Here is a 206935-nt window from a genome sequence, read left to right on the forward strand (position 1 = left end):
TCTCCTGACGGGCGCGAGCCTGCGCCTGCGCACCACCAGCCTGGCCTCCGCAGGATCCGCCAACACGCTCAACGTCCGGGCCGCAACAGACTCATGGTCCGAAACCGGCACCTTCTACGCCAACCGGCCCACGGTCTCCGGGACCCTCGGGACCCTGCCCGGCGGCACCGTGCCCAACACGACGTACGGCATCACCCTCGACACCAGCCAGATCTCCGGCTGGACCGGGTCGAGAACGCTCGCCCTGACCGGCACCGGCACCGACAGCTCATGGTTCTGGTCACTCCAGGCCTCCGCCTCACTGCGCCCCGTCCTCAACCTCACCTACACCGGCGGGACCCCGCCCCCACCCCCTCCCGGCGGGACCGCGACCGTGCTGGCCGTCGGCGACATGGCCTGCGCCCCCGGCACGCCCGTCACGTCCTCGACGTGCCGCCACGGCGACGTCGCCGCGCTGGTCGCGTCCGCGGCGCCGGACCGGTTCCTCGCCCTGGGGGATCTTCAGTATCAGACCGGCACCCTTGCCGAGTTCCTGGGGTCCGGCAGCTACAACGACACCTACGGCGTTCTCAAGGCCCTTACACTTCCTGTGCTCGGCAACCATGAATACGGCGACAACACCCGCGGCTATTTTGACTACTTTTACGGAGCAGGCGTCACAAGTGGTGCCTTCGGGACCCGTCCGGACGGTTATTACGCCACGACCATCGGCGCGTGGACTTTCATCGCCCTGAACAGCGAATGCGATGCCGGCGGAGTGACAGGCGGATGCGGCGTCGGCAGCCCGCAGTACCAGTGGCTCCAGAACCAACTCACGAATTCCCCGACCGCATGCACCCTCGTGGCCACCCACCACCCCCGTTGGTCGACGGGCATGAACCACGGTTCGTATCCGGCACTGGGACCAATGTGGGACCTCATGGCTGCCCACGGCGTCGACGTCGTGGTTTCCGCGCACAACCACGTGAGCGAAATCTTCAGGCCTATCGGCGCCTCGGGGACGGGTGCACCCGTTCTCTCCGCTGCCGGCATTCGATCCTTTACCGCGGGCGGCGGCGGCGCCGATCTGCAGTCACTGACACCGAACTCCGATCCGCTTCTCCCTGCAATGGTGGCGCGGAACCGCGGGGTATTCGGGCCGCTGAAGCTGACCCTCAACGCGGGTTCCTACTCCTGGGAGTTCCTCCCGCTGACGGGCATGACATTTACCAACTTCGGCACAACCGGTTCGTTCTCGGGCAGCGACAGCTGCCACTGATGCCCGCGCAGTGACCCGACGGACCGGGCCGCCGGCCGCAAGCGGCGGTCATGTCCTGTAGCCGCCACGCCCGGGATCCGGCCGATTTGCTCCATTTTTCTACGGCGTGTAGAACTGAGGCATAAATACTTGCATTCCAAATGACAGTATTTGTCTCGCGGTCCGGTTAAAGACCCCCGGGCCACTACCTCAGGAGTCAGCATGCTCTCGGACAAATCCTTCCCAGTCATCGAGGCCACCCTGCCGCTGGTCGGTTCCCGGATCGGGGACATCACCCCCAAGTTCTACGCCCGCCTGTTCGCTGCCCACCCCGAGCTGCTCGATGGCCTGTTCAGCCGGTCCAACCAGCGCTCTGGCAATCAGCAGCAGGCCCTGGCCGGAAGCATCGCCGCTTTCGCCAGCCACCTGGTCAACAACCCGGACACCCTGCCGGAGACCGTGCTGTCCCGGATCGCCCACCGCCATGCCTCCCTCGGCATCACCGAACCGCAGTACCAGGTGGTCTACGAACACCTCTTCGCCGCCATCGCCGAGGACCTGGCCGAGGTCATCACCCCGGAAATCGCCGAAGCCTGGACCGAGGTCTACTGGCTCATGGCCGACGCCCTGATCAAGCTCGAGAAGGGCCTCTACGCCGCCCAGGCCAACGGCAAGATGTGGACCCCCTGGAAAGTGGCCGCCAAGACCCCGGCCGGCACCGGCTCCATGACCTTCACCCTCGAACCGGCCGACGACACCCCCATCACCGCGGCGCTGCCCGGCCAGTACGTCAGCGTCAAGGTCACGCTTCCGGACGGACTGCGCCAGGTCCGCCAGTACTCCCTCTCCGGCGACGCCGGCACCAGCCGCAGCTTCACCACCAAAGTCGACGACGGCGGCGAGGTCTCCCCCGTGCTGCACAACAGCGTCCAGGTGGGCGACGTCCTGGAGATCTCCAACCCCTACGGCGAAATCACGCTCAAGGACGGCGATGGCCCCGTGGTCCTGGCCTCGGCCGGCATCGGCTGCACGCCCACGGCCTCCATCTTGCGCTCCCTGGCCGAGTCCGGCTCGGACCGCCAGGTCCTGGTCCTGCACGCGGAAAGCACGCTGGACAGCTGGGCGCTGCGCTCCCAGATGACGGACGACGTCGAACGCCTCGACGGCGCCGACCTGCAACTCTGGCTTGAAGAACCGCAGCCCGGCTCCAACGCGGGCTTCATGTCCCTGCGCGAGGTGGACCTCCCGGCCAACGCGTCCTTGTACCTGTGCGGTCCGCTGCCGTTCATGAAGAGCATCCGCAGCCAGGCCATCAACGCCGGCATCCCGGCCACGAAAATCCACTATGAGGTCTTCGGCCCGGACATCTGGCTCGCCAGCTGAAATACCCATCGATTGCTCCGTAACCGCCCTTTTGAGAGGCCAAAAGGGCGTTTACGGAGCAATCGATCAGAGTTCGACGGCGGCCCCACACCTCTTCGCGAAGGTGCGGGGCCACCGTCGTGCAGCTGTGCCCGCGCGGTCCTCGCAGCGGACGTCAACCCGCGACCGGCGCCCCGCTGATCGCGTGGCCGAAGCGGAGGAGGTTGCCGGGATCGTAGCTGGACTTCGCGGCCCGCATCCGCTCATAGACCTCCGGCGACCAGGCCCGGGCCCGGTCAGCGTCGTCGCCGGGCTCGCCGTGGAAGTTCACCAACGTGTACCCGGTGGAGTGGGGAGCCATCGCGGCAAGGATGCCGCGGATGGATGCGGCGACGGCCTCTGCGGCTCCCGGCACTCTTAGCCCGACGAGGAACAGCAGGAACGCCGCGTCGCGTCCGGACACAGCGTTCGGGAGGACGCCGGCACGGGACAGCGCCCCGCCGAGGGGCCGGATCTCGATCAAGAGCAGCGGACAGTCCGCACCGTCCCCCGCCAGCCTGAGCAGTTCCGCGGCAGCCTCCTCGCCAAAATCCTTCAGGAGCGCGCCGCCGTCCGAGAAGGGGAGCGGATCCGCCGGGTCCATGTGGATCTGGTCGACGTCCAGGTAACTCATGGGTCCGGCCGTGTCCATCAACGGGGTCGAGACCGCGCGCATCGGGGCAAGCAGCGCGTCGCCGTCCTCGCGGTTCCCCAGGAACGCAAAGCGCAGATGCACCACGAACTGGCCCCGGAGGGGCGGCGGAACGAAGTCCATGTCCGGGAGCCGCAGCAGGGAGATCGACGGCGAGCTGTCGTCAGGCAGCGTGGGTAGCCACTCGCGGAACGCGGTCAGAACCGCAGCCGCATCCGCCCCGGGGTAGATGATCCCCCCGCCGTAAAAATCCCCGAGCTCAAAGAGGTTGAACTCGAGCGCGGTGACGATCCCGAAGTTGCCCTTGCCCCCGCACATCAGCGCGAACAGCTCAGCTTCGGCCTCGGCATCGATCCGGCGCAGCGCGCCATCGGCGGTAACCACCTCCATGCTCCGGACGTGGTCCGCCGCGAAGCCGTGGGCGCGGCCGAGCACGGGCAGCCCGCCGCCGACCGTGTACCCGACGACACCGACGTCGGTGCTCGAGCCGTGCAGTCCGATCAGCCCGTGCGGGACGCTCGCTTCCAGGACGCTCCGCCATTTCACTCCGGCGCCGACCCGGGCGGTCCGCTGGACCGGGTCGATATGCAGCTCCTGCAGACGCCGCGTGGTGATGAGCAGCCCGCCCTCGACGGCGGATTCCGCCCCGTGCCCGGTGGACTGGACGGACACCGGCAGCCTGCGCTCGGCCGCCCATTTCACTCCGGCGGCGACGTCCCGCGCGTCCGCGGCACCAAGGACGACGTCGGGCCGGTGGACGGTGGCGAGGTTGAACGCAAACGTCTCCTCGGCGAATTCGGGGCTGTCCGGCAACACGACCGGGCCGCTCACCGCCCTGGACAAGGCATGGATGTCGTCGTTGACAAGCATGGTGCACTCCTGAAGTCTCGCTGCGCGGCTGGTGGAATGCGGACAAGCCTAGGCACCGGTCCGGATATGGCCTAGGGACCTAAGTCCCGGCAGGACCCGCCGCAGCCGGAATGGCCGCAACGGAAACGGCGCAACGCGAAACGGCGGCCCCGCACCTTTGAAAGGTGCGGGGCCGCCGTCGCTATTGCACTATTATAGGTGCTGTTGTGCCGGCTGCTACTGCTCGGCAGCCATGCGCTCCTTCAGTCCTGCGAGTTCAGCACGCAGCGCCTCAGGCAGCGAGCTGCCGAAGTTGGCGAACCAATCCTCGATGGAGGCCAGCTCGGTGGCCCACTCGGCCGGATCAACCCGGACGGCCTCTTCAATCTGGGCGGGGGTCATATCCAGGCCGGTGAGGTCGATCGCGTCCGCGGTGGGGACGAACCCGATGGGGGTCTCCACGGCGTCGGCCTTGCCCTCGAGGCGTTCGATGGCCCACTTCAGGACACGCGAGTTGTCACCGAATCCGGGCCACGCGAAGCCGCCCTCGGAATTGCGGCGGAACCAGTTGACCAGGAAGATCTTGGGCAGGCGCTCCGGGTTGGCCTTGGCGGACAGGTTAACCCAGTGGTTCAGGTAATCGCCTGCGTCGTAGCCAATGAAGGGCAGCATCGCCATCGGATCCCGGCGGACAACGCCGACGGCACCGGCAGCTGCGGCAGTGGTCTCGGAGGACAGGGTCGAACCCATGAAAATGCCGTTGGACCAGCTGCGCGCCTCGGTGACCAGCGGGATGGTGGTCTTGCGGCGGCCACCGAACAGGATCGCGGAAAGCTCCACGCCGTCCGGGTTGTAGTACTCCTCGGCCAGCATGTCGATCTGGTCGATCGGCGTGCAGAAGCGGGAGTTCGGGTGGGCAGCGGGCTTGTCCGAATCCGGGGTCCAGGAGTTACCCTGCCAGTCGGTCAGGTGCGCGGGCACGTCCTCGGTCATGCCCTCCCACCACACGCCGCCGTCATCCGTGAGGGCGACGTTGGTGAAGATGCTGTGGCCCTTGGCGATGGCGCGCATCGCGTTGGGGTTGGTGCCCCAGCCGGTGCCCGGAGCCACGCCGAACAGGCCGGCCTCAGGGTTGACGGCGCGCAGCTCGCCTTCCTTGCCGAACCGCATCCAGGTGATGTCGTCCCCGAGGGTTTCGACTTTCCAGCCCTCAATGGTCGGATCCAGCAGGGCGAGGTTGGTCTTACCGCAGGCCGAGGGGAACGCGGCGGAGACGTAGTAGTTCTTCTTCTCCGGCGAGGTCAGCTTGAGGATGAGCATGTGCTCGGCAAGCCAGCCTTCGTCGCGTGCCATCACCGAGGCGATGCGCAGGGCGTAGCACTTCTTACCCAGCAGGGCGTTGCCGCCGTAGCCGGAACCGAAGGACCAGATGGAGCGCTCCTCCGGGAAATGGACAATCCACTTGTCCGGGTTGCAGGGCCACGGGACATCAGCCTGGCCGGGGGCCAGCGGGGCGCCCAGCGAGTGCAGCGCCGGGACGAAGAACGCGTTGGTCGCGGTGATCTTGTCCAGGACCTTGGTGCCGATAGTGGCCATGATGCGCATGGAGGCGACCACGTAGGCGCTGTCGGTGATTTCTACGCCGAATTTCGGGTCCTCGGCGTCCAGGTGGCCCATCACGAAGGGGATCACGTACATGGTGCGGCCGCGCATGGAGCCGGCGAACAGGCCGCGCAGCTTTTCCTTCATCTGCGCCGGGGCCATCCAGTTATTGGTGAAGCCGGCGTCGTGTTCCTTCTCGGAGCAGATGAAGGTCTGCTCTTCGACCCGGGCCACGTCGGCGGGATCCGAGAACGCCGCGAAGGACTTGGGGAAGAGATCCTCGTTCAGCCGGGTCAGGGTGCCAGCGGCAACGAGCTCGTCTGTGAGCCGCGTGTTTTCCGCATCCGACCCGTCAACCCAGTAGATCCGGTCCGGCTGTGTCAGTTCAGCCACCTCTTCTACCCATGCCAGCAGACCGGCATGTGTGGTGGGTGCTTTTTCAAGCAACGGCAATCGCGCCAGATCTCCCATTACGGTTCCCTTCCTCGGGTTCAGTGGTGTGTCCTAAATGCTAGGGCTCGGAGGGGTGCCCATTCCGGGCCCGGACATGGGATGACTAGACCGGCACAAATCAAAAACCGCGGAAATTCAAGGAAGTAGTCAGCCGACAGGCACGTCTTTTGTGACTAAGGTCACGTAGACCGGTCTAGTCGGCCAAATTACACCCGCGTCGATTTGTAACTAGGCCCGGCCTCGCGTAAAGTAATTCGAGGTTCGGGGAGAGAGAAGTTCTCCAAGAGCCGAGAATGCGCCCATAGCTCAGCTGGATAGAGCGTCTGTCTACGGAACAGAAGGTCAGGGGTTCGAATCCCTTTGGGCGCACAGAAGAAAGAAGATCCGCCCCGGTTCGCCGGGGCGGATCTTCTGTTTTAAGCCCTAGCCGCCCCGCTTGCGCTATCTCCTATGGTCGTCACACTGATCTAATAGCAACCACAAGTGATACCGCAACGGGGGGTTAGGGTTACGCGGCCGCCCGGATCAGTCCGTGGTCTGGGCGATGATGTCGCGGATTGCGTCGAAATGGGTACTGAGCCGTTCGGCCGCCAGGGCTTTGTCCGCGGAGGCGACAGCCTCATAGATCCCTCTGTGCTGCGCAGCCGTCGCCACGAGGTCCACGGCGTACGGATCGCCGAGTTCCAGGTGGATCCGGCGATAAACCTTCCAGAACACATCCATGAGGCTGATCAAGAGATCGTTGTTCAGCGGCTCGAATAGCCTGCGGTGGAACTCCGCGTCGGCCTCAATGAACGGCTCCCCGGCAGCGGCCAGCTCTTCCATCTGGTGCACGGATTCCTCCACGGCGGCCAACTGCTCCGCGCTGATCCGTTCCATGGCGGCGCCTACCAGGCCGGATTCGAGGGCTTGCCGGACCTCCACAAGCTGCAGGGCTTCCTCACCCTGGTGGCGCAGGGACAGCCTGGCCCGGAAGGTGAGCCCGTCGGTCAGGGCCTCGAAATTGTTGGGCGCCACGAACATGCCGAACCCGTGGCGGATCTCAATGACGCCGAGCGCCTGGAGCGCCTTCAGGGACTCCCGCAGGGTGTTGCGGCCGACGCCGAGTGAGGCAGTGAGCTCGTTTTCGGTCGGCAACGGGTCCCCGGGAACAAGGTCCCGTTCCAGGATCAGCTCCAGGATGTCCGACTGAAGCGCCCGGAGCCGGGCCTGGGCACTGAACCTCGCCAGCGGTATGGCCGCGCCTGTTGTCATGTTGCGTGCGGCCATGGCCGCCTCCTCCCCCAAGTATGGTCCCAACAGTAGCGACCGTCCCCCCTCCTGCAAAGGGTTCGGCCCGGCATGTTACGCCGAGATCCCAGCACCGCTGGCGCCCGGGGCGCCCGCCCGGATCCGGCAATGGCCCCGGCGTAGGCTGGTGCCATGACGGCACAGCTTCTGCGGGAATTCGATGTCATTGTGATTGGTGCGGGCGCCGTGGGCGAGAACGTGGCGGATCGCGTGGTCCGGGGCGGCCTGACAGCGGTGCTCATCGAGGCGGAACTGGTAGGCGGCGAGTGCTCTTACTGGGCCTGCATGCCTTCGAAAGCGCTCCTGCGTCCAGGCACCGCACTGCACGGCGCGCAGACAGTCCCGGGAGCCCGGGAAGCCGTCACCCGCACACTGGATCCGGCTGCCGTCCTGAAGCGCCGGGACTACTTCACCTCGAACTGGCAGGACGACAGCCAGGTCAAGTGGGTGGAGGACACCGGGATCGAACTGATCCGCGGCCACGGCTGGATCACCGCTCCGAGGCAGGTCGAAGTGGCAGGGCTGGACGGCAACAGCTATGCGCTGACGGCCCGGCATGCTGTGGTGGTCGCCACGGGATCCACCCCCAATCAGCCGCCGGTGGAGGGGCTTCACGACATTGAGTACTGGACCACCAGGGAGGCCACCTCCGCCCGCACGGTCCCGGCGCGGCTTGCGGTCCTGGGCGGCGGGGTCGCCGGCGTCGAACTCGCCCAGGCCTACGCCCGCCTTGGCGCCTCCGTCACCCTGGTGGCCCGCGGCAGCCTCTTGGGCGCTTTCCCGGCGCAGGCCGCCGACCTGGTCGCGGCCGGGTTGCGCGCCGACGGCGTCGACCTCCGCCTGCATAGCGGGACCCGGAGCGTGCGCGAGAACGATGACGGCTCCCTCACCGTCGTGCTCGATGGCGGCCGCCAGGGGGACCGCCAGAGTGGTCCGGGCGAGGGCCCTGCCGCAGGCCCAGACCAGGGAACGGCCCGCGGAGCTACGGTCACGGCGGACAAGCTGCTCGTCACCACTGGCCGGCACCCCGCCCTCGACGGGCTCGGCCTGGACAGCGTCGGGCTCTCGGCGCCCGAGGGCCAGACCCTGCGGCTGACCACCGATTCCACCGGACTAGTCCACCGCGCAACTGACAACGAGGCGTCCGGCAATCCGTGGCTCTACGCTGCCGGCGACGCCGCCGGACGGGCCATGCTGACCCACCAAGGCAAGTACGGTGCCCGGGCCACCGGAGATGCCATTGCCGCCCGGGCCAAGGGCGAACTCACCGGCGAGCCGGCCCCGTGGAGCCGCTTTGCCCAGACGGCCTACGAGCACGCGGTGCCGAACGTGGTGTTCACCGACCCGGAGCTGGCAAATGTCGGCCGGACCGTGGCGCAGGCGGAGAAAGATGGTTTCCGGGCCTCCGCCGTGGAGCTTCCCATCCAGGTGGCCGGTTCCTCCCTGCACGCCGAAAACTACGAAGGTTGGGCGCAGCTGGTGATCGACGAGGACCGCCAGGTCCTGCTGGGGGCCACATTCGCCGGCCCGGATGTGGCTGAGCTCCTGCACGCCGCCACGATTGCGGTGGTGGGGGAAGTGCCGCTGGACCGACTGCGGCACGCGGTGCCCTCCTATCCGACGATCAGCGAGGTCTGGCTCCGCCTGCTGGAGGAGTACGGCCTCTGAGCCGGCCAGAGGCCGACTGCCGGCACGTCTGGTTCATCACACCGGACGCATTCTATTTGAACTGACTGGTCAGTTTAGTTAGCCTTGAGGGGACATCGTTTCTGCGAAAGGCCCCGCTTTGCTCTGCGTACAACAGCTTTCCGTGACCGGCCGGCGGGATGACCTGCTGCCGCCCACCTCGCTGGAGGCCGCCCGCGGGAACCTCCTGCTCGTCGAAGGTGTCCGCCAGGACCAGCGCACCGCCCTTTCCCTGGCACTGAGTGGACGGATGAAGCCCTCCGCCGGGACGGTGAGCTGGGACGGAAACGCCCGGATCAAAGTGCTCCGGCAGGCAAGCAGCGTGGTCGACTCCCCCGGCGTCAACGAGCCCGAACAGCACCTGAGCGTCCGCGACCTCGTCACCGAGGACCTGGCCCTGGTGCCCCGCCGCCACCGCGGCGCCGCACGCAGCACTCCCTGGCTGAGGATCAATAATTTCGAAGATATCGCCGGGCTTTGGACCGAGCAGCTGCCGGCGGGCCGGCGGACCGGGCTCCTCACGGCGCTCGCCCTCGCCAATCCGGACACCCAACTCCTCGTGGTGGACTCCCCCGACCGGCACAGCGGCGATGCTGCCGACTGGCTGCCGCGGCTCCAGGAACTGGCGCGCGACGCCGGGCGGCCACTCGCCGTCGTCGCCACCGTCACCCGCATTCCGGACAGCTGGACCGGGGCTACCGCCACCATCGGCAACGCAGTCACAGCGGCCCAACCCGCAGCGGCCCAACCCGTACTGGCCGAACCCGCGCCGACTGAACCCGATGTTCGCAGAGCCCCGGCTCACGTGGCTGGCCCTCCCCAAACCTTCTTGCCCGAATCCTTCTCCCCCGAAACCGAGGACGCAAAGTGACTGTGCTGCGGCTGGCCCGCTCCGAGCTCAAACGCATGACCGGCGGGCTGCTGCCCAAGCTGACCATCCTGGCCCTGGCCCTCGTTCCGCTGCTCTACGGCGCCGTGTACCTCTACGCCAACTGGGATCCGTACGGCAAGCTGAACCAGATCGATGCCGCCCTGGTAGTCCAGGACTCCGGTGCCGCGTCCGCCGACGGCACACGGCTGGAGGCCGGCCGGAAGGTGGCAGAGAGCCTGGTGGACGGCCACGTCTTCAACTGGAAGACGGTCACCAGCACGGAGGAAGCAGACCAGGGCGTCAGCAACGGCACCTACGCCTTCGCCCTAAAAATTCCGCAGGACTTTTCCGCAAATCTGGTCTCCCCCGGCAGTTTCGACGCCGCCAACCAGGCCATGCTCAATGTCACCACCAACGACGCCAACAACTATCTCCTGAGCACCATCGTGGACAAACTGACCACAGCGGTGCACACGACGGTCGCCAAGGAGGTGGGCGAGGAGACGGCCAACCAGCTCCTCACCGGATTCGGCACCATCCATACGCAGATGCTCAAGGCCTCCGATGGCGCAGGCCAGCTGGCCGACGGCGTCGCCCGGGTCCACGACGGCACCGTGGCCCTGCACCAGGGCACCGGCGGGCTCAAATCCGGCGCCAGCGAGCTCTACGACGGCGAGGTCAAGCTACAGGACGGCGCCGCGTCGCTCAGCACCGGGGCCGGTCAGCTCAGCAGCGGCCTCACCCAGCTCAAGGACAAGACAGCAGCCCTGCCCGCCGACGCACAACAGCTGGCAGACGGCGCCGCCCAGGTGGCCGCAGGCAACGCCGCGCTCAACGCCCAGGTGCAGGCCATTCCTGGACAAGTCGCCGCCGCACAACAAGCCGCGCAGCAGGCCGCAGTGCAGGCCCAACGGAGCAGGGTGGTCACGTCCACCGCCCACCTGGTCGCCTCCGGCGTCCTCACCCAGGATCAGGCAGACAAGGTGGTGGCCGACGTCGACGCCACTCCCGCCGCGCCCGCGGCGTCGGCCGCGGGTTCTGCCTCCGCCGCCAAACTGCAGGCCGCCGCCGGGCAGGTCCAGAAGCTGGCCGACGGTTCCGCCGCCGTCAGCGCCGGCGCCTCCCAACTGGCCGACGCCGCGCCCGCCCTCAGCCGCGCCGTCGCCAAGGCCTCCGCCGGGGCTGACCAGCTGGCCGCCGGTTCGGCAGCCCTCGCTGCCGGCCAGCAGAACGCCGTCGACGGCGCCGGCAAATTGGTGCAGGGCGCCCAGAAACTCGACGACGGCGCGGCGCAGCTGGAGAGCGGCGCAGCGACGGCCTCCGACGGCGCCGGAACGCTCGCCACAGAACTCGCCCAGGGCGCCGGAAAGGTCCCCAACCCCGACGACGCCCAGAAGGACAGCGTCTCCAAGGTCATGGCGGATCCGGTCGCCGTCAGCAACGTCTCGCAGGCCAAGGCCGGTTCCTACGGGGCCGGGCTGGCGCCGTTCTTCCTGACGCTGGCCTTGTGGATCGGCATCTTCATGTTGGTGCAGGCCATGCGCCCGGTCACCCAGCGGGCGTTGGCCTCCAATGCACCGGCCTGGAAGATTGCCGTCGGCGGCTGGCTTCCGTTCCTGGCAGTGTCCGCCGTCCAGGCGAGCCTGCTGACCCTGGTGGTGGACGTGGGTCTCGGACTGGACCCGGCCCACCCGGTGCTCATGTGGTTCCTCATGCTGGCCGCCGCGATGGCGTTCAGCGCAATCATCCAGGGTGTGGTGGCGCTGCTGGGCTCGCCTGGCAAGCTCGTGGTGCTCATCCTGCTGGTGCTGCAGCTGGTGTCCTCTGGCGGCACGTTCCCGTGGCAGACCACACCCGAGCCCCTGCACGTGGTGCACCAGGTCCTGCCGATGGGCTACGTGGTCAGCGGCATGCGGCACCTGATCTACGGCGCCGATCTCGCCATCATCCTGCCCACCATGCTTGGACTGGTTGGCTACACTTTGCTGGGACTGGCAATGTCAACCGTTGCCGTCCGGAAGAACAAATACTGGACCCTCAAGACACTGAAACCGGAGATCGCCGTATGACCACCAGCCAAAGCGGCGGCAGCCCGGCAGGTCCCGGGGACGCGGAGAAAAAGCTCCGGCCCGCCCGTACTAACGCCACGAAGCAGAAACTGTTCGAAGCGTCCATGGAACTGATCGGGGAGCGCGGCGCGGCGGGCGTGACGGTGGACGAGATCGCCACGGCAGCCGGGGTGTCCAAGGGCACGGTGTATTACAACTTCGGCAGCAAGTCGGACCTGATTGCCCAGTTGCTGCGCTACGGCGTGGACATCCTCATGGCACGGCTCCTGAGCGTCCGCGACGACTCCGCCGATCCCCTGGCCGCCATGGAGGAGATGATCGGCCAAGCCATGGACTTCATGGCCGAGTACCCGTCCTTCGCCCGGCTTTGGGTCAGCGAAAACTGGCGGACCCCCAGTGAATGGCAGGACACGTTTGCCGAGCTCCGCGGGCGTCTTCTCGCCGTGATCGGCTCTGCCATCGACGGTGTCGCCGCCGCCTATCCCGTGGACCCCGCCGTATCCCGCGGCAGCCTCGAAACGGCAATTTTTGGGGCCTGTTTCGTGGTGGGCCTGGACCGCCAGACGTACAACCCGGAGCGGACCAGGGAGCAGAGTGTGGCCGCAATTATGGCCTCCATGCGCGGCTACGTCGTGAAGCAGCCGCCCGCTCAGGCATGATTGTTCACATGCGTCACATGGGCACCAGCGGGAAAGTCGCCATCGGAGCGTTCCTTGCTGCCCTGGCACTTCTGGTCCTGACCGGAATCACCCTGCACGAGTGGGTGCTGGTGTGGTTCGTCGGGGCCGCGGCCACAGCGTATGTGGCCTGCGTTGCAGAGGTGGTGGTCCGGCGCCGGCACAAGACCCTGGTCGCGAGCGGTGTCGGCAGCATCCTCTTCATCGCTTTCGCGATCGCATTCCTGCGCCAGTGGGGACTGGCCTTCAACCCCGATCCCGACGCCCTATCCACCCGCGTCGATTCCGAGCATCCGGATTTGTATTTCTATCTGGCCGCGCTCGCCGGGGCCGTCACGTTGCTGTTGCTGTTCGCCGGCACTGTCCTGCCTGGCAGGAGCCGCGGCCGGCGTGCCCCGGACCGGGCCCCGCAGCGGCGCCCGGCGCCTTCCGCACGAGGCGCGGGGACCCGGTCCGCGAGCCCGCGGCCGTCCGCGCCGCGTCCGACGCCGAGGGGAACTGCCGCTCGCCCGGCAGTTCCACGGGCGGTGGCCCGTCCCGCGGCAAAGTCACCGGCCAAGCCACCGGTCAAGCCGCCCGCTGCCAAGTCTCCCGCCCGGACCACCGCCCGCCGCTGAAGCCGGCACACCACCCCCTGCTGTCTCAGAGTGTCCGGGCGAGAGGTTCGCGGGTCAGGTTCGAGCTCTGAGGACTCGGGTCAGAGGTTTCGCGGCCTGTCTTCGCGGGGGGTGGTGTCCGGCCCCTGTGCGGTATCCGGGCTCTGGGTATCCGGCCGCTGGGCGGTTTCCGGCCCCTGTGGGGTGTCGGCCCGGGTCACGTCCTCCCGGCTGCGCTGGTCGCCGGATACCTGCTCGGCGGAGGCGGGGGTGCCGTTCGCTGGCTGCGCGGCCGCCCTCTCGGAGCGCAAATCTGCGCGGGTCGGCATTTCCTTGGCTTCGGCTTCGCGTTCGGACGTCACCACGTCGGGGTCCACTTCGTCGGCTTTGCGCAGTTGCTCCTGCGCGCCGGAACGAACGCTTTCTGCCTCTTCTTTGCGCGTGCGGGCTTCCTCCCGCAGGCGCTCGGCTTCGAGGTTGGCCTCCTGCGCGTCGGCCTCGGCACGCACCGCTTTGGCATCACGTTCCCGCGCAGCGAATTCGTCGGCCTTGGCCTGTTCACGCATTTCGGCGGCGCGGTTCCGGTCCGCCGCCACTTTGCGCTTGCGGCTGACCATGACTGCGACTGCCACGATCGCGAGCACCACGACGATGCCGACGATAATTCCTATGAGCTGCCCTGAATCCACGGTGATCCGCCTTTTCTCTTAGGTTGCTTACCTGCCCCATAAACCACTGGAAAAACCACATCAGCAAACAGCAACAGTAAACCGCAGAACTGGGCCGGTAGCTATGGTCTCGGCAACCGATGTCCGGGCGGACCTGCGGCTATTTGGCGCGGGGAACCTTGAAGTGGGTCAGCTTGGCGTCTTGCCCGTCCAGCTCGGACCAGGACTTTTCCGTTTCCAGGACGGTCAGGGCGCTGGTGGGAAAGCGCGTTGCAGCATCCATATAGGCGTCGTGATCGGAATCGCGTGACGCGAGATGCATGGCGAGGTCCTGCACCCCGGGCATGTGCGAAATCACCATGAGCGTGGTCACGGTGTCCGGGACGTGGTTGATCACCGCCAACATGCGCAAGGCGGACGCGGCATACAGGCCATCCTCGAGCTTGGGCGTCGGCGCTTTGTCCCCCAGAGCGTGGCACACCCAGGTGCAGGTCTGGCGGGTCCGCAGCGCGCTGGAGCAGAGGATGAAATCAGGGACCACGCCGTGCTTCAGCAGCCACTTCCCGGCGACGGGCGCATCTTTGTGGCCGCGCTCTTCGAGCGGCCTTTCGTGGTCGGCAACACCGCCGGGCCAGTCGGATTTGGCATGCCGCATGATCACCAGCCGTTTGATGTGATGCGCGCTCATGCCCCAATCCTAGTGCGGAGGCTCTTCCCAGACGCCCATGCCACCAGCGGCCGCTCAGTCTTCAAGGACAAAGGTCACTTCCAGCACGACGTGCCAGGCAACGACGGCGCCGTCGCTGATTTCAACCTTCTGTTCCTTTACCCACGCCCCCGTGACATTGCGCAGGGTCTTGTTGGCCCGGTCGACGCCCTCCTTGATGGCGGCATCGAACGAGGTCTTGGAGTTCGCGCTCAGGGTAGTAATCCGTGCAACAGACATGTCTTCCTCCCAATTGTCGGCTCAACGCTCCGAGACTACGCCGGCCCCAAGAACCGCAACAGAGCCCAACAGCGACCCCACAATCCGGCCTCGCCGCCTCAGCTATGGAGGTTCCTACAAGACACCCCAGCCGCGGAGGCACATGCCCGTCAGCCACCCACACAAAGCGACCAATGCGCAGGCGGCCGAACGTGACTGCCCGGCGGAAGCGCGGATGGCGGCGCTTTGCGTAGTGCCGCATCGCCGACTGAGGAACGAAGGAGGTGTCTAAGGCACGGCAAAGTGCCGCTAGGCGCGCGTAAACCGAGCGCAGGAAACGCAAAAGCGCCCGCCCTACAAGAGGAACGGACGCTTTGCGTGGGCTAAAAGCTAGATCGAGTATTCCGGAGCGGCCCAGACCACTACTTCGGGGTGCTCGTAGAACCGGTAGCCCTGGCCGCGCACGGTGCGCACGGTGTTGGCGAGGCGGCCGAGCTTGGAACGCAGACGGCGGATGTGGACGTCGATGGTCCGCTCGTTCGGGACCTCTTCGGCGTTCCGCCACAGGCCTTCGAGGAGCTCGTCGCGGCCCACGGTCCGGGTGCCGTTCTCCACGAGGTAGTTCAGGAGCTCGAACTCCTTGAATGTCAGGTTCAGTGATTCGCCGTCGAGGTGCACCTCACGGCGTGCGAGGTCGATCAGCACTCCGGAAGGCCGCGGATCCTGCGGCTGCTGCAGGCGTGCGGTCTCGGTGCGCTGGCGGGCCCCTGCTGTGGGGTCACCGAAAGTCGAGCGGACGACGTCGAGCGCGGAACCCGGGGCGCTGGCCGGCGCGACGGCGACGGCGGCGTAGCTTTCGGCGCCGGCAACGAGCGACTGTGCGTAGGCCCGGATTTCCTGGGCAAGCTTGGCGATGGACGTGCCGGCCGCAGCTGCGGTTTCCTCGTCGATCCCCATGTACAGCACGAAACCGCGAGCCACGTTGTCGCTGGGGGCCGGACGGACCGGGCTGCCGACACCGGGTGCAATCACGGGCGTGGGCGCCGTGGCGGGGGCAGCCGGAACGGCGCGGAGCTGGCCGTAAGAGTCAGGGTTGTAGCCCTGCGCTGCATAACCGGGGGCGGGGAAGCTGCCGGCGGAGCCGGCCGGTGCGAACGCGGAGCGGCCGCCAAAGCCCTGGCGGATACCGGAGGCCTGGCCAGCCTTGCTGGCGTTACGGACGGAGATGTGGACGTATCCGGATGCAACTGACATGGAATGCTTACCTCAATGTGAAATGGCCGTCATCGCGGCTCGAATGCTTCTTTCCCCGCAATGAAATTGGGGAGGGGCGCCCGACTCTGGGCTAGGGGCGAATGCCTAGAAACTCTCAGGGGTGTAAAAGTTAGGCGTGCATTCGACAACAGCGCATCTCGGTACCAGCGGGTGTGCTGATCCAGGAAGCTGCAGGTGCTGTTGAGTTCTTGTTCACAATTGAAGTGTGCAACGTAACAATGCGAACGTGCAAGTAACAAAGGACTCCAGGTTCCACATAGTGAGATAGATCGGTGAATTGTCGCGCAAGTCACAATTCTCAGTCGGCGAAAAAATAACAAGTGTTTTGCCGACCGAATGGTCAGGAAGTGGTATTCACCGAATATTATTCGGACCTTCCTGCTATTCGACTGAAATCATTCACGGCATGGCAAACAGGCAAAACCCGGCCCGTCCGCCGTTTCCTGCGAGGCCGTCCACGGAGTGGGCAGGCGCCACTGCGGCCTGGCCGGCGGCAACGGCGGCTGCGGTGGGGGTCAGTTGGACTGCCCGGTGGCGGTCGCCGCCACAACCATGACCGACGACGCCGTGTACCCGGACCCGTCCTTGGCCGCCACGATCCGCACGGTCCCGCCTGCGACGATGTCCGCCACGCTCAGCTGGGTGCCCGAGCCGCCGGCCTGCTGGCGCCTCTGTTGCAGATTACTCACCACCACGTCGGCGCCCAAAGCGTAGCTGCGCGTGAACCCGTCACTGCTCTTGACCGTGACGGAGGACGAGCTAATCTCGCTCACGGTGCCGACCTGCTCGGCCATGGTGGTGTACTCGGATCCTTGCAGCACCACGTATTCGGCATGCACTGCGGCGGAAAGGCCGCCGCCCATCCCGCCGGCAGCAAAGTCGCCGGGACCGCTCCGGCCCGACATGCCGCCTCCGGTGAAACCGCCCTGTGCAGAACCGGGTATGCCCGGGGCAACTCCCTGGCCGCCCACCCCGCCGCCGGCCGCCCCACCGGCGGCCGTGCCGGCAGCGCCATTGGCTGCCGCTGAACTTGAGGTCAGGGCGTAGACCCCCACCCCGGCGCCGACTGCCAGGACGGCTGCAGCCCCGGCGACGGCGAGCCCCCGCGTGAGGGTCCACGGCTTTGCCGCCGAGCCGGTCCTGACGGCGCCTCCCGGCGCGCCCCAACCTGTCGCGGCCGCCGTGGCTTGCGACTCCTGCCGGGGCATGCCCCAAGTGGTCGCCGGGGCCGGCACTGTCGAAACCGGGGGCGCGCCCCAACCGGAGGCAGCCCCGGCTGCCGGCTGCCCGGCGTCGTGCTGCCCAGCGTCATTGTGCCCGGCGTCAGGGTGTCCCGATTCATGGTGCCCTGCGCTGTATTGCTCGGCTTCAGGGTGCCCTGCGCTGTACTGCCCGGCTTCAGGGTGCCCTGCGCTGTACTGTCCTGCGCTGTAGGGCACAGCCGCCTGGGGCGTGGTCACGGGCGCCGGCGCCGCTGCTGCCGCTACGTTGGGGGCCGATTCGGGGGCGGGCTTGGGGGCTGGAACGGAACCGGCTCCGGGATGCTGACCGCTCATGGTGTTTCTCCTTAGGGTGCGGATCGGTGTTCACCCCAGACTGCTGAGCGATCCTGTGCCACGGCTGTGCGGGCCGACAGCCGCGCCTGTGACGTTCGGGCAGGACGGGAAAACCGGATTGCGCGTAGCCGCTGCACCTTCTACAGCCCCCGAAGCGCATCCAGCTCGCTAGGCTGGGATTCACAGGTGCCGCACAGGGTCCCCAAAGCCCCGCCTAACCGGCAGATCGGAGAGTTGTCCCATGGCCACTTCGCACTCCATGACTAACAACCTGCCCCAGCTGACGCATCCAAACGGCTCCCCCATCCGTGCGCTGGTGGTAGACGACGAGCCCAGCCTCTCCGAGCTCATGAGCATGGGCCTGCGAATGGCCGGCTGGTCCGTGGCTGTCGCGGAAGACGGGCCCGGAGCCGTCCGGCTTGCCAAGGAGTTCCGCCCCGACGTGCTGGTGCTGGACGTGATGCTCCCCGGGTTCGATGGCGTCGAACTGCTCAGCAGGATCCGCGCGTTCGCGCCGGAGGTTCCGGCGCTGTTCCTCACGGCCAAGGATGCCGTCCAAGACCGCATTACCGGCCTCGCGGCCGGCGGCGATGACTACGTCACCAAGCCGTTCAGCATGGAAGAGGTGCTGCTGCGCCTGCACCGGCTGGTCCAGCGCTCAGGCGTGGCCGCGATGGACACCGCCGAACTCGTGGTGGGGGACCTTGTGCTCAATGTCGACACCCGCGAAGTCACCAGGGCCGGCGAGGAGCTGCATCTGACCGCCACGCAGTTCGAGCTGCTGCGCTACCTCATGGAAAACCCCAAACGGGTCATCAGCAAGGCCCAGATCCTGGACCGCGTCTGGGACTACGACTTCGGCGGCCAGGCGAACATCGTGGAACTCTACATTTCTTACCTCCGCAAGAAGGTGGACGTCAACCATGCGCCCATGATCCACACGGTGCGCGGCGCCGGCTACGTCCTGAAGCCGGCGGACTGATCCGTGCCCACGCTTTCCGGCATGACCCGCGTCCCCGGACGCGACTGGCGCAACCCGTCCACGTGGCATTTGCGCACCCGCCTGGTCCTCGTCGCCATGGCGCTGCTTGTGGCCATCTGCGGCGCCGTGGGGCTGTTCAGCTATGCCTCCATGGACCTGTTCCTCACCCGACAGCTCGATGACCAGCTCAGCAATGCCTCCCGCCGCTCGAACGACTTCGGCCGTCCCGTGTCCGGCAACCCGTCCGGCCGCCCCGACCCCCTCGAAGCCAGGGGGCAGGGCGTCGGGACGCTGAACGCCCGCATCGAGGACGGTGAGGTCAGTAGAGCCGGCTTCCTGGCCGGGGACGCCACTCGCAAGAGCCTCTCCCCCGACGACAACGCGGCCCTCCTGGCGCTCACCCCGAACGGTGTGCCCGTGGACCGGACCCTCTCGGCCGGCGCGTACCGGCTCACCGCCGTGCGGGCACCCTATGGCGACGTGATTGTCACCGGACTTCCGCTGGCAGAAAAGGACAGCACCCTGACCTCGTTGGTCTGGACCATGGTGGTGGTCTCCGCCGGCGGACTCGTGCTGATCGGTCTTGCCGGTACGGCCCTGATCCGGCGGACCATGAAGCCGCTGGAACAGCTCTCCGAAGTGGCCACCAATGTCTCCCGCCTCCCGCTGGACGCTGGCGAGGTGGCGCTCGGAGTGCGCGTCCCGGCGTCTGCGGCCCATCGCGGAACAGAGGTGGGCAGCGTGGGCTACGCGCTGAACAAGATGCTGGACAACGTCTCCAACGCTCTCGAGGCGCGGCAGGAGAGCGAGATGAAGGTGCGGCAGTTCGTCGCCGACGCCTCGCACGAACTCCGCACCCCGCTGACAGCCATCCGCGGTTACACGGAGCTGATGCGGATGACCGAGCATTTCACCCCCGACGGCGAGAGATCCCTCGCCCGAGTGCAAAGCCAGTCCGAGCGGATGACCACCCTGGTGGAGGACCTGCTGTTGCTGGCGCGCCTGGACGAGGGACAGCCGCTCAAGATCTCCGACGTCGATCTCACGCAGCTGGCCATCGAGACGGTGAGCGACGAGAAAGTCATGGCCCCGGACCGCATCTGGCAGCTGGAACTTCCGGCGGAGCCCGTGGTGGTGCGCGGTGACGCGTCCCAGCTGCATCAGGTCCTCGCCAACCTCCTGTCCAATGCACGCAAACACACGGCTCCCGGCACCAAGGTGGTCACGGGTGTCATGCGTTCGGCTGACGGAAGCGCCGTGGTCACCGTGACGGACAACGGCAACGGCATCGCCCCGGAATTCGTTGGGCGGGTCTTCGCCCGCTTCGCACGGGCCGACGCCGCGCGGACCAATCCCGCAGCCAGCGCCGCAGCTAACCCTGTGGCCGCGACGGCGGGGGCCCGGTCCGGGGCCGCCGCAGGCTCGGTTTCCGGCACGGTTTCTGGTGCCGTTTCTGGTGCTGTTTCTGGTGCCGCTGGCGTTCCGGCCACCGGAAGCCGCCGTCCGGGCACGGCGACTTCCGCGCCGACCTCCGAGGGAACGAGCGGGTTGGGTTTGTCCATTGTCCAGTCGATCGTGGAGGCCCACGGAGGGACCGTCGAAGTCACGTCCCGGCCGGGCCGCACGGAGTTCGCCGTGCGGCTGCCCGCGGCGCCGCCGTCGGTGTAGCCAACCACGCGAACCGCAGTTCGGTCGCCGCCGGGGTTCCGGCGCAAGCCGACACCCCGCCACTGTGACTCCTGTTACCAAAATGTGACTTAAGCGCCGGGGTCCTGTAGCGTCTTAGGAGTGCGCTGCCATTGGTGCCGCATATCCGGATGGACGCCAAACTCTGCCGCTTCCCGGATTCCGCTAGACCAGGCAGAGGCGGGGGACCCAGAGTTCCCGGGCATTCTGCATTTCATGCGCCCTCGGGGTGAAGCCGACACGTGATGTTCCGTGCGGCCGGATGACCTCATCCGAACCCGACAGCTAACTTCGCCGGCGTTGAGAGGCCATCATCATGACTGAATTCCAGGTACAGCCGCGCCCTGACGGCGATTCCCATTCCAGCTCCACCAAGTCGCGCCACCGCGCCGAACCGGCCACGCAGGCATCCGCCCTGTCCAGGCTGGCCACAGGACTCGGCATCACAGGCCGCCGCGCCGCCGTCATCACCGCCGCCTGCGCCATGCTGGTGGGGGGCGGCGCCGCCGCCCAGGCGGCAGAGCCGGGCGCCCACACGGCAAAGGTTGGGAGCCAAACGGCCACGAGCGCCGACCCGCTGGCCAAGCTCAACTTCGAACGAGTCGAGGTCGCTGCGCCCACGGCGACAGTAGACAACAGCGTGGCAGCCAAGGCCCCGGCGGCTAAGCCCGCCAAAGCCCCCGCAGCGGCTCCCGCCAAGGCCCCGGCTCCTGCGGCCGCTCCCGCCAAGGCGCCCGCACCCGCCAAGGCCCCGGCTCCTGCGGCCGCTCCCGCCAAGGCCCCCGCACCCGCCAAGGCCCCGGTCGCCATCGACGACCCCGCCGGCGCCCAGGCCTACGCCGCGGCCCAGCTGGGCAGCTATGGCTGGGCACCTAACGAGATGCAGTGCCTGCAGAAGCTCTGGACCAAGGAATCGGACTGGAAGACGACTGCCACCAACGCCAGCAGCGGCGCCTACGGCGTGGTCCAGTCCCTGCCCGCCTCGAAGATGGCGAGCGCCGGCGCCGACTACAGGACCAACTACCGAACCCAGATCAACTGGGGCCTGAATTACGTCAAGGAACGCTACGGCTCCCCCTGCGGCGCCCTGAACTTCCACTACGCGCACAACTGGTACTAAACCGGCAGTAGCGGCCCACCAAAGGAGGCCCCGGATCCACAGGCGGGTTCTAGCGGTCGTTGCAACACCCAGACATTTGGGAGTTGCAACGACCGTGGTTCGTTAAAGCGGGGATTCATCCCGGCCCGTGCGGTATGGGCAGGATCAGAAGAAGGCGTTTTTCGAGGTGTTTGACCGTTTGGGGAGCACGACGGCGGCCGCTAGGGATCTCGGTTTCAATGCCGCGACATGTGCCGGCTGGGTCCGCCTGGCGGGGCTGAGGAGCCGCGGGAATGGGAACTGATCCGGGACCTGTCCGCGGCCGGTTCTTCCATGAGCGCGATCGCGCAGGCGATGGGACGGGCGCCCTCGACCAGCAGCCGGGAACTGGGCCGCAACAGCGATCCCCGTTTCGGTTACCTGCCCCACGGCGCACAGCGGCAAGCCGCTGCCCGCCGGGCACGTCCCAAAACGGCCAAACTGGTGGCCGACCCGGCGCTGCGGGAGTCCCTCCTGCCCAGATGCGGAATCGATGCAATGCTGAGAAATCCCTGAGCCAACGGCTGCCGTGCGTCGCGGCGATTGGTAGGTGCTGAAGGAGCTTCGAGAGACGTGGAAGTCCCCGCCAGCCACCGTGCCGAGGAGGGCGACACCGAGGTTTCAGGCGGCCGGGACCGGACGCCGGCGGGATTGCACGAGGGACACGAGATGTCCGGCCGCACGCCGGTTGAGGGGAGCGTGCGGCCGGAGCCTGTGGATCGACGGCCGAGGCGGGGTCGGCCTCTCGGGACCTTCTACAAATGTCCCGCCTCGCGCTGAGAAAAGGCTGAGAGCTGCCTCTCGCAGCGAAGGGCCGGAGAACTGCCTGCAAAAGCTCATGTCCGTGAGCTCAGGGAACTCGCGGCTGCCGGAGATGGCCTGGTCCCCTAACCCGGTCACTCACCGGGACACTTTGTGGAGCTCCGCCGCCGCTGAAACTGCCGGGCAATGCCGGGCGGCGTCGTAGCTGTTGGCCCGGTGGCTGGGCTCAGGTGCAGATGCCCTTGACTTCACTCGCAGGGAGTTGGGCGGATCGCCCGGAACGGGGTGGCCGAGTCGGGCCGGCAGGGTCTCCCTGCCGGAAGTACAGCCCAAAGCACTTTTCTCCCGCCTTCCGAGCGCCGCAGGACCGACGTGCCCCATGATGGAGGCATGCGAAGGGCAACCGGCTGGCTGACGGCAGCCGTCATCATCACGCTCATCTTCGGAAGCTCCTATGCCGCGTTCCAGCAGCTCGGCCGCCGCGCAGCCAATGCCGCGCCAGCAGCCGCCGCAGCTGCAAAGGCCCAGCTGATCGGTCCGGAGACGCTGATGGCGCCGCGGCTGGAACTGACGCCAGACAGCGGGGTGTTCGTCATCGTGTACGGGTCGGATAACAAACCGGAGTCGGGGACTGTCACCCTTCATGGCTCACTTCCTGACCTTCCCGCCGGCGTCCTCCAGACGGCCCGGGACTCCGGCTCTGACGCAGTGACGTGGCAGCCGGAACCGGGCCTGCGGATGGCGGTCGTCGCCCGGCCGGCGGCGGGCAAGGTCATCGTCGCCGGCCAGTCGCTGGCCCCCTACGAGGATCGGGATCGGATCGTTCTGACCGTATTGGCGGCCGGTTGGCTGGGCAGCCTCGGCGTCCTCGCCGCAGGGTACGCCTCGACCGGGTTTTTCCAGCGGCGCCGTCCACTCCCGCTGTCATGATCAGACGGTGAGCAACGCTCGCAGTCGTGGCCAGCATTGCCCGCGGCCATCCTTCCGGCGTCACCGGTGGCGTCACCCGGTACTGCTGGTGGACATCACCCAGGCAAGACTGCGTTAGGAGCCGGGCGTGGTTCCCCGAGCCAGCACGGGCTGGGATGGGCAGGGAGGCCTGGCGGCCGCCAAAACGATCAACCCACTGCAGCGCCTCCTCTGCGTCCCGGTCTCCGTGCTGGGCATCGCCAGTCCCGGCCGAAGGCGGAGGAAGAGAAGAACCGCTTCGGACTCGACGTCTACAACGCCAGGGTCTAGGACGAACGAGTAACTGAACAAAGGGCCTGCCCCGGCTTTTGTTGACTCGGGTCTTAGTCTGCTGTGAGCGCGGTCCCGTTGATTGTTTTTAGACTCGCTTGGCGTGAGTTTCGCCAGCCGTCTTTGCCCTACCCCTGGCCGCGGCCCCTTGCGGACCAGTCAAACGTCGCGTGCCGGACAGCAACCTGTTGTTCACGACCGCGCCCCGGGTGGTTCATTACCGGGAAGTAACGTGGCGATCTCTTGATACGACCCAACCCCTTTGAGAGGCTCCCGAATGAGCACGACTCGCACCCGAGGCATCCTCACCGCTGCCGCAGCAATCGTCCTGGCCGCGTCCGCAGTCAGCGCCACCGCAGCAGCCCAGGCCGCCGGTGACAACGCCGCTGCCGGCAACCACGGTGACAGGAACACGGCGCTGGCCGACGCCTTCAACGGCGTTGACCGGAACACGAACTGGCAGCAGACATCCAAGCTGAAACTCAACTTCCCTACGTTCCACACAGAGGGAATCGCCTACAGCAAGGACCACATCTTCCTCTCAGCCGTTCAGATCATCGAACCGACCGTTAAGTTCCCGACGCCGCAGAACGGGTTCGACCGCACCCCTGGCAAGGGCGTCGGCCACCTCTTTGTCATGGACAAGGCCGGCAACCTGCAAAAGGACATCGTTCTGGGCGAGGGCGACATGTACCACCCGGGCGGCATCGACTTCGACGGCACCAACGTCTGGATCCCCGTGGCCCAGTACCGGCCCGACAGCAGCGCCATCATCTACCGAGTCGATGCGAACACCCTCGACGTGCACAAGCAGTTCCAGGTGAAGGACCACTTCGGCGGCATTGTGATGGACAAGCAGACAGGCCACCTGGTCGGCAACACCTGGGGTTCACGCCGCTTCGCGGAATGGGACCTGCAGGGCAAGCAGCTCTCGACCTGGGAGAACCCGAACTACTTCATCGACTACCAGGACTGCCAGTACGTACCCAGCTCCAGAATGCTCTGCAGCGGGATCACCAACCTCCCGCAGACCGCGGCCGCCGGCACGGGTGCCACCTACGAACTCGGCGGCATGGCGATGATCGACCTCAAGTCCCGCACGGTGATCCGCGACCACACGCCGGGACTCCGCCGTGCGGCTCCAGGCCGGCCCCGACCAGGCTTCCTCTGGTCGCCTGCCGATCAACCCGGATTCCCGGCCAGCACGCTGCTCGGTTGCGAACGGGAATCCCGCCACCCAGAAAGATGCCGGGCTCCCGCCGCCGGTACCCCCGAAACGGAAAGATTGGATAACCCCATGCCTCATCCGGCACAACGAATCACCCGCAAGCGCATCGCCGCCGCCACGGTCGCGGCAGCCCTGGGCGCCTCGGTGCTGACAGCCGGTCTGTTCGGCTCCGGCGCAGGCCCCGCCACCGCCGGCGAAAACCACGACGGCACCGCGACGCCGATCAAACACGTGGTCGTGATCTTCCAGGAGAACGTCTCCTTCGACCACTACTTCGCCACCTATCCCAAGGCCGCCAACACCCCCGGAGAAACCCAGCAGGGCGCCGGCACCCCGGCGGCGGCCTTCACCGCGGCGAAAAACACGCCCAAGGACATCAACACCCTGGCCACCGCCGGATTGCTGGCACCGAACAACCCCAACTCGGCACAACCGGCCCGGCTCTCACCGATGCAAGCCGTGACCTGAGACCAGGACCACGGGTACGCGGCCGAGCAGAAGGCCTACAACGGCGGGGCGATGGACAAGTTCGTCCAGTTCACCAGCCGGGACGCCTGCGGCACCAACCAGTACGGCCACCCCGGCCTGACCATGGACTACTACGACGGCAACACCGTCACCGGCATCTGGAACTACGCCCAGAACTACGCAATGAGCGATAACCACTTCAGCACCGTCTTCGGCCCCTCCACCCCCGGCGCCCTGAACCTGGTCTCCGGCCAGACCCACGGGGCCACCGAATACACCGCAACCGGAGAGCCGGTAGCCACTCTGGCAGCCGGAAGCAGCGCTGTCCGCCAGCCCGATGCAAACGGCGTCGGCACCGTCATCAACGACCCCGACCCGGTCCACGACGACTGCTCGAACAACAGCCACGCCAAAACCGGCAACCTGGCCGGCATGGCCGGGAAGAACATCGGGGACCTGCTCAACGCCAAGGGCACCTCCTGGGGCTGGTTCCAGGGCGGCTTCACACCCACTACCGCCGCGACCGCGACCACCCCGGCGTCGTGCCTTTCCAGCCACACGAATGCCGCCGGAGCCAGCGTCGTTGACTACTCCCCCCACCACCAGCCGTTCCAGTACTACGCCTCCACCGCCAACCCCCACCACCTGGCGCCGGCATCGGACGCGGAAATCGGCCACAACGGCCAGGCGAACCACCAATACGACCTCAGCGCGTTCAACAAGGTCCTCAACACCGACAACATGCCCGCCGTGTCCTTCCTCAAAGCCGGAATGTTCCAGGACGGCCACGCCGCCTACTCAGACCCCGTCGACGAACAGAACTTCATCACAAACACCGTGAACCAGATCCAGAAATCCCAGAACTGGGACAACACCGCCGTCGTCCTCGCCTACGACGACTCGGACGGCTGGTACGACCACGCCGCAGCCAAGGTCAAGAACTCCTCCAGCACCGCCGACGATGCCACCTGGTGCCAGAACGCCGCAGCCGGCGGAATCCCAATGGCCGGCGGCTACGCTGACCGCTGCGGGCCCGGCCCGCGCCAGCCGCTGGTGGTCATCTCCCCTTACGCAAAAAAGAATTTCGTGGACCACGCCCAAACCGACCAAGCCTCGATCCTGCGCTTCATCGAAGAAAACTGGCACGCCGGCCGAATCGGTGACGGCTCCGCCGACGCCACCGCCGGCCCGGTGAACGCCATGTTCAACTTCGACAAACAGCGCAAAGACAAGGTCCTGCTCAACGAACAAACCGGCGCCATCGCCTCCATCACCAACAACGACAACGGCAACAACAGAGGCAACAACAAATCAGACAACCATGACGGAACCACCCGCACCAACGACGTCAACAACTCCGGGAAGTAGGCACCCGCAGCAGTGCACGCCGGTCTGTGGCCGCACAACATCACTTAGAAACGCCACCCGGCCCAGCCGCSGGGTGGCGCTTCTGTCCCCGCCCTCAACGACTCCCGCCCATTCGCTGCCGAAGTCCCTCAAGGATGAAGACCCCGGCGTGCGGCGGGACGCCCAGGACGCGAATGCACAGGATGCGGGTTGTCTCCAGGCGCATGCGCTCGGCACTGGCGACCTACCGGAAAATTTACCCCCGCGTCCATGACGAATTAGCAGCCCCTCCTCCCGCGCCGTCCAGGGGCGCCTGGGAGCAGACGGGGGACCGCTGACCACTCAGAGCAAGCACGACCACTACACAGAACCCCTGCGTGGTGCCGGATGTTGCAGCCACGCTGTCCTTCCCTGCCATGCATGTCGCGCAAAGTTCACCAGGCCTATGCCGAGCCTTTACCTGGCACTGGCACAGTCCTTCTGGGGTTACCAGTAAGTAACACAGTGCATTAGGAGCAGCTCATGGCAGGTTTGGACCGTCGACGTTTTCTTCAGCTATCGGGCGCGGGAGCAGCAAGTGCCGCGATCTCGCAGATGCTGGGGCAGAGTATCGCCCGTGCCGCGGAGATCCCGGCCAACCGGGCCACGGGCTCGATCAAGGATGTCGAGCATGTTGTGATCTTTATGCAGGAGAATCGGGCGTTGGACCACTACTTCGGGACTCTGAAGGGTGTGCGCGGCTTTGGGGATCCGCATCCCGCTGTGCTGCCCAGCAACAAGAATGTGTGGCATCAGAACAATGGCAGCCGCGACGTTCTCCCGTACCACCCGGACGCGCCGGACCTGGGCATGCAGTTCATGGAGGACCTCGACCACTCCTGGGAGCTCACCCACGAGGCGTTCAACAACGGCAAGTACGATCAGTGGCTGCCGGCGAAGTCCGAGGCCACGATGGCGTTCTACGAGCGCAAGGACATTCCGTTCCACTTCGCCCTTGCCGACGCGTTCACGGTTTGCGACCAGTACCACTGCTCGGTCCTTGGCCCCACGGACCCGAACCGCTACTTCATGTTCGCCGGCGGTGATGACCCGGGCCGCAAGGGCGGCGGCCCGGACTTGTGGAACGGTGAGAACAGGTACTGGTGGAGCACCTACCCGGAGGAGCTTGAGAAGGCCGGAGTTTCGTGGAAGGTCTACCAGGACATCGGTGACGGCCTAGACGCCACGGGTTACTGGGGCTGGACCAACGACGCGTATATCGGCAACTACGGCGATAACTCGCTCTTGTACTTCAAGCAGTACCAGGACGCCAAGCCGGGGACGCCCTTGTATGAGAAGGCGCGGACAGGGACGAATTGCAAGGCCGGCGATGACCTCTTCCGGGTCCTCCGCGAGGACGTTTCGGGCGGCACGCTCCCCCAGGTCTCCTACATTGTGGCCCCGGAGGCCTACTCGGAGCACTCGAACTGGCCGCCGAACTTCGGTGCCTGGTACGCGGCAAACATCCTGGACATCCTCACCTCCAACCCGGAGGTGTGGAGCAAGACGGCAGTGCTGTTCATGTACGACGAGAACGACGGCTTCTTCGACCACATCGTCCCGCCGCACCCGAACACCCCGCAGGTCCCGGGCGCCTCCACGGTCTCCACTGCCGGCGAGTGGTACGACGGCAGCCCGACCTATTACGGCAGCAAGGACGTTCCGGGACACTTCGGCCTCGGCGTGCGCGTGCCGATGATCGTGGCCTCGCCGTGGAGCATGGGCGGCTGGGTGTGTTCCGAGACCTTCGACCACACCTCCATCGTCCGCTTCCTCGAGGCCCGCTTCGGCGTCGCCTCACCGAACATCACGCCGTGGCGCCGTGCAGTCAGCGGCGACCTCACCAGCGCGTTCGACTTCTCCGCCAGCGGCGGCGCGGCGCCGGCCATGCCGGACACCTCGGCATACAAGCCTGTTGACCACCAGCGCCACCCGAGCTACGTCCCGACGCCCCCGGTGACAAACTCGATGCCCGCGCAGGAGAGGGGCACCCGTCCATCCCGCGCGCTCGGCTACGCCCTCGATGTCGAGACGAAGATCGACGCCGGCCAGCTCACCGCCCGCTGGGCGAACCGGGGCACCCTCGGCGCGCACGTGCAGGTCCGCTCGAACCTTCTCCCGCAGGCCCCGTACTCATACACCATCGGGGCAACAGCGGCCCTCGACGCGTCCTGGGCGCTCGGCGCCGAGTACGACGTGCACATGCACGGCCCGGCAGGCTGGTACCGCCGCCTCGCCGGCACGACGGCCGCCGCGGACCTCCGTGTCACGGTTACCGCCGACGGCAAATCGCCGCACGCACAGTTCCGGATCGAGAACACCGGCTCCGCGGGCGCAGCCCTGACCTTCAAGGACGCCTACGGGGCCGGTTCCCAGTCGCTTTCACTCAACCCGGGCCAGGGCAAGACCGTCGCCATCCCCACCCAGGGCGGCTGGTACGACCTGACAATCACCTCCGCCGCGGACGCCAAGCTTATCCGGGTCCTGGCCGGCAGGCTCGAGAACGGCCGACCGCTCACGAGCGACCCCCAGCTGGGTCGATGACAGGCACCGGCCGGGGCGTCAAACGTCAGCTTGGGGCTCTCACCCCAACCGGATGCTCAGGGCCCCTCGGACCGGGGCCTGTCTGACGAAGGCCGCCGCAGTGCCAGTATCCAACGCAGGTCTGGGAAGGAGTGATCTGACAGCACCGACCGAGGCCGGGCCGGATTCTGGCAGGAAAGATTCATGTCGCCGACTCTTGGAATTCAGCTCGTGCCAATAGTCTCGTCCGGGGATCCGGAGACCACGACGAGGAGAGTTCCATGCGTTCAATGACAAGATTCGCGGCCGCCACGGTCGGGGCCGTCCTGCTGTCAACCACTCTGCTGGCTCCGCCGGCGCTGGCAGCCAACAACGGCAACGACGCAGGACAGACTAACGGCAACGGGCACCAAGGCAACACCCATGGCTTCAGCTTCGGAGTGATCGGCGACGTACCCTACGGTGACGCTGAAATCCAAGCGTTCCCGTCCTACATTCAGGACCTCAACGCACACAAGGAACTGAACTTTGTCGCGCACGTCGGAGACATCAAGAATGGATCTTCCCAGTGCACTGACCAGTACTTCGAAGCCATCAAAAAAAACTTTGACAGCTTCACCGCACCGCTCGTCTACACCCCGGGCGACAACGAGTGGACAGACTGCCACCGCTCGAACAACGGAGCCTACAACCCCTTGGAAAGACTCGCCAAGGTTCGGGACCTCTTCTTCCCCAAGCCCGGGCTCACGCTCGGTGCACCCATGAAGGTGAAGTCGCAGGCCAAGGAAGGCTTCCCGGAGAACGTCAGCTTCCGCAAGCATGAGGTCGCCTTCACGGCCGTCAACATTACCGGCAGTAATAACTCGATGCTGCCTTGGACCGGGCTCGGCCAAACCCAGCCCACTGCCGCCCAACTGGATGAGGTTAAGCAACGGACCCGAGCGGATATCGAGGAGTTGAAGAACACCTTCCGGACGGCGCAAAACAACGGTGACCGGGCCGTCGTCGTGATGACGCAGGCCGACATGTTCGACCCGACAATCACGGCTCCGTCCCAGAGTGATTTCGGTGCTTTCAGGGCCCTGGTGCAGACCCTGATCGAGGAATCCAACTCTTTCAGCGGCCCGGTCTATCTGATCAACGGCGACAGCCACGTTTACAACCAGGACCATCCCCTCGCGGCCGGCTCGGCCTGGCTATCCTTCTACGGCCAAGCCACAGCGGCGAAGAACCTGACGCGAGTCACTGTGGATGGCTCCAACAATGCGAAGGACTGGCTCAAAGTCACCGTCAATCCGGAGCATTCAACGAGCGTCATGTCGTTCGAACGGGTCCCGTTCACGCACCCAGCTTCCTAGGCAGGACTATCCGGGCGATGCCCGGCGCGGTTGAAGACGCCGAGCAGTCAAAGACAGCGGCCTATTGAAGCCCTGTATGAGGTTGAGGGAACCACTAAATATGCGTGGGTGAGACCTATGAGAATCCCACGGCAGACAGGCCAGCCGGGACATCCCGATGAAGCAGAAAGCTCCTCGACTCCGGATATGACCTCCGTATGTTTGGCCCGCAGCGCCTATCGTCTAAAACGCGAATGCGTCGTCCTAAGTGCTGGCCATGGCGAACCGTCCCGGAAACCGCCCACATGGATCCGGGGCCTCCTTTGCGTATCCCCGGCCGGACCTGCCGGACTGGCCGGACTTCCACAGCCGCCGCACAGCCTGACCATAAAGCCCACATATGGGCCGCCGGGAAGGTTGAGCCATGACATCCACAGACCAGGCCACAGGAACCCTGCCCCGCGCCACGGCGACGCCGGCCGGCCCGGCGGCACCGGCCGCACGGTCAGGGCTTGCCCTGACCGACGCGCCCGTCCCGGCCCCGACCGCCGGGCCACTTGCCGGACCCGGCGGCCGGCGCTCAGCCATTGATACGCGTACCAGTACACCCGTGCTGGACATCACCATCCCGGTCTTCAACGAAGAACGGGATCTCGAAGCATGCCTACGCCGGCTCCATGCGTACCTTCTCGGCGCCTTCCCGCACTCCTTCCGGATCACAGTGGCGGACAACGCCAGCACCGACGGAACGCTCAAGGCGGCGGAACGCGTAGCCCGCGAGCTGCGCGAAGTGACAGTTGTCCATATGGCCGAAAAGGGCCGCGGAAACGCGCTTCGCAAGGTGTGGCTTGCCTCGCCGTCGCCGGTCCTGGCATACATGGACGTGGATCTTTCCACTGATCTGGCCGCCCTCGGGCCGCTCCTCGCGCCGCTCATTTCGGGGCACTCCGACCTGGCGATCGGGACGCGGTTGACCCGCAACTCGCGCGTGGTCCGGGGACCCAAGCGCGAATTCATCTCGCGCAGCTACAACCTGCTGCTGCAGTCCCTCATGGGCGCCCACTTCAGCGATGCGCAGTGCGGTTTCAAGGCGATCCGGGCGGACGTGGCGCGGCAGCTGCTCCCCCACACGCTGGACAACGCCTGGTTCTTCGACACCGAGCTGCTGGTCTTGGCGGAAAAGTGCGGCCTGCGCGTCCACGAAGTCCCGGTGGACTGGACCGACGACCCTGATTCCAGCGTGGACATCGTCCAGACTGCCCTCGCCGATTTGCGCGGCATGGCACGGTTGAGCCGGGACCTGGTCTCGGGCCGGGTCCCGGTGCCCGAACTGCGCGCCGCCCTGGCCCGCGGACCGCTGCCGGCCTCCTCCCGGACCCAGGAACAAAGCTCCGGCGGAAGCCTCTTCGGGCAGCTGGTCCGATTCGGCAGCATCGGCGTCGCCTCCACGCTGGCCTACCTGGCGATTTTCCTGCTCTGCCGCGGGATCATGGACCCGCAGCTGGCAAATTTCCTTGCGTTGCTCACCACCGCCGTAGCCAACACCGCGGCCAACCGTCGCTTCACGTTCGGCATCCAGGGCAGCAGCCAGGCGGCACGCCACCATTTCGAGGGACTGCTGGTCTTCGGGATCGGGCTGGCCCTGACCTCGGGCGCCTTGGCCCTGGTGCACGCCGCGTCGGGAGCGGCACCGGACCGCTGGCTTGAACTGCTCGTGGTCACCGCCGCCAACCTGGCCGCCACAGCCGTGAAATTCCTGCTCTTCCGGCTGGTGGTCTTCCGCGACCGGCCCGGCGTCACGAATGCTGTTCCGGCGCCCGCCGTCCGCGATGCCTCCCTCCCCCGCACAGAAAAGGCCAAGTAAATGACGGCAACCATCAGCCCCACCACCGGAGCCCAGTCAGGTTCACCGGCCGGCAGCCCGCCGGCAGCCCAGGAAACGCCTGGCACACTACCTGGGGACGCCGGGACGACCACCCGCCGGCCCGCAGCCCACGTGTCCGCAACCCAGCCTCCCGCAACCCAGAGCCGCCGCGACCGCCTGCTGTTCGGACCGCAGTCCCGGTGGGTGCGGCCCTCGGCGGCGCTGCTGCTGGTGGTCACCGCGGCGTTGTACCTGTGGAACCTGGAAGCCACCGGCTACGCCAACTCCTTCTACGCCGCGGCGATCCAAGCCGGGACCAAGGACTGGACCGCGCTGCTGTTCGGTTCCCTCGACGCCGGCAATGCCATCACGGTGGATAAGCCGCCGGCCGCCCTCTGGATTCCCGCCCTCGCGGGACGGATCTTCGGCTTCTCGGCACTGAGCATGCTCATTCCCCAGGCACTCATGGGAGTAGCCGCCGTCGGGCTTCTCTACCTGACCGTCAAGCGGGTGTCCGGACCGGCTGCGGGCCTGCTCGCCGGCGGCGCCCTGGCGCTGACCCCGGTGGCCGCCCTGATGTTCCGGTTCAACAACCCGGACGCGATGCTCACCCTGTGCCTGGTGCTGGCCGCCTACCTCACCACGCGCGCCATTGAGAAGGCAGGGTGGAAGTGGCTCGCCGCGGCCGGCGCCGTGATCGGCCTGGCCTTCCTGTCCAAGATGCTGCAGGGCTTCCTGATCGTTCCCGCGTTGGCCCTGGCCTACCTGTGGGCGGCACCCACCACGCTCGGCCGCCGGCTCCTGCACCTGCTGGCCGCCGCCGCCGGGATTGCCGTGGTGGCCGGAAGCTACCTTGTGCTGTTCCAACTGACTCCCACCTCGGTCCGCCCGTACATGGCGGGCTCGGAGACCAACAGCTTCCTGGAACTCACGTTCGGCTACAACGGCCTGGGCCGGATCACCGGGTCCGGCGGAGGCATTCCTGCCGGAGGCAATCTGGGCGGGAACTTTGGCGGGAACGCCGGCGGCCCCGGCGGCAACGGAAACGTGGGCTTCGGCGGCACGCCCGGGATCACCCGGATGTTCGGGACCAGTTTCGGCGGCGAGGTGTCCTGGCTCCTGCCGGCGGCCCTGATCCTGCTGGCGGCCGGGCTCTGGTTCACCCGGCGCGAGGCCAGGACCTCAAAAACCCGTGCGGCGCTGCTGCTGTGGGGCGGCTGGCTGGTGATCACGGCCGGAATCTTCAGCTTCATGAGCGGCACCGTGCATCCGTACTATGCCGTGGCGCTGGCCCCTGCGATCGCGGCCGTGGCGGGCATCGGCTCCGTGGAGCTGTGGCGGGGCCGGGCCTACTGGCCGGCCCGGGTTGTCCTAGCCGTGACAGTACTGGCCACCTCGGTCTGGTCCGCCGTACTCCTGGGCCGCGATCCTGCCTGGCTTCCCGGGCTCCGGGTGATCGCGGTGGTCCTGGGCGTGCTTGCGGCCGCGGCGTTAATCCTGCGGGCAGACAGCCTGGCTGCCCTCCCGGTGCGGTTCCGCAAGGCCGCCACGGCGGGGGTCGTGATCCTCGCACTGCTCGCCGGCGGCCTCGGGAGCACCGCCTGGACGCTGGCCACCGTGGCTCAGCCGCATTCCGGCTCGATCCCCACGTCCGGTCCCACCGCGTCCGCGATGGGCGGCGGCTTCGGGGCAGTAGGCAGGGCCGGCAGTGCCGGTGCTGATGGCGGCGCCGGTGGCGCGGCCGGTGGCGGCCCCGGCGGGGAAACGTCCTCGACAGAGCTGACGGCGCTCCTGAAGTCCTCCGGCGCCAAGTGGTCCGCGATTGTCTCCGGCGCCACCCAGGCCGCGAGCCTGGAACTCGCCACCGGCACCAGCGTGATCGCACTCGGCGGCTGGAACGGCGGCGACCCTTACCCGACGCTCGCGCAGTTCCAGGCGATGGTGGACCGCGGCGAGATCGGCTACTTCATCTCCGGCGGCATGGGCGGCATGGGCGGGGGCCGCGGGGGCAACTCCGAGGTCGCCACCTGGGTCGCGGCCAACTACCAGGCCCAGACCGTGGGCAACACCACCGTCTACAAGCTGGGAGCATAAGCCGCCATGACTGACACCGTGAGCCCCAGCGCGGCACCGGCCCGCACACCAGGCCCGCCGCAGCCGCAAGTCCCGGAAGTCCCGGAAGTCCCGGAAGTCCCGGAAGATCGTCGGCGCCTGGCGGCCCCGGCTGCCGGCGGCACGCGCGCCGTCTCCGACGCCCGGCCGTTGCGGCGGCGGCTGGAACTCGCGGCGTTGCTACTGTTCACGGCCGCGCTCTACCTGTGGAACCTCGGCGCCTCCGGCTGGGCGAACGCCTTCTACTCCGCGGCGGCCCAGGCGGGGTCGCAGGACTGGGCGGCCTGGTTCTTTGGCTCGTTCGACTCAGCCAACGCCATCACCGTGGACAAGCCGCCGGCGTCAGTGTGGGTGATGGGGTTGTCGGTGCGGATCTTCGGGTTGAGTTCCTGGAGCGTCCTCGTGCCGCAGGCGCTCATGGGGGTCGGCACGGCCTGGCTCCTCTATCTGGCCGTACGCCGGGCCGCGGCCCCCGCCACGGCCGACGCCCGTCTGGCCCACCGCGCGGGCCTCCTCGCCGGCGCGGTCATGGCGCTGACCCCGGTGGCCGTGCTGATGTTCCGGTTCAACAACCCCGACGCCCTGCTGGTGCTGTTGATGACCGCGGCCGCCTACGCCGTGTTGCGGTCCATCCAGGATGGACGCCTGCGCTGGCTGCTATTCGCCGGGGCGCTCATGGGCTTTGGGTTCCTCACCAAACAGCTGCAGGTCCTGCTGGTGGTACCAGGCTTCGCCGTGGCCTACCTGCTTGCTGCGCCAGCCGCGGCAGGCCGGCGGATCCTTCACCTGCTCGGCGCAGGCGCGGCGATGGCCGTCGCGGCCGGGTGGTGGCTGGCCGCCGTCGAACTCATTCCCGCGGCCAACCGCCCTTACATCGGCGGCTCGCAGAACAACTCCATCCTGGAGCTGACCCTCGGCTACAACGGCCTGGGCCGGCTGACCGGCGATGAAACCGGGAGTGTTGGCGGCAGCAACGGCTGGGGCACGCCCGGGCCGTTCCGGCTCTTCAACAGCGAGTTCGGCGGCCAGATCGCCTGGCTGCTGCCGTCGGTGCTGCTGCTCGGAGCCGGGCTGCTGTGGCTGGGCCGCCGCGCGCCGCGCACCGACGCAGTGCGGGCCTCGGTGATCGTCTGGGGCTCCTGGGTTGTTGTCAGCGGCCTGACGTTCAGCTTCATGGCCGGGATCATCCACCCGTATTACATGGTGGCGCTGGCTCCCGGGATCGCGGGGCTCGCCGGGCTCGGCGGCGTCCTGCTCTGGCAGCGGCGGGACCAGCCTGTAGCGGCCGCCGTCCTCGCCGTCGCGATCGTGGCGGCCGGGGCCATTGCCGCCGTACTCCTCGGCCGCACCGCGGGGTACTTGCCGTGGCTGCGCTGGGTGGCGCTCCTGGGCTCCCTCGCCGCCGCAACCCTGGTCCTGACCGCCGCGACCCCGGGAATCAAGGGATTCAAGGGGATCGCGGGAGTCGAGGGACCGGGGATGAAGGTGTCCGGGATCATGGTGCGGACGACGGCGACGTTCGCCGTTGTCGCCGCCCTCGCCGGACCGCTGGCGTACTCGCTCTCCACCGCGTCCGCGGCGCACAGCGGCTCGATTGTCAGCGCCGGGCCGGCCGTGTCCGGCCGGGGCGGGGCCGGGCTGCCGCCGTCCCTCGGCGGTGCAGCCGGCGGTGGCCTCGGCGGTGCAACGGCGGTGAACGGCACCGGCACTGGCGGCGCTGGCCGCGGCCCTGGAGCGGGCGGGGGCGGCGGAATGGGCGGGCTGCTGGGGGCCAGCACGCCCTCGGCGGCCCTGGTGACCGCGCTGCAGACAGACGCGGGCGCCTACACCTGGGCTGCCGCCGTCGTCGGGTCCAACAACGCCGCCGGCTACCAGCTGGCAACGCAGCTGCCCGTGATGGCCGTGGGCGGGTTCAACGGCACGGACCCTGCGCCCACCCTGGCACAGTTCCAGCAGTACGTGGCCGACGGCAAGATCCACTACTTCATCGCCGGGCGCATGATGCAGGGTGAAAGCGGATCCGACGATGCTGCACAGATTGCCGCGTGGGTGCACGACAATTTCACCGCCCAGACCGTGGGCGGGACCAGCGTGTATCTGCTGGCAGGTTAGGCGGGCTGGGCCCGGCCAGACCGGCGGGGCCGGGCCTCGGCCGGCTCCGGGGCCTCGGCGGGGCCGGGCCTCGGCCGGCCCCGGGGCCTAAAAGGTGAAGGACAGGCTTCGCACTCCGGCGCCGGTGAGGTGCGTGGTCACGGCGACCTCGGCGTAGTCAGGAATGTGAAGGACACCGTCCGGCAGTTCGCCGGCGTTGGGCCCTACCGCCACGGTCCGGATGCCGGCGGCGATGCCCGCAGCGATGCCGGCCGGGGCGTCCTCGAAGATCACCGCATCGGCCGGGGCCACACCCAGCAGGGAGGCCGCCCGGAGGTATCCCTCAGGGTGGGGTTTGCCTTGGCTGACGTCCTCGGACATGACCGATACGGCCGGGACGCGGATCCCCGCGGCTGCCATCCGGACCTCGGCCAGGTCCCGGGAAGCGCTCGTCACCAGCGCTACGGCATCCGGTGGCAGGCTCGCCAGCAGCTCCAAGGCGCCGGGCACCGGGACAATGCCGCGGGTCTCGGCCAGCTCCATCCGTCCCAGCTCGGCGGCGAGGGCGTGGATGTCGGATCCGGGCGGGGCAAATCTGCGGACCGTGTCCATGGCCTGGACCCCATGCGAGGAGCGCAGGATCTCGCCGATTTCCAGGCCGTGGCGCCCGGCAAACGTGGTCCAGACCTGCTCCACGATGCTGGTGGAATCCACCAGCGTGCCGTCCATGTCGAACAGGACGGCGCGGGCGGTCAGGGTGGCAGTACTGGAACGGGCTGGAAGGCTCATGCCTCCATCCTGCCGCATGACCCGGTCTAACCGCTGGGCGGACCTCCCGTTGGTCCGGGGCGAAGCCGCCTCGGACCGTCGGATGGGATCAGCCGTTGGGCCGGTGGGGGATGTACTGCACGGCCCATTTGTTGCCGTCGGGGTCGGCGAAATGGACGAAGTGCCCCCAGTCCTGGACGTCGATGTCGCTGACGTCCACGCCGTTGTCCTTGAGCTGCTTGTGCGCGGTCTGGATGTCGCTGACCACTAGCTGCAGGGATGGAGCCGTGCCGGGCGGGGCGTCGTTGAGGCCTTCCCCGATGGCAATCGAGCAGCCCGAGCCCGGCGGAGTCAGCTGGACGAAACGGATGCCGTCCATGGGCCGCTCGTCGTAGTCGGCGTTGAAGCCCACCTTGTTGACATAGAAATCCTTGGCTCGGTCCACATCGGAGACCGGCACAAACACGAGTTCAAGTTTCCAATCCATGGCGCACACGCTAGCGCGGACCGCGGCAATGCGGAAGGGACCCCCCGGCGAACTGGTCCTAGCCGGCGATGCCGTACAAGCGGTCTCCGGCGTCGCCCAGGCCGGGCACGATGTACGACTTCTCGTCGAGCTTCTCGTCGATCGAGGCCAGGACGATTGTCACGTTGGAGTTGGAGAGCTCTTCCTCCAGCTTGGCCAGGCCCTCCGGGGCGGCGAGGAGGCAGATGCACGTGATGTCGGAGGCGCCGCGCTTGAAGAGGAACTTGATGGCCTCACGCAGGGTTCCGCCGGTGGCCAGCATGGGATCGAGGACGAAGATCTGCCGGTCCGTGAGGTCATCCGGGAGGCGCTCCGCGTACGTGATGATGTCCAGGGTCTCTTCGTCGCGGGCCATGCCCAGAAAGCCGACCTCGGCGGTGGGGACCAGCTTGGTCATGCCCTCGAGCATGCCCAGCCCGGCCCGGAGAATCGGGACCACCAGGGGGGTCGGCTTGGTGAAGTAAGTGCCGATGGTGGTGCTGACGGGCGTCTCGATGGTCTTCGGTTCGGTGCGGACGTCACGCGTGGCTTCGTAGGCCAGGAGCGTGACGAGCTCCTCGGTGAGCTGGCGGAAGACCGGGGACGGGGTGTTCTTGTCCCGCAGAACGGTGAGCTTATGGGCGACCAGCGGGTGGTCCACAACGAGAGTGCGCATGGGTCAAAACTATCACCCGGATGCGGAGGACCGTCCCGCGGGGCCGGGGGTATCGGCGTCGTTCGAGTCGGCCTGTGTAGTGCCGCCGGCAGTGCCGCCGGCAGTGGCGCTGGCGGCGCCGTTATGGAGGTGGGCGGGATGTTCGAAGGTCGGCGCGTCCCCGGCGTGTTCCCGGCGCCGCAGCGCATGGAAGAACCGGTGCGCCATGATCACAATCCCCACCCAGGCCAGCCCGATGACCCACCCGACGATCACGTCGGTCATCCAGTGATGGCCCAGATAGACCCGGCTGAGGCCCATCGCGACGATGAAGATCACACCAGCGGCGATCAGGGCGATCCGAGCGCTGGTCCGTTTGATCTCCAGGCAGGCCAGGTACACCACGAGCGCGATCACCACCGTGGTGTTCAGCGTGTGACCGCTCGGGAACGACGGCGAGGTCTCGTAGGGCGGCACCGCGTCGGCATGGTCCGGGCGGACGCGGCCGATCATTTTTTTGCCCAGGGTTGTGGCAGTCACCGAGACGGCGGCCGCGCCGCCGATCAGGATCAGCGGACGCCAGCTCCGGGACTTGTAGATCAGCAGCGCCGTCAGGATGCTACCAAGGATGGGCATCCCGATCCCGCCGCCGATGTTGGTGAACCCGGTGACAAAGGCGTCCAGACCGGGGCTGCGCAACTGTTCCATGAACGCCAGTGCCGGCTTGTCCAGGTTCGCGAGCCCGGCGTCGTCCACCACGTTGTCGTAGACCTCGGCACTCACCAGCGCCAGGATCACCACCACCACACCGCCGATCAGCATGGTGATCCACAGGGCCGCGTAGGGCACCACCCATTTGCCCCAACGCCGCGCCAGCCAAGTCTCTGTTCCGGTGGTCACGGCCGTCTCCCGACTACTTGACTTCATTGACTACATGGGCCGCACAGCGGAGCTGCACAGCATGCTTAGGATCGAAACTATCATTGACCCATGACTGTCCCCGAGCCGCGCCATGCCGAATGGATGAGCCTTGCCCTGGCCGAGGCCCGGAATGCACTGGCCACCGCGGACGTGCCGATCGGTGCTGTCGTGATCGGACCGGACGGTTCCGTGCTGGGCACCGGGCGAAACGAACGCGAGGCCCTTGGGGACCCGACGGCCCATGCCGAGATGGTGGCCATCCGGGAAGCCGCCGCGCGGTTGCGGGCGCACCGGGCGCTGGAAGGCAAGGGCGACGACGGCTGGCGGCTGGAGGACTGCACCCTGGTGGTGACGCTGGAACCGTGCGCGATGTGCGCAGGAGCGATCGTCCTCGCCAGGATTCCGCGGGTGGTGTTCGGTGCCTGGGATGAGAAGGCAGGCGCCGCGGGTTCCGTGTTCGACATCCTGCGTGAACGCCGGCTCAACCACTGGGTGGAAGTCTTTGCGGGCGTCCGGGAGCAGGAGTGCGCCGCACTCCTGCGGGATTTCTTCGCCGGGCACCGCGCCTGATCCGTTCCGGCTAGCCGGCCGTACCGGCGGCCGGTGACCCTGCCGTGGAGGCTCCTGCAAATGCCGCGAGCGCGTCGATGCGCTTCTGCCGGGAGGCCGGAGAGTCCAGGCTGAAGGCGCGGAAATCACCGAGGTCCTCGAGGATCCAGGCTTCCACCTCGGCGATCCGCTGCGTTACGGCAGGGGTGGGGCCGTGGAACAGCCAGGGCACGATCCTCTCCTTGGCCGGTTCGTACTGCCAGAGCCCGATGATCCGGCCGCGGTCCAGGATGGGGTGGTCCGGGAGATCCGCCTGCAGCGCGAGCGATCCCAGCGCCTGTTTGTGCCGGTCTTCCTCCGCGAGCAGGTCCGCCGCGTTGCGGCGCAGCAGGAACAGGGAGTCTGTTCCTGCCAGCAGCTGGATCTGTTCCCCCGCCGGCTCCTCGAATGCGGCGAGGCGGCCGACGTCCGCGGGCAGCATCCACAGCGGGTCGCCCCCGGTCTCGGCCTGTGACGGGGCCGGCGCGGTGGGCACCTCAACGGCACCGACGGCGGCGAGCGCCGTCTTGCTTTGCGCCACCGTGAACCCTGTGAACCACTGTGATTGCTTGAGAGTTGCTCCGCCGGTCCAGCCCAGGTAGCGGCGGATCAGCTCGGTGCGCGCGGCGTCGTCATCCAGGCCGCTGGGCGCCAGGCCCCAGGGCTCGTAGGCGTAGCGCTGCTGGTCCAGGCGGCCGTTGGCCGGGACGCGGCGGATCTTGCCCTGCGACTGCAGGATCCCCAGGGCGGTGGGCAGCGTGGTGGTGGCGCCCTTCTTCTTGCCTTCCTCGCCGAGGTTCCGGACCGAGTCGCCCAGTTCTTCCTTGAGCTGCCGCGGATCCATCGGCCCCTCCGCCTCGGCGAGCACGTGCAGCACCTGCTCCTCCAGGAGCGTGATTTCGCCTCGTTCCACGCCCAGCCGACCGAGCACCCGGATGGCCTCGGCGGCGTCCTTGCCCAGCTTCAGCGCCCAGGCGAAGTCTTCCCGGCCCAGGACGTAGGTGCAGCCGCGGGCGACGGGCAGTTCGAGAATCCGGTGGGCCAGGACGTCGGTGTCCACCTGTTCGCGGCGGATGCCCGCCCGGGCGAAGAGCGTGAGGTAGGGGTTGGCGCCGCCCACGGACCGGGCCCAGCCTGCCCGGGCGAGAACCTGCTCCGACGTGCATCCGGCCAGCGAGCCGTCCAGGCCCTGCCGGTGCCAGGCCCACGCCCGGAGCCGCTCCGGGGTCAGGCTCTGCGGCTCCGGCAGGTTGACGGGCTCTTCTACCGACGGCGATTGGGAGGCGACAGGGTGGGTGCTCATGGGCTCATTCTCCAACAGCTTCTCTGTCAGCGGTATCAAGAAACCGTATCAACCTGCGCCGCTGGCTTCCCGGATTCGCCGGTTTCGGGAGGTTCCGTTGATTCGTTCGATTCCGGTGAGAGGAGCTCCAGAACTGTACGGGCGGTGGCGTCCCAGCCGGGCAACCGGTCCCGGGCGTCCGCTGCCGCGTCCCGCCAGCGTTTCCTGAGGCCGGCGTCGCCCAGCCAGCGGCGGAGCAGATCCGCCAACGGGGCGGGGTCCGTTCCAAGTCCGACGGCGGCGCCCGGCAGCGGCGTGTCAGGCACCGGCGTGCCAGGCCGGCTGCCCGCCGCCGCCAAGCCGGACAGGCTGCCGGCGGCGAGCGCCTCGACGGCTCCGGTGCCCTCGCGCACCACCACGGGAATACCGCGGGCAAGCGATTCGGTGACTACCAGTCCGTAGGTTTCGGCCCGGGAAATCAGCAGGCTGAGATCGGCCGCGTCCCATTCGGCCTCCAGCGCCGGGCCACGGAGTTCGCCCGGGATGCTGACCCGCCCGGCCAGGCCCAACCGTTCCACGGAGTCCCGGAGCTGCGCGGCATAACCGGGGTCGGTGGTGTCCGAGCCGATCAGGGACCCTGTCCAGGGCAAGTCCGTGAGCCGGGCGAGCGCGTCCAGCAGGAGCGACTGGTCCTTGTTCGGCAGCAGCGCCGCCACGGCGACCAAGTGCGGTACGCCGGCGGACAGGCTTCCCGCCGCCAGCTGGGCGGGCGCAGTACCGGGCAGGGCAACCCTGATGCCGGCCAGGCCGTGCCGGGCGCGGATGCCCGCCGCGGCCGATCCACTCGTGCAAATGACACCGGCCGCGGCCTGCAGGGCCCTGCGTTCATGCTCCGCATGGTCCGGGAGTGGCATGTGCACCAGGATCCAGACCTCTTGCCCCGCCGCGGCGGCCGCCTCCAGTTCGTCGGGCGCGCCGCAGGCGAGGAGGCTGTCCACCAAGGATACGGAGGGCGCCGAGCGCAGCAGCCTGGCCAGGCGCCGCCGGTCCCCCGCGCTGCCCCCTGGCCAGTCGCCGTCGAGCGGGCAGGTTTTCACCGCGGCGCCGAGGGCCCCCAGTCCCCGTGCGAGCGCCGCGTTGTAGACGTTGCCGCCGGAGTTGTGCCGGACGTTGCCGGGCACCACGAACCGGAGGCGAACGCTGGCCGGGGGCATCTGCGGTGCTTAGCGGGCGTCGAAGTCCAGCGAGAAGCTTGCCCAGGCATCGGGAGTCTCGCGCAGGGTGACGTCCAGCCCGGCAAGGTCGCGGCCGTCGTTGCCGACGCGGATCTGGGCGGCGACGGCGTTGGCGATGTACTGTGCCAGGGCCTCGGTGGTGCTCAGCTTTCCGGCGAAGTCGGGGTGCTCGTCGAGGTTCTTGTAGTTCAGCCCCTCGAGGACCTCGTCCAGCACGTCCCCCGCCGCGCCGATGTCCAGCACGATCGCGTCGTCGTTGAGCTCACGACGGCGGAAGGTCACCTCCGTGACGAACGTGGCCCCGTGCAGGCCCTGGGCCGGGCCGAAGGCTTCGCGCGGAAGGCTGTGGGCGATCATGAAGTTTCGGCGGACGGTAAGACTGAACACGGGCTACCTCGTGGCTTCGGTGGGCTGGGCTTGGGCGGATGAGACTTGGATGGATGGGGCCTCAGGGGCTGGGGTTCCGGTGGACGGGTATTCAATGACGTGGCACAGGGCGTCCAGGGTCCCGTCCGCGAGCCGCTGGACTGCGCCGGGGAGCTCCTGGAACGTTGAGGATCCGGTCAGGAACACGTCGAAGACCGGGTCCCGCAGCAGCGACACGGCCAGCGCGAGGCGGTCGGCGTTGGTGCGGCGGTGCCGGCGGGCGCGGGCCACCATCCCCACCTGGCTGGCCCGGATGGACAGACGGCGGGCATGGAAGTCCTCCCCCAGTGGCAGCGAGATCGCCCGGTCGGCGTACCAGGACATTTCGATGATGTCGCCGTCATCGCCCACCAACTGCAGGCTCCGCTGCAGGCCTTCCTGCGAGGCCGAGCAGTGGATCACGATGTCGCAGTCCGGGAGCGCGTCGTCCGGGTGGCTGAAGTCGACGCCGAGGGCGTCCGCGAACGCGCGCTTGGCGGGGTCGACGTCGATCAGCTGGAGCCGCGCGAGCGGAAAACCGGCCAGGAGCTTGGCCACCATGCCGCCGACGAGTCCGGCCCCGATCACGGCAACCCTGTCGCCCAGCCGGGGTCCGGCCTCCCAGATGCCGTTGACAGCGGTTTCCACCGTGCCGGTGAGCACCGCGCGGCGGGCGGGAACGTCGTCGGGAATCACGGTAAGTGATCCGACCGGGACGACGAAGTGGTCCTGGTGCGGGTAGAGGCAGAAAACGGTCTTGCCCGCCCAGCCGTCCGGGCCGGCCTCGACCACGCCCACGGTGAGGTAGCCGAACTTCACCGGGTAGGGGAAGTCCCCCTCCTGGTTGGGCGCGGCCATGGCATCGGCGACGCACGCCGGAACGCTGGCGTGATGGACCACCAGCTCGGTGCCCTTGCTGATGCCCGAATACAGGGTGCGGACCAGCGCCTCCCCGGGACCGGGGGCGGGCAGGTCCTCGCTGCGGAGCTCGCCCTGTTGCGGGCCGACGGTCCAATAGGCGGTGGCGTGCCGTTCAGAAATAGTCATTGTGCTTACGAATCTAGTGCCCACTCTGTTCCTGGGGAAGCGTGCCGCGCGCGTTCGCGGTGCTATGCGGAAGCCGTTGTGGCTCGTTTTGTGGATGAGCGCCTTGCTCCGGTACCCTAGTCAGGTTGGTGACGTGTCCGAGCGGCCGAAGGTGCAACACTCGAAATGTTGTTTGGTGTAAAAGCCAACGTGGGTTCAAATCCCACCGTCACCGCGAGATAGCGAGGCCCCTGCTTCCCTTTATTTACAAGGGAAGCAGGGGCCTTTGCTTTGCCCATGGGGGCTCATTGGCAAAAGATTGGCACAACTTAACTATGGCGCCTCCGGAGAGCCAACAACTTTGCGCTCCCGCCCCGACGTCATCCTTCATGTCCGGCCTGTGATGCCTTGGACGACTGCCGCGCATTGCTGTTCGGAGGTGACGTCGAGCGGGAAGAACTCCGCCAGTGCCTGGCCCTCCATGGGGGCGCGGTCGGCGCCTATGATGAGGGCGCCCCACGCCGCATCCCACAGAAGGCGACCCCAGGGTGTGGCGGCTGGACGATCAGCGGATCATTTATTACAGTCTTGCGGTATCAAATGCAGGGCAAACGGACACGACGTCCGGGAAGGGGGCGCACATCACCGCTGACCAACACCACCAACCCACTGTTTCATCCGCGAAAGCCCCTCCCCGAGGGGCTTTCCTATGTGCCGGGAGCAGGCAGGCGAGAAAATCAAAGACGCGTTCAAGAAAAACTGCCCCCGGACACACACCGGAGATCTACAAGTGGCGAAGGGTGCGGCTCCTGTGGAGCCGCACCCTTCGTCGTCGCACTCCCGCCGCCACACTGCCCTGAAGGTTCGCTGCGGGCGTGCGCTCATCCGCTGCTGCCGCGGCCGGGGACTGGGAAGATCAGGTTTGGATACGCCGGTTGCGTGGTCTCGGAAATTCAGGGCCTTGGGGTCCATTGCCAGTCTACAGTTGAGACGTCCGCGTCCGTCCTGCAGTATTTCCGGCCGGTCGTCGAGTCGTTGTGTCCCACCTTGTAGGTGTAGTCGATGCCGAGCTCGTAACCGCTTGCACCATCCGCGAGCGTGATCTGTTTGAGCCCGCTGGAAAATGCGATTTTGACCAGGGTGACTTTTACCGGGCGCCGCTGTCCGGGTGCCGGTGTTGCACCGGAGGCCTGGTTCTGAAGCTCTTTCAGGCAGATATTTTTCACCCGCTGCGTCACGCCGGGGTCCACGTCGGCAACGGACGGTGGGGACTCCGGAGCGGGCGTCGCCGTCTCCGTGGACACGGCCCGCTCCGGGGAAGTTGTCGGGTCTACCAGTGGGGGCGCGGCCACGGGCTGGCTGCAGGAGACCAAGAGCGTGCCCGAGACCAGCAGGACGCCGATCAGGGTTGGCCCGGATCGATTCATAGCGCCCCCTTGCATTGTCGCTTGTTCCCTGACGGCATCTCCGAAAAGGCCATGCGCCCGGTACTGGACTGGGATGTGCCCGGACCTGGGGGCCGGGCACGTCCAGCTTCGTTGTATCCTTCCGGAATGGCCCTTGGAAAAACTGGGCAGCCGGTGGGAACGGGTCGGGCGCCCCAGGGGTACTACACGCTGGTGGCGTCCTGCACTTCGCCGACGAGTTCTTCGATGATGTCCTCGAGGAACAGCACACCGGTGGTGTTGCCGTCGACGTTGAAGACCCGGGCGACGTGCGCGCCGGTGCGGCGCATGGTGGCCAGGGCGTCCTCCAAATCGTTGCCGAGAAACGCGGAGGCGAGCCGGCGGATCCGCTTGGCCGGCACCGGCAGGTGGAACTTCTCGACGGTGGTGAGGTCCATGACGTCCTTCAGATGAAGGTATCCGGTTGGTTCGGCGTCCTCGTTGGTCAGGATGTAGCGGGAGTATCCGTGCTCGGCCACGGCCCGCTGGATATCCGCCGGGGCCGCCGATTCCGGCAACAGGACCATCCGGGCAATGGGGACCTCGACATCGGCCACCGTCTTCGCCGTGAATTCGAACGCCGCCGTCAGGGTCCCGCTCCTGTCGGTAAGCATGCCATCCCGGGTGGACTGCTCCACGATGGTGGCGACCTCGTCCAGGGTGTAGGCGCTGGTGGCTTCGTCCTTGGGCTCGACTTTGAACAGGCGCAGCGTGGCGTTCGCCAGGCCGTTCAGTGTCCAGATGACGGGCTTGAAGATCCGGGCGACCGTCACCAGCGGCGGGGCCAGGACGAGGGCGGCACGGGTGGGAACCGAGAAGGAGATGTTCTTCGGCACCATCTCTCCCAGGACGACGTGCAGGAAGGTCACCAGCAGGAGAGCGGTGACGAAGGCGATGATGCCAATCGCTTCGCCGGACAGCGAGGTCAGGCCCAGCGGAATCTCGAGCAGGTGGTGGATCGCCGGCTCGGAGACATTCAGGATCACCAGGGAACACACGGTAATGCCGAGCTGGCTGGTGGCCAGCATGAGGGTGGCGTGTTCCATCGCCCAGAGAGTCGTCTTCGCGGCCTTGCTGCCGGCCTCCGCCTTTGGTTCGATCTGGGAACGGCGGGCCGAGATCACGGCGAACTCGGCGCCGACGAAGAACGCGTTGACGGCCAGGAGCACCACCAGCCAGATGATGCCGGGGAGGTAGTCACCCATGGGTCAGCTCCTGTGTCAGGTTGTCAACGATGCGGTCGTGGGCGCTCTTCGGCTCTTCCCCGGTGGCATCCGGGGTGAAGCGGAGCCGCTCGACGTGGTTGCCGGCCATCCGCTCGACCCGCAGGTCCCCGCCGAGAATGGGAACTTCATCGCCAAGTTCCGGGAGGCGGTCGAGCCGGTCTGTGACGAACCCGGCCATCGTGTCGTACTCTTCCCCGTCCGGGACAACAATTCCCGTGCGGTCCAGAAGTTCATCCGGGCGAAGCGAGGCATCAAACGTGATCGCGCGGCCGGTCCGGACCACGCCGGCGCGGGCGCGGTCGTGTTCATCCTCGAGCTCGCCAACAATTTCTTCGACCAGGTCTTCAAGGGTGACGATCCCGGCGGTTCCGCCGTGCTCGTCGGTGACGATGGCTACCTGCAGCCCCTGCTTGCGCAACAGCCCCAGCAGCGTGTCCACGCCCATGGATTCAGGTACCCGCAGCGGTTCGATCATGAGACCGTCCGCCGTCACGCCCGCTCTCTCTTCCAGGGAAACGGCGAACGCCTGCTTGACGTGAACTACCCCCAGAACATCGTCCGGGTCCCGTCCGATGACGGGGAACCGGGAGTAACCGGTCGACGTCGCCAGCCGGACGATGTCCTCCGCCGTGGCATCGGCATGGACCGTGGTCATCCGGACCCGGGGGGTCATGACATCGGCGGCGCTGTGGTCCGAGAAGCGCAGCGTGCGGTGCAGCAGGGCGGCGTGGTCCAGGTCCAGCACCCCTTCCAGGGCGGAACGGCGGACCAGCGAACTGAGCTCCTCGGCGCTACGGGCACCGGAGAGCTCTTCCTTGGGCTCGATCCCGAATGACCGGATGATCTTGTTCGCGGTGTTGTTAAACAGCAGGATCACGGGTTTGAACACCGCTGTGAAGGCTGCCTGGAAGGGGATGACGAGTTTCGCTGTAGCCAGGGGAAGCGCCAGGGCGAAGTTCTTCGGCACCAGCTCACCGATCACCATCGAGAACACGGTGGCGATGAAAATGCCCGCGACAGCGCCGACACCGGGCACCACGGTCTCAGGCAGTCCCGCTGCGAGCAACGGTGAGCGCAGCAGCGAACTGATGGCCGGTTCGAAGGTGTAGCCGGTCAACAGGGTCGTTAGGGTGATGCCGAGCTGGGCACTGGAAAGATGCGTCGAGGTGATCTTCAGCGCCTTGATGGTCGGCGTGAGGCGCTTTTCGCCCTTGGCCTGCCGTGCTTCCAGATCATTCCGGTCCAGATTGACGAGCGCGAACTCGGAGGCAACAAACAAACCGGTGCCGACGGTGAGGACGAGACCGATGCCGATCATGATCCATTCATACATTCGGGCGCCCCTCTCCCGTGATGGCCGGCAATCCGGTCAGAAGGTGGAGGGGCGAGGGCATATGTGAAGGAGGGTCATCCATGGTGCAGCCCAGTCTAGCGGTTGCTGCTAAACGCCCATCCCGAAGCCCCGGCTGAGCCGGCCGGAAAAGTTCCCTGGCGGGGAGCGCATCACGGCCACGGCGTAGTCATGCTGCAGATGTCGCCCGCGCCGGGGAGGCCGGCCGCTATGCCTCCACCACCGGTTGAAGGGTCGGGAACCGGCAGCAGCCTGGCGGCAACGCCCAGCTCCGAAGGAAGTTTCACGTTCACCTACGCACCAGCCGGCGGCGAAAGCCCGGCGACGGGGGCTGCTACGGCCCCGGCAGCCATGATCACGGCCCCCTCGCCTACGACAGCGGCAGCTCCCGAAGCGGCGAAGACCGCGTAACGTCGCCGCTCCGGGGCTATGGGTCAGTTCAGGGAGAATCGAGGGCCTGAATCTGCCCTGAACTGCCCGCAGCCTGCATGAGCAGCGCGGGCCGATCACGGCTCCCCGTCAAGTTGCTCCATCTCCAGGCAGGCGACCTCGCAGGACACGGCACCTATGAGCGCTGCCGCCCTTCAAGGCCAGATCGTTAAGGAAGCAACGTTCGGAGTCCCCAAGCGGAACGAAATTAGCTCCTACGCCTCCGACGCGTCCCCTTGAAGCCATCGCCATTCGTCGATTGATGGGCTACTGACGTGTCGGCAGCGCTTCCTCTACCCACGCAGCTATGGCTCGGGTCGGCTCGGGTTCTTGGCTCGCGTGTCTGAAGATCAAGTCGTACCTGCCCCCAGGAAGTTCTATCGGGAACTCCGATAATTCGCGAAGCTCAGACTTACTATCGTTGTCTCCACCTTGGTAGGTCACGTGCAGCCTCATAGCCGCAACGGTAGAACAACCGCTGACTCTAAGAAAGACCCTTCGCGCTCGAACCTGGTAGACGTTTGCGGAAGTCGGCTACGTAAGGCTCGAAGGTCAAACCACTGACCGTGGCGCCGTTGCCGTCCCACTTGCCCGTGCTTTCCACACCTTCAACTTAGCCAATTGCAGCCCGCTCATGGCGGGCTTTTTGCACCCAAAAACACCAGAAGGAGCCGTTTTGGCTATTGCAACCACCCCGCTGACGTCATCTCCATCTCCGCGAAGGCGCAGAAGGCCGAAGACGAGCACCAGAGCGCACGTCGCCGGCTGGGCATCGCTGAGGCTGAGAACACCACAGAAGGAGAGCTAGGCCGAGGCAGGGGCACCTGGTCGGTGAGTTGGCTGTCAGACTCGGTCCGCAGGCCAGCTCTGCCGCTGTGCTGACGGTATGCGCACGGGCAGCGCATCGATCTTGGTTAGGGCGCGGTGCGTGGCCACGAGCAGCATGAAGAACCCCAGCAGGCCGAGCAGCGCCCCGAAAATCGACAGACTAACAAACACAGCAATCAAGCCTCTGTCGTTCCTCGAAGCAGACAAGGCCATGAAGATCCCGGCATAGCTCAGAAGCGGGCCCCCAAGGAACAAAGAAATCCCGACCACGAAGATCCCGGCTGAACGTTTGAACTCCACTTTTCCCCCAAATAGCGCGATTGACTCCGCAAGAGTACAGCCCATGCTCGGCTTCAAGACGAACCAACTCGACGGTCTCGACTGTCGCAGCGAGGGCGTCACGTGGACGGGCGATTCGGCGGGCTGAAGGGAGAGGAGGCAGCGATCCTCCCCAGAAAGTGTGAACCGTCCATGAACACGGGAACCCAAAAGCATCAAAGATAGAGAAGACAAAGGAGCGCCAGGTTTATGACCCCGAAGCGTCCAGGGCCCCACATCCAGACATCCACGTATGCGCAGTTCCGCGGCTATCGGGCAGTTCAGGGCGAACGGAGGGCCTGAATTCGCCCTGAACTGCCCGCAGCCGGCATCAGCACCGGGCCGATCAAGGCTCCCCGTCGAGTTGCTCCATCTCCAGGCACGCGTCCTCGTAGGACACTTCACCGTTACGGAAGGCCTGTTCCAGTTCCTTGGCTCTGCGTCGTGAATACGCCGTGCTCAGTGTTCCCGTGAGGCCGGCTTCGAGACAGTCGAGTCGGGAGTGCTTGGGCTGCTGGCTTTGAGCGACCAAGTGCCGGCAGATCGCCGTGCGGAACCAAGCGCCCGGGTGTATCAGGCGATATGCGTAGGCTTTGGGATCGACTAAGTGCATGGTTCCATGGTTCAACTCGCCGCTGAGAAGACCATGTGTATCCACTGAGTGATCGGGGCTAGCGGCCCTTTTCCCCGAACCGGTCACTGCCAAGCAAGAAGGCCCTGCTTCCCCTTCTCTCCAAGGGAAGCAGGGCCCGTCCTCTGGCCTACCCGCGGACGATCACCACATCCAGGGTCCGGGGGCCGTGGACGCCTTCGACGCGTTCGAGCTCGATGTCGCTGGTGGCGCTGGGGCCGCTGATCCAGGTCTGGGCGCGGGTGGCGTCGAGCCGGCGGAGCGCCTCGGGCAAGATGGCCGTGATGTCCCCCGCCCGGACGATGCAGATGTGCCGGTCCGGGACGAGGCTGATGACCCGGCGGCCCTGGTCCGGGCCGGCGTCGAGGACGATGGTGCCGGTTTCGGCGACTGCGACGGCGCTGCCGGTGACGACGGCGTCCACCCCGTCCAGTTCCTCGACACTGAGCCGGTGCCCGGGGGCGTCGGTGACGCGGCGGCTGGAACCGGCGTCGTGGGCGTCTGCCCCCGCGAACAGCGCCTTGTCGAGGCCGTGCGGGACGGCGTAGCGGCCGGTGCTCTCGAGCAGCGTGGCGAGCCGCTGCGGAACGGCGGCCGATTCCTCGACGAAGACGTTCGCCTTGTAGTCCAGGAGCCGGTCCGTCAACAGCTCGATGAGCTCCTCCTCGCCCAGGGTGGAGGTGCGCCGGTAGTCGCGGGGAACCTCCGGTACCGCCGGAGCATCCCGGAGTGCAGAGCGGATCCGGTCGAGTATTTCTGCGCGTGCGTTCACGGGTTCTCCTCTGTGCCTGCGGGTCCTGTGCCGGCGTCGCCAAAACCGGCGTCGCCGGTCTCGTTTGCGGCCGCCGGGGCAGCCGGCGCCTGGTGTTCCTTGTCCCACCATTGCCGGAAGGACTGCGACGGCGGTGCCGGGATGTCCCGGCTCTGGGTCCAGCCGGCGGCGATGCCGGGCAGTTTGGTGATTTTCCGGTCCGGTCCGGCGGCGAGCCGGCCCAGGGGCAGCGCCTTCTCGACCAGTCCGAGGTTCTTGCCGGAGGACAGCGCCCAGGAGGCCGCCTTCATGCCGAGGTCCATCTGGCTCGGCAACTTGTTCTTGCCCCGTTTGCTGTCCACGTCCTCGCCGCGCAGGTGCACCAGGATGTCCGGGATGTTGATCTTCACCGGGCAGGCGTCGTAGCAGGCGCCGCACAGGGATGACGCGTACGGCAGGGAGTTGTTCTCCTCCGCCGTGATTCCGGTCAGCAGCGGGGACAGGATGGCGCCGATCGGTCCCGGGTAGGTGGATCCGTAGGCGTGCCCGCCGGTGCGCTCATAGACGGGGCAGACGTTCATGCAGGCGCTGCAGCGGATGCAGTGCAGTGCGGAGCGGCCCATTTCGTCGGCCAGGGCGGCGCTGCGCCCGTTGTCCAGCAGGACCAGGTGGACGTTCTGCGGCCCGTCGTCGGGTGTGACGCCGGTCCAGAGCGAGGTGTATGGGTTCATCCGCTCCCCGGTGGAGGAGCGCGGGAGCAGCTGCATGAAGACCTCGAGGTCTTCCCACGCCGGCAGCAGCTTCTCCACCCCCATCACCGTGATGAGGGTTTCCGGCAGCGTCAGGCACATGCGCCCGTTGCCTTCGGATTCGACGACGGCGAGCGTGCCTGAGTCCGCGAGGGCGAAGTTCGCGCCGGACACGGCCACCTTGGCGCTGAGGAACTTGCGGCGCAGGTGGGCCCGGGCGGCCGCCGCGAGGCGGGCCGGCTCGTCGGTCAGCGCCGGATCCACGCCCTCCATTTCGCGCAGGAAGATGTCCCGGACCTGGCTGCGGTTTTTGTGAATCGCCGGGACCAGGATGTGGCTGGGCTTGTCGTGGTCCAGCTGGACGATGAGTTCGGCGAGGTCGGTTTCGAACGCCGCGATCCCCTGCTCTTCGAGGTACTCGTTGAGGCCGATTTCCTGGGTGGCCATGGACTTGACCTTGACCACCTCGTCGGCGCCCTGGTCCCGGATGAGGGCGGCGACAATCCGGTTGGCTTCGCCGGCGTCGCGCGCCCAGTGGATGGTTCCGCCGCGGGCGGTGAAGTTGGCCTCGAACTGCTCCAGCAGCTCCGGCAGCCGGGCCATGACCGATTCCTTGATCGCCCGGCCGGCCTTGCGCAGCTCCTCCCAGTCGGGGAGCTCGGACACCACGGCCAGCCGCTTGTCCCGGATGGTCCGGGTGGCGTGGCCGAGGTTTGCCCGCAGCTGGGTGTTGCCCAGCTCGCGGTGCGCAGCTTTCGGGAAGGGCTCGTGCTCGTGCAGGTTGCCGATGCCGAAGACGGGCAGGGACGGCATCCCCAGGAATGTGCCGCTCATCGTGCGGTCCTTCCGGTGGTGAGGCGGACGTCGCCGGTGACGGCGGCGGGATGCTCGAGCGTGCTGGCCAGGATCTCGGCGAAGTGCATCGTGGTGACGCCGCTGCCCTGCCGGGACAAACCGCCGCCGATATGCAGGAGGCAGGACGCGTCGCCGCCTGCGCACAGCTCCGCGTCGGTTCCGCAGATGTTGGCGGTCTTGTCCGCGAGCATCGCCGAGGACACATCCGCGTTCTTCATCGAGAACGTGCCGCCGAATCCGCAGCACTGCTCGGCCTCAGGCAGCTCGGCCACCTCAATGCCTGCCACCGAGCGCAGGAGGTCCAGCTGCCGGTCGCCGAGCCGGAGCAGCCGCATCCCGTGGCAGCTCGGGTGGTAGGTGATCCGGTGCGGGAAGTAGGAGCCCAGCTGCGCCGCGGCGTCCGTGACGCCCAGGACATCGACCAGGAGCTGGGAGAGCTCATAGGTTTTGTGCCCGACGGCGGCCGCCCGGGCTTCCAGCCCGGCGTCCCCGCAGCGGCGGGCGACCATGGGGTGCTGGTGCTTCACGGAGGCGACGCAGGAACCGGACGGCGCGACGGCGACGTCGTACTCATCTTCTTCGAACGCCTTCACATGGTTGGCGACGACGGGCAGCGCCTCCGTAAAGTAGCCGCTGTTGACGTGCATCTGCCCGCAGCACGCCTGCCCGGCGGGGAAGATGACCTCGTGGCCGAGGCGTTCGAGGATGGACACCGTGGCGCGCGCCGTGGCCGGGTACATGGCGTCGACGATGCATGTGGCAAACAGGGCGATCCTCACAGGGCACCTCCACTGGAAACGGACCGGGCGGCGCTCTGGTGTGCGGCCACAGGGGAGGGCACATAGTCCACCGGCTGCTGGGAGGCGCGGACCACGGCGCGCAGCTCGGCCAGGCCGCCGCGGAGCACGCCGGCGGCGCGGGCCTGGACCAGGACGTTGCCCAGCGCGGTGGCTTCCACGGGTCCGGCCACGACGGTTTTTCCGGTGGCGTCGGCGGTGAGCTGGCACAGGAGCCGGTTCTGGGACCCGCCGCCAACAATGTGCACGACGCCGGCGTGCACGTCCGCGAGCCGTTCGGCGTCGGCGATGGTCCGGGCATAGCCGGCGGCGAGGCTGTCCAGGACGCACCGCACGATGTGCGCGGGATGCTCCGGCAGGACCGTGCCGGTGTTGCGGGCAGCGGCCCGGATGCGTTCGGGCATGTTGTCCGGGGCGATGAAGGAGGGGTCGTCGGCGTTGATGACCGGGCCGCCGGGAGGAAGAGTTGCGGCCGCGGCGAGGAGTTCCTCGAGCCCGGGCCGGTAGCCCTCGGCAGCCCAGGTGCGCTGGCATTCGCTCAGCAGCCAGAGGCCGCCGACGTTGCGCAAGTAGCGGATGGTGCCGTCCACGCCGCGTTCGTTGGTGAAGTTCGCGGCCCGGCTGGCTTCGGTCAGAACCGGATGGGAGAGTTCGACGCCGACCAGGGACCAGGTGCCCGAGGAGACGTAGGCGAATTTCTCCTTTTCACCTCCGGCGTCCGCGGGCACGGCGGCGACGGCGGATGCGGTGTCGTGCGAGCCCACGGCCACCACCTTCGTGGCGGCGGGCAGGCCGGTCCGTTCCGCGATCCCCGGCAGCAGGGGGCCGAGGATCTCGCCGGGCTGGATCAGCGGCGGGAACAGGTTCCCGGGCAGGCCCAGCGCGGCCAGGAACTCCGTGGCCCACTCCCCCGCGACGGCGTCGAAGAGTCCGGTGGTGGAGGCGTTGGTGGCCTCGGTGCGGCGCCGGCCGGTCAGCAGGAATCCGATGAGGTCCGGGATGAGCAGTGCCTGCAGCCCGTCCAGGCCGGGCTCGCTGGCGAGCTGGTAGATCGTGTTGAACGGCAGGAACTGCAGCCCCGTAGTGGCGTACAGACGGGCCGGGTCCAGTTCCCGGTGGACCCGGGCGACGGCGCCCCGGGACCGGTCATCGCGGTAGCTGAACGGCGCCGCGACGAGTTCGCCGGCGCCGTTGACCAGCCCGTAATCGACGGCCCAGGTGTCAATCCCGATGCTGGCGATGCCCTCGCCGCGGGCCGCGGCCGCCGTGGCGGCGGCCGTGAGCCCGGTGAGGACCTCGGCGAACAGCGCGTCGAAGTCCCAGCGGAGGCCGCCGTCGAACTCTCTGACGCCGTTGGGGAAGCGGTGCACCGTCTCCAGTTCTGCCCTCGTCCCACCGGGACTGCCCGCGACCCGGCCCAGGATGACGCGGCCGGAGGAGGCGCCAATGTCGACGGCGGCAAAAAGACTGCCGGCGAACAGGCCGCCGTCGACGTCGGTGGTTGACGCCGTGCTTACTGCAGGAGTGCTCATCGCAGGAAGGCCGCGGCCACGCCGGCGTCCACGGGGATGTGCAGCCCGGTGGTGTGGGAGAGCTCGCTGCCGGTGAGCACGGCGGCGGCGTTGGCCACGTTTTCGGGAAGGACTTCGCGCTTGAGCAGGGTGCGCTGGGCGTAGTACTTGCCCAGTTCCTCTTCCTGTACGCCGTAGACGGCGGCGCGCTTGGCGCCCCAGCCGCCGGCGAAGATCCCGGAGCCGCGGACCACGCCGTCGGGGTTGATGCCGTTGACCCGGATTCCGTACTCGCCCAGTTCCGCGGCGAGGAGCCGGACCTGGTGGGCCTGGTCCGCCTTGGTGGCGGAGTAGGCGATGTTGTTCGGGCCGGCGAACACGGAGTTCTTCGAGGAGATGTAGATGATGTCGCCGCCCATCTCCTGGCCGATCATCACCTGCGCCGCCGCCTTGGCCACCAGGAATGAGCCCTTGGCCATGACGTTGTGCTGCAGGTCCCAGTCCTTTTCCGTGGTTTCCAGGAGCGGCTTGGAGATGGAGAGCCCGGCGTTGTTGACCACCAGGTCCAGGCCGCCGAAGGCCAGGACTGCTTCCTGGATGGCGGCGGCGATCTGGGCTTCGTCGGTGACGTCGGCCTGGACACCGATGGCGACGTCGGGGCCGCCGAGTTCAGCGGCCACCTTTTCAGCGTTCTCGAGGTTCAGGTCCGCGATGACCACGCACGCGCCGTCGGCGGCGAAGCGGGTGGCGATCGCCTTGCCGATGCCCGACGCCGCCCCGGTCACCAGGGCGATCCGGCCAACGTGGGATTTCGGCTTGGGCATCCGGGCCAGCTTGGCCTCTTCCAGGGCCCAGTATTCGATCCGGAACTTTTCGGATTCCTCGATCGGGGCGTAGGTGGAGACGGCCTCGGCGCCGCGCATGACGTTGATGGCGTTGAGGTAGAACTCCCCCGCCACCCGTGCGGTCTGCTTGTTCGCCCCGAAGGAGAACATGCCCACCCCGGGCACCAGGACGATGGCCGGGTCCGCGCCGCGCAGGGCGGGGCTGTCCGGGGTCGCGTGGCGGCTGTAATACCCCTCGTAGTCCTCGCGGTAGGCGGCGTGGAGTTCCTTGAGCCGGGCCACGGAATCCTCCACCGGGGCGTCGGCGGGCAGGTCCAGGACCAGCGGCTTGACCTTGGTGCGCAGGAAGTGGTCCGGGCAGGACGTGCCCAGGGCCCCAAGCCGCGGGTGCTCTGCAGCTTCGAGGAACTCCAGGACCGCGGGGGCGTCGCTGAAGTGACCCAGCTGCGGCTTGTCCGTCGAGGCGAGTCCGCGGATCACGGGCGCCAGGGCGGCGGCCTTCGCGCGGCGTTGGGTTTCCGGGAGGGCGGCGTAGCCGGGCAGCTTGGGCCCGAACGGTTCGGCCTTGCCGTGGTCCTTGATGTACTGCTCGGCCTGCTCGATGATCCACAGCGAGTTGGCTTTGGCGTCCTCGCTGGTGACGCCCCAGGCGGTGATGCCGTGACCGCCGAGGATGGTGCCGACCGCGTGCGGGTTCGCGTCCTTGATCGCGGCGATGTCCAGGCCCAGCTGGAACCCGGGGCGACGCCACGGCACCCACGCCACCTTCTCGCCGAAGATCTCCTTGGTGAGTGCCTCGCCGTCGGCGGCCGTGGCGATGGCGATGCCGGAGTCCGGGTGCAGGTGGTCCACGTGCGCGGCGTCGACCAGCCCGTGCATGGCGGTGTCGATCGACGGCGCGGCGCCGCCCTTGCCGTGCAGGCAGTAATCGAACGCGGCCACCATGTCGTCTTCACGCTCGACGCCGGGGTACACGTTTTTCAGTGCCTGCAGCCGGTCCAGCCGCAGCACGGCAAGGCCCTCGGCCTTCAGCGTGCCCAGGTCCCCGCCGGATCCCTTGACCCACAGAAGTTCGACGTCCTCGCCCGTGACGGGGTCCTTTTCGGTGCCCTTGGCGGAGGTGTTGCCGCCGGCGAAGTTGGTGTTCCGCTTGTCCGCGCCGAGGCGGTTGGAACGGGCAATCAGTTGTTCAACAGTCTTGTTGGCTGTGTTCTGCATGTCTGTGTTCTGCATATTCATGCCTAAGCGCCCCATCCGGCTTGCTGGCCGCCGACGCGGTCCTCGTTGATCTTCTTCTGGTAGCCGCTGGCCTTGAAGGCGGCCAGCGGGTCCGCGGGCAGGCCGCGGGATTCACGCCACTGCGCCAGCGCCGGACGGACATCGGTGTAGAAGGCATCGTTGAAGATGCCGTTGGCGGCCAGGACGTCGCCGCCGCGCTGGGCCTCAGCCAGCGCATCGGTGTCGATGAGCAGGGCGCGGGCCGTCATTTCCTGGACGTTCAGCACGGAGCGGATCTGGCCCGGGATCTTTTCCTCCAGGTTGTGGCACTGGTCCAGCATCAGAGCAACCCCGGAGTCCTTGCCGAAGCCGCCGCCGCGGATGACCTCGTGCATGATGCGGAAGAGCTGGAACGGATCGGCCGCCCCGACGATCAGGTCATCGTCCGCGTAGAAGCGGGAGTTGAAGTCAAAGGAGCCCAGCTTGCCCAGGCGCAGCAGCTGCATGACGATGAATTCGATGTTGGTGCCCGGGGCGTGGTGGCCGGTGTCGAGGCAGACGAAGGCCTTCTCGCCCAGGGCCAGGGTCTGGGCGTAGGAGGTGCCCCAGTCCGGAACGTCCGTGTGGTAAAAAGCCGGCTCGAAGAACTTATATTCCAGCACCAGGCGCTGCTCGTCACCCAGGGCGGCGTAGATTTCCTGCAGGGATTCGGCGAGGCGGTCCTGCCGGCCGCGCATGTCGTCCTGGCCCGGGTAGTTGGTGCCGTCCGCGAGCCAGATCTTCAGGTCCTGCGAGCCCGTGGCGTGCATGATCTCCAGGCACTCCAGGTGGTGATCGATGGCCCGACGGCGGACCGCGGGGTTCAGGGAGGTCAGCGAGCCGAACTTGTACTCGTCATCCTGGAAGGTATTGGAATTCACCGTGCCCAGGCCCACACCCAGGCCCGCGGCGTACTCTTTCAGGGCCGCGTAGTCATCCACCTTGTCCCAGGGAATGTGCAGCGCAACCGTGGGCGCCAGGCCGGTGAGTTCGTGGACCTTGGCGGCGTCGGCCAGCTTCTCCTGGATGGTGCGCGGGGTGCCGGGGGTGCCGAACACCTTGAAGCGGGTGCCGGAGTTGCCGTAGGCCCAGGACGGGACTTCGATGGCGAGTTCCGCGAGGCGGCCCAGGGCCGTTTCTGTGGTGTTCATGATTGTTCCTTCTGCGGTTGGTGGTTGTCCCCGGAGGCGTTGGCCGCGGACAACTGGTCCTCGAGATTGAAAATTTCGGTGAGCTGGAGGAAGCCCTGGTCCGGTGCTCCGGCGAGATCGTCGAAGAAGCCGGCCATGTCGGCCTGCCAGCGGGCGTTGACGTCCGTGGCCGCCATCCGGGCCTGGGCTCCGGTCAGGCTGTCCGTTTCGAAGTAGCCGATCAGGAGCCCGTCGGGCCGGAGGAAGAGTGAGTAGTTGTTCCAGCCGGAGGCCTTGAGGGCCCGGAGCATCTCCGGCCACACGGCGGCGTGCCGGCGGGTGTATTCATCGATCAGCCCGGGCCTGACCTGGAGCTGGAAGCAGACGCGTTGCGTGCTCATGAGAGCACCACGTGGCGGTGTTCGATGCCCAACAGGGACGCGGCGGCCTTGATATCCGCTGCCCGGTGGCCGACGCACAGGGCCCAGTGGTGTCCGATTCCGGTCTGGCTCCACCGGTCCACCCAGAGCCCGGGGTCACCGCCGAAGTCCACCCGGGAGGTCGTGTTGCCGATCTGCAGGAGCGGGCCGGGGACCACTTCGCCTTCGGAGGTGACGAAGACGTAGCTTCCGTCCGGGTCCTGGCCGAGGCCGAAGGTGGTGACAGGGCCGTGGCGCACATCGAATTCGACCGAGACGCCCCAGCCGCGTTTGCCGTGGTAGATGCCGAGTCCGCGCAGGAGCGGGTCCTGGGCGGACACGGCCAGGTGGGCCGGACCGTCGTGCCCCATTTCGACCACGTTGTCGAGGAAGTTCAGGGACTGGATCTCGGTGAAGGAGCCCCCAGCGCCGATCGCCTGGGCGGCCAGCATGGCAATGGAGGTCCGCAGCTCGAATTCGCCGGCCATCGGAATTCCCCTGGCTGTCAGGATGGACGAGCCCAGGATCATCCCGGCGCCCAGCCGTTCGTGCTGTTCCCCGGCCAGTCCGCGGTGGTAGTAGGCCACGGAGTCGAGGTCAAAGTCCTCCACGAGGCGGTCCAGGCCCACCGACACCTTCGCGCCCCAGGCAAAGTCGTCGTCGTTCACGGAGTCATCAACAACGAAAAGCTCGCGGGCCAGCCCAAGCCGTTCGGAGACCTCCGCGTCCGTCACGGCGTTGACCCGTTCGCGGAGGTCATCGAATTCCAGCACCTCGACATGGGAGCCGAAGGTGGTCGAGACGGTGGTGAGGTCCGTGGCGACGTCGAGCATGCCCGGATAGAGGTGGCCCATCAGCCCGTGCCGGGCATGGCGGAGCCGGGCGCGGACGCCGGCGGCGTGGACCCACTGCGTGATCCGCTCCCAGGCGGACTCCTGCTTGAGGTGCCCGGAGACTGAGCGGAAGTCGATGCCGGCCCGGCGGAAGACGTTGGCGACCTCCGGCACGGGGCACTGGCCGCAGTAGGCCAGCCATTTGCCGGTGTCAAAGTTGGCGTGGTCCATCGCTTCGGTCGGCTGCAGGTCGATCACCAGGACGGGGGTTTTGGCCCGTTGGGCGATGGGAAGGACCATGGAGGACGTCAGGTACGTGGTGAGGAAGATAACGATGAGGTCGCAGTCGGCGACCCGCAGCTTTTCTCCGGCTGCCGAGGCTTCCTGCGCGTCGGAGATGAATCCGGTGTCGACGACTTCGGCGTCGAGCCCCTGGAAGCGGTCGGTGACGTAGCGGACGGAGTCCCGCAGCTGCGGCAGCAGTTCCGGGAACTGGGGCCAGTAGGCGCCCAGCCCGCCGGAGACCAGCCCGATGCGGGTGGGGCGGCGCCGGTGCGGGTGCAGCAGCCGGTCGGCCGGTTGTTTCTGGTTCATTTGAAGGGCCTTCCGGCGTGGAAAAGAGAACCTGGGGCTCTGGTGCCTGGTTTCCGGGCACGGCTGTGGGGAAAGCGCCGTGTGCCCGGTGCCGTGGCACCGGTGAAGTGGAAATGGTCAGAGGAGGGGACAAGGTGCCGGGCGGGCTGTCGGCGGCCCGCCCGGCCGCTCAGGATGGAAAGGTGCGGATCAGAAGTTGTACTTGTCGATGTTCTCGGCGTTGAAGACGGTCGGCGGCCCGACAATCACGAGGCCGCCCTTTTCGACTTTGCGTTCGCCAAGTTCCCCGGCGGTGAAGGTGTCACCTTCGGCGCCGGTGATCTTGCCGTCCGTGAGGGCCTTACCGGCGAAAGCAGCAACATAGCCAAGCTGTGCCGGGTCCCAGAGGGCGAACTCCTTGACGGTTCCGTCCTTTACGAAGGGCCGCATTTCATTCGGCAGCCCCAGCCCGGTGAGGGCAACCTTGCCCTTGTAGGCGGACGTGGAGAGGTACCGGGCGGTGGCGGCGATGCCTACCGTGGTCGGAGAGATGATGCCCTTGAGGTTCGGGTGGGCCTGCATGAGGCCCTGGGCCTCCTGGAAGGATTTGGTGTCGTTGTCGTCGCCGTAGACCTTGGCAACCAGCTTGATGTCCTTGTACGCGGGGTTGGAAGCCAGCTCCACCTCCATGTACTTGATCCACTCGTTCTGGTTCGTGGCGTTGGCCGTGGCGGACAGGATGGCGATCTCGCCGCTGCCGCCGATCTGCTCGGAGATCAGCTTGGTCTGGATCAGGGCAACGTCCTTGGCTACGACCTGGCTGATGAAGACGTCGCGGCAGTCGGGGTTGGTGTCGGAGTCGAACGCGACGATCTTGGCGCCGGCGGCACGGGCTTCGCCGAGCGCCGTGCAGACGGCGTCGGGGTCGTTGGCGGCAATCGTGATGACGTTCGTGCCGGCCTGCGTCTCGGCGTTGATGAAGGAAACCTGGCTGGAGGCGGAGGCTTCCAGTGGTCCGACGACCTGGGAGGAGGCGAAACCTGCCTCGGTGGCGCCCTTCTTGCCGCCGCCCAGGACGACGTCCGTGTACGGGTTGTTCAGCTGCTTGGGGATAAAGGTGATCTTCTGGTCCCCTCCCGCTGCTGAGGGGCTGTTGGTATCACTGGAGGATGCAGAGCCGCTGTTGCAGGCTGTCAGCGCCAGTGCGGCCACGGCGGTGATGGCCACCATGCTTCCCAGTCGGCCGGTCCGGCCCATGTTCTTGCGGTTCAACATCATCGTTTCTTCCCTTTTCCTTCGTGCGGTAGGTGCGGCCGGCCCCAGGCGGGCACGGTTTCTGTGGTGCTTGTGTGCAGATTTCAGGTGGACTTGCGGGTGAAACTTCGGCGTACGCGCCGGGTGTGGCGCCATTGCCTGATGGCGGAGCCGACGCTCGGTGCCACCACCGAGACGATCAGCAGCAGGCCGGTCACCGTGATGAGGACGACGTCGGACACCCGGGCCAGGCGGAGGGCGTAGTTGAGCGTCCCGATCAGCAGGACGCCGGCGATGACGCCGGGAATGGAGCCCTTGCCGCCGAAGATCGACACGCCGCCGAGCAGGACAGCGGCGATGACGGCCAGTTCCAGACCCGAGGCGTTGTCGCTGCGGGCGCTCGTGTAGCGCAAGGTCCAGTAGATGCCGGCGAGCGCAGAGACGGCGCCGGATCCGACGTACAGCCAGAACTTGCTGCGGGCCACGTTGATGCCGACGAAGCTGGCGGCTTCCTTGCTGTAGCCCATCGCATAGAGCCCCCGTCCGAACGGCGTGAAGTGCAGCAGCACACCGAAGAAAACCATCACCAGCACGACGCCGATCATGACCGTGGGGACGCCGGTGCCGCCGATCTTGGAGGTGAAGAAGGCGGTCAGCGCCTTCGGGAAGTTGGCCACCGCGTTGTCGCCGATGATGACCAGGGCCAGGCCGCGGAACAACGCCAGGGTGCCGATGGTGACCGCCAGGGAGGGCAGTCCGAGGACCGCGATCAGGAAGCCGTTGAACATGCCGGCGGCAACCCCTGCCAGCAGGCTGATCGCCAGGACCAGCCAGATGTCCATCCCGCCGGCCCAGAGGACGCCCATCAAGGCGCTGGTCAGGCCGGCCGTGCTGGCCACGGACAGGTCGATCTCGCCCGTGATGATGATCAGCGTCATCGGCATGGCGATCAGCAGGACCGGGATCACGTCCAGGAGCAGGAAGCCGGTGGTGACCGGGGAGGCGAAGCGCGGGATCGCGATGGCGGCGTAGATCAGGAAAGCAACCAGGGCGTAGATGGTGATGGCGTCACGGCCGGTCAGGATCCGTGCGGCGCCGGTCCGGCCCGTCGGTTCGCTGGCCAGCGGCTTGGTGTTGTCAGCCACGGGCGCCGGCGCCGTGCTGGTGGTGGACGTCGTTTCAGACATTGCGAGCCTCGCTAATCCGCAGTTTCTTGGCTGTGCGCAGGCTGGCCACGCGGTCGATGATGATGGCGGTGAGGATCAGCACGCCGACGATCGCCTGCTGCCAGAACTTGTCCACCCGCAGGGCGGTCAGGGAGCTGGTGATGGTGGTCAGGAGCACGGCGCCGAGGGCGGCCCCGGTCACCGATCCGCTGCCGCCGAAGATGGCCACGCCACCGACGACGGCGGCCGCCACGACGGTCAGCTCCATGCCGGTGCCGGTGGTGGCGCCGACCGAGTTGAAGCGGCTGGCGTAGAGTACGCCGGCCAGGCCGGCGAGCGCCCCGTTGGCCAGGAAGGCCAGGAACACGCGCTTGGAGACCTTGATGCCGAAGGCAGTGGCCGCGTCCGGGTCCGAGCCGATGGCGTACAAGTCACGGCCAGGGCGGGTGCCGGACATGTAGACGGCCACGGCGATCACGACGACGATGGCCAGCAGTGTGATGACGGGGAACCCCAGGAAGGTGTTCACCGAGAGGGCGCCGAACTCCTCCGGACGGTCGCCGGCGAAGAACTGTTTGCCGCCGGCCCAGGCGTTGTTCAGGCCGCGGTACACGTAGAGCGTCCCGAGCGTGATGACCAGGGCGGGCACTTTGGCCAAGGTGACCAGGGCGCCGTTGATGGCGCCCAGCACCGCCCCGAAGGCCATGCCGATCGCAAAGACGGCGATGATCGGCACGCCGGGAACGGCCGCGAAGATGGAGCCGGTGCCGAAGGCGACCAGTCCCAGCATGGAACCGACGGAAAGGTCGATGTTCCGGGTGATGATCAGCAGGGTCTGCCCCACGGCCAGAATCATGATGATGGTGGCGTTGAGCAGCAGGTCCTTCACGCCCTGGGCGGTGAGGAACAGCGGGTTGATCAGGTACGTGACGAGTACCAGCAGCGCCAGCGCGATCAGCACGGGGAGCTCGCGCATCCGCAGCACCGCAGCGGCGGCGCCCCGGGCGCCGGCGGCGGGCGCCGCCGTCGTTGCGTTCTTGTGGTCCAGAGCTGAGCTCACAGGGTTCCTCCTGCGGAAGACGTGGCGGCGTGCATGACCGATTCGGGATTCGCATCGGCACGGTCGAGTTCGGCGGTGATCCGGCCTTCGCGCATCACCAGGACGCGGTCTGCCATGCCGAGGACCTCGGGCAGTTCGGAGGAGATCATCAGAATCGCGATTCCCCGCCCGGCGAGGTCCGAAATGAGCCGGTGGACCTCGCTCTTGGTGCCGACATCGATGCCGCGGGTTGGCTCGTCGATAATCAGCAGGCGCGGGTCCGTGGCCAGCCACTTGGCGAGCACCACCTTTTGCTGGTTGCCACCGGAGAGCGTGGAGACGGCGTGTTCCTGCGAGCCAGTCTTGACCTGGAGCCGTTTGCTCCATTCCTGGGCGGCGCGCCGCTCGGCGGCACCGTTGATCAGGCCCGCCGTCGTGAACTTGTTGCGCAGCGTGAGCGTGACGTTGCGGGCCACGGACAGGTCCATCACCAGACCCTGCTTGCGGCGATCCTCCGGGACGAAGCCCATACCGGCGGTGATGGCCACCTGGGGATCCCTGGGCTTGAGCGTGCGGCCGTCGAAGGTGACGGCACCGGCGTCGTAGGGATCGATGCCGAACACGGCACGGGCCACCTCGGTGCGGCCGGCGCCCACGAGGCCGGCCAGGGCAACGATTTCCCCGGCATGGACCTCAAAGCTGATATCGCGGAACACCCCGGCGCGGCTGAGACCGTCCACTTTCAGGACCACGCCGCCGATTTCGGCAGGCGTCTTGGGGAACAGGGCGCCAATGTCGCGACCCACCATCTCGCGAACGATCTGCTCGACGGTGACGTCGGCGGTCCGGTGGGTGGAGATGTAGCGGCCATCCCGCATGACGGTGATGCGGTCGCACAGGTCAAAGACCTCATCGAAACGGTGCGAAATGAAAAGGATCCCGGTCCCCCGGTCCCGGAGACTCCGGGCGACGGCGAACAGCCGTTCCACCTCGACGCCGCTAAGGGCGGCGGTGGGCTCGTCCATCACCAGGACTTTGGCGTCCAGCGAAATGGCCTTGGCGATTTCAATGATCTGCTGGTCCGCGATGGACAGACCCTCGGCGATGCGGGTCGGCTCAATCGGAACGCCAAGCCGCTCGAACAGCTTGTGCGCTTCCCTGACCATCGTCGCCTTGCTGATGAGCCCGAAGCGGCCCTTGGGCTGGCGGCCAATGAAGATGTTCTCTGCAACGCTCAGATCCGGAAAGAGCGTGGGTTCCTGATAGATGACCGATATGCCAGCATCCTTGCTCTCGGCAACGTTGCGGAACTGGACGCTCTGGCCCGCCACCCGGAAGTTGCCGGAATCGGGGTGGTGCAGGCCTGCAAGGATTTTCACCAGCGTAGACTTGCCGGCGCCGTTCTCCCCGACCAGTGCGTGGATTTCGCCAGCCTCGATGTTGATGGTTCCATCGGCCAGGGCGACCACCGGGCCAAAGGTCTTGGCCGCGTGAGAGAGGGAGAGAACCGGAACCGGCTCCCCGTCAGAGGGGCCAGACCGGGAACTGTTTGTCTGCTGCATAAAATTAACCGCACCTTTGGGGCTTAGTGAACGCGTAATGAATCGTTTCATAACCAGCTGTGATTTGAATCATAGGGTCTTCAAATGAAGACGTCAACCGCCATCAACCATTCGTGACGCGACTTTTGATTCGTTTCAATGAAAGGGTTCAAAGTGGACCCTGACGGGTATCCTGAAGAGAGTAGTTTGCCAACGGGGCGCCTGACCGTAGGCTGCGCCGTCCACGTTTCAGGAGCACAGGAAATGGTTTCAGCGAGCGTCAAGGACGTCGCGGCCCTGGCCGGCGTCTCGGTCGGGACGGTCTCCAATGTGCTGAACCGGCCGGAGAAGGTCTCTGCCGAAGTCACTGTCAGGGTCCACTCCGCCATCGACAAGCTCGGCTTCGTCCGGAACGACGCCGCGCGGCAGTTGCGCGCGGGGATGAGCCACAGCATCGGCCTGGTGGTCCTGGACGCCGCGAATCCCTTTTTCTCGGATCTGGCCAGGGGCGCGGAGGACCGTGCCACCGCGGAGAACTTGACGGTCCTCGTGGGAAATAGCAACGAGGATGAGGGCCGGGAATCCGCCTACCTGGATCTCTTCGAGCAGCAACGCGTGCGGGGCGTACTGCTGTCCCCGGTAGGAAATGTGATCCCCCGGCTGGAGCAGCTGCGGCGCCGAGGCATTCCAACAGTGCTTGTGGACCGGCAGACTGAGAACCTGAGTTTCTCCTCGGTGGCCGTGGACGACCTGGCGGGCGGGGAGATGGCTGCGGCCCACCTGTTGTCGCTGGGCCGGCGGCGGATCGCATTTGTTGGCGGCCCGGCAAGCATCCGGCAGGTGGCGGACCGATTGGCAGGGGCCCGGAAGGCCACCGACGCCGTTGCGGGTGCCACCCTCGAGGTCATCGCGACGGAATCCCTGACCGTGCTTTCGGGAAGGGCGGCGGGCGAGTCCATCCGGTCCCGGCCCGAAGCCGAACGCCCGGAGGCGATCTTTGCAGCCAACGACCTTTTGGCCGTCGGTGTCCTCCAGGGCCTGATGCTCATGGGCGGCGTTCAGGTGCCCCAGGAGATCGCCCTGATCGGCTACGACGACATCGAGTTCGCCGCGGCCGCCGTCGTGCCGCTGTCCTCCATCCGGCAGCCCAGCGCCCTCATCGGCTCCACCGCGCTGGAACTGTTGCTCCGGGAAGCGGCGTCCGAGGACGGTTTTGAACCCACCCAGGTGGTGTTCCCGCCCGAACTGATAGTGAGGGCATCAACGCAGAGCTAATCAACGCAGGGCTAAAGGAGGCCCCGATGGGCAGCACAGACTATATGTTCCGGACCGTCTGGCGCGTGGCTGGGACGCCGGAAGAGGTTGCGGCCGTCCTGGGCGATGCGGCTTGCATGCCCCGCTGGTGGCCTTCCGTCTATCTCAGCGCCGAGCCGGTGGCCGGCGGCCCGGAGCCGGGGCCCGGGATGCCCCGTCCCGCACGCCTGCACACCAAAGGCTGGCTGCCCTATACGCTCCGCTGGACCCTCACGGTCACGGAGCCGGTCACGCCCCGCGGTTTCGCCCTCACCGCGGCGGGAGATCTCAACGGCACCGGCCGGTGGACCTTCGGGCCGGACGGACCGGAAACCGTCATCACCTACGACTGGCGGGTCAGCGCCGCCAAGCCCCTGCTACGCCGGCTGAGCTGGCTCTTCAAGCCCGGCTTTGCCGCCAACCACCGCTGGGCGATGGCCCGCGGCCAGGAGAGCCTCGCCCTGGAGCTGCGCCGACGCAGGGCCGCTGCGGGGACCACTCCCAACGGAGGACCCGCTATTCCACCGCCGCCCCGGCCCACATTTGCTTGGCTGACCCGGCTCGCAGCCCGGGCCCGCGCAGCCCGCAAGGACTCACACCCGAGCCCTTAGCGTCTGGACGCCTGCACAACAGGACTGGGGTGTCTCATTCACTTGACTATTGAGGTGGCAGGCCATTCCACGGTTAGCTGGATCACATCCTCGTTTGTCCGTAACCGTTCAGGAAATCCTCATGACACTGCAGAATAACCGGCCCTCGAGCCGCACCACCGACTGGGACGACGTCGAGATCGGCGACGCCGTCCACCTCCGCCGGGGCGGCCGACTCGAGCACGCAGGCCGCGTGGACAACCGCACCGCCGACGGCGCCGTCGTATGGGTGGTGTCCAAGGGTGGGCACCGGAAGCTGTTCCATATCGCCGACGGCTTCGGACTGAGCGTGGCAGACCCCGAAGGAGCCAGCCATGCTGACAACTGACCGCCAATCCGCCGTGATGCAGCAGCCGAACGCCGCGTCCGGCATCGCATCCGGGACGAGCACCTGGACCACTGGCCCCGTCTCCTCCTGCCCGGATGACTGCCACTACTGCTCCGGCCCCGAGACCGACTAGCGGCAACGGTCCCCCGGCGCCGCGGCCACAGGGCACCAAGGAGCTTGACCTCGGTCGATGCCCGGAAATCACAATCCGGGCATCAATCGGGCTCCGCCGCCGTGGCATCGTTGACTAAGGCAACCGCGAGCATGATGGTTGAGCCATGAGGTCTCAACGATTGATGCACGCACTGGTTGTGACAACGGCTGCCGCGGCGGCCCTCCTGCTCAGCGGTTGCGGGGGCAGCTCGACGCAGACTCAGTCGGCCACTTCCCCGCCCACAACGTCGGCCAGCGAAACCAGCCAGCCGGCGACTTCTGACGCCGCAACGGAAACCTCTGCGATACCTGCGTCCTCGCACGCGGCCCAGGCGGGCCCGGCACTGTGCAAGGCCGCAAGCCTGAAAGGCACCACCGACTCCTCCGGCGGCGGCGCGGCGGGCAGCGTTTACATGCAGCTGATCCTGACCAACTCCGGCAAAGAACCGTGCCTACTGAAGGGCTATGCGGGCGTATCCCTCACAGCCGGTGCCAACGGTGAGCCGATCGGCGCCGCAGCCACCCGCGACGAGTCGGCCCCGGTAACCGATGTCCTGCTCGCCCCGGGCGCGGCCGGCACCGCCACGCTGCGGTACACGCAGGCCGCCAACTATCCGAACTGCACCAAGACGGCGGCGGCAGGATTCCGGGTCTATCCGCCGAACGACACGGCCTCGCTGTTCCTCGCGCAGCCCATGGACGCCTGCGCCAACACGGACATCAATCTGTTGACGATCGCAGCCTTCCAGGCCAAGTAGCGTCAGGGTACCGCGTCTCTGTTTCCGCCGGCCCAACGATGCTTTGACCCGCCTGGAGCCGCCAATGCCCGTCGGGGCCGGTGTGATCGGGGCCGGCTAATAGTGTCGGCGGGGTAGGGCATGATGGAGGAATGAAGGGGCAGGAGCTCTCCGGAGGCACGCTCGAGGCAGACGCCATGGACCGGTTCAGCCGGCCGACCAGGGACTGGTTCCTGGGTGCTTTTTCCGCGCCCACTCCGGCCCAGAATGGCGCCTGGAATGCGATCTCTTCCGGTGCGCACGCCCTCGTCGTCGCCCCCACCGGTTCGGGTAAGACGCTCGCCGCGTTCCTCTGGGCGCTGGACCGGCTGCTAGTTTCCGCCCCCGCCGAGCCCGAGGCGCTGCCCGGTCTGGACGCGGCGGCCAAGGGCGGCAGCGGGACGGCCGCGCGGACAAATTCAGCCCGGCGGAAGGCAGCCCAGCGGAAGACCCGCGTGCTGTATATTTCCCCGCTCAAGGCGCTTGGCGTCGACGTCGAACGCAACCTCCGCGCGCCGCTGATCGGCATCACGCAGACCGCGAAACGCCTGGACCTACCTGCCCCGCTCATCACCGTGGGCGTCCGGTCCGGGGACACGACGGCGTCCGACCGCCGCTCGCTGCTCAGCCACCCGCCCGACATCCTCATCACCACCCCGGAATCCCTTTTCCTGATGCTGACGTCCAAGGCGCGCGAGACCCTCACCGAGGTCGACACGATCATTGTCGACGAGGTCCACGCCGTCGCCGGCACCAAGCGCGGCGCGCATCTGGCGGTATCGCTGGAACGGCTTGACGCGCTGCTGCCCAAGCCCGCCCAGCGCATCGGGCTGTCGGCCACCGTGGAACCCAAGGAGCTGGTGGCGCAGTTCCTCGCCGGTTCCGCGCCGGTGGAAATTGTGGCCCCTCCGTCGCGGAAGAACTGGGACCTGACCGTCTCTGTCCCTGTGGAGGACATGTCCGATCTCCAGGGCGCCGCCGGGGCCTTCGACTCCGGTCCGGCCTCCGGGCTCCAGCCGCAGGCGTCCATCTGGCCCCATGTGGAGGAGAAAATCGTGGACCTGGTGCTGGCCAACCAGTCCACCATCGTGTTCGCGAACTCCCGCCGCCTCGCCGAACGGCTGACCGCCCGGCTCAACGAGATCTACGCCGAACGCCAGCTCATGGCGGCCGGCGGCGACTGGACAGACTTTGGTGCCGGCGCGCCGGACTTCGACGCCGTACCGGCCGCGACACCGAATGCGGCGGCTAATACGGTGCCAAGAACGGCGGCCAAAGCCGTATCGAGTACAGCACCGTCCGGCGGTACGGCCGCACAGCCCACATCCACCGCCACACCGGCGCACATGATGGCCCAGGCCGGCAGCACCGCCGGCGCCGATCCCGTGCTGGCCCGCGCGCACCACGGGTCCGTGTCCAAGGACCAGCGCGCCCTGATCGAAGACGACCTGAAATCCGGGCGGCTGCGCTGTGTGGTGGCCACGTCCTCCCTCGAGCTTGGCATCGACATGGGTGCGGTGGACCTGGTGGTACAGGTCGAATCGCCGCCCTCGGTGGCCAGCGGCCTGCAGCGGGTGGGCCGCGCCGGCCACCAGGTCGGCGAGATCTCCCAGGGCGTCCTGTTCCCGAAGCACCGCGCCGACCTCGTCCACACGGCCATCACCGTGGAGCGGATGCTTGAGGGCAAGATCGAGCGGCTCAGCGTGCCGGCCAACCCGCTGGACATTTTGGCCCAGCAAACGGTCGCCGCCACCGCGCTGGGTGCCATCGACGTGGAGGAGTGGTTCACCACGGTGCGGCGGTCCGCGCCGTTCGCCTCGCTCCCCCGCTCCGCGTTCGAGGCCACCCTGGACCTTCTGGCCGGACGGTACCCCTCGGACGAATTCGCGGAACTTCGTCCTAGGGTCATCTGGGACCGGAACGCCGGGACCATCGAGGGCCGTCCCGGCGCGCAGCGGCTCGCCGTCACCTCCGGAGGGACCATCCCGGACCGCGGGCTGTTCGGCGTCTACATCATCGGCACCGAGGTCGAGGGCACCGGCGCTTCAGGCGGTGCCAGTTCGGACGGCAGGGCCGCCAGCCCGGCCGCCGCGGCGGCCAAGGGCGGCCGCAGGGTGGGCGAACTCGACGAGGAAATGGTCTACGAATCCCGGGTGGGCGACATCTTCGCCCTCGGCGCCACGAGCTGGAAGATCGAGGACATCACGCATGACCGTGTCCTGGTCTCGCCCGCGTTCGGCCAGCCTGGCAAGCTCCCCTTCTGGAAAGGCGACTCCCTCGGCCGGCCCGTGGACCTGGGCCGCGCCCTCGGCGCGTTCATGCGCGAACTGGCGGCTTCCGACGTCGGGCCGGCAACCCAGCGCTGCAAGGCCAGCGGACTGGACGACTACGCCGCGAACAACCTGATCCAATACCTCGCCGAACAACGGCTTGCCACCGAGGTGGTCCCCAGCGACACGACCCTCGTGGTGGAGCGCTTCCATGACGAGCTCGGCGACTGGCGCGTGGTGCTGCACAGCCCCTTCGGCATGCCCGTGCACGCGCCGTGGGCCCTGGCCGTGGGCCAGCGCCTGCAGCAGCGCTACGGGATGGACGGCTCGGCCATGGCCGCCGACGACGGCATCGTGCTGCGCGTGCCCATGATGGAGGACGAGCCGCCGGGCGCCGAGCTGTTCCTGTTCGACCCCGAGGAAATCGAGCAGATTGTGACAGCGGAGGTCGGTGGCAGCGCCCTGTTCGCCTCCCGGTTCCGCGAGTGCGCCGCCCGCGCTCTGCTCCTGCCCCGGCAAAATCCCGGCAAGCGGCAGCCTTTGTGGCAGCAGCGGCAGCGTTCGGCGCAGCTGCTGGATGTTGCCAGGAAGTACCCGACGTTCCCGATTGTCCTCGAGACGGTCCGGGAGTGCCTGCAGGATGTCTATGACCTTCCGGCGCTGAAGGACATCGCCGCCGCGGTGGAACGCCGCGAGCTCAGGATCGTCCAGACCACCACCCAGCAGCCCTCCCCGTTCGCGAAGTCTTTGCTCTTCGGCTACGTGGCCCAGTTCCTCTACGAGGGCGACTCCCCGCTCGCGGAGCGCCGCGCCGCCGCTCTGGCCCTCGACTCCACCCTGCTCAATGAGCTCATGGGCCGCGTGGAGCTGCGCGAACTGCTCGATGTGAAGGTCATCGAGGCCACCGAGCGCGAACTCCAGCGTCTGGCCCGGGACCGACAGGTGCGCGGGTTGGAGGGCGTGGCGGACCTCCTGCGCCTTCTGGGTCCGCTCGCGCCGGATGAAGTCGCCGCCCGCCTGGAGCCGGTGGCGGGCCCAGCCCTGCCGGGCGAAACCGCCGGGTCCGCCCCGGCTGCTGAGCCGGCCGAAGGCCCTGCGGTGCTGCCCGTCGAAACGCCGACGGGGCTGCCCGTCGAAACCCCGGCGACGGAGGCCGAAGCCGCCGCTCACCTGATGGCCCTGCAGCGCGCCAACCGGGCCATCAAGGTCAACATCGGAGGAATCGAACGCTTTGCGGCGGTCGAGGACGCCGCCCGGCTCCGGGACGCTCTCGGCGTACCGCTGCCCATGGGTGTGCCTTTGGCGTTCATCGAACCGGTCGCTGACCCCCTCGGCGACCTCGTCTCGCGCTACGCCCGCACGCACGGGCCCTTCACCGCCGCCGAGGCCGCGGCGCGGCTGGGACTCGGCGTCGCCGTCGTCGGCACGGCGCTGAAGCGGCTGGCCGCGGATGGCCGTGTGGTGGAAGGCGAGTTCCGCCCGCACGCTACGCCACCGGCAGTTACGTCGGATAGCACAGCAGCAAGTGTTCAGGAATCGGAAGATGCGGAATCCGGTGGTGAGGGGCCGGTCGTTCTGCCAGTTGCTCTGCCGGTTGTTCTGCCTCTGGCCAGTGTGAGCGAATGGTGCGACGCCGAGGTCCTCCGCAAACTGCGCCGCCGTTCGCTCGCCGCGCTCCGGGCCGAAGTCGAGCCCGTGGACACCGCCGCCTACGGCCGGTTCCTTCCCGCCTGGCAGAACGTGCGGACCCCCGGCGGCCGGGGGCAGTCGGCGCTCCGTGGCCTGGACGGCATCATCACGGCCATCGACCAGCTCTCCGGCGTGCCCATTCCGGCCTCCGCGTGGGAACCGCTTGTCCTGGCCAGCCGCGTCTCCAACTACCAGCCGGCCATGCTGGACGAGCTCATGGCCGCCGGCGAAGTCCTCTGGTCCGGTGCCGGCTCATTGCCAGGCAACGACGGCTGGGTCAGCCTGCACCTCGCCGATTCGGCCGAGCTGACGCTGAACCCTGCCATCGACTTCGAACCCGGCGATGCGCAGCGGCGGCTCCTCGAACACCTGCAGAACAACGGCGGCGGCTACTTCTTCCGGCAACTGACCGAAGTTGCCGGCGGCATGGATTCCGTGCTGAGCGACCAGGACGTGGTAACCGCCCTCTGGGATCTCGCCTGGGCGGGCCGGATTACCGGCGACACTTTCGCCCCCGTCAGGGCCCTGATCGCCGGCGGCCACACCGCGCACCGGCAGGTGGGGCGCGCCCCACGGGCCCGCGCGCCGCGGCTCAGCCGGCTCGGCCGGGCGCACGGCACCGGCCTGCTGGGATCGCCGGGTCTCACCGGCGGCCGGTACGGCTCCGTGACCGGCACCGCGCCCGCACCCCCGCTCGCCGCGGGACGCTGGTCCGCGCTGCCCTCCCCGGAACTCGATCCCACTATCCACGCCCGGGCCACCGCGGAACTGCTCCTGGACCGGTACGGCGTTCTCACCCGCGGCTCGGTCATGGCGGAAAACATCCTCGGCGGCTTCGGCCTCATGTACAAAGTGCTGGCCCGGCTCGAGGAAGCCGGACGCTGCCGCCGCGGCTACTTCATCGAACACCTCGGTGCGGCGCAGTTCGCCGTTCCGGCCACGGTGGACCGGCTGCGGTCCTACGTCGAGGACGCCCAGCTGCACAAGGCCGAGCCGGTGGCCCTGGCCCTCGCCGCGACGGATCCCGCCAACCCCTACGGCGCCGCGCTCCCGTGGCCTGGGCTGAACGTCGACGCCGGCACCGGCCACCGCCCCGGCCGGAAGGCCGGCGCCCTGGTGGTCCTGGTCGACGGCGCTCTGGTCCTGTATGTGGAGCGGGGCGGCAAGACCCTGCTCGCCTTCAGCGACGACACCGAGGTCCTGGCCGCTGCCGGTGCGGCTCTAGTGGGCGTGGTGACCCGCGGGGCCGTGGACAAGCTGATCATGGAAAAGGTCAACGGCCACGGCATCCTGGACACCCCGGTGGCAGACGCGCTCGCCCAGGCCGGGGCCTACTCCACGCCGAAGGGACTGAGGATCCGTGCCTGAGGGCGATTCCGTGTTTCGCGCCGCGGCGCAACTGCACGCAGCACTGGCCGGGAAGGAACTGATCTCGTCCGATTTCCGGGTACCGCGCTTCGCCACGCTCAAGCTCGGCGGCTGGACCGTGGCCGAGGTGATCCCCCGCGGCAAGCACCTGCTGATGCGGGTGCAGGGCCCGACGCCGAAGGACCGGCTCACCATCCACTCACACCTGAAGATGGAGGGCAGCTGGCAGCTCTACCCGTCCGGGGGCCGCTGGCGGAAGCCCGGCTTCACCGCCCGCTGCGTGCTGCGCACCGCCACCGCCGACGCCGTCGGATTTTTCCTCGGCATTCTTGAGGTGGTCCGCACCGACCAGGAGGACTCCATCGTCGGACACCTCGGGCCGGATCTGCTGGGCCCGGACTGGGACGCTGTCGAGGCCGAACGCCGGCTGCTCGCGGCGCCGGACATGCCCATCGGCGTCGCCCTGCTGGACCAGAGCAAGCTGGCGGGGATCGGGAACATCTACCGGTGCGAGGCCTGCTTCCTCGCGGGCGTCCATCCGGCGTCGCCCGTCTCCGCGGTGCAGGATCTTGCCGCCATCATCACCGATGCCCAGGTCCTGCTCTCCGCCAACCTCGGTCCGGGCCGCCGGACCACGGTGCTGAACGCGCGGGGCGTGCCCGTGGGCCGCACCGCCGGTCGTCCCGGCTACTGGGTCTACCGGCGCGAGCATCAGCCGTGCCTGAAATGCGGCACGCCGATCCGCCGCGGAATCCTTGGCCGGGACAACGGCACGGGCACCTTCACGGAGGAACGGGACATCTACTACTGCCCCACGTGCCAGCCCCTGCCGGCCGCCGGGACAGCCACCGAGACAGAGAGCGTCAGCTGACGGGATCCGGGGGGATCAGCCGGTCCGGCCGCTGGATGCGGTTGCCGGGACGGCCGCCCCGGCCACGCCAGCAATGTCAGCAGCTTCAGTTTCAGTCGCGGCCCCGGAGACGGTCCGCACTTCCGGAACCGTGAACCGCGGCAGCAACAGCTGGACCAACGGGCCAATCGCCAGCGCGTACACCACTGTGCCCACACCGACCGAACCGCCCAGCAGCCAGCCGGCGCCGAGAACCACCACTTCAATGCCGGTCCGGGATGTCCGCACGGACCAGCCCGTGCGCCGGGCGAGTCCCGTCATGAGTCCATCCCGGGCTCCGGGGCCGAGGCGGGCGCCGATGTAGCAGGCCGAGGCGATGCCGTTGAGCAGGATGGCCCCCGCGAGCATTCCGATCTGGCCGCCTAGGTGCGAGAACTCCGGTATGAGGGCCAGTCCGACGTCGGCGAACACACCCACCAGCACGGCGTTGCACAGCGTGCCGACGCCGGGCCACTGACGGAGCGGAATCCAGAGGAGCAGGACGAGGAAGCTGACGATCACCACCACCGTGCCGATGCTCAGTCCGGTCTTGACCGCGAGTCCCTGGTGGAAGACATCCCAGGGATCCAGTCCCAGTCCGGCCCGGATGAACATCGCGAGCGAAACGCCGTACATGGCGAGGCCAACAAGGAGCTGAAGAAGTCTGCGGGTCAACATGGTTTCCATCCTCCACGAAAACTGGCCTTGCAATCCATAGCCAGTTTGAAATACTGGCTTTATGCCTGTCTCTTTGACTCCGGGGTCGCTGGCCCGACTGCTGGGCGAGTGGAACGTCGGCGCCGCCCCCGCCTACCGCGAGCTGGCCGACGTCGTCCGCCTGCTCATCCTCGACGGCCGCGTCGGACTCGACGTCGCCCTGCCGAGCGAGCGATCGCTGGCAGCGACCCTTGGCATCAGCCGGACCACGGTGACCGCGGCATACGCCCTGCTGCGCGAGCAGGGCTTCCTCAGCAGCGGCCAGGGCAGCCGGAGCCGGAGCTGCATCCCGAGCCAGGGGCCCGCGCATGCAGGTGGTCATGACGGCGCCCTGCGGCTGAGTGGCGCGCCCGGCCTGGCCGTGCCGGACGGGATCCTGGACCTGGCCTATGCCTCCCTGCCCGCCAGCGGCGAAGTGGTGCACCGGGCCTTTGCCGCGGCACTGACTGAGCTGCCGGCGCTGTTGCCGGGCTTCGGCTACGACGCCCTGGGCGTGGGTCCGCTCCGCGAAGCCATCGCGGCCCGGTACACCGCCGCCGGCGTTCCGACAACGGCCGCACAGATCCTGGTCACCTCGGGCGCCCAACATGCGTTGAACATTGTGCTCCGCACGTTGGCCGGCCGCTCGGGGACCAAAGTGCTGGTGGAACACCCGAGCTACCCGAACGCCCTCGACGCGATCCGGGCGGCGGGCGGCCGCCCGGTCCCGGTGGCCATGCCCGCCGCGCATCCCACCGGCCACGCCGGCGCAGTCGGTAACGGCCCAGCACGTAACGGCCCGGGGCCCGACAACACTAATTCGAATGCACCGGCCGGCTGGGACCTCGAAGCCATGGAATCGGCGCTGCTGCAGCAGCGGCCCGCGATGGCCTACGTGGTGCCGGACTTCCACAACCCGACCGGCCGGCTGATGCCCGATTCCCAGCGCCGCCGCCTCGTGAAGGCGGCCACGGCGTCGGGCACCGTTCTCGTGGCAGACGAGACGCTGCGGGAGCTGAACCTCGACGGCGCCGTCTCGACCCCCATGGCCGCATTTAGCCCGGCCGTGGTCTCCCTAGGTTCCCTCAGCAAATCGCACTGGGCAGGGCTGCGCACGGGCTGGATCCGCGCCAGCGAGTCGCTCATCCAGCGATTCGCGGCCGCACGCACCATCATGGACCTGGGCGGGCCCGTTGTGGAACAGCTCGCCGCGGCACACCTGGTCAACGCCATGACGGAGCCGCTCCCTGCCCGGCTCGCCGAGTTGCGCGGCAACCGAGACACGCTGCTGGAACTGATCCGCGCGCACCTGCCGGGCTGGGAGCCGGAATGGCCCGACGGCGGACTGTCCGTCTGGTGCCGACTTCCGATGCCGATCAGCACGGCTTTGGCAGTGGTGGCCCCGGACTTCGGGATCCGGCTGGCCGCGGGGCCCCGGTTCGGCGTCGGCGGCGCGTTCGAGCAATACCTGCGGCTGCCGTTCACCCTGCCGCCGGAGCAACTGGAGACGGCCGTCCTGGCATTGCGTTCGGCCCAGGACCGGCTGGACGGCGCGCCGCAGCTAAGGCGCAATCTGTCAGCCCCGCCGGCCGCTGCCATCGCCTGAACCGAGACCGGTAGGGCCGCCCTGGCGACGCAGGAACTTCCCTGCACTGCGCAAATGCCCTAGTGACGCAGGTTCTCTCCTGCGCTGCGCAAATGCCCTGTCGACGCACGTTCTTCCCGCGCTGCGCATATGCCCTGCCGACGCCCGAATCCGGGTGTCGGCAGGGCATATGCGAGTCGCCAGACTAGATGCGCGTCGCGAGCCTAGGCGTAGATATCCGTCAGGAACCCGGCCCAGGCGTTCGCCGTCGCCGTCGCGTCCCCGCTGCCGCTGAAGTCGTGCACGGTCATTCCCACCGGTGCGCCGAAGACGTTGCGCCCGAAGAAGCGGTACATCGTGTCCACCGTCCGCAGGCCGAGGAAGTTCTCATTCGAGAAGTCGACTTCGCCGGTGAGCGACCCGACGCCGTCGAGCTCCAGCTGCACCGTCTCCCCCTGGTCCGAACCGGCGACACCAAGGGCCCTCTTGAGCCGGTCGAAGCCGTCCGGGGTCTGCGACGCGGCGGGTGCCTGGACGTCGGTGAAGACCACCCGCTTGCCGTCGAAGTACTTCAGGTACTGGCCCAGGGTGTGCAGATAGAACGCCGTGTGCTTGCTGGCGCCGTCGTACTGCTCATCCCAGTTGTCCGCGAAGATGCCGCTGTGCACATAGTGCAGCCGGGCGCGGCCGCCGTCGAGCGGTTCCAGGACGTGCTCCAGCTGGTTGAACCAGCCGTCCGGTCCATCCATCCGGGAGACGAGATGGGAGGGGTACTCGTCAACGGTCCGGACGGCCGGCCATTGGTCCGTGGGGAACATCCACGCCGGGGTGTCCTTGGTAACGGCCTCCCACACCCGCTCGGGCGTACCGGGCAGTTCGCTGTCGTAGACGATTTCGAATTTCCGTTTGTCAGTCATTGTCCTGCTCCTTGGCTTGTGGGTTTGCAGCTTGTGGGTGGGTAGTGCGCGGGCCAGCGTGTGGTTCTGGGTGCGCTGCCTTGGGTGGGGGCGCCTTTAGCGAGGGGTGGAGCGCGACGACCAGCCGGTGTTTGCGGCCGGCCGGCCGGGCAGCTGCCGGCGCACCTGGCGGGGGGTCTCCTCCACTGTCGTGGTACTTGTCCACGAGCAGGGTCACGGCGGCGCCGAGCTCCTCGGCGAAGGCCGCCCGGTCCGCTGCCGACCGGAAGGTGATCTCGCCGTCGATGGCAAAGGTGGCGAGTTTCTGTCTGGCCGCGGCCGCCCCGGCGATCAGCTGGCCCACCTCCTGGACCATGCGGGCGGCGAGCGCCAACAGCCAGAAGGCGGAAAAGCGGTCCGAGAACCTGCGCGGGTCCGGCGCCACAGAGGCCAGGGCCGCCGGCGAAATCAGGTACGACGCCGCCGTCGCCTGCAGGATGCGTTCGGTCACGTTGCCGCGCCGTCGCTCCTCGACGAGCTCAACAAGCCCATGCCGCTCGAGGGCCTTGAGGTGGTAGTTCACCTTCTGCCGCGGCAGGCCCACCTTGGTGGCGAGCTGCGTCGCGGAGCCGGGCTCGGCCAGCTCGCGCAGGATCCGCGTCCGGATCGGGTCAAGCGAAGCCTCCGCCGCGGCCGGATCCTCAATCACTCCGATGTCCAACATGCTTCAAGCATGCCAGCCGACAATTTTATTTGTCAAGAACTTTTTTCTCGTCGGTGGGAGGATGCGGGCGCGGCCTCGCGAGTTCGCCGCAAGCCTTCGAGGTCGCCGGAACTTTCCGGCGAACTGGAACCTTTCCGGCGAACTGGAGCCTCGGACGGGGCGGATCGGGCAGCGGTGGAGCCTCGGACGGGGGCGGATCGGGCAGCGGGGGCGGTCGGGCAGCGCCCGCGCCTCGCAGCAGGGGAGGCGCCGGGGCGGGGCAGGAGCCGGGCAAGTAGAATGGTCGGGTGATGCAATCCCCTCTCCCCGTGCGCGACGGCGTCAATGCAACGCGCCTGCGCCTGCCGGACGACGGACCCTGGGAGACCGCGCTGGACTACATGATGCACCGCTGGGGGCACATCGACCCGCAGGGCATCGAGGACCGGTTCGACGCCGGCGAGATCGTAGGCGAGGCCGGGATAGCCTTGGACCGCACAACACCGATGCAGGACCATACGTTCATCTGGTACTACCGCAGCCTGCCGCCGGAGACCCGGATCCCGGTGGAGCTCAACATCTTGCACCAGGACGATCACCTGTTGGTCGTCGACAAGCCGCACTTCCTGCCCACCACCCCCGGCGGGACGTACATCCAGGAATCGGCCCTGGTCCGACTCCGGAACCAGCTCGGCCTCCCGGACCTGATCCCGATGCACCGCCTCGACCGCATGACCGCCGGCATCCTACTGCTCTCCACAAACCCCGAGACCCGGGGCAAGTACCAGGTGCTCTTCGAAAAGCGCCAGGTCCAGAAGGAATACGAGTGTGTAGCCGCCGCAGAGCCGGCGCCGGGCCACCCCACCGTGGACTTCCCGGTGGTAGTGCGGAACCGGATGACCAAGTCCCGCAGCTACCTGCTGGCCGAGGTGGTTGACGGCGAGCCCAACGCGGAAACCCGCATCGAGCGCCTGCACACGTTTGGCGCACCCGACGGCGGACCGCACGCCGCCACAGACAGCGCACCCCACAGCGCACCCGACGTCGGCCCCCAACGCCGCGCGCTGTACCGGCTGGAGCCGCACTCGGGAAAGACGCACCAGCTCCGCGTGCACATGGCCTCACTGGGGCTGGGGATCGTCAACGATGCGTTCTACCCGGAACTGCTGGACAAGGCCCCGGACGACTACACCAAGCCGCTGCAGCTGCTGGCCCGCGGGATCCGCTTCGTCGACCCCATCTCGGGGACCCCGGTGGAGTACCGCAGCAGACTGGAACTCAGCGAGGCACGCTAGCGGCTGGAAGTGCGGTACCTTGTGCCCATGGACTTCGGAAATGCGGACAGCTGGGGCGCCGCAATCTATTTCTGGATCTTCCCCCTCGTGATCGGCGATGCGATTTTCCCGCCTCTTCCCTCTGAAATGGTCGTCATCACCGGCGGCGCGCTCTCGGCAGAGGGCCACATCAATGCCTTCCTCGTGATTCTCCTGGCCGCGGTCGCCTCGTGGCTCGGCGACCTTCTCGTCTTCCAGCTCTTCAAGCGCCGGCTGAGCCACGTTCTCGACCGCTGGAAATGGGGCCTGTGGTTCCACGCGGCCGTGCACGCGGCGATAGCGAAGGCAGGCCGTTCCTCCACGTACGGAGCGATCATCGGTATCCGCTTCATCCCCGGAGGGCGGTTGGCGACGACGGCCGCGGCGGGCATTGCGAACGTCTCGACGCGCGGGTTCAGCCTTTGCGCGGCCATCGGCGGCCTGCTCTGGGCAAGCTGGTCCGTGGCGCTGGGCTATTTCACGGGCTCCGCCACCGGGCTCCCGTTCTGGGCGAGCTCCCTGATCGGGGTCGGCGTCGGCCTGGCGATCGGCGCCATCGTGGGCGTGATCGTCACGCGGCGCCGCGGCAGCCGCTCCCCCGTGGAGACCGCCGCGGCCGACCCGGACGAGGAACTGGACTTTTAGACGCCCGACTTTTTTAGACGGGTGCCCACCGGCCGCGGCTGCGGCGCAGGACGGTCAGTGCTCCGGTGAGCGCAACGCGTTCGACGGCGTCGCGCATCATGGCTGCCGACTCCAGCGCCTGGCGGTTTTCCGCGCTGTACGCGGTGGCATCGACCAGGAAGCGCAGGTTCAACTGAGGCACGCCGCCGGCGAGCTCAAGCTGGTGCGATTCGACGTGGTGCCGCGTCCCGAGCGCCTCGATGGCCGCGGCCATGACCGCTTCTGGAGCGGTGCCCGGCTTGAGCCCGGTGATCTTGAGTCTGGTCTGGAACGACGGCATGGAACAACCCTAGCCGCCCCCTCAGCCCCGGAGGGAACGGCCGGATGCACGCGGCCGCTCCCGTACGTCCCGAGGCACAGGAACTGAGGGACTGGAACCTTGGGAGCCCCGGAAGGGTGCAGGCTACCCGGTGTTGCGCAGCCCGGCGGCGACTCCGTTGACCGTGATCAGCATGGCCCGCTGGAGGCGCTCGTCGATCTCGGCACCGGACATGCCCGCCGCGGCCTCGGCCCTAACGCGGCGGAGCAGTTCCACCTGCAGGTAGCTGATGGGGTCGAGGTACTGGTCCCGGATCTCCAGGGATCGCTTCAGGGTGGGCTGGGCGTCGAGGATCACGTGCTCACCCGTGAGGTTCTGGATTTCCGCGACGGTGAGCTCATACTCGTCCCGAATGGCACGGAACAGGTGGTGCAGCTCCTCCGGTACCAGGGTGGAGACGTAGTAGCCGGCAATGTCCATGTCCGTCTTCGCCAGAGTCATTTCCACGTTGGACAGCACCGAGCGGAAGAAGTGCCAGCCCTCGATCATCTCCTTGAGCTGGGCCGAATTTCCGGCCTGGCGCGCGGCCTTGAGGCCGGAACCCACACCGAACCAGCCCGGCACGATCTGCCGTGACTGCGTCCAGCCAAACACCCACGGGATGGCCCGCAGCCCCTCCAGGCCGGCGCCGGAATCGGGCCGCTTGGACGGACGGGATCCGATGTTCAGGGATCCCAGCTGCTCCACCGGGGTGGAGGCCATGAAGTAAGCGGGCAGGTCGGGGTCCTCAATCAGCGTGCGGTAGCGCGCAAACGCGGCGTCGGAGACGGTTTCCATGACGTCGCCGTAACGCACGCGCTGGTCCTCGGAGGTCCGCGGCGCGCGGTGCAGGGCCGAGCCCTGCATCACCGCGGCGAGGGAGAGCTCGAGGTTTTCGCGCGCCAGCTCCGGCAGGGAGTACTTGTCCGAGATGACCTCGCCCTGCTCCGTGAACTTGATCTCGCCCTCGAGCACGCCGTTGGGCTGGGCCATGATGGCGTCGTAGGTCGGGCCGCCGCCGCGGCCCACCGAGCCGCCGCGGCCGTGGAAGAGGCGCACGCGGACGCCGTGTTTCGCGGCCACGTCCCGGAGCTTGCGCTGGGTCTTGTAGATTTCCCACTGGCTGGTCATGACGCCGGATTCCTTGTTGGAGTCCGAGTAACCGAGCATGATCTCCTGCACGTCGCCGCGGAGCCGGACCAGTTCACGGTAGGAAGAATCGGAGAGCAGCTGGTCCACGATCTCGGCCGAGGCACGGAGCTCGTCGACGGTCTCCAGCAGCGGCGCGAAGCCGATCTTGGCGTAGGGCGCCTCGCCGAAGATGCTGACCAGGCCGGCTTCGCGGGCCAGCACGGCCGCGGCCAGGACGTCGTCCGCGCCGCGGGTCATGGAGATGATGTAGGTCTCGATCACGTCGGGGCCGTAGGTGCGCAGGGCACGCCGGATCTCCCGGAAGACGTCGTACGTGCCGTCGGCGACGCCGTCGAGCTTGATCGGGTGGCCGGAGAGCGGGCGCCGGGACGCAAGCTCCGAGCCCAGCACCTCGAGCCGCTCGGCGCGGCTGAGTTCCGCATACCGGACACCGGGGCCGCCAAGGCGGTCCATGAGCTGCCCGACGGCGTCGTGGTGGTGGTCGGCGTGCTCACGGATGTCCAAGGTGGCCAGGTGCAAACCGAACGAGGCGATGGCGCGGCGGACCCGGGACAGGGCGCCGTCGGCGGCGAGAGCGGCGTGGTGGTTCCGCAGCGACCGTTCCAGCAGGCCGAGCTCGGAGAGGAGCTCCCCGGTGGCGGTGTAGTCGCGGCCGGGCTCGTGCGCGGATCCGGCCGCTACGCGCCGGCCGGTGTTGATCAGCTTGGCCTTGATGCAGGTCAGTTTGAGCCGGTACGGCTCCTGCGCGTTCAGCTCGAGGACGCGGCGGTCTAGGCCGGGAAGGTTCCCCAGGTCGACGTCGATCGAGTCCAGGAGTTCCGGGTCCGCCCCGGCCAGCGCGGTCGAGTTGGACAGGATGGAGATCAGGCCGTCGATCAGGCCGATGCTGATCCGTACGGCGTGCTGGTTCTGGATCTGGAGGATTTCGCGGGTGACGGCGGCGGTGACGTTGGGGTTACCGTCCCGGTCCCCGCCGATCCAGGAGCCGAAGCGGATCGGGGCCTTCTCCGGCGGCAGCGTGACGCCGTGCTCGGCCAGCAGCTCAGAGAGGTCCGAGAGCATTTCCGGCATGGCGTCGCTGAGGATGCCGGTGAGGTAATAGATGGCGTTCCGGGCCTCGTCCACGGGGGTGGGCCGGACCTGTCGGAGCTCGTCCGTCTGCCACATCTGGTCGATCACTTCGGACAGGTGGCGGTCCTGACGGCGGCGCGCGGATGTGCCCTCCGCGGTGGATTCGGACAGGATGTCCGAGAGCCGCCGGATTTTGTCCAGCACGGAGCGGCGGGAGGCCTCGGTGGGGTGTGCGGTGAAGATGGGCCGGACGTCGAGTTCGTTGACGACTTCCTGCAGCACGGAGTTGCCGGCCTGGTCCGCGATCTCCTCGACGGCTTTGGCGAGCCAGCCATCCTTCTCCTGCCGGGTGCGCAGCCCGCGGACCCGGTGGACCTGCTCGGCGGCGTTCGCGAGGTGGAAGTAGAACGCGAACGCGCGGACCAGGTCGGTGGCCTGGTCCAGCGGCAGGGATCCGAGCAGCTCGCGGACCTGGGCGACGACGTCGTACGAGCTCCACGGCCCGGTGGCGTCGGCCCCGCCGCGGGCGGCCTCTTTGGATTCCTTGGTCAGCAGGCGCACCTGCTCGACGAGGTCCAGGAGCTCGGGCCCGTGCTGGCGGACCAGGGATTCGCCGAGGAGGGTGGAGACCCGGCGGACATCAGCCCGGAGTTCGGCGGCAAGATCGGTGTCGGAATGCATTGCAGTGTCAGCCATGGAAACTATCTTTCGAGGGTTCGACTTGGCTCGTACACTGCGCTGGATACTGTGAGCCCGATTACTTCTTCCCATGGGATGTTACCTGCAGGCACTCCCGGCCGGAATTCCGTCTCAGATAGTGTCAGGCCCCGCGGCACCGCCCCGGCAGGGCCAGTTCAGTTAGCGCGCGACCTTGAAATTGAACTCGCCTGTGCCCAGCGCACCCCAGAGGCGCAGCCAGATCGGCAGCAGCATTTCCGGGCCGCGGGCACTGGTGATATCCCCGAGGTCGATCACGTCGCGGTGGCCGAAGCCCTTGAGAAGTTCCGTCACGGCGGCCTTCGCGTCGGCGTCGTCCCCGGAGACAAACACCGAGTGATCGCCGCCGGCCACGCTCGCCGGATTCACCATCACCGACGCCGTCATGGTGTTGAGGGTTTTCACCACCCGGGCATGGGGGAAGGCCCGCTGGATCTGCTCGGCGAGGCTGTCCGTGTTCACCGGGTTCAGCGACGGCGGCATGCCCTGCGAGAAGTCCAGCGGATTGGAGACGTCCATGATGACTTTGCCGGCGAGGTTCCCGGTGCCCGCGGCGGCCAGAGCCGCCAGGGACCCGCCGCCCTGCGTGGCGTTGACGATCAGCTCTGCGCCGGCCGCCGCGTCAGCAAAGTCTGCGAGGCCGATTCCGGTGTGCGCGGCCTGCCACTGGGCGAACGGCGCGGTGCCCATCCTGTCCGGATCGGCCCGGGCGAGCGTCGCCTGCGGGTCGCGGGTGCCGATCACGACGTCGTGCCCCAGGCCCGCGAGTGCGCCGGCAATCGTGCGCCCCACCGTGCCGGTTCCCAGTACTGCAATCTTCATGGCGTCCTCGATTCCGCTCACCAGGAGCTCACCCCAAACCCGCAGGTAGACAGGTCCGTCTACCCCTTGGACCCGACGCTAGCAGACAGACCTGCCCGCAACAAGACATCCGGGCCGCGCAGGTCGAAGCCTGACGGGCCGCACGGGGCCGCACGCCCGGGTGTAGACAGACTTGTCTGTGTACGATGGTGTCATGACGCTGCCAGCAGCCACTGCCCCGCCGGCTGCCCGCACCCCCGCCGGGCATGCCAGGGAGAAAATCCTGGCCACGGCCTTCCGGCTCTTCTATGCCCACGGCTTCCGGGCCGCCGGCATCGACACCATCATCGCCGAGTCGGGCGTCGCGAAAGCCACGTTCTACAAGTACTTTCCGGCCAAGGACGACCTCATCCTGGCCTATCTGGAAAAGGTCGACGGCATCTGGACAAGGCAGCTTCACGCCGCCGCCGAGGCCGCAGGCGAAGACCCGGCCGCGCAGCTCGTGGGCCTGTTCGATGCCCTGACAACCGCCTGCCGCCGCGACGGCTACCGCGGCTGCGCCTTCATCAACGCCGCCGCCGAGTCGGCCGCCGGCACCCGGGTCCACGACCGGACCGTGGCCCACAAACGGCAGATCCGCGCCTGGATCCGGGACCTGGCCGTCCGCGCCGGCGCCCGGGACCCGGACCGGCTCGCCCGCAGCCTGACCCTGCTGCTCGACGGCGGCCTGGCCAGCGGGGTGCTCGACGGCGACCCGGACGCGGCCACCGCCACCGGAGCCACCGCGGCCCAACTCGTGGCTGCCAGCCTCAGAATCCCACCCACCCCCAACTGACTAGCAGCAGGGGCCGTTCTGAGGCCTCAAAACGGCCCCTGCTGCCAGCTAGTTGGGCTGATACCCCTGGAGGTACCCATGACCGCTCCTGAACCCGGGACAGGTTCGACGCGAACAACTGAGGCCGCGGCCGACCCGCAGCTTGCCCGCTGGCAGCGCTTCCGGAACAGCCGGAACGCGGCCCTTGCCAGCGACCACGGCTGGCTGACACTGACCTCGTTCCAGTGGCTCGAGGACCGGCCGGCCGCCGTCGAGCTCGCCCCCGGGCTCTGGTCCAATGACGGCACGACGGCGTTCCTCACCGCCGCCGTATCCGACGGCCTGACCCTTGTGGATACCGGCGATCCCGTGGACGGCACCATCAGCGCCGTGCTCTCGGACGAGGAATCCCTCATGTGGGTCCAGTACGGCGGCGACGACGGCCGCCAAGTGGTGGTGGAGCTCGCCATGCGGGCGGACAAGTACGCCATCCGCACGCGCGACTCCCGGTCCCCCGCATTGACCGAGTTCGACGGCGTGCCCACCTTCGACTTCCGCCCGGACCTGGTGGTGGAGGCCCGGTTCGCGCCCTATCCCGAGCCCGTGGACGTCCCAATCGGCACCGCCAACCCGCTGGTGGACGGGGTTCACCGCTCGGTGGGAGAACTCGTCTTCCGGCTTCCCGGCACGGACCACGAATTCCACCTGCAGGCCGAGGAGGAGAAGCTCGGCGCGTTGACGGTGACGTTCCACGACGAGACCAATGGGGAATCGACCGACGAGTGGCGGAAAGTCTCCACCGCAAAGCCTCGGCCTGACGGAAGTGTGGTCCTGGATTTCAACCGGGCCATCAACTACCCCAGCGCCTTCACCCCGTACGGCACCTGCCCCATGCCGGTGAAGAACAACAGCCTCGACTACCGGATCGCGGCCGGCGAGAAGGAGCCCGGGGTCTTCTAGACGGCCGCTTCTAGCCGGTCACACTCCAGATGACCTTTTACACGATCGCGGACACTCCGGTGACGGCACGCCCCGTAATCAGCGTGTTGATCTCGAACGAGCCCTCGTAGGTGTAGATCGCCTCGGCATCGGAGAAGATCTTGGCCATCCGGTAGTCGGTGACGATCCCGTTGCCGCCCAGCAGGGACCGGCCCATCGCCACGGTTTCGCGCATCCGGGCGCTGACATAGGACTTGGCGAGGGCCACCTGCGGCATGTCCGCCGCGCCCTGGTCCTGCAGCTGCGCGATCCGGACCATCATGCCCATGCTGGCCACGGCGTTGCCGAGCATGGTCACCAGCTGCTGCTGAACCAGCTGGAACTTTGCCAGCGGGCGGCCGAACTGCTGACGTTCGACGGCGTACTGCCGCGCGACGTCGAACGCGGCGAGCTGCTGCCCCACGCCCTGCCAGGCCACCATGATCCGGGAACCGCGCAGGAGCTCGTTGGTGTCCTCGAAGCTCCTGATGCCGGCGAAGCGGTCCGTTTCGGCCACGCGGACGTCGGTGAAGACAATGTCCGCGTTCTGCACCGTGCGCAGGGCAATCTTGTTCTCGATCCGGCTCCGGCTCACGCCCGGCAAGGTGGCGTCGACGATGAAGCCGCGGATGCCGCCGTCGGCCTCGTCCCGGGCCCAGACCAGCATGTAGTCGCAAAACGTCCCGTTGCCGATCCAGCGCTTGGCGCCGTTGAGCACCCAGGCATCGCCGCCGTCGGCCGCGCCGCCGGGGACCCGCCGGGCCCGGGTTTCCATGCCGCCGGCAACGTCCGAGCCGTGATCCGGTTCCGTGAGGGCAAAGGCGCCGGTGGTGCGAAGGTTCGCCGCGTCCTCGAGCAGGCGAGCCTTCTGCTCCTCGGAGCCGAAGCCGTAGAGCGACTCCACGAAGAGGTCATGGTGGACCAGGAAGAAGGTGGCGAGCGAGGTGTCCACGCGGGTCATCTCGGCGATGACGATTCCGGCGAACAGGTTGCTGTAGCCGCGCTGGGCCGGGGCGCTTAGCTCCAAGGCGGCCAGCTTGGGAAGGATGTGGGCCGGGAATTCTGCCTTGTTCCACCAGTCGGTGGCGAAGGGGGCGACCTCGACGGCCAGGAAGTCCCGCAGCTGTACCAGTTTGGCCCGCTCCGCCGCGTTGAGCAGGGATTCGTAGTCGAAGAAGTCAGCCGTGGGGAGCCCTGCGGTGGATGGTGCGGCCACAGGGGGTGCGGCCGCAGACGGTGCGTCCGTCGCGCCCAGCCCTGTCCCGGTCACTCCGGAACCGGACATTCCAGACCAGGTCATTTCGGGCCCATTCGGATGGCGCCGTCGAGGCGGATGGTTTCGCCATTGAGCATGGCGTTCTCCACAATGTGGGCGGCAAGGTTCGCGTATTCGGCGGGGCGGCCCAGCCGCGAGGGGTGCGGCACCTGTTGGCCCAGGGAGTCCTGCGCCTCCTGCGGCAGCCCTGCCATCATGGGGGTCTCGAAAATGCCAGGTGCAATGGTGACCACCCGGATCAGCGAGCGCGCCAGTTCGCGGGCGATCGGCAACGTCATGGCGGCCACGGCACCCTTGGAAGCGGCGTAGGCGGGCTGGCCGATCTGGCCGTCGAACGCGGCAACGGAGGCGGTGTTGATGATGACTCCGCGTTCCGGGCCGCCGAGTTCGGTGGCGGCGGGTTCGGTGGCTGCCATGGCGGCCGCGGCGAGGCGGATCACGTTGAAGGTGCCCACCAGGTTGATCTGGATGACGCGGTTGAAGGCCTCCAGCGGCAGCACGCCGTCACGGCCCAGGACCTTGCCTGGGGTCGCGATCCCGGCACAGTTGACCACGATGCGCAGCGGGCCCAGGGCGGCGGCGGCATCGACGGCGGCCCGCACCTGCACCTCGTCCGTGACGTCGGCGGGGACGAAGACGGCGGTGCGGCCGCCATTGGCCGCGGAGGCACCGGCGGCGGGAGCGGCACCGGCACCGAGAGCGGCGGCACCAGCGGCGGAGGCTGTCAGTTCGGCGGCAAAGGCGTCCCCGGCGGAACCCGGCAGGTCCACGAGCACCACCGACGCACCGGCGTCGAACAGGCGCCTGGCCGTGGCCGCTCCAAGACCCGAGGCCCCGCCCGTGATCAGTGCGACAGTACCCTTGATGTCCATGCATCCTCCTTGATGTGGAACCGAACCCCGGCCGCGAGGCCTCAACGCGGACGGCGCCTGAAGCACCGGTCCGCCGGGAACATTAGTTAGTGAATGTTAACTGGAATGCGGCCGTTGCGCACCTTTGGGCGCACCCGCCGACGGCGCGGTCACGATCGCGGTCCGGACGGGCTCCCGCGATTAGGCTGGGCTCATGACCCGACCCGACACCTCCGCCCCCAACTGGTCCTTCCGCGCGGACGAGGCCGCCCGCTCGGTGACCAGGCTTTTCGGGCAGCGGCTCTTTTTCCTGCCGGGAACCCACATCGCCGCGATCTTGCGGCCGTCCGGCCGGCTGAAGAATTTGTCCCGGCCCTGGCACTACTGGTGGCAGGCACACTACCTGGACTGCCTCGTGGACGCCGGCCGGCGGGAACTGGGCTCGCCCGGGCGTCCGGGCGCCAAGTTCGACGGCGAGAACCGGCCCAGCGCCGGCCGCCTCGCCTCCCGGCTCGTCACCGGCATCCGGCTGCGCAATTTCCTCACGGTGGTCAACAACTACTACGACGACATGGCCTGGCTGGCCCTGGCCACGCTCCGGCTGGACAAGCTCGCCGAGGACACCCGCAAAAACACCGGCCGGGGACGCAACGCCAAGGTCCTGCAGAGCCTGACCCTGCAGTTCGACTCCGCGTCCACCGACGACCTCGGCGGCGGCACGTTCTGGAGCACGAAGCGCGATTTCAAGAACACGCCCGCCACCGCACCGGTGGCCCTCCACTACGCGCGGACGGGCAACCCGGACAAGGCGCAGGCACTGCTGGACTGGCTGGACGCCAGGCTCTACGAGCCCGGGCAGGGCCTCTACCGGGACGGCCTGCGGATTTCCGGCACGGGCGACGTGGTGCTGGAAGAGACCATCTACACCTACAACCAGGGGCCCGTGCTCGGGGCCCTGCTGGAACTTGGGGGCGAGGCGAACCTCGGACGTGCGGCCGCACTGGTGGAAGCCGTGGCAAGCAACCTCACGCATCCGGCCCCGCTGCTGGGGCGCACCGCCGCGGTGCTGCGCTGCGAGGGAACAGGCGACGGCGGACTCTTCACCGGGATCCTCGTCCGCTATCTGGCCCTTGCCGCCGTCGACAAACGGCTGCCCGCCGAAACCCGGGCCACGGCGGCGGCACTCGTGAACGATACCGCCGAGGCCCTCTGGGAAGGCCGCCGGATCCTCCCGCCGCAGGACCGCCTCGCGCGCCCCGGCAGCCACCTCATCTTCTCCGACCGCACCGAACTTCCGGCTCGCCGCAGCTATCCGGAGGGCGCCGCCGTCGAGCTGTCCACACAGCTCCAGGCCTGGATGGTGCTGGAGGCGGCCGCATCGATCGCTGCGGCCGCCGCACCGCAACCCTGACCAATTAGGTCACGCAACAGTTTCGTAATTCATGTGATCCTCATCACTTATGGCGCCTTCAGGTTGGTCGCTTAGGTTTGGCTAACCTACAGTCTTTCGTAGTGAGCATGCCCTAACTTCCCCGCTCACGGGGGTCCGGGCACCGACGACGAATTCCTTGCAGAAAGTAGCCCAATGAAGATCCGCAACAACGCACTGGCGGGCATCGCCCTGGCAGCCACTGCCGCCCTGGGCCTGGCCGCCTGCGGCTCCGGTTCCGCTGCCCCGGCTGGCAGCAGTGCAGCGGCTGGCGGCTCGGCCGCCGGCGAGATCACGGTCTATAACGCCCAGCACGAGTCCCTGACCAAAGAGTGGGTAGACGCCTTCACGGCCGAAACCGGCATCAAGGTCACCCTGCGCCAGGGCGACGACACCGAAATGTCCAACCAGATCATCCAGGAAGGCCAGGCCTCACCCGCGGACGTCTTCCTGACCGAGAACTCACCCGCCATGGCCCAGGTGGAAAACGCCGGTCTCTTCGCGGACGTGGACAAAGCCACCGTGGACCAGGTCCCCGCTGAGTTCCGTCCCTCCACCAACAAGTGGACCGGCATCGCAGCCCGCTCCACCGTCCTGGTCTATGACAAGAACAAGATCAGCGCCGACAAGCTGCCCAAGTCCATGCTGGACCTGGCCAACCCCGAGTGGAAGGGCAAGTGGGCAGCCTCGCCGTCCGGCGCCGACTTCCAGGCGATCGTCTCGGCCCTGCTGGAACTCAAGGGCGAAGCCGCCACGCAGGCATGGCTCAAGGGCATGAAAGAGAACTCCAAGGCGTACAAGGGCAACAGCACGGCCATGAAGGCCGTCAACGCCGGCGAAGTGGACGCCGCCCTGATCTACCACTACTACTACTACGGCGACCAGGCCAAGACCGGCGAGAACTCCAAGAACGTCACGCCGCACTACTTCAAGAACCAGGACCCTGGCGCCTTCGTCTCCATCTCCGGCGGCGGCGTGCTGAAGTCCTCGAAGAACGCCGCGGCGGCCCAGTCCTTCCTGAAGTTCATCACCGGAAAGAAGGGCCAGGAAGTACTGCAGAAGGGCACCTCCTTCGAGTACGCCGTCGCCTCGGACGTCCCGTCCAACGACAAGCTGGTTCCGCTCAAGGAGTTGCAGGCACCCACAGTGGATCCCGCGAAGCTCAATTCCGCCAAGGTCACCGAGCTGATGACCCAAGCAGGGCTGCTGTAGCGGCAGTGACTTCCAAGCTGGCGGTCCCCAAAATAACCGGGGACACGACGACGGCGGGCAGGGGCAAGCGCCCCCGCCCGCCTTTCGGCGTTTCTGTTGTTTCCATCATTGCGGTCCTGATCGCCCTGTTTTCCCTCATTCCCCTGGCCTACGTGATCTTCATGACGGCCTCCACCGGCTGGGACACCGCCGCCGCACTGATCATCCGCCCGCGCGTGGGCGAACTCCTGCTGAACACGGTGCTGCTCACCGTGGTGACGGTGCCGCTGTGCCTGGTCCTGGGGGTCGGCGGGGCGTGGCTGGTTGAACGCACGTCCCTGGTGGGCCGGAAGTGGTGGGCCGTGCTGCTGGCCGCCCCGCTGGCCATCCCCGCCTTCGTCAACAGCTACGCCTGGGTTTCCGCGGTGCCCTCCCTCGGCGGACTCTGGTCCGGGGTCCTCATCGCCACGCTGTCCTATTTCCCGCTCGTGTACATTCCGGCCGCGGCGACACTCAGCCGCCTGGACCCGGCGATCGAACAGTCCGCCGCCTCCCTCGGCCTCGGCGCCTGGCGCGCGTTCTTCCGCGTGGTGCTGCCGCAGCTGCGCATCGCCATGACCGGCGGCGGGCTACTGGTCGCGCTGCACCTGCTGGCCGAATACGGGGCGTTCGCGATGATCCGCTTCGACACCTTCACCACAGCGATCATGGTGCAGTACCAGTCCACGTTCAACGGGACCGCGGGGAACATGCTCGCCAGCGTCCTGGTGTTCCTATGCCTGATCCTGCTCCTCGTCGAGGTCCGCAGCCGCGGCAGCGCCCGGTACGCCAGGGTCGGCTCGGGTGCCCAGGCGCGCGCCCTGCGGCTGCCCCTGCACGCCTACCAGGTCCCGGCCCAGCTGTCCCTGATCGCCCTCACGGCGCTGGCATTCGGCCTGCCGCTGGCATTTGTGCTGCGCTGGATCGTCACCGGCGGCCCGGACATCTGGGCAGCCGAGGAATTCATGCCGGCCCTCCTGCAGACCCTGGCCTATGGCCTTGCGGCGGCCGTCGTCACCACCGTGGTCGCGTTCCCCATGGCCTACATGGCCGTGCGGCGCCCCGGCTGGTTCAGCAAGTCGCTGGAGCTGTCCAACTACATCACCAGCTCCATGCCCGGGATTGTGGTGGGCCTGGCCTTCGTGACCGTGAGCATCCGGATGGTGCCCAGCATGTACCAGACCTCGGCGCTCCTCATCGCGGCCTATGTGCTGTTGTTCCTCCCCCGGGCCCTCGTGAACATCCGCTCGGGCCTGGCCCAGGCACCAAAGGAACTCGACGAGGCCGCCCAGGTGCTCGGCAAGCCGCCGCTGCTGGCCTTCCTGCGCGTGACGCTGCGCCTCACGGCCCCCGCCGCGGCCGGCGGGGCGGCCCTGGTGTTCCTGGGGATTGTCAACGAACTCACGGCCACCCTCCTGCTCTCGCCCAACGGGACGCGCACCCTCGCCACCGAGTTTTGGAGCAAGAGCAGCGAAATCGACTACGCTGGCGCCGCCCCGTATGCGCTGCTGATGATCCTGATCTCGGCGCCCATGACCTACCTGCTCTTCCAGCAGTCCAAGAAAGTAGCCGGACAGTGACCGATGTTTACCCGTCGCGTGAGGCCCACTCACGTCTCCCCGAGCCGCGAGTCTCGGCATCCGTGGCCACCAGCACCAACAGCCACCTGGAAATCGACGCGGTCACCAAGAACTTTGGCCCCCAGGCCGTCCTCAAGGGCGTCAACCTCTCCGTCGCCAGGGGTGGAACGACGGCGATCGTGGGACCGTCCGGCTCCGGCAAGACCACGCTCCTGCGCCTGATTGCCGGCTTCGAACACCCGGACACCGGCAGCATCTCGCTTAACGGCAGCAAAGTGGCGGGCGAGAACGCCTGGGTGCCCGCCCACAAACGCCACGTCGGCTACGTGGCCCAGGACGGCGCCTTGTTCCCGCACCTGACGGTCGGGCAGAACATCTCCTTTGGCCTGGACGCCTCGCAGCTCCCTGGCGGGCACCGCGGCGTCAAGGCGCGAGTGGCCGAGTTGCTGGAAATGGTCTCCCTGGACCCGGCCATGGCCAAGCGCCGCCCGCACCAGCTCTCCGGCGGCCAGCAGCAGCGGGTCGCCCTGGCCCGGGCGCTGGCCCGCAAGCCCGCGCTCATGCTGCTGGACGAGCCGTTCTCCGCCCTGGACGCCGGCCTGCGGGTGGCCACCCGCCGCGCCGTGGCCCAGGTCCTGAAGGACGCCGGCGTCACCACCATCCTGGTCACGCATGACCAGGCCGAGGCGCTGTCCTTCGCCGACCAGGTGGCTGTGATGCGCGGCGGCAGGCTGGCCCAGATCGGCAACCCGTTCGTCGTCTACACGCGCCCGGCGGACCGTGCCACCGCGGAATTCCTGGGCGACGCCGTCATCCTGGACGCCTGGATGGAAGGCTCCTTGGCCACGTGCTCGCTCGGCGGGATCCCCGTTCGACGCCCGCCCGCCCAGGGCCGGGTCCAGCTGATGCTGCGGCCCGAGCAGATCCGCATTTCCGAGGACGGCCCCATCCGCGGCACGGTGGTGGATACCGACTACTTCGGCCCCGAGACCACGGTCCGGCTCCAGCTCCCGGTCCCCCCGGTCCTTGCCGCCGGCGCCGTCCCGGACCACCGCTACCCCGGCGGCGGGGAAATCATCACCATCCGGCACTGGAACGCCTCGATCGCCCGCCCCGGTACGGAGCTGCGGCTTCGCGTGGTGGGCGAGGCCGTGGCGTTCCCGGTGGATGAGCAACCGTCTCCCTAAGACTGCTCTGGAGATAGGGTGGGCGGATGACTGTTCAGCCAGGCCTGCACCGCCAATACTGCTCCGTTGCCGCCCCCACACAGCTGTGGCTCGATCCCGACGGCCGCCTGGCCGGCGAGGTCAAACCGCCCGGAGCAGGCGACTCTGGTGATCCTGCCGGGTTCACCGGGCTGCTCCACGGCGACACCCGGATGCTCTGCCGGGCGCTGGTGCGCGTCAACGGCCTTGAACCCGAACCCTCGGCCGTCGAGACCGAGCCCGGCGGTGTCCTGCGCGTCCGGGGCCTGGTCCGGGGCATCCCGGGACCCACCGAGGATCCCGCCGTCGAGCTCCTCCAGACCTGGACTGTGACGCCGGGCGTGGTGCGGCACACCCTGCAGCTGCGCACCTCGCTGGATTCCCTCGACGTCGAAATCGACATTGAACTGGCCGCCGACTTCACGGACATGGCCCAGATCCGCCTCAGCCGCTTCCGCGACCCGTCCGGTCCGATCTCTGCCGACCAGTCTGCGCTCCGCTGGAAGGAGGGCGGCAAGGCCTTGACGGTGGCGGCGGCCGGCGCCGTCACCCCTGACGGGCACCTCACCTGGCGCGGAACCCTAGGCCGGGGCCGGCCGTTCGAAGCCGAATGGCAGGCCGTCCTGACCGACGCCGACGACGCCGTGGTGGCTGCCCGCCCGCCCGCGGCCCGCCCGCCCGCAGGGACCAACCTGCCCGGACCGGCCGGGGCCCTGGGCCTGCTCCTGGATAACTCCCTCGATGAAGTGGCCGGGCTCCGGCTGGCCACCCGCCAGCTGCCGGACGCGCCGTTTATCGCCGCCGGGGCGCCCTGGTACTTCACGCTGTTCGGGCGGGATTCGCTCTGGGCCGCGCGGCTGCTGCTGCCCCTGGACAACGGGCTCGACACCGGGCTGGCGGCAGGCACGCTGCGCGCGTTGGCAGCCTTCCAGGGTACCCGGACCGACGCCGCGGCCGCCGAGGAACCCGGCAAGATCCTGCACGAACTGCGGTCCAAGGAGCTAGTGCTGGAGAGCCAGGGCCTGCGCCTGCCCCCGGTGTACTTCGGGGCCGTGGACTCCACCCCGCTGTGGCTGTGCCTGCTTGGTGAACTCTGGCGCACCGGCCGGGACGACGACGCGGTCCGGTCGCTGCTGCCGAACGCGGCACGCGCCGCGGAGTGGCTGCTCGCCGCCGGTGCAACCGGGCAGGACGCCGCAACGGTTAACGCCGCAACGGGTAACAGTCCAGCGGGCAACGCCGGGTTCCTCAGCTACCGGGACGCGTCGGGGCACGGCCTGAGCAACCAGGGCTGGAAAGACTCCCGGGACGCCATGCAGTTCCGCGACGGCCGCCAGGCCGACGGGCCGATCGCCCTGTCCGAGGTGCAGGGCTACGCGTACCAGGCAGCGATGGAAACGGCGGAGCTGTTCGACGCCTACGGGGAACCCGGCGGGCAGGCGCTGCGGGACTTCGCCGCTGCCCTCCGGCTCAGGTTCCGCGAGCGCTTCTGGGTGGAGGACGACGGCGGCCCGTTCCCGGCCATGGCCCTGGACGGGCACGGTGTTCCGCTGGACATACCGGGCTCGAACATGGGACACCTGCTGGGCACGGGCATCCTGGATGCGGCCGAAGCCCGGATCGTGGCGGACCGGCTGGTGAGCCCCGAGCTGTTCTCCGGCTACGGCGTGCACACGATCTCCCGGCGGGCCGCGGGGTTTTGGCCCTTCAGTTACCACTGCGGCTCGGTCTGGAGCCACGACACCGCCATCGCGATCCGCGGCCTCCTTGCCGACGGTTTCATCGCCGAGGCCCAGATCCTCGCCGATGGCTTGCTCGCGGCGGCCGCCTCCTTTGGGCACCGGCTGCCGGAGGTGTTCGCGGGGGTCCGGGCCGAGGACTCGGGCGTCGCGGTGCCCTATCCGGCGTCCTGCCACCCGCAGGCGTGGTCCTCAGCCTCGGCTGTTGTGATCGCCCAGGCGATGGGCGTCGGGCTCTGACGAGACTGGCTCTGGCGGGCTAACTTCCCGGGGCCGGCCCTGCCGGACTAGCTTCCGCCGGGGCCGGCCCTGCCGGACTAGCTTCCGCCGGGTCGGGTTGCGACAGAAGCATGGCCGGCACCAGCGGCGCAGGCCGCGGAGCCATGGTGGCGCGCAGCCCGTCGGCCAGGATGACGATCCCGGTAACGGCGAGCGCCAGGCCCATGGCGGCGAGCACGTCCGTCAGCCAGTGATAGCCCAGGTACAGGCGGCTAAAGGCGACCACCAGCGTTCCTGCGGCTGCGGCCGCGAAGGCGAGCACCGACGTCGTCCGTTTGCCCGTCCGCGTCCCGCGGGCCGCCACCAGCAGGTAGCTGAGGACGCACAAGAAGACGCCGGCGCCGAAGGTGTGGCCGGAGGGAAACGACAGGGCGTCGTCCGGTCCCAGCATGAAGTCGCTGGCGGCGGGCCGGCCGCGGCCGACGTCGTGTTTAATCAGCGTGGACACCGCGAAGGTGGCCGCCATGGCGCCGATTAGCAGGACCGGACGCCAGACTTCCCGTCTCCAGACGGCCCAGGCCAGGGCCACCGCGCAGCCGATCACCGTCATCCACAGCGGCGACGTCACGGTGGTCACGGCCGTCAGGATGGCGGTGGCGAGCGGGTTCCGGGACGCGACGAGTCCGTCGTGCACGGGCGCGTCCAGAACGGCCACCCCGCTGTTCGACTGCACGGCGGCGAGCACGGTCCAGAAGACCGTCTCCCCCGCGATCAGCAGGCCCGCTGCCGCGAAGAAGAGCCGCCGCTGGGACGGCAGCGGCAGAGGGGCACGGGGTTGCGGGGCACGCTGGGCAAGGAGCATCCGCCCTATTCTGCCAGCGGCAACTATCCGCAGCCCGGACGGCCGCTGGGAGTTCTCTGGGATGCAGCCCGGCCGGGGTCCGGCGCGGCGAGCCGCGGGGAACGGGAACGGCCGTCCGCGGGCCCGGCCGTTGCCGGCCCGGCCGTGACGGTTCCGGCTGTTACGGAGTTGGGGGCCGTTTGGTCTGCGGGTATGGCGTTTCGAACCGGGCCAGCATCTCCACGAACCCGGCGATCTTCTTCTCCCGGGTGGAGGCGTGCTTGACCGAGTTGGTGCGGTAGATCAGGGCATAGCGGTTCACGGACGTCAGGACCTCGAACATCGCCTGCGCCCGGGGCTCCGCCGCGATGGCCGCGGCAAGATCATCCGGGACTTCCGCCGTCGCCGCGCCCGAGTAGGCGGCCTCCCAGCGCCCGTCCGCCTTGGCGGCGGAGACGGCGGCTTGTCCGGCCGGGGCCATCCGTCCCGCCGACTCCAGACGTTCAATCCGCTCCACGTTGCGTGCGGACCACACGCTCTTGGGTCCCCGCCGGGTCATCCTCTGGAAGGAGCTCTCCTCGTCCCGCCGCCGGCCCTGGCCGTCGATCCAGCCGAAGCACAGCGCCTCCTGCAGCGCGGCCTCGTAGTCCAGCGCGGTCACTGATCCGCCCTTCTTATGCAGCACCAGCCACACGCCCGGACTCTGCGCGTGGTGCTGCTCCAGCCAGGTGCGCCACTCGGCGGCGTCCTTCACCAGCAGTTCCTCAAGTTCAACAGCCATGGCACCATTGTGCTCCGCGGGGCTGACCGGATGGGTGCTTTGGTGGCACCATGTCATGAGGAGCCACTCCCGTCCCTCGCAAGGAGATCCCATGCTGCGCGTCCGCCCGATCCACTACACCTCCCGTATGGACCAGTGGGGGCAACTGCTGTCCGCCCTCGGCATGGTGCGAACGGTCGACGACGGCGACTGGCAGGAGTTCGACGCCGGCTCGGGCCGGCTCGCGCTGCACCGCGTAGCGGCGGATGCCGCATCCGGCGGCGCTGCCGAACAAGGAAACGTGCAGGACGGCAGGACGGACTTCGGCGTCGAGGTCGGAGACCTGGCAGAATTCGCGCGCCGCACCAACCTGGCCGGAGTGGAGGACGGGACCACCCCGGCCGAGCTGGTCAGCGCGCGCCACGGGGACACCTGCCGCATCACGGGCGAGGACGGGTTCGGCTTTTTTGCGGACAAGGCCACCCACGGCGCGCAGTGCGCGGACGCCGATCCTGCCCTCGCCGTCGTCGAAGTCTGGTTCACGCCGGACGCTGCCGCCGCCGCCCAAACCCTGCGGAATATGGGCGCCCGGCTGCGCCCTGCACCGGATGATGACGAAACCGCGGATTTCACGGCGAAGAACGGCGGCGTGCTGATGGTGCGCCCAGCCAGCGGCGCCGCCCGGTCCGGCCTGGGCTTTGAATACACCGGCGACCTCGCCGCCCTGCGGGACCGCCTGGCGGCCGCGGGCCACCAGGTCAGCCTGACGGAAGAGGCGTTCGGGCGGACCCTGCACGTGGCCAACCCAGACGCCGCCGATCTGCCGGAGAACCCCAACGGGGCGATGCTCTGGATCTCGCTGAAGCCGGAAGCCGCCTGAGGCTGTTGCTCCGGTGCGGCCGCGGCGGATCTTGTGGAGTTCAGCGTTTCGTGGCGGCGTTCTGTGACCACTTGGTGTCGCGCAACCGGGCTTTGAGTTGTCTTACATCGCATGGATTGCGAGGCGTCAGGGGTGTTGCCGTTGGGGTACCTTCACGGGGCATTTAGTCGGGCGGGGTATACGGGCACGTCAGCTCCAGCATCCGCGCAGACGGCCTTTAGGGTGCTGGGGCCCGACGATCGACCGGCTAACGGACGGGTCGGGCAGGACCGAGGACATCGCAAACCCTGCCCGGTAGAGTGCCGATCATGGTTCGGACCGTAGGACAACCCAACAAGACCGGACTTATCTGGGTCGCGGTTACTTGTACGCTGATCATCACCGGCCAAATCTGTACGATCAGCGGTGCCCCTGACGCTCACATGGCGTCATGGGTACTCATTGGCTGCACGGTTCTTCTCATTGTCGTCGCAGTGGCCTCTTACCTTCGCAACAGCAGAGGCTCAGGCTCTCCGCCCGGCTGAACCTAGAGCAGCGCGCCTGCGGAAACCCAGGAAACAAGATTGCCGGCGACCGTCTTCGCTCGGGCGGTCGTGCCTCCCAAATTTCATTGGTCGCTGAGAACTCGTACTACTTCGGAGGGCGGCTCGGGTGTCCGGCGGTCATCTGGGACAGCCACCCAAACGATGCCGTGCTGGTCTCGACGACTTTTGGCAGTCCCAATCGGCTCGGCGAGGTTTACCGCTACGTCGCGAGCGAAGCCCTCGATAGTGCCGTCGGCTGCGTTCGTATGGAACTCGAGCCTGCTGCCAAGAACCACCAAGGGATCTATAGTCCGGCGGTATACAAGGCAGGCTGCAGCCGGCCCGTCCTCCCAGATGCCGAGGATTTGCACTTCCTCCGCCCAGTGGCGGTTGACCGCGTCAACGATGTAGCGGACAAGATTCATAGTTCCATCCTGAAGGAAGACGAGAAAGCAGCCAATCTGACAGATCCCTCAACAGACACTGTGGGAGGGTCTAGCCGGTCCAGGCAGATCTAGGGGTCTGCCAAACGCCAGGGCTGCCAAGGTCCGTGGCCCAACAGTGATGGGACTGGGCTTGTACGAGGACCAGCGCCAGGTTCCGTCCGCTAGAGGATCCCCTTGCGGGCAGACCGACTCATGTCTGTAATCCAGCTTGGTGTCTCGAAACGTCTGTGCCTCAAAACGCATGGATTGCGAGGCGTTACGGCTGATGCGGCACCGAGGTCCAGCGGTCCCCGTGTGAGGCTCGGTGCCACGTCTGCCGGGGGCCATCCCATTCACGTGCGACGTCCGTGAGCCAGATCGTACTGTCTGGGTCCCATCCTGCGATGACTGTCGCCGTTTGGGTATCGACCTGGAGTGCTCGCGTTGCGCCGTTGAGGTAACCAACGACTGTCAGGTGCACGGCATCCCACTCGCTTGCCACTTGTTCCCAATCCGGGATGACCCATAGGCCATCGCGCCCGGTCGTGCGGAACCAGTCGTGTCGCCGGGATGCGGTGACGTCGAGCGGGAATTTGCGGCACAGCGAAATCCAGTCATCTGCTATGCCGATCTCAAGAGTCCGGCCCGCTCCCCGAACCGGAACCGTAGTCGCATGCTCCCACCCCAGGGCATCCTCTACGAGACTCAGGGCGGCCGGGACTTGCCCAACGGTGTGGACCAGCCCGTGCGGGATCGACCACCACGTTCCAGAGAAGTTGGCGCGCGGGTCGTGCGGGAGTTCGCGGTCAGCGCGTTCTTCCTCGGCACGTTCCTTGCGGCCCCACTCGGTCAGTGTTTGTCGGGGATTCTTTGATAGCTGTGCCGGGCCATCCGCCGGTCGCCAGTCAATGGCCCACTGCTCAACCCGGCGGGGCTGCCAGTACCACTGGATGCCGGGTGCTGCCAGGAGTTGTCCGGCGACCGTGGACAAAGCCGCAGTGATGACCGGGAGTCCTGCGATAACATCTTCTCCATCGGGCTCCTGCCAGTATCTTGCAGTGTCGACCGACCGCTCGAGGGCCCCCTGCATCAGTTCACTGTCGAAGCCGGCAAAGTTCAGAGAAGCGAGCCTGGCCGCGAGCTCCTCTGGTGACGGAGAGGAGTGCGGATCCGCAATGTCACCGGGAGAGGAAGCGGTCAGCAGGACGCTCGATGTCCCACTCCCATTTTCAAGTTCGTACGCCAACCAGAACGCCGCAGTTTTGACATCCGGATCCAGCGCCATCGCCAGCTCAAGACACAGGCGGCGCCCTCGAGGTCCCTGCAGAACTAGATCCGTACTTGGCGTCATCAGGTCATCCTTGCACCATCGAAAGCAGACCGGCCCGCCGACCCTGGAGTGGCCGCCGATTATCGCCGCGGTTGTTCTGCCTCAGAACCGTCCGTCGTAGCTGTCCCGCAGGCCCTGCGCGGTGAACTGCCAGCCTTCGACGAGTTCGCTCAGGTCGTTCTCCGGAGTTGCCCTGCCAAGCTCACGGGCCAACTCCATCTGAGCCTCCATAAACGCGGCCATCCTGTCGGCATAGTCGATCAGGGCCCGGATCTTATCCGGCTCCAGCTCAGGCGGTTCAGGCGGCGGCGGCATCTCGATCATGCGGGCATTCTGCCAGATGCACCCTTGAGAACAGCGTTAGCCGGAGCCTGCGGGTCGGGACCAGGAACCGGCGGATCCGGGGTCAGTCCTCCAGCGCCCCATTGCAGAGCCGGTTCACGACTTCGGTGAGCATGGTCAGCCCGGCCACGATGTCCTCGTCCGTGGTGTATTCGTGTTCGTTGTGGGAGATCCCGTCCACGCTGGGCACGAACAGCATCACAGTCGGGACAAGGTCCTTCATGTTGGTCGAATCGTGCCCGGCCAGAGTCATGACCGGCTTGTTCGCCAGGCCCAGGTCCGCCGCCACCTTGGCCGCGAGTTCGACGCCCTCTGGCTGGTAGGGGGTCACGGGCCAGGTGTGGGAGTGGTTGCGCTCAACCGTGACGCTCGCCAGCTTCTCGATCCCGGCGATCCGCTCGTCCAGCAGGGCGTCCGCCTCGGCCAGGACGGCTTCATCGGCGCTGCGCAGGTCCAGCAGCAGGCTCACCCGGGACGGCACCACCACGGGCGAGTTGGGGTAGACATTCAGCTGTCCCACGGAGGTGTGCAGCACGCCGGGGAAGGAGTCGGCGAGTTCCCGGGCGGCGACCACCATCATGGACGCGCCCAGCAGCGCATCCTTCCGGTCAGCGATCACGGTGGAGCCCGTGTGGGCCTGCTCGCCGTGGACCACGAACTCGTATTTGTTGGCCGCCCAGTTGGAGTTCACCAGGCCGATGGTGATGCCCTCGCGCTCCATGCTCCGGCCCTGCTCGATGTGGATCTCGGCGCAGAATGCCGCTTCGGGGCCGTCGTAGCTGCCCCGGCAGCCGATCGCGTCCAGGGCCTCGCGGACCGAGACTCCGGCCGCGTCCGTGGTGTCCAGCGCGGTCTCGAGTCCGAGCTTTCCCGTGTAGACGGAGGAGCCCATCATGGACGGCTTGAACCGCGAGCCCTCCTCGTTGAACCAGTTGACCACGGCGATGTTGAATCGGGGCTGCCCGGCGGCTCCGGCTGCGTCCCACTGCTCCACGAGCCGGAACGCCGCGTGGGCTGCGGCGAGCACACCGTACGCGCCGTCGTAGCGTCCCGCCGTCGGCTGGGAATCCATGTGCGATCCCACCACCACGAAGGGGGCCCCCGGCACGGCCTCGTACAAGCCCCACTGGTTGCCAGCCTTGTCGAACCGCACGGTGAAGCCCTTGGCCTCCAGCAGGCCCGTAAGCCACGCCCGCTGCTGGCCGTCCGGCACGCTGGCCGCCTGCCGGTCCACGCCGCCGTTCTCGGTCGCGCCGAATTCGCTCATGGTGTGGAAGTCCCGAACGAACGCGGCGTCGCCGGAGCTGAAGGTGGTGTGAGTAGTCACGGTGTTCCCCTATGAACGGTTTGTAGCTGCGCTGAAGAGTGGACCGGTTGCGGCCGAAGCGACCGCAACCGGGGACGTGAGGCCGGGGGTCCGGAACGTAAAGTTCCCACCGACGGCGGTGGCCAGCACCTCGAGTTCGGCGATGCTGTCCGCGGTGAGCGGGGACCCGGACAGGACGGTGAAGTCGGCCAGCTTGCCTGCGGTCAGTGAGCCTTTGACGCCGGCCGCGCCGGTGGCCGCGGCGGCTCCGGTGGTGTATGCCGCCAGGGCCTGGAACGGGCTCAGCCGCTCGTCCGGGTTCCCGAAAACAGCGCCGGAGGCGGTGCGCCGGTCCACGAAGGCCTGCATTCCGCGGAGGACGTTTCCGTCCGCCACGGGGCGGTCGGAGCTGCCGGCGAGCGTCACTCCCGAGGCAAGGAACGAGGCCGCACGGTAGGCCCAGCCGAGCCGTTCCGGGCCGAGGGACAACGTCATCCCGTCCCCGCCGTCCGAGAAGAAGCTGGCCTGCGGGGTGACGGCGATGTCCGCGGAGGCCAGCCGTTGAAGCTGCTCCGGCCTGGTCATCGAGGCGTGTTCGATCCTGTTGGGCACAGTCCGGGGGCCGTATCTCGCGGCGCAGGCGGCGATGATGTCGATCGCGAGGTCCACGGCACGGTCGCCGATGGCGTGCGCCGCGATGGACCAGCCAGCCGCGTAGGCGGCCTCGATCTTGCCCCGGAGCGCCTCCGGCTCGGCCTGGAAGTAGCCGGTGTTGCCGGTGTTGTCCGTCCCGCCGTGGCTGCAATAGTCCTGGCTGACCGCGGCCGTTTCGCCGAGCAATGACCCGTCCAGGAACACCTTCGCCGGGCCCAGGGACAGGAAGTCGTCGCCGAATCCGCTGGCGATGCCCAAGTCCAGGCCGGCAGCTGCGGCGTCCGGCGAGTCCTGTCCGCCGAGCGGGTGGAGCACATCAAGAACCGGCATCAGCTGCGCCCGTGCATGGAGCCGGCCCGCGGCTCGCGCCCGCTGGTACGCTGCCAGCTCCACTGGGCTGTGGCCGATCCAGCCGCCGCCGATCCCGGCCTCGGTGAAGCTGGTGATGCCCTCCGCGGCGTAGTGGCGGGTGGCCCGGTCCAGCGCGGCTTCGATCGCCTCGGACGAGTACGGCAGGATCAGCTGCTGGATCAGCTGCTGCGCGGTTTCCTGGACCAACCCGGTGGGGCGGCCGGCGGCGTCGCGGACAATCACGCCGCCGTCGGGGTCCGGAAACGACGTCGGCTCGGCGCCGGCCAGGCGGAGCGCGGCGGTGTTGACCACGGCCATGTGGCCGGAGTTGTGCCGCATGAACAGCGGCCGGCTTCCGGTGATCCGGTCGAGGACGGTGATGTCCGGAAGCTCGCCGCCGTGCTGCTGCTGGCTGAAGCCGGTGGCCAGCAGCCAGCCCGGCCCGTCCCCGGACACAGGCCCGGGCCCGGCGGCGCTGCCTGCAGCCATGCCGGCCTCCAGCAGGGCGTAGAGCTGGTGCAAGCCGCGCGCGGCGGAGACATCCAGTTCGCCGAGGCCCAGCCCGAACCAGGTCGTGTGGCAGTGGGCGTCGATGAAGCCGGGCGTCACGGTGGCGCCGCCGAGATCCAGGACCTCGGCGGCCTCCAGCCCGTCCAGGTCATCGTCGACGCCCACAATCCGGCCCTGCCAGATCCCCAGCGAGGTCGCGCGCGGGTGGCGGGCGTCCATGGTGATGATGTCCGCGTTACGCAGCAGCAGATCGAGTTTCATGGGTTACCTAGCGTGGTTCTTAGCGGTGGGAGGTGGTGACTGACTTGAGGCGGGTGTAATCCTCCAGGCCAAAGACAGAGAGGTCCTTGCCGGTGCCGGAGTGCTTGAAACCGCCGTGCGGGGCCTCGGCCGGGATCACCTGGTGGCAGTTGATCCAGACGGCGCCGAAGTCCAGTTCGTTGGACACCCGGGTGACGACGCCGTGGTTGTTGGACCAGACGCTGGACGCCAGCGCGTACTTCGTCCCGTTGGCGAGCTCGATGGCCTCCTCCTCCGTGGCGAACGGCTGAACGGTGACCACGGGTCCGAAGATTTCCTCGCACACCACCTCGTCGGCCTGGAACACTCCGTCGATCACAGTGGGTTCGAAGTGGAAGCCGGCGCCCGTCCGCTTGCCCCCGGCCAGAACCCTGGCGTTGGCGGGCAGCCGGGACATGAAGCCCTCCACCCGGTCCAGCTGGGCGGCGCTGTTCAGCGGGCCGAGGTCCGCGGCGTCGCCGCCGACCTGCAGCGCCGCGGCGGCCGCGGCGAGCGCGGCGCCGAACTCCTGGTGGATCGAATCCTCCACGAGCACGCGGGTCACGGCGGTGCAGTCCTGCCCGGCGTTGAAGAATGCACCGAGCGCGATCTCCTTGGCCGCCAGGTCAATGTCGGTGTCGGCGAAGACGATCGCGGGCGCCTTCCCGCCGAGTTCCAGGTGGACGTCCTTAAGGGTCTTCGACGCCGCGGACATCACCTGCGCCCCGGCCCGGGTGGAGCCGGTGATGGACACCATTTCCGGAATCTCGTGATCCACCATGGCGGCACCGGTCCCCCGGCCGCCGCAGATGACGTTCACAACGCCGGCCGGGTAGGCCTCCTGCGCCAGCTCGCCCAGGACCAGGGTGGACCAAGGGGTGGTGTCCGCCGGCTTCAAGACCAGAGTGTTACCGGCGGCGAGCGCCGGTCCGATCTTCCAGATGGCCATCATGAACGGGTAGTTCCACGGGGTGATCTGGGCGACCACGCCGAGGGGTTCGCGCCGGACGGTGGAGGAAAAGCCACGGACGTATTCGGTCTGGGCGGTTCCGGACACCACGCGGCAGGCGCCGGCAAAGAAGCGCAGCTGGTCGGCGCCGCGGAGGATCTCGATCTCGCGGGTCACCTGGCGGGGCTTGCCGGTGCAGGCCACCTCGGCGTCAAGGAGCCTGTCGACGTTTGCTTCGATGAGGTCGGCGAGTTTGAGCATCATGGCCTGGCGTTCGGCCGGGGTGGTCCGCTTGTAGCTCTGGAAGGCGGTGTGGGCGGCCTGGAACGCGAGGTCCACGGTGGCGGCGTCGCTGTCCGGGGCGGTGCCGAGCTGGACCCCGGTGGCGGGGTCGAAGAATGGCAGGGTGGCAGCAGCTGTTCCGTCTGCGGCGCTGCCTTGGACGATCTCACCGTTGATGATGTTGTGCAGGGTGATCATGGCGGACTCCGGTCAGTTGCTGGCGGTCTTGGGTGAGCGGGTGGTGGGGTCCTGCGGGAGGTGCAGGACCGCCGGCAGCCCGGATTCGACGGCGCGGCGGAAGGCGGCGCCGAAGTCCTCGGCCTTCTCCACGCGTTCGCCGTAGCCGCCATAGGACCGGGCCAGCGCGGCGAAGTCCGGGTTGGTCATGTGCGTGCCCGAGGGGCGGCCCGGGTAGTGGCCTTCCTGGTGCTCACGGATCGTGGCAAAGATGCCGTTGTCCACCACGAGGGCGATGAACTTCCCGCCGTGCCCCATGGCCGTCGCGATTTCCTGGCCGTTCATCATGAAGCAGCCGTCGCCGGCCACGGAGATCACCTGGCGGCCGGGGTAGGCCAGGGAGGCAGCCACCGCGGCCGGGATCCCCATGCCCATGGCACCGTTGCGGGGCGCGGCGAGGGAGTTCGCCGCGTTGTGCTTGAGGTAGCGTGCCGGCCACAGCGAGTGGTTCCCGGCGCCGTAGGTGATGACGGCGTCGTCGTCCATTTCCTGCTTGAGTATTTCCATCACGACGGCGAGGTCCACGCCGGTTCCACCGTCCGGCTGCGCGGTGGAGTACTTCTCGTAGTCCGCGCGGGCCCCGGCCAGCCAGCCGGCCGCAGGTTCCACCGCGGATTCCGTGGCGGCGAGTGCGGTGGCGAAGGACGCGACGTGGGCCGCGATGTGCTGGTCAAGCCGGCCGAAGTGGCCCAGCAGATCGGCGCCGGGGTGGACGACGACGGTGACGGCATCCAGTCCGCGCATGTAGCCGTCGGAGAGCACGTCGGCGCGGACGCAGCCGACGAACACCAGCAGATCGGCCTCGTCGAGGCGTCGGGCGTTGGCGTCGCTGCGGGCGTAGCCGAGGTAGCCGGCGTAGGAGTCGCTGCTGTGCGGGACGGCGTCATAGGCGCGGAAATCCGCGAGCACGGGGATGCCGTGGCGGGAGGACCAGCCGGCCAGCGCGTCGGACGATTCCTGGTTCCAGCCTTCGCCGCCCACCACGATCAGGGGCTTCTTGGCTGCGGCCAGCTTGGCCTCCAGTCCGGCGAGGTCCGCCGCTGACGGTTCGGGCCGGGCGACGGTGCGGGGCTCCACTGTGCACGATTTCGCTGGGCCCGGTTCAATGGCGTGGACCAACACGTCTTCGGGGAGGCCGATCACGACGGGACCCGGCCGGCCGCTGAGGGCCGTGAAGATGGCGTCGTCCACCACGCGGGCGGCGGAGGCGGCGTCGTCGAGCGTCACGACCTTCTTGGCGGTGCTGCCGAACCAGGCGTTGATGTCGAATTCCTGGAACGACTCCCGGCCGCGGTCCGCGACCGGGATGAGTCCCACGAACAGGATCATCGGGGTGGCGTCCTGGTGAGCGGTGTGGATGGCGATGAAGGCGTTGGCGGCACCGGGGCCGCGGGTCACCATGGCCACGCCCGGAAGCTCCGTGAGCCGGCCTTCGGCGAGGGCCATGAACCCGGCGCCGCCTTCGTGGCGGGTCACCACGGTTTCAATGGAGGATCCGTGCAGGCCGTCCAGGACATCCAGGAAGCTTTCCCCGGGGACGCCGTAGACGCGCTGGATACCGGCTCGTTCCAGCTGGGCAACAATCAGGTGCCCGGCGGTGGTTGTTGTACTCAATGCTTCATTCCCTCTTCTTCGATGCTCAGTGCGGGGAGCAGGATGCCGGACAGTGCGGTCAGCACGGACACGACCAGCAAGATGATGGCACCCGGCCAGAACGAGTTGCCGTTGGCGGCCACGAGGGCCGTCGCGATCAGCGGCACGAAGCCGGAGATGACGCCGGCGCTGTTGGAGGTGATGGCGACGCCGGTGTAGCGGACCTTCGTGGCGAAGAGCGCGGTGAGGGCCGTACCGGACACGGCATACGGGATGGACAGGGTGCACACGCCGATGATCATGGCCAGGATGACCAGGGCCGGGATGGCGGTGTCGATGGCCAGGAACACCGGGACGGCGACGAGCGCGGATGCCACGCCACCCCAGAGGATGACCTTGCTGGCGCCGAACTTCTCGCCCATGCGTCCGGCCCAGATCAGGAAGAAGATCTCGAAGACGGCAGCGAGAAGCGAGCCCATCAGCAGGGTTTCGTAGGGCATCTTGAGCACTTTGGTGCCGTAGAAGACCACGAAGCTGGTGATGAGGTAGAACCCGCCGATGCCCAGCAGCGCGGAGCACATGCCGACCAGGATCTGGCGCCAGCTCTTTGTCAGCACTCCGCGGATGGGGGCGTGCTCGGTCTCGCCGGACTCCATGAGCGCTTCGAATTCCGGGGACTCGCTGAGCTTGCTGCGGATCCACATGGAGATCGCCAGCAGCGGGAGCGCCGCGATGAACGGGATGCGCCAGCCCCACGCGTCAAAGTTGGCCTGGCCCACCAGGTACAGCATTCCGAAGAAGCCGCCCGAGGACAGGATGGTGCCGATCGGCGAACCGATCTGCGGGAGGGCAGCGTAGCGGGCGCGCTTGGCGACCGGGGCATTTTCGACGGCGATAATCACCGCGCCGCTCCACTCGCCGCCGACGGCGAGACCCTGCAGGATGCGCAGCGCGACCAGCAGGATGGGCGCTGCGACGCCGATCGTCATGTAGTTCGGGAGCAGGCCGATGAGCCCGGTCACGAGGCCGATGCCCACGATGGTGACCATCAGGATCTTCTTGCGCCCTACCTTGTCCCCCAGAGCGCCGAAGATGAAGCCGCCGATCGGGCGGGCCACGAAGCCCACGGCCAGGGTGGCGAAGGAGCTCATGGCCGAGACGAAGGGGTCCTGGGACACGAAGTACTGCGCGTTGAACACCAGCGCTGCGGCTGTGGTGAACAGGAAGAAGTCGTACCACTCCAGAGCCGTTCCAACGAGGGCCGCGAGGGCGACTTTCTTGGCCACGCTCTCATCGACGGCCCCGGGTAACTGCGGGCCGGCGGTGGTGGTGGCGTTGCTTGCGCTGCTTGCCATGATTACTCCAAAGAAATATGACGGGTCTTTGCCGGTGCCGGTGCGACAACCCCATTCGGGGAAAATGCCGTCGATGGCGCTCCAGGCGGATGGTTCCGTGGGGTGTGATTAGGCTCACCCCTGGTGCTTCCATCCATTCTGCCAGTAGCTTTTTCCAAAATAACTAGCAGTGCGCCACGCATCCTGGACCCTAGAATGTGAGAATGCACAATTTTGGATCGCCGGGGGCCGAGTTCCGCTGGAGAGAGCTGGTGGACCAGCTAGAAGGGCGGCTGGACATCCTGGCCCAGACTTTCACCGCCCGGGTACGGCAAATCCCGGAATACGGCGAAAGCCAGGTGACTGTCCTAGAAATCCGGGACACGGCGCGGGAAACTTTTCGCCGGCTCATCCACGGGCTGCGGGGCGGCCCGGAAGACACGGCGCGGGACGGGCTGCTCGCCTTCGCCTCGGATCTCGGCTCCAAGCGGGCACGGGCCGGAATCCCGCCGGAGTCTCTAACATCAGCCGTGCGGCTGGACTTCAGCATCCTGTGGGCCGACCTCCTGGAGATCGCCGCACCGGAGGACGCGGGCCTGCTCGCCTCCCGCGTGGATCTGGTCTGGCGCGTCGTCGACGAGTTCGCCACCCGGACCCACATGAGCTACCTGACTGAGCGCGTGCGGATGGCCCAGGAAGAATCCAGCATCCAGCGCGAGTTCATCGCGCGGCTCTTCAACCAAAGCACACCCTCGGCCGAAACGTCCTCGCAGGTGGGCTCCGCTCTGGGCATCGGGCCGGATTCGCGATGCGGCCTTGTAGCTGCCAGCGGCGAACCCGGCGCCCGGCTGCGTGCATCTGCCACCCAATTCGGCTCGGGCCAGCGACGCTACAAGCTGTTCCTGCACGAATCAGGCGGGAATACCTACCTCTTCTGGCCTCTGCTCCCTCCCCGGCCCAGGGAAACCCGGAGTGCGCCTCCGCTGCCGCCGCTCCTGGCCGACATCCCCTGCGGCTATGTGCCGGAGGTGCACGGGCTGCGCGGCCTGCCCGCGGCTGCCCGCACTGCGGAGAGCCTCGCCGCCCTGCTGCGCCCGGGAGATGACGGCCCCCTGTCCGCCGATGCGGCGTGGACCCGGCTGGCCCAGCAGAACCTTCAGGACGCCGGCCTCGACCTCGCCGCCCAGCTGGAGGAGGACATGGCGGAATGCCGTGGCGGGGAACGCGAGCGCCTTACGGAAACCGTGCAGCACTACCTGTCCACCGGGAACATCACGGCCACGGCGGAGCAGCTCTTCTGCCACCGGAACACCATCCTGAACCGGCTCAACCGCTTTCAGGAATTGACCGGAATCGATTTGACCGTTCCGACACAGGCGGCCCGGCTGGTGGTCGCCTGGGCCTAGCAGTTGTGTGAACACACACTTCGGGCCCATTTTTGGTGGGGTTTTCGCCATTGAGGTGTGATCACCAACACAGAATAGTTGGCTACTACCTTGCACCGGACATTCGTCCCCGCACCCCCATCTGGAGAAATTGATGGCTCAATCGGTAGAAACCACCTCCCACGCGGCTGCCCGCCTGGACCTGGCCAAGATGCGTAAGATCGCCCTCGCCAGCGTCATCGGCACCACCGTCGAGTGGTACGACCTCTTTGTATTCGGCACAGCATCCGCGCTCGTGTTCAACAAGATCTTCTTCCCCAGCTTCGACCCCCTCGTGGGCACCATGCTCGCCTTCGGCACCTTCGCCTCCGCCTACATTGCGCGCATGGTGGGCGCCATCATCTTCGGCCACTTCGGGGACCGCCTGGGCCGGAAGTCCATGCTCCTGATTTCACTGCTGACCATGGGCGCCGCCACCTTCGCCATCGGCCTGCTGCCGGACTACAACAGCATCGGCATCATGGCGCCTCTGCTGCTGCTCTTCCTACGCGTCATCCAGGGCCTGGCCCTGGGCGGCGAATGGGGCGGCGCCGTCCTGATGACGGTAGAACACGCTCCCGCGTCTCAACGCGGGTTCTACGGTTCGCTGGTCCAGGTGGGCGTGCCCGCCGGAACCTTGATCGCCAACGTTGCGTTCCTCATTGTCGCCTCGAGCGTCAGCACCGAAGCCCTCCTCGCCTGGGGCTGGCGTATCCCGTTCATGGCCTCCGCGCTGCTTGTGGCCGTGGGCATTTACATCCGGCTGCACATCGAAGAAACGCCGTCCTTCCAGGCAGTCAAGGATGCCGGCGCCAAGGCCAAGCTGCCCTTCGCGGCCCTCATGGCCAAGTACTGGAAGCAGGTTATCCTCGGCGGCGTCGCCACTCTGTCCACCGGCAGCACCTTCACCCTGCTCGTGGCCTCGGGCGTCTCCTACGGCAAGAAGGAACTGGGCCACTCGGAAACCCTGATGCTGTGGGTTGTGCTGGCTTCCTGCGCCCTGTGCTTTGTCCTGATCCCCTTCTTCGGCCGGCTCTCTGACAAGTTCGGCCGCAAGCCGATCATCTATGCCGGTGTTGCCGCCGAGGCAGTCCTGGCGTTCCCGATGTTCTGGCTCATGGACACCAAGTCCGTGCCGCTGCTGTTCGTCGCCTACCTGGCCATGATGACGGCCTTCGCCGCGAACTACGGCCCGATCGCCACCTTCCTCGCCGAGCTCTTCGGTTCCAAGGTCCGCTACTCGGGACTGTCCGTGGCCTACATGCTCTCCGGGCTGCTCGGCAGCGCCGCGACGCCGTTCATCACCACATGGCTGCTGGGCATGACCCACCAGAGCTCCTCCATCGCGTGGTACATCATGGCCGCCGCCCTCGTATCGCTCTGTGCCTTGTTCGTCCTGACCGAAACCCGGCACGGCAACATCGACGCCGTCGACTCCGCCCCCACCGACGCGGTCGCCGCCGCAACCACGGTTGCAACCACTGACCCGTCCGCCGAAGCGGTGGCTGCCAAGTGACAGTCCAGGACGCTCACCTCACTGCTCTGCCCGCTGCTCCTCCCGTAAACGGGACGGTCCACCGGATCGCGCAGATCCCGGGCGGCGCGGCCGCCGTCGGCCCGTTCTCCCAGGCGGTCGTCGCCAACGGGTTTGTCTTCACCGCCGGCCAAATCCCCGCGATCAGCGGGCTGGACCACCAGCCCGACACCTTCGAGGACCAGGTGCGCCAAACCATCATCAACCTCCGGTCCGTGCTGGAGGCGGCCGGGTCCGGCCTGGAGCACGTGGTCAAGGTCAACGCCTACCTCACCGATCCCGACCGGCTCGAGGCCTACAACCGGGTCTACTCGGAGTTCTTTGCGACGGCCCGGCCTGCTCGGACCACGGTCTGTGTGAGCCTGTGGGATGTCGCGCTGGAAATCGACTGCGTGGCCGTGGTTGCCGACACGACGGCGCCGGACGCCCAGTGAGCGCCGTCAGCGCCGTAGGCGCCGGGAGCACCGTGAGCGCAGTGCGTAGCGGTGAACTCGCCGAGGGACTCGCGGCCGTCAGCTACCCCACGATCGGGCACTTCCTGGAGGACGGATTCGTGGATCCGGCCATCCGGGCGCTGCTCGACGGCGTCAAGGTGGCTGGCCCCGCGGTCACGGTGCGCATCGCGGACCATGACGCCTATGCCATGAACCGTGCCCTGCTGGAGCTGCACCCCGGCGCGGTGCTGGTGGTGGACATGTCCGGTGACCACCGGCACGCGCCGGTGGGCGCGGTCACCGCGGCAGCGGCCACCGCGCAAGGCGCCGCCGGCGTCGTCGTCGACGGCGTGGCCACCGACGTCCTGGAGCTCCGCGCCACGGGTCTGCCGGTCTTCGCCCGCGGGACTTCGTGCCTGACTACCAAGCGGGTCCGCAGCGGCGGCTCCGCGGTGAATGTCCCGGTGCAGTGCGGAGGCGTCCAGGTCAATCCGGGCGACTGGGTGCTCGGGGACGACAACGGCGTGATCGTCCTGTCCCCGGAGGCGGCCGCCGAGGTCCTGGGCCAGGCACTCTCCTCCGACGCCGCCGAGCCGGCGCTGCTGGCACGAATCGCATCCGGCGAGCCGTTGGAATCGGTGCTGGCGTTCTGAGGGACGGCGCGGGATTCCGGTCAGGGATGGGGTAGAACTTAACCATGAATGTGCGCACCCCTGACCCGAATCCCGGCTGGCTCTCTGACGACGACCTGATCGAGGCGCGGGGCAAGCTGCCGATGGTCTATGTCGAGGCCGTACCGGTCCGGCTGGACCCCCTCGGGTTCGTGAACGAGGTCGGCACCCTGCTGCAGGCCGACGAGGACGGCGCCATGGTCCGTTCGCTGGTGTCCGGCCGCGTTCTTTACCGCGAGACCATCCGCGCCGCGCTGCTCCGCCACATGGAGAAGGACCTGGGCCCGCTTGCCTTCCCGCAGCTGCCGGTCAGCCCGGTGCCGTTCACGGTGGCCGAGTACTTCCCGTCTCCGTCCCATACCGGCTTCACGGACGACCGCCAGCACGCCGTTGCCCTGGCGTACATCATTCCCGTCACCGGCGAATGCTCCCCGCGCCAGGACGCCCTCGAGCTGACCTGGATGACGCCGCAGGAGGTCATGAGCACGGACGTACAGCTGGAATTCAGCGGCGGCCGGGGGGCCCTGATCCGGCAGGCGCTGGCCTTCGCGGGAGTCGGCAACTAGCCGACACCCTTGGGGCCCGCGCCGTCCGGGGACGCTCGGGGCGTCCCGGGCGTCCCCGACTTCACGCACCTGATTTTGTAGACTGGTGGGCGGACCGCAAGAGAACTTTAAGGACTCCCGATGACCCACCCCCCAGCCTCCCGGAATTACAGCGAACAGCAGGCTGGATCCCTTCGGGCCGGCGACCACCTGATCCTGCCCGATGGAAACCGCTCTGCCGAGATCCACCGCGTCGATGTCGAAGCCGACGATTTTGGGACTCCCGCCATGGTTTTGGCGACCCTCAGCGGCGGCGGTGTGCTGCGGATCGCGGCGGGATCATTGATCCGGGTCACCGACGACCCCGAGTCCGGCGCCACGATTGCCTCCGACGACGGCGCGCCCGCCGGAGCACCCGAACTGCCGACTCCTTCCGGCGACGGCTCCCCCGAACTTCCGGCGTCCGGCCCGTCCCCGGAACCGGAAGAGGAGGTGCCCGACGCAGCTGAGTCCGACAATACGGCGGCCGCCGTCGTCGTCCCTCCCCAGCCCGTTGCGCCGCCGGCGGTGGGCGGACCCAGCGACGCGGACCTGGCCCTCATCCCGGTCCCCGACGGCACGCCGGAGTCTGTCGTGGAGGCCGCGGCCGAGGCCCATACGGGCGCCGTCGGTGTGCTCCTGCTCAGTGAACGGCTCGCCAAGGGCATCAACACCAAGTCCGGCAGCTGCCTGAAGGACCTCAGCGACCTCGCACACGAGCTCTTCATCACCCTCAAGGACGCCGAAAACGCCCTGGCGGTCGCGGACCTGCTCAACGTCCTGCCGTTCGACGGCAACCCCGACCGCTGGGCCTCCGTGGAGTCAACCCTGGCGCTCTCCAGCTACATTTGCCGCCAGCTGGGGCAGGACCAGCGTGCCGGGATCTACGAGAAGTTCCTCCGCGCGCCGGAGGCCATGGAAACTGACCCGTTCAAGGCCCGGATCAACGCCAAGGTGCGCCAGCGCTCGCTCAACGAGCCCAACCTGTACGACAAGGAAATCTTCCGCTCGATCGACAACGCGAACCCGGATGCTGAACGCGAATGGCGCCTGCTGCGGCTCGAGGCGCTCCTGTTCCTGCGTGCCCATGGTGGCTCCGAAACGGTTGGCGCCGCCGAGCTGGAACGCCGGATCGGCAACGAGCTCGAATCAGTCCGCGCCTGAAGTATTTGCCCCTACCCCGCCACGGCCGGGCGTTGTAGATTCGGCCCATGACGAACAATCTGAGCGTTGTGATTAATTCGGACGCGCAGCAAGTTTGGACCATGCTGCGCGAACCCGCCAAGATCGCCGAGTGGCACGGCTGGGTGGCCGATGACCAAGAGGCCGAAATCAGCGAAATCTACTTCGGCCCCAACGTCATCGAAGGCGCAGACCACACCTCCCTGGTGGTGGACGGCGGAGACATCTTTACGTTGAAACCCGTCGCCACGGGCACGGAAGTCAGCGTTACCAGGGCGGCAATCGACCACGATTCCGAGTGGGCGGCCTGGGACGAGGACATCACCCAGGGCTGGCTGACCTTCCTGCACCAAATGCGCTTCGCCCTCGAACGGCACCCGCATGGCAGGCGTCGAACTTTTTTCTTCTCCGTGCCCGGCACCAGCGGGTCCGCGATAGAAAAACTCGGGCTCAGCGATGTCCCGGCGCCCGGGGACCCGTATTCGCTCACCCTGCCCACGGGCGAGGAGATCTCCGGCAAAGTGTGGTTCCGCAGCAACCACCAAGTTGGCCTGACGGTCCACCACTACGCCGAGCACGGGGACGGCCTAGTGATCGTGGCGGACCAGCCGGTCATCGCCGATGTCCGGCCCGACGGCGGCTCCGTCGCGATCATCTCCACCTACGACCTCGGGGCCCACCAGCTGGAGGCAATCCGAAATCACTGGGACAAGTGGCGGGCTGAGAACTACCCCACATCCGACCCCGTCCACTAAGGGAAGGGCTGCGTTAGCTGGCACACTTGAACCGTGCCAGCCAATCCTGAGTCCGATCCTTTGCCCCCCGCGCCTGCCAGGCAGTCCGAGTTTTCCTTCCGCGTGGGCAAGCGCCTGAGCGAGGCGTGCCCGCCGTCGGCCGGGCAGATTGACGCCAACGGCGGGGAGTTCCTGGGCCGGACCGGCACCATCGCCACCCCGCACGGGGAGATCCAGACCCCGGCGTTCATTGCCGTCGGCACCAAGGCCACGGTCAAATCCGTGCTGCCGGAATCCATTGCCGAGCTCGGCGCGCAGGCCGTGCTGGCCAACGCGTACCACCTGTACCTGCAGCCGGGCGCGGACATCCTGGACGAGGCCGGGGGCCTCGGTGCGTTCATGAACTGGCGCGGGCCTACGTTCACCGATTCCGGCGGGTTCCAGGTGATGAGCCTGGGCTCGGGGTTCAAAAAGGTCATCGACATGAAATCGGTGGACAATTCCGGACCCGACGACGCCGTCGCCCCCGGCAAGGAACGCCTGGCCCACGTGGACGAGGAAGGCGTGTGGTTCAAGAGCCACCTCAACGGCGACCGGCACCGCTTCAGCCCCGAAATCTCGATGAATGTCCAGCACCAGATCGGCGCGGACATCATGTTCGCGTTCGACGAGCTCACCACGCTGCAGAACTCCCGCGGCTACCAGGAGGAGTCCCTGGAACGGACCCGGCGCTGGGCCGAACGGTGCATCACCGAGCACTTCCGGCTCACGAACGAGCGCGCCGGCAAGCCCTACCAGGCCCTGTTCGGGGTGATCCAGGGTGCCCAGTACGAGGACCTGCGCCGCAAGGCCTGCCGCGACCTCGGAGCCATGAACTTCGACGGCTTCGGCATTGGCGGGGCGCTGGAGAAAGAAAACCTCGGCACGATCGTGCGCTGGTGCAACGAGGAACTGCCGGAGAACAAGCCGCGGCACCTGCTGGGCATCTCCGAACCGGACGACATCTTCACCGCCATTGAGAACGGCGCGGACACCTTCGACTGCGTGTCCCCCACCCGGGTGGCCCGCAATTCGGCGTTCTATCACCCCACCGGCCGGTACAACCTCTCCGGCGCCAAGTACAAGCGCGACTTCGGCCCGCTGCAGGAAGGCTGCGACTGCTACGCCTGCGTGAATTATTCGCGGGCCTACATCCACCACCTGTTCAAGGCCAAGGAGATGGTCTCGGCCACCCTGATCTCGATCCACAACGAACGCTTCGTGGTGAAGATGGTGGACGACGCCCGGCTCGCCATCGAGGCCGGCAACTTCTTCGAGTTCAAGGCCGAGACCCTGCGGAACTACTACTCCTAGGCGTCCGTGGCCCGTGGTTCCGGGGTCCGGCGTCGGACTGGCCCGACGCCCGCGGGTCCCGGCGTCGAACCGGTCCGCCGTCGACCTCGAAGTCGCCGAAACCGTGCCCGATCGCCGGAAATTTCCGGCGACCCCGCAGCGTTCCGGCGACCTCGGGCTTTCCAGGGTACGACGGCGGCAAGGCGTGCCGCCCGCCGTCGAAATCGCGGGAAGCCACCGAACTCGCCGTAAATTTCCGGCGCCTCCGCCGCGTTCCGGCGAACTGGGCGGCGCACCGTCCCAAAAAGAGCCGTCGCGAAAGATTCGCGGTGCGGCGTCGCGTTTTCCACATACTGGTTTTCCACATAATGTCGGCGGGGACTGCCGCCCGCTCCCAGGCCAGCTCAGGCTGGTGGCATGACGCAGAACCCTCTGGAGCTGCCGCCGACGAGGAACCTCTGGCGGACCGAACAACTGCTGGACCTCGGCTACGGTCCGCGCGCCATCCGCTCGCTCCTGGACTCAGGCGCCCTCGTCCGGCTCCGGTACGGCTGCTACATCCGCGCCAGCCTGTGGCGGGCCCAGTCCCCCACCGCCCGGAGCAGGCAGCTCATCTACGCACATGCCCACGGTACGCACACGACATCGACAGGCACCTTCCTCTACAGCCACACTTCCGCGGCGCGCCTCCGCCGCCTCCACTTATGGGACGTGGATAACGCGATCCATCTCCTCCAGAAAGTGCGCCCCTCGAACGAGCGCCACGGCAGGGACGTCCGCTGCCACACGCGTCCCTTCGCCGATCACGACGTCGCAGTTGTGAACGGCCTCCGGACAACTTCTTTAGAGCGCACAACGGCCGATTGCGCCATGCTGCTGCCCTACAGGCAGGCGCTGATCCTCACCGACCACGCGCTTCGCCTCGGCGCAGACCCGGCCACCCTGCAGGCCATGGCAGATGATCTGGACGGGCGGCGGGGGATCCGGACATTCCGCCGCGTCCTCGCCTCGGCCGATCCGCGGTCCGAATCTCCCGGCGAAACCCTGACCCGCGACCTGATCCTGCGGTGCCGGATCCGGCCTCCTGAGCCGCAGCTTGAAGTGATAAGCCGCGTTGGGCGCTATCGTCTGGACTTTGCGTGGAAGGAGGAGAAGGTCGCCCTCGAGTTCGACGGCAAAATCAAGTACTTCGATTACAGTCCCACACCCGAGGTGCTCTTCGAGGAACGGCGCCGCGAGAAGGCCCTGACTGAAGAGGGCTGGCGGTTCGTCCGCGTTGAGTGGAAGGACCTCTTCCTGGAACAGGAATTCAAGAGCCGCCTGCTACGTGCACTGGCCCGCCGCCCGCAACCGTGAGCGCCGGATTCGCCGGAAAACCCGCGACGTCGCCCGAAATTTACGGCGCCCCCGCAGGTTTCCGGCGAATGGGTGGCAGCCCGGGGGACGGCGAACAGTGCGGCGGGGGGCGCGCTCTGGGCGGCGGCGGTGGGGTCTGCGCTCTGGGCGGCGGCCGGACTCGGAGTTTAGCGGCGGCCGGGGACGGAGGCCTAGGCCCCGTAGCTCGGTTCTCGCTTCTTAACCCAACCGATGGAGAGCCCTGTCAGCGGCACGAAGGCGAACTCCACGAGGGTCTTGTAGAGGAAGCCCACGAGGACGTAGTTCACGAACATCCCGGCGTCGGTAATGCCAATCACGGACGCGGCAATGCTGCAGAAGATCAGCGTGTCCACGAATTCACCGGCCACGGAGGAGCCCATGATGCGCGCCCACAGAGACTTTTCTCCGGTCCGTGCCTTCATCTTCACGAGAATCCACGAGTTGATGGTCTGGCCGGCAAGGAATGCCAGGAGCGATGCCAGAACGATCTGCGGGACCGGTCCCAGGGCACCTTCCAGGGCTGTCTGCTTGGAAGCACCGTACTCGTCGTCGAACCCGGGAAGGGCGATGATGACCCAGTAGCAGAGGGACGCGAAGACAGAAAGGGCAAAGCTGGTGACGATGGCTTTGCGCGCCACCTTGAAGCCGTAGACCTCGCTGATGACGTCGCCCAGGATGTAAGCCAGCGGGAAGAGGAAGAATCCGCCGTCCGTGATGACGGGGCCGATCGCCACGCCCTTGGACGCCCCGATGTTGGACAGGATCAGCACAACGGCCATGACGGCCAGCATGATGCCGAAATACGGGGAGCCGATCGAGGCGAATCTAGGCGGAGCTGACGCCGGGAAAGTCTTGGCGGAAGTCATGGCATTCCATTTCGTAGTGGTTCGCTCGGCGGCCCACACTCCCAGGGGAAGACGCTGGACGGCCGGCTGTATTAGCACTGGACGGCCCCGGTGACACACAACGCCGGAACCGCCTCCATTCTCGCACCCGGCACTTCGGGCACGGCGGTGCAGGCCCGGCCGGAAGGCGCGAGTTCGCTGGAAGCCCCCGAGGTCGCCGGAAAATTACGGCGACCAAGAGGGCTTCCGGCGAATTCGGCGACGGCGGGCTGGCCTGCCTAGCGGCGCGAGGCGTCGATGAGGTCCTCGTCGTCGTCCTTGGGGCCGGTGGTACCTGCGCCCGCGTCGACAGCGGCCGGCGTCCAGGCGTGACCCTGCTCGTGGTCCAGGTGCGTGGACTTCTTGTTCTTCAGGGCGAAGATGTAGACCAGCAGGGAGATGCCGATGGCCACGGTGACGTAGGTAAAGAACAGTTCTTCCTGGCCCGCCTTCTGCAGGGCCGCGCCGATGAGCGGGACGGTGCCGCCGAAGAGAGAGTTGGCGATCGCGTAGCCCAGGCCGACGCCGAGGGCGCGGATGGACGCGGGGAACAGCTCGGCCTTCACCAGGGCGTTGATGGAGGTGTAGCCGCCCACGATCAGCAGGCCGCCCATCATGAGCAGGAACGCGGTCATCGGATCCTTGGTTCCGGCCAGGGCGGACAGGAGCGGCCAGGTGAACAGGACGCCGGTGATGCCGAACCACAGCAGCAGCGGCTTGCGGCCCACCTTGTCCGAGATGATGCCGTAGACCGGCTGGAGCAGCATGAAGATGAACAGTGCCCAGAAGTTGATGACCGAGGTGTCGGTCTTGGCGATGCCGGAGGTATCGTTCATGAACTTCAGGATGAAGTTGGTGTACGTGTAGAACGCCACCGTGCCGCCGAGGGTGATCCCGATGCAGATCATGAGCGGCTTCCAGTAGCTGGTGAACAGCAGCTTCATGGTCCCCGGCTGCGCCTGGCCCGCCGCGGCAGGGGCCTTTGCGGCCTCGATCTGTTCGGCCGAGACGGTTTCCTCCATGGAGCGCCGCAGCCACAGGACCACCAGGGCGGCCACGCCGCCGATCGCGAACGGGATGCGCCAGCCCCACTCGGTCAGCTCGGCCTTGGGCATGGCGTTCTGCAGGACCACGAGGACCAGCAGGGCCAGCATCTGGCCGCCGATCAGCGTGACGTACTGGAAGCTGGAGAAGAAGCCGCGGCGCTTGGAGGTAGCGGCCTCGGACATGTACGTGGCACTGGTGCCGTACTCACCGCCTACGGAGAAGCCCTGGATCACGCGGATAAGGACCAGGAGGATCAATGCCCACAGGCCGATCACGTCCTGGGTGGGCAGCACGGCGATGGCGAAGGAGCCCGCGGACATCATGGTCACACTCAGGGTCAGCGCGGCCTTCCGGCCCCTGCGGTCGGCGTACCGGCCAAAGAACCAGGCACCGATCGGGCGCATCAGGAACGACGTCGAGAAGACGGCCATCGCCTCGAGACCGGCCTGAAGCTCATCGGTGGAGTTGAAGAAGTGCGCCTGGAAGTAGGCCGCAAAGACGGTGTAGACGTAAAGGTCGTACCACTCGACAAGGTTGCCGGCCGAGCCTTTGAGGATGTTGCCGACGGCTTTCCGGGTCTGGGCCGCTTCGGACAGTTGGGTGCTCATCAATGAACCTTCCTGGATCCGGCGCCGCCAGGAGGCAACACCGTCCGCCACCCTAGTTCCCGTGATCCGGAACACTAAGATTTTGTTCATACTGTTCATGGAATGCTTGTTCAGGAGCACAATGCGGGTGGTTTTGGCGGGATGGCAGGATGGGACCATGACTTCTACCGCATTCGATTCCGCCGCCCTGACAGTTGCCGATACTGCCTCCGTCGCCGCCTCCTCCCCCGCCGTCGCGCTCACCATCGCAGGCTCCGAGGCGACCGGCGGCGCCGGCGCGCAGGCTGACCTGAAGACTTTCCAGGAGCTCGGCGTCTTCGGGATCGCGAACCTGACCTGCATCGTGTCCTTCGACCCCAAGGACAACTGGAACCACCGCTTCGTCCCAGTGGACCAGCAGGTCATCGCGGACCAGCTGGAGGCGACGACGGCGGCGTACGGCGCCGCGTCCGGCGCACCGGCCGTTCTGGACACCGTCAAGATCGGCATGCTGGGCAGCCCCGCGACAATTTCGACCGTGGCCGCGGCGCTGGTAGCCGGGCAGTTCGCCAACGTGGTGCTGGATCCGGTGCTGATCTGCAAGGGCCAGGAGCCGGGCCACGCCCTGGACACCGACCAGGCGCTCAAGTCCCACATCCTGCCGCTGGCCACTTTCGTCACGCCGAACCACTTCGAGGCCGAGTCGCTCTCCGGGCTGGAAATCACCGACGTCGAGTCCCTCAAGGCCGCCGCGGTCCGCATCCATCAGCTCAGCGGCGCCGCGGTGCTCGCCAAGGGCGGCGTGCGGCTGGACGGCCCCGACGCCGTCGACGTCTATTTCGACGGCGAAACGCTGGAGGTCCTGTCCGCCCCGAAGGTGGGCGAAGTGGCGGTGTCCGGCGCCGGGTGCTCGCTGGCCGCTGCGGTGACGGCTGAGCTCGCCAAGGGTGCGACGCCGCTGGCCGCCGCCCGGACGGCGAAGGCATTTGTGACCGCCGGCATCCGCAACCGGGTGGCCTCGGGCGCACCGTTCGATGCCTTGTGGCAGGGCGGCCCGCGCTAACACGTTGCAGAGGATCGTCGGAGGGAACGGCAATGGCACAGCACTTTGAGTCCGTGGACGAGTACGTCGCCTCCTTTCCTGCCGAAGTGCAGGACGTGCTCCAGGAGATCCGGCGGCGCTGCCATGACGCTGTACCTGGATCAAGGGAGATGATCAGTTACGGCATCCCGACCGTCACGCTCGGCGGCAAATACGTGGTGTATTTCGCCGGCTGGGCGCACCACATCTCCGTTTACCCCGTGCCCGACGGCGACGAGCCGCTCAGCGCGGAACTCGCACCCTACCGCGCCGCGAAGGGGACGCTGAAGTTCCCGCTGCGGAAGCCCGTTCCGTACGAGCTGATCGGAAAAGTGGCCGCGGCCCCCTGGCAGCGGAACGCCGGAGCGGGGCGCCCTAAGCAGCCGGGCTCGCCGGAAAGCCCCGGGTTCGCCGGAAACTTCCGGCGAACCCGGGAGATTCCAGCGAACTGGAGGGCTTCCGGCGAACTGGAGGGCTTCCGGCGAACCCAGGGACCGCCTCAGCGCCGCGGGATGTTCCGCAGGTTGCTCCGTGCCATGCTGACGGCCTCGCCGGCGCCCCGGTTGAGGACCACCTTGGACATGGCCGTGGCGAAGCCCAGGATCTGTGCGCCCTTGATCTTGGGCGGAAGGGACAATGCCTTGGGGTCAGTGATGAGCTCCACGAGCGACGGGCCGGGGTGGGCGAAAGCTTCCCGGTACGCGGCCTCGATCCGGGACGGGTCCGTGACCCGGACGGCGTGGAAGCCCAGGGCCTTGGCAACGTCGGCGTAGTTGGCGTCCGGGACGTCGACGCCGAAGTCCGGGAGCCCGTCCACCAGCATCTCGAGTTTCACCATGCCCAGGGTGGAGTTGTTGAAGACCACCACGTTCACCGGCAGCCGGTGCGCGGCGACCGTGATGAGCTCGCCCAGCAGCATGGACAGGCCGCCGTCGCCCGAAACCGAGACCACCTGCCGGCCGGGGAACGCCAGCTGGGCGCCGATCGCGTGCGGCAGCGCGTTGGCCATGGACCCGTGCAGGTAGGACCCGATCAGCCGGCGCGTGCCCAGCGGATTGATGTACCGGGCGGTCCAGACATTGCACATGCCGGTGTCGGCCGTGAAGATCGCGTCCTCGGCCGCCACCTGGTCCAGCAGCGAGGCCGCGTATTCCGGGTGGATCGGCTGTTTCTTCCCGACGTTCCGGGTGTACGCCCCCACAGCCTTGTTCATGAGCCGGTCGTGCTTTTTCAGCATCTGGTTGAGGAAGCGCCGGCTCTTCTTCGGCTGCAGCTGCGGCATCAGCCCGGCCAAGGTGGGCAGCACGTCCCCATGCACGGCGACGTCGACGTCGGTCCGCCTCCCGAGTTTGTGCGCGGCCCGGTCCACCTGCGCCGTCCGGGTTCCCGGGAGGAACTGGTCGTACGGGAAGTCGGTGCCCAGCAGGATCAGCAGGTCCGCGTCCTCGATGCCCTCGGCCGCGGCGCCGTAGCCCAGCAGGCCCGTCATGCCGATGTCGTAAGGATTGTCGTACTGCATGAAGTCCTTGCCGCGGAGGCTGTGGCCGATCGGCGCCGCGAGCAGTTCTGCGAGGGCAATCACCTCGTCGTGCGCGCCCTGCACGCCGGCGCCGGCAAAGATTGCAACCTTCTCGGCGGCGTTGATGGCGTCCGCCAGTTCCCGCACGCTGGCGGGGTCCGGCGTCAGCGTCGCAGGCCGGAACGCCGCAGGGGCCGGCGTCGGAGCTGTCGCCTCCAGGCCGGCGATGTCACCGGGCAGGGTCACGACGGCGACGCCCCGGAGTCCGACGGCGTGCTGGATGGCGCTGTGCATGACCCGGGGCGCCTGCTCCGCGGTGCTGACCAGCTCGGAGTAGACCGAGCATTCGTTGAAGATCCGGTCCGGATGGGTCTCCTGGAAGAAGCTGCTGCCGATCTGCTTACTCGGGATGTGCGAGGCGATGGCCAACACCGGAGCCCCGGAGCGGTTGGCATCATAGAGTCCGTTGATCAGGTGCAGGTTGCCGGGTCCGCAGGAGCCGGCGCACACCGCGAGCCGGCCGGTCAGCTGGGCTTCCGCCGCCGCGGCGAACGCGGCCGCCTCCTCATGCCGGACATGGATCCAATCAATTCCGCCCTGCTGCGAGCCGCCGGTCTGGCGGACGGCGTCGACGATTGGATTGAGGCTGTCCCCCACGATCCCGTAGATCCGCTGCACGCCGGCAGCCTGGAGTTGTTCGATGAGCTGGGTGGCAAGTTCCTTGGCCATGGGTGCACGCTCCCGGGAGGTGGATCGATGAGCTGACACAGGCCAATATAGTCCGCACGGCTGTCAGCGACGTCCAGGAACGGTCAGTCCGTAACAGATCCCTCTGGACTAGCGGCCGCGCTGCTCGCGCCGCGCCGCGCGAGGCCGGCGGCTCAGTTCCCCGAGTGCGCCTGCAGGAAGGTGTAGACCTCGGTTTCGTCCACGCCTGGGAAAGCGCCCGGCGGCATCGCTGCCAGCAGGTGGGAGTGGGCCCGGGCCGAGGGCCAGGCATTGCCGGCCCATTCGGCGGTCAGCGACGCCGGCGGGCGGCGGCAGCAGCTTTCGTCCGGGCAGGTGGACTTGGACCGTTCCGTAGTGTCGCGGCCGCGGAACCACTTCACCTGCGCATACGGGACACCCACGGAGAGCGAGAACTCCCCGTTGGCGGAGCGTTCCGTCCGGGCCGTGCACCAGTAGGTCCCGGCCGGGGTGTCGGTGTACTGGTTGTAGGCGCTGAACTTGTCCGGAACGTCGAACACCACTCGGGAGGTCCAGTTCCGGCACGAGAACTGGCCCTCGATGGCGCCGGTGTGGTCCTGCGGGAACGTCACGCCGTCGTTCTCATAGGCCTTGTAGATGATGCCGCTCTTGTGCGTCTTCTGGAAGTGAGTGCGGATGCCCAGGTGATGGGTGGCGAGGTTGGTGAAGCGGTGCGCGGCTGTTTCGTAGGACACGGCGAAGGCGTCCCTGATGTCCTCGACAGCGATTTCCTTGGCCTGCTTGGCCTCCTGCAGGAATGCCACAGTGGCCTGCTCGGGCAGCAGGAGCGCGGCGGCGAAATAGTTCGTGGCCACGCGCTGCATCAAGAAATCGCCGTAGTTGTTGGGGGTCTGGTGGCCCAGGACGTAGTGGCCCAACGCCTGCAGCAGCACCGAACGGGGGTCGTGATCGCTGCGGGCGTTCTGCGTGAGATAAATTCGGCGGTTCTTAAGGTCGGTCACCGAACGGGTGGAATGCGGCAGATCACCCACGTGGTGGAGGCTGAATCCGAGGTGCCCGGCGATGTCCGAGATGACGTGGTGGGATAGCGGACCGCTCGTGTGACCCACCGAGGCCAGGACCTTCTGCGCCTCGGCCTCGTACTCGGGGAAATAGTTGTTCCGCTCGCGCATCATCGCGCGCAGTTCACCGTTCGCGCGGCGGGCCTCCTCCGGCGTCGCCACCTGTTCGTTGAGCCGGCGTTCCAGCTCGTGCTGCAGCCCCACCATGGACTCCAGCACATCCATCGGAAGCCGTGAACTGATGCGGATCTTGGGCAGGTTCAGGGACTCATAGATGGGGCTGCGCTGGTAGCGTTCCAGCTCGATTTCCAGGGCCGCACGCCGGTTGGGCGGCTCCGCGCCGAGCAGCTCGTCGATGCTCACCCCAAGCGACGCCGCGAGCTGCTGGAGCAGGCCAAGTTTGGGCTCGCGCTTGCCGTTTTCAATCAGGCTCAGCTGGCTTGGCGCCGTGCCGACGGCGGCGCTCAAGTCATCGAGCGTGAGGCCTGCAGCCTTGCGCAGATGGCGGACGCGGCGGCCCATGCTGATGACGTCCACCTCCGGCGCGGCAGGCGCGGACGGCGAAAGAGCTTGGCGGTTCCAGCTGGTTGAGTGCATTTCTTGAGAATACGCGAAGAAGTGCATTTCTTTCCATGGTTTTGATCTAGCAACCCCTTGGAAAGTGAAGAAAAGTAGAACTCACGGAAAGATTCACTAATCCGGGAACACCCAGCCAGGATCTGCAGAGACGCAGACTGGCCGGCCCCGGACCCACCAAGGAGACAAAGATGACTGCAGCATTTGAGCCCACCCAGCAGCCGTCCGGCCAGGACACAACACAGCAGGCCGCCGCACTGGAGCTCGAGTGGGCTGCCAACCCGCGCTGGGAAGGTGTCACTCGGGACTACAAGGCTTCCGACGTCGTCCGCCTCCGCGGCCGCGTCTCCGAAGAACACACGCTGGCCCGCCGCGGCTCCGAGAAGCTGTGGAAGCAGCTCACCGAGGAGCACAGCACCGGCCAGTACACGAACGCCCTGGGCGCGCTGACCGGCAACCAGGCCGTGCAGCAGGTCAAGGCCGGGCTCCGCGCCATCTACCTCTCCGGCTGGCAGGTCGCCGCGGATGCCAACAACTCCGGCCACACGTACCCGGACCAGTCGCTCTACCCCGCGAACTCGGTCCCCACGGTGGTCCGCCGCATCAACAACGCGCTGCTCCGCGCGGACCAGATCGAGTTCTCCGAGGGCATCCAGACGGTCGAGGACTGGCTGGTCCCGATCGTGGCCGACGCCGAGGCCGGCTTCGGCGGCCCGCTGAACGCCTACGAGCTCATGAAGTCGATGATCCAGGCCGGCGCCGCGGGCGTGCACTGGGAAGACCAGCTCGCGTCGGAAAAGAAGTGCGGACACCTCGGCGGCAAGGTCCTGATCCCCACCCAGCAGCACGTCCGGACGCTGAACGCCGCCCGCCTGGCCGCCGACGTCGCCGGCACGCCGTCGGTCATCATCGCCCGTACCGACGCGGAGGCAGCCACCCTGATCACCTCCGACGTCGACGAGCGCGACCAGGAGTTCATCCTCCGCGAAGGCGGACAGCCGGTCCGCACCCCGGAAGGCTTCTACAAGGTCCGCAACGGGATCGAACCCTGCATCGCCCGCGCCAAGGCCTACGCCCCGTACTCCGACCTCATCTGGATGGAGACCGGCACCCCGGACCTGGAGCTGGCCCGCAAGTTCGCCGAGTCCGTCAAGGCCGAGTTCCCGGACCAGATGCTCTCCTACAACTGCTCGCCGTCGTTCAACTGGCGCAAGCACCTCGATGACGCCACGATCGCGAAGTTCCAGCGCGAACTCGGCGCCATGGGCTTCACCTTCCAGTTCATCACCCTGGCCGGCTTCCACGCCCTGAACTACTCGATGTTCGACCTCGCCCACGGCTACGCCCGGGAAGGCATGAGCGCCTACGTCGAGCTGCAGGAGAAGGAATTCGCCTCCGAGTCCCGCGGCTACACCGCAACCAAGCACCAGCGCGAAGTCGGCACCGGCTACTTCGACGACATCGCCACCGCGTTCAACCCGAACGCATCCACCCTGGCCCTGGTGGGATCCACCGAAGAAGGCCAGTTCCACTAATCCCCAACCGCACCCTCCGCTCGCAAGCTCGCGAGGGAACCCGGCGGCCGTGGCCCCCTCCCGACAGCGGCGCTTACGTCCGGCCTTCGGTCCGGCATTGCTCTGCCTGCTATTCCCCATGCCCGCCCCATGACCTCGAAGAACTCGGTCGGGGGCGGGCACAGGGCCCCTTTTACGCAGGCTGTCGCAACACCGGCACCTTCGACCTCGCCCGCAAGTCACCACTCGCCGTCGAACTTCCTTCTTCGTTTAGGAGAGATTGAAATGAACAGCTTCACTGACAACTTCACCATCAACGGGATCACGCTGACCGCGCAGCCGATTTGCCGGCAGAGCGAGGTTCTTACTCCGGACGCTCTGGCCTTTGTGGCCAAGCTGCACCGGGCCACGGCCGGGCGCCGGCAGGAGCTGCTGCAGGCCCGGCAGGAACGCCGCCACCAGATCGCCAAAGGCCAGGACCCGCGCTTCCTGCGCGAAACCGAAGCCGTCCGCAACGATCCGAACTGGCGCGTGGCTCCCCCGGGCCCTGGTCTGGAGGACCGCCGCGTGGAGATCACCGGGCCGGTGGACAAGAAGATGACCATCAACGCGCTGAACTCGGGCGCCAAGGTGTGGCTCGCTGACATGGAGGACTCCTCCACCCCGTCCTGGCGCAACGTGATCCAGGGCCAGCTGAACCTGACGGACGCGCTGGAACGCCGGATCGACTTCACCACAACCGACGGACATAACAGCAAGGAGTACAAGCTGCGTCCGGCCGGGGAGCTGCCCACAGTGGTTGTCCGCCCCCGCGGCTGGCACCTGCCGGAAAAGCACATGCTCATCGACGGCGAACCGGTCGCCGGCGGGACCGTGGACTTCGGGCTGTACTTCTTCCACAACGCCCGCCGCCTGATCGCGCAGGGCAAGGGGCCGTACTTCTACCTGCCCAAGATCGAGAGCCACCTTGAGGCCCGGCTGTGGAACGACATCTTCATCCTGGCCCAGGACCTGCTGGGCATCCCGCAGGGCACCATCCGCGCCACGGTGCTGATCGAGACCATCACCGCGGCATTCGAGATGGAGGAGATCCTCTACGAACTGCGGGACCACGCCGCGGGCCTGAACGCCGGCCGCTGGGACTACATCTTCTCCCTGATCAAGAACTTCCGCACCCGCGGGCCCCGCTTCGTGCTGCCGGACCGTGGCCAGGTCACCATGACCCAGCCCTTCATGCGGGCCTACACCGAACAGCTGGTCCGGGCCTGCCACAAGCGTGGTGCCATGGCGATCGGCGGCATGGCCGCGGCTGTCCCCAACCGCAAGGACCAGGATGCCAACGCGATCGCCTTCGAGAAGGTCCGCGCCGACAAGACCCGTGAGGCCGGCGACGGCTTCGACGGCTCGTGGGTGGCGCACCCGGACCTGGTGCCGGTCTGCCGCGAGGTGTTCGACGGCGCCCTCGGCGATCGCCCGAACCAGCTCGAACGCCTCCGCGAAGACGTCGCCGCGGACGACCGTGCCCTCCTGGACATCTCCGCGACCACCGGAACCATCACCGAACAAGGCATCCGGAACAACATCGAAGTGGGCATCCGCTACATCGAGTCGTGGCTGCGCGGCAACGGCGCGGTGGCCATCCACAACCTGATGGAGGACGCCGCCACCGCGGAGATCTCCCGCTCGCAGCTGTGGCAGTGGATCTTCTCGCGGGCCATCACGGACCACGGCGATGTGGTCACCCGGGAGTGGGTGGAGGACATGCTGGACGAGGAATTCGCCAAGCTGGAGCGCTTCGAGGGGGACCGTTTCGCCGACGCGCGGGACATCTTCGAGGAAGTCGCCCTGTCCAGCGAGTTCCCGGCGTTTCTGACGCTGCCGGCCTACGACCGCTTCCTGCATGAAGCGCGTGACGGCGCCGAACCCGGCCGCGGGAAGGCAGCCCTGATCCCGGCGTAGGACTCCACGGCCCCGGGCAACCCGGGGCCGCAATGAATTCCGTTTGCTGGGCTGCCCGCCCCTCGCAACAGGCAGCCCGAAATCCGGGTGGCAGTCCAGCAACGGAACACCTCTGCAGCTCGACAACGGCGTCGAGTTGACGATTTCGATTTGACAGCTAAGGCCCATGTTCCTCGCGGACATGGGCCTTAGCCGATGCAGCTTCAGCCCTCCTGGCCGACGGCAGACATATCGCCGACGCCAGGCGTGCCATCGGCGAGAGCGTAGCGCTGCATCACCGCACCGTTCGGTGAGGCGACCACCGGCTCGATGAGTCTGAGGTTCGTCGGAACCACCCCGTCGGCGAAGACTTTCTTTCCACCGCCAAGGAGGATCGGATACACCCATAGCGTGAGCCGATCGAAGAGCCGCTCGGCGAACAGGGTCTGCACGAAGTCGAGACTGCCGATGACGTGGACGTTCTCGTGCCGCTCGCGCAGTTCGCGCACGGCGGCGACGACATCTGGACCGAGCAGTGTGGAGTCGACCCACTCGAGCGTCGGTGTCCGGCGCGAGGCCACGTACTTCGGGATGCGGTTGAACAGCCGCGCGATGTCCCCGTCCGCTTTCGGCCAGTACGCGGCGAAAATGTCGTAGGTCCGGCGCCCAAGCAGCAGCGCATCCATTCCCGCCATCCCGGAAGAGATCTGTTCCCCGACGACCTCGTCGATGAGAGGCGCTTGCCAGCCGCCAAACGCGAAACCGCTGTCGGGGTCCTCGTCCGGGCCGCCGGGCGCCTGCGCGACGCCGTCGAGCGTGGTGAACAAGTCGATATGGATGAGTCCCATGCCGTGCTCCTTCTCTGCCGCCCGTCGCCGGCCCGGCGACGAGATCACTTCGACGCTGACACAGGAGCCCGCTGCAACGCAACCATTTTTAACGGCTCGACACGGGCCCACTGCGCATCCGACAACACCTCAAGCGAGCCCCGAGATCAGCCCGCCCCGGACTCTGGGCGAAGATTAGGCGACACGCCCTAGTGCGGCTTCGGCACCTTGCGCAGGGACAGCGCGGTGCCCAGGATGAACGCTGTCACCGAACACAGGATCATCAGCAGCGGTCCGGTCCAGGCGCCGGTAACGCCGTGGACGTAGCCCAGGAGGGTTGGCGCCACGGCCCCGAAGGAATATCCCGTGCCCTGGACGACGGCGGACATCCGGGCCGCCGAGGTCTGGTCCCGTGCCAGCCGGATAATGGCGAGGAAGATCAGCGTGATGCCGCCGCCCTGGGCGATTCCGCCAAAGGAACACCACAGCCACCACAGTTCCGGGGCGAGGAGCAGGCCCAAAGGCACCGTGAGCCACAGCAGTCCCAGGGTGAGGCCCACCGCCGTCGTGCTGGCGAAACGGGCCGCCAGCGGCACGCCGAGTCCGCCCACAATGGCCAGGATCTGGAAGAGCGAGGACCCGGCCCCGGCGGCCGCGGGTGCCATGCCGAGCTCGTCCGCCAGGAGGCTCGGCAGCCAGGCTGTCACCCCGTAGTAGGAGAACGCCTGCCCGGCGAACCCGAGGGTCAGGGCTGCCGTAATCCATCGGGACGTGAGCTTGCCGGCCGGCCGCCCCGGGTCCGAGGCAGGGACGGCGGCAGGAATGAAGGCCCGCCGGCCGACGGCGATCACCCAGACGGCGGCGGCCGCCAGCGCAAAGAGGCCGCTCGCGGCAATCGCGGGACGCCAGCCCAGCAGCTCAGCCAGCGGAGCCGACACCATGGAGGTCAGGAACGAGCCGATATTCAGGGCCGCGGTATACGTGCCCATCGCCGCGCCCTGCCGGGCGGGGGTGAAGTCACGCCGGATGATCAGCGGGACCACGATGTTGCCGATCGTGATGGCGACGCCGAGGATCACGGTGCCCAGCATGACCAGGGCGCCCCCGCCGGCCGAGCGGACCACGACGCCGAAGAGCACGCCGAGCAGGGTCAGGGTGATGGCGAACTCGGGGCCCAGCTTGCGTCCGGCCAACGAGGCCAGCGGCGCGGCCAGGGCGAAGCACAGCACCGGAATCCCGGTCAGGAATCCCAATTCCACCGGGGTGAAGCCGAGATCGTCCTCCAGCTGCGCGATCACCGGGGCCACGGCCACCAACGGGCCGCGCATGTTCAGCGCAATGAGCCCGATCGCGAGCATGAGGAGCCAGCCGCGCGGCGTGCGCACCGGGCCGGTCATGGGGTGAAGCCTTGCCCCGCGGGCGGGCAGAAATGTGATTTCATCAGTCCCATTGCTATCACGTGCCCCTGCCGCACCTGCGGTCTGTGACGTTTCCGGGCGCACCGCTTCCCGGGACACCCCTAGCCCGTGGCCTGCAGGGTCGCCTCAATGACGGCCGGTGAGAGCACGTGCTGCGTGACCATCTGGCTGGCCCCGAGGATCGCGGCCTGGTCCCCGGCCCGGGACAGGCCGATCCGCAGGTGCGTCGTGGCCAGGGGCAGCGAGCGCCGGTAGACCACCTCCCGGACCCCGGCCATAAGGTGCTCCCCGGCTTGGCCGAGGCTTCCGCCGATCACAATCACCGACGGGTTCAGCAGGTTCACCACCGTGGAGAGGACGTCGCCGAGGTCCCTGCCGGCCTGGCGCAGGGCCTGGATGGCCCGCAGGTTTCCCTCGGCGACGAGACGCAGCACGTCGCCGCCGTCGTGCGCCGGCAGGCCCTGCTGCGTCAGCGTCTTGGCGACGGCGGGCCCGGAGGCCAGGGCTTCGAGGCACCCGTAGTTGCCGCACCGGCACAGCACGTCATCGCCGCGCGGAACCCTGACGTGTCCAAGGTCGCCGGCCGTTCCGTTTGCCCCGCGCTGGAGCTGGCCGCTGCTGATGATGCCTGCCCCGATGCCGGTGGCCACCTTGATGAACAGGAAGTTTTCGTCCTCGGGCCAGTGCGCCGTGCGCTCTCCGAGGGCCATGATGTTCACGTCGTTGTCCACCAGGACCGGAACCGGGAGGGACCGCTGGACGTGACGGACGACGTCGAACCCGTCCCAGCCGGGCATGATCGGCGGCTTCACCGGCATGCCGGTGGCGTGTTCCACCGGCCCCGGGAGCCCGATCCCGGCACCTGCCAGATCCGCGGCGCCCCGGCCTGCCTCGCCGAGCAGCCGCAGCCCTTCATCGACCACACGGTCCAAGACAGCCACCGGGCCGTCGGCGACATCCTGCGCCAGCCGGCGCTCGGCGAGCACCTTCCCGCTGAGGTCCGTGACGGCGATGATCACGTGCGTGGCCCCGACGTCCACCGCCAGCACTACGCGGGCGGCCGGGTTGAAGGCGAAGCGCGACGGCGGCCTGCCGCCGCTGGAACTCGCCTCCCCGGCGGGACCAACGAGCCCTGAGACCATCAGCGCGTCGATACGGGAAGCGACGGTGGAGCGGGCCAGCCCCGTGGTCAGCGCCAGCTCCGCACGGGTCCGGGCCTTGCCGTCGCGCAGGAGCTGGAAGAGGTCGCCGGCTCGGGACAGGCTGCCGCCGGCCTCGGAGGCTGCGGACTCGGTACCGGTGGGCGTGCTCATGAGTAAGGAATAGCACGAAGATCTTCTGCATGTCACGCCGAGAAAAGATTGTCACGTAGTTTTCAACTTTTGCTTGACGTTCGACAAAAGTGTCTCTAGCTTTGGCTGTGAGCCAGATCACCAGCCCAGGCAGCCTCGCTGCGGACGGTCAGTGCAGGTACTACGAAGGGGTATGGAACTTGTCGAGCCAAGATCAAACGGCACCGGCGCCGCTAGGGGTGGGGATCCTGGGGGCCGGCCCCGTCACCCAGGCGATCCACCTGCCCTCCCTCGCAAGGCTGCGGGACATCCTGGAAGTCCGCCACATCATGGACGTCGACCCTGCGGTGGCGGAATCCGTGGCCGCACGGGTCGGGGCACGCTTCAGTACCAGCATGGAAGAACTGCTTGCCGATCCCGCGGTCGAGATCGTCGCCATCTGCAGCCCGCACCAGTTCCACGCCGTCCAGGTGATCGCCGCCTGCCGCGCCGGCAAGAAGGCCGTCCTGTGCGAAAAGCCTTTCGCCATGAACGGCGAGGAAGCCGCGGCCATCGCCGCCGTGTCCGCCGAAACCGGCGTGCCGATCGTGGTCGGCGCCATGCACGCGTTCGACCCCGGCTGGCTGGCCGCGGAATCGGCCTGGGGCAACCTGCCGGACCAGGTCCATACCGTCCGGTCCTCGATCATCCTGCCGCCCAACCCCCGGTTCGAGGACTTCGCGACCGAGATCGTGGGCCGCACTCCCCCGCCGGCAGCCGCGAACGCGACCGCTGATGACGCCGCTGCCGTGAAAGCCAAACTGACCGGCGGCATCATGGGCCTGGCCATCCACGACCTTCCCCTGGTCCGCAGATTCGCCCCGGACTTCCGGTCCGTCGAGGTGCTGCACGCCCAGACCGTCCTGCCGTTCGGCTATGTCATCTCCCTGCGGGCGGGAAACGTGGCAATCGAACTCCGCGCCGCCATGAACGGAACCTGGGAGCCGTCCTGGACCTTCGAGGCCATCGGCCACAACGCGTCGCTCTCCATCGACTTCACCCCGTCCTACGTCCACGCGGGATCGGCGACAGCCCGGATCCGGACCGCTGCAGGCACCACGGTGCTCGGGCCCTTCGGCCACAACGGCTACGAGGGTGAATGGCGCAAACTCGCCGAGCTCGCCCGCGGCACCGGAGAAGCCCCGCACCCGGAGACGCTCATCCACGATCTGGAATTCGCCCTTGCGATCGCCGACGCCACCGCCGCCCGCGTCGATGCCGGCGCCACCGCTTTCGAGGAGGCAAGCGCATGACAACCCCACTTTTGGTCCACGCCGGCCCGGACGCTGAACGGGACGGCGGCGTCGGCGCCGTCGTCGCTTCCCTCCCGGTTTCTTTTGCCCCGGCACGCAACGTGCCCGACGTCGTCGCACTCGCCGGCACCGCCGGCTGGACTGCCAGCGCAACCGAGGCGGTCCGCAAGGGTGCCCGGGGCGTTGTCGTGGTTGATCCCGTGGCCGAAGACCCCGCGGCACTGGCCGCAGCGGCAGCCGAGGCGGGTACAACGGTGGTCCTTGACCAAGTCTGGGCCGGCAACCCCGCCCTCGCGGAGTCCGCGGCCCGGGACGCCATCGCGGGCGCACTGGCCGACGCCGTGTTGCTCGACTCCGTGGCGTGGGGCACCCGCGGGACCGACACAGGGGTGCTGCTCACGCGGCATCTTGCGGCCGTCCTGGCCTGCGGCGTCGAACTGTCCGGCCTGCGGGTCATCCAGCGCAGCGCCAACGGCTACACCGTGATCGGCAGCCTCCCGGGCGGCGCACCGGCGGCCCTGCAGGGGATCACCACATCCGCGGTCCCGGCCACGGCCACCGTTTCCGTCCTGACCTCGTCCGGGCGGGCGGACATCACGCTGCCCGATGCCTCCGCAGGCTGGCCGGCAGTGGTCCGTTCAGTCACCTCCGCCGGGGCCGCCACATTCCCCACCATCTACGAATCGGCCCACCGGCACAGCTGGAGGCGGCTCCGCGCCGCCATCGATTCCGGCGTCCCGGCGGCCGATCTGGAACGGTTCGCCGCCCTGACCGCCCTCGTCGGGCACCTCCACGACTGAACCGCACGACCTGCAATAGCAAACTGCACTAACTACTGCACCGCCAGCAGCACCTTCCGCATCAACTCACTGTCGAGAAGACCGGCCCGCGACGCCGCGGGCCGGCCATGAAAGGAATTCATCGTGACGATCAAGTCCTCTGTTACCTCCTCCGCTTTCTCCCGCCGGGGATTCCTGGGCTTCGCCGCAGCCGCGGCCAGCGCACCGCTCCTCGCCGCGTGCGGCGGTGGCTCCGCTTCCCAGTCGGGCGGCGGCAGCGGCGTCATCAAGTTCTGGGATATGCCGTGGGCCACGCCGGCCTACAACGACGCCGCCAAGAAGATCGCAGAGGGCTATGCGCCGGCCTCAGGCAACCTCAAGGCCAGCTACCAGACCATCCAGTGGAACAACTTCTACCAGACGTTCTCCTCGGCCATCGCCTCCAAGACCGGACCGGCAGTGTCCACCGGCGGCGGCTTCCAGGCCTTCCAGTTCGCGCAGCAGGGCCAAATCGCCTACGCGGACAAGGCAGTGGAGGAACTGAAGAAGAACGGCATGTACGACGACTTCCTGCCGGGTGTCCTGGATCCATTCAAGTCTGACAAGGGCTACGTGGCCGTGCCGTGGCAGCTGGACATGCGCGTGTTCTGGTACCGGAAGTCGCTCTTCGAGAAGGCCGGAGTGGCTCTTCCCACCGACTGGCCGACCCTGCTGGAGGCGGGCAAGGCACTGAAGAAGATCGGCGCCTTCGGCTTCACCACCGGGGCGGGCGCAGGCAACAACTACGGCAACCACTCCATGATCATGATGATGGTTAACAACGGCGGCGGCGTCTTCACCAAGGACGGTGAACTGGACCTGATGAACGACCGCAATGTGGAAGCCATTGAATTCATCCTTGAACTGGTGTCCAACGGAATCGTCGACCCCGCCGCCGTCAGCTACACCACCGACAACATGTCGGCGCAGTGGAAGAACAAGAAGGCAGGCTTCGGCCTGTTCCAGGTCAACGTTCCGCAGCGCGTCGGCGACACCTCGGGAGACCTTCTTGTCGCGGACCCCATCACGGGCCCGCACGGGGACAAGGCCACCATCGTCTTCCCGAACAACATCATGATGTACACGAACACGCCGTCGCAGGCATCGTCCGAGGCCTTCCTGGTCGCCTACTTGGGGCAGTTGAAGGAACTGTGGCGCCAGAAGCTGATGTCGGCGCTGCCTGTCTTCAAATCAATCACTGAACTTCCCGAGTTTGCCAGCGACCCCAACAACGTCAAGATCGTCAAGGACTGGCAGCCCATCGCCAAGACCTTCGCGTCCCAAGGCAACACCCTTAACGCCAACCTCGCAGCGCTTGACGGCGGTCAGGCCCTCAACCAGTTCACCCAGACCATCCTGACCGGCCAGTCGGACGCCAAGTCCGCCCTGCAGGCCTTCCAGTCCGGCCTCGAATCCGTCATAAAGAAGTAAGCGGTTCTTTCATGGCACTGACTACAGCCCAATCCGGCCTCAGCCGGGCCCGCCAGGGTGTTGCGCCCGGCGGCCCCGGTGGCCCCGCCAACCGCAAGAGCAAGCTCAGCGCGCAAACCAGCCGGACATTCTTCTGGCTCCTGCTGCCCTCCGTCATCCTGCTCGTCCTTATCCACGGCTACCCCCTCATCCAGGCCGGTGTGCAGGCCACGCACGACGGTTCCCTGATCGACACCGGGGAGTTCGTCGGCCTGGAAAACTTCGCCACCGTCCTGTCCTCTCCCGCGTTCTGGAAAGCGGCACAGTTCACTTTGTGGTTCACCATCGTGGGCGTCTTCGGCTCCTGGCTGGTGGGCCTGGGCCTGGCCCTGCTGCTCCGTACGAAGATCCCCGCGAGCGGCACCTTCAAAGTCCTGCTGCTCCTGCCTTGGGTCGTACCGATTGTCGTCTCCTCGACGGCGTGGAACTGGTTGGTCGCCACCCCGGACAGCCTGATCCCGTCCCTGTTCCGGAATCTGGGCATGGGAACGCCGCTGTTCCTCGCGGACCCGACCCTCGCGTCCATCACCGTGATGGTGTTCAAAGTCTGGGTCAGCTTCCCTTTCATGATGATGATGATTTCTGCCGCCCTGGCCTCGGTTGACACCACGGTTTACGAGGCGGCGAGCATGGACGGCGCCACCCGCTGGCAGCAGTTCAGCCAGATCACCCTCCCGCTGATCGCCCGCTCCACCTACATCAGCTGGATCCTCATGACCATCTTCTGTGTCAACGACTTCCCCACCATCTATCTGCTCACCGGCGGCGGGCCGGTCAGCGCCACTACCTCCCTGGTAGTCCTGGCCTACCGCACGGTCTTCCAAGACTTCGCCACCGGCCCCGGCGTGGCCATCGCCTTCCTCATGACCATGACCCTGGTGGTCATCTCCGTCGCCCTGTACCGCCAGATCCGAAAGTCGAGCGTCGAATAATGAGCGCAGCAGTCCACGCCCATCCCAAGTCCGGCCCCGTCCTCGGCGTCGACGGTCCAGCCAAGAACCGCCGCGTCCTCTCCGAAGCAGGCCATCGCGGCCAATGGTGGAGGTTCTTTGGGATCCTGATGATCACCGCGATCGTGCTCATTCCCATCATGGTCACCGTAGTCCTGGCCTTCACCCCGGGACCCACCAGCACCGCCACGGGCCTGACCTTCGAGAACTTCGCCAACGTCTTCTCCGGAACCCTCGCTGCCACATGGCTTCAGAACAGCCTCATCACCACCCTCGCCACTGTCGTGGTCTCCGTGGCCGTCGCCGCCCCCGCTGGGTACGTCCTTTCCCGCGGCCGCAGCAAGGCGGTCTCCGGCTACTCTCTGCTGTTGTTTGTCATGCAGTCCCTGCCTATCATCACTTCAGTGGTCCCACTTTTCATCCTCTTCGCCGGCATGGGCCTGGTCGACAACCTGCTGGGCATCACCATCATCTACGTCGGCTCAACCATGACCGTGGCCACCTGGATGATGGCCGCCTACTTCGATTCCATCCCCATCAGCCTGGAAGAAGCATCCTGGATCGACGGCTGCTCCGTCTTCGGCAGCTTCACCAAGGTGGTGCTCCGCAACTCCCTCCCGGGCATCCTCTCCACCGCGATCTTCGCCTTCCTGCTGGCCTGGAACGACTACCTCGTGGCCATCGTCTTCCTGCGCTCCAACGAGATTTTCACCCTCCCCATGGGCGTCCAGTCCTTCTTCCAGCAGAACGCCACGGACTGGACATCCGTCATGGCTTTGGCCGTGATCATGATGCTCCCGCCCATCATCGTCTTCGCCGCCCTCAACAAGTACTTCAGCGTTGGCGGCATCGGCGGCTCCCTCGCCGGCCGCTAGGCCCGTCCCCATCTCGCTGGCCGCAAGGCCCGCCCCGCACCTCGTCAAAACCGAACTCACCGCAAAGGAATCCCGTGTCGTATTCAATCCAGCTGTACACCCTCCGCAACGCCATCGCCGAAGACCTGCCTGGCACCATCAGGAAGGTCGCCGAGCTCGGCTTCACCCAGGTTGAGCCCTACAACTTCGTGGCAACGGCCGCTGAGCTCGGCGCGGCCCTGAAGGAAAACGGTCTGACCGCCCCGTCCGGCCACGCCCCGCTGCTGAGCCAGGACCAGGATGAGATCTTCGCCGCGGCCAGGGAACTGGGCATCAGCACGGTGATCGATCCCTACCTCCCGGCCGAGCACTGGCAGTCCGCCGAGGACATCCAGGCCACCGCAGCGAAGCTCAATGCCGCCGCCAAGAAGGGCGCTGGGTACGGCATCCGCGTCGGTTATCACAACCACGCCTGGGAGCTGGAGTCCAGCATCGAGGGCCAGACCGCCCTGGAATACTTCGCAGGGCTCCTCGACCCGGAACTCGTCCTGGAAGTGGACACCTACTGGGCCGCCGTCGGCGGCCAGGACCCGGCCCAGCTGCTGAAGAGCCTCGGCGACCGGGTGAAGTTCATCCACATCAAGGACGGTCCCGTCTCCACAGACACCAAGGCGCAGCAGCCGGCCGGCCAGGGCAAGATCGCCGTGTGGGATGTCATCAACGCCGCGCAGTCCCTCGAAGTCGGCGTCGTGGAATTCGACGACTACTCCGGCGACATCTTCGACGGCATCGCGCAGAGCCTCGACTACCTCAACGCCGGAGCAAGCGAAGGAGCACGGGCATGAGCACCTCGTCCACGAAGAAAGGCCCGGTGGGCGTCGCCGTCATCGGCGCCGGCAACATCAGCAAGCAGTACCTGGACAACCTGACGGTCTTCCCCGACCTCAAGGTCCACGTCATCGCGGACCTCTTCGAGGACGCCGCCGCGGCGCGCGCCAGGGAATACGGGATCGCCGCGTCCGGCGGCGTGGACGCCGCCCTGAACCACCCCGACGTCGAGATCATCGTGAACCTGACCATCCCGGCGGCACACGTCGAAGTCGCCACGGCCGCCGTCAATGCCGGCAAACACGTCTGGACGGAAAAGCCGTTCTCGCTGGACCGCGAATCCGGCCTCGGCCTGCTGAAAGCGGCCGACGCCGCGGGGCTGCGGCTCGGCTGCGCCCCGGACACGATCCTGGGGGCCGGGCTGCAGACGGCCCGGCGACTGATCGAACGCGGCGACATCGGCACACCGCTGACGGCCATGACCACGTTCCAGACCCCCGGCCCGGAATCCTGGCACCCGAATCCGGCGTTCCTGTTCCAGTACGGGGCCGGCCCCCTGTTCGACATGGGCCCCTACTATCTCACCGCCTTGGTGCAGACGTTCGGCTCCATCCGCAAGGTGGCCGCCGTCGGGTCCAAAGCCAAACAGGTCCGGGTCATCGGCTCCGGGCCCAAGGCCGGCGAGGAATTCACGGTCGAGGTCCCCACCCATGTCTCCGCAATGGCCCAGTTCGAGTCCGGTGCGTCCTCCCACAGCGTCTTCTCGTTCGAGTCCCCACGGCTGCGGATGGGTTTCGTGGAAATCACGGGAACGGAAGCGACTATCTCGTTGCCGGATCCGAACTACTTCGACGGGGACGTCAGGCTCTGGCGTGCCGGCGACGAGGAATGGACCACGGTCCCGGCGACCGGCCCCAGCCAGGGCCGCGGCATGGGCGTGCTGGACATGGCACGCTCCATCCGCGCCGGCGTCCCGCACCGGGCCACCGGCAACCTCGCCTACCACGTCCTGGACACCATGGTCTCGATCTCGGAATCGATTGACTCGGGCACCTTCATCGATGTCGAAAGCTCCGCCCCCGCCTCCGCAGCCCTCCCCGAGGACTGGGACCCCACCGCTTCCACACTCTAGGAACCAGGCATGAACTCCCAAGAAACCAGCCCCGGCCCTCCCCCTTTGGGCGTGGCCATGATCGGGTACGCGTTCATGGGCAAGGCCCACTCGAATGCGTGGCGGAACGTTGCCAGCTACTTCGACGTCCCGGCCTTCGAACGGCGCGTCCTGGTCGGACGCGACCCGGAGGGGGTCGCCGAGGCGGCCGCCAAGTACGGCTGGGCCGAGTCCGCCACGGACTGGCGCGCGGTAATTGCCCGCGATGACATCCAGATCGTCGATATTTGCGCGCCGGGGTTCATGCACGCGGAAATCGCCATCGCCGCGCTTGCGGCTGGCAAACACGTCCTCGTCGAAAAGCCGCTGGCCAACACCTTGGCCGAGGCCGAGGCCATGGCGGCGGCGGCCCGGAGCGCCCAGGACAACGGGGTGCAGTCCATGATCGGCTTCAACTACCGCCGGGTCCCGGCCCTGGCGCTGGCCCGGGAGCTGATCGCGGAGGGCCGCCTCGGCACCATCCGGCACGTCCGCGCGGCCTACCTGCAGGACTGGCTCGTGGACCCGGACTCGCCCATGACCTGGCGGCTGAACAAAGACACCGCCGGGTCCGGTGCGCTGGGCGACATCGCCAGCCATGCCATTGATCAGGTGCTGTTCCTCTTGGGCGAGCAGGTCACCGAGGTCGCCGGCCGGCTCCACACCTTCACGCCCAGCCGGCCCGGCCCCAACGGTCCAGAACAGGTGACGGTCGACGACGCCGCCTGGGCCACGCTGACCCTCGCCTCCGGGGCCATCGCCTCGGTGGAGGTCTCCCGGGTGGCCACTGGCCAGAAGAATTCGCTCAAGCTGGAGATCTATGGCGACAAGGGTGCCCTACTCTTCGATCTGGAGGACCTGAACGAGCTCGGCTTCCTGGACGCGACGCTGCCCGTCCGCGAACAGGGCTTCCGCCGCATCCTCGTCAACGAACCCGAGCACCCGTATCTTGAAGCATGGTGGCCGCAGGGCCACGTCATCGGCTGGGAACACACGTTCACGCACGAAATCCGCGACTTCCTCCGGGCGGTCGGCAGCGGAACCCAGCCGTCGCCGTCCTTCGAGGACGGCTTGACCGTCCAGCGGATCCTAGCCGCCGTGGAAGAAAGCGCCGCGGCCAAAAGCTCCATCATCCAGCTCACCCCGTCCGTCCGGACCACCCAGACGATTACCGAAGGACCCTGACATGCCCCGCCCGTTCACCCTGTTCACCGGCCAGTGGGCCGATCTCCCTTTCGAGGAAGTCGCCCGCCTCGCCTCCGGCTGGGGCTACGACGGCCTCGAAATCGCCGTGTCCGGGGACCACCTGGACGCCTGGCGCTGGGACGAACCCGGCTACGTCGAATCCAAGCTCGCCGTCCTGGAGAAGTACAACCTCAAGGTCTGGGCCATCTCCAACCACCTCAAGGGCCAGGCCGTCTGCGATGACCCGATCGACTTCCGGCACGAGGCCATCGTCGGGGCCAGGGTCTGGGGCGACGGCGACCCCGAGGGCGTCCGCAGCCGCGCCGCGGAGGAAATGAAACACACCGCCCGGCTCGCCAAAGCCCTCGGCGTGGACACCGTGGTCGGGTTCACCGGGTCCTCCATCTGGCAGTACGTCGCGATGTTCCCGCCCGTCCCGGAAAAGGTGATCGAGGCCGGCTACCAGGACTTCGCCGTCCGCTGGAACCCCATCCTGGACGTCTTCGACGACTGCGGGGTCCGGTTCGCCCACGAGGTCCACCCCTCCGAGATCGCCTACGACTACTGGACCACCGTTCGGACCCTCGAGGCGATCGGGCACCGGGAGGCGTTCGGGCTGAACTGGGACCCGTCCCACTTCATGTGGCAGGGCATCGACCCGGTCTCGTTCATCTGGGATTTCAAGGACCGGATTTACCACGTGGACTGCAAGGACACCAAGCTCCGGCCCACCGGCCGGAACACCGTGCTGGGATCGCACCTGCCGTGGGGTGACCCGCGCCGCGGCTGGGACTTCGTCTCCGCCGGCCGCGGGGATGTGCCGTGGGAATCATCCTTCCGCGCCCTGGCCGCGATCGGCTACGACGGCCCCATCTCCGTCGAGTGGGAGGACGCCGGCATGGACCGGCTCCATGGCGCCCCCGAGGCCCTCGCCGCACTCAAGAAGTACGACTTCCCGCCGTCGAACACCTCCTTCGACGCCGCCTTCAAGCAGTAGCGGGTACGTCCCCCACCATGGCGGAAAACACGAACGCGCCGCGCCAGCTTCAGCCCGGCCAGCGCTGCGAGGTCTGGATCGCGTCCGCGGCAACCGGTGCCCGGGACCTCATCTACACCACGGACCAGCTCCTCCTCGAGGCGCCCAACTGGACGCATGACGGTGCCTCACTCGTCCTCAACGGGTTAGGTGCGCTGTGGCGGCTGGAGCTCGGCACGGGCTTGCTCGGCGAGGGCCCGATCTCCGGCCTCCCGGAGCTGAACAATGATCACGTGCTAGGTCCGGGCGCCCTGGTCTACCTCTCGGCCAACGACGGCCACATCTACCGGGCCGACCTTGCGGGCGGCCCGGCCACCCGGATCACGGCAGAGGACGGCTTCTTCCACCGCCTCCTGACGCTGCCCGCCGGCGGCGGACCTTCGGCGACCATAGACGTCGGGGAAGGGCATTGCGACGGGCCGGAATATTCGCCCGACGGCGAGTGGATCTACTTCAACACCGAGAGCTTCAGCAGCCGGCCGGGGCACGCGCAGATCGCCCGCGTCCGGGTGGACGGAAGCGGGATTGAGCGCCTGACCGCGAACGAAACGGTCGACTGGTTCCCGCACATTTCACCCGACGGCGCCCTTGCCACCTACCTGAGGTTCCCGCCCGGAACCGTTGGCCATCCGGCAGACTTGCCGGTTGACATCGTCGCCGTCGCCGTGCAGGACTGGACCGCGCCGCTGCACACCTGGCCCCTGCATGGCGGCCAGGGAACGCTCAACGTCAGCAGCTGGTCACCGGACTCGGCGCGGTTTGCCTACGTCGCCTACCCGGTGGACTGACCGGCGGGTCCGTCCGGGGACTAGGGTTTTAGCCATGACGCACCAGATCCGAACAGCCACCGCGGACGACGCCGGGAGGCTGGCCGCACTCGCGGCCATCACCTTTCCGCTGGCGTGCCCGCCGGAATCCCGGCCGGAGGACATCGCGGCACACGTGGCCAGTACCCTGAACGAGGCCAATTTCCGCGCCTATCTTGCCGATCCCGCGGTAACGGTGCTGGTGATCGACGCCGGCGGCGACCTCCGCGGCTACAGCCTGCTGGTGGCCCGCCCCACCCGGGACCCGGAAGTGGCCGCGGTCCTGAGCGAACTGCCGTGCACCGAGCTCAGCAAGTGCTACGTCCATCCGGAGCACCACGGGCTCGGCGCCTCCGCCGAACTGATGCACGCCAGCATCGGGGCGGCCTCGGCGGCCGGCGCCCGCGGGCTCTGGCTAGGCGTGAACAGCCAGAACGCCCGGGCCATCCGGTTTTACGAAAAGTCCGGGTTCCGCAAGGTCGGCACCAAATCCTTTCAGCTGGGCAACAGTGTGGAGCACGACTTCGTGATGGAGCGCCCGGTCGCACTGTGAGCCCCCAGGCACGCTGGGGCCGTGAATCCGTGACACCGTGACACCGTGACACCGTGACGAAGCCGACAGGCCGCCGGGGAATGGACCCGGCGCCGCCGGGGTTGTCGCCGGCATGAAGATTGAGATCTGGTCCGACGTCGCCTGCCCCTGGTGCTACATCGGCAAACGCCGATTCGAAACCGCCCTCGCGGCCTTCCCGCACCGCGATTCCGTGGAGGTGCAGTGGCGCAGCTACCAGCTGGACCCCGCGCTCCCGGAGCACTACGACGGCACCGAGCTGGACTACCTGAGCACCCGCAAAGGCCTGGCCCCGGCCCAGGTCTCGCAGATGTTCGAGCACGTCGCGGCGCAGGCCAAGGGTGAGGGGCTGAACTACCGGTTCGACGCCGTCGTGGTGGCCAACAGCTTCACGGCCCACCGGCTGATCCACCTAGCCGCCGCGCACGGCCAGCAGGACGCCGCGAAGGAACGCCTGCTCAGCGACCACTTCGAGCACGGTAAGGACATCGGCAGCCAGGAGTACCTGACCACCCTGGGCCTGGACCTCGGGCTCGACGCCGGCGAACTGGCAGAACTGTTCAGCACGGACACCTACGCCGACGCCGTCCGCAACGACATCGCCGAGGCCCGCGCCCTGGGCCTCAGCGGCGTCCCGTTCTTCGTGATTGACCGGAAGTTCGGGCTCTCGGGCGCCCAGCCCGCGGAGACCTTCAGCGCAGCCCTCGAGCAGGCGTGGCAGGACAGCCACCCGCTGGTCATGGTGGGCGCCGCGGGGGCTGGTCCCGCCGCGGATGCCCCCGGCGCGGCCAGTGCAGCGGATCCCGGCGCCGCGGATTCCGGTGCCTGCGGGCCCGACGGTTGCGCCGTCTGAGTCCACCGTCTGAGCCCTTCGTCTGAGCCCGCCGTCGCCGAATTCGCCGCAATCGTCCGAATTCGCCGGAAGTTTCCGGCGACCACGACGCATTCCGGCGAACTCGCCGCCCTGGCGGGCGCGTAAACCCTCACCGGTGACTCCCCGGGGCCAGGCGGCCACGCCCGGCCTAGAGTGGAGCATGGACACTTCGGCCGGCCCGGGCGGACGCCGGACCTCCCTGTTTACCGACCACTACGAGCTGACCATGTTCCAGGCGGCTCTGCACTCCGGAGCCGCGCACCGCCGGTCCGTCTTCCAGGCCTTTGCCCGGGGGCTGCCGGCCGGTCGCCGGTACGGCATCGTGGCCGGCACCGGACGGCTCCTTGAGGGGATCGCTGACTTCCGCTTCGAGCAGGACGACCTCGATTTTCTGGGCAGCACCGGCGTGGTCCATGAGGACACGCTGGATCAGCTGGCCGCCTTCCGGTTCTCCGGCGACATCTGGGGCTATCCGGAGGGTGAAGCGTATTTCCCGCACTCCCCCGTCCTGATCGTCGAATCGACGTTCGCCGAGGCCTGCGTCCTGGAAACCTACGTCCTGTCGGTGCTGAACCACGACAGCGCCATCGCCTCGGCCGCGTCCCGGATGATCAGTGCCGCCGGCGGCAGGCCCTGCATTGAGATGGGCTCCCGCCGCACGCACGAGGAAGCCGCCGCCGCGGCGGCCCGCGCAGCCGTGATCGCCGGCTTTTCCGGCACATCCAACCTGGCTGCCGGACGGCGTTATGGCCTGCGGACCATCGGCACCGCCGCCCACTCCTTCACGCTGCTCCACGACTCCGAGCGCGAGGCCTTCGCGGCGCAGCTGGCCTCGCTGGGACCCGGCACCACGCTGCTGGTGGACACGTACGACGTCGAAGCGGCCGTCCGCACCGCCGTCGCCCTCGCCGGAGACAAACTCGGGGCGATCCGGCTGGACTCCGGTGACCTCGTGGCCCAGTCATGCTGGGTCCGCGAACTCCTTGACAGCCTCGGCAATGCGCACACCAGGATCGTGGTGACCTCGGATCTGGATGAATTCTCGGTCGCCGCGCTCCGGTCTGCCCCGGCCGATTCCTATGGCATCGGCACGTCGCTGGTGACCGGATCCGGGGCGCCCACGGCCGGGATGGTCTACAAGCTGGTGGGCCGCGCCGGGGACTCCGGTGAGCTGACTGCCGTGGCGAAGACCTCGACGGACAAGATCAACATGGGAGGGCGCAAATTCGCCGTGCGCCGCCTCGATGACCGCGGCACGGCCACCCACGAGGTCCTCGGCGTCGGCCACCCGCCGGGCGCCGGCGGGAACGACCGCCCCCTCCTGCAGCAGTTCATGAAGGATGGCGAGATCCTGCCGGGCTGGACCGGGCCGGACGCGGTAGGGCGGGCGCGGGAACGGCACACGGCCTCCATGGCAGAGCTGCCCCGGGTGGTGGACAGGCTGCAGCCCGGCCAGCCGGCCATCCCCACCATCTACGAATAGGGCTGCGGGCAAGCGGCTCTTCGCGGAGGGCCACCTAGTCTGGCGAGCGGTGCAGGACGAAGATGCCGCCGTATGCGGGCTGGTCCGATCGCTGCCGGTCACTGTCGGTGTATTCGTTCAGCACAGCTTCGATGCGCGCAATGAGGTCCTCAGCATCCCCCTCGGAGAGGTGCAGAACGAAGCGTGAGAGGCTGGCAAGCGCATCCGGCCCTGCTTCCGTCAGCTCTTCCCGAAACGCCTCGATCGGTGCCAGCGGACCGTCCGGACCGGCTTCACGCAGAGCGGTGTCCAGATTCCAGGACCGCCCCGTGGAACGGTATGGCTTCTCCAGCGCACCACTGGGCCCCGTGCGGACCTCCGCGGGTTCAAGGAAGCCGGTGGAGAGCAACTGCCGCACGTGATAGAGCATGGTCCCCGGGTCCTGGTCCAACCGGTCAGCGAGTTGCTTGTTGGTCAGTTCGTGGAGCCCGCACAGGCGCAGGATCCTCAAGCGCAGCGGATGGGCCAGCGCCTTGATTTCCCGGGCGCTCGCGACGGGCTTTTTCTTGTCCGCGCTGGTCTGCTCTGCGTCCGTCATGTTCCCATCCTACAAATTGATTTACTAGACTCAACCACCTTGAATTTTCTCAATCAATAGGGAATGGTTCACGTATGACTGTTCCCGCTGTTCAGGTGAAGGAACGGGGCCGCGCGCCCCTGGGTGCGTCCTACTGGAAGCTATGGACCTCATCCGGGCTGTCCAACCTCGCGGACGGCGTCTTCAAGATCGCGCTCCCGCTGCTTGCCATTCAGCTCACCCAGTCGCCCACGCTGGTTGCCGGGCTGACCGTCGCTGCGACGCTTCCCTGGCTTCTCTTCGCCCTGACTGCCGGAGCGCTGGCGGACCGGCTGGATCGGCGCAGGCTCATGGTGTGGGCCAACCTCAGCCGAGCGTTGCTGCCCGCCGTGCTGGCGGCCGTCATCCTGCTGGATTTCGGCTCCATTGGAGCTCTGTACGTAGTCGCTGTGATGGTGGGTGTGGCCGAAACGCTCTACGACACCTCCGCGCAGTCGATCATGCCCCAGATGGTGCACAGGGACGAACTGTCGCGCGCCAACGGCCGGCTCTACGCCGTCGAGCTCACCGCCAACCAATTCATTGGCCCACCTCTGGGCGGGCTGCTGGTGGCCATCGGCGTCGTTGCGGGCCTTGCCGTGCCAGCGGCGCTGTGGCTTGCCGCCGTCGGTGGCCTGCTCCTGATCCCGGGTGCATTTCGCATGGAGCGGGAGCAGAAGACGACACTGCGATTCGACATTGGTGAAGGTTTGCGGTTCCTCTGGAACCAGAAGATCCTTCGCACGCTCGCGGTGATGACCGGGGTGTTCAACTTCGCCTCCAGCGCGGCCTTCGCGGTCTTGGTGTTGTTTGCCGTGGGTCCGGCTTCAGAAATGGAACTGTCCGAAGTGGGGTTCGGCCTGCTTTTGACCACTTCGGCTCTCGGCGCCTTCGTTGGCTCGTTCATCTCCGAATGGGTGGAGGCCAGGCTGGGGCGGTCGAAGTCGCTGACGCTCGCTGTCTTCGGGGTCTCCCTGTTCGTCGGTGCGCCCGCCCTGACGGACAACCCCTATGTTCTTGGCCCAATCCTCTTTGTGGGCGGCATTCTGATCGTGCTGTGGAACGTCATCACCGTATCCCTGCGCCAGCGCATTACTCCCAACCGCTTGCTGGGCAGAATCAACAGCGCCTACCGGCTGCTCGCGTGGGGCACGATGCCGCTTGGCGCGGCAGCTGGCGGCCTGCTGGCCCAATGGCTGGGCCTGCAGCTCATGTTCGCGATCATGGGGATGCTGACCCTCGCGCTGCTCGGCATGATGCCCATCCTCACGGACAGGGCCATTGCCGCCGCCGACATCGAATCCTAATATCTGACTGCGGCCGAGGACGCCTTGCACAGGCGATTCGAGGCGCAAAGGACTACCACCGCCTCAAAGGGGAGGGAGCCCCGAATTGGGCTTGGCGTAGGGTGGAAGGTGGACGAAAGGAGCACTTCATGAAGAAAATCCTCATGGTACTGACCAGCGTTTCCGAGATCGGCGATACCGGCGAAAAGACCGGCTACAACGTGGCCGAGGCTGCACATCCTTGGAAGGTCTTCAAGGATTCCGGGCATTTCGTCGACTTTGCGTCCATCCAGGGCGGCCAGCCCCCGCGCGACGAGGTGGACTCAAAAGATCCCATCCAGGTCGCCTTCACGGAGGACGAGACCACGCGCGCAGGGCTCTACAACACTGCCCGCGTCGACGTCGTTGATGCCGACCAGTACGACGCCGTCTATCTCGTGGGCGGCCACGGCACCATGTGGGACTTCCCGGACAGCGAAGGCCTGCACAATCTGGTGGCCAGCGTCTACAACGCCGGCGGCTTGGTGGGCGCGGTCTGCCACGGACCGGCCGGCCTGTTGAACGTCGAATTGAAGAACGGGCTTCGCCTTGTCGAGGGCCGGAGGGTGGCCGCCTTCACCAACGACGAGGAGGTTGCCGTCGGGAAGGACAAGGTCATTCCCTTCTTCTTGGCAGACCGACTTGAGGAACAGGGCGCCACACACGTCTTCGCTGATGTCTTTGAGGAGAAGGTGGTGGTTGACGACCGGCTGGTGACCGGCCAGAACCCGGCCTCGGCCGCCGGCGTGGCCAAGGAGATGGAGAAGCTCTTCGCAGAGGTCATCCACCAGGAAAAAGCCGAGGAACAGCACGAGACGGACGCTCTGCGCGCCGAGAAGGACGCCGAGAAAAGCGCCAAGAAGGCTGCCGCGGAAGCGGAGCACTAACACCAACAGAGCATTGAAACTGGCGGCCATCCCGACGACGGGGCGGCCGCCAGTCGGCGTAAGTGCGCCAACAGCCACACGTCCAACGCATCGCCCCAACGCATCGCCGACCTGCGTCAGGTTCCGGCCTCCGCGACCTATGGCACCGGCTATAGGGTGGGGTGCTCTGCCGGGAAGCCCGACCTGAACGACGTGCCGCCCGGCGGAGGCTGCGGTTGCGTGCCGCAATGCTCAGCCGGCTGTGTGCGAGCAGCGGAAATGTCAGCCGCCCCGGCCGTGTCACAGCCCGCCACCCGGCCGCTTTAGTGACAGATCGCGCTAAAGTGTCCGTATGCCTAGGATTTCGGCCGCGAGCAACGCCGCCCAACGTGCCGAGACCCAGCGACGCATCCTGACCGCCTTCGGGGAGCTCCTGTTCACCCACGGGCTGCCCGGCCTGACCATGACGGACGTCGCGCGCCACGCCCAGATCGGCCGGACCGCCGTTTACAACTACTACGCGGACATCGAAGAGCTCCTGATCGCCTACGCCCTGGACGAGACGGAGCGGTTCCTGCTGGACCTGCGCGAATCGCTCGATGCGCTGGAGAACCCGGTGGAGCGGCTTGCCGTGTACGTCCGGGCCCAGGTGGAGGATTTGAGCCGGCGCCACCTGCCGCCGGGGCCGGCCATGGCGGCGGTACTCTCGCCGTCGTCGTTCGCCAAACTCGCGGACCACGTGGGCGAGCTCAGCGTGCTCCTCCGGGGCATCCTGCGCGACGGCATGGCCCAGGGCTACCTACCCGAGTCGGACATCGGCCAGCTCGCCCAACTCATCCACGGCACGCTCTCCTCGAGCGCAGCCCGGGGCGACGGGGCGGGCCAGGACGCCGAGGCCGAGGCGCGGCTGGCCCGAACGGTGCGGTTCATCCAGCTGGGGGCCGGGGCCAGGTTCGACGACGACGGCCGGCCGGTCCGCGCCACCAGCTGAGCTGCGGCATCGGAGCTGCGCTCTGACAGCGTCGCCCGAACTGCGGTTCTCGGACCGTGAGACCAGTTGATTCCGGCGCCCTGCGTGCCCTAGCCCGCCGCCTTCGGCGAGGCTGCCGGCGTGGCCTTCGGCGTGATGGGCACCGTGGAGTCATCCACGATGCGCCGGTTCTCGCGAGGACAGCTGAGTTGGCCCGGCGTCTGGTCCACGAGTTCTGGCTTGGCCAGTGCCTTGAAGTCGCCGGTAACGATGACGTCCACGCTCGGGTCGGTGCGTCTGTCCTGGACATAGTCCGAGCCGGGCACGTGGCGCTGGACGCTGAAGGCGGCCGATTGGCCGGCGGCACCGGAGACGATCAGCGCCACCCCGCGGTAGCTCGACGTCGTGTTCCCCACGGCGCCCACCAGGAACTTCCGCGCCGCAAGCTGATCGGCCACGGTCCGGCCCAGCCCTGGCCGGCTGGTCGAGTTGTAGATGTTGACGTGGACCTTACCCGGCGGAGTGTAGTCGTAGGTGGCCTTCGGGCACACCGATACTGCCGCCTTGCTCCGCTCCGCCGTCGCGGGAAGTTTGATCTGGCCGTTCATGATGGCGAGGGCCACCACGATCGCCGCCGCGATCAGGCCGACCAGCATCACCAGGACGACGCCGTGCAGGATCCTGCGCCGCAGCCGGACGGGATTGTCTGCCGCATCTTCCTGCTCCACAAAAGTGGCCCGCAGTTCGGAGCCACTGATAACGCGGTGCCCGTGCAGAACTCTGAGGTCTCGCGGCTTCCTAGCCATTTATCACGAGGACCCGCGCGTGGATTGCAGTGCGCTGGTGCAATGCGGTGCGGACTGCCCGGTGCAGACCGTCTTCAAGGTAGAGGACGCCGCGGTATTCCACGACGTGCGGGAAGAGGTCTCCGAAAAACGTGGAGTCCTCGGCCAGCAGGGCCTCAAGGTCCAAGGTGCGCTTAGTGGTCACCAGCTCATCGAGCCGAACCGGACGCGGCGGCAGGGCCGCCCAGTCCTTGGGCGTGGTGTAACCATGGTCGGGGTACGGGCGTCCCTCGCCCACAGCTTTGAATATCACCATGCCAGCCTATGGAACTTGGACGCCCGAAGGAATCAAAGTCCACGGGCGGCGAGAGGTTGTGGCCAAACAGTAACCATCTGTCACACGAGGCCCTGCCGCCAGTCACATCCAGCGCACATCGGGCGCGGGCCCGTCGATCTTCTGCACAGTTCACGCAAACGCTCCGCGCGGCTGACAGAATGGCCGTATGACTTCACCCGAGACTGCCCCTGTTCCGTCGCCGTCGGCTCCCCTGCTGGCGCTGCTGCTCGACGTCGACGGTCCGGTCGCGAGCCCGGTCACCCGCGTTGTGCAGCCCGGCATCATCGCGGACCTGGTGGCCCTGGCCGCTGCCGGTGTGCCGGTCATCTTCAACACGGGACGGTCCGACGCCTTCATCCGCGAGCAGGTCATGGAACCTATGATCGCTGCCGGCATGCCCGCCGGCACCCTCATCCACGCTATTTGCGAGAAGGGCGCCGTCTGGTTCAGCTACACCGCGGAAGGCCCCGGCCCGGTCCACGTGGACCGTGAGCTCGCCATCCCGGAGGCCTTCGGCGACGACGTCCGCCGGCTGGTCGCCGAGGACTACTCCGCCCACATGTTCTACGACGAAACCAAGCGGGCCATGGTCTCCGTGGAACAGCACATTGCCGTCGCCAGCTCTGACTACCTGGCCGAGCAGGGACTCTTCGACGCCGACGCCATGGGCCTCATGGCCCGGCACGGGCTCGGCGTGGTGCGGCTGGACCACCACGTCCCCGATTCGGATGACCAGGTCGACTTCCGTGTCGATCCGACCATCATCTCCACCGACATCGAATCGGTCCGGCTCGGCAAGGACCTGGGCGCGAGCCGGGCTGTGGAGTTCCTGGCCGCCCAGGGCATCACGCCCCAGGCCTGGCGCACGGTGGGCGATTCCCGCACGGACTACGCCATGGCCGACTGGCTGCACCACAACGATCACGCTGTGAAGCACGTGGACGTCCGGCCCGCGGACGGCATCCCGGTGAAGCCCTACGAGGTTCTCACTGCTGCCGATCTGGGGCTGGCCGAGGACGTCATCCACGACGACGCCGGCGCCGCCTTCCTGCACCACTGGCTGGCCGTCGTCACCGGCTGAGGCCCGTTCCGCCGTCACATTTCACTGTCTCGGTCGGTCGTCACATTCCGTCGTCATGCACCCGGGTGCCGGCCGGTTTTCCGCGGCAATTTTGAGGCCCGCGTTATCATGCAAGTAGACACCAACGCACTCAAAGAAGCGGGAGCTCAGACATTACCGAAGCAGCGATCCAAGACGAGATTTACTATGGCAGCCAGGCATCCGCGGATGCCCACGCCGAGATCACGTCGGCGGCCGCCGTCGCCAGATTCCGGACCCGCTCCGATGTTGTCCGTCGCCGCGGCCGCTATGCGCTGATCAACGAGAACCGCACGCCGTACCAGGCCATGGTGGAGGACCTGATGTTCCTGCGCGCTGTTCTGGCCGACGCCGGCCTCAACTACCTGCTGGTCCGCGGCAACAACCACCGCCCGGTCATCGCAGTCGACTGGAAGGACCGCAAGGAACTCCGCGACGCCCTCGTGGAGGCGTGCCGCGACGAGCCGTTCTATTCCATGAGCGTGGACGCCAAGAAGAAGTCCGCCGTGCTGGTGGCCGACGGCGAGCTGTCGCCGAACCGCCAGTCCCGGATCTTCCGGCTGTACCGGCCCAGGGTGGAGCCGGAGGGCGGCTTTGAATTCGGCGCTTCCGCCGGCGTCCAGCTGGAGCTGTGGAGCTTCGAGGGCGACCAGCTGATCCTGCCGATCGAGAATTCCCTGACGCGGCGCACCATGCTGGCGCAGGACGCGGTGCGCGGCACGGTGGAACGCTACGGTCACACGTGGCCCACCATTGAGAACATGTTCGCGGACCATGCCAGCGACATCAGCTTCGACGTCGACCTGGTGTTCTCATGGGTTGACGGCAGCTCCCCCGAGTACATCGCGGCCCGCCGTGCCCGCATGGCCGGCGTGGTGGTGGGCGAGGGAGATGACCACGAGGCCCGCTTCCGCCAGATCGATGAGCTGAAGTACGCCCTGCGCTCGATCTACATGTTTGCCCCGTGGATCCGCCGGATCTTCATCGCCACGGACTCCCCCACGCCGTCATGGCTGGCGGAACACCCAGGCGTGACGATCGTCCGCAGCGAAGAGTTCTTCGCCGACACGTCGGTTCTGCCCACGCACAATTCCCAGGCCGTGGAGTGCCAGCTGCACCACATCGAGGGCCTCTCCGAGCACTTCCTGTATTCGAACGACGACATGTTCTTCGGCCGCGCCGTGGGGCCGGACATGTTCTTCACCCCCGGCGGCATCACGAAGTTCATCGAGGCCGAGACCCGGATTGGGCTGGGCGACAACGATGCCGAACGCAGCGGCTTTGAGAACGCCGCCCGGGTGAACCGCAAGCTGCTCTGGAACCGCTTTGGCCGCATCACCACCCGGCACCTGGAGCACACGGCGGCTCCGCTGCGGCGCAGCGTGGTGGAGCAGATGGAACAGGAGTTCCCGGCCGAATTTGCCAAGACCGCCGCGAGCACGTTCCGGGCCGCGGACAACATCTCCGTGACCAATTCGTTCTACCACTACTATGCGCTGCTCACGGGCCGGGCCGTGACCCAGACCGCTGCCAGGGTGCGATATGTGGACACCACGGCGCGAGCGGGCCTGAATTACCTTCCCAAGCTCCTGGCCAAGCGGAACATGGACTTCTTCTGCCTCAACGACGGCAGCTTCCCGGAGGTCCCGGCGGAAGAGCGGGCCGAGCTGGTCACGGACTTCCTGGAGAAGTACTACCCCATCAAGGCGCCCTGGGAGAAGTAACGAACCGTGACCAAAGCCGGCGCCGCGCCGGTTTGGGGCGTGCGCCAGCCGGCGCATGAGTCAGTTCAGGGTGGTGAACTTGGGATGCGCCGCCGTCCGGGCGGGGGCCTCGAGCTTGGCCTTCTCCGGGATCGAAATCCCCGCGGCGGCGAGCCGGCGCTGGGCTTCCGCAGGAGAGACAAGCTCGCCGACGGCCGGGGTGTCGCCGAGCAGCGCCACGGAGTGCACGATCGTGTGTTCGTAGACGTGAACCAGATTGAACGCCTGCCCGCCGTCGCGGCCGCGGGTGCCGCCCACGGCAACGTTCAGATCCTGGGTGTAGCAGGTGGCTGAGGCCACGGACACGGGGATGCCGGCGAATGTCGCGGTGGTCGAGTAGTGCAGGTGGCCGCCCAGGATGGCGCGGACATCGGAGTTGCGCAGGACACCGGCCAGCGCAGACTGGCCCCGAAGCTCCACGAGCACGGCCAGGTCCAGCACGGACGGCACCGGCGGGTGGTGCAGGGCCAGGATGGTCCCGTCCGGGGCCGGTGTGGCCAGTTCAGCAGCAAGCCAATCGAGCTGGTCGTGGCTTAGTTCGCCATGGTGGAAGCCGGGCACGGAGGTGTCCAGGGTGATGATGCGCAGCCCGTTGACGAAGTAGCTGTAGTCCACCGGCGCGTCGTTGTCGGCCTGGTCCAGGAGCCCGGCCCGGAAATTGGCCCGGTCGTCGTGGTTGCCCATCGCCCAGATGACCTTCGCCCCCAGGGCTTTGCACGCCGGATCCACGATTGCGCGGAGCTTGGCGTAGGCTTCCGGTTCCCCGAGATCAGCGAGGTCCCCGGTGAAGATCACCGCTTCGGGGCGGGCCCCCGAGGCATGGACCTCCTCGAAGAGCTGCCGGAGCAGGGCTTCGCTGTCCACGACGCCGTGCAGGGGTTGCGGACCCCCCAGCAAGTGGGGGTCGCTCAGGTGAAGTAGGAAATGACGTGGCCGGGGGTGCTCGGCCTCGATGCGCTCCATTGCTACCTTCTTGGTTGGGTGGAAGCGGTGCCTCCAGTGTCCCTCTCAGTAATAACTATCCAACCAGACATTGGGCAAACAATGTAAAAACTGGGACAGGCATATTGGAAAATCGTGCGTTAACAGGAGGCCTACCCTCATATGCTCCCGCAGGCATATGCGGGGGCGCGGGCGCCCGGCGGCACTGCCGAAACCCCAGCTCAACGGGGCGGGGCGGGCAGTGCCGCCGGGTGCGGGTTTCGGGCTAGCTCAGGTAGCCGTTCGGGTTGAGTACGAACTTCGTCGCCGCGCCGGCGTCGAATTCGGCGTACCCCTTCGGCGCGTCCTCCAGGGTAATGGCCTTCGCGTTGACGTTCTTGGCGATGTGTACCTTGTCGTGCAGGATTGCCATCATCAGCTGCCGGTTGTATTTCATGACCGGACACTGTCCCGTGGTGAAGCTGAGCGACTTCGCCCAGCCCGTTCCGAGGCTGAGCGACAGCGAGCCCTTCTGTGCAGCCTCGTCCACGCCGCCCGGGTCACCGGTGACGTAGAGCCCGGGGATGCCCAGGGCGCCGCCGGCGGCGGTCACTTCCATGAGGGAGTTCAGGACGGTTGCCGGGGCTTCCTGGGCTCCGACACCGTGGCCCTTGGCCTCGAAGCCCACCGCATCAACGCCGCAATCGACTTCCGGGACGCCGAGGAGCTGCTCGATCTGCTCCGCCGGGCCGCCCTTGCTCAAGTCGACGGTCTCACAGCCAAAGCTGCGCGCCTGGGCCAAACGGTCCGCGTTCAGGTCCCCCACAATTACGACGGCGGCACCCAGCAGTTGGGCGCTGGTCGCAGCGGCCAGGCCTACGGGGCCCGCCCCGGCGATGTAGACGGTGGAGCCGACGCCGACGCCCGCCGTGACCGCGCCATGGAATCCGGTCGGGAAGATGTCCGAGAGCATGGCCAGGTCCATGATTTTTTCAAGGGCACGGTCCTTGTCCGGGAACTTCAACAGGTTCCAATCGGCGTACGGCACCAGGACATAGTTGGCCTGGCCGCCAACCCAGCCGCCCATGTCCACATAGCCGTAGGCGCTGCCGGGCCGGTCGGGGTTAACGTTCAGGCAGATGCCCGTCTTGCGTTCCTTGCAGTTCCGGCAGCGCCCGCAGGCGATGTTGAACGGGACGGAGCAGATGTCCCCCACTTTGATGAATTCAACATCCGGGCCCACTTCCACCACTTCGCCGGTGATCTCGTGTCCAAGCACCAAGTCAGTGGGGGCCGTGGTGCGCCCCCGCACCATGTGCTGGTCGGAGCCGCAGATGTTCGTGGCAACGGTCTTGATGATGGCGCCGTGGCGCACCTGCCGGCCGACGTTGGCGGGGTTCACCCCCGGGCCGTCCTTGAGTTCAAAGGTGGGGTAGTCGATGTCTATCAGTTCGACCTTTCCCGGCCCCTTGTAGGCAACGGCTTTGTTCCCTGTCATCTCATTCCTCCTGCGTTCACGGACCCGCACGGGGCCCTGCTGTGATAGACGAAGTTGTTTGATGCGCCCTCCGTACGGACACTTCGGCAGCACTGCCGAAGGGCGGCTGTCAGGGGTGACTGCGCCGTGGATGTGCCCGGAACGTTGGAGGGTTCGGCCAGTCTAGGGGGTAAGCATGCTGAGGGATAGAGGCCGCGGATGCGTATGTCCGGGCGGGCTGTTTTAGTCCAGGGCGGACTGAACAGCCTCGATGATCTCCGGTGAGTCCGGCCCCACGGTGGGCGCAAAGCGGGCGATGACCTCGCCGTCGCGGTTCACGAGGAACTTCTCGAAGTTCCACTTCACCAGGCCGGGCAGGAGTCCGTTCTTGAATTTGGTGAGCTCGGCATAGAGCGGGTGCTGGTTCTTTCCCCGGACGTTGGCCTTGACTGTCAGCGGGAAAGTCACGCCGAAATTGCGCTGGCAGAACTCGGCGATCTCGGCGTCGCCGCCGGGCTCCTGTCCGGCGAACTGGTTGCAGGGGACGCCGAGGACCTGGAAGCCTTTGCTGCGGAATTCGTTGTGCAGCGCCTCGAGTCCTGCGTATTGGGGCGTGAAACCGCACTCGGACGCCACATTGACCACCAGAACCACCTCTCCCCTGAACCGTCCAAAATCGGTCTCGGTCCCGTCGATGAGGGTCAGGGGAATGGAGTGCAGAGCTGTCATGGGCGAGTCCTCGCGATGTCGATGGTTCGGAGCAGGTGGTAACTGGTCCCCCCATTATTCGGCACCGAGCCGTGCGGGTATGGGTGCGCATCCCCCGCTGGGCCCGTGGCCTGGACCCGGCACACTGGTGTACGCCGTCGCGGTCGGGCACCTCGCGGGCGCCGTGCGCGGGCAACGGTCACGCACGCCGCCGTGCACGGACGGGCTTTGCCGGCGGCTAGCGGCTCGGCGTGGGCGTCGACGTCGGCGAGGCCTTTGTTGTCACTGCTGTTGTGGCCGACTGCGTCACCGCCGTCGGCTTCGGCTTATCGGCCGGCGCCGTGACAGGGCCCGGCCGCACAGTGATCGGGGCCGGTGCAAGGGGCCGGCTGGGTGGCGCCACGGGAGTTGTGCTGCCCGCGGCCTCGGTCGCGGTCGCGGAGGCAGACGCGGGCTTGGAGGGCGTCGCTGGCACGGAGGTCGTCGGTTGTACCGACGGCATGACCGGCACCGGAACTGACGGTTTGGCGGGGGTTGTTGCCGTCGGGGTTGGTGTGGGCGTCGGCGTCGCGGGAGCGGTACCGGACGGCGTTGGCGTCGCGGAGGCAGTTCCCGACGGCGTCGGCGTCGGCGTCGCGGAGGGAGTTGCCGACGGCGTCGGGGTCGCAGGCGTGGTTCCGGTGGGCGTCGGGGTCGGCTTCGCGGGGACTGTGCCGGACGGCGTCGGGGTCGGCTTCGCGGGGACCGTGCCGGACGGCGTCGGCGTCGGGGTGGCGGAAGGCTTTGCCGAGGGTGAGTCGGCGGCGGCTTCGGTAGCTGCAGGTGAGGCACTCGCTGGCGGATGGGCGGCCACCTCGGCAGGCTGTTCCTGTGCGCCGCCGGCCACCACGTGGGTCAGGTCCTCCCGGACAGGAATCGCCCAGCCAATCCCCGCGTTGGTTGCCTTGCCGGCGTCGGGTGCGTAACTGATCATGTCGATCGTGCCAAGCTGGTCCACCTGCTTGATGGGGAGCAACGTCCAGTCCAGCGGATTGGTGTGGGAGCCGTTGAGGATCGTTTCGAAGTGAAGGTGGCAGCCGGTGGAGGATCCGGTGGTCCCCACCCGGGCAATGACCTCCCCCACCCGCACGGAGTCGCCCTTCTTGACCGCGATCGCCTCCAGGTGGTTGTACGTGGTGATGAGACCGTTGCCGTGGTCGATTTCCACGCGGTTGCCGCCGCCCCATGGGTGCCACCCCACGGCCCTCACCACACCGGCGTCGGCGGAGTAGACCCGGGTGCCGCAGGGTGCCGCGAAGTCCTGGCCCCAGTGGAACTCGCCCGCGTGCCCCGTCAGGGGGCTGGTTCGCAGCCCGAACGGGGACGTGGGCACGAGCGATTCCAGCGGGGACATGAGGAAACCGGCCGCGGGCCGGCTGAGGGTCGCCTCGGCCACATTGAGCTCGCCCCGCACTCCTTGCTTGGTGACCGTGTCCACGGTGCTGCGGCTGAAGGCCAGGAGCGCCTGGGCGTCTGCGGTGACAGTGCCTGAAGTCCCCGGGGCAGCGGTCGCCGCAGAGTGGGCCAGCGTGTCCAGGGGTGCAGGTCCGACGGCGCCGGAGGGCGGCATGGCGGCGGTGGGCACGGCGGCGGGCGCCCCATAAGGCGCGTGCGCGTTCAGCCCCTGAAAGCCACCGAACGCCAGAACGGCCAGAGACAGGCACAGTCCTCCGGACACGCAGCGCACGGCAATGGTCCGTGACCTTGCTGACTGCTCACTCGATGAGTTTCCCCAGTGTTTTCCCACGATGTGACTCCCGCAATCTGTCCGCAAGACCCCAATCTTCACGAACTCACCTCCCTATGTGACCACACACGGCCGGGTCTGTGAACCGTCCGCGTACTCCTTTTGCTGTACGAATCGGAGATCCGCGGATATCCCCAGTAGCTGGCCGGTGGCGGCCCAGTAGTCCACCGGGGAGTTACAGGTGCCGGGCACCGCCGAGCCGGGTAAGAATAAGGGATGCGCAATGTCCTTAGGGAATGGCAGGCCGAGCTCAAACAGACGTTCACCGGAACGCGCGATGCCGTGCCCGAGTGGGTGCCGCGCCTTGCCGAGGGGGACGACACCGGCTACCACTTACCCGGCTCGGCAGTCTGGGCCGTGCACGGTGACATGCCAACCATCGTGGCGGGAATCCGGGCACTGCTGATGCAGGCGCTCCACCCGGGCGCGTTGGCCGGAGTCCACGATCACTCCCGTTTCCGCGAGGACCCTTTGGGCCGGTTGGCGGGCACAATCCGCTGGATCTTTACCGTCTCCTATGGCTCCACGGATACGGCCAGGGCGGCGTCGGACTGGGTGCTGCGGCTTCACCGGACGGTCCGGGGAGAATTTGTGGACGGCCACGGCATCCGGCGCAGCTACGCGGCCAACGATCCCGAACTGCTCCGCTGGGTTCACATTGCCTTCACCGATGCCTTCCTCTCTGCCCACAAACTATGGGGACGGCCGATCCCTGGCGGCCCTGATGCCTATGTTCGTGAGTGGGCCCAAGCCGGCAGGCTGATGGGCGTGGAGGCCCCGCCGTTGAGCGAAGCGGAAATGCGGCAGCAGCTGGACCGCTGGTACGACGACGGCGAGCTCCGCTGCGATGAACGGGTCGCCGAAACGGTGGCGTTCATTCGCGACCCGCCCCTCCACCCCGCGCTCAGGCCTGGCTACCGGGTGCTGTTCGCGGCCGCGGTGACGAGCCTCGAACCCAGGTACCGCGAGCTGCTGGGGCTGCGGACCGCCCGGCTGGGCCCGATTCCACTTCCGGTATCCCTGGCCACCCGGGTCACGCTCGGGGTGGTGCATCTTGCGCTGGGCCGGATGGGTCCGAGCGAGCAGGCTGCCCGGGCCCGCCTGCGCCGGCTGGGGTACAGGGCCTGAGCCTGGGCGCTGGTGTGGGGTCGGGGCGGAGAAGCCTTGGCGGTGCCAGGGGCCGGCGGACAGGGCGTTGGGGCCGAGCGACGGACCGGGCCAGCTGGCGGGGCATGAGCCTGGGCGCTGGTGTGGGCTCGGGTCGGCGAAGCCTTGGCGGTGCCACTGACCGGACCGCGGACGCATTCTTGGCCATATCCTCACAGGATGCAAAAGCCTGAGGACGCAAAAAGGCCCCGGTCCGAGGACCGGGGCCAACCGCGGAGAATGGGGGATTTGAACCCCCGAGGGCGTTAACCCAACACGCGTTCCAGGCGTGCGCCATAGGCCGCTAGGCGAATTCTCCAGTTGCTTCTGAATCAAAAGCAGATACTAGAATACCTGAACTTTCCAGCTTCGCCCAATTGGCCCCTCCCCGCCCGGAGCAGGGGCTTTTCCGGGGACATGCCCCCTCCCGCATGCGAAGGCTGGACATAATCCCAAATGGCCCAGTCCTGACCGCGAAAAATGGGCATGTCCCACGCTCTTCCACCCCACGACGGGACACGCCCCGCAGCTGGCACGATGGCTGGACATAATCCCGTAGCACTGCCCGCCGCTCCGGCTCCGCGATCCTGGACCGCGAATAAAGGACATGCCCCACGTTGCCCCACCCCGCCACAGGACATGCCCAGCGGCCAGCATCGGGGCTGGACATAATCCCAAATGGCCCAGTCCTGACCGCGAAAAATGGGCATGCCCCGCCCTCCCCCACCCCCGCCACAGGACATGCCCCGCGGCCCGTTCGAAAACTGGACATAATCCCAGTGCATCCAGTCCTGCCCCCGAAAAAAAGGGCATGTCCCGCCGCGGAGGAGGGGCCAGACCCGGCCAATTCGAGGCACACCCAATCGTCAGGTAATATTGCTGACGGCCCCTCATGTGGCGTCATCCTGTTGAACTCCCCCAGGACCGGAAGGTAGCAAGGGTAAGCGGGCTCTGGCGGGTGCATGAGGGGTCTTTTATGTCTGTGCCGATTGGTAGGGTTTATCTGTGACTGTTACTACCGCCCTCTACCGTCGATACCGCCCCGATTCGTTCGCGGACGTTATCGGGCAGGAGCATGTCACCGAGCCGCTGATGACGGCCCTGCGCAAGAACCGCGTCAACCACGCCTACCTCTTTTCCGGCCCCCGCGGCTGCGGTAAAACCACCTCGGCCCGCATCCTTGCCCGCTGCCTGAACTGCGCCGAGGGCCCCACGGACACCCCCTGCGGCAAGTGCCCCAGCTGTGTCGAACTCGCCCGCGGCGGCTCCGGCTCCCTCGATGTCATCGAGATCGACGCCGCCAGCCACGGCGGCGTGGACGACGCCCGCGATCTCCGCGAACGGGCCACTTACGCCCCGGTCCGGGACCGCTACAAAATCTTCATCATCGACGAAGCCCACATGGTCACGTCGGCCGGATTCAACGCCCTGCTCAAGATCGTCGAAGAACCCCCGGAACACATCAAGTTCATCTTCGCCACCACGGAGCCGGACAAGGTCATCGGCACCATCCGCTCCCGCACGCACCACTACCCCTTCCGGCTGGTGCCGCCGGAGCCGCTCATGGCGTATCTTGAGCTGCTCTGCACCCAGGAGAACGTCCCCGTGGCCCCCGGTGTACTCTCGCTCGTCATCCGCGCGGGCGGGGGTTCGGTCCGCGACTCCCTCTCCGTGCTGGATCAGCTCATGGCCGGCGCCGGACCCAACGGCCTGGACTACGAACTCGCGGTGGCCCTGCTCGGCTACACGCACGCCTCCCTGCTGGACGATGTCGTCGAGGCCGTCGCCGCGTCGGATTCGGCCACGGTGTTCCGCGCAGTGGACCGGGTCATCCAGACCGGGCACGATCCGCGGCGCTTCGTCGAAGACCTGCTGGAACGCTTCCGCGACCTCATCATCGTCCAGGCAATGCCAGAAAGCGCCCAGTCCATCCTCCGCGGCATGCCGGCGGACCAGATCGCACGCCTGCAGAACCAGGCTCACAACCTCGGAGCGGCCGAGCTCTCCCGCGCCGCGGACGTCACCAACACCGCGCTCACGGACATGACCGGGGCCACCTCGCCGCGCCTGCATCTGGAACTGCTGTGCGCCCGCATCCTGCTGCCCAGCTCCGAGCAGACCGAGCGCGGCATCGCGGCCCGGATCGATCGCGTCGAGCGGCGGTTGAACTACGCCGGGAACGACGTCGGAGCTCCCCTCGCCGGCACTCCCGCACCTGCCGCCGTTCCGCCCTCGCGCCCTGAACAGACGGTTTCTCCCCAGCCGCCTGCCGCCCAGGCGCCCACTGCACGGATGCCCGTTGCGCCGTCGCCCGCGCCCCCGGCGCCCGCAACCGCCACTGCCGTGTCCACCCCGCCGCCTGCCACAGCCCCCGTACCCGCCCGGCGCGACGAGCCTGCGCGGGAACCGCTGACGGCACCGCGGGTCAGCACCAGCGACTGGCCGGTAGACGAACCCGCGGCGGCCGGCCGGCCCGCGCCGGTTCCCTCCGCCGCGCTTCCGCCCGTCCTGCCACCGGCAGAGACTGCCCCGGCTGCGGCCCCGTCAGTCGAGCCCGCACAGGAAGCCGCGCCCCAGACTGCCGCGACCGCCCCTGCACCCTCCGTCCCTGCGCGTCCGGAGCCCGCCGACGCTGGCCGGGCGCCTGCCGCGGTTCCCAGCCCGGTTCCCGGTCCTGCGGCCGGCCCTGGAACAGACGTGGAGGTCTTGCGCCGCGCGTGGCCCGAAGTCCTTCAGACGCTTACCAAGATCAAACGCAGCACCTGGGCACTGGTGGAACCCAACGCCCAGGTCGGCCATTTCGAGGACCACGTCCTGACCCTGGCATTCACCACCACGGGGCTAGCGGGGGCCTTCGGCCGGGCCGACCACGCCGACAACCTCCGGCAGGCGATCCACAAGACGATCGGCATCGATTGCCAGATCCGGGCCGTGGCCGGCGGCAGCAACAGCCCAGCGAGCTCTGAGCCAAACCCAAAAGCGCTGGCTAGCCCGGAGACTCCGGCAGCGACGCCGACGGCGGCAACTTCGGCCGACGTCGCCTGGGGCCTGAGCCCCGCTCCCCAGCCCCCCACAGCTCCGGCCAACGAACCCGCAGAAGGCATCGCCGCGGGGGCGCCGGCCCCGCCTTACGTCCCCGCCGCCGCACCGCCGGTGACGCCAACCATGTCGGCCGCTGAGCCAGCGGCAGACCTCCAGGCGCTTGCCCCTGCGGCCGAGCCGGTCGAGCCTGCCGTCGAGGCGGGCGGGCCCTCGGAGGCTTCCAGTTCCTATGCCGACCCTGATGAAGACTGGGGACCGCCCCGGGACGAGGACGCCCCGCCGCTGGACGAAGAACCGCCCATGGACTGGGACCCCTCACCCGCCGCTACGCCGCACCGAGCCGAGCCCGCGGCAGCGGCTCCAGCCCGCAAATCCCCGGCTTCGAAGATATCCAAGGCCGCGGCATCCCCCGCCGGGAAACCGGACGCAGGCCAGGACCCGTCGGCCGACGCGTGGGCCCGCGCCGTCGAGCAGTCACCTGGGGTCTGGACGGTCGGCAGCGACTCGAACCTCGGCCGATACACGGCTCCGGATGCCGAGCCCGCGGCCCCCGAGCCCGAGCCGGCACCGGTGCACTACGAACCGGCGGCGGCACAGATCCCCGAGTACGCGGGCGTCCTGTCCTCGACGTCCGGACTGACTTCCGAACACACTGCCCGCGCCGAAGCGGCTCCGATGCCGGCTGTCGCGGAGTCCGTTGCGCCACGCGTGGCTGCCGCTGCTGCCGCGGCCGTCGCGGAGGCTGTTGCGGTGACCACCGCTCCCGAGGCCGACGCCCCGGCTGGCCGGCAAAGCCTGTACCAGCGCCTGTCGAACAGCCCCGAAGCCGAGGCCGGGCGGGCGAAAGCCCCCGCCCGCGCTGCCGCCACCACCGTGTACGTGCAGGACATCCCCAGCGCCGACGACGAAACCATCGAGGAATCGGGCGTCTTCGGCCGCGCCGCCGTCGAGCGTATTCTGGGCGGGAAACTGGTGGAGGAGCGCTCCTTGGATGGAAGCCCGCTGCCGCCCCGCTTCTAGCAGACCCCCTGCCGGCTGGCCCCGGCACCACCCCAAACGAACGAGGACATTGTGTACGAAGGTGCAGTTCAAGAGCTGATCGACGAGCTCGGACGCCTTCCCGGGGTGGGGCCCAAGTCTGCCCAGCGGCTGGCCTTCCACATCCTCGAGGCGGATCCGCAGGACATGAAAAGGCTCGTCGACGCCATCACCTCGGTGAAGGAGCGGGTCAAGTTCTGCACGGTGTGCGGGAACGTGACGGAGCAGGAACTGTGCAACATCTGCCGCGACCCGCGCCGGGATCCCACGGTGATCTGCGTCGTCGAGGAATCCAAGGACGTCCTGGCGGTGGAGCGCACGCGGTCGTTCCGCGGCAGGTACCACGTGCTGGGCGGCGCGATTAATCCCATTGCCGGCATCGGTCCGGAACAGCTCCGGATCCGGGAGTTGTTGACCCGGCTCAACGACGGCGCCATCCAGGAAATCATCATCGCCACCGATCCCAACCTGGAGGGCGAGGCCACCGCGACGTATCTTGCCCGGATGCTCAAGTCGATCGGCATCGCTGTCACCCGGCTCGCTTCGGGCCTGCCCGTGGGCGGGGATCTGGAATACGCCGACGAAGTCACGCTCGGCAGGGCCTTCGAGGGCCGCCGCAACGCGCTGAGCTGACGGACTCGTGGCAGCGACCGGCAGTGACACCCCGGCACCGCTCCTCACCGAGCGTTTGCTGTTGCGTCCGTTGACAGCAGACGACGCCCGCGCTCTCCTCCGATTCCGCGCCCATCCTGCGGCGACGCGCTACCTGTCGCACGGTCCGCTCACCCGGGCGCAGAACCGCGCCCGGCTCGAGCAGGCGCTGACCGCCGCGGCAGCCTCCACTGCCGAGTGGTTTCACTTCGGTTGGGCGATCGAGCTCCGGGCCACCGGTGAAGTAGTTGGGGACGGCCGGACATGGAACACGGAGGAGCCACCGGCGCCCGGCCGGATTCCGGCAGAGGCAGCCAGTCTGGGCTACGTGCTGCACCCGGACCACCACGGGCTCGGCCTCGGCCGGGAGGCCGCCGGCGCCTTGGTCGAATGGCTTTTCAGCGCCCGCGGCAGCGAGACCATTTTCGCGGGGGTCTACGAGCCCAATCTTCCCTCGCGCAGGCTGCTGGAAAGCCTGGGCTTCCGGAAGGACCATTTCTTCCCCCTCGCCGAGGACACGGCGGGAAAGCAGCTGCCGTCCTGGCGCTACCGGCTGGACCGCGGCTAGCGTTCTCCGACCGGCTGCCGGCACGGGCGGCAGTGCCGCAGTCCGGCGTCGTGGTTCCACCCCACCACACCCCACCCGTGGACATGCCCCGCGCCAGCGCCCAAAAATGGACATGTCCCCCGCCCACGCCCACGCCCACGCCCACGCCCACGAATGAACCTGCCACCTGCGCCCGCTTTAGAGCCCACCGGACATGCCCCGCGCCCGCAGCCAGGAACGGACATACTGCCCTCATGCTCACTCCTGCCCACCAAGAATGAGCATCTCCCGCGGAACGGGAGAGCATGTCCACTCCTGACCGGCAGCGTCGAGCATGCCCCGCGAAGGCCGTGGCTGGCCCACTCTCCCGCACGCACTCACCTGCTCCACCAGAGGACATGCCCCGTGCCTGCATCCAGGAATGGACATACTGCCGTAGTGCCCACTCCTGCCCGCCAAGATTGAGCATGTCCCGCTAAAACGGGAGAGCATGTCCACTCCTGACCGGCAGCGTCGAGCATGCCCCCGCGAAGGCCTTGGCTGCCCGCACTGCGCCGCGCCCTCTCCCCTCATGTCCACTCCCAGGAGCCGCCAAGGGGAATGTCCAGTTGAGACAGGCCCGGCGTGTCTGCCATTCGGTCACAATTCAACGGCGCGGGCGGCACGGCGATAAACTGGGGTGAGAAGTTACGCCGTCGCGCCGTTTGGTTGCCTGGCTCAGAACCCCGATGCTCCAGTGAGGGTGCGCGAATGAGTTTGCCCACTACCGAAATCCAGCCCGGATCGCAGACGCTGCCCGTCTCGGCCGCCGCCACGAAGCACCTTGTCGTGAAGAAATTTGGCGGTTCCTCGGTGGCGGACGCGGCGGGCATCAAGCGCGTCGCCCGGAGGGTCGTGGACGCCCATAACGCCGGCGACGAGGTCGTAGTGGTGGTCTCCGCCATGGGCGACACCACCGATGAGCTCCTTGACCTCGCCGGGCAGGTGACGGATTCCGCCCCGGCCCGCGAAATGGACATGCTCCTTTCCGCCGGGGAACGCATCTCCATGGCGCTGCTGGCCATGGCCATCAACAAGTTCGGCGCCTCGGCCCAGTCCTTCACCGGATCCCAGGCCGGCATGATCACCGACGGCATCCACGGCAAGGCCCGGATCATCGACGTCGATCCGCACCGCATCCGCACCGCCCTGGACAAGGGGCACATCGCGATTGTGGCCGGATTCCAGGGCATGAGCCACACAACGAACGAGATCACGACGCTCGGCCGCGGCGGTTCGGACACGACGGCGGTGGCCCTTGCCGCGGCGCTCGACGCCGATGTGTGCGAGATCTTCACCGACGTCGACGGCGTCTACACGGCCGACCCGCGCGTCGTCGCGTCCGCCAAGAAGATCGACCGCATCTCCAGCGAGGAAATGCTGGAACTGGCCGCATCCGGCGCTAAGATCCTGCACCTGCGTTGCGTCGAATATGCCCGCCGCTTCGGCGTACCGTTGCACGTCCGATCCTCATTCAGCCAGAACGAAGGCACCTGGGTCCTGCCAGGCGCCGACGACAAGATCACGACTCAAGAGGGAGTTGCCTTGGAGCAGCCAATCATCTCCGGCGTTGCACACGATCGTTCCGAAGCCAAGGTCACGGTGGTCGGCGTACCGGATATCCCCGGCAAGGCGGCGGCGATCTTCCAGGTCATCGCGGACGCCCACTCGAACATCGACATGATCGTCCAGAACGTCTCCACCCATGGCACGGGCCGGACCGACATCTCCTTCACGCTCCCGATCGTCGAGGGCGCTGAAGCCCTGGCCGCACTACACGCCGCGCAGGAACGGATCGGCTTCGAGAGCATCGAATACAACGAGAAAATCGGCAAGCTCTCGCTGATCGGTGCCGGCATGCGCTCGCACCCGGGAGTGTCCGCGCGCTTCTTCGCGGCCCTTTCCGAGGCCGGAATCAACATCAACATGATCTCCACCTCGGAGATCCGCATCTCCGTGGTCACCCACGCGGACCTGCTGGACGACGCTGTCCGCGCCATCCACAGGGCGTTTGACCTCGACAGCGAGGACGAAGCCACGGTCTACGGCGGCACGGGCCGCTAGCCGCACCCGGGCAGAAACCCGGACGCATAGAGATGGGAAGGGAGCGGCGCCTGCCGCTCCCTTCCCATCTCCGCCTGCCTGTGTCCGCGTTCCCCGTTCTCGGCCGCATCCGCATGTTGGCGCCGCGTTCCACGCGACCGCGTGGAACGCCGCCGCCCGGATGCCCCGAACCCAGGTTCCCCCGGCACGAGTGGGACGGGCGCAACAGGCCTCGTCAGATCTCTTCTTTCCAGAGATCCGTTTTCCGGACAGCGTAGTGGTGCCCCTGCGCGTCCGTCTCGACCTCGAAGCCTGCCAGGTCGTCCTCCGAGGCGTGCTCGAAGTCGTCATGCTGGTGAACTACCGGCGCCGCGGTATCGCCCCGATTTGCGGGTCCGAACAGGAGCTTCAGCTTGTCGGTCTTTTCCATGAATGCTCTGACCGCACGTGTCACTAGTTCCACCCCCTTTCCTCGTCCCGGGTGGTTCAGGATCCTGCACAGCGGTGTGTCAGTGCCCTCATTTTACGCCCGACGGCGGGAAATGGCCCGGGTGGGATGCCGCTAAAAGGGACCTAACGCAGGGATTTGTCGTCGGGGTTGCGGGGCACCACGTAGGTGCTGCCGTCGGGGCGGTGCACGGTCTCCCACTGCTGGGTCTCGGCTTGGCGCATTGCCAGCAGCCGCCTGTTCTGCTCGGTCATCTCGTGGCCGAGTGAACTGCGGTTGGCTGGCCCGAACACTGCACGGAACTTCCCGGTGGCCCGCATGAATCTCTCGACGGCGTTTTCCTTGGCCATGGCTATCCTTTCCTGAGAATAAGTCAATGCTCCCAGTGTACGCTAATCATTAGTGCACTAATCATTTGAAGGAGTCGGTGTGACCGAAGGAACCCCAGCAATCCAGGGCGGGCAGGACGTCCAGGGCGGACACGTCGCGCAGGACGTGCAGGACGCCCGGGCAGCCCAGGACGACCTCCTCCTGGAACAACAGCTCTGCTTCGCCCTGACGGTGGCCTCCCGAAGCGTGGTGGGCGCCTACAAGCCCGTCCTGGACAAGCTCGGCCTGACGCACCCGCAGTACCTCGTCATGCTGTGCCTTTGGGAAGCGAGCCCACGGTCCGTCCGCGACATCAGTGACGCGCTGGCCCAGGAGCCGGCAACCATCTCGCCGCTGCTGCGCCGCCTCGAGACTGCCGGTTTCATCACCCGCCAGCGGATGGAGGGCAACGAACGCACCCTAGATGTCCGGCTGACGCCGCGCGGAGCCGCCCTTCGAGAGCAAGCCACCGAAGTCCCGGGCATCATGATGGCCCGGCTGAAGTTGACGCGTGAGCAGGTCGGCCAGCTGCACGCGTCCATGATGGAACTGATCGTTGCCACACGGCCAGGCCCGGACGACGCGCCCCGGCGGTAGACTGGGCAAAAAAGAGGAGGACTGCTGATGCGCACGCAATCGGGCCGCCCGGCACTTGCCCTGGCGGCCGTCCTGATGGCCACCGCCGCACTGGCCGCTTGCACGCCAAACGGCGGGCCCACCCCTTCCCCCTCCCCCAGCACGACGACGGGCACTCCCACCAGCCCGGCGCCCACAGCCCCGTCCGGCTCCCCTTCGCCGGACACAGAGACGACATCCCCGGCACCGTCACCCTCCGCTGTTCCGCTGCCGTCCGGCCCGGGACAAGGCAACGCCGAACTCGCCATCATGATCAAGCCGACGGTAACCGGCACCGCGACCAACTTCACGCTCGTCTGCCAAAACGGGGTTCCCGCGGCCGAGAGCCAGCACCCCAACGCCGCCGCAGCGTGCATCGCCATCAAGAACAACCCGGCCATCCTCAGCCCGGCTCCGGCCGGCAAGGGCCAGATCTGCACCCAGCAGGCGACCGTGCAGCAGGCCCCCGGGCAGCCGGCAATCTACGGCGGCCCACAGGTGGCAACCGTCACCGGCGTCGTGGACGGACACCAGGTCCAGGCGACCTACAGCCAAAAGGACGGCTGTGAAATCGCCGCCTGGAACGCCGCCAAGGACGTTCTGGGTTCATCTGGCGGGGCGAGTTAGGCCCTTGCACCTCCAGCAGGAAGAGTGGCTGCCACGCCAGGCCGCCCACCAGCAACGCGTCCGCCGCTATGCGGATCCCTACCTCGAGCGGCGCTCCGCCGGCCGGAAACACCCGGTGGAGGACTTCCTCTTCACCTACTACACGCAAAAACCCGGCCAGCTGCTGCGCTGGCACCCGGGTGCCGGCGTCGTGCTCTCCGGCCCCGAGGCAGCGGCCCGGACCGGGTGGAAGTATTACCGCGCGGCCGACGCCGCCGAACTCGCCGCCGCCGGGCTGCCGGCGCAGTCGCATGCGGTGACTGTCGACGTCGGCGCCTTCCTCAGGGACCGACGGGAGGCGCTGCAGTTCGCCGGGATCATCCTCGCCGGGACTGCCGCGCGGCCGGCCCAGTTCGGCTGCTTCGGGCTGCACGAGTGGGCCATGGTCTACCGGCAGGACAAATTCGACCTCCGGCACGAGTACCTGCAGTTGCGGCTGGGGTCCGGACGAACCGACGAGGTGGTGGAGGAGAACCGGATCCGGTGTTCGCACTTCGACGCCTTCCGCTTCTATACACCGGACGCCGTCCCGCTGAACAGCATGGTTCCCAGCAGGGAGAACCAGCGGGCCATGGAGCAGCCGGGCTGCCTGCACGCCAACATGGACCTCTACAAGTGGGCCTACAAGCTTTCCCCGCTGCTGCCCAGCGAGCTGGTCATGGACTGTTTCGAACTGTCGTGGCGGATCCGGGCCATGGACATGCGGGCGTCGCCCTATGACCTCGCCGACTGGGGGTACCCGGCCATCCAGATCGAGACTCCGGACGGCAAAGCCGAGTACGTCGACTATCAGCGGGCGTTCGCAGCCGAGTCGCAGCAGCTCCGCGAGCGGCTCCTGGACGAGCTGACGCCGCTGCTCAACGCCGCGGCCGCGACAGCCCCCACTACCGGAGGCCCGCACCCGGAGCCGGACACCAGCCTGAAGGGACCGTCATGACAGACCCAGCCAGCCCCCAAAACGCCCGGCACGACCCTAACGACGTCGATCTGACCATCCGCCTCACCGAGGCCCCCGGCGCCCCGGAATACACCTTCAGGCTCGAAGCCGGCGACGGCTCCCCCTCCGCCGCATCCACCCTGCCCGATCCGGCCGCCGCGCTCGAAGCCGTCCGGCGCCACGGCGAGGCCATCTTCTTTCCCAAGCCGGGGCCTCCCAGGCTGTGCACGCAGCAGTACGGCGGCCCGCAGACCGCCGTCGTGACCGGCTGGTACCTCGGACGCGAGGTCGATAGCCGCTTCAGCCGGACCGACGGCTGCGAGATCGCCCGCTGGCGCGCCATGGCGCCGCTGCTCGGCGGTGTAGCCGGATCCACGGGCGCCATCTGACGCTTCCGGGCAAGGGCCGCACGTTCGCGGCAGACTTAACGGCCCCGGCGGATTAAACGGCAACGGCCGGCGGTGTGAGCCGCCGGCCGTTGCCGTTTCTTGGTGATTCTGCCTAACTGGCGTCCACTAGATGGCGTTGTTCGGGGTAAAGGTCTGATCGCTGTTCTGGATCTTGCCCTGCTCCTGCTTCACCTTCTTGCCCTTGTCCTTGTTGTCCTTGTGACCGGTGTCGCCGTCGGCGTTGTCACCCGGACCGTCGTTGGAGTCCTGGTCCTCCGAGGTCGGCGGCACCACTACGGCGCCGGCCGGACTCACCAGGACCGAGACGAACGTGGGATCGCTGGCACCGGCGAAGGTGACCCGGCCGATGTACGACCCCGTCTCCAGACCTGCCCAGTTCAGCATGACCGTGCCGGCCTTGCCGTTGGTGAGCCGCAGCGGGTTCGGGTTCAGCGAGGACTTGCCCACAACCTTGCCCAGCACGGCAGCGTCGACCGAGGCCTTGGTGGGCTGGTTGTTCGGGCTGGCGTACAGGTTGGCGTAGATCGTGTATTTGCCCGGAGTCGGGTTGGGGATGGACACCGATTCGCTCGCCGAGGACGTCGCGACCGTCAGCGGGCCTTCCGGGGTCATGACGTACATGTCGAAGTCAGCGTTAGGATCCGCGGAAATGACCGAGAACTTGGCCAGCGGAGCCCCGGCCTCGACCTGGACGCTCTTGACGACGTTCGAGGCATCCTGACCCCCCGTGAACGGGCCCGGGACAAGTTCGACGGCCGTGGAGTCGGCCTTCGAGAGACCGTCGAGGGTCATGTTGATGGGCGAGTTGGTGCCGGAGACCACCTTGATGGCGCCGGAACCGCTGCCGCCTTGGGAGGTGAAAGCGACATCGGACAAGGCCACAGCAGACTGCGGACGGACCGCGATCGGCGACGCCACGTTCTTGTCGGCGCCCTGCCAGGTCAGCGAACCGGTCGCGAACTTGCCCAGAGGTGCGCCCTGGTTCTCAAAAGAGACCTTGAACGACCGCTTTTCACCGGCGGCGCTGAAATTCAGAACAGCCGGGGTCACGCTGACCTTGATGCCGGGAACGTTGAACTTGGCCTTGTAGACCCCCGGGGTCAGGGCGGTCAGTGTGCGGGTGACCTCGATCTTCCCGGTCAGGTTGCCCAGGGCGAAGGACGGAAGGTTCATGTCCCGCGGCTTGATGATGCCGATCCCCGGGATCCTCACGTCGAAACCCGTGCCCCGGGCGAACGCCAGGTAGTCTTCCGTGGTCGCGTCGTAGACCAGGCCCGGGTCCAGCACGCGGGCCGGGTCCACCTGGCCCGCACCGGTGGCAAAGACATCGGTGTTCTTGGAACCGTCAGCGTTCTTGACATCGCTCGTGGTGGTCATCATCGCGGACTTGACCGTCGCCGGAGACCACATGGGCTTCTTGGCCAGGATCAGCGCGCCAAAGCCGGCCACGTGCGGGGACGCCATGGAGGTGCCGGAGAGGAAACCGAAGCTGTCTCCGCCGGTGCCGATCGGCGAAACGCCGGCCAGCACGGCCACGCCGGGGGCCGCAACGTCGGGCTTGAGCAGGTCGGAGCCGGCGGCCAGCAGCGGGCCGCGGGAGGAGAACCCGGCGATCTGCGGCTGCGCCTCGAGGGGCAGGCCGGTGGTGTCCTTGTTGACCAGGGAAACCGTGATGGCCGGGTTGGCGGCGACCTTGGCCTTGATGGCCTCGGTGGCGGGCGGGTTCACGTGGACGGTGGGGACCGAGTGCTTGTCCGTGTCCAGCGAGGAGTTGGTCAGGTTGACGAGGATCATGCCGACGCCGCCGCCGCGCTTGACCTCGGCGCTCTTTGCCACTCGGTCAACGACGCCGCGGTCGCAGACCACAACCTTGCCGGCGATCTTGGCCGGATCCAGCGAGCCGTCACCGCACAGGGCCGGGCTGGTGCTCCCGGCGGCTGCCGCGTTGGCTGCCAGCACAACGCCGGCATTGGTTACCTGGCTGTTCATGATGCTGGCGCCGCGGTATTTGCTGCCGTCGGAGAACTCGACCGTTCCCTGCAGTTCCTGCGAGAAGCTGGTGGCGGCGACCGTGGTCAGCCAGGGTGCGCCGTGGTTGACGGTGCCGGCGGTCGGGCCGGAGTTGCCGGCGGAGACGGCGACGAAGATCCCGGCCGAGGCGGCGGAAAGGAACGCCATGGAGACCGGGTCCGTGGTGGTGTCCGTGGAGCCGGAGATGGAGTAGTTCAGGACGTCCACCCCGTCCATGATGGCCTGGTTGATGGCCTCGATGGCCGCCGATGAGTAGCAGCCGCCGGTGTTGGGATCCTTGTCTTCCCAGCAGATCTTGTAGACGGACAGCTTCGCGGCCGGCGCGATGCCGCTGGTCTTTCCAAAGCTCCGGCCGTCAACCATGGCTTCGACGTCGGCGTTTCCGGCAGCCGTGCTGGCCGTGTGGGTTCCGTGGCTGGCAGCGTCCACGGGAGACAGCCGTTCGCCCGGGGCCCAGTCTCCCGGCGGGACACTGTCCGCGAAGGCGTCGCCGAAGTAGCGGGCGCTCAGGACCTTGGAGTTGCAGGCGGTGCCGTCGAAGTCGGTACCGGTCTGGCACTCACCCGTGAAGAGTTCGCCGTCGGCCTTAAGCATCTGGATCTTGCCGTCCGCGTTGCGGTACGGCACGCCAACAACGGGATCTCCGGTGAGCGGCTTAACCGCCTGGCCGGCGAAGTAGGCGCTGGACGGGGTGTACCCGGTGTCGATAACACCGACCACCACACCCTTGCCGGCAGCGTCTTTGCCGCCGAACTTGGTGTTCCACGTGCCGTTGGGCCCGCTGAGCTTGAGGAAGTCGGTGCTGGAGTAGTCGGGTGCGTTCTGCGTGTCCGGCGCGACCAGCAGAACCGAGGGGTTCTTGGCCAGCTTCACGGCCTGGTCCGCCGTCAGCTTGGCGCTGAAGCCGTTGAGGGCTGCCGTGAACTGGCGCTGCATCTTGACGCCCTGCTGACCGGCTACCTGGGCCTGCTTCTGTTCCAGGTGCGCCTTGTACTGCTTGACTTCGGCCCTGTTGGCATCCAGCTTCTTGCCGGCCGCAGGCTTGGTGGCCGCCAAGCCTGCCGTCCCGCCGTCGTACGTTGCGGACGGCTTTTCCGCCAGGACCACAATGTAGCGGCCGTCCTTGTAGTTGTTCGGATCAACATTCTTCTGTCCGACGCCGGCTACGGCCGGCCCTTGCGCCGGGGCCGCGTTGGCGGGGGCGATCGCGATGCTGGACAGAAGAACCGGCAGGCCCAGGGTCAGTGCCGCGGCCCTCCGGAGTCCCCCGCTTCGAAGGAAGCTCTTTCCTGGTGATGTCACGAGTGTTCGAACCTTTCGTAAAGGAACGGCCCGGTTCAATGCCGGGCCCAGCGGACTGGCGGGAACTCACTGGGCGGTCGCCCGGCTCGCCCCGACGGATACCAGCCGATTCATACAGTACAGACTGAGAGCGAGATATGACATAGACCACACGAAGGTTTTTAGAATTGTCATCCGACACGACATGATGCGACTACTACGCCGCTGAACTGCGTCAATTGGGGCCGCCGGCGCGCGCCCCTTCGGTGCCCCAGGCGGCGCCCCCGCGGGGAAGGACCGGCCCCCGAACCGCCCCCGGGCCCGCCGCTGGCCAGCTGGCGGCTACCGCCGGCCTATTTTCGCGGGGTCCGGACGACGTCGCTGATCCATGCACGGGTCTTCTCATCCAGGGGACCGGCCACCTTGCTCGCCCTCGCCTCACGGTCGGCCTTGATCTTCTGCAGCACCATCCGGCCCAGCCCGGCGAACACTGCGACAGCCACAACAGACAACACCACGGATTTCGGTTTCTCAGCCATGCGCACATCCTACTGACCCGCGGCAGCCCGGACCATAGGCCGCAGCCGCCCCGGCAACGCCATTTGTCCAGTTCAAGGACCTGCCCGTGCGGCCGGGTTCACACTCCCAGGCCGAATACGGCCGGACGCACCGGGGCCGGTAGAATGGGCATGCAAGCTCGCGGAGCGCCCTTTCACGTTGTGTTCACAAAGCAGTGTATTCACCAAGCAGTCCTCAACACACAGCGGATCGGCGTGAGACGGCACCACTCCGCTGCGCCCTTACCCAACGCTCACGCACAGGAGTTGCCGGATGCCCCGGATCGTTGTCGACGTCATGCCCAAGCCCGAGATTCTGGACCCGCAGGGGAAGGCCATCGTCGGTGCTCTGCCCCGGCTGGGCTTCACCGCTTTCAGCTCTGTCCGCCAGGGCAAGCGCTTTGAACTCACGGTCGACGGCGAGGTGACCGAGGAGATCCTGGCCCAGGCCCGCGACGCCGCGGAGACCCTGCTGTCCAACCCGGTGATCGAGGACGTCGTCAACGTCGAGGTCGTTGAGGCCTGAGATGACTGAACTCCCCCTGATCGGCGAGGCTGTTGCCGTCGCCGCGCACCCCCGGCTCGCCGGTGCGAAGATCGGCGTCGTCACCTTCCCCGGCACCCTGGACGACCGCGACGCCGCCCGTGCGGTCCGGCTGGCCGGCGCCACCCCGGTGGAGCTCTGGCACGCCGGCACCACCTTGGGCGACGTTGACGCCGTCGTGATTCCCGGCGGTTTCTCCTACGGCGATTACCTCCGTGCCGGGGCCATCGCCCGCTTCGCGCCGCTGATGTCCAAGATCATCGACGCCGCCAATTCCGATGCCAGGCTGCCCGTGCTGGGCATCTGCAACGGTTTCCAGATCCTGACCGAGTCGCACCTGCTGCCCGGTTCCATGATCAAGAACGACCACCTGAAGTTCATGTGCCGCGACCAGGTCCTGCGCGTGGAGAACAACACGACGGACTGGACCGGGGACTACGACGCCGGCCAGGAAATCACTGTGCCGCTGAAGAACCAGGACGGCCAGTACATCGCCGACGAGAAGACGCTGGATGCGCTCGAGGCGGAAGGCCGCGTCGTGTTCCGCTATGTCGGCTTCAACCCGAACGGCTCCCGCCGCGATATCGCCGGCATCTCCAACGCCGCAGGCAACGTGGTGGGCCTCATGCCGCACCCCGAGCACGCTGTGGAAGCCGGTTTCGGCCCCGAACTCGGCTCCGGCACCGAGGGTCTCGGGTTCTTCACCTCTGTCCTGAACAAAATCGTGGGAGACAACAAATGACGGAGACACCCGCAGTGGCGGCGCCCGCGGAGACCGCGCGGAAGTTCAACATCGACACGGTCGAGCACGCGGCCAAGACGCCGGACACCGAGCTCCCCTGGGCCGAACTTGGCCTGAAGCAGAACGAGTTCGACGAGGTAGTGAAGGTCCTGGGCCGCCGCCCCACCGGTGCGGAACTCGCCATGTACTCGGTGATGTGGAGCGAACACTGCTCCTACAAGTCCTCGAAGAACCACCTTCGCCAGTTCGGCGACAAGGTGACCGAGGAAATGAAGAAGGACATGCTCGTTGGCATCGGCGAAAACGCCGGTGTCACCAACCTGGGTGACGGCTGGGCGGTGACGTTCAAGATCGAGTCCCACAACTCGCCGTCGTTCGTGGAGCCCTACCAGGGCGCCGCCACCGGCATCGGCGGGATTGTCCGCGACATCATCTCCATGGGCGCCCGCCCGGTAGCGGTGATGGATCCGCTGCGCTTCGGTGCCATTGACCACCCGGACACCGCCCGCGTCATGCACGGCGCCGTGGCCGGGATCGGCGGCTACGGCAACTCGCTGGGCCTGCCCAACATCGGCGGCGAAATGGTCTTCGATTCCGTGTACCAGGGCAACCCGCTGGTCAACGCACTCGCCGTCGGCGTGATGCGCCACGAGGACATCCGTCTCGCCAACGCCTCCGGCAAGGGCAACAAGGTGGTGCTGTTCGGTGCCCGCACCGGCGGCGACGGCATCGGCGGCGCCTCCGTGCTGGCCTCGGAGTCCTTCGATGACACCAAGCCGTCCAAGCGCCCCGCGGTCCAGGTGGGCGACCCGTTCGCCGAGAAGGTCCTGATCGAGTGCTGCCTCGAGCTGTTCAAGGGTTCCCTGGTTGAGGGCATCCAGGACCTGGGCGCCGCAGGCATTTCCTGCGCCACGTCCGAGCTCGCCTCCAACGGCGACGGCGGCATGGAGGTCGAGCTGACCTCTGTCCTGCTGCGCGACCCCACCCTGACCCCGGGCGAAATCCTGATGTCCGAGTCGCAGGAACGCATGATGGCCGTGGTCACCCCCGAGAACATCGCCGCGTTTGAAGCGGTCATGGACAAGTGGGCCGTGGAGTACTCCTGGCTGGGCGAGGTGACCGACACCGGCCGACTGATCATCACGTGGGAAGGCGACGTGATTGTCGACGTCGACCCCCGCACCGTGGCCCACGACGGTCCGGTCTACGACCGGCCGTACGCCCGCCCCGAATGGCAGGACGCCGTCCAGGCCGACTCCTTCACCGGGTCCGTGCAGGACACCGGCCGCCCCTCCGCCCCCGCGGACCTGGCCGCCGCCATCACCGAACTCGTCGCCTCGCCGAACATGTGCGACAAGTCCTGGATCACCAAGCAGTACGACCGCTACGTCGGCGGCAACACGGCCATGGCGTTCCCGGACGACGCGGGCGTGGTCCGGGTGGACGAGGAAACCGGCCTGGGCGTGGCCCTGGCCACCGATGCCAACGGCCGCTACACCTACCTCGACCCGTACCACGGCGCGCAGCTGGCGCTGGCCGAGGCCTACCGCAACGTCGCCACCTCCGGCGCCGTGCCGATGGCCGTCAGCGACTGCCTGAACTTCGGCTCCCCCGAGGATCCCGACGTCATGTGGCAACTGGCCGAAGCCATTCGCGGCCTGTCCGACGCCTGCATGGTGCTGGGCATCCCGGTCACCGGCGGCAACGTCTCGCTGTACAACCAGACCGGGACCACGCCCATCCACCCCTCCCCCGTGGTGGCGGTGCTGGGCAAGTTCGACGACGTCGCCCGCCGCACGCCGTCTGGCTGGAAGGAAGACGGCCAGGCCATCTACCTGCTGGGCACGACGGCGGCAGAGCTGGACGGTTCGGAATGGTCCAACATGCGCGGACACCTCGGCGGCCTGCCGCCCAAGGTTGACCTGGAAGCCGAGCGCGAACTGGGGCAGATCCTGATCAACGCCTCCCGCGACGGCATGGTGGATTCCGCCCACGACCTCTCCGAAGGCGGCCTCGCCGCGGCCCTCGTGGAGTCGTCCCTTCGCTACGGCGTGGGCGCCCGGATCGCGCTGCAGGACGTCCTGGACCGCGACGGCGTGGACCTGTTCACGGCGCTGTTCTCCGAAACCCAGGGCCGCGCCGTCGTCGCGGTGCCCCGTTCGGAGGAAATCCGCTTCACGGACATGTGCACCGCCCGCGGCTTCGCGCATGTCCGGATCGGTGTGGTGGATGCCGAGGGCGGCACGCTGGAGATCAACGGGGTCGAGACCATGAGCCTCGACGCACTCCGCGAAGCCCACGAGGCGACCCTGCCGAAGTACTTCGGCTAACCAGTCCCATCGATTGCTCCGCAACTGCCAGTTTGAACCCTCAAAACGGCAGTTGCGGAGCAATCGTTCGTTAGCGGCGGGGCCGCCAGCCCGCCTGCAGGAGTGCGGCGCGGACCTTGGCCACGGCGGCCTTGGCATCACGGTTCATGTGCCGCTTGGAGATCCGGACCTCGGTCCAGCCGAGGGCCGTGTACTTCTCCGAACGGGCGATGTCCCGAACGATCTGAACCTCGTCACCGTGGTGTTCGCCCTCGTACTCGATGCCGATTCTGTACTCCCGATAGGACAAGTCGGGTTCGTGGTGCCGCGTTCCGGCGTCGTCGATGATCGGCACGTTCAGCTCCGGTTCCGGGAGACCGGCCCGGACTATGGCTAGCCGCAGCAAGGACTCCGGCGGCGAATCCGAGCCCACCCGGATGAGTGTGATGGCCTCCTTCGCCTTGCGCAGTCCGCGCTTTCCCTTGTGCCGGTCGATCATCCGCTGCAGGTCCTGGAGACTGCAGAGCGGCATGTCTCGGCCCTCGAACTCAAGTCTGGGCACCCGGACGCAACTGTCGCCGGCCACAACGAGTTCGTCTACGGTCAGTATTTCGGCCAGGTCCAGCCAGGTTCGCTCCGGGGTGGTGATAGGAATTCCGTCCAGCAGGGTGATTTCGTCGTCGTAGAGCTTCATCCGGTGAACGATGACATGTGGCCGGTTGAGATGGGCCGCGCCCTCGGGCCTGATCACGTGGTACATCGGCGGTGCCTCCTTTTGTTGCCGCGCCGGAAGCGAAACAAGCTCCGCCGCGGTGAGGTGCGACGCGGCGCATCGCTCATTGACCTCAATGAAAGGCCGCACGCGCACGCTCAAGGGAAGCCCCGGCGTCGCGCTTTGCACGCGGATTCCCCGGCCCAGCGCCGCGAGGGAGCGGTGCCGGAGCCGTTTCGGCGACACTCCGGCCTCTGCCGCTTCGGCGACGGTGAAGGGGCGTCCCCGGAGTTCGCCGGGCAGCGGGCGCGCGGTTTTCATTGCTTCATCAGACCAGTTCGGCGCCGACGTCGCAGAAGTTATCCACAACGCCCATCGATTGCTCCATAAGTGCCGTTATGAGGCCTCAAAAAGGCACCTATGGAGCAATCGTTCGTTAACTGCGCGACGGGGCTTAGGGGAGCAATCGAATGGGGTCAGTCGTCGCTGCGGAGCTCCCGCTGCCGGGCGCTGAGGAGGTCGAGTTCGGGCCGGGCCGCCACGAAGCGTTCGACGGCGGTGAGCACGTCCACGAGGTGCGCCCGGTCGGCTGCCACCAGGCCGGCGCCCAACTGCGTGCGCCGGTACTGTTCGTGATCCCCGACCTCGGCCGCGGAGACATCAAAGCGCCGCTTCAGCTCCGCCAGCAGCGGCCGCACCACCGAGCGCTTCTCCTTGAGGCTGTGAACGTCGCCCAGAAGGATGTCGAATTCGATCCATCCGATCCACATGCCCTAAGCCTATCGACGGGGTTAGATGGTGAGTTCGCCCATCCGGTCCCAGCCTTCGCCGTCGAGCTGGCGGCTGATGATCCGGGGAGTTTCGGCCAGCGCCTGCGGCATGTCCGTCATGGCCTGCTTGAAGTGGGCGCTGTTCACATGGTCTCCGGCGGCGTCGTCCTTGAAGGCCTCAACGAGGACGAACTCGTTGGGGTCCTCCACGCTGCGGGACCAGTCGAACCACAGGTTACCGGGCTCCTGGCGGGTGGCCTGGGTGAAACCGTCCACGAGTCCCAGCCAGCGCTCGGACCAGTCCGGCTTGACCTTGAATTTAACGACGATGAAGATCACGGCTGCGCCTTTCGGTGTGGGTACATCGGGCTTTCATTCTTGCAACCAGACAACGCGGGGTCACATCCGGCCCGTTCCGGGGGCATTTACGGGCCGTAAATGACCCCGCGTTCCAGTTGGAGGTAGGCGGTCAGCAGGCCTTGATGGCCTCGCGGGCCAGTTCCTGCTGGTGCGGGGTGCCGATCCGGTCGGCCCACTGCTCGGCGAGCTGGAACTCCCCCATGGCCTCGGTGCAGCGGCCGGCGTCGTGCAGCGTCCAACCGAGGTTGTTGTGCAGCGAGACTATCCACCGTTTGGTCCGGTCATCGTGGACCGTGGAGGCATACTCCAGCGCGCTCCGGGTCCAGGTCTCGGCGTGGGCGGAGTCGGCAATGGCGAGCATGTGCAGCGCGTCCACGGCCAGGAATTCCTCGCCCAAGTGGTCCGCGAGTTCGGCGGCCTGCTCAAAGAGCGGCACGGCCATCCCGGGGTGGCCGCTGGAATTGAGCACCCGGCCGCGTTCCAGCAGCACCCGGACCGCGACGGTGGGCTCATCGGCATCGACCGAATCCAGCAGGGCATCGGCTTCCTCATAGCGGCCCTGCAGCCCGATGGCCCGGCCCAGCTGGGTGGTGAGTTCGGCGCGTTCGTCGTCGTCGTAGCTTTCATCGGCGGCGGCCGCCCGGAAACGGGCTTCGGATCCGGCGGGGTCGTCAAAATTCCACAATTGGTCAAGGGTTTTCTGTTCCAGCATCCACCTGCTCCTGCTCAGTTTTCACCTGCGGCCAGTTCGTGTGCACTCCCAATGTATCGGGAAGTGACATGCCTTTGTGCGCGTCCCGCGAGGGCACTGCCGGCCGCGTAAAACCAGTTGGACGGCCTGCTGAAGGCCGTAATCTTGAGGAACACCCGCCCCGCGGCGTCAATCTCCACTTCGAAGGACTCCTCGCCCCGCACGGGATGACCCGGGAGTGTGCCGTACCCGAACCCTGCCCGTTGCGGCCCGTCGCCGGGCACCGGCCTGCGCACCCACACCACCTCGCAGGGCGCGTTGATCCGGAAGGGCCCGACGCCGAATCCGCTCACCACGCGCGCGCCGGGCACTACGGCGTCGGAGTCGGTACGGACGCGCAGCCCGGAGCGTTTCTGCAGCTGCCAGGTCAGGATCCCCTGCGCCACCCGCCGGTACAGGGCAGGGCCGTCGCCGAGGTGAGCCTGGGACACCACGCAGGAAAAGCCTTCCGGAGCCTGCCCGTGCTCGGTGGAGCCAACGCCCGGATAGTTCAGGCCGCCGGGCGCGAGGCGGCCAGCGTCAGGGTCGCCGCTCATGTGTCCTCGCCCCTCGCGAGTCCGGCCCAGCCCAGCTGCTCCCGCTGCTTTCGACTGAAGGACGCGACCACCAGGTCATAGGAATCCTCCACCATGTCCCGGATCATGTCGTCCGGCAGCGATCCGTCCAGCCGGACCCCGTTCCAGTGCGTCTTGTTCATGTGCCACGCACCGGTGATTTCCGGATGGATGGCCCGGAGCTGTTCGGCCAGGGCCGGCTCGCATTTGAGGCTCACGGACCAGTCCGCCGGGTCCATGGCGGACGCCGCGAACATCTTGGCGTCCTGCCGCGACCCTCCTGCCACGGCGGCCCGCACCTTGAACACGGATGTTTCCGGGCCGAACGGAAAGTCCTCGAAGGCGCCGGGGAAGCTCAGGCAGATCTCGCGGAGGGTGGCAACGTCCATGGCACGAGCCTATCCGGCTGCGGCCTACCCGGCAGCGTGGGCATCGCCGATGCTGTGCAGCCCCTCCGGGGTGGTGCCGTTGATTTCGTAGTCGCCCACGGTGCGGGCCTTGAACACGGCCGGGTTGTGGGTGGCCGCGGTCCGGGCGTTGCGTCGGTCAGCGCCGCCCGGCCGATGACCGCCAGGACGGCGAGCTGGACCAGCTGAAAGAAGGCCGGCTGGTGCGTGGTGGATTCCGAGCGCCGGATGATGTTGGCGTCCGGCACGACGGACTCGGCGAAAATGGTGTCGGTGGTGTAGTACTTCCTGCCGTACAGCAGCCAGTCCCCGCCTGCGGCGTCACGGAGCCAGATCTCTCAGCCGCTCGGGATGATATGAGCCCATCTCGCACGGCAAGGTGGCGGATACGGAAAAAGCCGGTCACATTTTGTAACCGACTCTTTCAAACCGGTTGATCGTGTTTGCTGGGCCGCTAGAGGCCCACGCGCCAGCCTTCGCGGGCGGGGCACTCGTTGACGACGACGTCCAGCCCGGCGGCCTTGGCGCGCTCCACCGCGGCGTCATCGAAGACGCCCAGCTGCAGCCAGACGGCCTTGGCGCCTACGGCGATGGCCTCGTCGATGACGGCCCCCACCTTCTGGGAGTTGACGAAGCAGTCCACGACGTCGATCGGGTGTTTCGCTGCGGGAATCTCCGCCAGGGAGCGGTACCCCTTCTCGCCGTGGACGTCGTCGCCGGGCAGGTTGACCGGAATGATTTCCATGCCCATCCGGTCCCGGACGTACAGGGAGACCTCGTACGCCGAGCGCCACTGGTTGGTGGTCAAGCCGACCACTGCCCATGTGCCTTTGGTTCGCATGAGGCGGTCAATGACTGCCGGATCGTTAACGTGGGCCATGCATCAACCTTACTCCTGCGCCCTTTCTGGACAATCGTCGAATAAATGAATGATTCGAACCGTCCGTGCGGCGCCGTGAACGAATATTACAGTGCGGAAGCCTCGGATTTTGTGGAATCCTGCATTTCGGTTCTAGTAGGTAGTGACCATCCCGAGCGGCCGAGAGACCTGGATCGATGAAGCCGCAGCAACCCCCGGTGACGTGAGACGACCATTCCCACGGAACTGTTCCGCCCTCCTTCGGTGCAATTCGAGGGAACGGGAGGAACCAAGGGTGCTACTGCCAGGACCGATGGAGTGCTGCAATGACCCCAGAGAATTCTTCCACCCTGCCCACTTTTGCCCGGACTGCGTCCGAGGCATCCCCACAAACCACTTCGGACGCGACGGCGATCGAAGCAGGGCTGCGTGACGCGCCCGGCTCCTCTCGCGGCTCGTCGGGATGGTCCCTGACCGAGCCCACGGACGGCGCAGTGCACGGCGCCCCCACCGACGGACCGGCGCGTCACCGCAGCACCACCCCCCGGCACAGCGGCACAGCCACCGCAGGGACCCTCCAGGCAGAGACGGTTGCGTTCTGGGAAGCCCAGGCCCTCCGCCTTGACTGGGCGGGCCTGCCCGCCGGCTCCCCGGACGGCGGCAAGCCTTGGCACACCGCGCACCGCCGCGTCCCGGCCGACGTCGGGGCCGGGACCGGTCCTCAGATCACCTGGTTCGAAGGCGGCAGGCTCAATGTCGCCTACAACTGCGTCGACCGCCATGTAGCGGCGGGGCGCGGGGACAAGGTGGCCCTGCACTTCGAGGGCGAGCCCGGTGACCGCCGTGCAGTGACCTACGCCGAACTCCAGCGCGAGGTGTCCAAGGCCGCCAATGCCCTCCTGGACCTGGGCATCACCAAGGGCGACCGTGTGGTCATCTACCTCCCGGTCATCCCCGAAACCGTGATCATCACCCTCGCCGTGGCCCGCATCGGCGCCATCCATTCCCTGGTCTTCGGCGGTTTCTCCGCCGAAGCCTTGAGGTTCCGGGTGGAGGACACCGGCGCCAAACTCCTGGTCACCACCGACGGCCAGTTCCGCCGCGGCACCGCCGTGCCGGTCAAGGACAACGCCGATGCCGCCGTCTCCGGCGACAACGCGATCGAGCACGTCCTGGTGGTCAACCGGACCACTCCGGCGGAGGAGCTCGGGACCGTCCCAATGACAGCGGGCCGAGACGTGTGGTGGCACGACGCCGTCGGGACCGCCTCCGACGTCCACGAAGCGGAGGCGTTCGACGCCGAGACGCCGCTGTTCATCATGTACACTTCCGGCACCACCGGCAAGCCGAAGGGCCTGGTCCACACCTCCGGCGGCTACCTCACGCAGGCGTCCTGGAGCTTCGAGCACCTGTTCAGCAACCCCGACGCCGCGCTGCGGGACCAGGACGTGCACTGGTGCACGGCGGACCTCGCCTGGGTCACCGCGCACACCTACGAGCTCTACGGCCCGCTCTCCAACGGCGCCACGCAGGTCATCTTCGAGGGCACCCCCAACACCCCGCACCCGGGCCGGCACTTTGAGATCATCGAACGCTACGGGGTCACGCAGTACTACACCGCGCCCACCCTGGTCCGCTCCCTTATGGGCTGGTTCCCGGACGGCGTCCCGGACACGTATAACCTCTCCTCCATCCGTCTGCTCGGCACGGTTGGCGAGGCCATCAACCCCGAGGCCTGGCGCTGGTTTCGGGCCAACATCGGCGCCGGCACCGCCCCGGTGGTGGACACGTGGTGGCAGTCCGAAACCGGCGCCACCATCCTTTCCCCCGCCCAGACGGACGCCGCGTTCAAGCCCGGCTGCGCGGCCCGCCCCCTGCCCGGCGTCAGCACGCGCATCGTGGACGACGCCGGCAATATGGTTCCGCCGGGCGTCCAGGGTTTCATCGTGGTGGACTCCCCTGGCCCGGCGATCGCCCGGACGGTCTGGGGGAACCCGCGCCGCTACTTTGATTCGTACTGGCGCCAATACGCCGAACAGGGCTGGTTCCTCGCCGGTGACGGCGCCAAGTACGACGACGACGGCGACATCTGGATCCTCGGGCGGGTGGATGACACCCTCAATGTCTCGGGACACCTGCTTTCCACCATTGAGATCGAGTCGGCGCTCGTCTCCCACCCGGACGTAGTGGAGGCCGGCGTCTGCCCGGTCGCGGACCCCAAGACCGGCCACGCGATCGTCGCGTTTGTGGTGCTGAAGGATTCGGCAGCCACCGGGGACATCGCGTCCGCATTGAAGGCCCACGTCGCGAGGGCGATCGGGCCGATCGCGAAGCCGCGCGACGTCGTCGTCGTTCCCGATGTGCCCAAGACCCGCAGCGGCAAGATCATGCGCCGGCTGCTGACCCAACTGTTCGACGGAACCACGCTCGGGGACACCACGTCGCTCCAGAACGAACCATCCATCGCGGACATCCAGGATGTGCTGCGCACCCGAAATACCCCGGAAGCAAAGGAACACTCATGAGTGAAATCAGCAACGTCGCCCGACTTTCCGAACCCCTCAAGTTCGCCTACTGGGTTCCCAATGTCTCCGGCGGCCTGGTGGTCTCCACCATCGAACAGCGCACCGGCTGGGACTTCGAGTACAACAAGAAGCTGGCCCGGATCGCCGAGAACTCCGGCTTCGAGTACGCACTGTCCCAGACGCGTTACGCCGCCTCATATGGCGCGGACAAGCAGCACGAGGCAACGTCCTTCAGCCTGGCGCTGCTGGCCGCAACCGAGCGGCTGAAAGTCATTGCAGCCGTGCACCCCGGTATGTGGCACCCCGGTGTGCTGGCGAAGTTCATCATCACCGCGGACCATATCTCCAACGGCCGCGCCGCCGTGAACATCGTCTCGGGCTGGCTCAAGGCGGAGTTCGAGAACTTCGGCCTCGAATGGCTCGAACACGACGAGCGCTACGTCCGCACCGAGGAATTCATCAAGGTCCTCCGCGGGCTCTGGACCGAGCAGGAATACAGCCAGTCCGGCAAGTACTACAACATCACCGACTTCACCCTGAACCCGGCCCCGGTGGACGTGCCGGGACGGCCCCACCCGGAAATCTTCTTCGGCGGCAACTCCACAGCCGCGCAGGCCACCGCCGGCCGCGTGGCCGACTGGTACTTCTCCAACGGCAAGGACCTCGAGGGGTTCAAGGAGAACATCGCCGGCGTTGTCGCTGCCGCAGGCGAGGCCGGGCGCGGGACTGCCTCGGGCCTGGCCGCCCCGAAGTTCGGCCTCAACGGCTTCGTCATCGCGCGGGATTCCGAGAAGGAAGCCCGCGAGACCCTCCGGGAGATCGTGGCGAAGGCGCACAAACCGGCGGTCGAGGGTTTCCGCGACGCAGTCCAGGAAGCCGGAGCGTCCACCAAGGACGGCAAGGGCATGTGGTCGGACTCCTCCTTCGAGGACCTCATCCAGTACAACGACGGTTTCAAGACCCAGCTGATCGGCACCCCGGAGCAAATCGCCGAACGGATCGTGGAGTACAAGAAGATCGGCGTGAACCTGATGCTGACCTGCTACCTGCACTTCCAGGAGGAAGTGGCCGCGTTCGGTCAGGACATCCTGCCGATCGTCCGCGAACTCGAGGCGGACCTGGCCCGCAAGAACGGCGTCGAGCTGGACCTGTCCCAGACCCCGGTGGCAAACGTTGAGGTGGCTGCGTAATGGCTGACCGCAAGTTCGGTTTCCGCACCCGCGCGCTGCACGCCGGCGGCACCCCCGACGCCGAGCACGGCGCCCGCGCCGTCCCCATCTACCAGACCACCTCCTTCGTGTTCAAGGACACCCAGGACGCCGCAAACCTCTTCGCGCTGCAGAAATACGGCAACATCTACTCCCGGATCGGCAACCCCACCGTGGCCGCGTTCGAGGAGCGCATCGCCTCGCTGGAGGGCGGCATCGGCGCCGTGGCGACGTCCTCGGGCATGGCGGCGGAGTTCATCACCTTCGCCGCGCTGACCCAGGCCGGGGACCACATCGTCGCCGCGTCCCAGCTCTACGGCGGCACGGTGACCCAGCTGGACGTCACGCTGCGCCGCTTCGGCGTGGACACCACGTTCGTCCCAGGCACCGACCCGGCGGACTACGCCGCGGCAGTCCGGGAAAACACCAAAGCGATCTTTGTCGAGGTGGTGGCCAACCCGTCCTCGGAGGTCCAGGACCTTGCGGCCCTCGCGCAGGTGGCGCACGACGCTGGCGTCCCGCTGGTCGTCGACGCCACCCTGAGCACGCCGTATCTCGTGCGGCCGATCGAGCACGGAGCGGACATCGTGATCCACTCCGCCACCAAGTTCCTCGGCGGGCACGGCACCACCCTGGGCGGCGTGATCGTCGAAAGCGGCCGCTTCGACTGGGGCAACGGCAACTTCCCCACGATGACCGAGCCCGTAGCGTCCTACGGAAACGTGTCCTGGTGGGGCAACTTCGGCGAGTACGGGTTCCTGACCAAGCTGCGCTGCGAACAGTTGCGCGACATCGGCCCGGCATTGTCCCCGCAGTCGGCGTTCCAGCTGCTGCAGGGCGTCGAAACGCTCCCCCAGCGACTCGACGAGCACTTGAAGAACGCGCAGGCCGTGGCTGAGTGGCTTGAAGCGGACGAGCGCGTGGCCTACGTGAACTTCTCCGGCCTGCCCTCACACCCGCACTTTGAACGGGCCAAGAAGTACCTGCCGCTGGGCCCCGGCTCGGTCTTCTCCTTCGGCGTCAAGGGGGGGCGTGCCGCGGGCCAGAAGTTCATCGAGGCCCTGCAGCTGGCCTCGCACCTGGCCAATGTGGGCGACTCCCGGACCCTGGTCATCCACCCCGGGTCCACCACCCATCAGCAGCTCAGCCCCGAACAGCTCGAGTCCGCCGGTGTCCCCGAGGACCTGGTCCGGATCTCGATCGGGCTCGAAGACATCGACGACATCCTCTGGGACCTGGACCAGGCGCTCGACGCCGCGTCCCAGCAGGCCGTGGAGCCGCACGCGGACTCGCTGCCTGCCGGACCGGATGATGAAGCAGCAGCCTGCACGATCGGAGCGAACGCATGAGCGCAGAAGTTGCCAGGACCTGGACCGGCCCGTCGGCGCCGGAGCGCCTGAACCTGCTGCGGCAGGCGAAGTCGATCGCGATTGTGGGCGCCTCGGACAAGCCGTCGCGCGCGAGCTATTTCGTGGCCACCTACCTGCAGTCCTCCACCCGGTACAAGATCTACTTCGTGAACCCGGTGGTGAAGGAAATCCTGGGGCAGCCGACGTACGCGTCGCTGGCGGATCTGCCGGAAAGCCCGGACATTGTGGACGTGTTCCGCAAGCATGGTGACCTGCCGGGCGTCCTGGACGAGGCCATCGCCGTCGGCGCCAAAACCCTCTGGCTGCAATTGGGTTCGTGGCATGAGGACGTGGCCAAGGAGGCCGAAGCCGCCGGGCTCGACGTCGTGATGGACCGCTGCGTGAAGATTGAGCATGCCCGGTTCCACGGCGGCCTGCACCTGGCCGGCTTCGACACCGGCGTCATCTCCTCCAAACGGCAGGTCCTGGCCTAACACCCCACCAGTTGCGCTATCAATTAGGGCTGTTCTGAGCGCTCAGAACAGCCCTAAGTGATAGCGCAACAGGGTTAAAAAGGGCGGTTATGGGTGGAAGGGGGCCTTGGTCGGAACGACGCCGGGCAGGGTTGGCATGGTCCGACCGGGACCGCGGGGCAGATCCTCGTTGTCGTCGCCGTTGCCGTTACCGTTACCGTTGCCGGGGAGGCCGGGCGCGGGCAGCCCTGGCCGTTGGCCTGGCGACGGCAGGATACCGCCCCGCCCGAAAGCCGGCGGCGTGGTGCGCGGCCTGCGTCCGGACTGCTTGTCCGAGTCCTCGTCGCCGTCCTTTGCCGCACGAGTGGGTGCCGACCGCGGGGCCCTGGATGGTGCCGGCTCCGGGGTGCCGGCAGGGGACGTCGCGGCAGGCGCAGGGAAGGCCGGGACCGAGGACGGCGACGGCTGGACATGCTCAGGGTCCGGCGTACCGGGCCCCGCGGGCTGGAAAATGACGCTGACGCTCTGGCTGACGCTGTGCCGGAAGTCCTCGCTGGATGCCGCCACAGCGCCGGCACCAAGGGTCATGGCAGCCACGACGGCGCCACCGACGATTGCCAGCCGACGCTTCCGGCCGCGGCGCTCGGCGAGGCTGGTGACCCCGGCCGGCAGCGATTCATCGGCGGCAGCCTCCGCGGACGCGACCACGGGCAGCGCCGTCGTCGCGACCGTGGGCAGCGCCATCGTCGTGGCTAGGACAGGGGCATTGGAACGAGTTGATCCAGCGGCGAGCAGTGCCGCGAGGTCGGCGCGGGGCGCGGGAGCCGCGTCCGGGGCCACGGCACGGAGCAGTTCGAGCGCGCTCCGGAGCTCGGTTGCGGCTTCGAGGCCGGAGTCGCTCAGCATCGCCTGGATGCTGCCATCCTGCTGGGGGTCGCGGGTGCCGGTCATGATGCTGCGTGGTCCTTTTCGGTTACGAGTTCGCGCAGGGCACTGAGCCCGCGGCGCTGAAGCTGCTTGATGGCACCCGGCGTCTTGTCCATGATGCCGGCCACCTGTTCGATGGAAAGGTCCGCGACGATCCGCAGGACCAGAACTTCCCGTTGCTCCTCATTGAGCATCGCGAGAGTGTCCGAGATACCGCCCAGGGATCCGAGCACCTCGTCCTCGGCTGATGCCGAGTAGCGCGCGTCGTTCAGGGGGTCGTATTCGGCCAGGTGGGGCATGCGTTCCGCCCGCCGCCTGTAGTCGACCAGCCGGGCGTGGGCGACGGAGAAAATGAATGTCCGCAGACCCGTGTGGCCGCCGCTGACGCCGGCCAGTTTCGGCAGGACGTCCACGAACACGTCTTGGGTCAGGGCCTCGGCGTCGTCCACGCCCCGGGCCCGGAAGTATCCCAGCACGGCCGGGGAAATCACCGTGTACACGGCGCTGACACCTGATGGGTCACCAGCTAAAGCGGCTGACAATTCGTCGTCGCTTAGCTGCTGTGCCAAGAGGCTGTCCTTCCGTTACTGCTGGGGTGCGGCCCCGGCAAGTCTAGCGGCCGCACCCCGGAGCCCTTCAGAGTCAGGGCACATTCCTTGCTGTCAGACCCGTGCCGGGTCGAGGCTAAACAGCCGGAAATTGCTTGTCGTGCTGGGGCAGTTCGACGGACGGCTGGGCCGGGGTTGCCGGCACAGCCGGGGTTGCCGGGACGCCCTTGGCGCCGGGGACGGCCGGGGTGGCCGGAACTGCGGACTTGACGTTGGCGTTGGCGCGTGCCTCGCCGGCAGCACCCTTGACGCGGGCGTCGCCCTTGACGGTGGGGCCGGCCTTTGAGTCAACGGAACCGTCGACGGAGCCTTCGCCGGCAGCCTCGGTGCCGTCAACGTCGGCGTCGGCGTTAGTGTGGCCTTTGGGCGAGCCATCAGTCGACGGGGTCGCCGGAACTGCGGGGACAGCCGGCGCGGCGGGCTTTGCCGGGAGCGTAGGTGTGGCCGGAACGGCCGGGACAGCTGGCGTGGCGGGCGTAGCGTGGTTCACTTCAGCCTGCTCGGTGCCGGACATCTGGGCCGCGTTGGCCAGTCCGATGCCGGAGAAACCTCCGACTGCCAGGATGGCGGCGCCGACAGCAATCTTGGTGGTCTTGCTAACACTCTTCATTACAGACATACATCCTTTGTTTTTTTGGTGGAAGGCGGGCTGAGGCCTCGTTGGGGGCAGTCGACAGCCCACTCTCGTCCAGAAAAGGCTGGCCGGCGCCCATGGGGGCAGGCGCCGGCCGGCGCTTGCGGTAAAGGGCCGACCGGAGACCAAATGGGGGGAAGGCGCCGGTCGGCACTTACGGTGGAAGGCCAGCCGGGGTCTGGTGGGGGGTCCGAACTCCGGCGGCGCTTACAAAGGGGTAATCGCTGGGCGGGCCGGAAAGGTTACGCACCAATCGGAATTTTCTTGATTTCTTTTTTGGGGCCGGCGGTGCCGGGACTTAACGACGGGGGGCCCCCAGGGAACCCGCAGCCATCCCACCCATTGCCATCCGACCCGTTGCGCTGTCACTTAGGGTGGTTCTCAGAGCTCAGAGCGACCCAAGGTGATAGCGCAACCGCCTCGAGGACCGGAAGAGCCCGCTGTAGGCGTTGAGGGCGAGCTGCCCGCCCAGGTGGGCGTAGAGAACGTTGCTCCCGGCCGGAATCTCCCGGCTTTTCACGAGGTCGATCAGCCCGGCCAGGGACTTGCCCTCGTAGACGGGGTCGGTGATCATGGCCTCGAGCGAGGCGCCCAAGCGGATGGCTTCCAGGGTGGAGTCGACGGGAATTCCATAGCTGTCCCCGGCCCAACCCTCCATGACGTTGATTTCGTCGTCACGCAGTTCCCTGCCCAGGCCGATCAGCTCGGCGGTGTTCCGGGCGATGCGTTCAACCTGGTTGCGGGTTTTCGTCAGGGTGGCCGAAGCATCGATGCCGATCACGCGGCGCGGCTTGTCCTGGCCGGCGAAACCCGCGATCATCCCGGCGTGGGTGGAGCCCGTGACGGTGCAGACGATGATCGTGTCGAAGAAGATACCGAGTTCCCGTTCCTGCTCTTCCACCTCGTAGGCCCAGTTGGCGAATCCCAGCTGCCCAGCCTGTGGTCGGACGCGCCGGCCGGGATCGCGTACGGCTTGCCGCCGGCCGCCTTGACCTCTTCGATCGCGTTCTCCCAGCTACCGCGGATGCCGATGTCAAAGCCCGCGCTCTCCAGCCGGACGTCGGCGCCCATGATGCGCGAGAGCAGGATGTTGCCCACGCGGTCGGACAGGGGATCCGGCCAGGCGACCCAGTTTTCCTGAACCAGGCGGGCCTTAAGGCCGAGTTTCGCGGCGACCGCCGCAACCTGGCGGGTGTGGTTGGACTGGTATCCGCCAATCGAGACAAGCGTGTCCGCGCCCTGCGCCAAGGCATCCGGAACGAAGTATTCGAGCTTGCGCGTCTTGTTCCCGCCAAAGGCGAGGCCGCTGTTGACGTCCTCCCGTTTCGCCCAGATCTGCGCCCCGCCCATATGCGTACTGAGCCGAGGCAGCGGGTGGATGGGACTCGGTCCAAACATCAGGGGGTAGCGCTCAAAATCGGTGATGGCCATCGTCGGTCCTTCGCTCGCGGTGGGAAACGGCTGGGTGAACACAAAGATGCAATACATTGCACGGTCGGACACCGGTAGGCGTCAACCCTCAGCCCGCAGCAGGTGGCCGGGCGACGCGGGGGACGGCGCTACTGGAACTTAAACGACGACGGCGGCGAGCCGCCCATTCCAGGGTGGCCCGCCGCCGTCGTGCGCCAGCTAGTGAAGCGCCAGTTTGTGAAGCGTCAGTGAGTCAGTGGCGTCAGTCGTTGATGAGGTCGTTGACCACGATCGTCTGGTCGCGGTCCGGGCCGACGCCGATCGCGGAGAACCGCGTGCCGGAGAGCTTCTCCAAGGCCAGCACGTAGTTCCGGGCGTTTTCCGGCAGGTCCTCCAGGGTGCGGGCGCCCGTGATGTCCTCGGTCCAGCCCTCGAAGTACTCGAAAATCGGCTTGGCGTGGTGGAACTCGGTCTGGGTCATGGGCATTTCGTCGTGCCGCACGCCGTCGACGTCGTAGGCCACGCAGACCGGGATCTGCTCGATGCCCGTCAGGACGTCCAGCTTGGTGACGAAGTAGTCCGTGAAACCGTTGACGCGGGAGGCGTGGCGGGCCAACACGGCGTCGTACCAGCCGCAGCGGCGGGGACGGCCGGTGTTGACGCCGAATTCGCCGCCGGTTTTTTGCAGGTACATGCCCATCTCATCGAACAGTTCGGTGGGGAACGGTCCTGCGCCCACGCGGGTGGTGTAGGCCTTGATGATGCCGATGGACCGCGAGATCCGGGTGGGGCCGATGCCCGAGCCCACGGAGGCGCCGCCCGCGGTCGGGTTCGAGGACGTCACGAAGGGGTACGTGCCGTGGTCAACGTCCAGGAACGTGGCCTGGCCGCCCTCCATGAGGACCACCTTGCCTTCGTCCAGGGCGGTGTTCAGGACATAGGTGCTGTCGATGACCAGCGGGCGCAGGCGCTCGGCGAAGGACAGGAAGTACTCCACGATCTCGTCCACCTCGATGTCGCGGCGGTTGTAGACCTTGACCAGGAGTTCGTTCTTCTGGCGCAGCGAGCCTTCGACCTTCTGGCGCAGGATGGAGGCGTCAAAGACGTCCTGGACGCGGATGCCGAGGCGGGCCACCTTGTCCATGTAGGCCGGGCCGATGCCGCGGCCGGTGGTGCCGATGGCGCGGCTGCCGAGGAAACGCTCGGTGACCTTGTCCAGCACCTGGTGGTAGGGCGCCACGAGGTGCGCATTGGCGGAGACACGCAGCTTGGAGGTGTCCGCGCCGCGGGCCTCCAGTCCGTCGATCTCCTGGAACAGGGCTTCCAGGTTCACCACGCAGCCGTTGCCGATGATCGGAATCGCGTTCGGGCTCAGGATGCCGGCCGGAAGGAGCTTGAGCTCATACTTCTCACCGCCTACGACGACGGTGTGCCCGGCGTTGTTGCCGCCGTTGGGCTTGACGACGTAGTCGACGCGGCCACCAAGCAGGTCAGTGGCCTTACCTTTGCCTTCGTCGCCCCATTGGGCTCCGACGATCACGATTGCTGGCATGGGATCCTCCCCCATTCGTTCGGGCCGAACTACATTTTATGACCAGGTGGTCACGGCAGCTCAGCGCCGTTCATGAGAATGCCCCGAATCTACCGCTGTGCACTTACCCAACGCCAGAGTTCCGGGGCTCTTACCACCCAAGTTTAGCCGAAAACGGTCACCGGCATCGCTTTGGGTCCTTGTTTGGACGTGGCAGCTAGCTCGTGGTGAACGCCAGGGCGGCTTCCGCGAGTGAGGGCCACGCGTCCGCGGCGGCCGCAGGCACTTCCACCCAGTCCTTGAAGGGGCGCCCCATCCCGGACGGATCAAAGAGCTGCGCGCCGGGGAGTTCCAGGGCGCGGACGTGGTGGGGCGAATTCCGGCCCAGCTTGAAGGCCATCGCATCCCCGTTGAGGCAGGCCATCGCCCTGCGGTTGACCATTAGGGCCCGGGAGCCAAAGGTCTGGCCCAGCGCGACGCCCGCGCCGGCGAGGTCTGCGGCCACGCCCTCGAAGGCGTCGACGGCGGCAGCGGACGATTCTTTCTTCTTCATGGCGTTCGTCATAGCTGCATCATCCACCAGGCCAGGCTCGACACATAGCGGGCACCACTTGCGGGACCACCCGGAGTGGAATTGAGTGGGAGTGAGCATCCCGAGCGGCTTACCGCGGCCGCCATGGCCGGCCAGGCTGCTACCGCCAGGACCGATGGAAAGGAAACCGCGCCATGTCGCAGAACACCGACCACATCCGCGTGACCCACGCCGGCTCGTTGCCGCGCACAATCGAGCTGATCGCCGCGAACGAGGCCAAGGAAACCGACGGCATCACGCCCGAGTTCCTCGACCTGCTCGAAACTTCTGTCGTGGACGTCATCCAGCGCCAGAAGGAGCTGGGTATCGACATCCCCAATGACGGCGAGTACGGGCACACGATGTCCAGCTCCGTGGACTACGGTGCCTGGTGGAATTACTCCTTCTCCCGGCTCGGTGGACTGGAGCCGACCGACGTCGACCGCTGGGCCGACGCGAAGGTGCACCGTTCTTCCCCGGGCCACATCGTCCTGACCTCCTTCCCCGACCGGCGGGACCGGCTGACGTTCGACGAAGCCTACAACGACCCCACCTCCGGGATTTTGGCCCACCGCAAGGCCGTCACGCAGCCGAAGATCGCCGGGCCGCTGACCTACACGGGCCAGGATCTCGCGGCCTCGGACATCGCCAATTTGAAGACCGGCCTGGCCGCGGCCGGCCTCACCGAAGGATTTGTCGCCTCCCTCTCCCCCGGGTCATGCGCCCGCGTGGCCAATGAGTACTACCGGAGCGATGAGGAACTCCTCTATGCCTGCGCCGACGCGATGCGCGAGGAATACAAAGCGATCATCGACGCCGGCCTGACGGTCCAGCTTGACGACCCCTCCCTGGCGGAGAGCTGGGACCAGATCAACCCCGAGCCGAGCCTGGCCGACTACCTGAAGTTCATCCAGCTCCGGGTCGAGGCAACGAACTGGGCGCTGCGTGATCTTCCGCCGGAGCAGATCCGGCTGCATGTCTGCTGGGGTTCCTGGCACGGCCCGCACACCACGGACATCCCCTTCGCGGACATCGTCGACTCAGTCCTGCAGATCAATGCCGGCGGCTACTCGTTCGAGGCGGCCAATGTCCGGCACGAGCACGAATGGCGGGTCTGGGAGGACACCAAGCTGCCCGAGGGGAAAGTCATCATCCCCGGGGTCGTCTCGCACGCCACCAACGTCGTGGAGCACCCGGACCTCGTGGCCGACCGGATCGTGCGCTTCGCAGACCTCGTGGGGCGCCAGAATGTCATTGCGTCCACGGATTGCGGGCTGGGCGGCCGGGTGCATCCGCAAATTGCGTACGCCAAGCTGGAGGCCCTCGGCGAAGGGGCACGCCGCGCCACCAAGCGGCTCTGGTAGCAGCACCGGGCGGCAAGGCGGGGCCGGCACTGCATTTCGCGGGGCTTGATAGACTGATAGGGATCGACTAGGAATCGGTCCACACCACATTTTCACACCACACCATTGCTCCGCATGCCCAATATTTGGCGTGCCCGCAACCGGCGTGGCTGCTTTGCCAATCCCGCAGGAGACCCAGCACCATATGACAGCCCTGGCCACCGAAAATTTCCGCGAAGAGCTTCTGAGCCGCCGGTACGAACCTAGCGTCGCCCCCGTCAACGAGCTCCTTGATGCCCTCCAGGCAACCAAGGCTGGCACCGCTGTCCCCTACGTGGACCCCATGCACGACGTCGATGAGTGCCGCATCATCAGCCTGTACTCCAACATCGGCACGGCGGATGCGTCAGGCTTCATCACCGCCGGCGATGACGAGGCGGCCACCCGCATGCTGGGCATCCAGTGGAAGCTGGGCCTGCGTCCTGAATTCGTCATGCCGTGGAACGTCCACCCGTGGCACGTGGGCGACGAGCCCAACGGCAAGTTCACCCCGGACCAGATCTCGGCCGGACTCAAGCCGCTGCTGAAGTTCCTCGCCCTGGTCCCGCGTGCGTCCGTGATCGTGGCGCACGGCACCGAGGCCAACCGCCTCGCCAACCTGCTGCTCAAGACCGAGGTGCCCATGATCTGGCGCCGCGGCCTGAAGACCTACAAGGTCCGCTCGCTCAGCGGCCGGGCATTCGCCGGCACCCCTGCCCGGCAGGAAGAGTACCTGGCCGAGATGCACACCGCGTACGCGGATGCCATGGCCCGGACGGGACTGGCCAAAGCCAGCTAGTCCCGGCCCTGAACACTTGACGACGGCGGGCTCCCACCTCAAGGTGGGAGCCCGCCGTCGCTCGCTAACCCCAACGCACGTTAAACCCCAACGCGGGGTCACTTACGGCCCGTCCACGGGGGTGAAATGGGCTGTAAGTGACCCCGCGTTGGGGTGTGCTGCCTGGTCGTGTGCTGCCTGGGTCAGCCCTCGGACTCGATCGCGGCCCTCGCGACGGGATCGGAATCCTTGAGGAACTTTTCGATCCGCTCCGGCTCCTCGGCCTCGCCGATCGCCGCGGACGCACGGCCCAGCGAGTAGAGCGAGCGCAGGAAGCCGCGGTTGGGTTCGTGCTCCCACGGGATCGGCCCGACGCCCCGCCAGCCGTTGCGGCGCAGCGAATCCAGGCCGCGGTGGTAGCCCACCCGCGAGTACGCGTAGGAATCGATGGTGCGGCCTTCGTTCCAGGCCTCCTCGGCCAGGATGGCCCACAGGAGCGAGGACGTGGGGTGCTTCGCCACGAGGTCCAAGGCTTCCTGGCCAAGCGCGAGGTGCTGGTAGATCTCAGTCTCGGCAGGCAGGAGCGTGGGCTCGGGACCCATCAGGTTCTTGCGGAACTCGTCGGACATGGCTAGAAGGTCTTGCCGGTGGAGCCGAGCTGCTGGGCGGCCTCGACCACACGGGCGGCCAGGCCGGCCTCGGCGGAGGCGCCCCAGACGCGGGGATCGTAGAGCTTCTTGCTGCCGACCTCGCCGTCGACCTTCAGCACGCCGTCGTAGTTGCGGAACATGTGGTCCACCACCGGGCGGGTGTAGGCGTACTGGGTGTCGGTGTCGATGTTCATCTTGATGACGCCGTAGGAGACGGCGTCCGCGATTTCCTTGTCCGAGGAGCCGGAGCCGCCGTGGAACACGAGGTCGAACGGGTTGGCCTTGCCGATCTTGGCGCCCACCTGCTCCTGGATATCCTTGAGGATCTCCGGGCGGAGCTTGACGCCGCCCGGCTTGTACACGCCGTGCACGTTGCCGAAGGTCAGCGCCGTGATGTAGCGGCCGTTTTCGCCGGAACCGAGCGCGTCGATCGTGGCCAGCGCGTCCTCGACCGTGGTGTAGAGCTTGTCATTGATGGCGTTCTCGACGCCGTCTTCCTCGCCGCCTACAGTACCGATCTCAACTTCGAGGATCATCTTGGCGGCCGCGGTGCGCTCGAGCAGTTCCCGGGCGATCCGCAGGTTTTCCTGCAGGGTCTCGGCGGAGCCGTCCCACATGTGCGAGTTGAAGAAGGGGTTGCGGCCGGCCTTGACCTCGGCCTCGGAAGCAGCGAGCAGCGGGAGCACGAAGCCGTCCAGCTTGTCCTTGGGGCAGTGGTCCGTGTGCAGGGCGATGTTGACGCCGTAGTTTTTGGCCACCTCGCGGGCGAATGCCGCGAAGCCCAGGGAGCCGGCAACCATGTCCTTGGTGGAGGCGCCGGACCAGTAAGCCGCGCCGCCGGTGGAGACCTGGACGATGCCGTCGGACTCAGCCTCGGCGAAGCCGCGCATGGCGGCGTTCAGGGTCTGGGAGGACGTGACGTTGACCGCGGGGAAGGCGAAGCCACCCGTCTTTGCGCGGTCGATCATCTCGGAGTAGATCTCTGGGGTTGCAATGGGCATGCTGACTCCTAAAGTGAATTTCGTCTACGGGCTGGTGATCCTGGAGGGAACCTCGTCGGCTACGAACCATCCTAGTCATTCCTGCGCCGGGGCCGTGTCTCCGGTCACTGCGCCCGTGTAATACTCGCGCCCCGGCGGCTCCGCCCTATCCCTCACGTGAATCCGCACGCGCCCGCCCAGAAGGCAGATCGCGGCAGTGTTGGGCGAAAACATTGCCGCGAAGTGTCATCTCGCGCGCCAGCCGCGGCTCTCCAGCGCGGCCCGGACCTTGCTGACCGCCGTGGGATGCTCGCCCGCAAGGTCCAGCCGGGACACCCGCACCTCAAGCCATCCGGAGATCGCTGCAGTGTCCGCCCGCCGGATGTCGCGCAGGTACTGGTCTTGCCCATTGTGGTGTGCGCCCTCGTACTGGAGCGCGATACGCCACTCGGGGTAGGCGGCATCCGGCCAGAGCACCGGGGCGCCCGCTGCACCCCAGACCACCTCGTTCAGGGCCGGCTCGGGCAGGCCGCCGCGGATGAGCGCCAGACGCAGCCGCGTTTCGGGCGGCGAGTCAGCGCCGACACGAATGAGTTCGACGGCGGCGCGGGCTTTTCTCACGCCCCTGTTGCCAGGATGCCGCGCCACCATGGCCCGCAGCTCCGCAACGCTGCACAAGGCGTCACGGGGGACGGGAAACTCCGGGCCGTGCCCGCAGACCAGGAAGTCTCCGACCACAGCCAGATCATCCACACCCAGCACTGAGGACAGGTCCAACCACGTGCGGGCCGGCGAGGTGAGTCGGACGCCGTCGAGCTCCATCACCTCGTCGGGGAAGAGCGTCAACACGTGCCCTACAACGTTGACCCGGCGGGGCCTGCTGAGGCCCCGCCGCCGGGCAAGGTGGATGCGCCAATCCTCCTCCAGACAGCCCGGCAGAGGTGCCGCCCAAAGCCGCGCCGCGGATACGAGGCTGAGGATGGACTCGTCATCCAGCTCGGTGTAGGCCCGGAGGGCAGCCGCGCCTGAGGACGCCGAGTCCACGGGCACCCGGATCCCGCGCGACACCGTGACGAGATCCTGAGCTTCGGTGCGGGTGCGGGTGACACCGGCGTTGTCGGCGGCGCGCAGCGAGAAGGAGCCGGTGGTCAGATGGAGGGGAAGTGGTGCCCGGCGCATGGCCCATTGTGACCGTTTCCGCCGTGCGCCGGGAGCGTTTTCCACAGGTGACGCCCGCAGACGCCGTTGAGAAGGCATTTCACGGCAATGTGAGGCGCAAACACTGCCGTGAAGTGCCTTCTCGCGCAGCGTTTGAGCGAAGAAGCCCCTATCCCGGGAGCTGGCCGAACACGTGGCGGCGGATCCAGGCGTGCATCGCGATCGCGGCGGCGGAGGCTGCGTTGATGGAGCGGGTCGAGCCGAACTGCTCGATCGACAAGGTGTCCAGCGCCGCGTCGTGGACCTCAGGAGTCAGGCCCGGGCCCTCCTGGCCGAAGACCAGGACGCAGTCCTTGGGCAGTTCGTAGGTTTCCAGCGGGACGGAGTCCGGGAAGATGTCGATCCCGATGATCGCCAGCCCCTCCGCCTGCGCCCAGGCCACGAAGTCCCCAACGGTGGGGTGGTGGCGGACGTGCTGGTAGCGGTCCGTGACCATGGCCCCGCGGCGGTTCCACCGGCGTCGCCCGATGATGTGGACTTCTTTGGCGAGGAACGCGTTGGCGGTCCGGACCACGGTGCCGATGTTGAGGTCGTGCTGCCAGTTCTCGATCGCGATGTGGAAGTTGTGGCGCTTGGAGTCCAGGTCTGCCACGATCGCCTCGTGCCTCCAGTAGCGGTATTTGTCCACCACGTTGCGCCGGTCGCCGTCCGCCAGGAGGTCCGGGTCCCAGTGCTCGCCCTGTGGAAGGTCGCCTTCCCAGGGCCCGACGCCGACCTCCGCCTTGGGCGCGGCCTCTGCCTCTGCCGCTGCCGCCGCTGAAGTCTCTGGCACTGGCTCTACGCCGGCAGTGCCGGGGATTTCGGGTTCAGTCACGCCTTCAACACTAGACTGGGTGGCAGGTAGCGGCACACTTACGGCGGAGGACACCATGGCAGACCAGCGCGAGAAGCAGGCGACCGAGTCAGACGAAGTACGTTCATCGGCATCCGTGTACCGCAGCGGCCAGGAAATCGAGTGCTGGCTCACGGACATGGACGGCGTGCTGGTCCACGAGAACCAGCCCATCCCGGGCGCATCGGAACTGATCCAGCGCTGGGTGGATACTTCCAAGCGGTTCCTCGTGCTCACCAACAACTCGATCTTCACCCCCCGGGACCTCGCGGCCAGGCTGAGTTCCTCCGGACTGGAAATCCCGGAGGAGAACATCTGGACCTCGGCCCTGGCCACTGCCCAGTTCCTCAAGGACCAGGTCCGCGGCTCGGAATCGGGGAACCGCGCCTACACGATCGGCGAAGCAGGACTCACGACGGCGCTCCACGAGGCAGGCTTCATCCTCACCGACCAGAACCCCGACTTCGTGGTGCTCGGCGAGACCCGCACCTACTCGTTTGAAGCCATCACCATGGCCATCCGCCTGATCCTGGCCGGCGCGCGTTTCATCGCCACCAACCCGGACGCCACCGGGCCCTCGAAGGACGGGCCCATGCCCGCCACCGGCGCCATCGCGGCCCTCATCACCAAGGCCACAGGCCGGGAACCGTACATTGTGGGCAAGCCCAACCCCATGATGTTCCGTTCGGCGATGAACCAGATCGACGCGCACTCGGAAACCACGGCCATGATCGGCGACCGCATGGACACCGACATCATCGCCGGCATGGAAGCGGGCCTGCACACGGTGCTGGTGCTCAGCGGCATCACCCACCGGGACGACATCGCTGCGTACCCGTTCCGGCCGAACCAGATCCTGAACTCCGTGGCAGACCTCAAGAACCAGATCTGAGGAGGACCTCAGAACGCGGTCATCTTCCCGCCGCCGCCCGGCAGCGGGAAGAGGTCGTCCTGGAGCTTGTCGATGATGGGCCGGTAGACGAACGGGCTCCAGCCCGGGCTCGCGTGCTCCGGCCTCGCCCCGTCAGTGCGCAGGTCATCCGAGGCCATATTCGCCTTATAGGTTAGTGACCAGGTATCCCGGGCGGTCTCGTAGTCCACGGTCTTGTCCGCGGGGTTGCCGATGAACGCCATCTTTGTTCCGCCGAGCTTCCCGACGAATCGGCTGGGCTCAAAGTGGTAGATGTAGGCGGATTCGGACTGGATCAGCACGCTAGACGGCGCGATCGGGGAGAGCTGTTCCAGGGTCTGGTCCACCACTTGCCCCCAACTGCGTTCATTCTTGTGCAGCATCCTCTCGCCGAGCTCGTAGCCGCCGCGCAGCACTGTGGGGAAGCGGAAACCGCTTTCGTACAACAGCACCACGCCCTCAAACCAGCTCTGGTCCAGGACGTCGTGCCGGCTCGCGGGACTGGAGTCGAGGAGGATGAACGCCACTTCGACGCCGTGCAGCTCGCGCAGCCGGGCGGCCACCTGGGTTGCCACCATGCCGCCGAAACTGTGGCCGTAGAAGTAGAGGGTGGTGAGATTGTGGGCGCGGACGTGCTCGATCACCGCAATGACCACCTCGTCGATGTCCAGCCCCTCGTTGGAATACCCGACGGCGGCGAGCCGGCCCCTCTTGTTGAGGGAGCCGCGCAGGGCGTTCAGGATCCACAGGGCTTCTTCCCAGCCCGTCTTGTAGCCGGGGAACAGGATCCAGCTGGCGTGGGGGTAATACCGTTCGGCGAAGTCATCGGGCACTTCGAGGATCCGGGTGACACGCCGATCGTCCTGCACGCGCCGCGTGAACAGCATGTCCGCCGCCAGCACAGAAGCGGACCCGGCGCCGATCAGGAAAGTGCGCCGGGAAACCCGTCTAAGCTCGACGGCGCGGCGGAGCATGCGGGCCTCGGCAGTACCGGGGCCTCGCGGATGGTTCGGTTCCACCTCGGCCGGCACATCACTACCGTATCCACGGTCCGCCGGGGATGAGAAACCGGACTAATCCGGAAGACGGAAGGGCAGCCGGGAGCGCCGGCGGCGCCGCTGGCCGACTACACAGGCTCGGGCTCGCGGCCTACCTCGCGGCGGGTGATCTCCATGCTGATCGCGTCGTAGGTCGCCAGCAGTTCCGAACGGGCCGTGCCAGCGGGGTCGTCGAGCAGGCCGAACACGGAGTCGCTCGCGGCGAGGAGTTCGTCGTCGGAGAAGCGGGTCAGCCGACGGGTGCCAGAGGGATCGATGGAGGCCAGGAATTCCCCGGACACGTCCAGCGTGGGCAGTGCGGCGCAATCGTCGCTGTGCGGGGTCAAGTCCAGTGAGACGCCGCCGGGGGCGGGCATGCCGGCCGTCTCCGAGCCGGCGCTTCCGCCGTCGATCGCGTTGAGGTCGTTGCGCAGCCCGGCCAGCGCCGATGACTCCACGAAGGAGGCCAGGCCGAGGTCGACCCGGATGTGCGAGGTGATCCCCATGCGGCGAACCCGCTGGATAACGTGCATCAGGGAGGGGCGGGAGGCTTGCGTGAGGCTCCCCCGGACACTAATCCGGACGACGTCGGAAACGACGTCGAGTTTGACATGGGCTTGCAGCGTTTGGTCCATAGGTACTCCAAAGAAGGTCTCTATGGCCGACGGCTCAACCGCATTCAGCGTATCCGCGCTTGTGGTTGCACACAAGTCATAGGCGGCCGCCAGTTCAGCCTGCCTGACGCCGATCCGGCTCTTCGTAGTGCGTCCGGGTAGCCGTTCCGCCCACAGACTGCACCAGCGAGGCGGCGATATCGCGCAGCTTGACGTTGCCGTTGCTGGAGGCATCGGAGAGGATCCGGACCGCGGTTTCCTGGTCACAGCGGTTCTGCGCCATGACGATCCCGATCGCCATGTCGATGGTGGTCCGGGATTCCAGCGTGGCGCGCAGGTTGGTGGCGCTGTCCGTGTGCAGCGAGAACCGGACTGCCAGCCGCAGCGCCTGGGAGATCTCGCGGGTGTAGCCACGGGCCCGGACGGCGACGTCGCCGTCGAACTTGCGCGGGACATCGGAGTAGAGGTTCAGCGCCGCCTGGGCGTCGCCCTGGAGATGGAAAGGCACCGACAGCACCGAGCGCAGGCCGTGCGAGGCGACGGCGGCGGCGTAGTCGGGGCCCCAGCGGTCCTCGTCGAAGAGGTCCGGGACGTAGACCTCCCGTTCCTCCTTGGCGGCGGTCAGGCAGGGGCCCTGGGACAGGGAGTACTGGATCTCGTCCACTTCGCGGGCGGAGTCACTGCTCCAGCCGATCGTGGCGGCCTTGCGGTCCCGCAGCAGCGTAATTCCGCACAGCGCGTCGTCGCCGGAGCCCGCCACCTGGTGCGCGGAAAAACGCGCGAGTTCGTTCAGGAACGCTTCAAAGTCCGCGCTGTCCAGGATCAGGTTCTGAATCTGGTCAACCGTGCCCACCGAGATCCCGGTGTCCTGGCCTTTCGGACCACGATCCACACCGCTGTTCAGCAACTTTTCGGACGGGAGCATGGCGCGTGTTCTCCAGATAATGGAACGGATGGGTATCCAGCAAATGATAGGTCACGGCCCCTACCCCGTCCACCCGCGCAGGTCAGAGGGGGAACGCCTCAGCTGAGGCCCAGTTCGTCCTTGCCGAAGGCGAAGAGGTACGGGACACCGGCTTCGGCTTCAATCTTTTCCTTGGCACCCGTGTCGCGGTCCACGATCACGGCGACGGCCACCACGTTGCCGCCGGCCTTGCGGACGCCTTCGACGGCGGTCAGCGCGGAACCGCCGGTGGTGGAGGTGTCCTCCAGGACCAGGACCTTGCGGCCCTCCACCGAGGGGCCTTCCACCTGGCGGCCCATGCCGTAGGACTTCTGCGCCTTGCGGACCACGAACGCGTCCACCGGGCGGCCGGCGTCGACGGCGGCATGCATGACGGCGGTGCCCACCGGGTCTGCCCCCATGGTGAGCCCGCCGGCGCACTCGAAATCGATTCCGGCGTCTTCCATCAGGGAGAGCATGACCTGTCCCACCAGTGTGGACGCCTCGTGGTGCAGGGTGATGCGGCGCAGGTCGATGTAGTAGTCGGCTTCCGCGCCGCTGGAGAGGATGACCTTGCCGCGGACGACGGCCAGTTCCTTGATCAGTTCCAGCAGTCGGGCACGGGCAGCGGCAGCGTCGGCTGCGAAGTCACGGGTGGCAGTCATGCGTCCCAGTTTAGTGGGCGCCCCGCCGCGGATTCCCAGCCGGTTTCCTGTATGTCGGCGGGCGGCCAGATGTCAGCGCGCCCCGATCTCCCACGCGAGACCTACCGGCCCGCACTAACAGCGTGTTCCCCTCTGCTAGCTGTGCTGCGGGGCGCGCCGCGCGAAGGCAGGTGCATGCTCGGGGCGCGGACCAAAGGCGATGAAGCGGGGAATGATGGTGCGGATCGCCGGAACGTGCCGGGCGAGGAAAAGTGCCGCGGCCGGAAACTTTGTCCGCTTCCCGGTCATGATCGGGACGAAGATCGCTCGTTGCATGATCCGTTGGACGGTCTGCACGATGACGGTGGGCAGCCGCCGCCGTCGTTCGACTTTCTCCAGGTCTGCCGTGGTCACCCGGCCCCGGAGCAGTGCGGGAGCCAGGTACTCGGCAGCCGCCGCGGCGTCCTGGATGGCAAGGTTGATTCCGACGCCGCCGGCCGGGGACATCGCATGCGCCGCGTCCCCGATGCACAGCAGCCCGTTGATGTGCCATGTGTGCAGCCGGTTCAGGCGCACGTCCAGCCAGTGGAGATCGTCGAGGGACTCGATGGCGTCAACGCGGTCTGCAAGGTCCGGGCGTAGCGCCGCGATCCGCCGTCGGAAAGCCTCCACGCCTTCCGCGCGGATCCGGGCGTCGGTGCCCTTGGCGGCGAGGTAGCCCATCTGGTAGTAGTCGTTGCGGAACAGGGCCAGCAGCGCCTCGCCGGGGCCGAACGCCGGCACCAGCCCGGCCACCTCACCCGTTTCGGAGGGATAGCGGGGCAGCCGGAACCACCAGGTGTCGAAGGGCACCGGGAACTCTTTTGGCGCCAGCCCGGCCGCGGTGCGCAACGCGGAATGGCGGCCGTCTGTGGCAACCACGAGGTCCGCAAGAAGTTCATCCTGCGTGCCGTCGGGGGTCCGGAAACGGACTCCGCGGACACGGCCTCCGTTGCGGACCAGGGAGGTGGCGGTGTGGCTCATGAGCAGCGTGAAGCCCGGTTCCTGGGCTGCGGCGTCGGCGAGGAAGCTCAGGAAATCCCATTGCGGCATCATGGCGATGTAGTTGTACGGCGGGGGCAGGGCGTTGAAATCGCCCATGGTCACCGGTGGCCCGCCCGGGACCGGGAAGACGACATTCTTCAGGCGGCTCTGCGGCAGCCGGCGGAATTCCTGGCCGAGCCCGAGTTCGTCAATGAGCCGGATGGTAGACGGGTGCACGGTGTCGCCGCGGAAGTCGCGCAGGAAATCCGCGTGCTTCTCCAGCACCGTCACCTGCACCCCGGCCCGCGCCAGAAGCAATCCGAGCATCATCCCCGCAGGTCCACCGCCCACCACCGCGCATCCGGTCTTCTCCATGGCCCCACGCTACGCCTGCGCGGGGTGCCGCGGGAGGGGGTAATTCGCGGCGCATTCTGGTTGGCGCTGCGCAGAATATCCTGCGCTACGGGGATTCCCGTAGCGCAGGATATTTTGCGCAGCGGCCGTTCGGAAACGCCGCGTCAGAGCCGGGTGTCGAAGGAGTCGCAGAAGACGTTCTCGTTGAACGTGCCCTGGAATTCCGACTTGCCCTGGATCTTCTCAATCGCAGCCCGGATGGCCTCCGGCGTGCCCGCGTGGGCGTGGATGGCCGTCTTCACCATAGGCACGTCTATGAGGTGGTTGGGCTGGTTGAGCGAGACGAACACGGTCGGGACTTCGGTGGTGTACCAGGGAATCTCGGCCGCCATGGGCGTTGACCACTTGATCCGGATCGCCGCCTCCTGGGCGAAGCCTTTGACATTGGCGAACACGAACGCGGCGTCGTACTTCTGCGCGTAGTCCGCCGTGGCTTCCTCGGAGATGACGGACATGAAGTTCACCCCGGTCTCGCCGGCGGCCTCGCGCTGCGCGGCTGTCCTGAAGACATGGACCTCGAAACCGGCCTTTTCGAGCTCGTCCCGGACAACATCCAGGTAGGCCAGCGGGTCCGCCCGGGTGAAGTCAGCGCCGCCCGAGATGCCGTAGAGCCGGATGCGCTTGTGCGTCGCCGCCGTGATGGGCAGGTTGCCGGCCGTGTCCTTGACCAGGGTGACGGTCTTGTCGGCGATCTGCGCGGCCACCGCCCGGTGCGCCGCGCTCCCGATCAGCTGCAGCGCTTCGGCCGGCGGGACGAGGGATTCCCGCGCGGCCTTGTGCAGTCCGAGCGAGGCCTTCAGGCCCAGGATCCGGCGGAGGGCGTCATGCAGCCGCGCGTCCGTGATGACCCCGGTTTTGTAGCCGTCCATCATGTACCCGAAGTCCTCGGCCGGGTTGCGGAAGAACAGGAACATGTCGCACCCGGCCGCAATCGTGGCCGGGACCAGCTCGCTGCGCTTCATCGCCTGGGTCAGGCCGATCATCTGGGACGCGTCGGTGAGGATCAGCCCGTTGAACCCGAGCTCGCCGCGGAGCAGGTCCTGGAGCAGTTCCGGCGCCAGGGTCGCGGGCAGGATGTCCTCCGCCGCCAGCCCGGGGCGGAAATGCCGTGACAGGTCCGGCGCACCGATGTGCCCCGCCATGATGGACTGCACGCCGTGGCCGATCATCTCCCGGTACACATGCCCGTAGGTCCGGGTCCATTGCTCATAGCCGAACGTGTTGTACGACGTGACCACGTGCTGGTCGCGTTCGTCCAGGCCGTCCCCCGGGAAATGCTTCATGGCGCACACGGTTGGGGATTCGCTGATGCCGTCGAAGTACTCCTTGGCCCGTTCCACCACGATGTCCGGGGTGTTGCCGAAGGCCCGGGTGGAGATGACGGTGTTGCGCCAGTTGTAGTGGATGTCCACGATCGGTGCGAAGGCCCAGTTGCAGCCCAGCGCGGCGGTCTCCACCCCGGCAACGCGCCCCATCTGGCGGGCGATGTCCTTGTCTGGGTGCGAGCCCGCCTGCAGGTGGGTCGAGACGAACGTCCCGTCGTCGCAGCTCCCGGCGCCGCCCATTTCGGGGTTCGACGCAATCAGCAGCGGCACCCGCGTCTTGGACTGCGCGTAGCGGATGTGTTCCTGCACCTCGGCCGAGGGCCCCGGCCGGTACCGCATGCCGCCCACGTGGTACTGCTCCAGGACACCGTCGAGGTATTCCGGGGAGTAATCGTTGTTGTGGTTGATGAACAGCTGCCCGATCTTTTCCTCGAGGGACATGGAGTCGATGGTGGACTCCACCCAGGCGATGGCGTCGCCGTCGAGGTGGAACGGCGCGGACTGAAGGTCGACGGCGAACGGTGCGGCGGCGGGCGCGGCACCAGTTCCCGACAACGAGGCGTCCGGCGTTGTCCCCGCAGGCCCACCGGCGAGGCCGGCGAGGGCGGCGGCGACGACCTGTTCCACGGGGGCGGCGATGTCCACCACGGTCCCGGCTTCGTCCGCTTCGAGCGGCTCGAGCGTGGCGAGCTGGGAGTCCAGCAACGTGGACGGCATGAAGTGGCCGGAGCGGCCTTCGATCCTGCCGCCGAGCACGTCCCGGCTGCCGTGCAGGTGCAGGAAGACGGTCTCCGGCGCCTGGGCGCGGATGGCGTCGCGGTAGCTGCGCTTGAGCGCGGAGCAGGCCAACACCAGCCCTGCTGGCCCCGCGGCGGCGAGTTCGGCGCCCACGGTGGCAAGCCACGGCCAGCGGTCCTCGTCCGTCAGCGGCGTTCCGGACGCCATTTTGGCGACGTTCTCCAGCGGGTGGAGGGAGTCGCCGTCGAGGAAGCGGACGCCGAGTTCGCGGGCCACGAGGTCGCCGATAGTGGTCTTGCCGCAGCCGGAGACACCCATCACCACGATGTGGCGGCCACGAGCAGCGGCCTTCTGGTTACCGGTCAGGGTCTGGTCACCAGTCATGGACGGTGCCGTCCACGAGGCGGTTGTAGGGCAGGTAGGCCTGCTGGTAGGGGAACGCGGCGGCGGCTTCTTCGTTGAATTCGACGCCGATGCCGGGTTTGTCGCCCGGGTGCAGGTAGC

General features: G+C 67.4%; 176 protein-coding genes, 3 tRNA genes, 1 other RNA gene, 4 pseudogenes and 1 riboswitch. Of the genes and pseudogenes, 90 read left to right on the forward strand and 94 right to left on the reverse strand.

Features of this window, described 5'->3' with window-relative positions; all coding sequences use genetic code 11:
* On the forward strand, window positions 1–1258 hold a 1258-nt coding region (locus AC1DEM_RS10185), incomplete at its 5' end, for a metallophosphoesterase (RefSeq protein WP_476884251.1).
* Window positions 1259–1459: 201 nt separating this feature from the next.
* Window positions 1460–2620, forward strand: coding sequence for a globin domain-containing protein (locus AC1DEM_RS10190; RefSeq protein ID WP_476884252.1), 1161 nt, complete (start codon window positions 1460–1462; stop codon window positions 2618–2620).
* A 154-nt stretch (window positions 2621–2774) separates the two neighbouring features.
* Here AC1DEM_RS10190 and AC1DEM_RS10195 read toward each other — a convergent pair whose 3' ends face one another.
* Both AC1DEM_RS10195 and AC1DEM_RS10200 read right to left on the reverse strand, forming a co-directional pair.
* Window positions 2775–4160, reverse strand: coding sequence for an FAD-binding oxidoreductase (locus AC1DEM_RS10195; RefSeq protein ID WP_476884253.1), 1386 nt, complete (start codon window positions 4158–4160; stop codon window positions 2775–2777).
* 216 nt (window positions 4161–4376) lie between these two features.
* The gene (locus AC1DEM_RS10200; protein ID WP_476884254.1) at window positions 4377–6212 is read right to left on the reverse strand and encodes a phosphoenolpyruvate carboxykinase (GTP); all 1836 of its coding nucleotides are present in this window, start codon (window positions 6210–6212) and stop codon (window positions 4377–4379) included.
* A 277-nt stretch (window positions 6213–6489) separates the two neighbouring features.
* Between AC1DEM_RS10200 and AC1DEM_RS10205 the strand changes: the two genes are divergently transcribed.
* Window positions 6490–6563: transfer RNA gene (locus tag AC1DEM_RS10205), tRNA-Arg, on the forward strand.
* 156 nt (window positions 6564–6719) lie between these two features.
* Here the strand turns inward: AC1DEM_RS10205 and AC1DEM_RS10210 are convergent.
* Entirely contained in the window at window positions 6720–7463 is a 744-nt protein-coding gene (locus AC1DEM_RS10210; RefSeq protein ID WP_476884255.1) for a FadR/GntR family transcriptional regulator, read from the reverse strand.
* A 153-nt stretch (window positions 7464–7616) separates the two neighbouring features.
* Between AC1DEM_RS10210 and AC1DEM_RS10215 the strand changes: the two genes are divergently transcribed.
* The 5 genes from AC1DEM_RS10215 to AC1DEM_RS10235 all read left to right on the forward strand — a co-directional run bounded on the left by AC1DEM_RS10215 (window position 7617) and on the right by AC1DEM_RS10235 (window position 13404).
* Window positions 7617–9152: a dihydrolipoyl dehydrogenase family protein gene (locus AC1DEM_RS10215; RefSeq protein WP_476884256.1), complete on the forward strand. Its 1536-nt coding sequence runs from the start codon at window positions 7617–7619 to the stop codon at window positions 9150–9152.
* 118 nt (window positions 9153–9270) lie between these two features.
* Window positions 9271–10041: an ABC transporter ATP-binding protein gene (locus tag AC1DEM_RS10220; protein ID WP_476884257.1), complete on the forward strand. Its 771-nt coding sequence runs from the start codon at window positions 9271–9273 to the stop codon at window positions 10039–10041.
* On the forward strand, window positions 10038–12110 hold the full coding sequence (locus AC1DEM_RS10225) for a YhgE/Pip family protein (RefSeq protein ID WP_476884258.1): 2073 nt from the start codon (window positions 10038–10040) through the stop codon (window positions 12108–12110). The genes AC1DEM_RS10220 and AC1DEM_RS10225 overlap by 4 nt, the downstream gene beginning before the upstream one ends.
* Window positions 12107–12769 (forward strand): TetR/AcrR family transcriptional regulator, encoded by a 663-nt coding sequence (locus tag AC1DEM_RS10230; protein ID WP_476884259.1) that lies wholly within the window; start codon window positions 12107–12109, stop codon window positions 12767–12769. Before AC1DEM_RS10225 ends, AC1DEM_RS10230 begins: the two co-directional genes overlap by 4 nt.
* An 8-nt stretch (window positions 12770–12777) precedes the next feature.
* Window positions 12778–13404, forward strand: a complete 627-nt coding sequence (locus tag AC1DEM_RS10235; protein ID WP_476884260.1) for a hypothetical protein — start codon at window positions 12778–12780, stop codon at window positions 13402–13404.
* A gap of 80 nt (window positions 13405–13484) precedes the next feature.
* Here AC1DEM_RS10235 and AC1DEM_RS10240 read toward each other — a convergent pair whose 3' ends face one another.
* From AC1DEM_RS10240 to AC1DEM_RS10260, 5 genes are all read right to left on the reverse strand, one after another.
* A complete protein-coding gene (locus tag AC1DEM_RS10240) occupies window positions 13485–14072 on the reverse strand; it encodes a hypothetical protein (RefSeq protein WP_476884261.1) in 588 nt (195 codons plus the stop codon).
* 139 nt (window positions 14073–14211) lie between these two features.
* Window positions 14212–14739 carry a SixA phosphatase family protein gene (locus tag AC1DEM_RS10245; protein WP_476884262.1) on the reverse strand — a complete coding sequence of 176 codons (528 nt, stop codon included), beginning with the start codon at window positions 14737–14739 and terminating at the stop codon, window positions 14212–14214.
* A 54-nt stretch (window positions 14740–14793) separates the two neighbouring features.
* Complete coding sequence (locus tag AC1DEM_RS10250; protein ID WP_230012628.1) at window positions 14794–14997, reverse strand: dodecin family protein; 204 nt, start codon at window positions 14995–14997, stop codon at window positions 14794–14796.
* A 369-nt stretch (window positions 14998–15366) separates the two neighbouring features.
* Window positions 15367–16230: a winged helix-turn-helix domain-containing protein gene (locus AC1DEM_RS10255; protein WP_476884263.1), complete on the reverse strand. Its 864-nt coding sequence runs from the start codon at window positions 16228–16230 to the stop codon at window positions 15367–15369.
* A 536-nt stretch (window positions 16231–16766) separates the two neighbouring features.
* Window positions 16767–17807, reverse strand: coding sequence for a hypothetical protein (locus tag AC1DEM_RS10260; protein WP_476884264.1), 1041 nt, complete (start codon window positions 17805–17807; stop codon window positions 16767–16769).
* Between the two features lie 241 nt (window positions 17808–18048).
* Between AC1DEM_RS10260 and AC1DEM_RS10265 the strand changes: the two genes are divergently transcribed.
* From AC1DEM_RS10265 to AC1DEM_RS10315, 11 genes and pseudogenes are all read left to right on the forward strand, one after another.
* On the forward strand, window positions 18049–18789 hold the full coding sequence (locus AC1DEM_RS10265) for a response regulator transcription factor (protein ID WP_277526538.1): 741 nt from the start codon (window positions 18049–18051) through the stop codon (window positions 18787–18789).
* A 21-nt stretch (window positions 18790–18810) separates the two neighbouring features.
* A complete protein-coding gene (locus AC1DEM_RS10270) occupies window positions 18811–20457 on the forward strand; it encodes a sensor histidine kinase (protein WP_476884265.1) in 1647 nt (548 codons plus the stop codon).
* A gap of 171 nt (window positions 20458–20628) precedes the next feature.
* A riboswitch (cyclic di-AMP (ydaO/yuaA leader) is annotated at window positions 20629–20787 on the forward strand.
* Window positions 20788–20791: 4 nt separating this feature from the next.
* Window positions 20792–21595, forward strand: coding sequence for an aggregation-promoting factor C-terminal-like domain-containing protein (locus AC1DEM_RS10275; RefSeq protein WP_476884266.1), 804 nt, complete (start codon window positions 20792–20794; stop codon window positions 21593–21595).
* A 228-nt stretch (window positions 21596–21823) separates the two neighbouring features.
* Window positions 21824–22129 (forward strand): helix-turn-helix domain-containing protein, encoded by a 306-nt coding sequence (locus AC1DEM_RS10280; RefSeq protein ID WP_476884267.1) that lies wholly within the window; start codon window positions 21824–21826, stop codon window positions 22127–22129.
* 636 nt (window positions 22130–22765) lie between these two features.
* Window positions 22766–23305, forward strand: coding sequence for a hypothetical protein (locus AC1DEM_RS10285; protein ID WP_476884268.1), 540 nt, complete (start codon window positions 22766–22768; stop codon window positions 23303–23305).
* A gap of 586 nt (window positions 23306–23891) precedes the next feature.
* Window positions 23892–26678, forward strand: a pseudogene (locus tag AC1DEM_RS10290) (DUF6454 family protein).
* A 501-nt stretch (window positions 26679–27179) separates the two neighbouring features.
* Window positions 27180–29240: a phosphocholine-specific phospholipase C gene (locus AC1DEM_RS10295; RefSeq protein WP_476884269.1), complete on the forward strand. Its 2061-nt coding sequence runs from the start codon at window positions 27180–27182 to the stop codon at window positions 29238–29240.
* Window positions 29241–29500: 260 nt separating this feature from the next.
* Window positions 29501–30577: a hypothetical protein gene (locus AC1DEM_RS10300; RefSeq protein ID WP_476884270.1), complete on the forward strand. Its 1077-nt coding sequence runs from the start codon at window positions 29501–29503 to the stop codon at window positions 30575–30577.
* Between the two features lie 403 nt (window positions 30578–30980).
* Window positions 30981–32420 carry a bifunctional glycosyltransferase family 2/GtrA family protein gene (locus tag AC1DEM_RS10305; protein WP_476884271.1) on the forward strand — a complete coding sequence of 480 codons (1440 nt, stop codon included), beginning with the start codon at window positions 30981–30983 and terminating at the stop codon, window positions 32418–32420.
* Window positions 32421–34514: a glycosyltransferase family 39 protein gene (locus tag AC1DEM_RS10310; protein WP_476884272.1), complete on the forward strand. Its 2094-nt coding sequence runs from the start codon at window positions 32421–32423 to the stop codon at window positions 34512–34514.
* A gap of 6 nt (window positions 34515–34520) precedes the next feature.
* On the forward strand, window positions 34521–36644 hold the full coding sequence (locus AC1DEM_RS10315; protein WP_476884273.1) for an ArnT family glycosyltransferase: 2124 nt from the start codon (window positions 34521–34523) through the stop codon (window positions 36642–36644).
* An 87-nt stretch (window positions 36645–36731) separates the two neighbouring features.
* Here the strand turns inward: AC1DEM_RS10315 and AC1DEM_RS10320 are convergent, their stop codons facing one another.
* The 4 genes from AC1DEM_RS10320 to AC1DEM_RS10335 all read right to left on the reverse strand — a co-directional run bounded on the left by AC1DEM_RS10320 (window position 36732) and on the right by AC1DEM_RS10335 (window position 39451).
* Complete coding sequence (locus tag AC1DEM_RS10320; protein WP_476884274.1) at window positions 36732–37412, reverse strand: HAD-IA family hydrolase; 681 nt, start codon at window positions 37410–37412, stop codon at window positions 36732–36734.
* 88 nt (window positions 37413–37500) lie between these two features.
* A complete protein-coding gene (locus AC1DEM_RS10325; RefSeq protein ID WP_476884275.1) occupies window positions 37501–37878 on the reverse strand; it encodes a glyoxalase superfamily protein in 378 nt (125 codons plus the stop codon).
* A 58-nt stretch (window positions 37879–37936) separates the two neighbouring features.
* Complete coding sequence (gene upp / locus AC1DEM_RS10330; protein WP_476884276.1) at window positions 37937–38572, reverse strand: uracil phosphoribosyltransferase; 636 nt, start codon at window positions 38570–38572, stop codon at window positions 37937–37939.
* 12 nt (window positions 38573–38584) lie between these two features.
* The gene (locus tag AC1DEM_RS10335; RefSeq protein WP_476884277.1) at window positions 38585–39451 is read right to left on the reverse strand and encodes a phosphatase PAP2 family protein; all 867 of its coding nucleotides are present in this window, start codon (window positions 39449–39451) and stop codon (window positions 38585–38587) included.
* Between the two features lie 90 nt (window positions 39452–39541).
* Between AC1DEM_RS10335 and AC1DEM_RS10340 the strand changes: the two genes are divergently transcribed.
* Window positions 39542–40042 carry a nucleoside deaminase gene (locus AC1DEM_RS10340; protein WP_476884278.1) on the forward strand — a complete coding sequence of 167 codons (501 nt, stop codon included), beginning with the start codon at window positions 39542–39544 and terminating at the stop codon, window positions 40040–40042.
* 10 nt (window positions 40043–40052) lie between these two features.
* Here the strand turns inward: AC1DEM_RS10340 and AC1DEM_RS10345 are convergent, their stop codons facing one another.
* From AC1DEM_RS10345 to AC1DEM_RS10360, 4 genes are read right to left on the reverse strand one after another with little or no spacing between them, the layout of a single operon-like run.
* Entirely contained in the window at window positions 40053–41363 is a 1311-nt protein-coding gene (locus AC1DEM_RS10345; RefSeq protein ID WP_476884279.1) for a DNA glycosylase AlkZ-like family protein, read from the reverse strand.
* 35 nt (window positions 41364–41398) lie between these two features.
* Window positions 41399–42556: a glycosyltransferase family 4 protein gene (locus AC1DEM_RS10350; RefSeq protein ID WP_476884280.1), complete on the reverse strand. Its 1158-nt coding sequence runs from the start codon at window positions 42554–42556 to the stop codon at window positions 41399–41401.
* A 9-nt stretch (window positions 42557–42565) separates the two neighbouring features.
* The gene (locus AC1DEM_RS10355; RefSeq protein ID WP_476884281.1) at window positions 42566–42964 is read right to left on the reverse strand and encodes a 6-pyruvoyl trahydropterin synthase family protein; all 399 of its coding nucleotides are present in this window, start codon (window positions 42962–42964) and stop codon (window positions 42566–42568) included.
* Window positions 42965–42967: 3 nt separating this feature from the next.
* The gene (locus AC1DEM_RS10360) at window positions 42968–44029 is read right to left on the reverse strand and encodes a zinc-dependent alcohol dehydrogenase (protein ID WP_476884282.1); all 1062 of its coding nucleotides are present in this window, start codon (window positions 44027–44029) and stop codon (window positions 42968–42970) included.
* 127 nt (window positions 44030–44156) lie between these two features.
* Between AC1DEM_RS10360 and AC1DEM_RS10365 the strand changes: the two genes are divergently transcribed.
* Window positions 44157–44243: transfer RNA gene (locus tag AC1DEM_RS10365), tRNA-Ser, on the forward strand.
* A gap of 718 nt (window positions 44244–44961) precedes the next feature.
* On the opposite strand, the gene AC1DEM_RS10370 is transcribed toward AC1DEM_RS10365, so the two are convergent.
* From AC1DEM_RS10370 to AC1DEM_RS10450, 17 genes are all read right to left on the reverse strand, one after another.
* Window positions 44962–45435, reverse strand: a complete 474-nt coding sequence (locus tag AC1DEM_RS10370; protein ID WP_476884283.1) for a hypothetical protein — start codon at window positions 45433–45435, stop codon at window positions 44962–44964.
* Window positions 45436–45617: 182 nt separating this feature from the next.
* Window positions 45618–46658 carry a hemolysin family protein gene (locus AC1DEM_RS10375; protein WP_476884284.1) on the reverse strand — a complete coding sequence of 347 codons (1041 nt, stop codon included), beginning with the start codon at window positions 46656–46658 and terminating at the stop codon, window positions 45618–45620.
* Window positions 46651–48012, reverse strand: coding sequence for a hemolysin family protein (locus AC1DEM_RS10380; RefSeq protein WP_476884285.1), 1362 nt, complete (start codon window positions 48010–48012; stop codon window positions 46651–46653). The genes AC1DEM_RS10375 and AC1DEM_RS10380 overlap by 8 nt, the downstream gene beginning before the upstream one ends.
* Before the next feature lie 1290 nt (window positions 48013–49302).
* Window positions 49303–49587, reverse strand: coding sequence for a hypothetical protein (locus AC1DEM_RS10385; RefSeq protein WP_476884286.1), 285 nt, complete (start codon window positions 49585–49587; stop codon window positions 49303–49305).
* A 364-nt stretch (window positions 49588–49951) separates the two neighbouring features.
* Complete coding sequence (locus tag AC1DEM_RS10390; protein ID WP_476884287.1) at window positions 49952–50218, reverse strand: hypothetical protein; 267 nt, start codon at window positions 50216–50218, stop codon at window positions 49952–49954.
* Window positions 50219–50366: 148 nt separating this feature from the next.
* The gene (locus AC1DEM_RS10395) at window positions 50367–51008 is read right to left on the reverse strand and encodes a LutC/YkgG family protein (RefSeq protein ID WP_476884288.1); all 642 of its coding nucleotides are present in this window, start codon (window positions 51006–51008) and stop codon (window positions 50367–50369) included.
* Window positions 51005–52570, reverse strand: coding sequence for a LutB/LldF family L-lactate oxidation iron-sulfur protein (locus AC1DEM_RS10400; RefSeq protein WP_476884289.1), 1566 nt, complete (start codon window positions 52568–52570; stop codon window positions 51005–51007). Before AC1DEM_RS10400 ends, AC1DEM_RS10395 begins: the two co-directional genes overlap by 4 nt.
* Entirely contained in the window at window positions 52567–53370 is an 804-nt protein-coding gene (locus AC1DEM_RS10405) for a (Fe-S)-binding protein (RefSeq protein ID WP_476884290.1), read from the reverse strand. Before AC1DEM_RS10405 ends, AC1DEM_RS10400 begins: the two co-directional genes overlap by 4 nt.
* Entirely contained in the window at window positions 53367–54920 is a 1554-nt protein-coding gene (locus AC1DEM_RS10410; RefSeq protein WP_476884291.1) for a rhamnulokinase, read from the reverse strand. The genes AC1DEM_RS10405 and AC1DEM_RS10410 overlap by 4 nt, the downstream gene beginning before the upstream one ends.
* Window positions 54917–56983: a bifunctional aldolase/short-chain dehydrogenase gene (locus AC1DEM_RS10415; protein ID WP_476884292.1), complete on the reverse strand. Its 2067-nt coding sequence runs from the start codon at window positions 56981–56983 to the stop codon at window positions 54917–54919. The genes AC1DEM_RS10410 and AC1DEM_RS10415 overlap by 4 nt, the downstream gene beginning before the upstream one ends.
* A gap of 2 nt (window positions 56984–56985) precedes the next feature.
* Window positions 56986–58152, reverse strand: coding sequence for an L-rhamnose isomerase (rhaI, locus tag AC1DEM_RS10420; RefSeq protein WP_476884293.1), 1167 nt, complete (start codon window positions 58150–58152; stop codon window positions 56986–56988).
* Window positions 58149–58532, reverse strand: coding sequence for an L-rhamnose mutarotase (locus AC1DEM_RS10425; RefSeq protein WP_476884294.1), 384 nt, complete (start codon window positions 58530–58532; stop codon window positions 58149–58151). Before AC1DEM_RS10425 ends, rhaI begins: the two co-directional genes overlap by 4 nt.
* Complete coding sequence (locus tag AC1DEM_RS10430; RefSeq protein WP_476884295.1) at window positions 58529–59977, reverse strand: arabinose isomerase; 1449 nt, start codon at window positions 59975–59977, stop codon at window positions 58529–58531. The genes AC1DEM_RS10425 and AC1DEM_RS10430 overlap by 4 nt, the downstream gene beginning before the upstream one ends.
* Before the next feature lie 189 nt (window positions 59978–60166).
* Complete coding sequence (rhaS, locus tag AC1DEM_RS10435) at window positions 60167–61234, reverse strand: rhamnose ABC transporter substrate-binding protein (protein WP_476884296.1); 1068 nt, start codon at window positions 61232–61234, stop codon at window positions 60167–60169.
* Window positions 61235–61314: 80 nt separating this feature from the next.
* The gene (locus AC1DEM_RS10440; protein WP_476884297.1) at window positions 61315–62397 is read right to left on the reverse strand and encodes an ABC transporter permease; all 1083 of its coding nucleotides are present in this window, start codon (window positions 62395–62397) and stop codon (window positions 61315–61317) included.
* Window positions 62390–63436, reverse strand: a complete 1047-nt coding sequence (locus AC1DEM_RS10445; protein ID WP_476884298.1) for an ABC transporter permease — start codon at window positions 63434–63436, stop codon at window positions 62390–62392. Before AC1DEM_RS10445 ends, AC1DEM_RS10440 begins: the two co-directional genes overlap by 8 nt.
* Window positions 63433–64977, reverse strand: a complete 1545-nt coding sequence (locus AC1DEM_RS10450; protein ID WP_476884299.1) for a sugar ABC transporter ATP-binding protein — start codon at window positions 64975–64977, stop codon at window positions 63433–63435. The genes AC1DEM_RS10445 and AC1DEM_RS10450 overlap by 4 nt, the downstream gene beginning before the upstream one ends.
* A gap of 243 nt (window positions 64978–65220) precedes the next feature.
* Here AC1DEM_RS10450 and AC1DEM_RS10455 point away from each other — a divergent pair, with 243 nt between their 5' ends.
* The 7 genes from AC1DEM_RS10455 to AC1DEM_RS10485 all read left to right on the forward strand — a co-directional run bounded on the left by AC1DEM_RS10455 (window position 65221) and on the right by AC1DEM_RS10485 (window position 74354).
* On the forward strand, window positions 65221–66231 hold the full coding sequence (locus AC1DEM_RS10455) for a LacI family DNA-binding transcriptional regulator (RefSeq protein ID WP_476884300.1): 1011 nt from the start codon (window positions 65221–65223) through the stop codon (window positions 66229–66231).
* Between the two features lie 26 nt (window positions 66232–66257).
* Window positions 66258–66860, forward strand: coding sequence for an SRPBCC family protein (locus tag AC1DEM_RS10460; protein ID WP_476884301.1), 603 nt, complete (start codon window positions 66258–66260; stop codon window positions 66858–66860).
* A 121-nt stretch (window positions 66861–66981) separates the two neighbouring features.
* A complete protein-coding gene (locus AC1DEM_RS10465; protein WP_476884302.1) occupies window positions 66982–67227 on the forward strand; it encodes a hypothetical protein in 246 nt (81 codons plus the stop codon).
* Window positions 67214–67360 (forward strand): hypothetical protein, encoded by a 147-nt coding sequence (locus AC1DEM_RS10470; protein ID WP_476884303.1) that lies wholly within the window; start codon window positions 67214–67216, stop codon window positions 67358–67360. Before AC1DEM_RS10465 ends, AC1DEM_RS10470 begins: the two co-directional genes overlap by 14 nt.
* 145 nt (window positions 67361–67505) lie before the next feature.
* A complete protein-coding gene (locus tag AC1DEM_RS10475; protein ID WP_476884304.1) occupies window positions 67506–68138 on the forward strand; it encodes a DUF4232 domain-containing protein in 633 nt (210 codons plus the stop codon).
* Window positions 68139–68269: 131 nt separating this feature from the next.
* Window positions 68270–73483 (forward strand): Lhr family helicase, encoded by a 5214-nt coding sequence (locus tag AC1DEM_RS10480; RefSeq protein WP_476884305.1) that lies wholly within the window; start codon window positions 68270–68272, stop codon window positions 73481–73483.
* Window positions 73476–74354 (forward strand): DNA-formamidopyrimidine glycosylase family protein, encoded by an 879-nt coding sequence (locus AC1DEM_RS10485; RefSeq protein ID WP_476884306.1) that lies wholly within the window; start codon window positions 73476–73478, stop codon window positions 74352–74354. The genes AC1DEM_RS10480 and AC1DEM_RS10485 overlap by 8 nt, the downstream gene beginning before the upstream one ends.
* A gap of 15 nt (window positions 74355–74369) precedes the next feature.
* On the opposite strand, the gene yczE is transcribed toward AC1DEM_RS10485, so the two are convergent.
* The gene (yczE, locus tag AC1DEM_RS10490) at window positions 74370–75050 is read right to left on the reverse strand and encodes a membrane protein YczE (protein ID WP_476884307.1); all 681 of its coding nucleotides are present in this window, start codon (window positions 75048–75050) and stop codon (window positions 74370–74372) included.
* 61 nt (window positions 75051–75111) lie between these two features.
* On the opposite strand from yczE, the gene yczR reads away from it, so the two are divergent.
* Entirely contained in the window at window positions 75112–76674 is a 1563-nt protein-coding gene (yczR, locus tag AC1DEM_RS10495) for a MocR-like transcription factor YczR (RefSeq protein ID WP_476884308.1), read from the forward strand.
* 203 nt (window positions 76675–76877) lie between these two features.
* Here yczR and AC1DEM_RS10500 read toward each other — a convergent pair whose 3' ends face one another.
* Both AC1DEM_RS10500 and AC1DEM_RS10505 read right to left on the reverse strand, forming a co-directional pair.
* Entirely contained in the window at window positions 76878–77570 is a 693-nt protein-coding gene (locus tag AC1DEM_RS10500) for an SRPBCC family protein (protein ID WP_476884309.1), read from the reverse strand.
* Window positions 77563–78273 carry a helix-turn-helix domain-containing protein gene (locus tag AC1DEM_RS10505; protein ID WP_476884310.1) on the reverse strand — a complete coding sequence of 237 codons (711 nt, stop codon included), beginning with the start codon at window positions 78271–78273 and terminating at the stop codon, window positions 77563–77565. The genes AC1DEM_RS10500 and AC1DEM_RS10505 overlap by 8 nt, the downstream gene beginning before the upstream one ends.
* 290 nt (window positions 78274–78563) lie before the next feature.
* Between AC1DEM_RS10505 and AC1DEM_RS10510 the strand changes: the two genes are divergently transcribed.
* Both AC1DEM_RS10510 and AC1DEM_RS10515 read left to right on the forward strand, forming a co-directional pair.
* Entirely contained in the window at window positions 78564–79547 is a 984-nt protein-coding gene (locus AC1DEM_RS10510) for an RluA family pseudouridine synthase (protein ID WP_476884417.1), read from the forward strand.
* A 27-nt stretch (window positions 79548–79574) separates the two neighbouring features.
* On the forward strand, window positions 79575–80210 hold the full coding sequence (locus tag AC1DEM_RS10515; RefSeq protein ID WP_476884311.1) for a DedA family protein: 636 nt from the start codon (window positions 79575–79577) through the stop codon (window positions 80208–80210).
* Window positions 80211–80223: 13 nt separating this feature from the next.
* Here AC1DEM_RS10515 and AC1DEM_RS10520 read toward each other — a convergent pair whose 3' ends face one another.
* From AC1DEM_RS10520 to AC1DEM_RS10530, 3 genes are all read right to left on the reverse strand, one after another.
* Window positions 80224–80529 carry a hypothetical protein gene (locus AC1DEM_RS10520; RefSeq protein WP_476884312.1) on the reverse strand — a complete coding sequence of 102 codons (306 nt, stop codon included), beginning with the start codon at window positions 80527–80529 and terminating at the stop codon, window positions 80224–80226.
* A gap of 123 nt (window positions 80530–80652) precedes the next feature.
* Complete coding sequence (ppc, locus tag AC1DEM_RS10525; RefSeq protein ID WP_476884313.1) at window positions 80653–83466, reverse strand: phosphoenolpyruvate carboxylase; 2814 nt, start codon at window positions 83464–83466, stop codon at window positions 80653–80655.
* A gap of 162 nt (window positions 83467–83628) precedes the next feature.
* Window positions 83629–84309 carry an NADPH-dependent F420 reductase gene (locus AC1DEM_RS10530; RefSeq protein ID WP_476884314.1) on the reverse strand — a complete coding sequence of 227 codons (681 nt, stop codon included), beginning with the start codon at window positions 84307–84309 and terminating at the stop codon, window positions 83629–83631.
* 193 nt (window positions 84310–84502) lie between these two features.
* On the opposite strand from AC1DEM_RS10530, the gene AC1DEM_RS10535 reads away from it, so the two are divergent.
* Both AC1DEM_RS10535 and AC1DEM_RS10540 read left to right on the forward strand, forming a co-directional pair.
* On the forward strand, window positions 84503–85123 hold the full coding sequence (locus AC1DEM_RS10535) for a TetR/AcrR family transcriptional regulator (RefSeq protein WP_476884315.1): 621 nt from the start codon (window positions 84503–84505) through the stop codon (window positions 85121–85123).
* Between the two features lie 78 nt (window positions 85124–85201).
* Entirely contained in the window at window positions 85202–86062 is an 861-nt protein-coding gene (locus AC1DEM_RS10540) for a DUF1684 domain-containing protein (protein ID WP_476884316.1), read from the forward strand.
* Window positions 86063–86099: 37 nt separating this feature from the next.
* Here the strand turns inward: AC1DEM_RS10540 and AC1DEM_RS10545 are convergent, their stop codons facing one another.
* The gene (locus AC1DEM_RS10545) at window positions 86100–87380 is read right to left on the reverse strand and encodes an acyl-CoA dehydrogenase family protein (protein WP_476884317.1); all 1281 of its coding nucleotides are present in this window, start codon (window positions 87378–87380) and stop codon (window positions 86100–86102) included.
* A complete protein-coding gene (locus tag AC1DEM_RS10550) occupies window positions 87377–88228 on the reverse strand; it encodes an SDR family NAD(P)-dependent oxidoreductase (RefSeq protein WP_476884318.1) in 852 nt (283 codons plus the stop codon). Before AC1DEM_RS10550 ends, AC1DEM_RS10545 begins: the two co-directional genes overlap by 4 nt.
* Window positions 88229–88421: 193 nt before the next feature.
* Between AC1DEM_RS10550 and AC1DEM_RS10555 the strand changes: the two genes are divergently transcribed.
* The 5 genes from AC1DEM_RS10555 to AC1DEM_RS10575 all read left to right on the forward strand — a co-directional run bounded on the left by AC1DEM_RS10555 (window position 88422) and on the right by AC1DEM_RS10575 (window position 95630).
* Window positions 88422–89618: a glycoside hydrolase family 76 protein gene (locus AC1DEM_RS10555; protein ID WP_476884319.1), complete on the forward strand. Its 1197-nt coding sequence runs from the start codon at window positions 88422–88424 to the stop codon at window positions 89616–89618.
* A gap of 174 nt (window positions 89619–89792) precedes the next feature.
* Complete coding sequence (locus AC1DEM_RS10560) at window positions 89793–90848, forward strand: iron ABC transporter substrate-binding protein (protein ID WP_476884320.1); 1056 nt, start codon at window positions 89793–89795, stop codon at window positions 90846–90848.
* A gap of 5 nt (window positions 90849–90853) precedes the next feature.
* Entirely contained in the window at window positions 90854–92446 is a 1593-nt protein-coding gene (locus tag AC1DEM_RS10565; RefSeq protein ID WP_476884321.1) for an ABC transporter permease, read from the forward strand.
* A complete protein-coding gene (locus AC1DEM_RS10570) occupies window positions 92443–93633 on the forward strand; it encodes an ABC transporter ATP-binding protein (protein WP_476884322.1) in 1191 nt (396 codons plus the stop codon). The genes AC1DEM_RS10565 and AC1DEM_RS10570 overlap by 4 nt, the downstream gene beginning before the upstream one ends.
* A gap of 26 nt (window positions 93634–93659) precedes the next feature.
* The gene (locus AC1DEM_RS10575) at window positions 93660–95630 is read left to right on the forward strand and encodes a glycogen debranching N-terminal domain-containing protein (RefSeq protein WP_476884323.1); all 1971 of its coding nucleotides are present in this window, start codon (window positions 93660–93662) and stop codon (window positions 95628–95630) included.
* Between the two features lie 19 nt (window positions 95631–95649).
* Here AC1DEM_RS10575 and AC1DEM_RS10580 read toward each other — a convergent pair whose 3' ends face one another.
* On the reverse strand, window positions 95650–96471 hold the full coding sequence (locus AC1DEM_RS10580; RefSeq protein WP_476884324.1) for a phosphatase PAP2 family protein: 822 nt from the start codon (window positions 96469–96471) through the stop codon (window positions 95650–95652).
* 160 nt (window positions 96472–96631) lie between these two features.
* The gene (locus tag AC1DEM_RS10585; RefSeq protein ID WP_476884325.1) at window positions 96632–97231 is read right to left on the reverse strand and encodes a YdeI/OmpD-associated family protein; all 600 of its coding nucleotides are present in this window, start codon (window positions 97229–97231) and stop codon (window positions 96632–96634) included.
* Window positions 97232–97322: 91 nt separating this feature from the next.
* Between AC1DEM_RS10585 and AC1DEM_RS10590 the strand changes: the two genes are divergently transcribed.
* Window positions 97323–98090, forward strand: a complete 768-nt coding sequence (locus AC1DEM_RS10590) for a VOC family protein (protein ID WP_476884326.1) — start codon at window positions 97323–97325, stop codon at window positions 98088–98090.
* A 607-nt stretch (window positions 98091–98697) separates the two neighbouring features.
* On the opposite strand, the gene AC1DEM_RS10595 is transcribed toward AC1DEM_RS10590, so the two are convergent.
* From AC1DEM_RS10595 to AC1DEM_RS10630, 8 genes are all read right to left on the reverse strand, one after another.
* A complete protein-coding gene (locus AC1DEM_RS10595) occupies window positions 98698–99039 on the reverse strand; it encodes a hypothetical protein (RefSeq protein ID WP_476884327.1) in 342 nt (113 codons plus the stop codon).
* A 277-nt stretch (window positions 99040–99316) separates the two neighbouring features.
* The gene (locus tag AC1DEM_RS10600; RefSeq protein WP_476884328.1) at window positions 99317–100390 is read right to left on the reverse strand and encodes a hypothetical protein; all 1074 of its coding nucleotides are present in this window, start codon (window positions 100388–100390) and stop codon (window positions 99317–99319) included.
* 81 nt (window positions 100391–100471) lie between these two features.
* A complete protein-coding gene (locus AC1DEM_RS10605; protein ID WP_476884329.1) occupies window positions 100472–100693 on the reverse strand; it encodes a hypothetical protein in 222 nt (73 codons plus the stop codon).
* An 82-nt stretch (window positions 100694–100775) separates the two neighbouring features.
* Window positions 100776–102038, reverse strand: coding sequence for a M20 family metallo-hydrolase (locus AC1DEM_RS10610; protein ID WP_476884330.1), 1263 nt, complete (start codon window positions 102036–102038; stop codon window positions 100776–100778).
* A gap of 9 nt (window positions 102039–102047) precedes the next feature.
* The gene (locus tag AC1DEM_RS10615; RefSeq protein ID WP_476884331.1) at window positions 102048–103793 is read right to left on the reverse strand and encodes an amidohydrolase; all 1746 of its coding nucleotides are present in this window, start codon (window positions 103791–103793) and stop codon (window positions 102048–102050) included.
* Window positions 103794–103812: 19 nt separating this feature from the next.
* Window positions 103813–105240: a gamma-aminobutyraldehyde dehydrogenase gene (locus AC1DEM_RS10620; RefSeq protein ID WP_476884332.1), complete on the reverse strand. Its 1428-nt coding sequence runs from the start codon at window positions 105238–105240 to the stop codon at window positions 103813–103815.
* 12 nt (window positions 105241–105252) lie between these two features.
* Complete coding sequence (locus tag AC1DEM_RS10625; protein ID WP_476884333.1) at window positions 105253–106893, reverse strand: thiamine pyrophosphate-dependent enzyme; 1641 nt, start codon at window positions 106891–106893, stop codon at window positions 105253–105255.
* Entirely contained in the window at window positions 106890–108227 is a 1338-nt protein-coding gene (locus AC1DEM_RS10630; protein ID WP_476884334.1) for an MFS transporter, read from the reverse strand. Before AC1DEM_RS10630 ends, AC1DEM_RS10625 begins: the two co-directional genes overlap by 4 nt.
* Before the next feature lie 203 nt (window positions 108228–108430).
* Here AC1DEM_RS10630 and AC1DEM_RS10635 point away from each other — a divergent pair, with 203 nt between their 5' ends.
* The 9 genes from AC1DEM_RS10635 to AC1DEM_RS10675 all read left to right on the forward strand — a co-directional run bounded on the left by AC1DEM_RS10635 (window position 108431) and on the right by AC1DEM_RS10675 (window position 117457).
* Window positions 108431–109612 (forward strand): PucR family transcriptional regulator, encoded by a 1182-nt coding sequence (locus tag AC1DEM_RS10635; protein ID WP_476884335.1) that lies wholly within the window; start codon window positions 108431–108433, stop codon window positions 109610–109612.
* A 133-nt stretch (window positions 109613–109745) separates the two neighbouring features.
* Complete coding sequence (locus AC1DEM_RS10640; RefSeq protein ID WP_476884336.1) at window positions 109746–111146, forward strand: MFS transporter; 1401 nt, start codon at window positions 109746–109748, stop codon at window positions 111144–111146.
* Window positions 111143–111598, forward strand: a complete 456-nt coding sequence (locus tag AC1DEM_RS10645; RefSeq protein WP_476884337.1) for a RidA family protein — start codon at window positions 111143–111145, stop codon at window positions 111596–111598. The genes AC1DEM_RS10640 and AC1DEM_RS10645 overlap by 4 nt, the downstream gene beginning before the upstream one ends.
* Window positions 111599–111630: 32 nt before the next feature.
* Entirely contained in the window at window positions 111631–112251 is a 621-nt protein-coding gene (locus AC1DEM_RS10650) for an RraA family protein (protein WP_476884338.1), read from the forward strand.
* Window positions 112252–112295: 44 nt separating this feature from the next.
* A complete protein-coding gene (locus AC1DEM_RS10655) occupies window positions 112296–112835 on the forward strand; it encodes an NUDIX hydrolase family protein (protein WP_476884339.1) in 540 nt (179 codons plus the stop codon).
* A gap of 120 nt (window positions 112836–112955) precedes the next feature.
* Entirely contained in the window at window positions 112956–114017 is a 1062-nt protein-coding gene (locus AC1DEM_RS10660) for a DUF6707 family protein (RefSeq protein ID WP_476884340.1), read from the forward strand.
* A gap of 47 nt (window positions 114018–114064) precedes the next feature.
* Window positions 114065–114790, forward strand: a complete 726-nt coding sequence (locus AC1DEM_RS10665; protein WP_476884341.1) for an SRPBCC family protein — start codon at window positions 114065–114067, stop codon at window positions 114788–114790.
* 33 nt (window positions 114791–114823) lie between these two features.
* Window positions 114824–116122: a tRNA guanosine(34) transglycosylase Tgt gene (tgt, locus tag AC1DEM_RS10670; RefSeq protein WP_476884342.1), complete on the forward strand. Its 1299-nt coding sequence runs from the start codon at window positions 114824–114826 to the stop codon at window positions 116120–116122.
* A gap of 396 nt (window positions 116123–116518) precedes the next feature.
* On the forward strand, window positions 116519–117457 hold the full coding sequence (locus AC1DEM_RS10675; RefSeq protein ID WP_476884343.1) for a type IV toxin-antitoxin system AbiEi family antitoxin domain-containing protein: 939 nt from the start codon (window positions 116519–116521) through the stop codon (window positions 117455–117457).
* A gap of 191 nt (window positions 117458–117648) precedes the next feature.
* On the opposite strand, the gene AC1DEM_RS10680 is transcribed toward AC1DEM_RS10675, so the two are convergent.
* Entirely contained in the window at window positions 117649–118344 is a 696-nt protein-coding gene (locus AC1DEM_RS10680; RefSeq protein ID WP_476884344.1) for a queuosine precursor transporter, read from the reverse strand.
* A 257-nt stretch (window positions 118345–118601) separates the two neighbouring features.
* Window positions 118602–120017, reverse strand: a complete 1416-nt coding sequence (locus AC1DEM_RS10685) for an MFS transporter (protein ID WP_476884345.1) — start codon at window positions 120015–120017, stop codon at window positions 118602–118604.
* A 157-nt stretch (window positions 120018–120174) separates the two neighbouring features.
* Between AC1DEM_RS10685 and AC1DEM_RS10690 the strand changes: the two genes are divergently transcribed.
* Window positions 120175–121059, forward strand: coding sequence for a hydroxymethylpyrimidine/phosphomethylpyrimidine kinase (locus tag AC1DEM_RS10690; protein ID WP_476884346.1), 885 nt, complete (start codon window positions 120175–120177; stop codon window positions 121057–121059).
* A 149-nt stretch (window positions 121060–121208) separates the two neighbouring features.
* Window positions 121209–121355, forward strand: a pseudogene (locus AC1DEM_RS10695) (hypothetical protein); the annotation flags it as partial.
* Between the two features lie 221 nt (window positions 121356–121576).
* Here AC1DEM_RS10695 and AC1DEM_RS10700 read toward each other — a convergent pair.
* Together AC1DEM_RS10700 and AC1DEM_RS10705 are read right to left on the reverse strand one after the other, a co-directional pair.
* Window positions 121577–123325 (reverse strand): pyruvate dehydrogenase, encoded by a 1749-nt coding sequence (locus AC1DEM_RS10700; RefSeq protein WP_476884347.1) that lies wholly within the window; start codon window positions 123323–123325, stop codon window positions 121577–121579.
* A 152-nt stretch (window positions 123326–123477) separates the two neighbouring features.
* Window positions 123478–124989 (reverse strand): helix-turn-helix domain-containing protein, encoded by a 1512-nt coding sequence (locus AC1DEM_RS10705; protein ID WP_476884348.1) that lies wholly within the window; start codon window positions 124987–124989, stop codon window positions 123478–123480.
* Window positions 124990–125132: 143 nt separating this feature from the next.
* Here AC1DEM_RS10705 and aceA point away from each other — a divergent pair, with 143 nt between their 5' ends.
* Together aceA and aceB are read left to right on the forward strand one after the other, a co-directional pair.
* Window positions 125133–126476, forward strand: a complete 1344-nt coding sequence (aceA, locus tag AC1DEM_RS10710) for an isocitrate lyase (protein WP_476884349.1) — start codon at window positions 125133–125135, stop codon at window positions 126474–126476.
* A 264-nt stretch (window positions 126477–126740) separates the two neighbouring features.
* Window positions 126741–128414, forward strand: a complete 1674-nt coding sequence (gene aceB / locus AC1DEM_RS10715) for a malate synthase A (protein WP_476884350.1) — start codon at window positions 126741–126743, stop codon at window positions 128412–128414.
* 203 nt (window positions 128415–128617) lie between these two features.
* Here the strand turns inward: aceB and AC1DEM_RS10720 are convergent, their stop codons facing one another.
* From AC1DEM_RS10720 to AC1DEM_RS10730, 3 genes are all read right to left on the reverse strand, one after another.
* Window positions 128618–129241, reverse strand: coding sequence for a dihydrofolate reductase family protein (locus AC1DEM_RS10720; RefSeq protein ID WP_476884351.1), 624 nt, complete (start codon window positions 129239–129241; stop codon window positions 128618–128620).
* Between the two features lie 188 nt (window positions 129242–129429).
* Window positions 129430–130617 (reverse strand): MFS transporter, encoded by a 1188-nt coding sequence (locus tag AC1DEM_RS10725; protein ID WP_476884352.1) that lies wholly within the window; start codon window positions 130615–130617, stop codon window positions 129430–129432.
* A 122-nt stretch (window positions 130618–130739) separates the two neighbouring features.
* The gene (locus tag AC1DEM_RS10730; RefSeq protein ID WP_476884353.1) at window positions 130740–131951 is read right to left on the reverse strand and encodes an ROK family transcriptional regulator; all 1212 of its coding nucleotides are present in this window, start codon (window positions 131949–131951) and stop codon (window positions 130740–130742) included.
* A gap of 179 nt (window positions 131952–132130) precedes the next feature.
* Here AC1DEM_RS10730 and AC1DEM_RS10735 point away from each other — a divergent pair, with 179 nt between their 5' ends.
* From AC1DEM_RS10735 to AC1DEM_RS10795, 13 genes are all read left to right on the forward strand, one after another.
* Window positions 132131–133222: a Gfo/Idh/MocA family protein gene (locus tag AC1DEM_RS10735; RefSeq protein WP_476884354.1), complete on the forward strand. Its 1092-nt coding sequence runs from the start codon at window positions 132131–132133 to the stop codon at window positions 133220–133222.
* Window positions 133219–134022: a hypothetical protein gene (locus AC1DEM_RS10740; protein ID WP_476884355.1), complete on the forward strand. Its 804-nt coding sequence runs from the start codon at window positions 133219–133221 to the stop codon at window positions 134020–134022. The genes AC1DEM_RS10735 and AC1DEM_RS10740 overlap by 4 nt, the downstream gene beginning before the upstream one ends.
* 123 nt (window positions 134023–134145) lie before the next feature.
* Window positions 134146–135471, forward strand: a complete 1326-nt coding sequence (locus AC1DEM_RS10745; RefSeq protein WP_476884356.1) for an ABC transporter substrate-binding protein — start codon at window positions 134146–134148, stop codon at window positions 135469–135471.
* An 11-nt stretch (window positions 135472–135482) separates the two neighbouring features.
* A complete protein-coding gene (locus AC1DEM_RS10750; RefSeq protein WP_476884357.1) occupies window positions 135483–136442 on the forward strand; it encodes a carbohydrate ABC transporter permease in 960 nt (319 codons plus the stop codon).
* A complete protein-coding gene (locus tag AC1DEM_RS10755) occupies window positions 136442–137335 on the forward strand; it encodes a carbohydrate ABC transporter permease (protein WP_476884358.1) in 894 nt (297 codons plus the stop codon). The genes AC1DEM_RS10750 and AC1DEM_RS10755 overlap by 1 nt, the downstream gene beginning before the upstream one ends.
* A 74-nt stretch (window positions 137336–137409) precedes the next feature.
* Complete coding sequence (locus AC1DEM_RS10760) at window positions 137410–138159, forward strand: sugar phosphate isomerase/epimerase family protein (protein WP_476884359.1); 750 nt, start codon at window positions 137410–137412, stop codon at window positions 138157–138159.
* Window positions 138156–139274, forward strand: a complete 1119-nt coding sequence (locus tag AC1DEM_RS10765; RefSeq protein ID WP_476884360.1) for a Gfo/Idh/MocA family protein — start codon at window positions 138156–138158, stop codon at window positions 139272–139274. Before AC1DEM_RS10760 ends, AC1DEM_RS10765 begins: the two co-directional genes overlap by 4 nt.
* Before the next feature lie 9 nt (window positions 139275–139283).
* Entirely contained in the window at window positions 139284–140477 is a 1194-nt protein-coding gene (locus AC1DEM_RS10770; protein ID WP_476884361.1) for a Gfo/Idh/MocA family protein, read from the forward strand.
* A 1-nt stretch (window position 140478) separates the two neighbouring features.
* On the forward strand, window positions 140479–141474 hold the full coding sequence (locus tag AC1DEM_RS10775) for a sugar phosphate isomerase/epimerase family protein (protein ID WP_476884362.1): 996 nt from the start codon (window positions 140479–140481) through the stop codon (window positions 141472–141474).
* A 17-nt stretch (window positions 141475–141491) separates the two neighbouring features.
* A complete protein-coding gene (locus tag AC1DEM_RS10780) occupies window positions 141492–142301 on the forward strand; it encodes a TolB family protein (RefSeq protein ID WP_476884363.1) in 810 nt (269 codons plus the stop codon).
* 34 nt (window positions 142302–142335) lie between these two features.
* Window positions 142336–142872, forward strand: a complete 537-nt coding sequence (locus AC1DEM_RS10785) for an N-acetyltransferase family protein (RefSeq protein WP_476884364.1) — start codon at window positions 142336–142338, stop codon at window positions 142870–142872.
* A 112-nt stretch (window positions 142873–142984) separates the two neighbouring features.
* Window positions 142985–143743 (forward strand): DsbA family oxidoreductase, encoded by a 759-nt coding sequence (locus AC1DEM_RS10790; RefSeq protein ID WP_476884365.1) that lies wholly within the window; start codon window positions 142985–142987, stop codon window positions 143741–143743.
* 181 nt (window positions 143744–143924) lie between these two features.
* Window positions 143925–145247, forward strand: coding sequence for a nicotinate phosphoribosyltransferase (locus AC1DEM_RS10795; RefSeq protein ID WP_476884366.1), 1323 nt, complete (start codon window positions 143925–143927; stop codon window positions 145245–145247).
* 34 nt (window positions 145248–145281) lie between these two features.
* On the opposite strand, the gene AC1DEM_RS10800 is transcribed toward AC1DEM_RS10795, so the two are convergent.
* Entirely contained in the window at window positions 145282–145824 is a 543-nt protein-coding gene (locus tag AC1DEM_RS10800) for an ArsR/SmtB family transcription factor (RefSeq protein ID WP_476884367.1), read from the reverse strand.
* A gap of 74 nt (window positions 145825–145898) precedes the next feature.
* On the opposite strand from AC1DEM_RS10800, the gene AC1DEM_RS10805 reads away from it, so the two are divergent.
* The 3 genes from AC1DEM_RS10805 (at window position 145899) to AC1DEM_RS10815 (ending at window position 149024) form a co-directional block, all read left to right on the forward strand.
* The gene (locus tag AC1DEM_RS10805; protein ID WP_476884368.1) at window positions 145899–147149 is read left to right on the forward strand and encodes an MFS transporter; all 1251 of its coding nucleotides are present in this window, start codon (window positions 145899–145901) and stop codon (window positions 147147–147149) included.
* A 128-nt stretch (window positions 147150–147277) separates the two neighbouring features.
* Window positions 147278–148054 carry a type 1 glutamine amidotransferase domain-containing protein gene (locus AC1DEM_RS10810; RefSeq protein ID WP_476884369.1) on the forward strand — a complete coding sequence of 259 codons (777 nt, stop codon included), beginning with the start codon at window positions 147278–147280 and terminating at the stop codon, window positions 148052–148054.
* A gap of 331 nt (window positions 148055–148385) precedes the next feature.
* Window positions 148386–149024 (forward strand): TetR/AcrR family transcriptional regulator, encoded by a 639-nt coding sequence (locus AC1DEM_RS10815; RefSeq protein WP_476884370.1) that lies wholly within the window; start codon window positions 148386–148388, stop codon window positions 149022–149024.
* Window positions 149025–149113: 89 nt separating this feature from the next.
* On the opposite strand, the gene AC1DEM_RS10820 is transcribed toward AC1DEM_RS10815, so the two are convergent.
* Window positions 149114–149809, reverse strand: coding sequence for a LytR C-terminal domain-containing protein (locus tag AC1DEM_RS10820; protein WP_476884371.1), 696 nt, complete (start codon window positions 149807–149809; stop codon window positions 149114–149116).
* Window positions 149802–150101 carry a type II toxin-antitoxin system VapB family antitoxin gene (locus AC1DEM_RS10825; RefSeq protein ID WP_026266597.1) on the reverse strand — a complete coding sequence of 100 codons (300 nt, stop codon included), beginning with the start codon at window positions 150099–150101 and terminating at the stop codon, window positions 149802–149804. Before AC1DEM_RS10825 ends, AC1DEM_RS10820 begins: the two co-directional genes overlap by 8 nt.
* A 190-nt stretch (window positions 150102–150291) precedes the next feature.
* Here AC1DEM_RS10825 and AC1DEM_RS10830 point away from each other — a divergent pair, with 190 nt between their 5' ends.
* Together AC1DEM_RS10830 and AC1DEM_RS10835 are read left to right on the forward strand one after the other, a co-directional pair.
* Window positions 150292–151206: a Cof-type HAD-IIB family hydrolase gene (locus AC1DEM_RS10830; RefSeq protein WP_476884372.1), complete on the forward strand. Its 915-nt coding sequence runs from the start codon at window positions 150292–150294 to the stop codon at window positions 151204–151206.
* A 341-nt stretch (window positions 151207–151547) separates the two neighbouring features.
* Entirely contained in the window at window positions 151548–152948 is a 1401-nt protein-coding gene (locus tag AC1DEM_RS10835) for a stealth family protein (RefSeq protein ID WP_476884373.1), read from the forward strand.
* A gap of 60 nt (window positions 152949–153008) precedes the next feature.
* On the opposite strand, the gene AC1DEM_RS10840 is transcribed toward AC1DEM_RS10835, so the two are convergent.
* From AC1DEM_RS10840 to AC1DEM_RS10855, 4 genes are all read right to left on the reverse strand, one after another.
* The gene (locus AC1DEM_RS10840) at window positions 153009–153950 is read right to left on the reverse strand and encodes a phosphodiesterase (protein ID WP_476884374.1); all 942 of its coding nucleotides are present in this window, start codon (window positions 153948–153950) and stop codon (window positions 153009–153011) included.
* A 244-nt stretch (window positions 153951–154194) separates the two neighbouring features.
* Window positions 154195–155406 (reverse strand): formaldehyde dehydrogenase, glutathione-independent, encoded by a 1212-nt coding sequence (fdhA, locus tag AC1DEM_RS10845; RefSeq protein WP_476884375.1) that lies wholly within the window; start codon window positions 155404–155406, stop codon window positions 154195–154197.
* 222 nt (window positions 155407–155628) lie between these two features.
* On the reverse strand, window positions 155629–156114 hold the full coding sequence (locus tag AC1DEM_RS10850; protein ID WP_476884376.1) for a glutathione peroxidase: 486 nt from the start codon (window positions 156112–156114) through the stop codon (window positions 155629–155631).
* 217 nt (window positions 156115–156331) lie between these two features.
* Window positions 156332–157810 (reverse strand): M23 family metallopeptidase, encoded by a 1479-nt coding sequence (locus AC1DEM_RS10855; RefSeq protein ID WP_476884377.1) that lies wholly within the window; start codon window positions 157808–157810, stop codon window positions 156332–156334.
* Between the two features lie 285 nt (window positions 157811–158095).
* On the opposite strand from AC1DEM_RS10855, the gene AC1DEM_RS10860 reads away from it, so the two are divergent.
* Entirely contained in the window at window positions 158096–159007 is a 912-nt protein-coding gene (locus AC1DEM_RS10860; protein ID WP_476884378.1) for an oxygenase MpaB family protein, read from the forward strand.
* Between the two features lie 252 nt (window positions 159008–159259).
* Here the strand turns inward: AC1DEM_RS10860 and AC1DEM_RS10865 are convergent.
* A tRNA-Ser gene (locus AC1DEM_RS10865) sits at window positions 159260–159344 on the reverse strand.
* Window positions 159345–159906: 562 nt separating this feature from the next.
* Here AC1DEM_RS10865 and ffs point away from each other — a divergent pair.
* The 5 genes from ffs (at window position 159907) to AC1DEM_RS10890 (ending at window position 166406) form a co-directional block, all read left to right on the forward strand.
* Window positions 159907–160003: signal recognition particle sRNA small type (ffs, locus tag AC1DEM_RS10870), an RNA gene on the forward strand.
* A gap of 27 nt (window positions 160004–160030) precedes the next feature.
* A complete protein-coding gene (locus AC1DEM_RS10875) occupies window positions 160031–163087 on the forward strand; it encodes a DNA polymerase III subunit gamma and tau (RefSeq protein WP_476884379.1) in 3057 nt (1018 codons plus the stop codon).
* 51 nt (window positions 163088–163138) lie between these two features.
* On the forward strand, window positions 163139–163738 hold the full coding sequence (gene recR / locus AC1DEM_RS10880) for a recombination mediator RecR (protein WP_476884380.1): 600 nt from the start codon (window positions 163139–163141) through the stop codon (window positions 163736–163738).
* A gap of 61 nt (window positions 163739–163799) precedes the next feature.
* Entirely contained in the window at window positions 163800–164324 is a 525-nt protein-coding gene (locus AC1DEM_RS10885; RefSeq protein ID WP_476884381.1) for a GNAT family N-acetyltransferase, read from the forward strand.
* A 729-nt stretch (window positions 164325–165053) separates the two neighbouring features.
* Entirely contained in the window at window positions 165054–166406 is a 1353-nt protein-coding gene (locus AC1DEM_RS10890; protein ID WP_476884382.1) for an aspartate kinase, read from the forward strand.
* A 214-nt stretch (window positions 166407–166620) separates the two neighbouring features.
* Here the strand turns inward: AC1DEM_RS10890 and AC1DEM_RS10895 are convergent, their stop codons facing one another.
* A complete protein-coding gene (locus AC1DEM_RS10895; protein ID WP_476884383.1) occupies window positions 166621–166815 on the reverse strand; it encodes a hypothetical protein in 195 nt (64 codons plus the stop codon).
* A 143-nt stretch (window positions 166816–166958) separates the two neighbouring features.
* A complete protein-coding gene (locus AC1DEM_RS10900; RefSeq protein WP_476884384.1) occupies window positions 166959–167183 on the reverse strand; it encodes a hypothetical protein in 225 nt (74 codons plus the stop codon).
* A 145-nt stretch (window positions 167184–167328) separates the two neighbouring features.
* Here AC1DEM_RS10900 and AC1DEM_RS10905 point away from each other — a divergent pair, with 145 nt between their 5' ends.
* Genes AC1DEM_RS10905 through AC1DEM_RS10920 form a run of 4 tightly spaced genes read left to right on the forward strand, consistent with a single transcriptional unit; the run spans window position 167329 to window position 169809 of the window.
* Window positions 167329–167799, forward strand: coding sequence for a MarR family winged helix-turn-helix transcriptional regulator (locus AC1DEM_RS10905; protein WP_476884418.1), 471 nt, complete (start codon window positions 167329–167331; stop codon window positions 167797–167799).
* Between the two features lie 27 nt (window positions 167800–167826).
* Complete coding sequence (locus AC1DEM_RS10910) at window positions 167827–168444, forward strand: serine protease inhibitor (protein WP_476884385.1); 618 nt, start codon at window positions 167827–167829, stop codon at window positions 168442–168444.
* 4 nt (window positions 168445–168448) lie between these two features.
* On the forward strand, window positions 168449–169420 hold the full coding sequence (locus AC1DEM_RS10915) for a 3-methyladenine DNA glycosylase (RefSeq protein WP_476884386.1): 972 nt from the start codon (window positions 168449–168451) through the stop codon (window positions 169418–169420).
* Window positions 169417–169809: a serine protease inhibitor gene (locus tag AC1DEM_RS10920; RefSeq protein ID WP_476884387.1), complete on the forward strand. Its 393-nt coding sequence runs from the start codon at window positions 169417–169419 to the stop codon at window positions 169807–169809. Before AC1DEM_RS10915 ends, AC1DEM_RS10920 begins: the two co-directional genes overlap by 4 nt.
* Before the next feature lie 126 nt (window positions 169810–169935).
* On the opposite strand, the gene AC1DEM_RS10925 is transcribed toward AC1DEM_RS10920, so the two are convergent.
* Window positions 169936–173163 carry a S8 family peptidase gene (locus tag AC1DEM_RS10925; protein WP_476884388.1) on the reverse strand — a complete coding sequence of 1076 codons (3228 nt, stop codon included), beginning with the start codon at window positions 173161–173163 and terminating at the stop codon, window positions 169936–169938.
* 332 nt (window positions 173164–173495) lie between these two features.
* Window positions 173496–173681 (reverse strand): hypothetical protein, encoded by a 186-nt coding sequence (locus tag AC1DEM_RS10930; RefSeq protein WP_476884389.1) that lies wholly within the window; start codon window positions 173679–173681, stop codon window positions 173496–173498.
* A gap of 292 nt (window positions 173682–173973) precedes the next feature.
* Here AC1DEM_RS10930 and purS point away from each other — a divergent pair, with 292 nt between their 5' ends.
* The 3 genes from purS to purL are packed head-to-tail and all read left to right on the forward strand — an operon-like array spanning window position 173974 to window position 177315.
* Window positions 173974–174225, forward strand: a complete 252-nt coding sequence (gene purS, locus AC1DEM_RS10935; protein WP_018776110.1) for a phosphoribosylformylglycinamidine synthase subunit PurS — start codon at window positions 173974–173976, stop codon at window positions 174223–174225.
* Window position 174226: 1 nt separating this feature from the next.
* The gene (gene purQ, locus AC1DEM_RS10940; protein ID WP_476884390.1) at window positions 174227–174985 is read left to right on the forward strand and encodes a phosphoribosylformylglycinamidine synthase subunit PurQ; all 759 of its coding nucleotides are present in this window, start codon (window positions 174227–174229) and stop codon (window positions 174983–174985) included.
* Window positions 174982–177315 carry a phosphoribosylformylglycinamidine synthase subunit PurL gene (gene purL, locus AC1DEM_RS10945; RefSeq protein WP_476884391.1) on the forward strand — a complete coding sequence of 778 codons (2334 nt, stop codon included), beginning with the start codon at window positions 174982–174984 and terminating at the stop codon, window positions 177313–177315. The genes purQ and purL overlap by 4 nt, the downstream gene beginning before the upstream one ends.
* Window positions 177316–177385: 70 nt before the next feature.
* Here purL and AC1DEM_RS10950 read toward each other — a convergent pair whose 3' ends face one another.
* The 7 genes from AC1DEM_RS10950 to AC1DEM_RS10980 all read right to left on the reverse strand — a co-directional run bounded on the left by AC1DEM_RS10950 (window position 177386) and on the right by AC1DEM_RS10980 (window position 181728).
* Window positions 177386–178327 carry a hypothetical protein gene (locus AC1DEM_RS10950; RefSeq protein ID WP_476884392.1) on the reverse strand — a complete coding sequence of 314 codons (942 nt, stop codon included), beginning with the start codon at window positions 178325–178327 and terminating at the stop codon, window positions 177386–177388.
* A 155-nt stretch (window positions 178328–178482) separates the two neighbouring features.
* Window positions 178483–178776, reverse strand: a complete 294-nt coding sequence (locus AC1DEM_RS10955) for a DUF503 domain-containing protein (protein ID WP_476884393.1) — start codon at window positions 178774–178776, stop codon at window positions 178483–178485.
* Window positions 178777–178797: 21 nt separating this feature from the next.
* Window positions 178798–179115 (reverse strand): putative quinol monooxygenase, encoded by a 318-nt coding sequence (locus tag AC1DEM_RS10960; RefSeq protein WP_476884394.1) that lies wholly within the window; start codon window positions 179113–179115, stop codon window positions 178798–178800.
* 130 nt (window positions 179116–179245) lie between these two features.
* Window positions 179246–179848, reverse strand: coding sequence for a hypothetical protein (locus tag AC1DEM_RS10965; protein ID WP_476884395.1), 603 nt, complete (start codon window positions 179846–179848; stop codon window positions 179246–179248).
* Between the two features lie 14 nt (window positions 179849–179862).
* Window positions 179863–180423, reverse strand: a complete 561-nt coding sequence (locus AC1DEM_RS10970) for a DUF1990 family protein (protein WP_476884396.1) — start codon at window positions 180421–180423, stop codon at window positions 179863–179865.
* On the reverse strand, window positions 180420–180830 hold the full coding sequence (locus AC1DEM_RS10975; protein WP_476884397.1) for an MmcQ/YjbR family DNA-binding protein: 411 nt from the start codon (window positions 180828–180830) through the stop codon (window positions 180420–180422). The genes AC1DEM_RS10970 and AC1DEM_RS10975 overlap by 4 nt, the downstream gene beginning before the upstream one ends.
* A gap of 472 nt (window positions 180831–181302) precedes the next feature.
* Window positions 181303–181728, reverse strand: a complete 426-nt coding sequence (locus AC1DEM_RS10980) for a CoA-binding protein (RefSeq protein WP_277528025.1) — start codon at window positions 181726–181728, stop codon at window positions 181303–181305.
* 305 nt (window positions 181729–182033) lie between these two features.
* On the opposite strand from AC1DEM_RS10980, the gene acs reads away from it, so the two are divergent.
* The 4 genes from acs to AC1DEM_RS11000 are packed head-to-tail and all read left to right on the forward strand — an operon-like array spanning window position 182034 to window position 187283.
* Window positions 182034–184232, forward strand: coding sequence for an acetate--CoA ligase (gene acs / locus AC1DEM_RS10985; RefSeq protein ID WP_476884398.1), 2199 nt, complete (start codon window positions 182034–182036; stop codon window positions 184230–184232).
* A complete protein-coding gene (gene sfnG / locus AC1DEM_RS10990; protein WP_476884399.1) occupies window positions 184229–185422 on the forward strand; it encodes a dimethylsulfone monooxygenase SfnG in 1194 nt (397 codons plus the stop codon). Before acs ends, sfnG begins: the two co-directional genes overlap by 4 nt.
* Window positions 185422–186789, forward strand: coding sequence for an O-acetylhomoserine aminocarboxypropyltransferase/cysteine synthase family protein (locus AC1DEM_RS10995; protein ID WP_476884400.1), 1368 nt, complete (start codon window positions 185422–185424; stop codon window positions 186787–186789). Before sfnG ends, AC1DEM_RS10995 begins: the two co-directional genes overlap by 1 nt.
* On the forward strand, window positions 186786–187283 hold the full coding sequence (locus AC1DEM_RS11000; protein ID WP_476884401.1) for a CoA-binding protein: 498 nt from the start codon (window positions 186786–186788) through the stop codon (window positions 187281–187283). Before AC1DEM_RS10995 ends, AC1DEM_RS11000 begins: the two co-directional genes overlap by 4 nt.
* Window positions 187284–187370: 87 nt before the next feature.
* On the opposite strand, the gene AC1DEM_RS11005 is transcribed toward AC1DEM_RS11000, so the two are convergent.
* The 6 genes and pseudogenes from AC1DEM_RS11005 to AC1DEM_RS11030 form a co-directional block, all read right to left on the reverse strand.
* Entirely contained in the window at window positions 187371–188213 is an 843-nt protein-coding gene (locus AC1DEM_RS11005) for a hypothetical protein (RefSeq protein WP_476884402.1), read from the reverse strand.
* Window positions 188210–188758, reverse strand: a complete 549-nt coding sequence (locus AC1DEM_RS11010) for an RNA polymerase sigma factor (protein ID WP_476884403.1) — start codon at window positions 188756–188758, stop codon at window positions 188210–188212. Before AC1DEM_RS11010 ends, AC1DEM_RS11005 begins: the two co-directional genes overlap by 4 nt.
* A 115-nt stretch (window positions 188759–188873) precedes the next feature.
* On the reverse strand, window positions 188874–189407 hold the full coding sequence (locus tag AC1DEM_RS11015; protein ID WP_476884404.1) for a hypothetical protein: 534 nt from the start codon (window positions 189405–189407) through the stop codon (window positions 188874–188876).
* A 412-nt stretch (window positions 189408–189819) separates the two neighbouring features.
* Window positions 189820–190862 (reverse strand): annotated as a pseudogene (locus AC1DEM_RS11020) (1-aminocyclopropane-1-carboxylate deaminase).
* 241 nt (window positions 190863–191103) lie between these two features.
* On the reverse strand, window positions 191104–192393 hold the full coding sequence (locus AC1DEM_RS11025) for an adenylosuccinate synthase (RefSeq protein WP_018776133.1): 1290 nt from the start codon (window positions 192391–192393) through the stop codon (window positions 191104–191106).
* 196 nt (window positions 192394–192589) lie between these two features.
* On the reverse strand, window positions 192590–192937 hold the full coding sequence (locus AC1DEM_RS11030; RefSeq protein ID WP_476884405.1) for a hypothetical protein: 348 nt from the start codon (window positions 192935–192937) through the stop codon (window positions 192590–192592).
* Window positions 192938–193098: 161 nt separating this feature from the next.
* On the opposite strand from AC1DEM_RS11030, the gene AC1DEM_RS11035 reads away from it, so the two are divergent.
* Together AC1DEM_RS11035 and AC1DEM_RS11040 are read left to right on the forward strand one after the other, a co-directional pair.
* Window positions 193099–194307 carry a cobalamin-independent methionine synthase II family protein gene (locus AC1DEM_RS11035; RefSeq protein WP_476884406.1) on the forward strand — a complete coding sequence of 403 codons (1209 nt, stop codon included), beginning with the start codon at window positions 193099–193101 and terminating at the stop codon, window positions 194305–194307.
* Window positions 194308–194491: 184 nt separating this feature from the next.
* Window positions 194492–195124 (forward strand): uracil-DNA glycosylase family protein, encoded by a 633-nt coding sequence (locus tag AC1DEM_RS11040; RefSeq protein WP_476884419.1) that lies wholly within the window; start codon window positions 194492–194494, stop codon window positions 195122–195124.
* Between the two features lie 182 nt (window positions 195125–195306).
* On the opposite strand, the gene AC1DEM_RS11045 is transcribed toward AC1DEM_RS11040, so the two are convergent.
* From AC1DEM_RS11045 to AC1DEM_RS11060, 4 genes are all read right to left on the reverse strand, one after another.
* Complete coding sequence (locus AC1DEM_RS11045; protein WP_476884407.1) at window positions 195307–195732, reverse strand: DUF3151 domain-containing protein; 426 nt, start codon at window positions 195730–195732, stop codon at window positions 195307–195309.
* Between the two features lie 2 nt (window positions 195733–195734).
* Window positions 195735–196754 carry a class II fructose-bisphosphate aldolase gene (gene fbaA / locus AC1DEM_RS11050; RefSeq protein WP_377984658.1) on the reverse strand — a complete coding sequence of 340 codons (1020 nt, stop codon included), beginning with the start codon at window positions 196752–196754 and terminating at the stop codon, window positions 195735–195737.
* Window positions 196755–196979: 225 nt separating this feature from the next.
* Complete coding sequence (locus AC1DEM_RS11055) at window positions 196980–197912, reverse strand: hypothetical protein (protein ID WP_476884408.1); 933 nt, start codon at window positions 197910–197912, stop codon at window positions 196980–196982.
* Between the two features lie 148 nt (window positions 197913–198060).
* Window positions 198061–198765 (reverse strand): TrmH family RNA methyltransferase, encoded by a 705-nt coding sequence (locus AC1DEM_RS11060; RefSeq protein WP_476884409.1) that lies wholly within the window; start codon window positions 198763–198765, stop codon window positions 198061–198063.
* 55 nt (window positions 198766–198820) lie between these two features.
* On the opposite strand from AC1DEM_RS11060, the gene AC1DEM_RS11065 reads away from it, so the two are divergent.
* Window positions 198821–199675, forward strand: a complete 855-nt coding sequence (locus AC1DEM_RS11065; protein ID WP_476884410.1) for an HAD-IIA family hydrolase — start codon at window positions 198821–198823, stop codon at window positions 199673–199675.
* An 8-nt stretch (window positions 199676–199683) separates the two neighbouring features.
* Here AC1DEM_RS11065 and AC1DEM_RS11070 read toward each other — a convergent pair whose 3' ends face one another.
* From AC1DEM_RS11070 to AC1DEM_RS11100, 7 genes and pseudogenes are all read right to left on the reverse strand, one after another.
* Complete coding sequence (locus tag AC1DEM_RS11070; RefSeq protein ID WP_476884411.1) at window positions 199684–200724, reverse strand: thioesterase domain-containing protein; 1041 nt, start codon at window positions 200722–200724, stop codon at window positions 199684–199686.
* Window positions 200725–200819: 95 nt separating this feature from the next.
* Window positions 200820–201365, reverse strand: a complete 546-nt coding sequence (locus AC1DEM_RS11075; protein ID WP_476884412.1) for a hypothetical protein — start codon at window positions 201363–201365, stop codon at window positions 200820–200822.
* Window positions 201366–201459: 94 nt separating this feature from the next.
* Window positions 201460–202269 (reverse strand): GAF and ANTAR domain-containing protein, encoded by an 810-nt coding sequence (locus tag AC1DEM_RS11080; RefSeq protein ID WP_476884413.1) that lies wholly within the window; start codon window positions 202267–202269, stop codon window positions 201460–201462.
* Between the two features lie 98 nt (window positions 202270–202367).
* On the reverse strand, window positions 202368–202952 hold the full coding sequence (gene pyrE, locus AC1DEM_RS11085) for an orotate phosphoribosyltransferase (RefSeq protein WP_476884414.1): 585 nt from the start codon (window positions 202950–202952) through the stop codon (window positions 202368–202370).
* A 135-nt stretch (window positions 202953–203087) separates the two neighbouring features.
* The gene (locus AC1DEM_RS11090; RefSeq protein WP_476884415.1) at window positions 203088–204329 is read right to left on the reverse strand and encodes an FAD-dependent oxidoreductase; all 1242 of its coding nucleotides are present in this window, start codon (window positions 204327–204329) and stop codon (window positions 203088–203090) included.
* A 143-nt stretch (window positions 204330–204472) separates the two neighbouring features.
* Entirely contained in the window at window positions 204473–206815 is a 2343-nt protein-coding gene (locus AC1DEM_RS11095; RefSeq protein ID WP_476884416.1) for a gluconokinase, GntK/IdnK-type, read from the reverse strand.
* A pseudogene (locus AC1DEM_RS11100) lies at window positions 206805–206935 on the reverse strand (bifunctional D-altronate/D-mannonate dehydratase); the annotation flags it as partial. The pseudogene AC1DEM_RS11100 and the gene AC1DEM_RS11095, both read right to left, overlap by 11 nt.

This window comes from Arthrobacter sp. 05T420, from assembly GCF_056396305.1.

Bases quoted from the DNA above. Each gene is read 5' to 3' on its own strand.
- AC1DEM_RS10190 (WP_476884252.1), top strand. From the start codon at position 1,460: ATGCTCTCGGACAAATCCTTCCCAGTCATCGAGGCCACCCTGCCGCTG.
- AC1DEM_RS10195 (WP_476884253.1), bottom strand. From the start codon at position 4,160: ATGCTTGTCAACGACGACATCCATGCCTTGTCCAGGGCGGTGAGCGGC.
- AC1DEM_RS10200 (WP_476884254.1), bottom strand. From the start codon at position 6,212: ATGGGAGATCTGGCGCGATTGCCGTTGCTTGAAAAAGCACCCACCACA.
- AC1DEM_RS10210 (WP_476884255.1), bottom strand. From the start codon at position 7,463: ATGGCCGCACGCAACATGACAACAGGCGCGGCCATACCGCTGGCGAGG.
- AC1DEM_RS10215 (WP_476884256.1), top strand. From the start codon at position 7,617: ATGACGGCACAGCTTCTGCGGGAATTCGATGTCATTGTGATTGGTGCG.
- AC1DEM_RS10230 (WP_476884259.1), top strand. From the start codon at position 12,107: ATGACCACCAGCCAAAGCGGCGGCAGCCCGGCAGGTCCCGGGGACGCG.
- AC1DEM_RS10235 (WP_476884260.1), top strand. From the start codon at position 12,778: ATGCGTCACATGGGCACCAGCGGGAAAGTCGCCATCGGAGCGTTCCTT.
- AC1DEM_RS10245 (WP_476884262.1), bottom strand. From the start codon at position 14,739: ATGAGCGCGCATCACATCAAACGGCTGGTGATCATGCGGCATGCCAAA.
- AC1DEM_RS10250 (WP_230012628.1), bottom strand. From the start codon at position 14,997: ATGTCTGTTGCACGGATTACTACCCTGAGCGCGAACTCCAAGACCTCG.
- AC1DEM_RS10255 (WP_476884263.1), bottom strand. From the start codon at position 16,230: ATGTCAGTTGCATCCGGATACGTCCACATCTCCGTCCGTAACGCCAGC.
- AC1DEM_RS10260 (WP_476884264.1), bottom strand. From the start codon at position 17,807: ATGAGCGGTCAGCATCCCGGAGCCGGTTCCGTTCCAGCCCCCAAGCCC.
- AC1DEM_RS10265 (WP_277526538.1), top strand. From the start codon at position 18,049: ATGGCCACTTCGCACTCCATGACTAACAACCTGCCCCAGCTGACGCAT.
- AC1DEM_RS10270 (WP_476884265.1), top strand. From the start codon at position 18,811: ATGACCCGCGTCCCCGGACGCGACTGGCGCAACCCGTCCACGTGGCAT.
- AC1DEM_RS10275 (WP_476884266.1), top strand. From the start codon at position 20,792: ATGACTGAATTCCAGGTACAGCCGCGCCCTGACGGCGATTCCCATTCC.
- AC1DEM_RS10280 (WP_476884267.1), top strand. From the start codon at position 21,824: ATGTGCCGGCTGGGTCCGCCTGGCGGGGCTGAGGAGCCGCGGGAATGG.
- AC1DEM_RS10285 (WP_476884268.1), top strand. From the start codon at position 22,766: ATGCGAAGGGCAACCGGCTGGCTGACGGCAGCCGTCATCATCACGCTC.
- AC1DEM_RS10295 (WP_476884269.1), top strand. From the start codon at position 27,180: ATGGCAGGTTTGGACCGTCGACGTTTTCTTCAGCTATCGGGCGCGGGA.
- AC1DEM_RS10300 (WP_476884270.1), top strand. From the start codon at position 29,501: ATGCGTTCAATGACAAGATTCGCGGCCGCCACGGTCGGGGCCGTCCTG.
- AC1DEM_RS10305 (WP_476884271.1), top strand. From the start codon at position 30,981: ATGACATCCACAGACCAGGCCACAGGAACCCTGCCCCGCGCCACGGCG.
- AC1DEM_RS10310 (WP_476884272.1), top strand. From the start codon at position 32,421: ATGACGGCAACCATCAGCCCCACCACCGGAGCCCAGTCAGGTTCACCG.
- AC1DEM_RS10315 (WP_476884273.1), top strand. From the start codon at position 34,521: ATGACTGACACCGTGAGCCCCAGCGCGGCACCGGCCCGCACACCAGGC.
- AC1DEM_RS10320 (WP_476884274.1), bottom strand. From the start codon at position 37,412: ATGAGCCTTCCAGCCCGTTCCAGTACTGCCACCCTGACCGCCCGCGCC.
- AC1DEM_RS10325 (WP_476884275.1), bottom strand. From the start codon at position 37,878: ATGGATTGGAAACTTGAACTCGTGTTTGTGCCGGTCTCCGATGTGGAC.
- upp (WP_476884276.1), bottom strand. From the start codon at position 38,572: ATGCGCACTCTCGTTGTGGACCACCCGCTGGTCGCCCATAAGCTCACC.
- AC1DEM_RS10340 (WP_476884278.1), top strand. From the start codon at position 39,542: ATGACTGTCCCCGAGCCGCGCCATGCCGAATGGATGAGCCTTGCCCTG.
- AC1DEM_RS10345 (WP_476884279.1), bottom strand. From the start codon at position 41,363: ATGAGCACCCACCCTGTCGCCTCCCAATCGCCGTCGGTAGAAGAGCCC.
- AC1DEM_RS10350 (WP_476884280.1), bottom strand. From the start codon at position 42,556: ATGCCCCCGGCCAGCGTTCGCCTCCGGTTCGTGGTGCCCGGCAACGTC.
- AC1DEM_RS10360 (WP_476884282.1), bottom strand. From the start codon at position 44,029: ATGACTATTTCTGAACGGCACGCCACCGCCTATTGGACCGTCGGCCCG.
- AC1DEM_RS10370 (WP_476884283.1), bottom strand. From the start codon at position 45,435: ATGAATCGATCCGGGCCAACCCTGATCGGCGTCCTGCTGGTCTCGGGC.
- AC1DEM_RS10375 (WP_476884284.1), bottom strand. From the start codon at position 46,658: ATGGGTGACTACCTCCCCGGCATCATCTGGCTGGTGGTGCTCCTGGCC.
- AC1DEM_RS10380 (WP_476884285.1), bottom strand. From the start codon at position 48,012: ATGTATGAATGGATCATGATCGGCATCGGTCTCGTCCTCACCGTCGGC.
- AC1DEM_RS10390 (WP_476884287.1), bottom strand. From the start codon at position 50,218: ATGCACTTAGTCGATCCCAAAGCCTACGCATATCGCCTGATACACCCG.
- AC1DEM_RS10400 (WP_476884289.1), bottom strand. From the start codon at position 52,570: ATGAGCGGCACATTCCTGGGGATGCCGTCCCTGCCCGTCTTCGGCATC.
- AC1DEM_RS10410 (WP_476884291.1), bottom strand. From the start codon at position 54,920: ATGAGCACTCCTGCAGTAAGCACGGCGTCAACCACCGACGTCGACGGC.
- AC1DEM_RS10415 (WP_476884292.1), bottom strand. From the start codon at position 56,983: ATGAATATGCAGAACACAGACATGCAGAACACAGCCAACAAGACTGTT.
- rhaI (WP_476884293.1), bottom strand. From the start codon at position 58,152: ATGAACACCACAGAAACGGCCCTGGGCCGCCTCGCGGAACTCGCCATC.
- AC1DEM_RS10425 (WP_476884294.1), bottom strand. From the start codon at position 58,532: ATGAGCACGCAACGCGTCTGCTTCCAGCTCCAGGTCAGGCCCGGGCTG.
- AC1DEM_RS10430 (WP_476884295.1), bottom strand. From the start codon at position 59,977: ATGAACCAGAAACAACCGGCCGACCGGCTGCTGCACCCGCACCGGCGC.
- rhaS (WP_476884296.1), bottom strand. From the start codon at position 61,234: ATGATGTTGAACCGCAAGAACATGGGCCGGACCGGCCGACTGGGAAGC.
- AC1DEM_RS10440 (WP_476884297.1), bottom strand. From the start codon at position 62,397: ATGTCTGAAACGACGTCCACCACCAGCACGGCGCCGGCGCCCGTGGCT.
- AC1DEM_RS10450 (WP_476884299.1), bottom strand. From the start codon at position 64,977: ATGCAGCAGACAAACAGTTCCCGGTCTGGCCCCTCTGACGGGGAGCCG.
- AC1DEM_RS10455 (WP_476884300.1), top strand. From the start codon at position 65,221: ATGGTTTCAGCGAGCGTCAAGGACGTCGCGGCCCTGGCCGGCGTCTCG.
- AC1DEM_RS10460 (WP_476884301.1), top strand. From the start codon at position 66,258: ATGGGCAGCACAGACTATATGTTCCGGACCGTCTGGCGCGTGGCTGGG.
- AC1DEM_RS10465 (WP_476884302.1), top strand. From the start codon at position 66,982: ATGACACTGCAGAATAACCGGCCCTCGAGCCGCACCACCGACTGGGAC.
- AC1DEM_RS10470 (WP_476884303.1), top strand. From the start codon at position 67,214: ATGCTGACAACTGACCGCCAATCCGCCGTGATGCAGCAGCCGAACGCC.
- AC1DEM_RS10475 (WP_476884304.1), top strand. From the start codon at position 67,506: ATGAGGTCTCAACGATTGATGCACGCACTGGTTGTGACAACGGCTGCC.
- AC1DEM_RS10480 (WP_476884305.1), top strand. From the start codon at position 68,270: ATGAAGGGGCAGGAGCTCTCCGGAGGCACGCTCGAGGCAGACGCCATG.
- yczE (WP_476884307.1), bottom strand. From the start codon at position 75,050: ATGTTGACCCGCAGACTTCTTCAGCTCCTTGTTGGCCTCGCCATGTAC.
- yczR (WP_476884308.1), top strand. From the start codon at position 75,112: ATGCCTGTCTCTTTGACTCCGGGGTCGCTGGCCCGACTGCTGGGCGAG.
- AC1DEM_RS10500 (WP_476884309.1), bottom strand. From the start codon at position 77,570: ATGACTGACAAACGGAAATTCGAAATCGTCTACGACAGCGAACTGCCC.
- AC1DEM_RS10505 (WP_476884310.1), bottom strand. From the start codon at position 78,273: ATGTTGGACATCGGAGTGATTGAGGATCCGGCCGCGGCGGAGGCTTCG.
- AC1DEM_RS10510 (WP_476884417.1), top strand. From the start codon at position 78,564: ATGCAATCCCCTCTCCCCGTGCGCGACGGCGTCAATGCAACGCGCCTG.
- AC1DEM_RS10515 (WP_476884311.1), top strand. From the start codon at position 79,575: ATGGACTTCGGAAATGCGGACAGCTGGGGCGCCGCAATCTATTTCTGG.
- AC1DEM_RS10520 (WP_476884312.1), bottom strand. From the start codon at position 80,529: ATGCCGTCGTTCCAGACCAGACTCAAGATCACCGGGCTCAAGCCGGGC.
- ppc (WP_476884313.1), bottom strand. From the start codon at position 83,466: ATGGCTGACACTGCAATGCATTCCGACACCGATCTTGCCGCCGAACTC.
- AC1DEM_RS10530 (WP_476884314.1), bottom strand. From the start codon at position 84,309: ATGAAGATTGCAGTACTGGGAACCGGCACGGTGGGGCGCACGATTGCC.
- AC1DEM_RS10535 (WP_476884315.1), top strand. From the start codon at position 84,503: ATGACGCTGCCAGCAGCCACTGCCCCGCCGGCTGCCCGCACCCCCGCC.
- AC1DEM_RS10540 (WP_476884316.1), top strand. From the start codon at position 85,202: ATGACCGCTCCTGAACCCGGGACAGGTTCGACGCGAACAACTGAGGCC.
- AC1DEM_RS10545 (WP_476884317.1), bottom strand. From the start codon at position 87,380: ATGACCTGGTCTGGAATGTCCGGTTCCGGAGTGACCGGGACAGGGCTG.
- AC1DEM_RS10550 (WP_476884318.1), bottom strand. From the start codon at position 88,228: ATGGACATCAAGGGTACTGTCGCACTGATCACGGGCGGGGCCTCGGGT.
- AC1DEM_RS10555 (WP_476884319.1), top strand. From the start codon at position 88,422: ATGACCCGACCCGACACCTCCGCCCCCAACTGGTCCTTCCGCGCGGAC.
- AC1DEM_RS10560 (WP_476884320.1), top strand. From the start codon at position 89,793: ATGAAGATCCGCAACAACGCACTGGCGGGCATCGCCCTGGCAGCCACT.
- AC1DEM_RS10575 (WP_476884323.1), top strand. From the start codon at position 93,660: ATGACTGTTCAGCCAGGCCTGCACCGCCAATACTGCTCCGTTGCCGCC.
- AC1DEM_RS10580 (WP_476884324.1), bottom strand. From the start codon at position 96,471: ATGCTCCTTGCCCAGCGTGCCCCGCAACCCCGTGCCCCTCTGCCGCTG.
- AC1DEM_RS10585 (WP_476884325.1), bottom strand. From the start codon at position 97,231: ATGGCTGTTGAACTTGAGGAACTGCTGGTGAAGGACGCCGCCGAGTGG.
- AC1DEM_RS10590 (WP_476884326.1), top strand. From the start codon at position 97,323: ATGCTGCGCGTCCGCCCGATCCACTACACCTCCCGTATGGACCAGTGG.
- AC1DEM_RS10595 (WP_476884327.1), bottom strand. From the start codon at position 99,039: ATGAATCTTGTCCGCTACATCGTTGACGCGGTCAACCGCCACTGGGCG.
- AC1DEM_RS10600 (WP_476884328.1), bottom strand. From the start codon at position 100,390: ATGACGCCAAGTACGGATCTAGTTCTGCAGGGACCTCGAGGGCGCCGC.
- AC1DEM_RS10605 (WP_476884329.1), bottom strand. From the start codon at position 100,693: ATGATCGAGATGCCGCCGCCGCCTGAACCGCCTGAGCTGGAGCCGGAT.
- AC1DEM_RS10615 (WP_476884331.1), bottom strand. From the start codon at position 103,793: ATGAAACTCGATCTGCTGCTGCGTAACGCGGACATCATCACCATGGAC.
- AC1DEM_RS10620 (WP_476884332.1), bottom strand. From the start codon at position 105,240: ATGATCACCCTGCACAACATCATCAACGGTGAGATCGTCCAAGGCAGC.
- AC1DEM_RS10630 (WP_476884334.1), bottom strand. From the start codon at position 108,227: ATGGCAAGCAGCGCAAGCAACGCCACCACCACCGCCGGCCCGCAGTTA.
- AC1DEM_RS10635 (WP_476884335.1), top strand. From the start codon at position 108,431: ATGCACAATTTTGGATCGCCGGGGGCCGAGTTCCGCTGGAGAGAGCTG.
- AC1DEM_RS10640 (WP_476884336.1), top strand. From the start codon at position 109,746: ATGGCTCAATCGGTAGAAACCACCTCCCACGCGGCTGCCCGCCTGGAC.
- AC1DEM_RS10655 (WP_476884339.1), top strand. From the start codon at position 112,296: ATGAATGTGCGCACCCCTGACCCGAATCCCGGCTGGCTCTCTGACGAC.
- AC1DEM_RS10660 (WP_476884340.1), top strand. From the start codon at position 112,956: ATGACCCACCCCCCAGCCTCCCGGAATTACAGCGAACAGCAGGCTGGA.
- AC1DEM_RS10665 (WP_476884341.1), top strand. From the start codon at position 114,065: ATGACGAACAATCTGAGCGTTGTGATTAATTCGGACGCGCAGCAAGTT.
- AC1DEM_RS10675 (WP_476884343.1), top strand. From the start codon at position 116,519: ATGACGCAGAACCCTCTGGAGCTGCCGCCGACGAGGAACCTCTGGCGG.
- AC1DEM_RS10680 (WP_476884344.1), bottom strand. From the start codon at position 118,344: ATGACTTCCGCCAAGACTTTCCCGGCGTCAGCTCCGCCTAGATTCGCC.
- AC1DEM_RS10685 (WP_476884345.1), bottom strand. From the start codon at position 120,017: ATGAGCACCCAACTGTCCGAAGCGGCCCAGACCCGGAAAGCCGTCGGC.
- AC1DEM_RS10690 (WP_476884346.1), top strand. From the start codon at position 120,175: ATGACTTCTACCGCATTCGATTCCGCCGCCCTGACAGTTGCCGATACT.
- AC1DEM_RS10700 (WP_476884347.1), bottom strand. From the start codon at position 123,325: ATGGCCAAGGAACTTGCCACCCAGCTCATCGAACAACTCCAGGCTGCC.
- AC1DEM_RS10705 (WP_476884348.1), bottom strand. From the start codon at position 124,989: ATGCACTTCTTCGCGTATTCTCAAGAAATGCACTCAACCAGCTGGAAC.
- aceA (WP_476884349.1), top strand. From the start codon at position 125,133: ATGACTGCAGCATTTGAGCCCACCCAGCAGCCGTCCGGCCAGGACACA.
- aceB (WP_476884350.1), top strand. From the start codon at position 126,741: ATGAACAGCTTCACTGACAACTTCACCATCAACGGGATCACGCTGACC.
- AC1DEM_RS10720 (WP_476884351.1), bottom strand. From the start codon at position 129,241: ATGGGACTCATCCATATCGACTTGTTCACCACGCTCGACGGCGTCGCG.
- AC1DEM_RS10725 (WP_476884352.1), bottom strand. From the start codon at position 130,617: ATGACCGGCCCGGTGCGCACGCCGCGCGGCTGGCTCCTCATGCTCGCG.
- AC1DEM_RS10730 (WP_476884353.1), bottom strand. From the start codon at position 131,951: ATGAGCACGCCCACCGGTACCGAGTCCGCAGCCTCCGAGGCCGGCGGC.
- AC1DEM_RS10740 (WP_476884355.1), top strand. From the start codon at position 133,219: ATGACAACCCCACTTTTGGTCCACGCCGGCCCGGACGCTGAACGGGAC.
- AC1DEM_RS10750 (WP_476884357.1), top strand. From the start codon at position 135,483: ATGGCACTGACTACAGCCCAATCCGGCCTCAGCCGGGCCCGCCAGGGT.
- AC1DEM_RS10755 (WP_476884358.1), top strand. From the start codon at position 136,442: ATGAGCGCAGCAGTCCACGCCCATCCCAAGTCCGGCCCCGTCCTCGGC.
- AC1DEM_RS10765 (WP_476884360.1), top strand. From the start codon at position 138,156: ATGAGCACCTCGTCCACGAAGAAAGGCCCGGTGGGCGTCGCCGTCATC.
- AC1DEM_RS10770 (WP_476884361.1), top strand. From the start codon at position 139,284: ATGAACTCCCAAGAAACCAGCCCCGGCCCTCCCCCTTTGGGCGTGGCC.
- AC1DEM_RS10775 (WP_476884362.1), top strand. From the start codon at position 140,479: ATGCCCCGCCCGTTCACCCTGTTCACCGGCCAGTGGGCCGATCTCCCT.
- AC1DEM_RS10780 (WP_476884363.1), top strand. From the start codon at position 141,492: ATGGCGGAAAACACGAACGCGCCGCGCCAGCTTCAGCCCGGCCAGCGC.
- AC1DEM_RS10785 (WP_476884364.1), top strand. From the start codon at position 142,336: ATGACGCACCAGATCCGAACAGCCACCGCGGACGACGCCGGGAGGCTG.
- AC1DEM_RS10790 (WP_476884365.1), top strand. From the start codon at position 142,985: ATGAAGATTGAGATCTGGTCCGACGTCGCCTGCCCCTGGTGCTACATC.
- AC1DEM_RS10795 (WP_476884366.1), top strand. From the start codon at position 143,925: ATGGACACTTCGGCCGGCCCGGGCGGACGCCGGACCTCCCTGTTTACC.
- AC1DEM_RS10800 (WP_476884367.1), bottom strand. From the start codon at position 145,824: ATGACGGACGCAGAGCAGACCAGCGCGGACAAGAAAAAGCCCGTCGCG.
- AC1DEM_RS10805 (WP_476884368.1), top strand. From the start codon at position 145,899: ATGACTGTTCCCGCTGTTCAGGTGAAGGAACGGGGCCGCGCGCCCCTG.
- AC1DEM_RS10810 (WP_476884369.1), top strand. From the start codon at position 147,278: ATGAAGAAAATCCTCATGGTACTGACCAGCGTTTCCGAGATCGGCGAT.
- AC1DEM_RS10815 (WP_476884370.1), top strand. From the start codon at position 148,386: ATGCCTAGGATTTCGGCCGCGAGCAACGCCGCCCAACGTGCCGAGACC.
- AC1DEM_RS10820 (WP_476884371.1), bottom strand. From the start codon at position 149,809: ATGGCTAGGAAGCCGCGAGACCTCAGAGTTCTGCACGGGCACCGCGTT.
- AC1DEM_RS10830 (WP_476884372.1), top strand. From the start codon at position 150,292: ATGACTTCACCCGAGACTGCCCCTGTTCCGTCGCCGTCGGCTCCCCTG.
- AC1DEM_RS10835 (WP_476884373.1), top strand. From the start codon at position 151,548: ATGTTCCTGCGCGCTGTTCTGGCCGACGCCGGCCTCAACTACCTGCTG.
- AC1DEM_RS10840 (WP_476884374.1), bottom strand. From the start codon at position 153,950: ATGGAGCGCATCGAGGCCGAGCACCCCCGGCCACGTCATTTCCTACTT.
- fdhA (WP_476884375.1), bottom strand. From the start codon at position 155,406: ATGACAGGGAACAAAGCCGTTGCCTACAAGGGGCCGGGAAAGGTCGAA.
- AC1DEM_RS10850 (WP_476884376.1), bottom strand. From the start codon at position 156,114: ATGACAGCTCTGCACTCCATTCCCCTGACCCTCATCGACGGGACCGAG.
- AC1DEM_RS10860 (WP_476884378.1), top strand. From the start codon at position 158,096: ATGCGCAATGTCCTTAGGGAATGGCAGGCCGAGCTCAAACAGACGTTC.
- AC1DEM_RS10890 (WP_476884382.1), top strand. From the start codon at position 165,054: ATGAGTTTGCCCACTACCGAAATCCAGCCCGGATCGCAGACGCTGCCC.
- AC1DEM_RS10895 (WP_476884383.1), bottom strand. From the start codon at position 166,815: ATGGAAAAGACCGACAAGCTGAAGCTCCTGTTCGGACCCGCAAATCGG.
- AC1DEM_RS10900 (WP_476884384.1), bottom strand. From the start codon at position 167,183: ATGGCCAAGGAAAACGCCGTCGAGAGATTCATGCGGGCCACCGGGAAG.
- AC1DEM_RS10910 (WP_476884385.1), top strand. From the start codon at position 167,827: ATGCGCACGCAATCGGGCCGCCCGGCACTTGCCCTGGCGGCCGTCCTG.
- AC1DEM_RS10920 (WP_476884387.1), top strand. From the start codon at position 169,417: ATGACAGACCCAGCCAGCCCCCAAAACGCCCGGCACGACCCTAACGAC.
- AC1DEM_RS10930 (WP_476884389.1), bottom strand. From the start codon at position 173,681: ATGGCTGAGAAACCGAAATCCGTGGTGTTGTCTGTTGTGGCTGTCGCA.
- purS (WP_018776110.1), top strand. From the start codon at position 173,974: ATGCCCCGGATCGTTGTCGACGTCATGCCCAAGCCCGAGATTCTGGAC.
- purQ (WP_476884390.1), top strand. From the start codon at position 174,227: ATGACTGAACTCCCCCTGATCGGCGAGGCTGTTGCCGTCGCCGCGCAC.
- purL (WP_476884391.1), top strand. From the start codon at position 174,982: ATGACGGAGACACCCGCAGTGGCGGCGCCCGCGGAGACCGCGCGGAAG.
- AC1DEM_RS10950 (WP_476884392.1), bottom strand. From the start codon at position 178,327: ATGAAAACCGCGCGCCCGCTGCCCGGCGAACTCCGGGGACGCCCCTTC.
- AC1DEM_RS10955 (WP_476884393.1), bottom strand. From the start codon at position 178,776: ATGTGGATCGGATGGATCGAATTCGACATCCTTCTGGGCGACGTTCAC.
- AC1DEM_RS10965 (WP_476884395.1), bottom strand. From the start codon at position 179,848: ATGCTGGAACAGAAAACCCTTGACCAATTGTGGAATTTTGACGACCCC.
- AC1DEM_RS10970 (WP_476884396.1), bottom strand. From the start codon at position 180,423: ATGAGCGGCGACCCTGACGCTGGCCGCCTCGCGCCCGGCGGCCTGAAC.
- AC1DEM_RS10975 (WP_476884397.1), bottom strand. From the start codon at position 180,830: ATGGACGTTGCCACCCTCCGCGAGATCTGCCTGAGCTTCCCCGGCGCC.
- AC1DEM_RS10980 (WP_277528025.1), bottom strand. From the start codon at position 181,728: ATGGCCCACGTTAACGATCCGGCAGTCATTGACCGCCTCATGCGAACC.
- acs (WP_476884398.1), top strand. From the start codon at position 182,034: ATGACCCCAGAGAATTCTTCCACCCTGCCCACTTTTGCCCGGACTGCG.
- sfnG (WP_476884399.1), top strand. From the start codon at position 184,229: ATGAGTGAAATCAGCAACGTCGCCCGACTTTCCGAACCCCTCAAGTTC.
- AC1DEM_RS10995 (WP_476884400.1), top strand. From the start codon at position 185,422: ATGGCTGACCGCAAGTTCGGTTTCCGCACCCGCGCGCTGCACGCCGGC.
- AC1DEM_RS11000 (WP_476884401.1), top strand. From the start codon at position 186,786: ATGAGCGCAGAAGTTGCCAGGACCTGGACCGGCCCGTCGGCGCCGGAG.
- AC1DEM_RS11005 (WP_476884402.1), bottom strand. From the start codon at position 188,213: ATGACCGGCACCCGCGACCCCCAGCAGGATGGCAGCATCCAGGCGATG.
- AC1DEM_RS11015 (WP_476884404.1), bottom strand. From the start codon at position 189,407: ATGAAGAGTGTTAGCAAGACCACCAAGATTGCTGTCGGCGCCGCCATC.
- AC1DEM_RS11025 (WP_018776133.1), bottom strand. From the start codon at position 192,393: ATGCCAGCAATCGTGATCGTCGGAGCCCAATGGGGCGACGAAGGCAAA.
- AC1DEM_RS11030 (WP_476884405.1), bottom strand. From the start codon at position 192,937: ATGACGAACGCCATGAAGAAGAAAGAATCGTCCGCTGCCGCCGTCGAC.
- AC1DEM_RS11035 (WP_476884406.1), top strand. From the start codon at position 193,099: ATGTCGCAGAACACCGACCACATCCGCGTGACCCACGCCGGCTCGTTG.
- AC1DEM_RS11040 (WP_476884419.1), top strand. From the start codon at position 194,492: ATGACAGCCCTGGCCACCGAAAATTTCCGCGAAGAGCTTCTGAGCCGC.
- AC1DEM_RS11045 (WP_476884407.1), bottom strand. From the start codon at position 195,732: ATGTCCGACGAGTTCCGCAAGAACCTGATGGGTCCCGAGCCCACGCTC.
- fbaA (WP_377984658.1), bottom strand. From the start codon at position 196,754: ATGCCCATTGCAACCCCAGAGATCTACTCCGAGATGATCGACCGCGCA.
- AC1DEM_RS11055 (WP_476884408.1), bottom strand. From the start codon at position 197,912: ATGCGCCGGGCACCACTTCCCCTCCATCTGACCACCGGCTCCTTCTCG.
- AC1DEM_RS11065 (WP_476884410.1), top strand. From the start codon at position 198,821: ATGGCAGACCAGCGCGAGAAGCAGGCGACCGAGTCAGACGAAGTACGT.
- AC1DEM_RS11075 (WP_476884412.1), bottom strand. From the start codon at position 201,365: ATGGACCAAACGCTGCAAGCCCATGTCAAACTCGACGTCGTTTCCGAC.
- AC1DEM_RS11080 (WP_476884413.1), bottom strand. From the start codon at position 202,269: ATGCTCCCGTCCGAAAAGTTGCTGAACAGCGGTGTGGATCGTGGTCCG.
- pyrE (WP_476884414.1), bottom strand. From the start codon at position 202,952: ATGACTGCCACCCGTGACTTCGCAGCCGACGCTGCCGCTGCCCGTGCC.
- AC1DEM_RS11090 (WP_476884415.1), bottom strand. From the start codon at position 204,329: ATGGAGAAGACCGGATGCGCGGTGGTGGGCGGTGGACCTGCGGGGATG.
- AC1DEM_RS11095 (WP_476884416.1), bottom strand. From the start codon at position 206,815: ATGACTGGTGACCAGACCCTGACCGGTAACCAGAAGGCCGCTGCTCGT.